Origin of the sequence: Muricoccus pecuniae (genome assembly GCF_014199205.1) — a bacterium.
Lineage (GTDB): Bacteria > Pseudomonadota > Alphaproteobacteria > Acetobacterales > Acetobacteraceae > Roseomonas > Roseomonas pecuniae.
Genome location: NZ_JACIJD010000013.1, coordinates 1 through 170,133, shown reverse-complemented (window position 1 = coordinate 170,133; position 170,133 = coordinate 1). Strand labels below are relative to the sequence as shown.

The following is a 170,133-nucleotide window of genomic DNA, read 5'->3' as shown; positions in this document are numbered from 1 at the left end:
TCTCCAGCAACAAACATCCCCCCGGAAGGGGAGTGGCACGACACCCCCCGACAGAGAGGCCGAACCCGACACGCCGGACGTAACGGACCCACCCGTAAAAAGAAAGCCGCCCCAAGGGGCGGCTTTCCGTTCATCCGGGCAGGGATGGTGTGCCTGACCCCTGGCGGGTCAGCTCAGCACGCCGAAGAGCCAGAGCAGGATGATGATCGGGATGGGAATGCCGATCAGCCACAGGAGAATGCCTCGCACAGGGTTTACCTCCGAATTTCGTCCGTGATTCCCCAACGTGAGGGGCTTGCGGCGGGTTGCGCCTCCGCGCAGCCTCCGCCGCATGGAAGCGACCTTCGACAACGAGACCCCCTGGACTCCCTCCCCCCGCACGCCCGATCCGCGGCTGCGGGACCTCGATCCCTCCTTCGCGCGCTACCGCGTGATGAACGGCCCCGTGCAGAAGCTGGCCGGCGGCACGCGCTGGGGCGAGGGGCCCGTCTGGTTCGGCGACCACCGCTGCCTCATCTGGTCCGACGTGCCGACCGACCGCATGCTGCGCTGGGACGAGGCGACGGGCGCCACCACCGTCTTCCGCGCGCCGTCCAACCACGCCAACGGCAATGCGCGGGACCGCGAGGGCCGGTTGGTCACCTGCGAGCACCTGACGCGCCGCGTGACGCGCACCGAGCATGACGGCCGCATCACCGTGATCGCCGACCGCTTCGAGGGCAAGCGGCTCAACTCGCCCAACGACGTGGTGGTGAAGTCCGACGGCACGATCTGGTTCACCGACCCGCCCTTCGGCATTCTCAGCGACAACGAGGGAGAGCGCGCCGAGAGCGAGCTGCCGCAGAACGTCTACCGCGTCGATCCCGCGCGCGGGACGATCGAGGTGGCGGCGGACGGCATCGAGGGGCCGAACGGCCTCGCCTTCAGCCCGGACGAGTCGATCCTCTACGTCGTCGAGAGCCGCACCAACCCGCGAAAAATCCTCTCCTATTCTGTGGACGGGAACGGTCGCCTCTCAAACCGCCGTGACTTCATCACCGCCGAGCCCGGCGGCACGCCGGACGGCTTCCGCCTGGACGAGGACGGGAACCTCTGGTGCGGCTGGGGCATGGGCACGCCGGAGCAGGACGGGGTCCGGGTCTTCAACAGCGCCGGCGCCCCGATCGGCCATATCGACCTGCCCGAGCGCGCGGCGAATCTCTGCTTCGGCGGGCTGCGGCGGAACCGGCTCTTCATCGCGGCGGCGCGCTCGCTCTACGCCGTGGTGGTGAACACGCGCGGGGCGGTGGGGTAGTTGACACCCGAACCCTCCCCCGGTGCAGGCTGGGCGGGGGAGGGTTCATCCATGCTTCGCGCGCTGCTCAGCCTCGTCCTGCTCGCCCCGGCGGCTGCCTTCGCGCAATCCGCGCCGCCGCCGATGCCCACGCGCGACGTGGCCGTGACCTACCGCACCTCCGAAGGGGGCGAGATGCGCTTCTTCTGGCGTGCCGCCGACTCCACCATGCGCGCCGAGGGGATGGGCGATGCGGGGGGCGCGATGATCTACGACATGCGCGGCCGCAACATAATCATGCTGATGGACGCGCAGCGCGCCTATGTCCGCCTGCCCGGCGACGATGACGACCGCAAGCGCGAAGTCGGCAGCCTCGCCCTCGGCGACGTGAAGCCGGGCGACAAGGTCTCGCGCGAGGGCGCGGCCGAGATCGCGGGCCAGCGCTGCACGGTCTGGCGCGTGGAGAGGGCGAAGGAGAGCCCGGAGGACGAGGCCGAGGTGGAGCGGAGCTGCGTCACCGCCGACGGCGTGCTTCTCCGCCGCGTGGAGGGCGAGGGAGACGAGGCGGAGACGAGCTACCTCGCCACCCGCGTCGCCTACGGCCCGCAGGACCCCGCCCTCTTCCGCGCGCCGGCGGGCTGGCGGCAGATGTCGCTGGACGAACTGGCCAAGCAGATCGGGGAAGGGCTCCGCCAGCGCTGAGCGGGCTCAGCGCCCGAGCACCTGCCCCACGGCCCGCTTCCACGCCGCGTGGCGCCGCGCGGCCCCCTCGGCCGGCATATCAGGCTCGAAGCGCACGCGGCGGCGCCAATGCGTGGCGTTGTCCCCGGGCGGCGGGCAGAGGCCGGCTTCCACCCCCGCCAGATAGGCCGCGCCCAGCGCCGTGGTCTCCGCAACCGCCGGCACGTCCACCGGGCAGCCCAGCGCGTCCGCCAGGAAGCGCATGGTCCAGTCGCTCGCCGTCATGCCGCCATCCACGCGCAGCACGGTGTCGCCCATCGTCTTTCCGTCCTGGGTGGGCCAGTCCGCGCGCATGGCGTCGAGCAGGTCCCGCGTCTGCCAGGCCACGCTCTCCAGCGCCGCGCGCGCGATCTCGGCCGCGCCGGAGCCTCGGGTGAGGCCGAGGATGGCGCCGCGCGCGCCCGCATCCCAGTGCGGCGCGCCGAGGCCGGTGAAGGCGGGCACCATCACCACGCCGGAATCCGGATCGGCCCGCGCCGCCAGCTCCCCCGCCTCCGCCGCGCTGTGGATGATGCCCAGCCCGTCGCGCAGCCACTGCACCGCGGCGCCCGCGACGAAGATCGCGCCCTCCAGCGCGTAGGTCCTGACGCCACCGATCTGCCAGGCGATGGTGGTGAGCAGGCGGTGGGTGGAGCGCACGGGCGTCTCCCCCGTGTTGAGCAGCATGAAGCAGCCCGTGCCGTAGGTGGATTTCGCCATGCCCGGCCGGAAGCAGGCCTGGCCCAGCGTCGCCGCCTGCTGGTCCCCCGCCACGCCGCGGATGGGTATGGCGGCGCCGAGCAGGGCGGGGTCGGTGGTGCCGAAGGCCCCCGCGCAGTCCCGGACCTCGGGCAGCAGGGCGCGCGGGATGTCCAGGGCGCGCAGGATCTCCTCGTCCCACTCCCCCGTGCGGATGTTCAGCAGCATGGTGCGGGCCGCGTTGGTGGCGTCCGTCGCGTGGACGCGGCCGCCGGTGAGGTGCCAGAGCAGGAAGCTGTCCACCGTGCCGAAGGCGAGCTCGCCCCGCTCGGCCCGGGCGCGCAGGCCGGGCAGGTTCTCCAGGAGCCAGACGAGCTTCGTGGCGGAGAAGTACGGGTCCGCCAGCAGACCCGTGCGCTCCGTCAGCAGATCCTCCAGCCCCCCGGCGCGCAGGCGGTCGCAGATGGCGGCGCTGCGCCGGTCCTGCCAGACGATCGCGCGGTGGACGGCACGGCCCGTGGCGCGGTCCCAGAGCAGCGTCGTCTCGCGCTGGTTGGTGATGCCGATGCCCGCGACATCCGCCGCCCCGGCGCCGCCCCGCTCCATCGCGCCGCGCAGGCAGGCGATGGAGTGCGCCACAAGGTCCTCCGGCGCGTGCTCCACCCGCCCCGGCGCGGGGAAGTGCTGTGGCAGTTCCACCTGATGCGTCGCGCGCGGGTTCAGCGCGGCGTCGAACAGGATCGCGCGCGTCGAGGTCGTGCCCTGGTCGAGCGCCAGCAACGCATCCATCCCCACGCGCTTCCCCCCGTTCGATTCCCGGCGCAGCATAGGCGGCATGGATGTGATCCTCCACGATCTCTGCGGCGCCGATCCCGACCGGCGCTTCTCTCCCTATTGCTGGCGCGTGCGCATGGCGCTCGCCCATAAGGGCATCCCGCACGAGGCCCGGCCCTGGCGCTTCACCGACCGGGCCGCCATCGCCGATGCCGGGGCGGACAAGGTGCCCGTGCTGCGCCACGGCAGCCGCTGCGTCTCCGAGAGCTGGCACATCCTCGAATACATCGAGGACCACTGGCCCGGCGCCCCCAGCCTCTTCGGCGGGGAGGGCGGGCGGGCCCTGTCGCGCTTCGTCAACGCCTGGTCGGATTCGGTGATGGTGCCGGCCATCGCGCGCCTCGTCGTTTCCGACATCCCCGCCCATCTCGCTCCGGAGGATGCGGAATACTTCACCCGCACGCGGGAGGCGCGCTTCGGCAAGCCGCTGGCCGAGGTGACGGCCGGCCGGGAGCGCGGGGTGAAGGCCTTCCGCAAGGAACTGCACCCCTTGCGGATGGTGCTGCGCGAGCGCCCCTGGCTCTCCGGCCCCACGGCGGGGGCGGCGGACTACATCGTCTTCGGGCCGCTGCAATGGGCGCGCTGCGTCTCCGCCTTCCCGCTCCTCGCGCCCGACGATCCCCTCCACGCCTGGCGCGGACGGCTGCTGGACGCTTTCGGCGGCCTCGCCCGCGCCGCGCCCGCCGAGGATCCGGGCTGAGCGCCCGCCCGCCCCTCTGACGCGGGCTAGGCGGCCCGGCGCGGGGCGCTTCCGCGCGCGATCCGATTGGCGCGGCGGCCGGGCTGCCCCATGATCCCGCACCGGATTCGAAGGAAAACCTCCCGATGCTGACGCGCCGCGGCCTGGCGCGCGGGGCCCTGGGCCTCGGCGCCGCCTCCCTCGCCCCCCTGGCGGCGGGAGCGCAGGGCGCCTGGCCCGACCGCCCACTGCGGATGATCGTCGGCTACCCGCCCGGCGGCCCTTCCGACCTGTTCGCGCGCCTCATCGCGGCGCAGATGGGCCCGCGCCTCGGCCACAACGTGGTGGTGGAGAACCGCGTCGGCGGCGGCGCCGTCGTGGCGAGCGAGGCCGCGGCCCGCAGCCCGGCGGACGGCTACACCCTGCTGCACGTCGACAACGGCATCCTCGTCTACAACCCCGCCCTCTACGCCCGCCTGCCCTACGACCCCGACCGGGACCTCGCGGGGGTGGGCTTCATCGGGCGCTTCCCCCTCTTCCTCGTGGTCCGCGCGGACAGCCCGGTGCGGGACCTCGCCGGCTATGTCGCGGCCTCGAAGGCGCGGGCGCCGACCTATGGCAGCCCCGCCGTCGCCTCGCCCCACCACCTCGCCATGGAGATGCTCCGACGCCGCGCCGGCTTCGAGGCAACCCATGTCCCCTATCGCGGCGGCCCGGCGGCCATGCAGGACCTCCTGGCCGGGACGGTGGACAGCGTGATGATCGACTGCGCGACGGGCACCGCCTTCATCCGCGACGGCAAGGTGCGGGCGCTCTGCGTGCTGAGCGAGGCGCGCTCCCCCACCAGCCCGGAGGTGCCGACGGCGCGCGAGCTGGGCGTTCCCAACGCGGTCGCCCATGGATGGCAGGGCGTGTCGGTGCCCGCGGGCACCCCGGCGCCCGTGATCTCCCGCCTCTCGGCGGAGCTCACCCGCGCCGTCGCCTCGGAGGAGATGGCGGCCCGCTTCACCACCCTCGGCATCGAGCGCGCCGACCTCTCCCCCGCCGATTTCGCCGCCTTCGTGGGGCGGGAGAACGCCGAGTGGCGGCCGCTGATCCGCGAGCTGGGGATTCGGCTGGACAGCTAGGGCGGCCTCTGCTCCCCGCTTTCCATCCCGGTGATCCCGCCGGAAGGGGGCCGGCAATGGCGGGGGCGTTTCACAGGGTGGTCACATCGGAACCGGATCGGTAGTTAGGAACCCTCACGGCCCGCCACCCCGGCGCGGCCGACCTGTCTTTCTGGACCAGACGCCCTTGCTCCGTCGCATCCGCTCCCTGGCCCGCGGCCTGCGCCGCATCGAGCCGGGCCAGCTCCTCGGCAAGCTCCAGTCGCTGGAGAGGGCCTCCGGCGTCGCGGCCCGCAACGCGGAGCTGGCGGCCTGGAACACGAAGGTGCTCGGCTCGGCCATCGCCAGCGGGTTCTACGAGGCCGGGCTCGCGGGCCGGCTCGCGCCCCTGCCCCCCGACCCCGTGGAGACCGGCTTCGGCGGGCGCCTGTGCCGGCAGGAGGACATCGAGAGCCACTGGCTCCGCCACTGGTGCGGCCAGATCGGCTTCGTGCCGATGTACCACCGCAAGGTCTGGGAGGACTGCTACGCCCTCCAGGCCCTGTACGAGCGCGGCATGATGGCGCCGGGCCGCCGGGGCCTCGGCTTCGCGGTGGGCGCGGAATGGCTGCCGAGCTTCCTCGCCGCGCGCGGCGCGGAGATCCTGGCGACCGACCTCGACGCCACCGACCTGCGCGCCCGCAACTGGATCGAGACGGACCAGCATGGCGGGCGGGTGGAGACGATCTTCAAGCCCGGCCTGATCGACCTGGAAACCTTCAACGACCGCGTCGCCATGCGCGCGCTCGACATGAACGGAATCCCCGCCGACCTGCACGGCGGCTTCGACTTCCTCTGGTCCATCTGCTCGCTGGAGCATTGCGGCTCCATCCGGCAGGGACTCGACTTCGTGGTGGAGGCGATGAAGTGCCTCCGCCCGGGCGGGGTGGCCGTGCACACCACCGAGTTCAACATGGACCCCGACGGCCGGACGGTGGAGGAGGGCACCACCGTCCTCTTCCAGCGCCGCCACATCGAGGAGCTGGAGGCGCGCCTGTCCCTCGCCGGCCACCGCATGCTGCCGGTGGATTTCGGCACGGGCACGGGCATCCTCGACCAGTTCGTGGACCTGCCGCCCTATCCCGGCAGCGAATCCCCCCTGCCCATCCCGGAGCCGCCGCACCTGCGGCTCTCGATCCAGGGACTGGTCTCCACCTCGATCGGCTTCATCGTGGAGAAGGGCGGCCGCTGAGCCGCCCTTCCCGATGACCCCGCCTACTTCGCCAGCGATTCGTGCGCGGCGAGGCAGGCCATGTCGAGGATGTTGTTCACGCCCGAGGCGATCGAGAGGATCTGCGCCGGCTTGGACAGCCCCATGAGCAGCGGCCCGATGGAGGTCGCGCCGGTCAGCTTCGGCACGGCCTTGGACAGGATGTGCGCGGCGTGCAGCCCGGGCATGACCAGCACGTTCGCCGCGCCGCTCAGCCGGCAGAAGGGATAGAGCGCGCGCAGCGAGGGATCGAGCGCGACATCCGCCGCCATCTCCCCATCGTACTCGAAGCCGACATCGCCCCGCTCGTCCAGCAGGCGCACGGCGCTCCGCACGGTCTCCGGGATCACGCTGTAGCGCGGGTCGCCGAAGGTCGAGAAGGAGAGGAAGGCCACGCGCGGCTCCAGCCCGATCCGGCGGGCCTGGGCGGCGGACTGCACCGCGATCTCGGCGAGCGTCGCGGCATCCGGGCGCTCGTGGATGGCGGTGTCGGCCAGCAGCACGGTGCCCGCGCGGCGCGTGAGCAGGAGGGAGAGGCCGAAGAGCACGCCCGGCCCGCCATCGGAGGCCGGCGCCGGATCGATGGCGAGGGCGATCTGCTTCAGGCTGGCCGAGTAGGACCGCGTGGTGCCGGTGACCAGCGCATCCGCATCGCCGAGCGCGACCATGCAGGCGGCGAAGATGTTGCGGTCGAGATTCACCGCGCGCTGGGCGTCGCGGAAGAGGAAGCCCTCGCGCTGCTTGCGGGCGTAGAGGTATTCCGCGTAGCGCCGGTTGCTGTCCGAGCGCGCGGCGTTGTGGATCTCGACCCCCTCCGGCAGCGGCACGCCGAGCGCGGCGACGCAGGCATGGATGCGGTCCTCGCGCCCCACCAGCACGGGGGTGCCGTAGCCCGCGTTGCGGAAGGCGATCGCGGCGCGGATCGTCTTCTCCTCCTCGCCCTCGGCGAAGACGACGCGGCGCGGGTTCTGCCGCACGCGCTCGGTGATCGCCTCCAGCGCGCCGCCCGCCGCGTCCAGCTTCTGCGCGAGCGAACGGGCATAGTGCGGCATGTCGATGATGGGCTTGCGGGCGACGCCGCTCTCCATCGCCGCCTTGGCCACTGCCGGGGAGACGCGCGAGATCAGCCGGGGGTCGAAGGCGTGGGGGATGATGTATTCCGGCCCGAAGCGCAGCCCCGCGCCGCCGCCCGCGCCCGCCACCTCCTCCGGCACGTCCTCGCGCGCGAGCATCGCCAGGGCCTCGGCGGCCGCGATCTTCATGGACTCGTTGATCGTCGTCGCGCGCACGTCCAGCGCGCCCCGGAAGATGAAGGGGAAGCCGAGGACGTTGTTCACCTGGTTCGGATAGTCCGAGCGCCCGGTGGCGACGATGGCGTCGGGGCGCGCGGCCTTGGCCTCGTCCGGGGTGATCTCCGGGTCGGGGTTGGCCATGGCGAAGATGATCGGCTTCTCGGCCATGGCGCGCACCATGTCCGGCGTCACCGCGCCCTTCTTGGAGAGGCCGAAGAAGGCGTCCGCCCCGCGCATCGCCTCGGCCAGCGTCCGCGCCTCCGTGTCGTTGGCATGGGCGGACTTCCACTGGTTCATGCCCTCCACCCGGCCGCGGTAGAGCACGCCCTTGGTGTCGCACATGACGATGTTCTGCGGGCGCATGCCCATGGCGCGCAGGAGTTCCGCGCAGGCGATGGCGGCCGAGCCCGCGCCGTTGATCACCAGCGTCGTCGTCCTGAGGTCGCGGCCCGTCAGGTGGCAGGCATTGATGAGGCCGGCGGCGGCGACGATGGCGGTGCCGTGCTGGTCGTCATGGAAAACGGGAATGTCCATGATCTCGCGCAGGCGCTGCTCGATCACGAAGCACTCGGGGGCCTTGATGTCCTCGAGGTTGATGCCGCCGAAGGAGGGGCCGAGGAAGCGGACGCAGTTGACGAACTCGTCCACGTCATAGGCGTCCACGCAGAGGTCGATGGAGTCCACGTCGGCGAAGCGCTTGAACAGCGCCGCCTTGCCCTCCATCACCGGCTTGCCCGCAACGGCGCCGAGATCGCCCAGGCCCAGCACCGCCGTGCCGTTGGAGATGACGGCGACCATGTTGCCCTTGGCCGTGTAGTCATAGGCGAGGCTGGGATCGCGGTGGATCTCCAGGCAGGGCTCGGCCACGCCTGGGGAATAGGCGAGGGAGAGGTCGCGCGCAGTGGCCAGCGGCTTGGTCAGCCGGATCTCCAGCTTGCCGGGCTTGCCCTCCGCGTGGAGCGCCAGCGCTTCCTCGCGCGTGATGCGGGCGGTGCGGGAATCCCCGTTGCCCCGTCGCACGTCGTCCATCGGCATCCTCCCGCTCTTCACCCCATTATGGGGCGCCAGGACCGCCGCGTGTAGCGCGTGAATGCGCGCGCGGGAACCTCAATGGAGGGACCTATGAACGCTGCACTGCGGCATAAGCGCCGCGGCGCCGGTCATGCCCTCCGGATGTTCCAGGGATAGGGCGTGCTGCCCTCCAGCATCCCCGTCAGGTTCCGCCGGAAGGCCGTGCGGATGGTGAACTGGCCCAGGGGAATGGTGGCCACCTCCTCCAGCGCCAGCCGCCCGATCTCCCCCGCGAGCCGCTGGCGCGTTGCCTCGTCGGGCGCGTCGACCCACTCGGCCGTCAGCGCCTCGGCCCGGTCGCTCTTCCACCAGCCGAACCACCCCGCCTCGCCCTGGCCGCGGATGAGCGGAGACATGGCCGGGCTGGAATAGGTGTTCGCGCTGCCCGTGGTGTGGAAGATGCTCCAACCTCCCCGCTCCACCGGCTCGCGCGAGTTGCGCCGCTGGATCACGGTGCCCCAGTCGCTCTCCGCCAGCTCGATGTTCATCCCCACGCGCCGCAGCGCATCCGCCGTCACCTGGCCCAGCGGCCCGATATCCGGGAAATCCGTGGGGTTGATGATGACGACCTTGCCGTTGGAATAGCCGGCCTCGCGCAGCGCCGCCCGGGTCGCGTCCAGGCTGCCGGGCATCAGGTCCGGATGGTCCCGGTAATAGGGCGTGCGCCGGGGAAAGAGGCTGCGGCAATCGCTCCAGAGCGAGGCATCGTCGCCCTGCGCCGCGCGCATGTAGTTCTCCTGCATCACGGAGAGCCGCACGGCGCGCCGCATGCGCAGGTCGTCGAAGGGCGGCTGCAGGCAGTTCAGCCGCATCAGCGCCATCCGCCCCTCCACGTCCAGCACCTCCTGCCGGATCTCGCGGCTGCGGGAGAGCACCGGCCGCAGGTCGGAGAGCGGGCGCTCCCACCAGTCGATCTCGCCATTGGTCAGCGCGGCCGCGGCGGTGGAAGCATCGGGGATGACGTGCCACTCGATGCGCTGGAGATGCGCCACCTTGCCGCCCGAGGCCCGGTTCGGCGCCTCCTGGCGGGGCAGGTAGCCGTCGAACTTCTCGTACACCACGCGCGAGCCGGAATTGTACTCGCCGGGAAGGAAGCGATAGGGGCCGGAGCCCACCATCTCCGTGATGGCTCGCGTCGCCTCGGTGAGGGCGAGCCGCTCGGGCATGATGAAGCACACGCTCGCATCCGGCTTGGAGAGCGCGTCCAGCATCAGCGGGAAGGGCCGGCTCAGCCGCGCCTCGAAGGTCCGGTCGTCCACCGCCCGCCATTCCGCCACGGCGCGGGCGAGGAGTTGGCCGAAGGGATCGCGCACGCACCAGCGCCTGATGCTCGCGATGCAATCCGCGGCGCGCACGGGCGCGCCGTCATGGAAGCGCAGCCCCTCGCGCAGCCGGAAGCTCCAGCGGCGGCCATCCTCCAGCACCTCGTGCCCCTCGGCCATCTGCGGCCGGGGCTGGTTGCGCCCGTCCACGGCATAGAGCGTGTCGAAGAGGTAGTAGCCGTGATTGGTGGTCACGGTGGCCGTGGTCCAGATCGGGTCCAGGCTCGTCAGATTGGCCTGGGGCACGAAGCGCATGGTCCGCGCGCGGGAATCCTGCCCCAGCGCCGGGGCGGAGAGCCCGCCGATGAGGGCCGCGCCGGCGCCGGCGCGCAACAGGGTCCGCCGTTCCATCCTGGTCATCCTCCGCTTGTCCCGGGCGCTTGTCCCGGGGCGGGAGCCTGCCTCTCCCTCCCGGCGCGAGGCAAGCGCTGGACCGATCCCCCGCCGCACCATAAGCACCTCTCCATGGACGCCGCCCCGCCCAGCCCCAGCACCCTCATCCCCGACGCAGCCGGCGCCACCCCGGCCATGGCGCAGTGGTTCGCGGCGAAAGCGGCGCATCCGGACGCGCTCGTCTTCTTCCGCATGGGCGACTTCTTCGAGATGTTCTTCGCGGATGCGACGACGGCGGGGGAGGTGCTGGGCCTCGCCGTCTCGCATCGCGGCGAGCATGGCGGCCGCCCCGTGCCCATGGCGGGCGTGCCCGTGCACGCGATGGAGGCCTATCTCGCCCGCCTCATCCGCCGCGGCTACCGCGTGGCGATCTGCGAGCAGATGGAGACGCCCGAGGCCGCCAAGGCGCGCAAGGCCCCGGCGGTGCGCCGGGAGGTCGTGCGGATCGTCACCCCCGCGACGGTGACGGAGGAGGCGCTGCTCGAGGGCGCGCGCCCCTCCTGGTTGCTCGCCCTCGCGCCGGAAGGACTAGGGGGAGGCGGCGAGCGCGTCGGCGCCGCCTGGCTCGACGTCTCGACCGGCCATGTCTGCACGGAGAGCCTGCCCGCCGCCGAGCTGGGCGCCCTCCTCGCCCGGCTGGACCCGGCGGAGGTGGTGGCGCCCGAATCCCTCGCCGCCGGCGACGCCCTCACCCCGCTCGGCGGCGCGGTGCGGGAAGCCGTCCCGCCGCGGGACGGCGCGCGGCTGGCCGCCGAGGCCTGGGGGGTGGCCAGCCTCGCCGCCTTCGGCAGCTTCACCGAGGGCGAGACGGCGGCGCTGGCCCTGGCGCTGGACTACGTGCGCGGCGCCTCGGGCGGCACCCTCCCCCGCCTCGCCCCGCCCGAGCCGCGCGGGGGCGAGGGCACGCTGCGGATGGACGCGGCCACGCGGCGCAGCCTGGAGATCCTCAAGGCCGAGCGCGGGGGCAAGGACTGCCTGCTCGGCGCGGTGGACCGGACGCTGACCGCCGCCGGCGCGCGGGAGCTCGCCGCCCGCCTCGCCGCCCCGCTGGCCGAGGCCGCCCCAATCGCCGCCCGCCACGACGCCGTGGCCTTCCTCCTCGCCGCCACCGCCGTGCGAGCCGGGCTGCGGGAGGCGCTGAGGGGCGCGCCGGACACCGCCCGCGCCCTCGGCCGCCTCTCGGTGGAGCGCTTCTTCCCCCGCGACCTCGCCGCGCTGCGCGACGGGCTCCTCCGCGCCGAGGCGATGCGGGAGGCCCTGGACGGCGCGGCGGGCGTGCCGCCGGTCCCGCCCCTGCTGCGGGAGGCCGCCGGGGCGCTGGTGCCCGAGGCCTCCCCCCGCGCCGAGCTCTCCCGCGCCCTCGCCGCCGAATTGCCCGCCCGGCTGGAGGACGGCGGCGTCGTCGGCCCCGGCTATGACGGCGAGCTGGACGCGCTGCGCCGCCTGAGGGACGACGCGCGCGGCGCGATCCTGGCGCTGCAGATGGACCTCGCCCAGGCCTGGGGGGTGGCGAGCCTCAAGATCCGCCACCACCAGCAGCTCGGCTTCCTCGCCGAGGTCCCGGCGGCGGCGGGGGAGGCGCTGCTGCGGCAGAAGCCCGCCCCCGGCCCCATGGCGCCCGTGCACCGGCAGTCCATGGCCAATGCCCATCGCTTCACCTGCGGGGCGCTCACCGATCTCGACCGCAAGCTCTCCCAGGCCCGGGACGAGGCGGCGCGGCGGGAGGCGGCGGTGGTGCGCCACCTGCGGAAGCTGTGCCTCGACGCCGCACCGGGCATCGCGGCGGCGGCGCGGGCGGTGGCCGAGCTCGATGTCCACGCCGCCTCGGCCGAGCTGGCCGCGGGCGGCGGCTGGTGCCGGCCTGACATGCCGGAGCGCCCGGATTTCTGCGTGACGCAGGGCCGCCACCCCGTGGTGGAGGCCGCGCTCCGCCGGAACCGCGGCCCCGCCTTCGTGCCGAACGACGCCGACCTCTCCCCCGGGCGGCGCCTCTGCCTGCTGACCGGGCCGAACATGGCGGGCAAGTCCACCTATCTCCGCCAGAACGCCCTCATGGTCGTCCTCGCCCAGGCCGGGCTCTACGTCCCCGCCGAATCGGCCCGGATCGGACTGGTGGACCGGCTCTTCTCCCGCGTGGGCACGGCGGACGACATCGCCGGGGGCCGCTCCACCTTCATGGTGGAGATGACCGAGACGGCCGCCGTGCTGAACGCGGCCGGCCCCCGCTCCTTCGTGGTGCTGGACGAGGTCGGGCGCGGCACCGCCACCTGGGACGGGCTGGCCATCGCCTGGGCGGTGCTGGAGGCGCTGCACGACCGGCTCCGCTCCCGCACCCTCTTCGCCACGCATTTCCACGAGCTGACGGCGCTGGCCGGGAAGCTGCCGGAACTGGCGCCGGCCGCGATGAAGGTGCGCGAGCACCGGGGGCAGGTGGTGTTCCAGCACCTCGTCGGTCCCGGCGCCTCGGAGCGCTCCTGGGGCCTGCACGTCGCCCGCCTGGCCGGCGTCCCGCGGGAGGTGGTGGCGCGAGCGGAGACGGTGCTTGCCTCGCTGGAGGAGCGGGCGCGGGGGCTGGACCCGCTCTCGGGCGAGCTGCCCCTCTTCGCCGCCCCCGGGCGGGAGGAACGGGCCCGGGCCGCCCCGGCCCGGGGGGAGGGGGCACAACCGGCGGTGGCGCCAGACCCTCTCCGCGCCGCCCTGGAAGCGCTGGACCCTGATGCCATGGCGCCACGCGAGGCGCTGGAAGCCCTCTACCGGCTGAAATCGATCCTGGGGGGCCAGGAGACGGCTGTTGCGGCACCGCAGGAATCCTTATCTTCCCTCGGATGAACACCGCTGGCCTCGGCGCCGCCGAAGCACCTGTCGCGTCGCAGCCGGGGCTGGACGGACTGGAAGCCCTCCCATATCCGTCCCGCGACGTGGCGCTGGCGCTGCTGCGCCGCCATCTCAGCCGCATCCAGACCGGCATGCAGGAACGGTTCGAGCGGGAGAGCCTCGCCGGGCTGGTCGCCGCCCGGGCGCTCGCCGCGGAGATGGACGGGCTGATCGCCGCCATCCTGCGCTACAGCCTCGCCGCGACCGCTGGGGCCGAGGCGCGGCCTCTCTTCGCCCTGGCCGCGACCGGCGGCTACGGGCGCGGCACCCTCGCCCCCTATTCCGACATCGACCTCCTCTTCGTCTCCGACGCGCCGCTGGACGCGGCCGGGCGGCGGGCGGTGGAGTTCATGCTCTATCTTCTCTGGGACCTCGGGGTGAAGGTCGGGCACGCCACCCGCTCCGTCGCCGAGTGCGTGGAGGACGCCAAGACCGACACCACCGTCCAGACCGCGCTGCTCGACGCCCGCTTCCTCGAGGGGGACGAGGCCGTCTACGCCCGCTTCCGCCGGGCCTTCGACGCCGCGCGCAAGGAGTGGGGCTTCGGCCAGTTCCTGCACGCCAAGCAGATCGAGCGGGGACAGCGCCACGCCCGCTACGGCGACAGCCCCTATCTCGTGGAGCCCCACATCAAGGAGGGGCGCGGGGGCTTGCGGGACCTCCAGACGATGTACTGGCTGGCCCGCTACGCCTTCGACGTGGAGAAGATGTGGCAGCTCGTCGGGCCCGAGAGCCCGGGGGGCGGGCTGCTCACCGCGCAGGAGGCGCGCGCCTTCCGCCGCGCCTGGTCCTTCCTCTGGACCGTCCGCTTCCACCTGCACTACGTGACCGGCCGCGCCGAGGAGCGCCTCACCTTCGACCTTCAGCCCGTGGTCGGCGCCCGCATGGGCTACACCCGCCACGGCAAGCAGGACGGGGTGGAGCGCTTCATGAAGCACCTCTTCCTCACCGCGCGGGAGGTGGTGCGCCTCAAGCGCCTGCTGGAGCCCGCGGTCGAGCGCGCGGCGCTCGGCATGCCCGCCCTCCAGCCCTTCCCCGACGAGGCGATGAAGCGGGCGGGGCTGACGCTGGCCGACGGCAAGATCCTCTTCGCGCCGGAGCACGACATCGCGGCCGACCCGGCGGTGATGCTGCGCCTCGTGCGCTTCGCGCGGGACCGGGCGCTGGAGATCCACCCCCTCGCCCTCCGCGCCCTCATCCGCAACGCCCGCTACGCCACGCGCCTGCGCGGGCAGGAGGCGGCGAACGCCCTCTTCCTCGACATCCTCTCGGGCAAGCAGAGCGCCCGCTGGCTGCGCGCCCTGAACGAGGCGGGCGTGCTCTCGCGCCTCGTGCCGGAATGGGCGCGGATCGTCGGGCTGATGCAGTTCGACACCTACCACGTCTTCACCGTGGAGGAGCACACGATCGAGGCGATCGGGGTGATGAACGCGCTGGAGCGGGGGGAGCTGGACACGGTCGCCCCCGTCGCCTCCGAGCTGGTGGGGCAGATCCAGTCCCGCCGCGCCCTCTACGCCGCGATCCTGCTGCACGACATCGCCAAGGGCCGCGGCGGCGACCATTCGGAGCTGGGCGCCGGCATCGCGCAGGAGCTGTGCCCCCGCCTCGGCCTCTCGCCGGAGGAGACGGAGACGGTCTCCTGGCTCGTGCTGAACCACCTCCTCGTCAGCCAGACCGCCTTCAAGCGCGACATCGACGACCCCAAGACGATCCTCGACCTCGCCGAGGTCGTGCAGTCCCCCGAGCGGCTCCGCCTGCTCCTGGTGCTGACGGTATGCGACATGCGCGCCGTCGGGCCGAAGGTGTGGAACGGCTGGAAGGCCACCCTGCTGCGCGAGATCTACTGGCGCGTGGCGGAGGTGCTGGCCGGCGGCCTCTCCGTGCCCGAGCGGGACGTGCGCGTGGCCCGCGCGAAGGAGGCAGCGGCGGGGGCGCTGGGAAGCCGCCCGGCGGCGGAGGTGGAGCACTTCCTGGCGCTGGGCTATCCCGGCTACTGGCTCTCCTTCGACCCCGACACCCATGCCCGCCACGCCGCCATGATCCGCGAGGCCGAGGCGACGGGCGCGCCGCTGACCGTCCGCACCGAGGTGCTGGAGGACCGGGCCGTGACGGAGGTGACGGTCTACGCCGCCGACCATCCCGGGCTGTTCAGCCAGATCGCGGGGGCGCTCGCGGTGGCAGGCGCCAGCATCGTGGACGCCCGCATCCACACCATGACCAACGGCATGGCGCTCGACACCTTCTGGGTGCAGGACGCGGCCGGCGGCGCGCTGGACGCGCCCCACCGCCTCGCCCGGCTCTCGGTCATGATCGAGCAGGCGCTCTCGGGGCGCATGCGGATCACGGACGAGATCAACAAGGTCAAGCGCGAGCCCGCGCGGCTGCGCGCCGTGACGGTGCCGCCGCGCGTGGTGATCGACAACCACGCCAGCAACACCCACACCGTGATCGAGGTGAACGGGCGGGACCGCCCCGGGCTCCTGCACGATGTGACGGCCGCCATCTCCGCCCAGGGCGTGCAGATCGCCTCCGCCCATGTCACCACCTATGGCGTGCGGGCGGTGGACGTCTTCTACGTGAAGGACCTCTTCGGCCTGAAGGTGGAGAACGAGCGCAAGCTGGATGTCCTGCGCCGCGCGGTGCTGGCGGCCATGGGGCCGGAGCCGGCCCAGGCGGCTTGAGATGGGGCGGCCTGAGGCGCGCGGCCTGGCCGGTCGCGCCGCAGGGCCTCAGCCCAGCATCCGCCCGATCACCTGCGCGGTGTAGTCCACCACCGGGATCACCCGGCCGTAGTTGATCCGCGTCGGCCCGATCACGCCGATGGCGCCGACGATCCGCTCCTGCCCGTTGCGGAAGGGCGCCACCACCATCGACAGCCCGGCGGTATCGAAGACCCCGCTCTCGGCGCCGATGAAGATCTGCACGCCCTGGCCGCGCTGGGCGAGTTCCAGCAGGCGCAGCATTGTCTCCTGCGCCTCCAGCCGGTCGAAGAGGGACTGGATCTCGGCCACCCGCGCCGCCTGGTCCAGGTTCTGCAGCAGGCGGGACTGGCCGCGCAGGATGAGCGAGCCCCCTCCCCCGCCCGCCCAGGTGGCGAGGCCGGACTGGACCACTTGGTTCGTCAGCGCGTCCAGCGCCGTGCGGTTGGCGGCGATCTCGGATTCGACGAGGTGGCGCGTGTCCTCCAACGTGCGCCCGTTCAGCCGGGCGTTGAGGTAGTTGCCGGCCTGGGCGAGCGAGCCGGCCGGCAGGCCCGCCGGCACCTCGATGATGCGGTTCTCCACCTGCCCGCGCTCGCCCACCAGCACCACCAGGGCGCGGCCGGGGCCGAGGGCGACGAACTCGATGTGGCGGAGGTTCGATTCGGCATTCGGCGCCACCACCAGCCCCGCGGCGCCGGCGAGGCCGGAGAGCATCTGCCCGGCCTCAGCCAGCGTGTCCTGCATGGAGCGGCCGGAGGCGGCGCAGCGCAGGGCGATGGACTCCCGCTCCTCATCCGTGAGGTCGCCGAATTCCAGCAGCCCGTCGACAAAGAGGCGCAGCCCCCGCTCCGTCGGCAGCCGCCCGGCGGAGGTATGGGGGGCGTAGAGCAGCCCCGCCTCCTCCAGATCGGCCATGGCGTTGCGGATCGTCGCGGGGGAGAGGGAGAGCGGCAGGCGGCGCGAGAGGGTGCGGCTACCCACCGGCTCCCCGGTTTCCACATAGAGTTCAACCACCTGCCGCAGGATCGACGCGCTGCGGTTATCCAGCCCGGGCAGGATGGTGCCCTGCGCCCCGGATCGGGGAGAGGATGCCCGGGGCGGGACGATGCCGGGGGGTTGCTTGGGCTGGGCGCCCATTCCTGAAGGGGTCTCCGTGTTTCCCTGAGAACCCTGAAAGCTAGGAAGGGGGCGGGCCACCGTCAACGAGTCCTCGCCGGGAGAGGCGATTCGCCTCACGGCCGTGGCCGGCGGGACCTTCCGGGAAGTCGGTTGCGCTGGCCCGGCGATACGTCCCGCCCGCCCGGGGTGAAGCATGGAGGACACATCCCAGGGTTGTGTTTACCAAGCCGCAACTTTCCGCTGCCACAATCGGTCACGCCCGAGACATTCTTCTGTCTCACGGCGCACCCCCCAATGAGGGCTGCCAACGGGATCTGGCTGGCGGAGGGCGCCATGGGCGATGCGCGGGACGGATCGGTGAGCGGAAGGGGACTTCCCTCGGTGGGGGCCTGGGCGACCATGCTGACCCTCTGGCTGTCCCCGACGGATCTCGCCGCCGCGGAGACAGCGTTGACAGGCCCCGGGCCGGGCGTGTTCCTCCCGCCTCCCCTCCAGGAGAGGCCCGACCGATGCCCCCCCTCACCGCCGGCGCCGTCCCTGGCGCTCGCCCCTCCGGCCGCACACCCGACCAGCTCCGAAGCCTGAGGCTGGAGCCGGGCGCCGCCCGCCATGCCGAGGGCTCCTGCCTCATCCGCATGGGGGTCACCGAGGTCCTCTGCACCGCCAGCGTCGAGGGCCGGGTGCCGCCCTTCCTGCGCGGCAAGGGCGAGGGCTGGGTCACGGCGGAGTACGGCATGCTCCCCCGCGCCACCCACAAGCGCGGGGACCGGGAGGCGGCGCGCGGCAAGCAGTCCGGCCGCACCCAGGAGATCCAGCGCCTGATCGGCCGCAGCCTGCGCGCCGTGACGGACCTGAAGGCCATGGGCGAGATGACGGTCACGCTCGACTGCGACGTGCTGACCGCGGATGGCGGCACGCGCTGCGCCGCCATCACCGGCGCCTGGGTGGCGCTGCACCTCGCCTTCCAGCACCTCATGCGGAACAACATCATGTCCCGAAACCCGCTGTCGGACCACGTGGCCGCGGTCTCCTGCGGCATCCATGGCGGCGTGCCCGTGCTCGACCTCGACTATGCCGAGGACAGCGCGGCCGAGACGGACGGCAACTTCGTGATGACGGCCTCCGGCGGGATCGTGGAGATCCAGGCCACGGCCGAGGGCGCCCCCTTCTCCGAATCGGAGCTGACGGATCTCGTCGCCCTCGCCCGCAAGGGCACGGCGGAGCTCTTCGCCGCCCAGCGCGCGGCGGTCGGGCTGTGAGCCGCCGGCTGTCGGAGGGGCGGCTCCTCCTCGCCACCCACAATGCCGGCAAGGCGCGGGAGGTGGCGGCGCTGCTGGCCGGGCACGGGATCGAGGTGGTGACGGCCGGCGAGCTGGGCCTGCCCGTGCCGGAGGAGACGGAGACGAGCTTCATCGGCAATGCGACGCTGAAGGCGCGGGCGGCCGCGAAGGCGAGCGGCATGGTCTCGCTGGCCGACGACTCCGGCTTCTCCGTCGCCGCGCTGGACGGTGCGCCGGGGGTCTACACCGCCGACTGGGCCGAGAAGCCCGACGGCACGCGCGACTACGCCGCCGCCATGGCGAAGGTGGAGCGCCTGGCCCGCCACGCGCGGGACCGCCGGGCCTGGTTCTCCTGCGCCCTCGTCCTCGCCTGGCCGGACGGCCATGTGGAGTCCTTCCTCGGCGAGGCGCATGGCGAATGGGTCTGGCCCCCGCGCGGGGCGGCGGGCTTCGGCTACGACCCGATGTTCGTGCCATCGGGCGAGTCGCAGACCTTCGCCGAGATGGACCCCGCCCGGAAGCACGCGATCAGCCACCGCGCCGCCGCCTTCCGCCTGCTCTCCGCCGCCTGCCTGCCCGATTAATCCGGGCGATCAACCCGGCCTTAACGCGGGGGCTGCACCCTGCATCCGATCAGCGGGTGCGGGGCCGTGGCAAAAGGCAAGGGCGAAGGCGTCACCATCGTCATCAAGAAGGAGGAGGGCGGGGAGGGCGGCCACCATGGCGGCGCCTGGAAGGTCGCCTATGCCGACTTCGTCACGGCGATGATGGCGTTCTTCCTCCTGATGTGGCTGCTCAATGCCACGACGGAGGAGCAGCGGCGCGGCCTCGCCGACTACTTCAACCCGACCAACGTCATGGGGCAGCGCCCCAGCGGCTCCGGCCAGCCCTTCGGGGGCCGCACGCCGAACTCCGAGGGCCAGGTCTCCTCGGACGCCTCCTCCGCGCGGCTGGAGACCGGGCCGCGCCCCGTGGTCTTCGACCTCGAGGAGGACGACAGCGACACGCCGGCCTCCGCCACCGAGAAGCGCGAGGGCCCCAAGGGCGACGACGAGACCGCCACCCCCACCCGCCTGATGGCCAGCCGCGCCGAGGGCGCGGGCGGCGCCGCGGAGGGCAGGGCCGAGGGGAAGGCCGAGGGCAAGGACGGCGTGGACCTGGCGAAGGCCACCGCCGAGGCGCTGCGCGAGGAGCACGAGAAGCGCGAGCGCGCGGCGCTGGAGGCGATGGCGGAGAACATCCGCGCCGCCGTGCGCGACGACCCCGCCCTGGCCGAGCTCGCCAAGCAGCTTCAGGTGGAGCAGGTGCCGGAGGGGCTGCGGATCCAGCTCATGGATGCCGAGCGCCAGCCCATGTTCGCCCTCGGCGGCAGCGCGCCCGGGGAGAAGGCCCGCGCGCTGCTGGCGAAGGTCGCCGGGGTGATCAACCGCGTGCCCAACGCGGTTTCCATCAGCGGCCACACCGATGCCACGCCGTTCCGCCCGGGGGCCCGCTCCAACTGGGATCTCTCGACCGAGCGGGCGAACGTCACCCGGCGCCTGCTGGTGGAGGGCGGCGTGGCCGAATTCCGGGTCCGCAGCGTGGCCGGCCTCGCCGAGCGCGAGCCTCTCCTGGCCAATGATCCGCAGAACCCCGCCAACCGGCGGGTCTCCATTCTTCTCCTGCGGGAGAACACGAGGAATGCCGCACCGTGACGACCATCATCGGCTTCGTCTTCCTGCTCGTCACCGTTTTCGGCGGCTACACCATCGCGGGCGGCAAGTTCGGGATCATCCTCAAGTCGCTGCCTTATGAGGCGCTGATGATCGGCGGCGCGGCGATCGGCGCCTTCATCATGTCCAACTCGATGCACGACGTGAAGCACACGCTCGGCGGCTTCGGGAAGATCTTCAAGGGCGCGCGCTTCCACAAGCAGGACTACGTGGAGATGCTGTCGCTTCTCTACTGGTTCGTCCGCCTCGTGCAGACGAAGGGCGCGATGGCGCTGGAGGCGCATATCGAGAAGCCGGACGAGAGCCCGGCCTTCAACAAGTTCCCCAAGATCAAAGGGAACCACGAGGCCGTCGCCATGATCTGCGACTACCTTCGCATGGTCGGCATGAACGCCGACGACCCGCACCAGATCGAGGACGTGATGGCGCGGGAGCTGAAGAAGATGAAGGAGGAGGAGATGCACCCCTCCCACGCCATCCAGAATATCGCGGACGCACTGCCGGCGCTGGGCATCGTCGCCGCGGTGCTCGGCGTCATCAAGACCATGGCTTCGATCGACCAGCCGCCCGCCGTGCTCGGCGGCATGATCGGCGGCGCGCTGGTGGGCACCTTCCTCGGCGTGCTTCTCGCCTACGGGCTGATGGGGCCGATGGCGGCGCGGCTGAAGGGCATCGTCGACGAGGAGTGCAAGTATTTCGAGGTGATCCGCGCCGTGCTCGTCGCCCATCTCCACGGCAACGCGCCGCAGGTTTCGGTGGAGACGGGGCGCAAGATGGCTCCCTCGGCCTACATGCCCACCTTCCAGGAGCTGGAGGCGGTGCTGCAGGATTTGCAGATCGCCTGATCCGCGGCAGGCTGGGGCATGGATGACAGCGCCCCCTTTCACGACCTGATCGGCATCACCGTGGACGAGTGGCGGGACGGCTTCGCCCGCCTCGCCCTCTTGGTGGAGAAGCGGCACCACAACCGCAGCGGCGTGCTGCACGGGGGCGTGCTGCTCTCCCTCATCGACCAGGCCGGGGGCTATGCCGGGCTGTTCTGCACGGTGCCCGGCCATGTCCGCCGCGCCGTCACGCTGGACCTCGACACGCGCTTCACCGGCCAGGTGACGGAGGGGCGGATCGTGGCGGAGGGCCGCGTCGTCACCGCCGGGCGCAACATCTTCTTCACCCGCACCGAGGTCCTCGGGCCTGATGGCACGGTGATCGCCTTCGGCTCCGGTACCCATCGCTGGCGCAGCGGCAGCAACCGGCCGGAGGGCGTGCCGGCCGATTCCCCCCTCGGCTAGGCGCCGCCCCAGTTCATCGTCAGCCCGCCATCCATCACGATCGTCTGGCCCGTGATGTATTCGGCGTCCGAGCCCGCGAGGAAGAGGGCGAGCTTGGCGATCTCCTCCGGCTGGCCGGCGCGGTGCCAGGGAATTTCCTTGAAGGAGGCCTCGCGCTTGGCCGGGTCCTCCAGCCGCTCCTCGGTCATCGGCGTCTGGATCAGCCCGGGGGCGATGCCGACCACGTTGATCTTCCGCGGCGCCAGCTCCACCGAGAGGCTGCGGATGAGCGATCCGACCCCCGCCTTGGACATACCGTAGGGTGCGCTGCCGTCCGTGGGCAGGTGCTGGGCGACGGAGGAGACGGTGATGATCTTGCTCCCCTCCGCCGGATCGCCCCGGAGGAAGGCGCGGCAGCACCAGAGGGGGCCGAGGAGGTTCGTGCGGATCACCACCTCCGCGTCCTCGTCCGACAGCTCGGCCACGGGCTTTTTCCCGCCCATGCCCTTGCCGGCGTTGTTCACCAGGATGTCCAGCCCGCCCAGCGCGCCGCGCGCGGCCTCGAAGGCGGCGTTCACCGCCCCTGAATCCATCACGTCCAACTGCGTCACGAAGGCCCGGCGCCCGGCGGATTCGATGCGCCGCGCCGTCTCGCCCGCCCCGGCCTCGTCCGTGTGGAAGGTGACGGCGACATCGGCCCCCGCCCGCGCGAAGGCGACGGCGATGGCCTGGCCGATGCCCGAATCAGCCCCCGTGACGAAGGCCCGCTTGCCCTGAAGCACCATCCCGCCGCTCCCTTCCCGAAGCCGGATCAAGCGCCGGGAGGGGAAGCGGGTTGCGCCTCAGCCCTTGCGGCGGAGCGCGCGCAGGTTGGCCGAGACGCGGCGCTGGGCCGGGCGGGCGGCGGCGGCCATCACCGCGGCCGGGTCCGCCCCCTGCATCGCGGCGCGGCCGGCGGCGAACCAGCCGTCGGAGAAGGCCTTCTGCTTCTCCAGGGCCAGCCGGGTCAGCTCCGCCCCGGCCCCGTCAGGCTTGGCCATCATGTTGAGGCTGTGGAGGGTGAAGACCCAGCCCGCCTGCCAGGCGAACAGGCCCCATTGCGCCGGGTTCGTCACAGCTTTGCCAGCACCGTTTCGGCGCTGCTCACATCGAAGGCGCCGGGCTGCTCGACCCCGACATAGGTCACCTTGCCGTCCTTGAGGATCATGGCGAAGCGCTGCGCCCGGACGCCCAGGCCGCGGGCGGTCAGGTCCTGCTCCAGGCCGAGGGCCTTGATGAAGTTGGCCGAGCCGTCGGCCAGCATCAGCACCTGGTCCTCCACGCCCTGGTCCTTGCCCCAGGCCTGCATCACAAAGGCGTCGTTCACCGCCACGCAGGCCACCGTGCCCACTCCCTTGGCCTTCAGCGCGGCCGCCTGCTGCACGAAACCGGGCAGGTGCTTGGCCGAGCAGGTGGGGGTGAAGGCGCCGGGCACGCCGAACAGCACCGCGGTGCCGGAGCCGAGAACCTCGGCACTATCCACCTCCTGAGGCCCCTCGGCACCGGCCTGCATGAGCTTGACGGAGGGGATGGTGTCGCCGGTCTGGATCGTCATGGGGGTCCTCGGGGGATGGGGCGGCAGTTTCGGCGCCCGTTTCGCCCGGCTGTCAACGGGCCTCTCCGCCCTCCGTTTCGCCGCGGCAGGCGGCGGGGCGCCGCGACCGGCGCCGCGCGTCGCGACCGGGTTGCAGCGCACAGGCGCGCACTCCATCTTCGCCGGATGACCAGGCGCCCGAAGGACAAGGCCCCTCTCCCGCCCTCTTTTGAGGAAGAGGATGAGTTCGAGCAGGAGGAGATGGAGGAGGGAGCATCCCCCATCCAGCTCTCCCGCATGGCCCGCCCCGGCCCGGCGGAGGAGGGCTGGCTCGGCGGCCAGATCCTCATCGCCATGCCGAGCATGGAGGACCCGCGCTTCGCCCGGAGCGTGATCTGCCTCTGCGCCCATTCCTCCGAGGGCGCGATGGGCATCGTGATCAACCGCGCCATCGAGAACCTCACCTTCGACGAGCTGCTGAAGCAGCTCGAAGTCACCCCTGTCCCGCCCCAGCGGCGCATCCGTCTCCATGCCGGCGGGCCGGTGGAGGGGGGGCGCGGCTTCGTGCTGCACACCGGGGACTGGTCGAGCGAGGGCAGCCTGACGGTGGAGGGCGGCTTCGCCCTCACGGCCAGCGTGGACATCCTCAAGGCCATCGCGGGCGGTGGCGGGCCGCGCCAGGGGCTGCTGGCCCTCGGCTATGCCGGCTGGGGCCCGGGCCAGCTGGAGAGCGAGATCGCCCACAACGCCTGGCTCTCCGTCTCCCCCGACGAGGCCATCCTCTTCACCGAGGAGGACCAGGACGCGAAGTGGCACCGGGCCCTGGCGAAGCTGAAGGTGGACCCGCTGCTGCTGGTGGACACGGCCGGGCGGGCCTGACGGGCGGGCCGGGAGGGTTGACAGCGGGGGGCCGCCTGCCCCTCTTGCCGCCCCGAACGAGTTCCAGCCCAGGTTCCCCGCCCCATGCACGCCTATCGCACCCATAACTGCGGCGCGCTCCGCGCCGCCGATGCCGGCAAGACCGTCCGGCTCTCCGGCTGGGTGCACCGCAAGCGCGACCATGGCGGGCTGCTCTTCATCGACCTGCGCGACCATTACGGCCTGACCCAGTGCGTGGTCCCCGCCGGATCGCCCGTCTTCGAGGCGGCGGACAACCTGCGCCCGGAGAGCGTGATCACCGTCACCGGGCAGGTGGTGGCGCGCGAGGCCGCGACGGTGAACCCGAAGCTGCCGACGGGCGAGGTGGAGCTGCGCGTGGCCGAGCTCCTCGTCCAGTCCGCGGCCGAGGTTCTGCCGATCCAGGTGGCGGGCGACCAGGAGTTCCCGGAGGAGCTGCGGCTGCGCTACCGCTTCCTCGACCTCCGGCGGGAGAAGCAGCACCGCAACCTCATGCTGCGCTCGGGCGTGATCGCCTCCATCCGCCGCCGCATGATCGATCAGGGCTTCACCGAGTTCCAGACGCCGCTGCTGACGGCATCCTCCCCCGAGGGCGCGCGGGACTTCCTCGTCCCCTCCCGCCTGCATCCGGGCAAGTTCTACGCGCTTCCCCAGGCGCCGCAGATGTTCAAGCAGCTCGCCATGGTCGCGGGCTTTGACCGCTACTTCCAGATCGCCCCCTGCTTCCGCGACGAGGCCGCGCGGGCCGACCGCTCGCCCGGCGAGTTCTACCAGCTCGACTTCGAGATGAGCTTCGTGACGCAGGAGGACGTCTTCGCCGCGATCGAGCCGGTGATGCACGGTGTGTTCGAGGAGTTCGGCGGCGGCCGCACCGTGACCCCCGCGCCCTTCCCGCGCATCGCCTATGACACGGCCATGCTCGAATACGGCTCGGACAAGCCGGACCTGCGCAACCCCATCAAGATCACGGATGTCACGCAGCACTTCGCGAACAGCGGCTTCGGCCTCTTCGCGAAGATTGCGGCCTCAGGCGGCATCGTGCGCGCCATCCCGGCCCCGGGCGCGGCCGACAAGCCCCGCGGCTTCTTCGACAAGCTGAACGAGTGGGCGCGCGAGCAGGGCGCGGGCGGCCTCGGCTACATCCAGTTCGCCGCCGACGGCGCCAAGGGCCCGATCGCCAAGAACCTGGAGGCCGACCGCGTAGAGGCCATCCGCGCCGCCTGCGGCTTGCAGACCGGGGACGCGGTGTTCTTTGCCGCCGGCAAGAAGGAGGACGCCCAGAAGTTCGCCGGCGCCGTGCGCACGCGCCTCGGCAACGAGCTGGACCTCATCGAGAAGGGCGCCTTCCGCTTCTGCTGGATCGTCGACTTCCCGATGTACGAGGAGAGCGAGGAGAAGCCGGGCGGCATCGACTTCAGCCACAACCCCTTCTCCATGCCGCAGGGCGGGCTGGAGGCACTGAACTCCATGAACCCGCTCGACATCAAGGCGTACCAGTACGACATCGTCTGCAACGGCATCGAGCTGTCCTCGGGCGCCATCCGCAACCACCGGCCGGACATCATGATCCGCGCCTTCGAGATCGCGGGCTACTCGGCGGATGAGGTGGAGGCGCGCTTCGGCGGCATGCTGAACGCCTTCCGCTACGGCGCCCCGCCCCATGGCGGCTCGGCGCCGGGCATCGACCGCATGGTGATGCTGCTGGCCGACGAGCCGAACATCCGCGAGGTCACGCTCTTCCCGCTGAACCAGGGGGCCGAGGACCTGATGATGGGCGCCCCCGCCCCCATCGAGCCCTCCCGCTGGAAGGAGCTGTTCCTGAAGCCGGACGTTCCGCCCGCGAAGGATGCGGCCGCCAAGGATGCGGCCAAGGGTGCAACGGCGGGCAAGAGCGCCTAAGTCAGGGGCGAACCGGAAAGGCTCCTCGATGCGCCTGCGCTCCTTCCTCGCCGCCACCGTCTCCCTGGGCACGGCCCTGGCCCTCGCCGGCCCGGCGCCCGCCCAGACTGCCGCCCCCACCGCCGCGCCCGCCGCCGCTGCCACCCAGGCCCCGGCCGCCCTGCCGGGCTCGGAGGCCATGGCGGCCCACCGGGCGGCGTATCGCCTGTCCTTCGACAAGGCGCGGGACAATTCGGACGTGGCGCGGGCCGAGGGGGTGATGCTCTTCGAGGTGCTGGACGCCTGCGACGGCTGGGCCAGCCGCCAGCGCCTGACCATGCGCCTGCAGGACCGGGACGGTCAGACGCTCGAGACCGCCTCGGACTACGCGACCTGGGAGAGCAAGGACGGCAAGCGCCTGCGCTTCTCCCTCACGCAGATGACGGCGGGGGCGGTGAGCAACCGCATCACCGGCGAGGCCACCCTCCAGCCCGACGGCACGGGGGTCGCGAATTACGAGCAGCCCCGCGCGGCGCAGGAGGCCCTGCCCGCCGGCACGCTGCTGCCCATGGCCCACACCATCCGCGCCATCGAGGCCGCCCGCGGCTCCCAGCGCCTGCTCAACGTGCCCCTGATGGACGGCACGAGCGAGGACGGCGCGCAGGAGAGCACCACCGTCCTCTCCCCCTGGCGGGCCGAGGCGGAGGCGCAGCCGCGTTTCCCCCTGCTGGCGAACCAGGGCAGCGGCCGGATGCGCATCGCCTTCTTCGGCAAGGACAGCAAGGGCGGCGGCGCCTCCTCCCCGGACTACGAGGTGGGGCTGCGCTACTACGCCAACGGCGTGGCGGACGAGCTGAACATGGATTTCGGCGAGTTCGCCGTGAACGGGAAGCTGGAGACGCTGGAGGCGGTCCCGGGCGGCTGCTAGCCGCCCTCGGGCGGCCGCCAGCCGCCCTGGCCAGCGCCTAGAGGTTGAAGGCGGCGCGGAAGCCGACGGCCTGGAAGTCCCGGTCGGGGCCGGACAGCCCCGTGGTGCCGTTCTCGTACTGCACACCCAGGCGCAGCCGCTCCGTCGGGAACCAGGTCAGGCCGACGCTCCAGATCGATTGCCGGGCGCCCCGCGCACCGTCCCGCAGGTCCACGGTGCTGTAGCGCGTGGCGAGCTCCAGCGCGCCCCGGTCGTCGGCGGCGCTCGGCCGCCTCCAGATCGCCTGGCGGTCGGACCGCTCGCGCGGCTTCCCGAACAGAGGCAGGGCGGCCTGGGCGTACCATCCCTCGAAGCGCCGGTTCCCGCCCTCGGCGGCGTCCACGCTCACCCGCTGCCACACCGCCTCGGCATAGAGCGGCCCGATGCGGCCGGCGATCTCGGGCCCGGCGGCCCAGGCGCCCTCCGCCTCGATCGCCCCGCTGTCGAGGAAGCGGCGGGTGTCCACGCGTAGCTCGGGATAGTCGCGCAGGCGCACGCTCTCCGGGCCGGGGCTCGTCCCCGGGCGGAACTGCGCCGACACATCGGCGCCGATCTGGAGCTGCAGCTCCGGGCGGCCCAGGGCCAGCACCACGGCCCGGGCCGCGAGCCCGCGCTGGCGCCCGTCATCGGGGCTGGAGGTGGTGCCCCCCGTGGCATAGGCGCTCGCATTCCACCGCGCCCCCTCCCCGCCGAGCGCCCCGTTCGCCTCCGCCCCCACAGCCAGCCGCGCGCTGCCCGAGGCGAGGCTGGCCACGACGTTGCTGATTGCCGCGCGCTCCATGAAGAGCACGTCGAAGGAGGAGGCGGCGTATTCCGGCAGGTGCTGCAGCTTGAAGGAGCCGGCGCGGAGGGCGAGGCCGGGGATGCCGACATAGGCGAGCTGCGCCTCGTAGAGGTAGCCGTAGTCCCGGGGATTGGAGCCGCCGAAATCGTAGGTGACGTCGAGGGTAATGTCGCGCAGCACCGTCCCCGTCACGCCGACGCGGCCGCGGCGCAGGTTCACCCCGCTGCGGTAGCCGCCGGGCTCGTCCTGCCCGAAGAAGGAGCCGCCATCGGCGTCCAGGCGCAGGGTGGGGGAGAGGGTGAAGTCGCCGCCGCCCAGCCGGAGCTCGGGGACCGGTCCCTTCCATCCCAGCCCGTCCGGCCGCGCGCCCTCCTCCGCGGCGGCCGGCAGGGCGGCCAGGAGCAGGAGGGCGATGATGGGTCGGCGCGGCATGGGCGTTCTCCTGCTCCGGGCCGGGCAGCACTGCCCCAGCCGCACCGCGCCGTCCATTGACGTAAGCGCCAGGAGAGGCGGGACCGCGCGGCCCCGCCCCCTGCCTTCTCAGCGCGCCGGCAGGGTGCCGACCTTGTCCAGGAGAAGGATCGCCGCCTCCACGCAGGCGCGGCTGGGCTCGCCCTCGGCGCAGCGGATGTCGATCGTCGCGTCGCCGCGCTCGAGATGGAAGCGCGCGGCGCGCGAGGGCGGGGGGCCGTGCCGGCCGCCATGCATCTCGCCGTGCATGTGGCCGTGGCCCTCCATGCCGGGCCCATGCCCCTCCATGCCGCGGCCGCCGCCCATCATGCCCGGCCCGTGCGGGCCGGCGCCCATCATCCCCGGTCCCTGCGGGCCGCCGGGCGGCATGGGCGGGCGGGGGCCGGGGCCGGGGGGCGGCGCCGGTATCCCGGCCTGCGGCCCCGCACCGGGCGGGGGCGGCGCGGGCACCCCGGCCTGGGGTGCGGGAGGCGCGGGCTGGGCCGCGGGGGGCGGCGGCGCGGCGGGGCCGGGCGCGGGCTGGGCCATGGACGGCCCCGTCAGGGCTGCCAGGGCCAGGGCCGCCGTCAGGATCGCGTGTCTGTGCATGTGTTCGCCTCCATCGCGGGCCGCGCCGCGGCGCGCCCGTGCGGAAGCACTCTGCCCCGCGCCCGGTTTCGCGTCCGGCACCGCCCGCAACAAGGCGTAACGCCCGTCAGTCCGGCCCTCAATCTGGCACGACGGCGCAGGTGAGGCGGGAGACGCAGGCGAGCCGACCGTCGGCCCGCCGGATCTCGGTCTGCCATACCTGGGTGGAGCGGCCGGTGTGGAAGGCCCGGCACTCGGCGGTGATGCTCCCGCCCTCGGGCACGGCGGCGAGGTGGTTCGCGTTGATCTCCATGCCGACGCAGTGGAAGCCCTCCGGCGCCGCCAGCGTGGCCGCGACGCTCCCCAGCGTCTCCGACACCACGACGGAGATGCCGCCATGCAGCACGCGCCAGGGCTGCACGTGGCGGTGGTCCACGGGCATGGCCGCGCGCAGGTAGTCCGGCCCGACCTCCGTGATCTCGATGCCCAGATGGGAGACGGCGCTGTTCGCCAGCCGCGCCATCAGCATCGCGGGGGTGGCGTTCTTCTTCCAGATCGGGGCGCTGCTCATCCCGGGATGGGGGCAGCGGCCGGGGCGCCCGTCAACCCGTCCTGCCCGGGAGAGCGCCCGGGTAGCCGCCCGGAGAGGCGCGACCAGCGCCAGGTCATCGCCCCCGCCACCCCGGCCAGCCCGACCACCAGCCCGGCCCAGATCCCGGGGGGGCCGAGCCCGGCGGGAAAGGCCAGGCCGAGGGCGGCGGTGAGGCCGAGCGCCCAGTAGCCGGCCGCGGCGATCAGCATGGGAACGCGCGTGTCCTGCAGCCCGCGCAGCGCCCCGGCGCCGACCACCTGCATCCCGTCGCTGAGCTGGAACAGCCCGGCGAAGAGGAGGAGGGTGGCGGCCAGCGCCGCCGTCTCCGCCGCGCCGGGGGCGGCGGGATCGAGGAAGATCGAGGCCAGCGCCCCCGGCGCCAGCAGCATCAGCGCGGCCATCGGCCCCATGAAGACGGCCGAGAGAGCGATGGCGGTCCAGCCCGCGCGCCGGGCCTCCCGCGCCCGCCCCGCCCCGATTGCCAGTCCCACCCGCGCCGTCGCCGCCTGTGCCAGGCCGAGGGGCACGGCGAAGGTGGTGCTCGCGATCTGGAGGGCGATGGCGTGGGCCGCGACCGCATGCGCGCCGAAAGCCCCCATGAAGAGCCCGACGGCGCTGAACAGCCCGATCTCCAGCAGCATCTGCGCCGCGATCGGCAGGCCGAGCGCCACCACCCGCCCCAGCCGGGAAGGGTCCAGCCGCCAGATCCGGCCGAAGAGCCGGTAGCGCCGCAGCCGGCGGTCCCGCATCACGAAGACGGCGAGGGCGAGGAACATGAAGGCGTCCGCTACCGCCCCCGCGATGCCCGCGCCCCGCACGCCCATGGCCGGCGCCCCGAGATTGCCGAAGACGAGCACCCAGCCGATCAGCGCGTTCAGCGGCACGGCCAGCAGCCCGATCACCAGCGGCGGCCCCGGCCGCTCCATGGCCGCCATGAAGCCGCGGAGGTTGAGGTAGAGGCCGAAGAAGGGGATGCCCCAGAGCACGCAGCGCATGAAGTCCTGCGCCGCATCCGCCAGGGCGGGGTCCTGCCCCAGCGCCCGCAGCACCGTGCCGCCGTTCCACATCACCACCATGCCCGGCACCGCCGCCAGCACCGCGCCCCAGACCCCCGCCCGGTGGGTGCGCCGCATGCCGCGCACATGGCCGATCCGCCCCCCCCGCTCCTGCGCGAGCAGCGCGGCAGTGGCGAGGGAGAGGCCGAAGCCGGGCGCCAGCATCGTCCAGAACACGGTGCTGGAGAGGGTGACGGCGGCCAGCGCCTCGGTGGAGACATGGCCGAGATAGGCGGAATCCGTCGCCAGCAGCGCCATCTGGGAGAGGTTGGTGAGCGCCATGGGCCAGGCGAGCAGGAGCATCGCCCGCGCCTCCGCCCACCACGCGCCGCGCGGCGCCGATGCCTTGATCATCGGCCGCATGTAGTGCCGGGAGAGCGCCGTTGGCAGGCGGCGGCGCGGGTGGCACGCTCGCCCCCAATGCAAGGCTCCCGGCCCACGGGACGCCGCCATGCCCGAGAGGACCGCCCATGCAGCGCCGCACCGTCCTGGCCGCCCCGCTCGCCGGGGGCGCCGCCCTCGCCCTCCCCGCCGCCGCCCAGCCCGCGGGGGTGGCGATGGACGAGGCGCTGATCCCCGGCGCCGAGCCCGGCACCCAGCTCTACCTCCGGAACAAGCGGCCCGAGGCGGGCGGCCCCGCGCGGGCGGACCGCACGGTCCTCTGCGTCCACGGCGCCACCTATCCCGCCAGCACGGGCTTCGACCTGCCGCTCTCGGGCGTGTCCTGGATGGACTACATGGCCGGGCGCGGCTTCGATGTCTGGAGCCTCGACCTCACGGGCTATGGCCGCTCCACCCGCCCGCCCGCTGATGCCGCCACGCCCCCGACGACCGGCGAGAAGGCGGTGGCCGATATCGGCGCGGCCCTGAAGCATATCCGCGAGACGCGCGGCGTGGCGAAGACGGGGCTGATCGGCTGGTCCTGGGGCACCACCCTCGTCTCGCGCTTCGCCACCGAGAATCCGGGGCTGGTGGAGCGGCTGGTGCTCTACGCCCCCCTCTGGCTGCGGGACGCGAGCAGCCGCGGCGCGGTGCCCGTGCCCGAGGGGCCGCTGCCCGCCTATCGCACGGTCACGCGCGCCCTGGCGCGGGAGCGCTGGCTGGCCGGGGCGCCGGAAAACAAGCGGGCGGGCCTCATCCCCCCCGGCTGGTACGAGTACTGGGCGGACGCCACCTTCGCGACGGACCCGGAGGGATCGCGCCAGGTGCCCTCCGTCCTGCGGGCGCCCAACGGCGTGCTGCAGGACCTCCGGGACTACTGGGACGCCGGCAAGCCTTTCTACGATCCCGCGAAGGTGACCGTGCCCGCCCTGCTCGTCCTGGGCGAGTGGGACCGGGACACGCCGCCCTCCATGGCCACCACCCTGTTCCCCCTGCTGGTGAATTCCCCGGGCAAGCGGCTTGTCATGCTCGCCGAGGGGACGCATGCCATCATGCTGGAGCGAAACCGCGGCGCCCTGTTCCAGGCCGTGCAGGTCTTCCTGGAGGAGGGCTCGGCCTGATCCCGGGCCGCGGCGGGCAACAAGGAAACGGAACCCCTCATCGATGAAGCTGCTGCGATATGGCCCGCCCGGCGCGGAGAAGCCCGGCCTGCTCGACGCCTCGGGCACGATCCGCGACCTCTCGGGCATCCTCCCCGACATCGCGGGGGAAGCGCTCTCGCCCGGCGGGCTGGAACGGCTGGCCGCGCTCGACGCGTCGGGCCTGCCCGAGGTGCCGGAGGGCACGCGGCTGGGCACGCCGGTCGGGGGCACGCGCAACTTCGTCGCCATCGGGCTGAACTACGCCGACCACGCGGCCGAGAGCGGCGCCCCCGTGCCGAAGGAGCCGATCGTCTTCCTCAAGTCGCTCAACACCCTGGCCGGGCCGGATGACAACGTCGCCATCCCGCCCGACAGCCACAAGAGCGACTGGGAGGTGGAGCTGGCGATCATCATCGGCACCCTCGCCCGCCGCGTCTCGCCCGAGGAGGCACTCGGCCATGTGGCCGGCTACGCCGTCTGCAACGATGTGTCCGAGCGCGAGTGGCAGCTCGAGCGCGGCGGCACCTGGGACAAGGGCAAGAGCGCGGACGGCTACGGCCCCGTCGGCCCCTGGCTCGTCACCACCGACGAGGTGCCGGACCCGCAGAACCTCTCCATGTGGCTGGAGTTGGACGGGAAGCGGATGCAGGACGGCACCACCCGCACGATGATCTTCGACGTGCGGACGATCGTCTCCTATGTCAGCCGCTTCATCACGCTCCATCCCGGCGACATCATCACCACCGGCACGCCGCCCGGCGTGGGGCTGGGGATGAAGCCGCCCGTCTATCTCCGGCCGGGCCAGGTGATGCGGCTGGGGATCGAGGGGCTGGGGGTGCAGACGCAGCGGACCGTGGCGGCCTGACCCTTTGCGCAGCGGTGCGGGAGGGGGCCTACCCCTCCGGCACCACGCTCACATGGGCGGCGACCACGCGCCATCCCTCGGGGAAGCGCACCCAGCTCTGGCTCTGCCGCCCGACCTTTCCCGGCGCACCCTCCCGATGGAACATCGTGTTCGCCACGGCGAAGTCGCGGCCATAGGTTGTTATGACAGTGCGCGACAGGCTGCGCGCCAGCCCCGCCGGGGGGCGGGCGCGGCGGAAGGCGCGGATCTCCTCCATGCCGTAGAGGTTCTCGGCAGCGCCGTAGCGGATCGTTTCCGGCGCGTCCCGGAACAGCTCCTCCAGCACGGGCACGTCGTTGGTAACGAGGGCCCGCTCGTAGCGGGCGAAGGCGGCCTCGACCTCGGCGCGCACCTCGGGAATGTCGATCCTCAACGCGGGTTCCTCCTGGGATAGCGGCGCGGATGCCTGCAAGGGCCAGGCCGGGTGGACAGCGGCTAGCTCGCCGAGCGCTTTGGCAGCTGCCAAGCGCCTATTTTGGTATGGCCCCGCCGGGGCCGCCCCTTCGAAGCCGATCCACCCCGGACCCGGCAGGCCAGCGGCCATGCCGCCCCAACCGGCCATCATACTCGGGGAGCGCCGAGGCGGGCACCGAGACCAGCCCTGCTCGCAGATGTCGGCCGTCAGGGCTCGGCGCGGTCATCCATAAGCATGCCTAATAGGCCTTTTCCTGCTTTGCGGCCTAATCGCAGCGGTCGGTGCCCCTTACCTCCAGGACAGAAGCGCGGCCTGGCTGAGAAGCCCGGCACGGACCGGATCTGTAGCGAGGTGGGGGCCCATGAGGATCAAGCGCGCGGGCTCGCAGCCCACCGGTGAGACGCCGACCGGGTGCTTTGCCGGCACCGTGCGGGCCGGTCCCGGGGCCGCAGGCACTCCGGTCACCTTCGAGCCGGGCGCCCTACCGCTCGGCCAGACGCTGGCCGCCGGACCCGCGCGCGGCGCTTCCGCCTGATCGGCGGGCTCCATCCCATCAACCGGCCGTCGGCAAAGCCGACAGCCCGACAGGAGACGAAGATGAAGCTTCTCCCCGCAGCCGCCGTGGCCCTGGCCCTTTGCAGCGCCTCATCCGCCCGGGCACAGGATGCGGGCTTCCCCCCGCCTTCCGACGATCTGCGAAGGGTCGCGCCTGCCCTCGGCCGCTACGAGCAGGATACGGTCTTCGGCAAGCTCTGGCAGCGCCCTGACCTCTCCCGGCGGGATCGCAGCATCGTCACGCTCTCGGCGCTGATCACTCGCAATCAGGCGGCCGAACTTCCGCGCTATCTCGGGCTAGCGCTCGATAGCGGCGTGAGGCCGGGCGAGATCTCCGGCCTCATCACCCACCTCGCCTTCTACTCCGGCTGGGCCAGCGCCATGGCGGCGGTCTCGGCGGCGAGGCCGGTCTTCGCGGCGCGCGGCATAGGCGCGGACCAGCTCCCTGCGGCCCAGCCCGGCCTCCTGCCGCTGGACGAGACCGCCGAGGCGCAGCGCGCCGCCCGTGTCGCGCAGGATGTCCGCCCCGTGGCGCCCGGCCTCGATCAGTTCACGACGGACACGCTGTTCCGCGACCTGTGGCTGCGCCCTGATCTGGCACCGCGCGACCGCAGCCTCGTCACCGTCAGCGCCCTCATCACGGCGGGCCAGGTCGCGCAGGTTCCCTACCATCTCGCCCGGGCCATGGATAACGGCCTGACGCGGGCGGAGGCGTCGGAGGTCGTCGCGCACCTCGCCTTCTACGCAGGCTGGCCGAACGCCTTCTCGGCCGTCCCCGCCGTGAAGGGCGTCCTCGACAGCCGCCCCAACTGACCCACCCCACCCGGAGGCCCACCGAGATGAGGCAGCTTGCCATCCTCGCCGTGACGACATCCCTGCTCGCATCGGCGAGCACCGCCGTCCTTGCCCAGGCGGCCACCCCCGTGGCTTCCGGCACATCCCAGGGCCAGGCGGAACTCAGGATCGCGCGTGCCGGTTCGCAGCCCTCGGCGAGAGGACCTGCCGAGCACTTCACCGGCTCCGTGCGCGTCGATCCGCTGTTCCCGGCCACCGCGCCGTCGCGGATGTCCGGCGGCAGCGTCACCTTCGAGCCCGGCGCCCGCTCGGCCTGGCACACCCACCCGGTGGGGCAGGTGCTCGTGGTGACCGCGGGGGTCGGCTGGGTCCAGCGCGAGGGCGGCCCCGTCGAGGAGATGCGCCCCGGCGACGTGGTCTGGATCCCGCCCGGGCTGAGGCACTGGCACGGCGCCGCCGCGACGACCGGCGTGACCCACATTGCCCTCCAGGAGCAGGTGGACGGACAGGCCGTGACCTGGATGGAGAAGGTCTCGGACGCGCAGTACCGGCGGTGACGGCGATGGGGCCCTGAGAGGCGCTGCATCCTATCGCCGCGGCAGGGCCGGTTCGGGTCGCGAGCCGCCCCTTCCGGCCCCTTTCCCCCTCTACCGCCGGCGGAGGATCAGGAACCCGATGATCCCCGCCATGGCCAGCCAGGCCTTGGGCGGCACCTTGATCCCCGCCCCCGTGCTGAACCCGCCATAGACGCCGTGATCCGCCGGCGCCTGGAAGAGGTTGCCGTCAGAGATCCCCGCGGGCGGGGCGCTGCCGATCCCCTTCTTCAGCATCACCCCCGCCGCCCAGCGCATCGGCGCCGGGGCGAGGGTCGCGAGCACCCGCAGGCCCGCCGCCATCAGCCCCACCGGCACCGCGTTGCGCGGGTGGCGGATGACGGAGGCGATCGCCTCGGCCACCTCGAAGGGCGAGGTCATGGGGCCGCCCACATTGATGCGGTGCCCCGTGTGGTTCGCGCCGTGGCGCAGGCCCGGCGTGTCCACCACGCTGGGGAAGATGTCGCAGACCTGGATGTCGGGCCAGTCGTGCAGCTCGCCGCGCAGGGATTCCGTGAAGCCGCGCAGCCCCCGCTTCGAGGCGGCGTAGGAGGAGGCGAAGGGGGTGGGCACCCAGGAGCCGATGGAGAGGGTGTTCACCAGCACCCCCTGCCGCTGCCCCTTGAAGATCGGGAGGACGGCGTGCGCCCCGTTGATCTGGCCGAGCAGGTTGGTGCGGATCGTCCGCTCATGCGCCTCGGCCGGCACCTCCTCGAAGGGCCCGATCACGCCGACGCCGGCATTGTTGATCCAGACATCGATGCGGCCGAAGCGGGCGCGGGCGGCCTCGGCCAGGCGCTTCACCGCCTCGGCGTCCCCCACATCGGTCGGCACGGCGATGGCCTCCGCCCCCAGCCGCTCGCACTCGGCGCGCACCGTCCCCAGCGTGTCCTCCCGGCGGGAGGCGAGGACGAGATGGGCGCCCTCCCGCGCCAGGAGCTGGGCCGTGGCGCGGCCGATGCCGCTGGACGCGCCGGCGATCACCACGACGGAACCCTGGATCCGGGGCATGGGCCCACTCCTTCCTCTTCCCGCCCGGTCGGCCGGGCGGCGTGCCGGCATTAACCGGGGAGGCCACCCCCGGTTCCCCGATGTCGCGCGAAGAGGCGCCGGAGCCCGGTGACCTGACGCCATGTTGCGCGTTCACACATCGCATCGGCGGCGGATCGACCTCGCCGGGCAGGGAGTCGGCGCGTTGCTGAACCAGCCGTTCGGGCAGGCCCTCGCTGATGAGAGCGGGCGGTTCACGCAGGTGGACCGGACCCTGTGCGAGATGCTCGGCTTCGAGATGCGGGCCCTCCTCCAGCGCAGCATCCACGACATCACCCATCCCGACGACTGGCCGAGCAACCAGCCCCTGCTCGAGCGCCTGCTGGCGCATGACGAGCCCTTCACCATCGTGAAGCGCTACCTCCGCGCCGACGGCACGGCCGTCTGGGTGCAGAACTACGTCTCCGTCCTGCGCGACGCGGAGGGGAGGCGGGCGATCTCCGCCCTGATAAGGCCCGTCCTGCCCCCGGCCGGGGCGCGCGTTCCCCATCGCAAGGGTGGCGCGGCCGAGCTGCCGGCACCGGCGGGACAGGCGAGCAAGCCTCGTCACTCCGGCCGCTTCCTGCACTGAGGGCCGCCTCGCCCCCAACGACGACACCGGGGCTGGCGGCCGCATCCACCCCGGGGCGGCCCCGCATCTGAACGGGCGCTGACGCCCGCATCCACCCCGGGCCTACCCCGAGGGCTGGCGCCCTCATCCACCGGGGGCTGGCGCCCTCATCCACCGGGGGCTGGCGCCCGCATATCCCCGGGGGCTGGCGCCCCACGCCCCTCTCCCCCATGGTCCGCCGCGATCGGAACAGGGGACGCAACGGCCTTGGCATCAGCGGCGAGCGACGCGGTGGCGTTGGGCATCATCGGCTTCGGCATCATGGGGGAGCGGCTGCTGCGCGCGGCGCTGGGCCACCCCGCACCGCCCGTGCGGCTCAGCGGGATCTGGGACCCCTCCCCCGCCGCCGCGGAGCGCCTGAAGGAGGTCTCGCCCGACCTGTCGATGGCGGGGAGCGCCGAGGCGGTGATCGCGGGCTGCGACCTTCTCTACATCGCCGCCCCGCCCGCGGCGCATCTCCCTCTGGCCGAGGCCGCGCTGGGTGCCGGGCGGGCCGTGTTCCTGGAGAAGCCGCTCTCCCACGACACCGTCGCCGCGCGCCGCTTCGTGGAGCGGGCGGAGGCCTCGGGCGCGCGGGCCGGGGTGAACTTCCCCATGGCCTCCTCCCCGGCCGTGGCGGGGCTGCGGGACTGGATCGGGGAGGGCGCGGTGGGCATGCCCGCCTCACTGGAGATCGAGGTCGCCTTCGCCACCTGGCCCCGATCCTGGCAGCGCGACGCCGCCGCCTGGCTGTCCGGCCGCGCCGAGGGAGGCTTCACGCGAGAGGTGGTGTCCCATTTCCTCTTCCTCACCCGCCGCCTGCTCGGCCCCCTCTCTCTGGAGAGCGCCCGGGCGCGCTTCCCCGGAGATGAGGGCGCGGAGACGGCGATCGAGGCGCGGCTGAGCGCGGGCGGCACCCCCGTCCTCCTGCGCGGCGGCGTCGGCACGACGGAGCGGGACGACACGAATTCCTGGACCCTGCGCGGCCCGGCCGGCGCGGTGCGCCTGCGGGACTGGTCGGTCGCGGAGCGGGAGGGGCCCGGCGGCTGGGCCGCCGCCCCCGACGCCCTGCCGAACGAGCGCATGCGCCCCCTCGTCCTCCAGGGGCAGCTCGACAAGGCGGCGGCGATGACGCGCGGCGAGCCCCACTCCCTCGCCACGCTGCGCGAGGCGCTGGAGGTTCAGGAGGTGGTGGAGGCGATCCTGGCGGCGGGCTGAGCCGCCCGGTCCCTCCGGCGGACCGGGCCGCCCGCGTCATACGGCGGGCCAGGGCCCCGTCTTCCGGCGGGCCTGGCCGTCCCACCCACCAGCAGGCCTGGCCGTCCCATCTTCCAGTGGGTCTGGCCGCCCCATCCTCAGGCAGGCCGGGCCGCCCGCATCACCCGCCGGGCCGCACCCGGCCCGCGGGCAGCCCGGCCACCTCCGTTCGCACGGCGAAGAGCCCGCCCGCCGGCCCCTCGTCCTCCCGCCCCTCGCCGCCGGCGGTGGTGATGAACAGGGTGCGGAAGTCGGCGCCGCCGAAGGCGAGGCTCGTCACCTTCGGCACGGGCAGGGCGATGCTCCCGCGATGCGCGCCGTCCGGGCCGAAGCGGGAGACCCGGCCGCCATCCCAGTGGGCGACCCAGAGGCAGCCCTCGGCATCCACCGTCATGCCGTCGGGGAAGCCGTCGTCCCCGGCGAAGCGGATGAACTCGCGCCGTTCCCCCAGTCGGCCATCCCTCATCGCGTAGGCGAAGACCGTGTGCGCGGGGCTGTCGCCGAGATAGAGGGTGCGCCCGTCCGGGGAGAAGGCGGGGCCGTTCGCGACGGTGAAGGGCCCCGCCACGCGCGGCGCCCTCCCCGGCCCGAGCAGCAGGTGGAGCGCCCCCTCGGGCGCCTCCTCCCCCTCCTCCATGGTGGAGAACCAGAGGCGGCCGGCGGCGTCCGCCTTGCCGTCGTTCAGCCGGTGCCGGGAGGGGTCGTGCCCTTCCGGCGCGGCCAGCCGCTCCAGCCGGCCCGTCGCGGGCTCGAAGAGGCCCGGGCCGGAGCGAAGGCCGAGGATCAGCCGCGCGGGATCGTCGGTGAGGGCGGCGTGGCCCGGCTCCTCCGCTAGGTCCCAGGAGGCGCGGCTGCCCCCCGCCTCGTCGGCCCGGTGCAGGCGGCGCCCGCGGATGTCCACCCACCAGAGCCGGGCGATGCGGTCGTCCCACAGCGCGCCCTCGCCCAGCTCGGCGCCGGCGGGCCAGATGAGCCGGGGCGGACCGGCGGGCTCCGGGCCGCTCATGCGGGGCCTCGGCATCGTCGTTCGGTGCGCATGGTCGGCCTCCCCTGCTTTCCCCGCAGCAACCCGCCCGGTCGCCCCGGGGTTGCGGGCCGCCGCGCAACCGCCCGCGCCGGAGGGCGCTCCTCTTCTCTCATCGATGCAGGAGCGGAGGCGGCCATGACCGAGCAGAACCCGGACGATCCCGGGCACGACCCCGGCGACTCCGTGCCCCCCGGCGTGGCGCCGCTGGAGCCGGCGCCGCTGACCGCGGAGGACAAGAAGGTGAAGCGGAAGCTGGAGGAGCTCGGGAAGGATTCCGGCGAGCCGCCGACGGAACCCGGCACCCCGCAGGGCCAGGCGGAGACCACGGGGCCCGAGAACGAGGGGCGCTGAGGCCGCGCGGCTTGCCGCCCCGGGCTCCCTTCGCGGGGCCCCAGGCGGGCGGCGCAACCGGAGTGCCACTTTACAGGCGGCGGCGGTCCGTCCCATGAGGGCTGCGACGCGCCCGAACCCGGCCGGAAACGGCCGGGCCCCGCGGGCCGCACCCGTTCTGAGGAGGCCTCCATGACCATTGCCGGCGAGATGCTGATCGGCGCGACCGCGCTACGTGGCACCGACAAGCCCATCCGCGCGATCGAGGCCGCGACCGGCCAGCCCATGGAGCCCGCCTTCGGCGGCGGCACGCCGGCCGATGTGGACCGCGCCTGCGCCCTCGCCTGGGCCGCCTTCGACACCTATCGCGAGACGACCCCCGAGGCCCGCGCCGCCTTCCTGGAGGCTTGCGCCCAGGCCATCCTCGACATCGGCGACGAGCTGATCACCCGCGCCATGGCCGAGAGCGGCCTGCCCCGCCCCCGGCTGGAGGGCGAGCGCGGCCGCACCGTCGGCCAGCTCCGCCTCTTCGCGCAGGAGGTGCGGGACGGCACCTGGATCTCCGCGCGCATCGACCCCGCCCTGCCGCAGCGCGCCCCCCTGCCCCGGCCGGACCTGCGGATGCGGCTGATCCCGCTCGGCCCCGTGGCGGTGTTCGGCGCCTCGAACTTCCCCCTCGCCTTCTCGGTCGGCGGCGGCGACACGGCCTCGGCACTCGCCGCCGGCTGCCCCGTGGTGGTGAAGGCCCACTCCGCCCATCCCGGCACCTCCGAGCTCGTGGGCCGCGCCATCCAGTCCGCGGTGAAGTCCTGCGGCCTGCCCGAGGGCGTGTTCTCCATGCTCTTCGGCTCCGGCCAGGTGGTCGGGCAGGGGCTGGTGGCGGATCCCCGCATCAAGGCCGTGGGCTTCACCGGCTCGCGCGCCGGCGGCACGGCGCTGATGAAGACCGCCGCTGCCCGCCCCGAGCCCATCCCCGTCTATGCCGAGATGAGCAGCATCAACCCCGTCTTCCTGATGCCCAAGGCAATGGCCAGCCGCGCCGCCGCGATCGGCAAGGGCTTCGTGGGCTCGCTGACCCTCGGCGCCGGGCAGTTCTGCACCAATCCCGGCCTCGTCCTGGCGGTGGAGGGCCCCGAGCTCGACACCTTCCTCGCCTCCGCCACCGAGGCGCTGGGCGGGGCCCCGGCCCAGACGATGCTGACGCCGGGCATCCTGAGCGCCTACCAGACCGGCGTCTCGCACCTCGCGGGCAACAACCGCGTCCGCAAGGTCGCCTCCGGCCAGATCGCCACCGCCTCCACCCAGGGCGAGGCGGCGCTGTTCGAGACGACGGCAGCCCATTTCATGGACGACCCGGCGCTCGCCGAGGAGGTCTTCGGCGCCGCCTCCCTCGTCATTCGCTGCCCCGACGTGGAGACGATGCTGCGCGTGGCCGAGGGGCTGGAGGGCCAGCTCACGGCCACCATCCAGATGGAGGAGGGCGACCTGGAGATGGCCCGCCTGCTCCTCCCCGTGCTGGAGCGCCGCGTCGGCCGCATCCTGGTGAACGGCTATCCCACGGGCGTGGAGGTGAGCCACGCCATGGTGCATGGCGGCCCCTTCCCCTCCACCGCCGATGGCCGCTCCACCTCGGTCGGCAGCCTCGCCATCGCGCGCTTCCTGCGCCCCGTCTGCTACCAGGACATGCCGGAGGCGCTGCTCCCGGCGGCGCTGCGCGACGGCAACCCCATGGGCCTGTGGCGCCGCATCGACGGGGTGCTCGGCAAGGAGTGAGCCGCGCCCTATCGGGTTGAGGGGAGGGCCGGGGGCGGGAACGTCCCCGGCCCTTCTCGTTTCCGCCCCCCCCCGGTCAGGGGGCCCGCATCCCGGACGTGACCGCCCCCTGCCGCAACCCCGGCCCCGTGGCGCGGTTCAACCGCGCGGGGAAGGTTCTCGCCCGCGCGAGGACGCACCCCTTTCGTGACAGGTCCGCCACCACCCATGCCCGACAGCACGCCGACGACCGGCCGCGCCAGCCCCGCCACCGCCCAGGCCACCAACGGCAATGGCCGCCAGCAACGCATCAGCGAGGGGCGCCCCTTCCCGCTCGGCGCCACCTGGGACGGGCTGGGGGTGAACTTCGCCCTCTTCTCCGCGCATGCGACGAAGGTGGAGCTGTGCCTGTTCGACGCCACGGGCGAGAACGAGATCGAGCGCATCACCCTGCCGGAATACACGGACGAGGTGTTCCACGTTTACCTGCCGGATGCGCGCCCCGGCACGGTCTATGGCTACCGCGTCCACGGGCCCTACGACCCCGCCAACGGCCACCGCTTCAACGCGAACAAGCTGCTGCTCGACCCCTATGCCAAGGGTACGGTGGGACAGCTCAACTGGCATCCCTCCCATTTCGGCTACGTGATGGAGAGCGGGGACGACACCACCTTCGACGAGCGCGACAGTGCGCCCTACACGCCGAAGTGCCGCGTGGTGGACCCCGCCTTCACCTGGGGCAACGACCGCCCACCGAACGTGCCCTGGGGCGAGACGATCTTCTACGAGACGCATGTGAAGGGCTTCACCAGGCTGCATCCGGGCGTGCCGGAGGAGCTGCGCGGCACCTATGCCGGTCTCGGGCAGAAGGAGGTGGTGGACTACATCAAGGCGCTCGGCGTCACCTCGGTGGAGCTGCTCCCCGTCCACGGCTTCGTGCAGGACCAGCACCTCACGGACAAGGGGCTGGCCAACTACTGGGGCTACAACTCGATCTCCTTCTTCGCGCCCGAACTGCGCTACTCCGCCACGGGCTCGCTCAGCGAGTTCAAGGAGATGGTCGCACGCCTGCACGCGGCGGGGCTCGAGGTGATCCTCGACGTCGTCTACAACCACACCGCCGAGGGCAATGAGCGCGGGCCGACGCTCTCCTTCAAGGGCATCGACAACGCCAGCTACTACCGGCTCATGCCGGACGAGAAGCGCTACTACATCAACGAGACGGGCACCGGGAACACGGTGAACCTCTCCCATCCCCGCGTGCTGCAGATGGTGACGGACAGCCTGCGCTACTGGGTGCAGGAGATGCACGTGGATGGCTTCCGCTTCGACCTCGCCACCATCCTGGGCCGCGAGCCCTACGGCTTCGACGAGGGCGGCGGATTCCTCGATTCCTGCCGCCAGGATCCGATCCTCTCCTCGGTGAAGCTCATCGCCGAGCCCTGGGACATCGGCCCCGGCGGCTATCAGGTCGGCGGCTTCCCGCCCGGCTGGGCGGAGTGGAACGACAAGTTCCGCGACACCGTGCGGGAATACTGGAAGGGCGACGAGGGCAAGCTGCCCGGCCTCGCCACGCGCCTCACCGCATCCGGCGACGCCTTCAACAAGCGCGGCCGGCGGCCCTGGTCATCGGTGAACTTCGTCACCGCCCATGACGGCTTCTGCCTGCACGATCTCGTCTCCTACAACGACAAGCACAACGACGCGAATGGCGAGGACAACCGCGACGGCCATTCCAACAACCACTCCTGGAACTGCGGCGCCGAGGGCCCGACCGAGGACCCCGAGATCAACGCGCTGCGCGAGCGGCAGAAGCGGAATTTCATCGCCACGATGATGTTCTCGCAGGGAACGCCGCTGCTGCTGGCGGGCGACGAGCTGTCGCGCTCGCAGATGGGCAACAACAACACCTACTGCCAGGACAACGAGCTGAACTGGATCGACTGGGCGAACATCCCGGAGGGCGGCCAGCAGCTCATCGAGTTCACGCGCAAGGTGATCGCGCTGCGCAAGGCGCTGCCCATCCTCCGCCGCGGGCGCTTCCTCACGGGGCGGCACAATGCGGAGCTGGACGTCCTCGACGTGGACTGGATCTCGCCCGACGGCCAGCCCATGCGGCCGGAGCAGTGGGACGATCCGAGCGCCAAGTGCGTCGGCATGCTGCTGGATGGCCGGGCGCGCGCTACCGGCATCCACCGCCCCGCCATGGACGCGACGGCGCTGCTCGTGATGAACGCGCATCACGACGTCGTCTCCTTCACCCTGCCCGAGGTGGTGGGCGGCGCCGCCTGGCACTGCCTGATGGACACGAACCTGCCGAACGGGCTCGATGTCGAGATGTTCGGCATGGGCGACACCTATCTCGTCACCGGCCGCTCCGCCCTGCTCTTCACCATGGAGCTGGACAAGGGCCAGTCCATCGCGCTGAAGCAGGCCACCCAGGCCCTGCAGGAACTCTCCGAGACGCCCTTCGCCCCGCCTTCCGAGGGCTGATGCGGCTTGCCGCGCCGCGCCGCCGCCCGGATAAACCGGGCGGACCGGCGGGGCGGGGCGCATGACGAGAACCTATCTGCTGATCGCCCTCGGCGGCGCGCTGGGCAGCGTGGCGCGCGCCTGGGGGTCGGCGCTGGCGCTGCGGCTGGCGGGGGCGGGCTTTCCCCTGGGCACGATCGCGATCAACGTCCTCGGCTCCTTCGTCATCGGGCTCTTCGCCGCGCGCGCGGGGACGAGCGACGATCTCCGCGCCTTCGTCATGGTCGGCATCTGCGGCGGCTTCACCACCTTCTCCTCCTTCAGCCTCCAGACGCTTGAGCTGCTTCAGGCCGGGCGGGTGCTGGCGGCGATGGGGAACGTGGCGCTCTCGGTCGCGCTCTGCCTTCTCGCCGTCGCGGCGGGGCATGCGGCGGGCGGCGGAGGCGGCTGAGGTGGGGCCTCAGCCCGTCAGGACCTCGTCCAGCGCACCGAGGAAGATGTCCGCCTGATCGCGCGTGAGGCAGAGGGGCGGGCGGATCTTAAGGATGTTCGCGCCGGGGCCGGAGGCGCTGATTAGCACGCGCCGCTCGCGCAGCGCGTTGACGATGCGCGCGGTCTCCGCGGTGGCGGGCTCGCGCGTGCCGCGGTCCCCCACCAGCTCGCAGCCGATGGAGAGCCCGGCGCCGCGGACGTCGCCGATGATCGCGTGGCGCGAGGCGAGCGCCCTCAGCCCCTCCATCAGATGCGCGCCCACCGCCGCGGCATTGGCGGGCAGCCCCTCGTCCCGCAGCACCTCCAGCACGGCGAGGCCGGCGGCGGCGGAGACGGGGTTGCCGCCGAAGGTGTTGAAGTACCGCACCGTCCGCCCGAAGCGCTCCAGCAGCTCCGGCCGGATGGCCAGCCCCGCCACGGGATGCCCGTTGCCCATGGGCTTGCCCATGGTGACGATGTCCGGCTCCACCCCGTGCCGTGCGAAGCCCCACATCGTCCCGGTGCGGCCGAAGCCGGGCTGCACCTCATCGGCGATGAACAGCGCGCCCGCCTCCCTCGCGGCCGCCGCCGCAACGGCGAGGAGGCCGGCGGGGTCGGGGAAGACGCCGTCGGAGGTGAACATCGTGTCCACCAGCAGCGCGCAGGGGCGGATGCCGTGGCGGCGCAGCCCGGCGAAGGCGGCGGCGATGTCGGCTGCGAAGCGCGCGGGCATGTCCGGGCCGCCGCGATAGGCATCGGGCGGCGCCACCGTCGCGACGTGGCGCCCGAGCGGCACGCCCTCGCCGAGGGAGGGCGAGAGTTCCGCCAGGGAGGCCGTCACCCCGTGATAGGCGAGGGAGGTGACGACGATTCCCTCGCCCCCCGTATGGGCGCGTGCGATCCGCAGCGCGAGGTCGTTCGCCTCCGACCCCGTGCAGGTGAACATCACATGCCCCAGCGAGGCGGGCATCGTGGCCAGCAGCGCCTCGGCGAGGTCCAGCACGGTGTCGTGCAGGTAGCGCGTGTGCGTGTTCAGCAGCGCCGCCTGCCGCGCGATCGCCTCCACCACGCGGGGATGCGCGTGGCCGAGGGAGGCGACGTTGTTGTAGCAGTCGAGGTAGCGGTTACCCTCCGCGTCGAAGAGCCAGGCGCCCTCCCCGCGCACGAAGTGGACGGGGCGCTCGTAGAACAGCCGGTAGGCCGGGCCGAGCAGGCGCCCGCGCCGCTCCACCATCGCCCGCTCGCGCTCCCCCAGCCCCGCCGCGCGGCTGGGGTCGAAGGCGTTGATCATCGCCATTCCCTTGGGCGCGTCATCCGGCACTGGGCTCATCCTTCGAGGCTGGCGGGAGCGAGGCGCGCGAGAGTTTCCAGCCCCGCCCGCGCGCGGGGCATGTTGCGCAGGATGTAGGGCGCGTTCCCCGGCTGGCGCCGCGCGCGCCAGTGGGTGATCAGCACCGTCATCGCCATGCGCGCGGCGATGAGGGCGGGCAGCAGCGCCGCCTCCTCCGCCGGGAGGGGCAGCACCGAGCGGTAGCCCGCCAGGAACGCCGCCGGGCCGGAGAGCGGCCCCTCCCCGGCGCCGAGGAGATAGGCGCAGGCCGTCGCCACCTCCTGCAGGCGTGAGGCGCGGACCATGTCGCCGAAGTCGATAAGGCCCGAGAGCGCCCCGTCCTCCCCCACCAGCACGTTGTGCGGGTTGAGGTCGTTGTGGATCACCTGCATCGGCAGGGCAGCGAGCGCGCCCGCCGCCTCCGCCTCGAAGCGGTCGAGCGCGGCGGCGGCCAGCGCCCGCAGCCCGGCATCCTCCACCTCGCCGAGGAAGGCCCGCAGCCCCGGCGCCTCGCGGATGTCCCAGAGGAGGCGGCGCGCGTCGGCGGGATGGGCGAAGCCCTCCAGCGCGCGGTCCAGCCGGGCAGTCAGGGCGCCGAGATCGCGGGCGATGGCCGCCGGCTCCGCCGCCGGGCGGCCAGGGAGATAGGTGAGCACGCGCAGCAAGCAGGGCCGCCCGTCCAGGGCGGGGTGGGGCACGGCGGTGCGCCCGTCCCTGGACGGGATGATCCGGGGCAGCGGCAGGCCGGGGCCCGTGGCCCGGAGGTGCAGCAGCGCGGCGGTCTGGAAATCCGTGATCGCCGGGTTCTCGTCGGGATGGGCAAGCTTCACCAGCAGCGGCGCCGCGCCCGCGCCATCCAGCCGGAAGTTGCGGTCCCGCTCCCCGCCCAAGGGGTGCAGCGCGCCCTCCAGCCCCCATTCCGCCGCCAGCGCCCGGGCGAGCGCGGCGGGCTCGATCTCCGGGGGCGGCGCCAGGATCAGCGGGTCGCTCAGGGGGTCGGCGCGCAGGGGCACGGTTCGGGGGGATCTCCCGGGGTAGAGGACGGCCCTGCCGGTCTAGCCCATGCCGGCAGGGGCGGCCACCGGCGCCCGGGTGCCCGGGCAGCGCGGAGCGACTCGCGGAGCTGTCATTCCCGAGGCGCGACCCGGGGGCGCAAACTTCTGGTCGGAATCCGCCTCGCGCATCCCTATAATCACGTTTCAGACATCGCTACGTCTTAGCGAGGGAGGCCGTCATCAGCACCGTCTGTACCGACTGCGTGGTCCGGGACAAGTCGCTCTGCGGCAGCCTGAACGACGAGGAGCTGATCACGCTCAACCGGATCGGCCGCCCGCGGCGGCTGGACCGGGGCGAGACCCTCGTCTGGGCGGGGGACGAGGCGCTGCACTGCGCCAACCTCCTCTCCGGCGTGCTGAAGCTCAGCGCGAGCACGGCGGACGGGCGGGAGCAGATCGTCGGCCTGCTCTACCCCTCCGACTTCGTCGGCCGCCCCTTCGCCGAGGAGGCGGAGCACAGCGTCACCGCCCTCACCGAGGTCGAGCTCTGCGTCTTCCCCCGCAAGCCCTTCGAGGCGGCGCTGGAGAACCACGTGCGGATGGAGCGCCTGCTGCTCCGCCGGACCCTGGCCGCGCTGGACGAGGCGCGGGCGCGGATGCTCATGCTCGGCCGCAAGAGCGCCGAGGAGAAGGTGGCGAGCTTCCTGCTCGACATGGCCGTCCATCTCGGCTGCGGGAAGGCGGCGGAGACGGAGGCGAGCTTCGACCTCCCCCTCACCCGCTCCCAGATCGCGGACGTGCTCGGCCTGACGATCGAGACGGTCAGCCGCCAGATGACGAAGCTCAAGCGGGACGGGCTGATCGGCCTGCCCTCCGGCCGGCAGGTGACGATCCGCAACCGCCGTGCGCTGAGGGAGCGCGCGGAGGCGGCCGCCTGAGGCGGGCCGCCCCTCAGGCAATTTCCTGCCCGGCGCAGAGGCAGGCCGTCAGCAGCGCGTCCGTCCGCGGCGAGAAGCGGCGCCGGGCGAGGTTGAGGATGGTCAGCTCCTCGAAGGCGAGCGCGCGGCGGCATCCGTCGAAGAAGCAGCGCAGCATGTAGCCCAGCGCCTGCCCGTCCCCCTCCCCCGACGCCGTCTCCAGCACGGCGGCGAGGTCCTGGGCATGGACGGCGTCCGCCACGTGCTGGCCGCGGATGCGCTCCAGCAGGGCGCGCTCCATCGGGGCGGCCCCGTCCTCGGGCAGCAGGTCCTCCAGCAGGAGGGCCTCGCGCTTGTGATGGGGGGTCAGGAGGGTGGTGAGCTGGCGGGCCAGGGCGTGCCGCTCCTCCTCCGGGGGCAGGCCGGGCAGCCCGTCGGCCATGGCCTCCAGCCTGTCGCAGAGGGCGCGCAACACCACGTGCTCGGCCACCACCGCCCCGATCCGTGCCTCCGCCCGTTGCCGCCAACTCTCGCAGAAGCGCGCCCCGACCGGCTCCCCCTCTCCGTATCCGTTCACAATCCGGCCTCCTCGACGGGACTGGTTTGGACCGGATCGGGCGGTTGTGCCTTGACCTCGATCAAGGAGCCGTGCCTGCCGGGCGGTTGCAGATTTATTGCAGCGCGCGCGGACGGGATGCCGGGCCGCGCGTTGACGACGGGGCTGGCGGCGACCCTCGCCGCGCCCGGAGAGGGGCCCGAGCCGTCGCGGCGCCCCTCTCCGCCACACCGGAGCCGCGCGATGATCCTGAAGCTCTTCCGCCTTCTCATGCCGCGGGACGACATCTTCGTCGCCGCCTTCGCCGCCCAGGCCGCCAAGACGGTCGAGGCCGCGCAGGCCTTCCGCGCCATGCTGGCCGATCCCGCCAACGCGCCCGCCCACCACGCCGCGCTCAGCCGGATCGAGAAGGAGGCGGACGAGGTAAACCGGGCGACGGTGCGCTCCATCCACCGCGTCTTCATCACGCCCTTCGACCGCTCGGACATCCTCGCCCTCACGGACGGGCTGGACGACGTGATCGACCGCATGAAGGACGGCGGGCGGCGGATGCTCCTCTACAAGGTCGAGGTCACGCCCGAGATGCTCTCCATGGCCGACTGCATCCTGCGCGCCTGCGAGCGGCTGCGGGACGGCATGCCGCTGCTGTCCGACATCTCGCGCAACGCGCGCGCGCTGGCGACGATGTGCGAGGAGGTGGACGCGATCGAGAGCGAGGCGGACCGGGCGCTCCAGGCGGGGATGGACGCGCTGTTCAACGGCGGCGCGGACGGCCTCTCCCCCGGCCACAAGCTGATGGTGCAGATGGTCTATGACGGCATCGAGGCGGTGGCCGACCGCTGCGAGGACGTGACCGACCTCATCCAGGGCGTGATGATCGAGCAGGTCTAGGGACCGGGAGCCGCGCCATGTCCGCCATGACCATCGGGATGCCGCTGCTCGTCGGCCTCATCCTCGTCGCCCTCTTCTTCGATTTCCTCAACGGGCTGCACGATGCGGCGAACTCCATCGCCACCGTCGTCTCCACCCGCGTGCTCGCGCCGCGCGTGGCCGTTGTCTGGGCGGCCTTCTTCAACTTCATCGCCTTCCTCTTCTTCGGGCTGCACGTGGCGAACACGATCGGCAAGGGGATCGTGGCGGCGGATGCGGTGGACCCGCTCGTCGTCGGCGGGGCGCTGCTCGGCGCGATCTTCTGGAACGTCGTCACCTGGATCTGGGGCATCCCCTCCTCTTCCAGCCACGCCCTCGTCGGCGGGCTGATCGGGGCGGCGATGGCCAAGGCGGGGGCCTCGGCGGTGCTCTGGGGCGGGGTGGGCACCATCGCCTCCTTCATCGTGATCTCGCCGCTGGTGGGTTTCCTCCTCGCCCTCCTCCTCGTGCTGGCGACGAGCTGGGCCTCGCGACGCTCCACGCCCTATGCGGTGGACCGGCGATTCCGCGTGCTCCAGCTCCTCTCCTCCTGCCTGTTCAGCCTCGGCCACGGCGGCAACGATGCGCAGAAGACGATGGGGATCATCGCCATCCTCCTCTACTCCCAGGGGATGCTGGGGCCGGAGTTCCACGTGCCCTTCTGGATCGTCATCTCCTGCCACGCGGCCATGGGGCTCGGCACGCTGATGGGCGGCTGGCGGATCGTGCGGACCATGGGCTCGCGCATCACCGACCTCCGCCCGGTGCAGGGCTTCTGCGCCGAGACGGGCGGGGCGCTGTCGCTCTTCGGCGCCACCTGGCTCGGCATCCCCGTCTCCACCACCCACACCGTCACGGGGGCGATCGTGGGCGTCGGCGCCTCGCGCCGGGCCTCGGCGGTGCGCTGGGGGGTGGCGCGGAACATCGTCTGGGCCTGGGTCGTCACCCTGCCGGCGGCGGCGGCGGTGGGGGCGGGCTGCTACTGGCTGGGGGCGGCGCTCCTGGGCTGACCCCCCTTCCCCCGGGCCCCTGGGCGGCCGAAGCTCCGAGGCCATGACCGACCCTTCCATCCTCACTGCCACCGAGGCCGCGCGCCGCCTCCGCGACGGCAACCTCACCGCCACGGCCCTGATGGAGGCGCTGCTCGACCGCGCCCGCGCGCGGGAACCCGTGCTGCGCGCCTTCGTCCATCTCGACCCCGATGCCGCCCTGGCCGGGGCGCGGGCGGCCGATGCGCGCGCCGCCTCGGGCGCGCCCCTCGGCCCGCTGCACGGGCTGCCGCTCGGGGTGAAGGACGTGCTGGACGCTGCCGGGATGCCCGCCGCCTACGGCTCCCCGATCTGGGCGGGGCATGTGCCGCGCGCCGATTCCGCCGCCGTCGCCCTCGCCCGCGCGGCCGGGGCGGTGGTGATGGGCAAGACGGTGACGACGGAATTCGCCACGCGCCAGCCCGGCCCCACCACCCATCCGGCGAACCCCGCCCACACGCCGGGCGGCTCCTCCTCCGGCTCGGCGGCGGGGGTGGCGGCGGGGCTCTTCCCCCTCGCCTTCGGCACGCAGACGGCGGGCAGCATCATCCGCCCCGCCGCCTTCTGCGGCATTGCCGGCTACATGCCGACGCACGGCTCGATCCACCGGGCCGGGATGAAGGTGATGAGCGAGTCCCTCGACACCATCGGGGCGCTCGCCCGCACGGTGGCGGATTGCGCCCTGCTGGTGGGGGCGCTCACCGGGCGGGAACTCGGCGATCCCGGGGCGTGGCCGGACCGCCCGCCCCGCCTCCTCCTCTGCCTCGGCCCTCACGCCTCCCTCGCCGCGCCCGAGACGCTGGCGCTGATGGAGCGCGCCGAGCGGGCCGCGCGCGGGGCCGGGGCGGTGGTCACGCGCGGCGAGATGCCCCCGGCCATCGCCGCCGCGGCGGAGGCGCATCCGGTGGTGATGAACGGGGAGATCGCCCAGGCCCTCGCCTGGGAGCTGGAGAACCACCGGGACCGCCTCTCCCCCGTGCTGCTGGAGAAGACCGACGCCGCCCGCGCCCTGCCCGCCCGCGCGCTGGACGAGGCGCGCGAGGTCCTCGCCGCCGCCCGCGCCGCCTTCCCCGGTGCGATCGCGGATTGCGACGCCGTGCTGACGCCGAGCGCGCCGGGCGAGGCGCCGGAGGGGCTGGGCTGGACGGGCGACCCCGGCTTCAACCTGCTCTGGACCGCGCTCCACGCCCCCGCCGTCACCGTGCCGGCCGGCACCGGGCCGCGCGGCCTTCCGCTGGGCGTGCAGCTCGTCGCCGCCCCCGGTCGGGACCGGGAGGCGCTGCGCTGGGCCGAGTGGGTGCGGCAGGCGATGGGGTGAGCGGCCCGTTCAGCCCGACAGCGCCTCCCGCCCGTGCGGGGCGGAGAGATCCTGGATCGGGCCGAGCGGCACGATGCCCGTCGGGTTGATGGTCGCGTGGCTGCCGTAATAGTGGCGCTTGATGTGGCCGAAGTCGCAGGTCTCGCCGAAGCCGGGCGACTGGAAGAGGTCGCGCAGATAGGGGAAGAGCGCGGGGAAGTCGGCGATCCGGCGCAGGTTGCACTTGAAGTGGCCGTGATACACGGCGTCGAAGCGCACCAGCGTGGTGAAGAGACGGATATCGGCCTCGGTCAGCCTCTCGCCCATGAGATAGCGCCGGGATGAGAGGCGCGCGTCCAGCCCGTCCAGCGTGTCGAAGAGCGGGCGCACCGCCTCCTCATAGGCCTCCTGCGTCGAGGCGAATCCGGCCTTGTACACGCCGTTGTTCACGCGGCCGTAGACTTCCGCGTTCAGCGCGTCGATCTCCGCGCGCAGATCCCCGGGCAGGTGATCCCCGCCCCGCGCCCCGACGCCGTCGAAGGCGTGGTCCAGCATGCGGATGATCTCGGCGGACTCGTTGCTGACGATGGTGCCCCGCGCCTTGTCCCACAGCACGGGCACGGTGGCGCGGCCTGAAACCTGCGGGTCGGCGGCGGTGTAGACCTGGTGGAGGAAGCGGGCGCCGTTGACCGTGTCCGGGATCACGCCCGGCCCGTCCTCGAAGGTCCAGCCGTTCTCGCCCATGTGCGGGTGGGTGACCGAGAGGGAGATCGCCTCCTCAAGCCCCTTGCGCGCGCGCATGATGAGGGCGCGATGCGCCCAGGGGCAGGCGAGGGAGACGTAGAGGTGGTAGCGCCCGGCCTCGGCCGGGAAGCCGCCCTCGCCCGTGGGGCCGGGGGCGCCGTCCGGCGTGACCCAGTTGCGGAAGGCGCTCTCCACCCGCTGGAAGCGGCCGCCGGTGGCTTTCGTGTCGAGGCCCTTGTCGTGCCACTGGCCGTCCACGAGCAGTCCCATCGCAATGCCTCCGTTCCCGCCCCTCAACGCCGGGGGGCGGCGCGCGTTCGGCGGTGCTAGCCTCCCCCGTCCGAGGGAGGTGGGGAATGGTGACGCCGGACTGGGTGACGCTCCGCATCCTGCTCGCCGCGGCGGAGCTCGGCAGCATCACCCGCGCCGCGGCGCGCTGCGGCATCGCCACCTCGGCGGCGGCCAAGCGCATCCAGGCGCTGGAGGCGGAATGCGGCCTGCCCCTGCTGGAGCGGGGCGCGCGCGGCGTGCGGCTGACGGCGGCCGGGGAGGCGCTGGCCCGGCACGGCCGGGCGGCCTTCGGCACCCTCGCGCGGCTGGAGGACGAGCTGCGGGCGCTGGCGGCGGGCGGGCTGGGCAGCGCGCGGCTGCACGCCACCGCCTCCTCCCTCTCCGGCCATCCCCTGCCCGAGGCGCTGGCGGAATTCGCCCGGCTGCGGCCCGGCATCCGGGTGGAGGTGCGGGAGGCCGTGAGCCTCCGCATCCTGCAGGACCTGCTGGAGGGGCGCGCCGATCTCGGCATCGTCACCAGCGCGGGCGAGCTTCCGGCGGGGCTGGAGGGGAAGGACTGGCGACAGGACCGCCTCCTCGTCGTCATGCCCCGGGGGCACAGGCTGGCAGAGGCGGGGCCGCTGCCCTTCGACACCGTGCTGGACGAGGAGCTGATCGGCGCGGTGGAGAGCGCGGCCCTCTCCCTGCTGCTGGAGGAGCAGGCGCAGCGGCGCGGCCGGTCCCTCCGCTTCCGCCTCCATGTCGCGAGCGTGGATGCCAACCGCCGCCTCGTCGCGGCGGGGCTGGGCATCGCGGTGATGCCGGAGGGGGTGGCGCTTCCCTACGAGGCGGCGCTGGGCCTGCGCTGCCTGCCCCTGGCCGAGCCGTGGGCGCTGCGGAACCTCCGTCTCGTCTCCCGCCCCGCCGCGCTGCTGACCCCGCCGGCGCGGCTCCTGGCCGGGCACTTGCTGGCCGGCCATCTGCCGAAGGAGCTTCCGCCGATGGAGAACGCTCCCCGCGTGGAATAGCGATTCCCCCGCGGTCCCCGCGAACGCAGGATGCGGGCGAGGAAACGCGGGAGGGACCCATGCTCACGGTGCGAGAGGTCGGCCCGCGCGACGGGCTGCAGATGGTGAAGGCCGTCATGCCGACGGCGGCGAAGCTCCGCTGGATCGCCGCCATGGTCGCCGCCGGCATCAGGGAGATGGAGGTGGCGAGCTTCGTGCCGCCCGCCGCCATGCCGGGGATGGCCGATGCGGCGGAGGTGGTGCGCGCCGTCCGCGCCGCCCATCCGGCGCTCCGTGTCGTGGCTCTGGCCCCCAACCTGCGCGGGGCGCAGAACGCCGCCGCCGCAGGGGCGCAATCGGTCATCATCCCGGTCTCGGCGAGCGAGGCGCACAGCCGCGCCAATGTCCGGCGCAGCCGCGCCGAGCAGGTGGCGGAGGTGGCGCGGGTGGCCGAATGGGCCCGCGGCCTCGGCGAGGCGGCGCCGCGGATCGAGGCCGGGATCTCCACCGCCTTCGGCTGCTCCCTCCAGGGGTGGGTGGATGAGGGGGAGGTGGTGGCCCTCGCCGCCGACCTTCTCCGCGCGGGGGCGGACAGCGTCGCCCTCGCCGACACGCTCGGCTACGCCACCCCCTCCCATGTCCGCCGCCTCGTCCGCGCGGTGCGCGCGGAGGTGGGAGAGGCGCGCTTCGGCAACCTGCACCTGCACGACACCCTCGGCACCGCCCTCGCGAACGCGCTGGCCGCGCTGGAGGAAGGCGTGCGCGGCTTCGACGCGGCGCTAGGCGGGCTGGGCGGCTGCCCCTACGCCCCGGGCTCGGTGGGCAATGCCTGCACCGAGGACCTCGTCAACATGCTGGAATCCGAGGGCTTCGCCACCGGCATCGACCTTCCCGCCCTCATCGCCGCGCGCGGGCCGCTGCGCGAGGGACTGCCGGACGAGCCCCTGCACGGCCGCCTGGCCGCCGCCGGCGTGCCGCGCACCTACCGCCCCGCCGCCCGTCCCGCGGCGCCGGAACCCCTGCCCGCCCTCCCCCGGCGCCCGTCCCTGGGGCGCCTGCCCCTGGAGGGGGTGCGGGTGATCGAGTTCTCCCACATGGTCATGGGGCCGAGCTGCGGGATGGTGCTGGCCGATCTCGGCGCCGACGTGATCAAGGTCGAGCCCGCGCCGGGGGGCGACAACTCGCGCCGCCTGACGGGCCCGGCCATCGGCTTCTTCCCCACCTTCAACCGCAACAAGCGCTCCCTCTGCGTGGACATGAAGAAGCCCGCCGGCCTCGCCCTGGTGAGGCGGCTGGCGGCCGGGGCGGAGGTGGTGCTGGAGAACTTCCGCCCGGGCGCCATGGACGCGCTCGGCCTGGGCTGGGAGGCGCTCTCCGCGCTCAACCCGCGCCTGATCTACCTCTCCTGCAAGGGCTTCCTGCCCGGCCCCTACGAGAAGCGCGCGGCGCTGGACGAGGTGGTGCAGATGATGGGCGGCCTGGCCTACATGACCGGCCCGCCCGGCCAGCCGCTCCGCGCCGGAACCTCCATCAACGACATCATGGGCGGCGTCTTCGGGGCGGTCGCCATCCTCGCCGCCCTGCGCGAGCGCGAAGCGACGGGGCGCGGCGGCCCGATCCAGTCCGGATTGTTCGAGACGAACATGCTGCTCGTCGCCCAGCACATGGCGGCGGCGGCCATCACCGGCAGCAACCCCACCCCCTTCGGGGACAAGGCCATGCCCAAGCCCTGGCCGGTCTACGACGTGTTCGAGAGCGCCGAGCCCGGGCGCCAGGTCTTCGTCGGCGTCGTCACCACCACGCAATGGGGGGCCTTCTGCCGCGAGTTCGGGCTGGAGGACCTGCTCTCCGACCCCGCGCTCGCCGGGATGCAGCAGCTCGCCGCCGCGCGGCCGCGGATCGGCGCGCGGGTGGCGGAGGTGTTCCGCGGCATCCCGCAGGCCGCGCTGATGGCGCGCTGCGAGGCGCTGGGCCTGCCCTTCGCCCCCATCGCCAAGCCCGCCGACCTGTTCGACGACCCGCATCTCCTGGCCTCCGGCGGCCTCCTGCCGGTGGAGATGGCGAGCGCGGCCAGCGCGCCGGGCGGGGCGCCTGCCGTGCCGGTGGCGGGCATTCCCGGCCTGCCCGTGCTGATGGGCGGCGCCCGCACCGCGCTCCGCCGCCAGCCGCCCCGCCCGGGGGAGCACGGGGTGGAGATCGCTCGCGAGGCCGGGCTGGACGAGGCCGCGATCGCGGCCCTGCTGGCCGAGGGCACGCTGCACGCCGAAGGCCCCGCGGCGCTGGCCGCCGAGTAGCGACCCCTCGGCGCTGGCCGCCCTGTAACGACAAGAGAGAGCACCGGAGGAAACGAGATGACCACCCTGCCCCGCCGCGCGGCCCTGGGCCTGCTGCTGGCCGCGGCCGCGGCCCGCGCCCAGGCCCAATCCTTTCCCACCCGCCCCGTCCGCATCATCGTGCCCTTCCCGCCGGGCCAGGCGAACGACATCTTTTGCCGGCTGATGGCGGACAAGGTTTCCGAGGGCCGCTTCAAGGGGAGCCGCGTGGTCACGGAGAACCGCGCGGGCGCGAGCGGCACGATCGGGATGCAGGCCGTCGCGCGCGCGGCGCCCGATGGCTACACGCTCGGCTTCGGCAGCCTGGCGACGCTGGCGATCAACCCCGCCACCATGCGGAACATCCCCTATGACGCGGAGCGGGACTTCGTGCCGGTCATCCGCATCTTCGAGGGGCCGCTGCTCCTCATCGTGCCGAAGGACGGGCCGCGCGACGCGGCGGAGCTGGTGCGGCGGCTGAAGGCGGGCGGGGCGAATTACGGCTCCAGCGGCCCCGGCTCCACCCAGCACATGACGGGGGAGCTGTTCCTCCAGGGCATCGGCGTCGCGGCGCAGCACATCCCCTATCGCGGCGCGGGGCCGATGCTGACCGACCTGATGGCCGGCTCGCTCGGCTTCGCCTTCGAGAGCGCGGGTTCCGCCCTGCCGCTCGTGCGGGACGGGCAGCTGCGCGCGCTCGGCGTCACCTCCGACACGCGCCAGAAGCACCTGCCCGATCTTCCGACCGTGGCGGAAGCGGCGGGGCTGCCGGGCTTCACCAGCATCGGCTCCGGCGGCGTCGTGGCGCCGGCCGGCACGCCCGCGCCGGTTCTCGACACGCTCTACGAGGCCTTCGCCGAGGCGATGCGCGATCCCGGCGTGAAGGCCCGCTTCGACGAGGCGGGCACGACGGCCCTGGCGGAAGGGCCGCAGGAATTCGCGGCCTTCCTGCGCGCCGAGCAGGTGAAGTGGAAGGCCGTCGCGCAGCGCGCGAACATCGTGATGGAGTAAAGCGGGAAGCGCCCCCGGGAGGTCCCTCCTCCCGGGGGCTGTCCGCCCCTACTCCGCCGCCTGCTTCGCGCCGGAGAGCACGCCGCGGCGGAGCTGGTCCTCCTCGATGCTCTCGAAGAGGGCGCGGAAGTTGCCCTCGCCGAAGCCGTCATCGCCCTTGCGCTCGATGAACTCGAAGAAGACGGGGCCGATGACGTTGGCGGAGAAGATCTGCAGAAGCAGCCGCGCGCGGCGGTCCTCCACCACGCCCTCCCCGTCCACGAGGATGCCGTTGCGCTTCAAGCGCGCGAGGTCCTCGCCATGGCCGGGCAGGCGGGCATCGACCTTCTCGTAATAGGCGTCGGGCGGGGAGGGCATGAAGTTCAGCCCGGCCTCGCGCAGCCCCTCGATCGTGCCGTAGATGTCGTCGCAGCCGCAGGCGATGTGCTGGATGCCCTCGCCCTTGTAGGCGCGCAGGTACTCCTCGATCTGGCTCTCCTCGTCCGCGCTCTCGTTCAGCGGGATGCGGATGCGGCCGTCGGGGGAGGTCAGCGCGCGGGAGAAGAGGCCCGTATACTCGCCCTTGATGTCGAAGTAGCGGATCTGCCGGAAGTTGAAGATGCGGCTGTAGAAATCGTACCAGACGTCCATCCGGCCGCGGAACACGTTGTGGGTGAGATGGTCGATGTAGTAGAGGCCCGCGCCCACCGGCCAGGGATCGCGCGCCCCCAGCCACTCGAACTCCGCGTCATAGGCGGAGCGGCCCTCGCCGTACTGGTCGATGAAGTAGAGCAGCGACCCGCCGATGCCCTTGATGGCGGGCAGGTCCATCGTCTTCCCCTCGGTCGCGGCCTCGGCGCCGTTGGCGAGCGCGCGCTCGAAGGCGTGCTTCGCGTCCACCACGCGGAAGGCCATGGAGGGCACGCAGGGACCGTGCTCGCCCGCGAAGCTCACCGCGTGGGAGTTGGGTTCTTCCGTCAGGAGATAGTTGATGTCGCCCTGGCGGTAGAGGGTGCTCCGCTTCGTCCGGTGCCGCGCGACGGCGGTGAAGCCCATCTGGCGGAAGAGGGCGTGGAGCTTCTCCGGCTCGGGGCTCGCATACTCGACGAAGCCGAAGCCGTCCGTGCCGGCGGGGTTGTGCTCCGTGATGGTCGCGCGGGGGGCGTCGTGCGGGAAGGGGCCCATGGATGTCTCCTCTATTGAGGGACAGGCTAGGCCCGGATCCCCGCGAGAGGCGTGCGAAGACGCGGCGAATCCGGCGCTGGACGCACGGATCTCGCGCGCTAGACTTCATCCATGCAAGGAACGGTCACGCTCGACGCCATCGACCTTCGCCTCCTCGCGGCGCTGCAGGAGGACGGGCGGCTGACGAACGGGGAGGCGGGGGAGAGGGTGGGGCTCTCCCCCTCTCAGTGCTCGCGCAGGAGGCTGGCGCTGGAGGCGGCGGGGGTGATCCGCGGCTATCACGCGGAGCTGGCGGCCGAGCCGCTGGGGCTGCGGCTCCTCGTCTTCGTGCAGGTCACGCTCGCCACCCACAGCCGCGACAACGCCCAGCGCTTCCGCGAGCTCGTCTCGCGGCTGGAGGAGGTGCAGGAGGCCTATGCCATGACGGGCGACGCCGACTACCTGCTCAAGGCCGTGGTGCCGGACCTGAAGGAGCTCTCCGCCCTCGTGAACGACGTGCTGCTGCCGCATGAGAGCGTGGCGCGCGTGCGCTCCTCCATCGTGCTGGACCGGCTGAAGGTGTCCAACCGCCTGCCCCTCGGGGCGCTGCGGCGGGGGTGAGGCCCTACCCCACCCGCATCAGCCCCCGCCCCGCCAGCAGCCCGGAGGCCGCGCCGCCGCCGAGCCCCATGGCCTGCCGGGCGAAGAAGCCCTTGAGGGCGGGGATGCGGTCCACCGCCGCGATGCCCAGGCGCCGGGCGATCCGCACGGGGGCGATGTCGTTGCCGAAGAGGCGCTCCAGCACGTGGGTGGCGCCGAGCATCATCAGGGAATCCGGCCGCCGCGCCGCCTGGTAGGCCGCGAGGAGGGAGGGCGCGCCGACATCCCCGCCCGCCGCCTTCGCCGCCACCACCAGCTCGGCCAGGGCGGCGACGTCGCGGAAGCCCACGTTCAGCCCCTGCCCCGCGATGGGGTGGATGCCGTGCGCCGCATCTCCCACCAGGGCGAGGCGCGTATCGGTGAAGCGCAGCGCCTGGAGCGCGGTGATGGGATAGGACCAGCGCCCGCCCACCAGCCTGAGGGCGCCGAGATGGTCGCCCATGCGCCGCGCCACCTCCCGCGTGAAGGCCTCCGGGGGCATGGCCATGAAATGCGGGGCGAGGGAGGCGCGCTCGGACCAGACGATGGCCGAGGCATGGGGGAAGCCCTCCCGCGCCGCGCGGGACCTCTCCCCCTCGCCTTCCGGGAGGGCGTCGGAGAGCGGGAGCTGGGCGAAGGGGCCGTTGGGGAGAAAGGCCTCCAGCGCCGTGCCCCTGTGCGGCCGCTCATGCGCGATGGCGCAGACGATCCCGGCGGTGCGGTAGTCCAGCCGCGCGGCGCCGATGCCGGCCCCGCCGCGCAGCGCGCTGTTGCGCCCCTCGGCCGAGACGGCCAGCCGCGCCCGCAGCACCCGCCCGTCGGAGAGGCGCGCGACCACGCCCTCGGGCCGCCGCTCCAGTTCGGCCGTCGCCGGCGCGAGGAGAAGGAGGTTGGGCAGCGCCGCCAGCCGGGCGTTCAGCGCCACGCGGAGCGCGCGGGCCTCGACCATCCAGCCGAAGGCCTCCTCTCCCATTTCGGCGGCGTCGAAGTGCAGATGCAGCCGGGAGGGGCGCTCGCCCGGCCGCCCGTCGCTCACGCGGATGCCGGTGATGGGGCAGGGCGTCTCGGGCAGCAGGTCCCACAGCCCCGCGGCGTCCAGCAGGTTCCGGCTCCCGGCGGCGATGGCGTAGGCGCGGCCGTCGAAGGCGGGCAGCTCCATCGGCGGCAGGGCCTGGGCATCCACCACGGCGACCGAGAGGCCGGCGGTGGCGAGGGTGGCCGCCAGCGTGCCCCCGGCCGGGCCGGCGCCGATCACCAGCACGTCCAGCTCGGTCGCACCGCCCCCCGCGGTCTCGGCCTCGGTCGTTGCGGCGACAGGCGCTACGATCCCGGTCGTCACGGCATCGGGGAGCATCATGGATCTGTCCTGCATCACGGAGCGGTTATCTGCCCATCATTTAGGCAAGGCAACGCCGCGCGCCACCCCCGGCCCTTGTAACGGGCGTGGCACGCAACTCGCATCAGCCCCTCCATGCAAGCGGAGGAAGGGGGCCGCGAGACGATGAAGTTGGTGATGGCGATCATCAAGCCGTTCAAGCTGGACGAGGTGCGCGAGGCGCTCACCCCGCTCGGCGTGCAGGGGCTGACGGTGACCGAGGTGAAGGGCTTCGGCCGGCAGAAGGGCCAGACGGAGATCTACCGCGGCGCGGAGTACCAGGTCTCCTTCCTCCCGAAGCTGAAGATCGAGGTGGCGGTGCCGGGCGAGCTGGTGGACGCCGTGGTGGAGGCGATCGCCACCACCGCGCGCACCGGCAAGATCGGCGACGGCAAGGTCTTCGTGCTCGACCTCGAGCGGGCGCTGCGCATCCGCACGGGCGAGACGGACGCCGGGGCCCTGTGACAGAGATGACGAAGGAAGAGACGATGCGACCCCATATGCGCGCCGGCCTGCGCCACTGGGCGATGGCGGCCGTGGCCGCCGCCCTGGCCGCCGGGCCCGCCCTGGCGCAGGACACCCCGGGCGCGGCCGCCGAGGCCGCCGCCGCCGCCGCCGCCGAGGCGGTGGTGAACACGGGCGACACCGCCTGGATGATGACCTCCACGGCGCTGGTCCTGATGATGACCGTGCCGGGCCTCTCCCTCTTCTACGCCGGCATGGTGCGGAAGAAGAACATCCTGGGGACGCTGATGCAGTCCTTCACCATCACCGCGGTCGCGACGGTGGTGTGGATGCTGGTCGGCTACAGCCTCGCCTTCGGCGAGGGCGGCGCCTATGTCGGCGACCTCTCCAAGCTGCTGCTGCGCGGCGTGGCGGAGAACTGGGACAAGCCCTTCACCCTGGGCTCGGGCGAATCGGCGGTGGCCTTCACCATCCCCGAGACGGTCTTCCTGATGTTCCAGATGACCTTCGCCATCATCACCCCGGCCCTCATCACCGGCGCCTTCGCCGAGCGGATGAAGTTCTCGGCCATGGTGCTCTTCACCATCCTCTGGCTGCTGGTGGTCTACTGCCCCGTCGCCCACTGGGTGTGGCACCCGAATGGCTGGATCTTCGCCCTCGGCGCGCTCGACTTCGCGGGCGGCACGGTGGTGCACATCAATGCGGGCGTGGCCGGCCTCGTCGCCGCCGTGGTGCTCGGCCGCCGCGTGGGCCTGGGGCACGACAACATGGCGCCCTTCAACCTCGCGCTCGCCGTGATCGGCGCCTCCCTGCTCTGGGTGGGCTGGTTCGGCTTCAACGCGGGCTCGGCCGGCTCGGCCGGCGGCCGCGCGGGCATGGCCATGCTGGTGACGCAGGTCGCCGCCGGCGTCGCGGCGCTCGCCTGGGTGTTCGCGGAATGGGCCGTGAAGGGCAAGCCCTCCGTCCTCGGTGCCATCTCCGGCGCGGTGGCGGGGCTGGTCGCCATCACCCCCGCCGCGGGCTTCGTGCTGCCGGTGCCCGCGCTGATCATCGGCGTCGTCGCGGGGCTCACGGGCTTCTGGGGCGCCACCGCCCTCAAGCACTGGTGCGGCTATGACGACAGCCTGGACGCCTTCGGCGTGCACGGGCTCTGCGGCATCGTCGGCGCGCTGCTGACCGGCGTCTTCGCCTACGGCCCGCTCTCGGCCACCCCGGCGCTGCCGGAAGGCGTGTCGGGCGGCATGGGCCAGTTCATCATCCAGCTCTATGCCACCGTCGCGGTCTTCGTCTTCACCGCGGTCGCCACCTGGATCCTGCTGAAGATCGTGGACGTGATCGTCGGCCTCCGCGTCACCGAGGAGGAGGAGCGCGAGGGCCTGGACGTCTCGCTGCACGGCGAGCGCCTCGGCTGATCCCGGCGGGGATCAGGAACGGCCCCGGCGGAGCGATCCGCCGGGGCTTTTTCATGCGGGAACGGAGACGCGGGGCCGCCGCCCTCCCGGGGAAGAGAACTCTTCACGATTTTTAGACCGGGCGTTGTTGGGCCTCGCTCCCACCCCGCGACATGCTACCCATGCCAGGAATGGCCCGCTTGCGTGACAACCCACCCCTCCCGGCGCTTCCCGCCCCGGCTGCCGCCGCGCTGCCCGCGCGCGCCCATGTTACGGCCCTGGAAGGGGGAAGCGGTCGCCGCCGCGGGGTGGATGACCTATATCATGCTGCGGTGCACAAGAGCGGGGAGCGGTAGCAGCGCATGTCAGTGACCCACCCCTTGCGGAACCCCTCCGTCTTCGGCCCGCCGTCGCGGACGCAGGCCCTCCCCGGCCCGCGCTACCGGATCGCCGAGACGGACAGCACGAATCTCTCCTTCCGCCTCTCCTGCCTGCTTATCCTGAGCGGCACGGTGCTGCAGAAGATCGCCATCCCCGGCACGGGCGGGACCGAAACCGCCATCCCCATCAGCACGCCCATGCTCCTGCTCACGGTCGTGCTCCTGCTGCTGCGCGGGAAGCTCGTGGTGGATGGCTGGCGGCTGACCTTCTTCCTGATGTTCCTGACCTCGACGATCGTCAGCTTCCTGGCCAGCGACAGCATCAGGCTCTCGACCACCTCCTGGATGTACCTCGTCGTCATCCAGAGCGCCTTCGTCTTCCGCTACACCAAGGGCTCCTTCGACTTCGAGCGGCTGCTGCGCTTCACCGCGAACTTCGCCTTCGTCGCGGCGCTGCTCGGGCTGGCGCAGTTCTTCTCGCAATTCGTGGTCGGGCGAAGCCTCGCCTTCCCGATCGAGAACTTCGCCCCGGCCACGATCCTGCTGCCGGGCTTCAACTACATCATCCCGATCGTCTGGGATTCGCCCATCCTCAAGAGCAACGGCTACTTCTTCGCTGAGCCCTCCTTCTTCTGCCAGTTCCTCGCGATCGGCCTCATCGTCGAGTTGCTGCGGGGGCTGCGGCTCTTGCGCCTGGGCGTGATCGCGGCCGGCATCCTGTGCAGCTATTCCGGCACGGGCATGATGACCCTGGCCCTGTTCCTGCCCTGGTACATCATCTCCCGGAAGCGCTACGAGCTGGTCGTCATCGGGCTGATCGGCCTCGCGGTCGTGCTCGCCTTCGGACCGTCGCTGCACCTCTCCGCCATCACCAACCGCGTCTCCGAGTTCTCCAGCCAGGATTCGAGCGCCTTCGGGCGCTTCCTCTCCATCTTCTTCGTGCTCGGGCAGTTCATCATCACGGACCTCTGGACGGTACTCTTCGGCCGCGGCCCCGGGACTGTCATGGAGTACTTCAACCGGCTCAGCTACGGCGCCTTCGACCCGACCTGGGGCAAGATCGCCTATGAGTACGGGCTCGTGGGCTTCGTCCTCTACTTCACCTACTTCACCCGGAGCTTCGTGCTCGCCCGGCCGGAGCTGCGGGTGCCCCTGGGGTTCACCTATCTCTTCCTGGGCGGCTATCTCGTGAACTCCTCCGTCGTCCTCCAGCTCCTCGTCCTCGTGTCCTGGCCCGAGACCCACAAGCCGGAACCGCAGCCGGCCGTCCCGGCGGGGCACGACACGGGGAATCGCCTGCCCAGGGGCACGGGAATGGGAATGGGCGCCCTGCGCCACCACCGGGCCTAGCGGGGCCGGTCAGGTCCCGCGGACGAGTCTTTCCAGCGTCACCGTTTCCCAACGCACCACGACGCCGCGGCCTTCCGGCCGCCTCAGGGCAAGCGCGAGCCGGTGGTCGCCGACCCGGCGGTCCTCCAGGTGCCACTCGTGCGGATGGCCGCAGGCGGGGGGTAGGGCGGTCACGCGAAGGGGATCCTGGGCGAGGACGATGCCCTCAAAAGGGAGCGCCAGGCCCTGCCCCAGGGCCTTGGACACGGCCTCCTTCGCCGTCCAGAAACGTATGAACAACTCGCGCGCCTCCCCTGGCGCGGCAATGCGAAGGCACTCCTGCTCGCCCGGCGCCAGCGCGTGACGCGCGACGGCGGATAGGTCAGCCACCCCGCCCAGCCACTCCGCATCCACGCCCACCGCGCCCTCCGAGGCCAGGGCGCAGGCCACGAGGCCGTCGGCATGGGTCAGGCTCGCGCGCCGATCGGCTGGCGGCGCGCCGCGCTCCCCGGCGGGGACGCCGAGCCGGGCGAACTGCCATCTCTGCAAGGCGTGGGCGGCTACATAGGCCTGCCTGTGCCGCACCGACCTGAAACGTCGCGCGCGATCCAATTCCGCATCGCACAATTCACTTTCCAGAAGTTCATATTCCGTGCGAAGGAACGCGTCAGAACTCATGACATGAATGGCGACGTCGATGGGCGGGGAAGCGTGCGGCTCTCGCATGTGAAACCCTTGGGCCTGCGGATCGAAACGTATCAAAAATCTGTCCAAAACCGCTTCACGTCATTTTTAGGAGAAAACCTGAGGGGTTTTCGCCACATTGAATGCCTGGGCCCGTCTCTGGTCCTGGCGAGAAACAACTAACCAATCACGACAGATCGGTGGGCCAAGACGGCTTCGTCGCCTTCGTGCGGTGGATCGGTGCTGCTCTTTTTCCATTCGGAAAGGACCCTACAGCTCCATGGACCAGGCAACAGGCACAAGAAGTTCGCTGGCCGACCTGCCCCTCCTGCAACAATCGCCGCTCATGCTCCATGAAGCGCGGGAGGCGGCGCGCTGGTCGCAGCTTCGCCGCTTCATGGAGGAGATGCATCGCCGCACCGGCGAGAACTTCATCGAGCAGGCGGACTTCCATGCCTGGTCCGTGCGGGACTTCCGGAGCTTCTGGCGCGGCTTCCTGGACTGGTCCGGGCTGCGCTGGGACGGAGAGGCCGAGCCGGCCTGCCTCGGGGACGAGATCGAGAGCGCGCGCTTCTTCCCGGAGGTGCGGACGAACTTCGCGGACAACCTGCTCTCCCCGGCCTTCGATCCCGAGGACGTGGCCGTGGTTTCCGTGCGCGCCGGGGTTGAGACCGTCCGCCTCACCCGCGCCGGGTTGCGCGAGAGGGTCGAGCACGTCGCGGGCGCCCTGCGCGCCATGGGGCTCGGCGCAGGGGATCGCGTGGCGGCCGTGGCCCGCAACGGCTCCGACACCCTGGTCGTCGCCCTGGCCGCCACGGCGCTGGGCGCCACCTTCTCGGCCGCCGGCCCGGAGATGGGCGCCGAGGCCGTGGCCGAGCGCTTCGCCCAGATCCGCCCCCGCTTCCTCTTCGCCCATCTCGCCCCGCGGGACTTCGACACGGGCGAGCCCCTGGCCGCGCGCGTTGCCGCCATCGCCGCCGCCCTGCCGGACCTGCGCGCCGTCATCGCCCTGGACGGCGTGGCGGAGCTGCCGGGCCTTCCCATCCCCGTGCACGGGCTCGGCGAGCTCCTGGCCGGGCCGCGCCTGCCCCAGGTGGAATGGCCGCGCCTTCCCTTCAACCACCCGCTCTTCGTCATGTTCACCTCGGGCACGACGGGGCGGCCGAAATGCATCGTCCACGGCACCGGCGGCGTGCTGCTGGAGCAGGTGAAGGAGCACCGGCTGCACTGCGACCTGCTGCCGGGTGACACGCTGTTCTTCCACACCTCCCCCTCCTGGATGATGTGGAACTGGCAGATCGCCGCCCTCGCCTCTGGCACCCGGATCGTCCTCTATGACGGGCCGATCGAGGGCGCGGGCACGCTCTGGGAGATCGTCGCGCGGGAGGCGGTGACGGTCTTCGGCACCAGCCCGCCCTATCTGCGCCTCTGCGCCGGCTCCGACCTCGTGCCGGCCAGCGACTTCGACCTCTCGGCCCTGCGCTCGATCCTCTCCACCGGCTCGATCCTCTACGAGGACGCCTATGCCTGGATCTGGAGCCATGTCCGCAAGGTGCCGGTGCAGTCCATCTCCGGCGGCACGGACATCCTCGGCTGCTTCGTCCTCGGCTCACCCCTGCTGCCCGTGCGCGCGGGGGAGGCCCAGTGCCGGAGCCTCGGCATGGACGTGCGCGCCGAGGGCGCCTCGGCCGGCAGCCCGATCGGGGAGCTGGTCTGCGCCAATCCCTTCCCCTCCCGCCCCCTCGGCTTCCTCGACGATCCCGACGGCGCGCGCTTCCACCAGGCCTATTTCTCGCAACATCCCGGGCGCTGGACCCAGGGGGACCTGATCTCCATCACCCCCGGCGGCGGCGTGCGCCTGCACGGGCGCTCCGACGGCGTGCTCAACATCCGCGGCATCCGCGTGGGGCCGGCGGAGATCTACCGGATCCTCTCCGCCTGGCCGGAGATCCGCGGCGCGATGGCCGTCGAGCAGGGGCCCGGTCCCTGGTCGCCCGAGGCCCGGATGGTGCTGCTCCTCGTCCTGGCGGAAGGGGTGTCGCTCACCTCCGCCCTGATGGGCCGCATCCGGCGGGAGCTCGCGCTTCAGGCCTCCCCGGCGCATGTGCCGGAGGTCATCGTCGCGGTCGGCGCGCTGCCGGTGACGCATAGCGGGAAGCAGTCGGAAGCCTCGGTGACGGACGTCGTGAACGCCCGCCCCGTCCGCAACATCCGCGCCCTGGCGAATCCCGCGAGCCTCGACGAGCTGCGGGAGAACCCGCACCTCTTCGCGCCCCGCCCCACCCCGCGCCGCGAGCCGGCCCCGCCCGCCGCGACGATGGAGGAGCGGATCCGCCGTCTCTGGGAGGAGCTCTTCGGCCTCGAGACGATCGAGCCGGAGGACGATTTCTTCGAGCTGGGCGGCAGCTCGCTCATGGCCGCCCGCCTCTTCGCCGACCTCCGCGAGATGACCGGGCGCGACCTGCCGATCGGCCTCCTGCTGCGCGCGCCCCGCCTCCGCCAGCTCGCGGAGGCGCTGGAGGCGGAGGAGGGCCCGAATCCCGGCCAGATCGCGTTGATGCGCCCGGGGCGGGAGGGCCATCCCCTCTTCCTCGTCCACAGCATGGCCGGCACGGTGCTGGAGCTGTGGCCGCTCCGGCGCGCGCTCCGCACGCCGCGGCCGATCTACGGCATCCAGGCGCGCGGGCTGGAGGCGGGGAAGGACCCGCAGGCCTGCGTGGTGGAGATGGCGCGGGACTATGCCGCGCTCATCCGCGGGGTGCAGCCGCACGGGCCCTACAGCCTCGGCGGCTACTCCTTCGGCGGGCTGGTCGCCTTCGAGATCGCGCGGCAACTCTCGGAGGCCGGGGAGAAGGTAGAGAACCTCATCCTCATCGACAGCGGCATCCACGCCCGCTTCCTGCCCCTGAACCAGTCCCTGCGCTACCGTGCCATGCGCCCGATCCGCGACATGCAGGCCGTGTTCCGGGCGGAGCCGGGGCAGAGGCTGAACCATGTGAAGGGCAAGGCGACAGTGGTGCTGGATCGCCTGCGCGCGCGCTTCGGCCTGCCGCCCAAGCGCCCGGACCTGGTGGGCGGCGTGATGCACGAGGCGCATCTGCCGCCCGAGCTGCGCCGGGTGCGCGGCGCTATCCTGACGGCCATCCGGGGCTACAAGCCCGGCCGCTACGCCGGCAAGCTGGTCTTCATCCGGGCCGCGAGCCGCGAGGCCTTCGATTCCGAGCCGGCCTGGCGCAAGGCGGCCAGGGGCGGGATCGAGGTGCGGGTCGTGCCGGGCGACCATCTGAGCATCATCACCGAACCGCATGTCCACGCCCTCGCGCGCGAGGTGGACGGCGTTCTCGGCTAGCCGCCTTCCGAAATGCACCGAGGCGCCCCGGAGGGCGCCTCGGCAGTCCGGCCCTTCGCGGGCGCCGGGTCAGGCCCAGACGAGGTCGTTGCTGCCCAGCGAGGTCACCCCGTTCAGGGTGAACTGCGTGACCGAGCCGTCCGAGGCGGTGACGCTGAACAGGCTCCCGGCATTGGACAGCCTCGCGCCCGAGCCGAAGCCCGTGAGCTGGATCGTGTCCGCCTCGCCGCCCCAGGCATGGGGGCGGAAGTCGGTGATCGTGTCCATCCCCAGGCCCTTGCCGATGACGAAGGTGTCGTTGCCCCGGCCACCCGTGAGCAGGTCGTTGCCGCCGCGCCCGTCCAGTACGTTCGGGCTCGAATTGCCGACGATGGTGTTGGCCAGGTCGTTGCCGGTGCCCTGCGTCCAGCTCGTGCCGATGATGACAAGGTTCTCGACATTGGCGGCCAGGGCATACTTGCCGATCCAGGTCTCGACCGTGTCGACCCCCTCCCCCGCCTTCTCGATCACCTGCTCCGTGCCGGAGTAGATGACATAGGTGTCGTTGCCCTTGCCGCCGCTCATCCGGTCGCTCCCGCCGACCGAGGCGATGCGGTCGTTCGCATCCGTGCCGTGGAGGGTGTCGGTCCCCGTGCCGCCCCAGATGTTGTTCGTGGTCGCCACGCTGGCCGCGGCGGTCCCGCCCGTCGTCGTCGGTGTCGTCGCCACGGGTGCCGTCACCACGGGCGTGGGGGCGGCGGCCTTGATGTTGACGAGGCTGACATCGTCGCTGGCGAGCGATGAGAGCTGGACGCCGCGGAGCGTCAGGGTCTGGTCGCTGGCGAGCCTGATGACGAGGTCGGCGCCGGACTGGGTGGCGGCGGCCTTGAGGGCGGCGAAGTCGGCGAAGGAGAAGCCGTCGAGCCTCAGCACGTCGCCCGCCCCGACCCCGGCCCTGAAGTCGGTGATCGTGTCGTTGCCCTCGCCGCCGGCGATGACGAAGGTGTCGTTGCCGCCGCCGCCCGTGAGCAGGTCGTTGCCGCCGCGACCGTTGAGGATGTTGGCGGAGTCGTTGCCGGTCAGGCTGTTGGCGAGCGCGTTGCCGCTGGCCGTGTTCCAGCCCGTGCCGGTGAGGACGAGGTTCTCGACATTGTCGGGCAGGACGTAGCCGTCGATCCAGGTCGTGACGGTGTCGATGCCGTTGCCCGAGGTCTCGACCACGATGTCGGCCAGCGAGTTCACCTCATAGGTGTCGTCGCCCGCACCGCCCGAGAGCGTGTCGCCGCCCGAGCCGAGGAGCAGGTCGTTGCCCGAGGTGCCGTTCAGCGCCTCCCTGGCCGAGGTGCCGCGGATCGTGTTCGTCGTCGCCCCGCCCAGGGCCGGACTGCCCGAATCCGTGGGGGTCGTGGGAGGCACCACGGGCGTGGGGGCGGCGGCCTTGATGTTGACGAGGCTGACATCGTCGCTGGCGAGCGAGGAGAGCTGGACGCCGCGGAGCGTCAGGGTCTGGTCGCTGGCGAGCCTGATGACGAGGTCGGCGCCGGACTGGGTGGCGGCGGCCTTGAGGGCGGCGAAGTCGGCAAAGGAGAAGCCGTCGAGCTTCAGCACGTCGCCCGCCCCGACCCCGGCCCTGAAGTCGGTGATCGTGTCGTTGCCCTCGCCGCGGGCGATGACGAAGGTGTCGTTGCCGCCGCCACCCGTCAGCAGGTCATTGCCGCCGCGACCGTTGAGGATGTTGGCGGAGTCGTTGCCGGTCAGGCTGTTGGCGAGCCCGTTGCCGCTGGCCGTGTTCCAGCCCGTGCCGGTGAGGACGAGGTTCTCGACATTGTCGGGCAGGACGTAGCCGTCGATCCATGTCGTGACGGTGTCGGTGCCGTTGCCCGAGGCCTCGACCACGATGTCGGCCAGCGAGTTCACCTCATAGGTGTCGTCGCCCGCACCACCCGAGAGCGTGTCGCCGCCGCTGCCCCGGAGGGTGTCGGCACCCGAGGTACCGTTCAGCGCCTCCTTGCCGGAGGTCCCGGCGATCACGCCCGGGGGTGTCGTGCCGGTCGTCGGCTCGGTCGGGGGGATGACAGGCGGGGTCGTCGTGCTGCCGGCCCCGAAGAGTTGCTTGAAGGCCCCGCCGGAGGCCGGGAGCGTCCCGTCCGAGAGGGCGATCACGTCCCCGCCCATCGTGTAGTCCCAGTAGCTCTGGTAGGCGACGTTGTGGCTGTCGAACCAGGCCTTGGCCTTCGCGAGATAGGGGCCGGCGTTGTTCGACTCGATGCCCCACTCGGAATAGGCGGTGGGCTTGCCATGGGCCTTGGCGAAGTTCTCGAGCCAGTTCAGCCCGTACTTGGCGTTCTGGATCTTGTTCCAGGCGGTCGTGGGGTCGGTGCCCTGGTGTTCCAGGACCCAGTAGAAGTCCATGCCGATGACGTCGACGTACTTGTCGCCGGGATAGATCGTCGCCGGGTCGATCCCGCCCTCGGCGTAGTTGATGTTCCACTCGATCTTGAACCGGTTGGAGACGCCGTGGAACGCGTCGGCGAAGTGCTGGAACGCGCCCTTGAAGGCGGCCTCCTTGCCGATGGCGTTCCAGAAGAACCAGTCGCCGTTCGCTTCCCAGCCCGTGCGGACGTAGATGGGGTCGCTGTCGCCGGCGCGCCCGGCGAGAAGGGTCTGGGCGACCTGCCTGTAGTAGCCGTCATAGGCGCCGGTCGCGGCCTTGGCGAGGGACGAGCTGCCATCGTTCACGATGATCGGGACGGACCAGAGGATCTCCTCGTTGATGCCCTTCCAGAGCGTATTCACCATCCATTTCGCGCTGTTGGTGAAATCGGTCCAGTTCGCGAAACCGACCACGCCGTGAACCGCATCGACCTCAGCGCCGAGCCAATTCTCGAACTGCTGAAGCTCGGTCGTGGAGTTGCCGACGTAGACGCCCTTGATGGTCATCCTGACCTCCTCACGAAAACGTGAGCAAGGCTTAACCCTCAACTTCAGGTTGCGTCAACTTTTTGTGATGCCGGAATGATGTGAGCTTTTGGAGAGCACGAAGCCCTTTTATAGGACTGCATGCCTGTTTTACTCTACAAAACGCACCTCGTTTCACATTCTGACAATCACTGGTTGTGCAGGTGCGAAAAGCCCGGATGTCCTACGCTCCGGTGCCGCTCGCCGCCTTTCTTTCGCCGCAAGCTCAGGGCGGACGCAGAGGTCCTGTTCCAGGCGAACCGTTCTTGGTGACAGGGAACCTCAGACCGGTCGAGCGAGGTTACGGCTTCGCCATGTCCCCGGGGCCATGGGCCGGACACCCCGAACTCCTTTCGGGAGAATCGTTACAGGATCTCAATCTTTCGGATGCGAGCATGCGCGCTGCTCGCCCTCACGCGCGTATCGGAGGAAGCGTGCTGCAGGCAGGAGCGGTCCCTGCCGGCTCTCCGGGCTGCGCCACGGCCCGGCCGACCCTCGGCCGGGGTGGCGGCCCTTTCTCCGCGCCGTGAGGCGCAGGGTGCGCCGGGCACCATCCCGCGCTCCACGCCTCGCACGGGCCAGCGCGGGACGGCGACGGACCTCACGCCGCCGCCGTCCCGCCCCTAGCTGTTCAGGATTCTATCCCGTGATGAGGACCACAAACATCGCTGCCGCCATCGCGAATCCCGCCGAGCGCGCGAAGATTCTCACGCGCGGCGCCCGCCATGCGCCGCACAGGACACCGAGTCCGTGCAGCCCCGCCGTCGCCGTGAGGAAGCCCGCGGCATAGAGCAGGGGGGAAGCCCCTGCGGGCGTCTCCGCCCCGTGCGGGTAGCCGTGCAGGAGACCGAAGAGGGCGGCCAGGGCGAGGGAGAGCGCCAGCGGCGGGCGAGCGGCGAGCGCGGCCAGGGCCCCGAGGGCAATGACGGAGGCAGCGATTCCCGCCTCCACCGCGGGCATCGCCCCTCCCGCCGCGCCGAACCCCGCGCCGAGCGCGAGCGCCGCGAGGAAGGCCGCGGGAAGCGCCCATGCCGCGCGCCCGCCGAGCAGCCCGGCCCAGAGACCGACCGCCACCATGGCCATGAGGTGATCCGCCCCGCCCAGCGGATGGGCAAGGCCGGCGGCGAGGCCTGCCCCGTGCTCAGCCCCGGTATGGGCGAGGGCCGGCAGGGGCAGGAGAAGGGCGGCGAGAACGAGGCGGCGCATCAGGCGGCACTCCCAACGGGGCGGCGCGCATCGATGCCGCCGGATTGCAGGATGAAGTCGGCGATCTCGGCCACGCCCCGGTTCTCCTTCAGGTTGGTGAAGAGGAAGGGGCGCTGCCCGCGCATCTTTCTGGAGTCCCGGTCCATCACGCCGAGATCGGCGCCGACGAGCGGGGCGAGGTCGATCTTGTTGATCACCAGCAGGTCGGAGCGCGTGATGCCCGGCCCGCCCTTGCGCGGGATCTTGTCCCCGGCCGAGACGTCGATGACGTAGATCGTCAGGTCCGCCAGCTCCGGGGAGAAGGTGGCGGCGAGGTTGTCGCCGCCGCTCTCGATGAAGAGGATCTCCAGCCCGGGGAAGCGCTCGTTCATCTCCTGCACGGCGGCGAGATTGATCGAGGCGTCCTCGCGGATGGCGGTGTGCGGGCAGCCGCCCGTCTCCACGCCGGTGATGCGCGCGGGTTCCAGCGCGCCGGAGCGGGTGAGGAACTCCGCGTCCTCGCGCGTGTAGATGTCGTTGGTGATGACGGCGATGTCGTGCGTGTCGCGGAGGTGCTTGCACAGCCGGTCCGTCAGCGCCGTCTTGCCGGAACCGACGGGGCCGCCGATGCCGACGCGGAAGGGGCCGTTCGCGGGTTTGCTCATGAGCGGAAGAGCCTCGTGTACTGCGTTTCGTGGCGCATGGAGAAAAGGTCGAGCAGCGGCGCGGCGGTGCCGATCCCGTCCAGCGCGGCGGCGAGGGCGAAATCCGCCGCCCCCTGCACGGCGGGCATCAGGGAGGCGGTGGCGATCTGGCCATCCGTCTGGCCCAGCGGCACGAGGCGCACGCCCGCGGAGACGAGATTCGCCGCGAAGGCCCCGAGCCAGCTGAGGAGCGCGGCGCGCAGCGGGATGCCGTTCCAGGCCGCCGCGGCGCCGAAGGCCACGGGATGCACCAGCCGCCGCGGATGGCGCGCCATGAGCGCGGCGAAGCGCGGCTCCGGCCAGGCGGCGGCCGTGACGGCGGCGAAGGCCGTGCCCTGCGCGCCGCTCTCCAACGCCGTCTCGGCCGTGCCGCGCCAGGCGGCGGCGAGATCGGCCACCTCGTCCAGCGCCGTCTCGTCATCCTCCGAGGCCGCGCGCCAGGCGGCGGCGAGCAGGGGCCCATCCACCGCCCCGGCGCCACGGCCCAGCGCCGCCTCCACATAGGCGACGAGGTCGGCGCGGTTCCCCACCGCCCCCTCCTCCACCGCCGTTTCCAGCCCGTGGCTGTAGGTGTAGGCGCCCACGGGATAGGCGGGGGATGTCCAGGCCAGCAGGCGGTAGAGGGCGGCGTCGCCCTCAGCCATGGTGGTGATGGTGGTGGCCGTGGGCGTGCCCATGGGCATGGTCGTGCCCTTGGTCATGGTCATGCCCGTGGTCATGGTTATGACCGTGGTCATGCGCGTGGTCGTGGCCGTGATGATGCGCGTGCTGCGGCCCGTGATGGTGGCCGGTCTGGCGGTTGTGCTCGCCATAGGCGCCGCCTTCCGGGTTGAAGGGCGCCTGCACCTGCCGCAGCGTGGCACCGAGGCCGCGCAGCATGGCGGTGATGACGTGGTCGTCGCGGATGAGGATGCGCCCCGCCCCGATCTCCGCCGGCAGGTGGCGGTTGCCGAGATGCCAGGCGAGGCGCGCGAAATGCGCGGGATCCCCTGACGTCACCTCCACCAGCGGCTCCGGCGCGGCGCGCACGGCGACGACGCCGCCATCCTCCAGCGCCAGCCCGTCGCCGTCGTAGAGCACCGCCGCTTCGGGAAGATCGAGCAGGAAGGCGAGCCCGCCCTCCCCGGTGTAGCGGCGGCGGCGTCGGTGGCGGTCGTCGAAGTCGAGCGTCACGGCATCGCGCGCCTCGACGGCGTTCCACTCGCCGGCGGGGAGGACCTTCGTGGCGCGGGGCAAGGTGTCGTCGGTCATCGCGTTTCTCAGAACAGGAAATAGCGCTGCGCCATGGGCAGCACGCGCGCGGGCTCGCAGACCAGCAGCTCGCCGTCCGCGCGCACCTCATAGGTCTCGGCATCCACCTCGATGCGGGGGCAGAGGTCGTTCAGCACCATGTCGTGCTTGGAGATGCCGCCGCGCGTGTTGCGCACGGCCAGCAGCGGGCGCTCCAGCCGCAGCCGCTCGCCGATGCCGTCCTCCAGCGCCGCCCCGGAGGTGAAGGTCACGCCCACCGCCGGCAGCGCGCGGCCGAAGGCGCCGAACATCGGGCGGTAGTGCACGGGCTGCGGCGTGGGGATGGAGGCGTTGGGGTCGCCCATCGGCGCCATGGCGATGGTGCCGCATTTCAGCACCATCTCCGGCTTCACGCCGAAGAAGGCGGGGCTCCACATCACGAGGTCGGCGAGCTTGCCCACCTCCACGCTGCCGACATGCTCGGCGATGCCCTGGGAGATGGCGGGGTTGATCGTGTACTTCGCGACGTAGCGGCGCGCGCGGAGATTGTCGTTGTCGCCGCTCTCGCCGGGCAGGCGGCCGCGCTGCAGCTTCATCTTGTGCGCGGTCTGCCAGGTCCGGATGATCACCTCGCCCACGCGGCCCATCGCCTGGCTGTCCGACGACATCATGGAGATGGCGCCGAGGTCGTGCAGGATGTCCTCCGCCGCGATGGTCTCGCGCCGGATGCGGCTCTCGGCGAAGGCCACGTCCTCGGGGATGCGGGGATCGAGGTGATGGCACACCATGAGCATGTCGAGATGCTCGTCCAGCGTGTTCACCGTGTAGGGCATGGTGGGGTTGGTGCTGCTCGGCAGCACGTTCGCCTCGCCCACCAGGCGCAGGATGTCGGGCGCATGGCCGCCGCCCGCGCCCTCCGTGTGGAAGGCCTGGATGGTGCGGCCGCCGATGGCGCGGATCGTGCTCTCGACGAAGCCGCTCTCGTTCAGCGTGTCCGTGTGGATGGCCACCTGCACGTCCATCGCGTCGGCGACCGAGAGGCAGGTGTCGATCGCCTTGGGCGTCGTGCCCCAGTCCTCGTGCAGCTTCATCCCGGCGGCGCCGGCGAGGATCTGCTCCTCCAGCCCGCGCGGCAGGGCGGCGTTGCCCTTGCCGAGGAAGCCGAGATTCATCGGGAAGCCCTCGGCCGCCTGCAGCATGCGGGCGAGGTGGAAGGCGCCGGGGGTCGCGGTGGTGGCCAGCGTCCCGTGCGCGGGGCCCGTGCCGCCGCCGAACATCGTCGTCACGCCGGAGGCCAGCGCCTCCTCGATCTGCTGCGGGCAGATGAAGTGGATGTGCACGTCGATGCCGCCGGCCGTGAGGATGCGGCCTTCGCAGGCGATGATCTCCGTGCCCGGGCCGATGACGATGTCCACGCCGGGCTGGGTGTCGGGATTGCCCGCCTTGCCGATGGCGGCGATGCGGCCGTCGCGCAGGCCGACATCCGCCTTGAGGATGCCGGTATGGTCGAGGATCAGCGCGTTGGTGATGACGGTGTCCATCGCGCCGCCATCGCGCCCGACCTGCGACTGGCCCATGCCGTCGCGGATCACCTTGCCGCCGCCGAACTTCACCTCCTCGCCATAGGTGGTGAGGTCGCGCTCTACCTCGATGATGATGTCGGTGTCGGCGAGCCGAACGCGGTCGCCCGTGGTGGGGCCGTACATGCCGGCATAGGCGGAGCGGGAGATGCGGGCGGGCATGGCTAGAGCGCTCCCTCCACGTCGCCGCGGAAGCCGTGGACGATGCGGGCGCCGGAGAAGGGGACGAGGCGCACGCCCCGCGTCTGCCCCGGCTCGAAGCGAACGGCGGTGCCGGCGGCGATGTCCAGCCGCATGCCGCGCGCCCTCTCGCGGTCGAAGGCGAGTTCGGGATTCGCCTCGGCGAAGTGGTAGTGGCTGCCCACCTGCACCGGGCGGTCGCCCGTGTTCGCCACTTCCAGCTCCGTCACCGGGCGGCCCGCATTCAGCTCGATCTCGCCCGCGGCGGTGAACAGCTCTCCCGGGATCATCGGCGGCCCCTCCTCAACGGATCGGCTCGTGGACGGTGACGAGTTTCGTGCCGTCGGGGAAGGTCGCCTCCACCTGGATCTCGTGGATCATCTCGGCCACGCCCTCCATCACCTGGGCGCGGGTGAGGACCGAGGCGCCGTCGCGCATCAGCTCCGCCACGCTGCGCCCGTCCCGCGCGCCCTCCACGACGAAATCCGTCACCAGCGCGACCGCCTCCGGGTGGTTCAGCCTCACTCCGCGCTCCAGCCGCCGGCGCGCGACCTGCGCGGCCATGGCGATCAGCAGCTTGTCCTTCTCGCGCGGCGTCAGGTGCATGGGGGGCCCAGAACTTTGCTCTTCGGAACTTTGTTTTTCGGATGCATGTTCCGTTCCATCAGGGGCGGGGGAGTATGGCGAGGGCGCCGTCAGGTGGTCCAGAGCCGCGGCAGCAGCGGCGGCAGCCCCAGCACCGCCGCCCGCAGGGCGGGGATCGCGGCGGCCAGCGCGGCGCGCACGGGGGCGGCGGGGCCGAGCCAGCGGGCGAGCGCCACCCCCTCCCGCGGCACGGTCGCGGCGCCGAGCGGCCCCGCGATCTCCCGCAGGAGCGGGAGGTGCGCCGCGGCATCGGGCGCGGCGAGGAGCAGGGTGGCGAAGGAGGCGGCACCGCCGAAGCCGAAGCGGTCCGCCAGCGCCTCCCCCGGATCGTCCAGCCGCAGCGCGTCGGCCCAGCGGAGGCGCCCCCCCACCCGCAGGCGCCAGGAATCGTGCAGCATCCCTTGGCGAAACGCCTCCCCCCGCGCCGCGCGGCCGAAGGCGAGCATCTCGGCGGCGAGGAAGCGCGCATCGGGGGCGAGATCCACCTCCAGCCGCCGCCGCAGCCGCGCGCCGTCGAAGAGGATCGTCTCCTGCGGCAGCCATTCCAGCACGGCCCCCGCCTCCGCCCGCAGGGCCGTGGAGACCCGCGTCTCCGGGCCGAGGGAGCGGTAGAGCTTCTCCGCCGCCGGGGTGCAGAGGGTGACGGTGGTGCCCGCCCCCGCCAGCGCCTCCACGCGCAGGCTGTCCCCGCCCGCCAGCCCGCCCGCCGTGTTCACCAGGGCAGCGAGGGGCGGTTCCCCCGGCTCCGGCCTGGGGAACAGCACCCGCAGCGGCGCGCACTGGTGCAGGTGGCGCAGCGCGCTGCGCGGCCCGTCCGCCTCGTAGCGCAGCTCGGCCAGGCCGTGCGCCCGCTCGTGGCGGACGGCCAGGGGGGCCGGTTGGGGGGAATCGGTCATGCGCCGCGCAATCTATGCCCCGCCCGCCCCGCCCGCCATCGGGCGCCGGGAGGGGGCGCCTCGCGCGGCCATGGGACGCGGCCGGTCAGCGGGTCCTCCCTCGCCGGCCCCGCGCTTTTAGGCTCTACTGCCCCGGGGCGAGGCGGCGCGCCGAGCCGGGCGCCGCGCCCGCCCAGAGAGTTCGGGGGCCCATTGCCGTGACCATGCCGGAGACCATGCCCCCCATGCCCGCGGAGGGCCGCGCGGCGCTCCGCACCTCCTCGCGCTGAGGCCGGGGATGGCGGAGAGCACCGGGGGCCCCGAGGCGGCGGCCGAGGGCGAGGGCCCGCTTGCCCCGCACGCGCTGACCCGGGAGCGGCTGCTGAGCGGCGCGGTGAACGAGATGGTGCGCGCTGCCTTCGGCTCCCGCGTCCTGAGCGACGAGGAGCGCGAGGCCTCGCTGCATCGGACACTGGCGGAGCGGCCGGACCGCGGGAACGGCGCCTGGCTCTTCGCCTACGGCTCCCTCATCTGGAATCCGACCATCCACTACGCCGAGAGCCGGGTCGCCACGGTGGAGGGATGGCAGCGCGCCTTCTGCCTCTCCACCCCCGTCGGGCGCGGCACGCCGGAGCATCCCGGCCTCGTCCTCGCCCTGGACAGGGGCGGGCGCTGCACCGGCGTCGCCTTCCGCATCGAGGAGGCGGTGCTGGTGGAGGAACTGTCCATCGTCTGGCGGCGCGAGATGCTGACGGGGGCCTATATCCCGCACTGGGTGCCGCTGCACGACGCCTCGGGCGCGGTGTTCGGCCAGGGCATTGCCTTCGCCATCAACCACGCGGGGCCGCAATATGCCGACCTTCCGGAGGACGAGGTGCTGCGCCGCCTCGCCACCGCGCGGGGCCAGCTCGGCAGCGCCGCGGAATACCTGTTCCAGACCCGCGACGGGCTCCAGGGCCTCGGCATTCGCGACCCGCTGATCGACCACCTCGCCCAGGCTGTCACGGCCCTGCAAAGGGAGGAGGGCTAGGCCGCGCTGCGCTCGGGCGCCGGCCGGCCGCCGGCGAGGAGGCGCGCGGCCGGCACCACGATCTCGCAGGTGAGCCCCGGCGCGCTCCAGCAGCGCTGGACATTCCCGCCGAGCTGGCCCCGCACGGTGGAGTCGATCACCCGGGACCCGAAGCCGCGCTGCCCCGGCGCCTCCTCCGTGGGAGGCCCGTCGCTCTCCGACCAGCTCAGGCGCACCAGTTCGTCCTCGCCCGCCCGCCGCCCGACCCGCCAGCTCAGCTCCACCCGGCCCGCCGTGCCGGACAGGGCGCCGTGCCGGGCGGCGTTCGTCACGAGCTCGTGCAGCACCATGGTCAGCGGCTGCACGGCGGAGGCGGCAAGGCTGAGCAGCGGCCCGTCCAGCACCACGCGCACGGCCCCGTCCGGCGGGAGGTAGGGCGCCAGCTCCCGCTCGGCGAGGCTGCGGAGATCGGCCCCGAACCAGCCCTGCTCGGCCAGCAGGGAATGCGCCCGCACGAGCGCGCCGACCCGCCCCTCGATCGCGGCGGCGAAGGCCCGGGGCTCCCCCACGGGGGTCAGGCGAAGGATGGACTGCACCACGGCCAGGGCGTTCTTCGCGCGGTGGTCCACCTCCCGCGCCAGGGCGTCGCGGCTCCGCCCGCCCTCGACCCGCTCGGTCACGTCCATCGAGATGCCGGCCACCTCGCGCAGGCTGCCGTCCGGCCGGAGGATGGCGCGGCCGATGGAGTGCAGCCAGCGCACCGACCCGTCCGGCCTGAGAAGGCGGAACTCCTCCTGCAGCTCGTCCGTCTCCCCGTCCTGGATGCGCCGCAGCGCCTCCCGCATGAGGGGCCGGTCCTCGGGATGCACGAGGTCGAGGAAAGCGGCGAGACTGCGCGCGGGCGCCCCGGGGCCGCCCTCGGCATCCTCCTCCAGCAGGGGGGAGCCGCGCAGCAGGTCCGCCCCGGGATCCCAGTCCCAGGCGCTGAGCCGGGCGGCCTTGGCGGCGCGGAGGAAGCGCGCCTCGCCCGTCCGCAGCGCGATCTCCGCCTCGGCGATGCCGCCCCGCAGCGCCTCGAACTCGGTGACGCCGGAGGGCGGCACGCCCATCAGCGTGTCCCCGTTCCGGGCGACGTTCCTCGCCTTCCGGGTCAGGGCATCCACGGGCAGGATGATCCGCCGCCCGAAGGCCGCCGCCCCCAGCGCCGCGGCGAGCATGGCCAGCGCCCCGCCCAGCCCGAGGGCGAGGAGGGGCCGCTGCCAGCTCGCGCGGTGGGCGGCGGCGGGCTGCGCCGCGGCGACCCGCCAGCCCGGCAGGCCCCGGATCTGCTGCAGCGCGTAGAACATGTCCTCCCCGTCGAGGGAGCGGGCGAGGCCGATCCCGGCCGCCGCCTCGGGCGCGATGGCGCTGCCCACGAAGCGCTGCTGGTCGCGCGAGCGCGCCACGATCCGCCGCCGCGCATCGGTCAGCGCGGCGAGGCTGCCAGGGGTCGTGGCGCCCGCGGCGAGCGGGGCGGCCAGGACGCCCGGGTCGATCCGCGCGACCACCGCCATGCGCGACCCCGCCTCGCGCGGCACCGGCACGGCCACCGCCACATGATGCCGCTCCGGCGCACCCTCCCCCAGCAGGTTGCTCACCGCCGGCCGCCCGGTGTCGAGCGCGCTGCGCGCGGCATCGAGGGCGCCGGGATGCAGCGCCTGCCCCTCCGTGCCCGGCACGGGGGTGAGGTCGTCGCGGAGGAGGATGACGGGCGAGCCCATCGCCTCGGCGGTCCGGCGCGCGTGGAGCTGGAAGGCGGGAAGGTCGGGAGCGCTGCCGTCGAGCAGGGGCGAGGCCGCCAGGGCGGCGAGGGTGGTCAGGCGGATGCCGATCTCGGCCTCGATCGCGAGGGAGAGCCCGCGGGCGGAGTCCCGCAACCGGTCCTCGAAGGCCTCCCGGTAGTTGCCCGCGACATGCCAGGCGGCCGCCGTTCCCATCGCCAGGACGGGGAGCGTGGCCAGGAGGGTCAGCAGGACGAGATGGGCGCGGAGGCTGAGTGTCCGACGCGCGCCGGCCGGGGCCGCCTCCGGCCCGGCAGGGGGGTTGGCCGGCAGGGGCTTCGTCGCCCCCCTCGCCTTCCATCCCGCAGCCAATTCTGACGACACCCGCTCGCTTTCCTCTGCCCCGGCCTCATGATTTCAGGCGGGGGTCCGGTAGAGTTGGAACCCGTGCCTGCCACCTTGCCGGCAGGCACGATACAACCATTGCGGGTATATTCCGTCCAGCAGATTTCGGCAAAGGAAAGACCGTTCCGTTCTCCCCCTCCGCCGGGGTGGGGTCAGACCGGGCCGGCGACGGGAAGGCTGGCGCGGCGGTCGAGCACGGCGCGGATGGCCTTGGCCAGGGTGGGCAGGCCGTAGGGCTTCACCACGGGGTCGCCCCCCTCGTCCGGCCATCCGTCCGGCGGCACCGGTGCCTCCGGCCCGCCCGTGGTGTAGAGGACCGGGAGCCCGGGCCAGCGCCGCTTCGCCTCGCGGGCGAGCTGGGCGCCGTCGATGCCGGGCAGGCCGAAATCCGTGAAGAGCACGGCGATGTCGGGCGTCTCCTCCAGCAGGGTGAGGGCGGCCGAGGCGTTCTGTGCGCCGATGACGCGGTAGCCCAGCGCCTCAAGCCCCTCGGTCGTGTAGGCGAGGATCGCCGGCTCGTTCTCCACCACGAGGATCTTCTCCCCCCGCCCGGCGAAGGGCACGGATTCCGCCGGCCCGGCCGGGGCGGCCTCGTCCGGGTGCCCGGAGGTGAGGAGGGGGAGGTAGAGGGTCACCGCCGTCCCGATCCCCGGCTCGCTGTCGATCCGCACCTGGCCCCCGGCCCCCGCGGCGAACTCCACCACTTGGTGCAACCCGAGCCCGGTGCCCTTCCCCGCCTCCTTCGTGGTGAAGAAGGGCTCGCTCGCCCGCGCCGCCACCTCCTGGGACATGCCGGTCCCCGTGTCGCGCACGGCGATCCGCACGAACTCGTCCCCGGGCACCGTGACGGGCAGCGGCGCCAGGGAGCCGCTGCGCGAGACCTGCTCCGTCGCGATCGTCACCACCCCGCCCTTGGGCATGGCGTCCCGCGCGTTGATGACGAGGTTGAGCAGGGCGGTCTCGAGCTGGTTCGGGTCCACCAGCGCCGTCCAGGGATCGTCGGTCAGGTCGAACTCGACGGCCACATGGTCCGAGGCGGATTGCTGGATGAGGTCGGCGAGGTTCCGGATCAGCGCGTTCACGTCCACGGGCCGGGGATCGCGCGGCTGGCGCCGGGAGAAGGCGAGCAGGCGCTGGGTGAGGGCGGCCGCGCGCCGCGCGCCGCTCCGCGCCACCTCGATGCCCCGGCGGGCCTTGCCAGGATCGCCCGCCCTCAGCGCGCGGTCGGCGATCTCGAGATTGCCGAGGATGATCATCAGCAGGTTGTTGAAGTCGTGCGCCACGCTGCCGGTGAGCTGCCCGACCGTCTCCATCTTCTGCGCCTGGCGCAGCTTGTCCTCGGCCTGCCGGCGCGCGGTGATGTCGGTATAAAGGGTGACGAAGCCGCCATCGGGAAGGCGGGCGCGGCGAAGCTCCAGCACCTGCCCGTTGGGGCGCGTCCGCTCGATCGTGCCGGAACTCCCGCCCGCGCGCAGCAGGGCGATCCGGCGAGCGACCTCCGCCTCCACCTCCACCTCGCCGAACTCGCCGGCGGCGGCCTGGGCGCGCAGGATCTCCTCCATCGACATCCCGGCCCGCAGGGTCTCGGCCGGCACGCCCGTGGAGGCGGGGAAGAGCGCGTTCCACTCGACGAGGCGAAGATCGGCGTCGAGCATCATCACGCCGTCCGTCATGCCGGAGAGGAGCACGTCGAGCCGCTCGGCGCGCGCCTGGCCCGAGGCGGCGCCTCCCCCGGCGCCGGGCGCCCGGGCGGACGCGGAATCCCGCCGCGCGGACCGCAGGCAGCGGTCCATCGCCGACAGGAACCCCTCGCTCGCGCACCTCCAGAGGGCCACTGCGCCAACCCCTTCCGCCAATCGATACCCGGCCGCCCGGCCTGGTTCCAGCCGGGCGGGGACGGGGAGGACACGCTACCGGAACAGGCCTCCCGCGCCGCAAGATAGATTAAGCACGGCAGGGCCCCGCCACGGCCTGACCGCCCCGGGCGGGGACGCGCTGCGCGGAACGGCCGTGCCGAACCCCGCCCGCCGCGGCGCGTCGCGCCTCTCTTCCCGACCCTGAGTCTCATATCGGGGCAAGAACGCCTTTCCCCCCGTTCGGCTACCTGGAACGAAGGAAAATTCCGTCCGGCGGCCCCAGAAACATCACAATCCCGCCCCCTCCCAGCCACCGCCGCGGGCGAAGAGGCGCGCGCCGCGGAGAAATCCCGGCCGAGGGGGGAGAAGCCCAGCATGACGCATGAGGGAAAAAGCCCGGTCGAGCTCCAGCTCGCCCTACTGGAGGTAGCCCTGGAGTTCTCCGGCCGCCCCATGACCACCCGCCTGCGGGAGCGCTTCGTGGAGAAGCTGCTCCGCTGCTACCTCAGCCAGGCCCCCGGGGCCGAGCGGGGAAATCCTCCCGCCTCCTCGCGCGCCCTTCTGCCCGGCCGGGGCGCCGCGGCCGCAGCGCGCGCCCCCCTGCCGCAACGGGGTTCCAGAGGGTCCGCAGGGGCCGCCAAGGGAGCCCCGCGCCGCCGGGCGGGCGGGCGCCGGGGCCGCCTTCCGGGGGTCTGCCCCGCACCGGGCCGCGCGCGTTAGAGCATTTTCAAGCCGGGTGGAATCACCCGGCGGCTCGGAAAATGCGACAAAGCAAAGGGCTAGAGCGGTTGCCGTGAGCCAGGGCGAACGGAAAACGCTCTAGAGGACGCCCGGCCCTTCTCGCCGGAGAATGGGCCGGGGCGGCCTGCGCGGGGTCGGGCCCGGGCGGGGGTGTTCAGGCCGGCCGGGCCAGGCCGCACAGGGCGCGCACCACCGCGTTCGGGCTGAACGGCTTCTCGCAATAGGGAAGGTGCCGGAAGCGGGCGGGCAGGAACTCGCGCCCGTAGCCCGTGGCGATCACGAAGGGAACGCTGCGCGCCAGCAGCGCGTCCCCCACCCCGAAGGCGGTGTCGCCCAGGAGGTTGAGGTCGATGACCGCGAGGTCGATCCGCTGGTCGAGGGAGATGAGGGTCAGCGCCTCGCCCGCTGCCGGCACCGGGCCGACCACCTCGGCGCCCAGCCCGTGCAGCGCCCCGACGAGATCCTCGGCGAGGAAGAATTCATCCTCCACGACCAGCACCCGGCGTCCCAAGAGGTCCGCCCCTTGCATTCCATCCATCGTCGGATCCTTTTCCGGGGCCGGTTTCCTGCTTGTGCCGATTGCTCCGCGCGCGGAATCACATAGGTTAGCCCGGCAGCCAGCCGATCGTTCTATCTGAACTATACGTCGTGGCGATGCGGCGGACTTCCCGTGAAAGCTGCATGTCCTTGCCCCTGATTCAGAAACTGGAGCAATTCACCCGGCTCTCGTCCGAGGACAAGGAAGTCCTCCGGCAGATGTCGATGGAGGGCGTGCGCCATCTCGACGCGCGCGAGGACATCATCCGCGAGGGCGACAGGCCCCAGAGCCTCAACCTCATCCTGTCCGGCTGGGCCTGCCGCTACAAGCACCTGGAGGACGGGCGGCGGCAGATCATCTCCTTCTTCCTGCCCGGGGACATGTGCGACAACCATGTCTTCATCCTGCGGCAGATGGACCACTCGGTCGGCACGCTGACCCCGGTGACCATCGCGCAGATCCCCCGGCGCCGGATCGAGGAGATCGCGGGGCAGCATCCCCGGATCAGCCAGGCCCTCTGGTGGGAGACGCTGGTGAACGCCGCCATCCAGCGCGAATGGACCGTCAATCTCGGCCAGCGGGACGCGCTGGAGCGGATCGCGCATCTTCTCTGCGAGCTCTTCGTCCGCCTGCGCGGCGTCGGGCTGACGGAGGGCAATTCCTGCGAGATGCCGCTCACCCAGGCCGGGCTGGCCGACGCCACGGGGCTGTCCGTGGTGCATGTGAACCGCACGCTGCAGGAGCTGCGCGCGGCCAAGCTGATCGTCCTGCGGGGCAAGAGCCTGACCATCCCGGACCTGACCGCCCTCCAGAACGCGGCCCTGTTCAACCCGAACTACCTGCATCTGGACCGGGAGGGCCGGCACCTCGATGCGAATGAGTAGCCCGTCATGAGCGCCTCCCGCGGCGGACCGGCCCTGAGCGGCGCCCGCCCCGCCTCCCCCTGGCCCCTCGGCGGCGGCAGCGCGGGGGCGAGGCTCCGCGCGGGGAACCCGCCGCCCTCCGGGCTGGGCGCGGTGGAGGACTGGCCGGCAGGGCTCCGCAGCGCGGTCGAGATCTGCCTCTCCTCCGGCTTTCCCAGCTTCGTCTTCTGGGGCCCCGGCCTCGTCCAGCTCTACAACGACCCCGCCGCCGCCCTGCTGCGCTCCTGCCACCCCTCCGCCTTCGGGCAGCCGCTGCGCGGCGCCTGGCCCGAGGGGGAGGCCCGTCTCGGCCCCCTGCTGATGCGGGCGCTGGAGAGCGGCGAGGCGGTGTTCCAGGAGGATCTCGCCCTGCACACGGCGGGGGAGGAGTCGCGGGCGAAGAGGTTCGCCCTCTCCTGCTCACCGCTTCGCGACCCCGCCGACGGGGTCGCCGGGCTGTTCTGCACCCTCGCCGAGGCGGCCCAGGGCGAGCAGCGGCTGCGCTCCGTGCTGGAGAGGATGCCGCTCCTCGTCTGGCGCGCCTCCGCGCCGGGTGAGTGGAGCTGGGCGGGCCCGCAATGGAGCGCCTTCACCGGGCTGTCGGGGGAGGAGAGCCTCGGCCAGGGCTGGCTCGCCGCCCTGCATCCGGAGGACCGGGAGGGCGCCATGGAGGCCTGGTCCCGGGCACCGGAGGCGGGAAGGTTCGAGGCCGAGTTCCGCCTGCGCCACGCCGCCGACGGCGCCCATCGCTGGTTCCAGACCCGCGCCGTCCCCCTGCAGGGCGGCGGGGAGGGCGTGGCGGAGTGGATCGGCACCTCCACCGAGGTGGACGAGCTGCGCCGCATGGGGCAGCACCAGCGCCTCCTGATGGGCGAGCTGCAGCACCGCGTCCGCAACACGCTGGGCGTCATCCGCTCGATCATCCACCGCACGGTGCAGGCGAGCGACGACCTGGACGACCTCGCCATGCACCTGGAGGGACGCATCGACGCCTTCTCGCGCGTGCAGGCGGCGGTGACGCGCAATCCCACCAGCGGCCTCGACCTCGCCCAGCTCATCGCCGACGAGCTGCTCTCCTTCACCGCGCGCGAGGGCAAGCAGGCCTGGATCGACGGGCCGCCGGTGGCGCTGAAGCCCAAGGTGGCCGAGACCTTCGCCCTCGCCTTCCACGAGCTGGCCACCAACGCCATGAAGTACGGCGCCCTCTCCTCCCCCCAGGGACGGGTGGAGGTGAGCTGGCGCGTCGAGCACTCGGGGGAGATCCCCAGGCTGCACCTCACCTGGCGGGAGACGGGCATGCGAGGGGGGGCAACCCCGGCGCCGCGGCGCGGCTTCGGCACCGACCTCCTGGAGCGCACCCTACCCTACGAGCTGCAGGCGCAGGTGGAACGGCGCTTCGAGGCGGATGGCCTGTGCTGCACCATCTCGCTTCCCCTCACGCCCCGGGTCCTGGCCGACACCCCGCCCAACCCGGACCCGCAGGCCTGACCGCCCGGCGCGGGGCGGGCCCGCCGCGCCCGGCCCCTTCCCGGCTCAGGCCGCCCTCGTAACGGCGGCCCCCTCCGCCAGCCTGACCAGCCGTTCCTCCAGGGCGGAGCGGGCTCCGTCCTCCAGCTCGAAGCGCAGCCTCGCCTCGCCCTCCCTCGCGTGCTGGATGACAGTGCCGGGGAGCGGTTCCGGAATGCCGGGCACGCGCAGCACCGCGCGCGTCCCCGCCGCCAGCGGCGGGAGGCCGAGAAGGCGCGCGCCGCCCGAGGAGATGTTCACGAGCTCGGCCCCCTGCGCCGGCCGGCCGGGAATCTCGACCGAGACGCGGAGGGCGAGGTCGAAGCGCCGCTCGTTGCGGCGGTCCACCTCCGGCGTGGCCGTGCGCACCACCCGCACGAGGACGCCGCGCATGTCCTCGATCTCGGCCCGCGCCCGTGCGGCGCCCTCGCGCACCTGGCCGGCCCGGCTGCCGGCCTCGGCCGTGGCGCCGGATACCTGCCCGATCTGCGAGGCGACCTCGCGCGCCGCGCCCGCCGTCTGCCCGACGCTGCGCGCGATCTCCTGCGTGGCGGCCGCCTGCTGCTCCACCGCGGCGGCGATGGCGGTGGAGGTCACGCCCATCTCCTCCACCGCGCTCGCGATGCCGCGCACCGCCTCGACCGCCTCGGCCGTGGCGCCGCCGATCTCGGCGACCTGGCGGCCGATCTCCTCCGTCGCCCTGGCCGTCTGCGCGGCGAGGCTCTTCACCTCCGAGGCGACGACGGCGAAGCCCTTGCCCGCCTCGCCGGCGCGCGCGGCCTCGATCGTCGCGTTCAGGGCCAGCAGATGGGTCTTGCCGGCGATGTCGGCGATCAGCTTCACCACCTCGCTCACCCGCCCAGCCGTCTCGGAGAGGCCGTGGATGACCTGGTGGCTCGCCTGCCCCCGCTCGCTCGCGCGCTGCGCGATGGCCGAGGATTCGGCGATGCGGGACGAGATCTCGCGCACGCTGGCCGAGAGCTGCTCGGTGGCGGCCGCCACCACCTCGGCGTTGCGCAGCGCATCCTCCGCCGCGACGGCGACCGAGGCGCTGCGCCCGGCGACGGTCTCGGCGATGCGCGCCATGTCGTCGGCATCCGCGGCCATGGCGCCGGCCCGCTCGCCGATCCGCTCCACCGCGGCGCCGGCCTCGGCATCCACGCGCTCGGCCATCTCGCGCAGGGCGGCGCGCTTGGCGGCCTCCGCCTGCTCCCGCTCCGCCTCCTGCCGCTCGCGCAGCGCGGCGGCCTCCGCCATGTGGTCGCGGAACACGACGACGGCCGAGGCCATGCCGCCGATCTCGTCCCGGCGGCCCTCGCCGGGCACCTTCCCGACGGCATCGCCGGAGGCGAGGCCGCGCATGGTCGCGGCGATGCGCAGCACGGGGCGCGCGAAGCCGGTGCCGATCCAGAAGCCGAGCGGGACCGTGACCGCGAGGGCCGAGAGGAGCAGCAGCAGCCCGTGCCGCTCGATGCGCTCCAGCGCGCCCAGGGCCTCCCCCGTCGGCACCCGCACCAGCACGGACCAGCCGAGCCCGGCGAAGCCCATGGCGCCGCGGCTGCGGGCATAGCCCACGGCCTGCTCGGTCCCCTTCCCCGCATGGCGCTTGATCGCCACGCCGGATTCGCCGCGCAGGACGGCTTCCCACATCCCCTTCTCGGCCGGGTCCGGCTGCCCGATCCGCGCGAAGTCCCGCTTGTAGGCACCGGGGCGGGAAGCGGGATCGTAGTCCACCAGCACCGCCCCGGCGGCGTCGAGCACTGTCACCTCCGCCCCGGGCATGCCGTTGCCGACGAGCCGGGCATGGATGTCGGAGACGACGCTCTCCACCAGCCCGAAATCCGCGAAATTCGCCCAGACGCCGACGAGTCGGCCGTCCTGCCCGTGGACGGGGGCGGCGAAGATGATGGAGAAGCCGTCCTCCCCGGCGAAGGCCTCGGCCACTTCCGGCGCGCGCGCGGGCTGCTCGACCACCGTGCCGGTCAGGCCCTCGGGCCCGACGAGGAATTCGCCGCGCAAGGCCCGCCCGAGCCAGGGCGCCCCGGCATAGGACTTCCGGTACAGCCCTTCCGAGGCGACCGGCGCGCCGGCCGCGTCATGCGCGTTCACCGCCAGCACCTCGCCCTCCGGGCTGACCAGGATGGAGAGCTTGTAGACGCCGTAGGCCGCGACGTACTGGTCCATCACCCGGACGAGCGGGTTCTCCGCCGAGGGGCGCCGCCAGTTGGCGGGGTCGTGCGCCGCGGTGTTCAGGCCGAAGGCCTGCACGTCGCCGTAGCGCTCGAACAGGTTGCGGTCGATCACGTCGTTCAGGTTCGACGACGCGTCCGACAGGCGCGTGAGGACGGATTCCCGCAGCGCTCCCCGCTCCCCGAGGAAGGCGCAGCCGAGCAGGATGGCGGGCGTCAGCCCGAAGAGCAGCAGCAGGAGGACGACGCGTCCACGCATCGTGAGGACGGGCAAGCGCATGCGCGGTCTGTTCCAGCCGGGGTGGTTGCTGCGCCGACCATCCGGCATTCTGCTGAAATGAGGGTTAAATCCCGCCGGTCCCACGCACGGCGCGTTTTATCCCGATGCGCCCGCGCTGCCCGGGGGAGAGGAATGCGCCGCCATGGACGATGACGACGAGGGCGGCCCGCCACGGCTGCCCCGGGGCAAGATCTACATGACCCCCGGTGGAAAGGCCGCGCTCCAGGCCGAGTACGAATCGATGAAGGCGGAGCGGCACCGCGTGGTCGAGATCGTCTCCTGGGCCGCGGGCAACGGCGACCGCAGCGAGAATGCCGACTACAAGGAGGGCAAGCGCCGCCTGCGCGAGATCGACCGGCGGCTGCGTTATCTCGGGAACCGGCTGGACGCGGCGGAGGTGGTGGATCCCGCCGCCCAGGCGCAGCGTGACCGCGTCTTCTTCGGCGCCACCGTCACCTACCTGAACGAGCGCGACGAGGAGGTAACGGTCACCATCGTCGGCGTGGACGAGGCGGATATGGCGGCGGGGAAGATCAGCATCGGCTCGCCCATGGCGCTCGCCATGCTGCGCGCGCGGGTGGGGGACGAGGTGACGGTCCGCACCCCGGCCGGCCCGAGCTCCGTCGAGATCACGCGCATCCTCTATCCCGAACCACCGCCCGCCTGACGGCGGGACCGCGGGGCCCCTCCGCGGCCAGGGCTCACCCGCCCTCGCCGAGCGCCCGGATGAGCGCGACGAGGGCGCGGTCCCGGCGGGCGGACAGCTCCTCCACGGACAGCCCCTCCGCCTCCTCCCGTACCCCGTCCACGATCCGCCGCTGCAGCGCGGGCGTCACGCGGGGCTCGCCGAGATCGGCCCAGAAGCCCTCGAAGGGGCCGAGGAGATGGGCGAGGAAGTGCTCCATCCCGCCGCCCCCGCCGCCGAGATGGAAGGTCATGTGCGGCCCGAAGATCGCCCAGCGCAGGCCCGGGCCCTGCGCCACGGCGGCGTCGATATCGGCCACGCTCGCCACGCCCTCCGCCGCGAGGTGGATCGCCTCCCGCCACAGTGCCGCCTGGAGGCGGTTGGCGACGTGCCCCGGCACCTCCTTGTGCAGCCGTATCGGGTGCTTGCCGACCGCGCGGTAGAAGCCCATCGCCCGCTCCACCGAGGCGGCGTCGGTGCGCTCGCCCCCCACCACCTCCACCAGCGGGATGAGATGCGGCGGGTTGAAGGGGTGGCCGATCACGCAGCGCCCGGGATGGCGGCAGGCGGATTGCACGCGGCTCATCAGCAGGCCGGATGAGCTGGACGCGATCACCACCTCGGGCGGCAGCAGCGCGTCCATCCGCGCGAAGAGGTCGGTCTTGAGGGCCTCCCGCTCCGGGCCGTTCTCCTGCACGAACTCCGCGCCCGCCAGCGCCGCGCCGAGATCGGGCTCGAAGCGGAGGTGGCCCGGGTCGGCGCCCGGCAACACCGCGCCCAGCGCTTCCAGCGCGGGCCAGGCGCCGGCGGTGAAGCGGCGGGTGAAGGCCTCGGCCCCCTCCGCCGGGTCCGTCACCACGACGTCCAGGCCGCGCGCGAGGAAGAGGGCGGCCCAGCTCGCGCCGATCGTCCCGGCACCGACGACGGCGACGCGGCGGATGGCCGTCTCCTCGCTCGCCTCGCCTGGAAGCCCTGCCGCATCAACCGCCATTTCCGCTAACCCCCCGCTGCCCGTTCCCGCCGCGGCGGGACAGCATTGTTTCGGCGGGTCGCCCCGCGCGGCAAGGGCGTGACCTGCCCGGTCGGGCACGTTCCGAAAATTGGATTAAACACCCATCATGATTGGCACGTCACGGCGACGTGAACACCTCTCCCGCGATTCGCGTGAAACCGTAACGGTCCTGACCACAGGGCGCCCGCCGGTTTCGTGTCCATCCTCGCCGATCCCCTCGGCGGGGCGGTGCTTCGTGCGCCGTTCGCTCAGCGGAGAGCATCATGCAGGTCGTCACCCCCCTCGGCACCTCCCTCGACATTCCGGGCTCCCTCGCGGAGGACCGGCCCTACTTCCGGCCGGACGAGCTCGGCGATGCCGTGCGCTACTACCGAAAGGAAGGCTATGTCGTGATCCGCGGCCTGTTGCCGCCCGCGCTCTGCGACGACATCCGCGGCGCCTACCGCCGCGAGCTGCGCGGATCGGACACGCCGATCCTGCGCCAGAAGAACATGCGCTACGAGCGCAACAACTTCGACGAGGACGGCTTCCTCACCAACCCGATCTTCAACGTGCAGGACCTGGAGACCCGCCGCTTCGGCGGCTTCAAGGGAAACGTCCTCTCCGGGCTGACGAGCCCGGCGGTGGCGAGGATGACCTCCGCGCTGATGGGCACCGGCCCGAGCAAGCTGATCCAGACGATGTTCTTTGAGGCGCCGGCCGGCACCTGGGCGCATCAGGACAGCTACTACCAGGACAGCGCCAGGGATCTCGGCCGCTGCGTGGCCGGCTGGTACGCGCTGGAGGACGTGGATGCGGGCGCGGGCCGCTTCTATCTCTGCCCGGGGAGCCACCGGACGGTTCCGGTGCTGCGCAACGCGGGCAAGCTCGACTTCGCCACGGGGCACGAGCGCTACAAGCGCGCGGTGCTGGACACGATCCGCGCGCACGGGCTGGAGCTGCGCTCGCCTTACATGGCCAAGGGGGACGTGCTGTTCTGGTCCTCCCTCACCGTCCACGGCAGCTTCGCCGCGACGGCGCGCGGCGTCTCCCGCACCTCGCTGACGGCGCATTACCTCCCGGACGAGGACGAGATGCTGCAGTTCCACACCCGGGTGCGGGGCCAGAAGATGATCCGCGTCAACGGGATGCAGGTGGCGCAGCTGCACGATCAGGACGTGCTGCGGAACCGTCTCGTCCGCGGCATCGCGGCCAATGCGCCCGGCCCCTATGCGGCGATGAGGAAGCTCGCGATGCAGGGCCTGTTCCTGGCGGGCAAGCTGCGGCAGGGCCAGTCCGCCAAGCCCGCCGTCTCCGCCCCCGTCCTGGCGGAGTGATGCCGCGTCCGGGGAGGGCGCGCCCTCCCCGGTTGGGCGTGCCGGCTATTGGCCGACGCGCACGTAGCGCAGCGGGAAGTAGTTGTCCGCCATCTGCTGCAGCGCGATGTTGTTGCGCGCCGCCCAGACCACCGTCTGCTGGTGCAGCGGGATGTGGCCGACCTCGTCGGCGTGGATGCGCATCGCCTCGTTGATGAGGCCCTGGCGCTTCGCCGCGTCCGTCTCCACCGCGATCTGCCCCGTCAGCTCGTCGAAGCGCGCGTTGCTCCAGCCGCCGGAGTTGAACACGCCGCGCGAGCCGCCCCGGCTGCCCATGATGTTGAACAGCGTGTTGTGGGCGTCGTAGGTCGTCGGCGTCCAGCCCAGGAGGTAGAAGCTGGTCTGGTAGCGCGGCGCCAGGATCTCGGCGAAGTAGCGCGCGCGGGTCTGGGCGTTGAGCGTGACCTTCACCCCGATGCGCGCGAGCATGGAGACGATGGCGGTGCAGATCGCCTCGTCGTTGACGTAGCGGTCGTTCGGGCAGTCCATCGTCACGCCGAAGCCGTTGGGATAGCCGGCCTCCGTCAGCAGGCGCTTCGCGGCGTCCACGTTCGGGCGGACGATGCGGTCCTCGGCCTCACTCCAGCCGTTCACGCCCGGGCCGATCATCAGACCGGTCGGGCGGGACTGGCCGCGCATGATGCGGGTCTTGATCGCCTCGAGGTCGATCGCCTGCTGGAAGGCGCGGCGCACGCGCACGTCGCGGAAGGGGTTCTTGCCCTTCACGTCGGACTTCAGCAGCTCGTCCCGCGCCTGGTCCATGCCGAGGAAGACCGTGCGCAGCTCGGCTTGCTGGTGGATGCGCACGTTCGGCGCGCGGCCCAGCCGGTCCGTATCCTGCGGGGGCACGGTGTAGATCATGTCCACCTCGCCCGAGAGGAGCGCGGCGACGCGGGTGGCGTCATTGCCGATGACGTTGAACACCACCTCGTCCAGGTTGTGCTCCGCCTTGTCCCACCAGTTCGGGTTCGGGCGCAGCACCGTGCGGCGGTCGGGCTCGCGGCTCGCCAGCGTGAAGGGGCCGGTGCCGTTGGCGTTGCGGGTGGCGAAGTTCTCCTGCCCCGTGGTGAGGTCCACCGCCTGGGTCGCGTTGTTCGCCTCCGCCCAGCGCTTGGACATCATCGCCCAGGTGGTGATCTCCTCCAGGAAGATCGGGTCGGGCGCGTGCGTCTCGAAGTCGACGGTGAAGTCGTCGACCTTGCGGACCTCCTTCACCGAGGAGAGCACGGAGGTGAGGTTCGAGCCCTGCGCCCGCACGCGCTGCGCGCTGAACAGCACGTCGTCGGCGGTGAAGGGGGAGCCGTCGTGGAACTTCACGCCCTGGCGCAGGTTCAGCCGCCACACGGTGGGCGAGGGCTGGGACCAGGAGGTGGCCAGCGCGGGCTCGACCTTCAGCTCGCGGTTCCGGCGGACCAGCGGCTCGTAGATGTTGTGGGTGAAGGTGAGGAGGAAGGTCTCGTTCCGCGCGTAGGGGTCCATGGAGTTGACGTCGCCGTCATTGGCCCAGCGGAAGGTGGCGGCCTCGGCGCCGCCCGCGCCCAGCACCAGCGCCGCCACGCCGGCGAGAAGAAGTCGTCGCATCCCTGTCGTCCTCCGCTAGGATTCGAAGGCGAGGCTAGGCGGGGCGCGCGAAAATGAAAACGGGGGCCCGAAGGCCCCCGCTCAAGCACCCGGAATGCCGGGGAGGATCAGGCCGCGCGGAGCGCGGGCCTCATCAAGCCGCGCGGAGCGCGCGAGGCAGGTCGGCCACGGCCTTGTCGATCATGGCGGCGTCCTGCTCCGCCGTCAGCCGCTCCGCGATCACCGTCCGCGCGGCGGCGGCGGCGATCTCGGCGGCGGCCTGGCGGACCTCGGCCAGGGCGCTCGCCTCGGCGGCGGCGATGCGGTCCATGGCCATGCGCTCGCGGCGGGCGGCGTTCGCCTCCGCCTCGGCGGTGGCGGCAGTGGCCACGCGGTCGGCCTCGGCGCGGGCGCGGGTGATCATCGCCTCGGCCTCCTGCACGGCCTGGGCGCGCTCGGCCTCGGCCTGCTTGCGCATGGCCTCGGCCTCCTCACGGAGGCGGGTCGCCTCGGCGAGCTGGGAGCGCACCTGGGCGCCGCGGGCGTCCAGCAGGGCGCCGAGCCGGCCCCAGATCATCCGCCCGAGCAGGACGACGAAGAGGACAAAGGAGACGGCGACCCAGAACTTCGGGTCGAGCCAGAAGTGCTCGTAATGATGCATGGCGCGCCCCTCTAGCCGGCGGTCTTGAGGTTGCGGGCCGCCAGCTCGCGGTCCACCGCGGCGGAGACCGCGGCCCCGTCGCTCAGGCCGGAGAGGCGCTGGACGAGGGCGTTGGTCGCATCGGTAGCCACCTCGCGGAGCGCGCCCATGGCGGCGTCGCGAGCGGAGCCGATGCGGGTCTCGGCCTCGGCGATCTGCTTGTCCAGGCGCGCGGCCAGCGCCTCGGCGCGGGCGGCGGATTCGGCCTGGGCGGCCTGCGCCGCGGCAGCGACGGAGGCCTGGGCCTCGGCGCGGGCGCGGGCGGTGCTGTCGCGGCGGCCGGCCTCGGCGGCCTCGGCCTCGGCGCGGGCGTCCCGGGCGGCGTCGAGGTCGGCGGCGATGCGCGCGCGCCGGTTCTCGATCACCCCGGCCACCGGCGGCAGCAGGAACTGGTAGGTGAGGAAGACGAGCAGCCCGAAGATGACGAACAGCCACACCACCTGGGAGATCATCAGGGGGTTGCCGAAGTCGAGCTGCGGCATGCCGCCGGCATCAGCGGCGGCGGCCGCCGCGTGCTCGTGCTCGGCGGCCGAGCGGTTGGCCGCCTCGACCGCGCGGGCGCGGTCGCTGTCCGCCTGCACGGCGATGCTCTCGCCCTGCTGCCCCGGCAGGGGCGCGTTGGTCCGCACCGGGCCGGTCGCGTGCGGTGCCGTGACTTGCTGGGCGAGCGCGGCCGGCGCCTGCGAGAGCAGGAGCGCCAAAGCCGCGGCGTGCAGGAGGCGGATCATGCGTTCTCCGTCCCGCGGCGGACGGCCAGGGGCGTGCCCCGGCCGCGCCGCGGACCCGATCAGGCGAAGAGGATCAGGAAGGCGATCAGCAGCGCGAAGAGCGCGACGGCTTCCGTGAGGGCGAAGCCGAGAATGCCGATCGGGAACACGGTGTCGCGGGCCGACGGGTTGCGGGCAACCGACGAGATCAGCGTCGAGAAGATGTTGCCGAGCGCGAGACCCACGCCGAACAGCGCGAAGACGGCGATGCCGGCGCCGAGCGCCTTGAAGGCGCCGAGATAGGCGGCAGGATCGTTCATCGGAGGACTCTTCCTTGTTGAGCGGTTGGAGTGGTTGCCGGCGCGGTTTAGTGCAGGTGCACCGCGTCGTGCAGGTAGATGCAGGTCAGGATCGCGAACACATAGGCCTGAAGGAAGGCCACCAGGATCTCGAACCCGACGAGCAGCACGTTCACCGAGAGCGGCAGGAGCGAGGCCACCGGCCCGATCGCGCCCAGGCCCCCGAGGAGGACGACGAAGGTCGCGAAGACCTTCAGCAGCACGTGCCCCGCCACCATGTTGGCGAAGAGACGCACGGAAAGGCTGACCGGGCGGGAGAGGTAGGACACCACCTCGACCGGCACGATGATGGGCGCGAGCCAGAGCGGCGCGCCCTCGGGGAAGAAGTAGCCGAAGAACTTCTTCCCGTGCAGCACCAGGGCCACGATCGTCGTCACGAGGAAGACGGTGGCGGCCAGGCCGAGCGTGACCGCGATGTGGCTGGTGTAGGTGAAGGCGTAGGGGAACAGGCCGATCAGGTTGCCGAACAGCACGAACATGAACAGCGCGAAGACGAAGGGGAAGTACTTGCGCCCCTCATGCCCGACCTGACCCGTGACCAAGTTCTCGATGAACTCGTAGAACATCTCGGCCGCGGCCTGGAACCGGCCCGGCACCAGCGCGCGCTTGCGGATGCCGAAGAGCATCAGCGCGGAGATCAGGCCCACCGCCAGCAGCATGTGCGCGTTGGACTGGGAGAAGCCCACCGCCCGGCCGACCGGGCCGAGGACCGGGATCAGCTCGAACTGGCTCAGCGCGTCGATCGTCTTGCCTTCGGCGGCCACGTCTCGGTCCTTGCGTTCACGGTCCGGCGCCGGGGCGGGTGTTGAACAGCCTGTAGACGTTCAGCACCCCGGCGGCGCCGCCCACCACGAAGAAGACGAGGAAGAGCCAGGGGAAGGTGCCGAGCCAGCGGTCCAGGCCAAAGCCCAGCGCCGCGCCCACGACCAGTGCCGATACGACCTCGACCCCCGCGCGGAAGCCTATTCCCCACGGTCCCGTCGGCAGTCCGCCCCCACCCTTCTCGGGCTTGGGGTCCAGTCCCTGTCGGGTCCTGGCCTGCCGCAGCCGGTCGTCGAAGCCGTCCCGGTTTTCCACCATGCTCCTCCGCGGTTTCCCCAGGGAAGGCAGGGGGTCCCTAAATTGGCGTCCATGTGGTGTCAAGCTGGCGCCGCACCGCAACACCTCCTTAACACCCCTTTGCCAGGGGTTGTTGCGACTCCCCGGGCGCGGGGCGGAACGGCGCCCGCTCAGGCCCCGATGAAGCCGCCGGACTGCCGGGCCCAGAGCCGGGCATAGGCCCCGTTGCGGGCGAGCAATTCCGCGTGGGTGCCGCTCTCGGCCACCTGCCCCTCCTCCAGCACCACCAGCCGGTCGAGCGTCGCGATGGTCGAGAGGCGGTGGGCGATGGCGATCACGGTCTTGCCCGCCATCAGGGCCGAGAGCTGGTCCCCGATCGCGGCCTCCACCTCCGAATCGAGGGCGCTGGTGGCCTCGTCCAGCACGAGGATGGGGGCGTTCTTCAGCAGCACGCGGGCGATGGCGATGCGCTGCCGCTGCCCGCCCGAGAGCTTCACACCGCGCTCCCCGGCATGGGCTTCGTATCCCCGCCGCCCCCGCCAGTCCGACAGTTCGGCGATGAAGCCGGCCGCCTCCGCCCGCCGTGCGGCCTCCTCCACCTCCGCCTGGGTGGCCTCGGGCCGGCCGAAGCGGATGTTGTCGCCGATGGAGCGGTGCAGCAGCGCGGTGTCTTGCGTCACCATGCCGATGGCGGCGCGCAGGCTCTCCCCCGTCACCCCCGCGATGTCCTGGCCGTCGATCGTGATGCGGCCGGATTCCGGGTAGAAGAAGCGCAGCAGCAGGTTCACCGCCGTCGTCTTGCCCGCGCCGGAATGGCCGATCAGCCCCACGCGCTCGCCGGGGGCGATGAGGAGGTCGAAGCCGTCCAGCACCGCCCCTTCCTCCCGCCCGTAGCCGAAGCGCACGCGCTCGAAGCGGATGGCGCCGCGCGTCACCGCCAGGGGCCTGGCGCCCGGCGGGTCCGGCTCGGTCGGCGGCACGGCGATGCTCCGCATGGCCTCCTGCACCACGCCGATGTTCTCGAAGATGCTCGCGACGGTGAAGGCGACCCAGCCGGAGATGTTGGCGATCTGCCAGGCCATGGGCAGGGCGGTGGCCACCGCCGCCGCCTCCACCCTCCCCCCCATCCACAGCAGGATCGACAGGGCCACCATGGAGATGAGCAGCAGCGCGTTCAGCAGGGCGAGCAGCGCCGCGTTCAGCGTCACCATCCGCATCTGGTTCTGGAAGGCGCCGGTGAGCCCGAGGACTCCCTCCTGCACGAAGGCGTCCTCCCTGGAGGCGCGGGCGAAGAGCTTGATGGAGAGGATGTTCGTGTAGGCGTCCACGATCCGCCCGGTCAGCAGGCTCCGCTGCTCCGAGGCGGCGCGGGAGCGGTCCCGCATCCGGGGGACGACGAAGCGCAGCAGGGCGGCGTAGGCGGCGAACCAGAGGAGGATCGGCAGGGTCAGCCGCCAATCCGTGCTGCCCAGCCACAGCACGGCGCTGCTCCCGTAGACCAGGATGTACCAGACCGCGGTCAGCGCCTGGACGACCGATTCCCGCAGCGCCGGCCCGGCCTGCATCACCCGGTTCGCCACCCGCCCCGCGAAATCCTCCTGGAAGAAGGTCCAGCCCTGGCGCGAGACCAGCCGGTGCGACTGCCACCGGATGAGGCTGGTGAAGGCGGGGTTGATGCCCTGGTTCATCACGAGGTTCTGCGCGAGGATCGCGCCGGGGCGGGCGAGCAGCATCACCGCCGCCATCAGCAGCAGGCTTCCTCCCGCCTCCCGCCAGAGGTCCTCCGGCGCGTGCCGCCCGAGCAGGGACACTATTTTCCCGATGAAGACGGGAATGAGGCTGTCCAGCACCGCCGTCAGGAAGCCCGTGACGAAGAGGGCGATCACCAGCGCCCGCGCCTGCCGCGCGAAGTGCCAGTAGAAGCCGATCAGCCCCTCGGGCGGCGGGGCCTCCGGCACGGGGGTGCCGAGGAAGCGCGCGGCCCGCGCGCCCGGCGGGGCCACCGGGTCGATGAAGGTCTCGAGGGCGCGAAAGGGCATGGCGCCGCATGTAGGGCCGCCGCGCGGCGGCCGATAGCGCCGGGCCGCATCACCAGGGGGCGAGGCCCCCGGCGCCCCTCAGATGAAGCGGAGCGCCAGGAACCCGCCGATGATCGCCACCGCCGTGACGCCGGCGATGAGGTTCAGGCGGCGCTCGATGAACTCCCGGGCCGGCGGCCCGAAGCGGCGGATGAGGAAGGCGAGCAGGAAGAAGCGCGCCCCGCGGGTGATGACGCTGCAGACGAAGAAGACGAGCAGCGAGAAATGCGCCGCCCCGGCCGCGATGGTGACGACCTTGTAGGGGATGGGCGTCAGCCCCTTGATGAGGATCACCGCCGCCCCCCAGCGCTCGAACCAGGCGGTGAAGGTCGCCAGCGCGTCCGCATGGCCGTAGGCGGAGAGGACGGGCAGCGCCACCGCCTCGAAGAGAAAGGCGCCGATGGCGTAGCCCAGCAGCCCGCCGACCACCGAGGTGACGGTGCAGATGAAGGCGTAGCGATAGGCCTGGTCCGGCCGCGACAGGCACATCGGGATGAGCATGGCGTCGGGCGGGATGGGAAAGAAGCTGCTCTCCGCGAAGGAGACGACGCCGAGCAGCGCCGGGGCGCGGCGATGGGCGGCGAGTTGGATGATCCAGTCATAGAGGGCACGGAGCATGGCGGGGGCATCCCATGCTGCGGCGCGGCATACAAGGCGGAATGAGCCCGGCTTGACGCATCTCCGCGTGATCGGTCACCACCCCCGCCCATGCCCCCCAGCCTCGACGAGCCGCTCGCCGCCCGCCTCGCCGCCATTGCCCTCGGCCATGTGGAGCGGGAATACCCGAACAAGCCCGGCCATGTGCTCAACGGGCCGGAGGACGCGCGCACGCCCGCCGCGCTGCATCCCGTCTTCTTCGGCAGCTATGACTGGCACTCCTGCGTCCACGCCTACTGGACCCTCGCCCGCCTGCTGCGCCGCTTCCCCGCCATGGAGCCGGCCCCGGCGATCCGCGCCCTGTTCCACCGCCGGCTGACGGCCGATGCCGTGGCGGGGGAGGTGGCCTATCTCGCCGCCCCCGGCGCGCGGGGCTTCGAGCGGCCCTATGGCTGGGGCTGGCTCCTCGCCCTCTCCGCCGAGCTGGCCCGGCAGGGGGAGGAGCCCTGGGCGGCTACCCTCGCCCCCCTGGCCGAGGCCTTCGCGGGGCGCTTCCGCGACTTCCTGCCGCTCGCCACCTATCCCGTGCGCGTCGGCGCCCATCCGAACACCGCCTTCGGCCTGCTCATGGCGGCGGAGGCGATGAGGGCCGACCTCCCCCTCCTCCGCGCCACGGCGCTCCGCTGGTACGGGGCGGACCGGGACTGCCCGGCCTGGGGCGAGCCCTCGGGCGACGACTTCCTCTCCCCCACCCTCGTCGAGGCCGCCCTCATGGCCCGCCTCCTCCCGCCCGCCGACTTCGCCCCCTGGTTCGACGCCTTTCTCCCGCGCCTCGCGGCGGGGGAGCCGGCCACCCTCTTCCACCCCGTCACCGTCTCCGACCGCACGGACGGCAAGATCGCGCATCTCGACGGGCTGAACCTCTCCCGCGCCTGGTGCTGGCGCCGCCTCGCCGCCGCCCTGCCTCCGGGCGATCCGCGCCGACCCCCGATGGAGGCCGCCGCCCTTCGCCACATCGAGGCCGGGCTGCCCCATGTCGCCGGGCACTACATGGGCGAGCACTGGCTCGCGACCTTCGCCCTGCTCGCTCTGGAGGGGTAGGGGCGCGGGTGGGATCCGGCTATCCTCTCGCCAGGAGCAGCAGCACCGGGCCGGCGGCGGCCCGAAGGCCGAGGGGGAGACGACGTGCCAGCGCCGCAACCCGCCGCCCCTTCGGAGGCCCTTCCTCCCCTGCGCCCGCCCGACCGCCCGCGGCTGCTGCGGGACACGCTGGCCTTCTACGGCGTGGTCGCGGTGCTCGGGGCCTGCTTCCTCGGCTGGGGGCTGGTGGCGCTGGCCCTCTCGGCGCTGCTGCCGCCCCGCATCGGGGGACCCTTCGGCCGCCGTGCGATCGGGAGCGGCTTCCGCTTCCTGCTCGGCCTGATGGAGCGGGCGGGGCTGGTGGAGTTGGACCTCTCGGCGCTCGCGCCCCTGCGCCACGCGCGCGGGCTGGTGGTGGCGCCCAACCACCTCTCCCTGATCGATGTCATGCTTGTCGTCTCGCAACTGCCGGATGCCGTCTGCATCATGAAGGCGGGGCTGGAGCGGAACCCGGTCATGGGCGGGGGCCGGCTGGCGGGCTACATCCCCAACGATGCCGGGCTGCACGTCATCCGCCGCGCGGTGGAGGCCCTGCGGGAGGGGGCGAACCTCGTCGTCTTCCCCGAGGGGACCCGCTCGCCCGATGGCCGCACCGGCCCCTTCCAGCCCGGCTTCGCCCTCATCGCCCGCCGCGCCCGCGCGCCGGTGCAGCCCGTCCTCATCGAGAGCAACACGCGCTACCTCGGCAAGGGCTGGCCGATCTGGCGCCGCCCGGACTTCCCGCTGCGCTACCGCGCCCGGCTGGGCGAGGCGGTGAGGGTGGAGGGGCCGGCCGAGGCCTTCGCCGAGGCCCTGCGCCGCCGCACCGCCGCCGCCCTGGGCGAGTATCCCCGTTGAGCCGCACCCATCTCGTCGTCATCCCGAGCTACAACACCGGCCCGCGCCTGGCGGAGACGGTCGCCGCCGCGCGCGCCGCCTGGCCCGCCGTCTGGGTGGTGGTGGACGGCAGCACGGACGGCTCCGCCGCTCCCCTGCGCGAGGTCGCCGATCCCGGCTTCCGGCTGATCGAGCGCCCGGTGAACGGCGGCAAGGGCGCCGCCCTGCGCGACGCGCTGGAGGCCGCCGCCGCGGCGGGCTTCACCCACGCCCTCGCCATGGACGCCGACGGCCAGCACCCCGCCGACCGCATCCCCGACTTCATGGCCGCCTCCGCCGCGCGTCCGGAGGCGATGGTGCTCGGCACCCCCGTCTTCGGGCCGGAGGCGCCGCTCCTGCGCGTGCGCGGGCGCCGCGTCTCCAACTGGTGGACGGGGCTGGAGACGCTGTGGTGCACGCGCGGCGGGGAGCCGATCCGGGACAGCCTCTACGGCTTCCGCGTCTACCCCATCGCCCCGCTGCTGGCGGTGATGCGCCGCAACCCCTGGATGCGCCGCTACGACTTCGACGCCGAGGCCGCCGTGCGCCTCGCCTGGCGCGGGGTGCCGGCCCTCAACATCCCGGCCGCCGTGCGCTACCTCACCCCCGCCGAGGGCGGGATCTCCCATTTCCGCTACGGCCGGGACAACCTGCTGCTCACGGGCATGCACACCCGGCTGATGCTCGGCTTCCTCCTGCGCCTTCCGGCGCTTCTCCTGCGACGGGTGCGCGCATGATTCCCATGGTCGAGGTCCGGCGCGGCGGCGTCACCGAGAGCGTCCATCACGGCGTGGCCGTGGTGGCCGGTGCCGATGGCCGCCTCCTCCATGCCTGGGGCGACCCGGACCTCCTCACCTTCCCCCGCTCCTCCCTCAAGCCCTTCCAGGCCCTCTCCCTCGTCGAGAGCGGGGCGGCGGATGGGCTGGACGCCGCTCATCTGGCGCTCGCCTGCGCCTCCCACCGCGCCGAGCCCTTCCAAGTGCGGATGGTCGAGGAGTGGCTGGGCCGTCTCGGGCGCCCGGAATCGGCCCTCGTCTGCGGCCCCGCCCTGCCGATGGGGGAGGGCGACCTGGCCGATGCCCTCCGCGCCGGGGGCAAGCGCCGGGTCTTCCACAACTGCTCCGGCAAGCATTGCGGCTTCCTCGCCGCCGCCGCCGCCTTCGGCGCGCCGGAGGGCTATGAGCGGCCGGACCACCCGGCGCAGGCGCACTGGCTCGGGGCGCTCTCCGAGCTGATCGGCCAGGACGCCGCCGCCCTGCCCCGGGGAACGGACGGGTGCGGCCTGCCGGCGCTGGCGATGACGGTGGCCGACGCCGCCCGCGCCGCCGCCCGCTACGCCGCCCTCGCCGTGCAGGACTCCCGGCGCGAGGCCGCCATTCGCCGTCTCCTCGCCGCGCTGCGCGAGCACCCCGACCACGTCTCCGGCCGCGGCCGGCCGACCTCCCGCATCGTCGCCGCCACAGGGGGGCGCGTGGTGCTGAAGGAGGGGGCGGAGGGCTTCGTCCTCGGCTTCGTGCCCGAGATGGGGCTGGGCATCGCGGTGAAGATCCTGGACGGCGCCTCGCGCGGGAAGATGGCGGTTTTCGCCACGATCCTCGGCCGCCTCGGCCTCCTCCCCGCCGAGCGCGCGGCGGAGCTGGCGCGGGCGGTGGAGGCGCCGGTGCTGGACAGCAACAACCGCGCGGTGGGCGAGGTCGCGGCGCTGGCGCTCGGCTAGGCCCGCCTTCCCGGCACGCCGACCGGAGCTTCGGCATGCCCGTGGAGACGCCACCGGACTGGGAGGCCGCGCTGCACCGGATCGCCGGCGGGCCGTCCCGGCGCGTGCTGGTGCTCGGCGCGCCGGACGCGGGCAAGAGCACCTTCTGCGGCCTCCTGCTCGCCCGTGCCGCGGGGCTCTCCCGCCCAGCGGCGCTCCTCGACACCGATCCCGGCCAGAAGCAGCTCGGCCCGCCGGCCTGCGTCACCCTCGGGCGGATCGCCGGGAGCGGCCCGCCCGTCCTCTCCGCGCTGGCCTATCTCGGCGCGGTCGAGCCCCTGGGGGCCTGGGCACGGCTGATGGAGGGCTCCGCCGCCCTGGCCGCGGAGGCGGGGGCCGGTCTCCTGGTCATCAACACATGCGGCCTGCTGCGCGGTCCCGGCCGGCGCCTGAAGCGGGCGCTGATCGCCGCGCTCCGGCCCGACCTCCTCGTCGCCATCGGCGAGGACCGGGACCTCGGGGCGGTGCTGGCCGACCACGCCGCCCTTCCCTCCCTCGCCCTGGCCCGCCCGCCCCTGGCGCGCCGCAAGGGAGAGGGCGAGAGGCGGGCTCTGCGGCGGGCCGGCTTCCGGGACTATCTCGAGGGAGCCCCGGCCTGGTCGCTGGCGGTCGCGGGCCTTTCCCTCTTATCGGACACCGGCGAGACCGGTCCCCCGCCGGGGCGCCTGGTCGCCCTGACGGACGAGGCCGGCGCCGACATGGCGCTGGGATGGGTGATCCGCCACGACTCCGAGGGCTTCCTGCACCTGCGCGCCCCGCGGCCGGACCGTCCCGTCGCCGGCCTGCGCTGGACGCGCCTCGGCCTGGACGGGGGCTGGGCCGAGTACCGGGACCCGCCGGCCGGTCGCCCGGCCTGACCGAGCCTTATCCGGCCAGCAATGACGTCACCCCGTGCTGCCGTCGCGCAGCGCGTCATAGGCGGCGCGCACGCGGTCCGCGCCGTAAATCCGCTCCAGCTTGCGGACGGTGAAGTGGGACTTCGCCACCTCGCGGAAGTGCTCGAGGAAGGCGAGGTTGATCGCCGCCCCCGCCGCCGCGCCGATGACCGGCACCGCCTGGGCGGATAGTTTCAGCCCCACCGTCCCCGTGAAGCGCGCCGCGATGGCCCCGAGGAAGCCGGGCACGAGGCCCGAGACGAGGCTCGAGGCCGCATTGGGCAGCATCTGGGCGAGGGCGATGCGGGCGGCGAAGTAGCCGGTCTCGGCCACGTCGTCCTCGGTGTTGTTCGGGCTGCCGATGGCGAAGACGGCCATGCACTCGGCGGCGGTGGCGGCCACCTTCGGGTCCTCCCCGGCCGCGGCGGCCTCGGCGGCGATCTGGCGCAGGAGGATGGTGGTGGAGACCGGCAGCTCGGCCAGCGTACCGATCAGCCCGAAGGCGCCGCCCGCCGCGCCGCTGGCCATGGCGACGCCCCGGTGGAACCAGGCGACATCCATGCCGAAGGGCGTGCGGCGGGGCTCCGTGCCCACCGCCGTAGACCAGGCCTTCTCCAGCGCGCGGCGGACGGCGTGGTCGAGCTGGTCGCGCACGCCCTCGGGCAGGCGGGCCTTCAGCGCCTCGATCGGCGTGCCGGCGATGGAGGCGAGGCGGGCGGCGAAGGAGGGTCCCTCCAGCGTGGCCACGGCCTTGGCCAGGTCCGTCTGGGCGTCCTCGGGAAGGGTCAGCAGGGCGGGCATGGTCGTGCTCATGGCGGAAGAAATGGCGCGCCGGGGGCGGGGTTGCATCCCGCTCCCCGGGCTTCGTTGATCGCCCGGCGTGATGGCCCTAATCCCCGCGCGGGGCCGGAAGGGGATGGCTGGGTTGGTGACGCTGGCGGTTCTGGGCGCGCTCGCCCTGTTGGGCGCAATCCTCTGGCGCCTCTGGTCCGTGCGGGAAGGGCGCCGCAGGGCCGTGGCCGCGCTGGCGGCTGAGTGCCCTGGGCTGGACGACCGGCTGGAGGGGCGCGACACCACCCTTCTCTTCAGCGCGAGCGAGGAGATGGTCGGCCTCGCCTCCCACCGGCTGATGAAGCTGCTGCCCTTCTCCGTCATCCGGAAATGGCGGGCCGAGCCGGTCTACAACTCGGCCGACCGGCGCGTGGGCTGGAAATTCATCATCGAGACGGCCGACACGGCGGAGCCGATCTGGACGATTCGCATCCGGTCGGGCGGGGGCAACGAGGTGCCGAACTTCTGGATGGCGAAGTTCAACGCCTATCTGAACGGCTGAGCGGGAAGGCCCAGCGCCTTCCTTGCAATTGCATACGATTCGCATTAGCCCGTCCTGACCGGAAGGACATCCTCCCTCCGGGCCGACACGGGACGATCAGCCTTGGCCCTCCGCCTCCCCTCCCTCAAGACCGCCTTGTTCCAGACCCACTGGTTCCTCGGCATCACCGCCGGGATGGTGCTGATGGTGGTCGGCGTCACGGGCGGGCTCCTCTCCTTCCAGGACGAGATCATGCGGGCGCTGAATCCCGGCGTCCTCACCGTGGCACCCCGCCCCGAGCCGCGCCCGGCGCCGGCCGAGCTGATCCGCCGGATCGAGGACGGGAGCGGCGCCCGCGTCCTCGCCCTCAACCTCGCCGCCTCGCCCGGGCGCGCCGTGCGCGCCACCGTCTCCCCGCCGGGCGCGCCCCCGCAGGAGGGCGGCGGCGGGCGCCCGCCCCGCGGCGAGCCGCGCTACGCCGATCCCTGGACCGGCGCGCTCCTCGGCGCCCCCACCGGTGACGGCTTCTTCCGCACCACGCGCGAGCTGCACCGCTGGCTGCTGGCGGGGCAGGAGGGCAAGGTCGTGGTCGGCGTCTCCACCATCGCCCTCGTCTTCCTCTCCCTCAGCGGCCTCTATCTCCGCTGGCCCCGGCGCGCGCTGAACCTGCGGACCTGGTTCCACATCAGCCCGCGGCTGCGCGGACGCGCCCTCAACTGGCGGCTGCACTCCGTCATCGGCACCTGGGTGCTGCCGCTCTACGTGCTGATGGGGCTGACCGGCCTGTTCTGGTCCTTCGACTGGTACCGGAACGCCCTCTTCGACCTCACCGGCGCCCCCCGCCCCGCCCAGGCCGGCCCGCCCCGGGTGGAGGCTCCACCCCGGGTGGAAACTCCGCCCCGGGTGGAAGGTGCGCCGCGGGAAGGCGCTGGCGGGGCGTCGCGGGGCGAGCGCGGCCCCCGCCCCGCGCCGGTCGATATCGACCGCGCCTGGGCCGCCTTCCTGCGGGAGCGGCCGGACTACGGCACGGCGTCCCTCCGCATCCCCTCGCCCGGCCAGCCGCTGCGGATCACCTATGTGGACGCGGATCCCGCCCACGAGGACGCCCGCAACACCATCGCAATCGACGCCGCCGACCGCGTGGTGGAGCACCGCCGCTACGACGACCAGCCCCTCGCCCATCAGCTGATGGGCAGCATGCTGGCCCTGCACAGCGGCCGCTACTTCGGCACGGTGGTGACAGTGCTGATGATGATCGCGAGCCTCATAATGCCGCTCTTCGGCATCACCGGGATCATCCTCTACCTCGACCGGCGCCGGGCGAAGCGGGCGGCGGCGGGCCGGCCTCGTCGCCGGGTGGCGGCGCAGGCGGCGGAGTAGAACGGCCCGGGGATGGAAGCTCCGGGGGAAGGCGGCGCCCTCCCCCGGCCGCGCTCAGAGAATGAAGCGCGACAGGTCCGTGCTGGAGGCCAGCGGCGCGACCTTCTCCCGCACATAGGCCGCGTCCACGCGCACCGTCTCGCCGCGACGGTCGGAGGCGGTGAAGGAGACCTCCTCCAGCAGCCGCTCCAGCACCGTCGCCAGCCGCCGCGCGCCGATATTCTCCACGCGGTCGTTGATGTCGGCGGCGAGCTCGGCCACCGCGTCGATCGAGTCCGGCGCGAAGTCGAGCGTCACGCCCTCCGTGCCGAGCAGCGCGGTGTACTGTGCCGTCAGCGCGTGCTCCGGCTCCGTCAGGATGCGGCGGAAGTCGTCCCGCGTCAGGCCGCGCAGCTCCACACGAATCGGCAGGCGGCCCTGCAGCTCCGGCAGGAGGTCGGAGGGCTTGGCGAGGTGGAAGGCACCGCTCGCGATGAAGAGGATGTGGTCCGTCTTCACCGGGCCGTGCTTCGTGTTCACCGTCGTGCCCTCGATGAGCGGCAGCAGGTCGCGCTGCACGCCCTCGCGCGAGACGTCGCCGCCGCGGAACCCGCCCTCGCCCGTGCGCGCGCAGACCTTGTCGATCTCGTCGATGAAGACGATGCCGTTCTGCTCCGCGTGGTGCACCGCGTCTCGCGTCAGCTTCTCCTGGTCGAGAAGCTTGTCGGCCTCCTCGCGCTGGAGCGCGGTGCGGGCCTCGGCCACCGTCATCTTGCGCGCGCGGCTGCGGCCGCCGAACATCTTGCCCATCATCTCCTGGATGTTCTGGGCGCCGGGCGGCATGCCCGGGATGTCCATCGCGCCGATCGGCATCGCCTGCTCGGCCACCTGCACCTCGACCTCCTTGGAGTCGAGGCTGCCGTCGCGCAGCATGCGGCGGAACTTCATCCGCGTCTCGCCATTCGCGCCCTCGCCGACGAGGGCGGTGATCAGCCGCTCCTCGGCGTTCAGCTCGGCCTTGGCCTGCACCTCGGCGCGGGCGGCCTCGCGAAGCTGCACGATGCTCGCCTCCACGAGGTCACGCACGATCCCCTCCACGTCGCGGCCGACATAGCCGACCTCGGTGAACTTCGTGGCCTCGACCTTCAGGAAGGGCGCGTTGGCCAGCCGGGCGAGGCGGCGGGCGATCTCGGTCTTGCCGCAGCCCGTCGGGCCGATCATCAGGATGTTCTTGGGCACCACCTCCTCGCGCATGCCGTCCGGCAGCTGCTGCCGGCGCCAGCGGTTGCGCAGCGCGATCGCCACCGCGCGCTTCGCGTCGTGCTGGCCGACGATGTAGCGGTCGAGCTCCGAGACGATCTCGCGAGGGGAGAGGTTCACGGCTTCCTGGGTATTCATTCGTGCGTCATCCGGGCGCGTCGCCGCGCCCCGTTCGGGGTGTTCGGGGTGTCAGGCCGTCTCGGCGAGCCGCGCGGGGGCCGGGGCCTGCCGGGCACCGCGCAGGACGGCGTCCAGAAGGCCCGGGAATCGCGCGTCCAGCTCCGTACGGCGCAGCGAGACGATCCGGGCCGGCCCCTCGACGCGAACCCGCACCACCCCGGCCTCCCGCAGGCGGGCGAGGTGGTAGCTGAGATTCGTCTTGGTCGTGCAGTGCAGGAAGGAGGAGCAGCGCTTCTCGCCCCCCTCCGCCACGGTCAGCACGATCGCCCGCCGGATCGGATCCCGCAGCGCGTCCAGCACCGCGGAGAGGTCGATCGCCTCCGGGTCGGGGTGGGGGAGCGCCTTGGACATGCCCAAGAGATAGGCAAAGGGACCGCCCCCTCCAAGAGGCCGGTCCAAGGGTGCTTGAACAGCCCCGCGGCACCGGCAGGGGCCAGGCCCCCGGCGCCGCGGGAGGGTGCCGGCGCTAGGCGCGCGCCCGGAACACGCCCCAGAGGCGCGGCCCCACCAGCGCCAGCACCGCCACCAGCAGGATGCACAGCGAGATCGGGCGCGTGAGGAAGGTGGTCCAGTCGCCCTGGCTGATCGTCAGCGCCTGGCGCAGCGCCTGCTCCGCCATGGGGCCGAGGATCATGCCGATGACCACGGGCGCGGTCGGGAAGTCGAAGCGCCGCATGAACATGGCGACGATCCCGATGCCGTAGAGCAGCACGAGGTCCGTCACCGAGTTGCTGATCCCGTAGGTGCCGATCGTCGCGAAGACGAGGATGCCGGCATAGAGCTGCGGCGTCGGGATCTTCAGGATGCGCGCCCAGAGCCCGACCAGCGGCAGGTTCAGCACCACCAGCATGACATTGGCGATGTAGAGGCTGGCGATCAGCGTCCAGACGAGCGCCGCCTGCTGCGTGAACAGCAGGGGCCCGGGCTGGATGCCGTAGGACTGGAAGGCCGAGAGCATGATCGCGGCCGTCGCCGATGTCGGCAGGCCGAGGGTGAGCATCGGCACGAGGATGCCGGCGGCCGCCGCGTTGTTCGCCGCCTCCGGCCCCGCCACGCCCTCGATCGCGCCCGTCGTGCCGAATTCATGCCGGTGCTCCGGCTTCACCAGCTTCCGCTCGGCGTAATAGCTGAGCATCGTCGGCATCTCCGTGCCGCCCGCGGGGAGCACGCCGAAGGGAAAGCCGAGGAAGGAGCCGCGCAGCCAGGGGCCGATGGAGCGGCGCCACTCCTGGCCGCTCATCCACAGCCGCCCGACGGGCCGCACCTCCTGCACGCCCTGCACGTGGCGCCAGGCGAGGTACATCGTCTCCCCAACCGCGAAGAGCGCGACGGCGACGAGCACGACGTTCACGCCGTCCAGCAGTTCGGGGATGCCGAAGGTCAGCCGCGCCTGCCCCGTCTGGAGATCGACGCCGACGAGGCCGAGCATCAGCCCGAAGCCGAGCGAGGCGAGGCCGCGCAGCGCCGAGCCGCCGAGCACCGCCGAGACGGTGACGAAGCAGAGCATCATCAGCGAGAAGTACTCGGCAGGCCCGAGGCGCAGCGCGACGTCCACCACCAGCGGCCCGACGAAGGAGATGCCGAGCGTGCCTACCGTGCCCGCCACGAAGGAGCCGACGGCGGCGGTGACGAGGGCCGGCCCCGCGCGCCCGTTCTTCGCCATCTTCGCGCCCTCCAGCGCGGTGATGATCGAGCCCGACTCACCCGGCGTGTTCAGCAGGATCGAGGTGGTGGAGCCGCCATACATCGCGCCGTAGAACACGCCGCAGAAAAGGATGAAGGCGCCCGTCGCCTCCACCTTGAAGGTCACGGGCAGGAGCAGCGCGATGGTCAGCGCCGGCCCGATGCCGGGCAGCACGCCGATCGCGGTGCCGAGGAAGCAGCCGAGCAGCGCCCAGCCGAGATTGATCGGGGTGAGGGCGTTGCCGAAGCCGAGGGCGAGGCCGGAGAGAACGTCCATCAGAGAATTCCCTCCAGCACGCCCGCGCCGATATTGACGCCGAGCAGGCGCGAGAAGCCGAGATAGGCGCCGAGCGTCACCACGATGCCGATGAGCAGGTCGCGCAGCGGGCGGCGCGAGCCGAAGGCGGCGCAGACGAGCACGTACTGGATCGTCGCCGCGATGACGAAGCCGAGCCAGTCGATGAGGGCGAGCTGCACCAGCAGCCCCGCGCCGAGCAGGGCAAGCGCGCGCCAGTTCGTCGGCGGCGCCTCCATCGCCTCCTCCAGGTCGCCGCTCCAGCCGCCGCGCAGCGCGACCGCCGAGAGGGCGATGCCGAGCGCCACGAGGATTCCCCCCACGAGATAGGGCACGGCCTTCGCGCCGACCTGGGCGTAGAGCGGCGAATCCGCGATGGCCCAGGCGGAATAGAGGGTGAGGAGGCCGAGCAGGACGACGAAGAGGCCGACGCCGAGATCGGCGCCGGGCGTCCCGGCCCTTGGCGGGGATGGGTGCTGCATGGAGGTTTCTTCCCGTCTCTCCGCCTCGGCGGGCGTCGATTGGTGAATGGCATGGCCCCGCAGGGAGCGAAAGTGCCGGGGCTTTACGCTTCGTTCACCCGGGCCGGGCAGCGTTGGGTCGCGCGCCAAAAACAGCGCGCGACGCCTCTGGAGAATCCAGCCTTGGCCATCTTCATTGCCCCGACCGCTCCCAAAACCGGGACGCGCGGCACCGATCTCTTCATCCTCGGCGGCGCCGAGGGCCTGCACGCGGCAGGCCTGCTGGACGGCGCCGGCGGGCTCGACGTCGCGATCTTCACCGACGACCTCTCCGCCACGGACGGCGACTTCGTCCATCTCCGCAACATGGAAGGCCTGTGGCTGCACGGCAGCGGCGCGCAGAGCCTCACCCTCGGCGCGAACGCCGCGGCGGCCTTCACCGGCGGCCGCGTCACCGTGCTGGCCGAGGGCGCGGCCTCCGTCATGGCGGACGGGTCGGCGCTCCCCGCGACGGCCTCCCTCCTGCTCCATGCCGGCGCGGGCGCCGACACGCTGACCGGCGGCGCCGGGGCCGACGCGCTCCTCGGCGGGGCCGGGGACGATCTCCTGGTGGGCGGCGCGGGGAGCGACCTGCTGGCCGGCGGGGCGGGCCAGGACACGTTGCGGGGCGGCATGGGGGACGACATCCTCCAGGGCGGCAGCGGGGACGACACCCTCTCCGGCGGGGCCGGGCGCGACCTGCTCCAGGGCGGGGACGGTGCCGACCGGCTCGATGGCGGGGCGGGCGCCGACCTCCTGCTCGGCGGCCCCGGGAATGATCGCTACATCGTGGACGACGCCGGGGACCGGGTCAGCGAGGCCGGCGGCGGCGGAGTGGACACGGTGGTTTCGTCCCTTTCCTTTACCCTCGCGGCCGGCATCGAGAACCTCACCCTCTCCGGCACGGCCCCCCTCACCGGCACGGGCAACGGCGCGGACAACCGCATGCTCGCGAACGATGCCGGGAGCCTGCTGGCCGGCCTGGCGGGCCGGGACACGCTGGTCGGCGGCGCGGGGGAGGACGTGCTCGCGGGCGGCCCCGGCGCGGACCGGCTCACGGGCGGCGCCGGCGCGGACCACTTCCGCTACGGCTTTGCCTGGGAGGGCGGGGACAGCGTCACCGATTTCCTGCGGGGGAGCGACGTGGTCGAGGTCTCGGCCGCGGGCTTCGGCGGCGGGCTCGCCGCGGGCATGGACCTGCTGGCAACGGGGCGGTTCACGAGCAACACCACGGGCCTGTCGGACGCCCCCGCCGGCACCGGCCAGTTCATCCTGGAAACCGATGCCGACCAGCTCTGGTGGGATGCGGACGGCGAGGGCACGGCCACGGCGGTGCGGATCGCGCTCTTCGCCGCGGGCACGTCGCCGGCGGCGGGCGACCTCCACGTCATCGCCTGAGGCGCTCCCGCCGGATCCGGCCTCGGCAGGATCCGGCGGGGCCGGGCTCAGGCGAGCCCGATCTCCCGCAGCACGGCGGCGGTGGCCTCGAGGTCACGCTTCAGGAACTCCTCGAAGGCGCCGCCTTCCATGAAGGCGTCCTCCCAGCCGCGGGTCTCCAGCAGCGACTTCCAGGCCGGCAGGGCGTGCAGCTCGGTCGCGAAGCGGATGTGGTTGGCGCGGATGTCGGCGCTGATGCCGGGCGGGGCGAAGAGGCCGCGCCAGTTGCCCATCACGATGTCGATCCCGCTCTCGCGGAGCGTGGGCACGGCAGGGTCCGTCCGCGTCGCGCCGCTCGTGGCCAGGGCGCGCATCCGCCCCGCCTTGATCTGCTCGGCGAATTCCGAGAAGCCGGAAATGCCCGCTTTCACCTGGCCGCCGAGGATGGCCGCCTGGGCCGGGCCGCCGCCGGCGAAGGCGACGTAGGATCCCTCGCGCGCGTTGCGGCCGACGGACTTGATGAGCTGGCCCAGCAGGATGTGGTCCATGCCGCCGGCCGAGCCGCCGCCCACCGCCACCCCGCCGGGATTGGCGCGGAGCGCGTCCATCAGCCCCTTGAGGTCGCGGATCTCGGAACTGGCCGGCACCACCACGGCGAGGGTCTCGTCCGTCAGCCGCGCGATCGGGGTCACGTCCCTCACGCCCACGGGGCTCTTGTTGGTGATGGTCGAGCCCACCATCACGGCGCCGGCCACCATCAGCGCGTCCGGCCGGCCGCGGCGCTGGGCCACGAAGCGCGGCAGGCCCACCGCGCCGCCCGCGCCGCCTACATTCTCGAACTGCATGGCGCCGACGAGCCCGCCCTGCCGGGCCACCTGCTCGATCGCGCGGCCGAGGCTGTCCCAGCCGCCGCCGGGGGCGGCGGGGATGAATATGTTCAGGCTGGCATAGCGCTGGGTGCCCTGGGCGCGCGCCCCGGCCGGGAAGCCGGCGGAAAGAAAGGGCAGGGCCGCGGCGCCGGCCAGGAAACGGCGGCGCGAGGCGGGGCGGGGGGTCATGGCGATCGGTCCTCCCATGGACGGTTGCGCGCAGCTTAGACCAGAAGGGCGGCGGCGCAGAATCCGGCCCGGCGCGATTTCCTGCCCCCCGGTGGCGGCGCCGCGCGCCCATCACGCCGCCTTGACGCCTTCTCCCCGCTCCCTCCGCGCGCGAGGGGCCGGGTGTGTCTTCCCTGCAATTGCGCCGTGGCTTTCATGCGACGATCCTGCGCCGCACCTCCCGGGCGGGTCGGCGAGGCAGGGGATCGGGGTTCTGGAATGCGTGGGACGCTCATGGGGATCGGGCTGGCGGCCCTGCTCCTCCTTCCCTCGCCGGGCCGCGCGCAAAACCCCGGCTCCCGCCCGGCCGAGCGGGAGGCCGTGATCGCGAACGAGACGGGCCTCGCCGTGCGGGAGATCTACCTCGTCCCCTCCACCGAGACCGATCCCGGCCCGGACCGGCTCGGGGCGGATACCCTGCCACCGGGTGGCAGCGTCCGCCTCCGCCTCGGCCGCAACCAGCCCTGCGCCTGGTCCCTCCGCGCGATCCTCGCGGACGAGACGGTGGAGGAGCGGCGGGGGATCGATCTCTGCCGGAGCAGCCGCGTCACCCTCGGCGACGCCTCCGCCCCGGTACGGGAGGCGCTGGTCAACAACGACACCGACCTCGATATCCGGGAACTCTACGCCGCCCCGCCCGGCGCCCCGCGCGGGCCGGACCGGCTGGGGGCGGAGACCGTGCCCGCCGGCCGCCCCCACCGCCTGCGCCTCGGGCGGCGCCGCGACTGCGTCTTCGACATCACCGCCGTGATGGCGGACGGTTCCGAGGTGTCGCGCCCGCGCACGGATGTCTGCCGCAACCCGCGCGTCACCCTGGCCGACCCCGCCCTCCCCTGGCGGGACCTCACGGTGAACAACCGCGCCGGGCGCCCACTGGGCGGGCTGCACGTCGTTCCCGCCGGGCGCGGCGGCGCGCTCGACGCCGATGAGGGCTGGGGCGTGGACCGCATGGGCAACCAGGTCGCGCCCGATGGCAGCAGCTTCCGCCTCCGGCTGCGCCTGCCCGGCTGCGAGGCCGACCTGCGCGCCACCTATGCGGACGGCGCGGCCGAGGCGCGGCGCGGGGTGAACATCTGCACCGCCCCCGTCACCTTCGACGGCAGCGGCATCCCCCGCCCGCCCGAGCGCCCGCTGACGCTCGTGAACCGCCACGGTGCGCGGATCGAGGAGATCTACGTCTCCTCCTCCAACGAGGGGGACTGGGGGCCGGAGCGGCTGCCCGGTGGCCTCGGCCGGGGCGAGCGGCAGACCCTCTCCCTGCCCGTGGACTGCGTGGCAGACCTGCGCGTCGTCTTCCCCAGCAGCGGCGCGGAGGAGCGGCGGGAGGTGAACATCTGCCAGAACCCGCTCGTCAGCATCCGTCCGGGCTGGACGATCGCCGCCCGGCTGGACGAGGGCGAGGAGGATGACGGCCCCCGCCCGGGCAGCGTGCGCCTGCGCAACGCCGCCCGCCTGCCGGTCGTGGAGCTCTACATCGACCCCCCCGGCGCGCCGCGCGGGGAGGACCGGCTGGGCGCGACCGTGCTCGGCGCGAACGAGACGCTGGACATCGCCCCGCCCGAGGGCGGCGCCTGCCCCGCCCGCCTCACCGCCGTCTTCCGCGACGGGCGGGAGGTGACGCGCGATCCCCTGGACCTCTGTGCCGGCATCGAGGTGCCCCTGCCATGACCCCTCCCGCCCGCTCCTTCCTGGCCGGCCTCGCCCTTCTCGCCGCCCTCGCCGCGGCACCGGGAGCCCGCGCCCAGGACCCGGCCGCCCAGGGACAGCTTCCAGGCCCGGGGGCCGTGGTCGGCCAGGCCCAGCGCGGCGCCTGGTTCACGGGGGAGTGCACCGCTCCCACGGCCATGCTCGCCCTCTCCGCCCGCGGCGCGGCCCGCGTGCCGGCGGACGGCGCCGGGCGCCTGCTGCGCTTCACCGAGGCCCGCGGCCTGGAGGGCGGCTGGACGGTGGCGACGGCCCGCGGCGCCGAGGCCCCGCGCCTGATGCTCCGCCCCGCCGGCGACGCGCTGGAGACGGCGGAGCCGGGCAACAAGACGCGCGACGACCGCCTGCCGGGCGATGCCCCCGTCACCCGCTGGCAGCGCTGCCCCGCCACCCCCCTCTCCTTCGCCGCCCAGGGCGAGGGCGTCGCCTTCCTCGGCGCGGTGGAGGTGCTGGAGGCCGCCTGCGGCCCGGGCACGGGGGCCGTGGCGGATTGTGCGGCCGCCCTCGTCCGCGTGGGCGATGTCTCGGGCGACAACCTCCTCGGCACGGCGGAGCTGGCGCGGCTGTTCCGGGGCGCCGCCTGGCTCCTCTCCCTCCAGGCCGAGGCGGCGCCGGAGCTCTCCGGCCTCGCCAATTCGGCGGGGGTGGTGGGCGGCGTCGCCGGGGCGCGGCTGATGATGGAGAGCCTCGACTACGACGGCGATGGCCGCCTCTCCGCGCGCGAGCTGGGACAGGACCGCGCGGCCCTCGCCACGGGCGGCGAGGCGCGCGGGCGGCCCCTCGCGCTGGAGCGGCTCTCCGAGGGAGCGGCGCTGCTGCGCGGAATCGTCGAGGGCCTGCTCGGGAGCGAGTGAGGGGCCGCGCGGCCCCTCCCCCGAACGGTCAGTACCGCTTGTAGGGCAGGAACTTGCCGGACATGGTGATCCGCACGCGGTCGCCCTTCTGGTCGGGCTGGCGCTCGAGCTGCATGTCGTAGTCGATGGCGGACATGATGCCGTCGCCGAACTCCTCGTGGATCATCTCCTTCCAGGTCGTGCCGTAGACGAGGATCAGCTCGTAGAAGCGGTAGATCAGCGGGTCCGTCGGCGGCAGGGGCTGGGCGCCGCGATAGGGGATCTCGAGGAGCGTCGCCTCCTCCTCCTCGTCGAGGCCGAAGAGCTCGGCGATGCCGCGGGCGTGGTGCGGCTCGGCGCTCATCTGGCCCATGCAGAGCGCGCAGGTCCAGACGGGGCTCTGGCCTATCCGCGCGGCCACCTCGGCCCATTTCAGCCCCTTGCTCTTCTTGATCTTGAGGATCTTCCGGCCGAGCTCGGTCTTGGCGTCGTTCATCGTCTTCTCTCTGGTCAGGCCGCCGGCGGGCGGACGCGCTCCGGCAGGGCAAGCCGCGTTCCACCGGCGGGCGGCCCGGGCCACAGGGCCGGCAAGGCCGTTCCATCAGGTGGTCGGGAGGCCCGCGGCCCTCGCCTGGGCCTGGCGGATGGGGCATGATGGCGACCGGATCCGCCGCCCGCCCGTGAGGCGGGGTTCACGGCCGGGGCTGCATTCCTCATGGGCAGTCCCTGCAACAGACAGGAGCAGTCCCATCCCGAAGGCCGCGGCCCCCGTGCCGATCCCTTCCCCGCCCGAGGCCCTCGCGCCGCACGAGCGCATCGTCGCCGCGGCCCGGGAGATGTTCTGCCGGGACGGCATCCACGCGACGGGGGTGGACCGCATCCTCGCCGCCGCCGGCGCCTCGAAGATGACGCTCTACAGCCGCTTCGGCTCGAAGGAGGCGCTGGTGCGCGCGGCGCTGCGCGAGGAGGGGCAGGCCTGGCGCGAGGCCTTCGCCGCCGAGGTCGCCGCCGCCTCCGACGACCCGCGCGCGCGGCTGCGCGCCATCGTCCCCGCCCTGGCCGGCTGGTTCCGCGGCGGCCGCTTCTACGGCTGCGCCTTCATCAACGCGGTGGCCGAGCACACGAAGGGCGAGCCCTGGCTGCGCGAGCTGGCCACCGAGCACCGCGCCGCCTGCCGCGCCTTCCTGGCGGGCCTGGCCGGGGATGCCGGCCTCGCCCACCCCGGGGAGTTCGCCGAGACGCTGCTGCTGCTCATCGACGGGGCGATCGCCGGGCTGATGGTCACGGGGGACGAGGGCGTGCTGGCCACCGCCGCCCGCACCCTGGACGCGCTGCTCGCCGTGGAGGAGTCTGCGGGCGCCTGAGGGGGTCCCTCCCCGCGGCCGAGAACGCGACGACGAGGAATGCGCCGATGATCGTGGACCTGCGGATCTACACCTGCCAGCCGAACCGCATGGCCGAGTTCGTGAAGCTCTACGAGACGATGGCGTGGGAGCTTCAAAAGAAGCATCTCGGCCGCTGCCTCGGCTGGTACACGACGGTGGAGGGCCCGCTGAACCGCGTCGTCCATCTCTGGGCCTATGACAGCCAGGCGGACCGCGAGAAGCGCCGCGCCGCCATGGCCGCCGACCCCGCCTTCCAGGCCTATCTTGCCAAGGTGGCGGAGCTGGGCGTGCTGCAGGAGATGGAGAACCGCATCGTCGCCCCGACGCCCTTCTATCGCGCACACCTGGAAGCGCAGGGCGGGTAGCAGGGCCGGGGGCGGGACACCCGCCCCCTGGCTTCACTCAGGCGGGGCGCGCCGGCCGGGCCGGCGCGCCCCGTTTCGTCAGAGGCGGGACTTCAGGAAGGCGTTGACCCGGTCGAGCAGCCCCTCGCCCTCATGGGCGGCGTGCCGGGCGCGCTTGTCCACCTCGTGCCGCGCGCGGCCGAAGAGGCTCCAGCCGGTGTCGCGCGCGTCGTCATACGCATCGCGGCCCTCGGCCCGGGCACGCTTGAAGAGGTGCCAGCCCTCGTCCCGTGCGTCGTCATAGGCTTCGGCGCCGCGCTTGCGGGCGCGGCCGTAGAGATCCTCGCCCCGGTCGCGGGCACGGCCGAAGAGGCTCCAGCCGCGGTCGCGCGCGTCCTCATAGGTGTCGCGGCCCTCGGCGCGGGCGCGCTTGAAGAGATGCCAGCCCTCGTCCCGCGCGTCCTCATAGGCGTCCTCGCCCCGGCCGCGCAGGTCGCGGTAGAGGGAGCGGCCGCGGTCCCGCGCGCCCTCGTAGAGGTCCGACCCGCGCTCCCGCGCGTCGTCATAGGCGGAGGCCGCGTAGCGGCTCGCGCGGTCGGCGAAGCGCTCGGCCCTCTTGCGGGCGGTCTTCGCATAGGGCCGCGCCTCGCGCTCGGCCCGCTCGGCGTAGCCGAGCGCGCGATGGGCGATGCGGCTCGCCTCGTGGCCGAGCGTGCCGATGCCGTGGCCGGCATCCCGCGTCACGCCCCGCCCGATCCGCCAGGCGCGTTCGGCCAGCCGCTCGGGCACCGGCTTCGGCCGGCGCAGGGTGTACATGCCGAAGGCGGCGCCCCCGAGCAGGGCCGCGGCGCCGATGAGCAGCCCGGCCGGACCGAGCGGGTTCATCTGCGCCTCCAGAAGGAAGGAGGTGCGGCGCGGCGGCGGGCCGGAGAGGGAGGAGGTCTCGGCCAGGTCCTCGCGCGCGTCGTAGAGGTTGTCGCGCCGCTCGGCCCGGCCGGGCTGGTCGCTGGATTGAACGGGCTTGGCGATCTTGCTCATGATGAGGTCCGTCAGCTTGGGGGCGAGGCGGCCCATGACCGAGACCATCAGCCCGCCGCCGCCCACGACGAGGTCGCGCACGCGGGTTTCGCAGGCGTAGAGGATGGCGCGGGCCACCACGCGAGGGTGGTAGGAGGGGGGCGGGTTCCGCGTGCCCACCGTGCCCATGAGGTTGCGGGCGTGCTCCATGTAGGGGGTGTCGATCGGGCCGGGCTTCACCAGCGTGACGCTGATCGGGTAGTCCTCGGCCTCGAACTCTGTGCGGAAGGCCTCGGTCACGCCCTTCAGGGCGAACTTGGCGGCGGAGTAGGGACCCTGCAGCGCCATCGCGCGGTCGGACAGCACGCTGCCCGTGTTGACGATGGCCCCGCCCTTGCCCTTGAGGTGCCGCGCCGCGACGAGCGTGCCGTGCACCACGCCCCAGTAGTTCACGTCGAAGAGGCGCCGCTGGTCCTCCAGCGGCACGTCCTCCATCTCTCCGAAAATCGCGACGCCGGCGTTGTTGCACCAGGAATCGAAGCCGCCGAAGACGCGGATCGCGGCCTCGCTGATCGCCTCCACCTGGGCCATGTCGGCGACATCGGCCACCACGGGCTCGGCCCGCCCGCCCTTGCCGCGGATTTCCTCGGCGAGCGCGTTCAGCGCCTCCTCGTTGCGGGCGGCGATCACCACGGCGGCCCCGCGCTCCGCCGCCTCCCGCGCGGTGGCGAGGCCGATGCCGGAGGTGGCGCCGGTGATGACGATCACCTGCTCGGAGACGGGCTTGAGGCGTGGTGCGGGCATGGCGGGGTCCCTGGCGATGCGGGGTCTCAACGACGGAAACCGCCGAGGGTTACGAGAGACGGATTTCGCGCTGCGGCACGCGCGGGACGGGCCTATCCCACCTCCAGCCGCGTCACCCTTCCCTCCCCCTCCGGCGCGATCGCCACCTCCGCGATCACGGGCAGGTGGTCCGAGGCCTCGCGCGCCGCGCGGTCGGTCCAGCTCCGCAGCAGGGCCGCGCGCGGGCGGGCATAGATGCGGTCCAGCGCGAAGAGCGGGCGGCGGACGGGGAAGGTGCGCGCCCGCGTGCGCGAGGGCAGCGCGCCGAGGAAGGCGCGGTCCACCGGCCCGTGCGGCTCCCAGTCGTTGAAGTCACCCAGCGCCAGGAGGGCGTCACTGGTCCCGCGGGCGAGGGCGGCGAGCCGGGCCGCCTGCACCCGCCGCTCCCCCCATCCCAGGCCGAGATGCGCGGCGAGCAGGCGCAAGGGTCCGCCGGGCGTCCTCACCCGCGCGGCGATGGCGGTGCGGGGCTCCCGGCCGGGGACGGAGAGGTCGTGCAGCGCCGCCTCCTCCAGGGGCCAGCGGCTGACGAGCATGTGGCCGTAGCAGCCATCCGCGCCGCGCAGGGTGGGCGCCTCCACGGCGTGCCCGCCCAGGGCCTCGCGCAGCGCGGTGAAGGGAGCCGTGCCCGGGCGGTGGCGGCCCTCCACCTCCTGGATCGCCACGATGTCGGGGGCGTGGCAGCGGATGAGGTCGATGGCGCGCTGCAGGTCGTGCCGCCCGGAGGGGCAGACGGCGCCGTGGATGTTCCAGGTCATCACCCGGAACGGCGTGCTTCCCGTCATGCCGGGCCGCCTATTCCCGGCGCAGGCGCCGGAACAGGGTTTGCAGCCCCCATGTCACCCCGGCCCAGGCGACGAGCACGAGGAGAAGGATGCCTATGTTGCGCGGCGTCGGGTTCTCCAGGATGCGCGACAGGCTCTCTCCCACGAGGGAGAGCAGCGCGATCCCGGGCAGCAGGCCGAGCGCCGTGCCCACCATGTAGTCGAGGAAGCGGATCCGCATCGCCCCCGCGACGAGGTTCACCAGGGTGAAGGGCGCGACGGGGAGCAGGCGGACGGTGGTCACGGCGAGGATGCCGTTCCGGTTCACCGTCTGGCTCACCTTGTTGATGCGCGGCCCCAGCGCGCGGCGCAGCAGGTTCGGCCCGAGCCGCCGCCCGAGCCAGTAGGTCGCCGCCGCCGAGACCATGGCGCCCACCGCGGCATAGGCCAGCCCCGGCCAGGTGCCGAAGGCGGCCGCCGTGCCGAGGATGAGCACGTTCACGGGAAAGGCGACGAAGCCGAGCAGCAGGAAGAGCCCGACCGAGACCGCCGGCCCCCAGGAGCCGCCCGCGGTCAGCGCGTTCCGCATGGCCTCCGGCGTCATCAGCCCCGCCAGCGGCGTGAGCTTCCAGAGCAGGATCAGCAGTGCGACGGGCAGCAGCATGAGCGCCGCCCGCGCCAGCAGCGGCCAGGGCTTGCCCGAGGGCGGGGCGACGTCGGGATGGCCGAGATAGTCGGCCAGGAACTCGCCCGATTCCATGGGGCGCCGGGGATCGGCGGCGCGCTCGATCCCGGGGATGAGGCTGCGCGCGGGCACCTCCCCGTCCTCCACGTCGCGCAGGCTCTTGCCCCCGGCGGAGAGCCCCTTCAGCGCGAGCAGGATCGACTCCGATGCGCGCAGCCGCGCGGCCACCGTCTCCGGCGCGGCGCCGGTGTGCTCGGCGATCAGCCGGTCCCGCAGCCCGGCGACCGCGGCGCGCTGCCCGGCATCCCGCGCCTCCACCATCAGGTCGCACTCGGTGTCCGTGCCCATGGAGCGGTTGCAGATGTTGGAGGAGGCGACGCGGAGGAAGCGGTCGTCCACCACCATCACCTTGGAGTGGACCATCACCTCCGATTCCGCCTCCCCGTTCCGCACATGGGGGAAGACCAGCCGCACGCGCTCGCCCAGCCCCGCGCGGCGGATGGCGCGCATGAAGCGGATGCGCCCGGCGAGCATCGTGCGGTGCTCCAGCCAGGTGTGGTGCGTCTTGGGCGCGACGATCAGCGCCTCCAGCGCCGGGCGCTCCTTCATCCGGCGGATCAGCGCGCGGGCGATGCGGCCGCAGGTGAGGAACTGGTTCTCGATGTAGATCGCCCGCTCCGCCGCGCCGATCATGTCGAGGTAGAGGGCCTCCACCTCGCGCACCTCCACCCCGCCCTCGCTCTTGGGCATGGTGCGGGCGATGCCGATGGTGGCGTCCCGCAGGTCGGGCGCGACCTGCGCGGGCCAGGGGTCGTGGCCGCCGGGGGCGCGGGCGGGCGCTTCCAGGCATTCCTCGCAGGCCCGGTTCCAGCGGTCCCGCACGAGTTCTTCCAGCGCCTCCGCCGCTTCCCCGTCCACCATCATCTGCACGTCGTGGAAGGGGGAGTAGGGCTTGCCCGCGGGGTCGATGCGCGCGGGGTCGGAGGGGTCGTGCGCGTTGCGGTCCCAGCGGCGGATCGTCAGGTCCAGCCCGCCGGAGAAGGCGACCTTCCCGTCCACCACCACGACCTTCTGGTGGTGGGAGGCGCCGAAGGGTGTGCAGTCGTCCAGGCACAGCTCCACCGCCTCGGGCACGTTCCAGCGGAGGTTCAGCGCGGGCAGCGGCTCCCGCTCCAGCGCGTAGAGCACGGAGTAGTCCCAGAGCAGCAGCTTCACCGAGAGGCCGGGCCGCCGCTCCACCAGGGCCGCGAGGAAGGCGCCCAGCTCCTCTGGCAGCCCGTCCTCCGGCGGCGCCTCGCCCACCAGCCGGGTGCGGCTGTCGATGTCCCAGCCGACGACGTGGATACTGTGCCGCGCCTCCAGCATCGCCGCCCGCACCGCGCCGAAATAGGTGGCGCCGTCCGAGAGCAGCGCGGCGCGCGGGGCCCGCACCACGCGCCAGGCGTTGCGGCCCGGCTTCAGCAGGGAGGGGGTGGAGGCGGCCGGACGCGCGGGGGCCCGGGGCCGCGCGGCGGCAGGTGCTTCGGTCAGCATTGCCCCGCTAACGCAACAGGCGGCGGATCGTTCGCGGGCGCGATATGAACGGCCTGGGAGTTGCTGACCCTTGGCGGCCGAGGCCGCGGGCGTGCGGGCCGCGCCGGAGACCACCGCCCATGGCGCCTGGCGGGGCTGGCCTCGCAGAACAGGGCCCCCGGGCTGAGGTGCCCCCCCTCCCCCACCCTCCGCGGCAGCCCCGAAGAAAAAGATGAGGGGTCCGGGGAGAATTCCTTCTCCCCGGCCTTTTCCCTTAAGCCGTCACGACAACCCCGGGCCCCTCGCCGCGGAACGCCCCGCGCGTGTCCACCACCAGCCGCGCCGCGCGGCGCACGAGGGCGAGGTCCATCCCCGGCTGCGGCGTGACGAGCAGCACCGCGTCCTGCGCCGCCAGCACCGCCTCGTCGAGTGCCACGCTCGCCAGCGCGGGCGAGGCGCCGTGGAGGCGGCGGGTGGCGGGGAAGCGCGGCACCAGAGGGTCGTGATAGGAGAGGACCGCGCCGCGCTCCTCCAGCAGGCCGAAGATCTCCATCGCCGGGCTCTCGCGCGTGTCCGGCACGCCGGGCTTGTAGGCGAGGCCGAGGAGGAGGATGCGCGCGCCGCGGAGCGTGGTTCCGAACCCGTCCAGCGCGTCCCGCAGGCGGGAGATCACATAGGCGGGCATGGCGTCGTTCACCCGCCCGGCCAGCTCCACGAAGTCGCTCGCCACGCCCAGCTCCCGCGCCTTCCAGGCGAGGTAGTAGGGATCGACGGGAATGCAGTGCCCGCCCAGCCCGGGGCCGGGGCGGAAGGGCATGAAGCCGAAGGGCTTGGTGGCCGCGGCGTCGATCACCTCGTGCACGTCGAGGTCCATGGCGTGGGCGATGCGCTTCAGCTCGTTCACCAGCCCGATGTTCACGGCGCGGAAGACGTTCTCGTAGCACTTGGCCAACTCGGCGACGGCGAGCGAGGAGACGGGGACGATCCCCCCCGCCACCGGCCCGTAGAGCGCCTTGCCCACCGCGAGGCAGGCCGGCGTCGCGCCGCCCACAAGCTTCGGCACGCGGCCCACCGTGCCCTCGGGATTGCCGGGATCCTCGCGCTCGGGGGAGTAGATGACGAAGGCGTCCCTTCCCACGCGCAGCCCCGCGCGCTCCAGCACGGGGATGACCAGCTCCTCGGTCGTGCCGGGATAGGTCGTGCTCTCCAGCGCGATCGCCTGGCCCGCGCGCAGATGGGGGGCGAGGGCGGCCAGCGTGTCCCGGACGGCGCCGAGATCCGGCTCCTTGTGCGGCCCGATGGGGGTGGGGACGCAGATCACCAGCACGTCGCAGCCGGCCGCCGCGGCGGCATCCCCGTGCGCGCGCATCCCGCTCCCGGCCACGCGGTGGTCGGGGATGCCGTGGACAGGGCTGCGGCCCGCCGCGATCGCCGACACCTTGGCGAGGTCGATGTCGAAGCCCTCCACCGCGAAGCCGGTCTCGGCGAAGCGCAGGGCGAGGGGCAGCCCGGCATAGCCGAGCCCGACCACGCCGATCCGGGCCTGCCGCGCCTCCAGCCGCGCGATCAGCGCCTCGCCTCGGGCGAGGAAGGCCTCGCCCGAGGCGAGGGAAGCGAAGGATCCGTCCATGGCGCTACACCGCGCCGCGACGGGGGAGGACCGGGCCCATGAAGGCTGCTCTCCATTTTGTGAGCAGTCCTAGGGAACCGTCCCGCCGTCCCCTCCGCAAGTAAGGTAGGGTAAGTTTATGCGCGCCCCGCGGCCGGGGTATTGGGCGCGTGCTCGAATTCCGGCACCAGCCGCGCGAGCCCGGCCAGCGCCAGCCGCGCCTGCCCCCCGCGTGCGGCGGAGGAGACCTCGTCGATCGCGCGCCCGACGAGGGCGGCGTCCGCCGTGCGCGGCGTGGCCACCAGCAGGCCGGGGAAGCCCGTCGGCCGCGGCGGCTCCTGCCCGTGGAACAGCTCCTCGAAGAGCTTCTCGCCGGGGCGGAGGCCGGTGAAGCGGATCTCCACGTCCTCGTCGGGCTGGAGGCCCGCGAGGCGGATCATGCGGCGGGCGAGGTCCACGATCTTCACGGGCTTGCCCATGTCGAGCACGAAGATGCCGCCCTCGCGCAGCTCCGGCGGCTGGTCCGCCCCGTCCTTGGAGTAGAAGTCCTCCGCCCCGATCACGCTCGCCTGCAGCACGAGCCCCACCGCCTCGCGCACCGTCATGAAGTAGCGGCGCATGTCGGGATGGGTGACCGTCAACGGCCCCCCGCGCTCGAGCTGGCGGCGGAAGAGCGGCACGACGGAGCCGGTGGAGCCGAGCACGTTGCCGAAGCGCACGGTGACGCAGCGCATGCCGCCGCTGCCGCTCGCCATCCCCTGCCGGGCCTGCATGTCCAGCGCCTGGCAGTACATCTCGGCCAGCCGCTTGGAGGCGCCCATGACGGAGGTCGGGTTCACCGCCTTGTCCGTGGAGATGAAGACCATCGCCCGGCAGCCATTGGCGCGCGCCGCATCCGCGATCAGGCGGGTGCCGAGCGCGTTCGTCAGCAGCCCCTCCAGCGGGTCGTTCTCCACCATCGGCACGTGCTTCAGCGCGGCGGCGTGGAAGACCAGCTCGGGCCGGATCTCCTCCATCAGCCGCCGCAGCCGCGCCTCGTCCCGCACATCGGCCAGCACGGGGCGGCGGGGGACGCCGGGATGGCTCTCCGAGAGCTCGAGGTCGATCTCGTAGAGGGCGAACTCGCCATGGTCGAGCAGGGTGAGATTCGCCGGGCCGAGCGCCGCGATCTGCCGCGCCAGCTCGCTGCCGATCGTGCCGCCCGCGCCGGTGACGAGCACGCGCCGGCCCTGGACCAGCCGCGCCATGCCCTCGCGGTCGAGCGGCACCTGGGGGCGGTCGAGCAACTCCTCGATCGAGACGGGGCGTAGGTCCAGCTTGCGCCCGGCCTTGCGCGCGAACTGGGCGCGCGCCGTGGCGGGGTCGAGCGCCGTGGGGCGCGGGGCGCGGCGCACGGGCACGCCGTGCCGGTCCGCCGCGTCCAGCAAGGCCTCCAGCGCACCGCCGGCGAGGCCGGGATCGGCGAGCACGAGGAGCGCGGGCAGCCGCCCCTCGGCGCGCAGCTCGTCGAGTACCGTGCCGGCCTGATCGACCGTGCCGAGGATGGGCACGCCCAGAATCCGCCGCCCGCGCTGCCGGGCGCGCGGGGCCAGGATGCCCTCCACCCGGTAGCCCGGGGCGCGCTGGGCGATGAGGGCGCGGATGAAGAGGTCGGCGGAATCGCCGCCGCCGGCCAGCAGCACGGGCTGGGGCGGCACGTCGGAGACGGGGCCGGCGCGATGCGCGGATTGCAGCCGCCCGATCAGCCGCGCCCCGCCCGCCAGCGCCGCCAGCACGCCGGCATGGAGCACGGGAAAGGCGATGTTCGGCGGCCGCCAGGCGCCCAGCAGCAGCAGCCCCGCCCAGAAGATCAGCGCGGCGGCGAGGCTCGCGCCCAGCACGGGCAGCAGGTCGGGCAGGCCGACATAGCGCCAGTACTGCCGGGGCAGGCGTAGCGGCAGGGCCGCGGCGGCGAAGGCGAGGAGCGAGCCGGCCAGCCCCCCCGGCCACCAGCCCGCCGGCGGCCAGGCGCCGGGCGCGGCGAGCCAGAGCGCGGCCGGCAGGGCCAGCGCGGCGAGGGCCAGGTCCAGCCCGAGGTTCAGAAGGATGCGCTGCGGCGCCATGGCGCCTGCTTTAGCCGCGCGGCGCGAACGGCGCCACTGCCGCGGACGCCCCGGGCGGGAGGGACGCCGGTTGCAGCAGGCGCCACTCGGGGGAGGCGGGCTCGGCGGGGCCGGTTCCCTCGGCGGCGCGCAGCCCGGCCTCGATCAGCGGCACGTCGGAGGTGACGGGTGCCGGCGCGGCGGCCGGCGGCGGCATCTCCGGCGCGCGGCCGAGCATGGCGGCCATGGAGGCGGGGAGCGCGGGCGCGTCCGAGAGCCCGGCCTCGGCGAGGAGCCGCAGCCCGGCCCCCTCCGGCGGCGCCTCGACGGGCCGACCGGTCAGGGAGGGCAGGGCGGGGCCGGGCGCGGGCAGGCCTGCCAGGAGGGCGAAGTCCGGCGCCGCCCCCTTCGCGGGTTCCGGCAGGGCCATGGGCGGCGGGGCGTTCCGGAGGGAGTGCACCATGGCGCCGAGCGCCGCCGAGGCGGTCGGCCCGGCGGCGCGAGGCTCCAACTCCGGCAGGGCGGGCGGCGGCGCGGGGCCGAGCACCCGGGAGGGCGGCACCTCGGCAGGGGCGGGCGCGGGGGAGACGGGCGGCGGGCCGGGCGCGGGCTCCGGGGAAGCGCGCGAGAGCAGCGCGACGAGGCTGGGCGGAACCGCCTCCACTCCGCCCGGCCCGGCATCGAGCAGCAGCCTCGGCAGGGCCTCGGCAGGGGCCGGCGCGGCGGAAGGAGCGGCCGGGGGAAGCCCGCCCATCCCCTGCCCGGGCAGGGCGGCGGAGGGACCGGGCAGCGGGTGCCCGCCCGGCCCCCAGGCGAGCAGGGCGGCGAGGGGCGCTTCCGGAACCGGCGGCACGGGGACGGACGGCGCCGGGGCGGGAGGCGGCGCGGGCAAGGAGGGCTCGACGGCGGGCAGAGCCAGCGCGGGAGCGGGCGCCACCTCCGGCCGCGCTCCGGCGGGGAGCGGGGCCAGCTCCGCATAGAGCCGGACGAGGCGCTCCGCCTCGCCTGCCCAGCCGAAGCGGCCGAGCGCCGCGGCACGTCCCGCCGCGCCCAGCCGCGCGCGCAGCGCGGGGTCAGCGAGCTCGCGCACGGCCTCGGCCACGCGCCCGGGGTCGGCGGTGTCCACCAGCAGGCCGCATCCGGCCTCCCGCACCACCGCCGCCACCTCCTCGGCGAAATCGGGGACGATCACGGGCAGGCCGGCCAGCATGCAGTCGAACAGCTTGTGCGGCAGGGCCAGCCGGTGGTTCTCGTGGCCGGGCTGGAAGAGCACGAGGCCGATATCCGCCTCCGCCGCCCGCGCCACCGCGGCCTCGTGCGGCAGCCAGCCATGCCGCTCCACCGCGCCGGACAGGCCCAGGCGCTTGGCCTCGGAGAGAAAGTCGGTCTCGCAGCCATCGGTGAAGCGGCCGATGAGGGAGAGGCGCGTGCCCTCCGGGCTGCGGGAAAGGGCCTGGAGCATCTCGAAGGCGCCGCGCTCCCGCGTGAGGGCGCCGAGATGCACGAGGGTCAGCGGCCCCGGCCCGTGCTCGCGCGGCCGCACGGGCACGGCGGCGGCGTAGTTGCGGACGGGCACGATCTCCGTGCCGGGAAAGGCGTCCTCCAGCCCGTCCTTCGCGACCACCACCGCATCGGCCCGCGCCGCCATCCAGCGGCAGGCGGCGCGCACGGCCCGGCGGCCGAGCCCGCGCAGCGGCCGGGGCAGGCGGGCGTCCAGGCGGGAGGGATAGTGCTCGTGCACGTCGAGCACCACGGCCGCGCCGTTCCGGCGCGCGGCGAGGATCGCGGCGTACCAGCTGTCGGGCTCGTGGGCGTGGATCACCTCCGGCTTCAGCCGCGCGGCCCGGCGCGCCAGGGCGCGGGCGGCCCGCAGCCGGCCGAGCCAGCCGGTCGGCCGGGGATAGGTGAGGATCCGCACCCCCGCGCTCTCCGCCGGCACCTCCTTCGCCCCCCGCAGCGGCGCGGGGGCGAGATGCGTCACGCGCCAGCCCGCCGCGGCCAGGGCCGCGCCCTCCTTGCCGACGATGCGAAGGTCCGTCGGCGGATGGGCGGCCGAGAGCATGAGGACCAGCGGCGCCTCGGGCTCACCCGCGGCGGAGGGGGCGATGCGGGGGCGCGCGGAGGGGCGTGGGGGGCGGCTCACGCCGCGATCTCCTGCCCGCCGGCACCGAGATGCGCGGCCAGGTGCGCCGCCATCCGCGCCCCCGCCCTCCCGTCCCAGAGCGGGATGGGACGGGCGCGCGGCCGGTCCCCGGCCAGCAGGGCGGCGACGGCCCCCGGCAGCTGCGCGGGCGGCACGAGGCGGTTGGTCCCGGCCTCCAGCGTCACGGGCCGCTCGGTGGAGGGGCGGAGGGTGAGGCAGGGAAGGTCGAGTGCCCAGGCCTCCTCCTGCACCCCGCCGCTGTCGGTGGCGACGAGCCGCGCGCGGGCGAGCAGGCCCAGGAAGTCCAGGTATCCGAGCGGCGGCAGGGGCATGACGCCTTCTGGCACGGCGAGGCCGAATTCCGATAGCCGCGCCGCCGTGCGCGGATGCACGGGCCAGGCGAGCGGCAGGTGCCGCGCCGCGCCCGCCACCGCCTCCAGCAGGGCGGCCAGGGCGGCGGGGAGGTCCACATTGGCCGGCCGGTGCAGCGTCAGCACGCCGTAGCCGCCGGGCTCCAGCCCCGGGGGCAGCGCCCGGCCGCGCGCGGCGGGCAGGGCGCGGAGCAGGCTGTCGATCATCGCGTTGCCGACGGCGCGCACCGCGCCCGGCGCGTGCCCCTCGGCGGTCAGCCGCGCGGCCGTGGCCTCGTCGGGTGCCCAGAGAAGGGTGCTGATCGCGTCCACGGCGCGGCGGTTGATCTCCTCGGGCATGTCGAGGTCGCCGCAGCGCAGCCCGGCCTCGAGATGCGCCACGGGGATGCCGAGCTTGCGCGCGGCCAGCGCCGCCGCGAGCGTGCCGTCCACGTCGCCGGCCACCACCACCATCGCCGGGCGGCGCGCGGACCAGAGGTCGGCGCAGGCGATCATCGTGCGCCCGGTGAGCGAGGCATGGCCGCCCCCGGAGACGCCGAGGGAGATGTCGGGCGGCGCCAGGCCGAGATCGGCGAGGTGCCCGCCGAACATCGCGGCGTCGTGGTGCTGGCCGGTATGGACGAGGACCGGCGCGCAGAAGGGCGGCGCCCCGGCCAGCGCGTGCAGCAGCGCGGCGAGCTTGGGCAGGTTCGGCCGCGCCGCGGCGACGAGGTGGATCTCGGGAAGCATTGGGTTCCGGCTCGGTCTTTCCGGCTCAGGCGGCGCGCGCCAGGGGCGAGACCCCCGCCGCTTCCTCCAGCACGTCGCAGAGGCGGGCCGCGTGCAGCCGCCGGTCCCAGAGGCGGACGGCCCGCCCCCGGGCGGCGGCGCCCATCGCGGTCCGGCGTGCCGGGTCCGCGGCGAGCGCCGCCAACGCGTCGGCCAGCGCCGTCGCGTCGCCGGGGGGCGCGGCGAGGCCGCAGGCGGCGCCGTCATCCCCCGCCTCCACCAGCCGTGCAGCACGGCCGGGGGCGTTGGTGACGACGGGCAGGCCCGCGGCGAGGTAGTCCATCAGCTTGTTCGGCGCGGTCCACTCGGCGAAGGCGGGAACCGGGGCCAGCAGGTGCAGCCCGATCGCCGCGCCCGAGAGGAGGGCCGCCACCCAGGGCTTGGGCAGGGGATCGAGGAAGGTGACGTTGCGGAGGTCCCGCCGCGCGGCCTCCTCGATCAGCCGGGCGCGCTCGCTCCCCTCCCCCACCAGCACGATGCGGACCCGGCGCTCGCCGATGTTGCGGAGGATCGTCGCCGCGTCGATCGCGGTGTCCAGCCCGTTCGCGCGGCCATGCGCGCCGGCATAGACGGCCAGCACCTCCCAGGGCGCCACCTCGGGCGGGCGCCAGCGGGAGACATGCGGACCGAAGAGGTCGAGGTCGCAGCCATTGGGCACGACATGCACCCGCGCGGGATTGGCGCCGCGGGCGATGGCGGTCTCGGCCATGCCCTCGGTCAGCCCGATCACGGCGCTCGCGCCCCGGCAGGCGGCGGTGGCCAGCCGGTCCATCGCGGCGAGGACGGGGCCGGGCACCCCGCCGCCCAGCCGCGCCTCGGAGAGGGCGCGCGGCAGCTCGGGCCAGGGATCGCGGATCTCGAAGACGAAGGGCAGGCCGCGCAGCCGCTTCGCCGCCAGGGCGGGCAGCGCCACCGTCAGCGGGGTGGAGGAGGCGAGGGCGAGGTCGAAGCCGCCGCCCATGGCCAGCCGCGCTGCGCGGCGGGCATAGTGCAGGAAGGCGCCGGTGCGCGCCGCCAGCCCCTGCGCGTTGGAGCAGGGGATGTCGAACTCCACCACGCGGAAGCCCGCCACCCGCCCTTCCCGCAGGCCGCGGCGGAAGGGGCCGTCGAGCCCGGTGCGCGCGCCCTCGTAGCGGCCGCAGGCCACCGTGACCTCGTGCCCGCGCGCGGCGAGGGCGCGCGCCATGGCATGGGCGCGCGTGGCCGTCGCGCCCTCCGGGCCGGAATAGTGTTGGTGGAGATAGAGGAGGCGCAGGGGAGTCCGGCCTTTTCCTAGCCCCGGGCCAGCCGGCGGATCACCTCGATCACGCGCGACTGCTCGGCCGGGGACATGCTGCCGGAAGGAAGGCAAAGGCCGCGCTCGAACAGCCCGGCCGCCACCCCGCCGCCGATGCGCCCGGCGGAGCGGAAGGCGGGCTGGAGATGCAGCGGCTTCCAGACCGGGCGGCTCTCGATCCCCGCCTCGTCCAGCGCGCGCCGCACCATCTCGCGGTCCGCGCCGAAGCGGCGGCTGTCAATCAGCATCACGCTCAGCCAGCGCGAGGACTGGCCCCAGCTCGGCTCGGGCATGAAGGAGATGCCGGGCAGGTCCGCGAGGCCGGCGACGTAGCGGTCGAACACCGCGCGGCGGGAGGCGACGCGGCTCTCCAGCGCGCGGAGCTGCATCAGCCCCACGGCCGCGAGCACGGAGGAGAAGCCGTAGGAGTAGCCCGTCGTCTCGTGCTGGTAGTGCGGCGCCGCCTCTTTCGCCTGCATGCCGAGATGGCGGGCCGAGGCGATCAGCTCGGGGTCGTCCGACACCAGCGTGCCGCCGCCGCCCGCGGTGATGATCTTGTTGCCGTTGAGGGAGAAGCAGGCGAGCCGCGCCCCCTGCCCCGCCCGGCGCCCGCGCGAGGTGGCGCCCAGGGCCTCGGCCGAGTCGCTCATCACCGGCACGCCCCAGCGGTCGCAGACGGAGACGATGGCGTCGAGATCGGCGCACTGCCCGTAGAGATCCACCGGCACCACCACCCGCGGCAGCCGCCCCTCGCGCGCGGCCTGGGCGAGGGCGTCGCGCAGCATGTCGGGGTCGAGGGTCCAGCTCTCGGAGGCGACGTCGAGGAAGGTGATTCGTGCGCCCATCTGCACGGCCGGGGCCACGGTGGCGACGAAGGTGAGGGTGGGCGCCCAGACCTCGTCGCCCGGCGCGACGTCGAGCACGCGGTAGCCGAGATGCAGCGCCGCCGTGCCGGAGGAGGTGGCGAGCACGTGCTCGAAGCCCGAGACATGCCCGAAGGCGGATTCGAAAGCCTTCGGCACCGGCCCGGCGGGAGCCAGCCAGCCGCTGCGGAGCGTTTCCTCCAGCGCTTCCATCTCGCCCCCGGCCAGTTCGGGGGGGGAGAGGTGGATGCGGCCTCCCCGCCGTCCATCCGCGTCGGGACGGCGGAACGGCAGGACGTTCTGCAACGCCAGGACCGATGCCGATTCAGCGCTGGCATCGACACAAGGGCTGAGACGCAGGGCCATTTTTTTGTCCCTCACGAGTACGTTAGATCGACAGGCTGCATTGCTAAGAGGCGAGTCCGCCAGAGCTTACGCAACCTTTGGTATACGCTTAGCAATCAACAATTAGTGAACTCAGGAGTCTTTGATTTGAATCAAGGGGAAAAATCGGTCTCCGAGACAGCCGAGACACAGTAGGTTTTTTCTTCCGGACGGTCGGTGACGCCGAGCACGCCTCATCGACCCGGAAACGGGGAGCGACTCGGGCCCGGCACCCCATAGCAGGACGCGCGCTAGGACAGCGGCGGCAGCTCCGGCATCGTCGCGTGGCCCGGCGCGTTCACCCCGCGGCCGGAGAGCAGCACCCGCAGCGTGCCCAGCGCCGCCGCCAGGTCGCCCCGCGCCGTCACCCCTTCCGCGTAGCGCGCATCCCATTCCAGCCGCACCGGCCAGGGCACCGCGTTGCGGCCCCTCGCCTGGGCCAGCCCGGCCAGCCCCGGCCGCACCCGCAGCCGCTCCGCCTGTCGCGGCGTGTAGCGGGCGAGGTAGCTCATCGGCAGCGGGCGGGGGCCGACGAGGCTCATCTCCCCCCGCAGCACGTTCAGGAGCTGCGGCGCCTCGTCCAGCGCCGAGGCGCGGAGCAGGCGGCCGAACCGGGTCAGCCGCTCCGAATCGGGCTCGCCGGGGAAGCGAGGCGCGCGCATGGAGCGGAACTTCAGCAGGGTGAAGGGCACGCCGCCCCGCCCCGCGCGCTCCTGCCGGAACACCACGCCGGGCCCGAGCGCCAGCCGCACCCCGAGCGCCACCAGCCCGAGCAGCGGCGACAGCCCGGCCAGCAGCGCGCCCGCCGCCGCCGCGTCCAGCCAGCGCTTGCCGCGGCGCGCGTAGAACCCCTCAGCCATCCCCTTTCTCCCCCATCGGCGCCTCGCGCGCCTCCGCCTCCAGCCCCGCGGAGAGGGCAAGGCCGAGCGCGAACCAGACCATCCTGTTGCCGAGATCCGTCGAGACCATCGCCCCCATGGCCACGGGCAGGACGAGCGCCACCAGCCGCCCCGCCGCCCCCGGCGGCAGCGAGCGCAGCCGCCCCAGCAGCACCGCCGCCCCCCCGCCGAAGGCGCCGAGCCAGAGCAGCAGCCCGGGCAGCCCGCCCTCCACCAGCGCCTCCAGCGCGTGGTTGTGGGGGTAGAGGCCGCGCCGCTCCCCGTTGCCCGCCGCCAGGGTGAAGCCGCCCGTGCCGAGGCCCCAGGGCAGGGTCTCCCCCGCCCAGTGCAGCGCCTCGGCCCAGAGCACGGGACGGGCGGAGGCGGCGATGCCCTCCCCCGTGAAGCGCTCCAGCGTGCGCAGGCCCTCGGCGCGCGTCGGGTCGGCCAGCAACAGGCCGAGGCCGAGCAGCCCCGCCGAGGCCGCCATCCCCACCCAGCCCATCGCCGCCCGCGCGCGCCCGGCGGACCAGAAATGCGCCGCCGGCGCCAGCACCACCGCGAGGCCGAGCGCGATCAGCCCCGCCCGCCCGCCCGGCAGCAGCCCGGCCGCGCCGAGGAGTGCGGTGAGGCCGAGCCAGGGCAGGCGCCGGATGCCGTGCGCCTCCGCCGCCCGCAGCGCGGCCAGCCCCGCGGCGGAGGCGATGGCGAGGCCGGCGAGCTGGTACTGCACGCGCACGAGGTCCGGATTCGCCCCGACCGCCCCGCCCAGCACCACCTGCCCGCTCGCCAGCCCCCAGGCCACGGAGACCGCGACGAAGAGGCCGAGCAGGAGCGTCGCCCCCCCCAGCACCCGCCGCGCGCCGGGCTCCGCGCCCACCACCAGCCCGGCCAGCAGCATGGCCGGGGCCACCAGCACCGCCTCGGGCAGCTTGGCCGCCAGCACCTCCCGCGAGGGGCTCCAGAGCGCCGCGACGGTGAGCCAGAGCCAGAGCAGCCCGCAGGCGGCCAGTGGCAGGGCGAGCACAGGGCGCACCCGCCAGCGCGTGCCCGCGGCCAGGAGCAGCATCCCCGGCGCCAGGGCCGCCGTGCAGGCGAGGGTGAGGTCGAAGGGAAGGCCCGCGAGGAGCGGCGCCGATTTCAGCGCGCCCGCGAACTGCATCCCGGCGGCGGGAAGGCCGGCGAGCGCCGCGAGGGTCGCCGCGCTGGGGCGGGGAAGGATCATGCCGTGCCGGCGGCGGGGGCGCCGCCTACTCCTCCCGCTTGCGGGCGAGGGCGGGCCGCGCAGCCCGCGCCCCGGCCCGCCGCCGCTCCGGCTCGGCCGGCACGCCGAAGAGCAGCACCCGGCAGGCCGCGAGCAGGAGGCAGGCGAGCGGCACCGTCACCCCGAGGAGGAGGAGCAGCAGCGGCCGGTTCGGCAGGGAGGGCCAGAGGCCCACGCTCGGCGCCGAGACGAGGCGCGCGGCCACCGCCTCGTCCGCCGCGGCGATCACCCCGGCCCGCTGGTGCTGGGCGAGCAGCTCGTACATCGGGTTGCGCATGAACACGTCGCGCTCGGCCGCGATGCGGGCCTCCAGCGCGGCCACGCGCCGCCGGGCCAGATCGTCCAGGCTCTCGCGCACCCGCGCCTCCCCGAAGGCGTGCAGGCGCCGGAGGATGTCGAGCGCCGTCGCGCGGTCGGGATGAGCGATGGCGAGGCTGGTGGTGACCGTGGCGAGGGACTGGGTGACGCCGAGATTGCGGTCGAGCCAGCGGTCGAGATCGTCGAGATCGGCCGGGCCGGGCGGGATGCCGGCCAGCACGCGCAGGCGGCCGGTCACGCCGTTCCGCTTGAGAAGGGTGAGGTCGTCCAGGATCCGGGTGTCCCGCGCGAGCATCGCCACGGCCTCGGGGCTGCGGAGATTGGCGAGGTAGATCGCGAAGTTGCCGCCCGCCCGGGTGTCCAGCAGCCCGCCCGGCATCACCAGCCCGCCCTGGATGAGGGTGGAGGCGGCCAGGCCCGTGGTCTCGGCCGGCGCCACCACCGCCTCGGCCACGTACTGCCGGGGCCAGAGCATCACGAGGCTCCCGCCCAGCAGCAGGAGGGCCGCCGCCAGCGAGATGACCCGCCAGCGCAGCCTCCAGACGCCGATGAGGAGAAGTTCGAGCGGCATCACCACTCACGGTTTCGTGCGGCTGGGATTAGGCATAGGCCCCACCCCCGGTGCAATCACTTCGGAGCCGGATTCGTGTCGTGACCGCGCTGACCGGCGCCTCCGCCCGCGCGACGAGCACGGGAACCGGCTCCGCCTCCCCATAGGCGCGGCTCTCCCATCCCGACTCGATGGCGATGCGGAGCGGCGCGTCGGCGGCGAGGGCGATGCGGGCCTCCGCGCCCTCGGCCCCGTCCCCGGTGAGGCGCCACGCCCCGGGCGAGAGATGCCAGCGCAGCGCGATCCGGCGGAAGGGGCCGGAGAGGCGGTCCTCCACCACCCAGTCCCGCCCGCCCGGGACCACCCGGCGGGCGTGGCGGTTGCCCCTGAAGTCGCGGGTGGCGGCGCCGTCCGGCAGGGACTCCGTCCGCACCCAGCGCGCGAGGAGGAAGCGGCCGGCGCGCGGCATCGGTTCCGCCTCGTCGAAGAGGATGAGGTTGTGCGCGGCGGCGGAGGCGAAATGCGCCGCCCACCAGCCCTTGTCCCCCGGCGGGTTGTAGGCGCCGGTGCCCGTGTCCCGCAGGGGGTTCCGCGGGCCGTCCCAGAGATCGAGATGCAGCAGGTCCGCCTGCCCCGGGCGGAAGCGCAGCGGCCCCGTGCGGAGCAGGGCGCGCGCCGGGCCGTGCTGCCAGCCCCGCGTGCCCTCGGCCACCCACTCCGCCTCCGCCGCCAGGGGCGGGGGGAGGTCCAGGCCGAGCCAGGCGCAGCCGGGGTCGTCCGGGAAGCCGGCCGAGGCCCCGGCCAGCAGCCGCGCCGCCCGCTCCGCGCCGCCCCGCGCATCCCCCGCGCCGCCGAGCGACAGGTCGGCCAGGGCGGAGCCGTCCTGGTGGCCGAGCCGGGGGGTCGCGCCGGTCTCCTCCTCCACCAGCCGCGCCAGCCAGCGCGCGGCGGCGGCGGCGCGCGCGGGGGCAGGTTCGGGCAGGGGCGGGGCGCCGAGCCCCCGCCGCAGCCATTCCAGGACAGAGAGGGTGTCGAGCAGCAGGCGGTGATAGCCGGTCGAGACCTGGGCGAAGCCGCCATCGGGCGCCACCAGCCGGGCGAGGGCCGCGGAGAGGTCGCGCGCCGCGCGCCGGGCCGCCTCCCCATCCCCCAGCATCCAGGCGCAGGCGAGCAGCCCGGCGGGCTCGCTGACGGCGTGGTTGTTGTCCTGCGCGCGGGCATAGGCGCGCGTGGCCGCGATCCGCCGGGCGTGCAGGCGCAGCAGCGCGGCCATCCCCGGCTCCACCGCCCCGCCGCCCAGCAGCGCATGGGCGAGACAAAGGGTGAGGACGCGCAGCGCCGCCTCCTGCCCGCAGGCCCAGTTGGGGCCGAGGTAGGGCGGGTTGGCCGCGCACCACGCTGCCAGACGCGACTCGGCGCGGAGGAGGTGGCCGCCCCCCGGCTCCAGCCGGTGCGCCTGGACGAGCAGGGGCAGCCAGCCCAGCCGGTTCCGCTCCCAGACCGGGCGGACATCGCCGGGCGCGAAGAGATCGAGCGAGAGGGCGGGCGCTGCCGGATCGAAGGGCCCGTGCTCCACCGCCGGGGAGAGGTCCCGCGCGGCCGCCAGCACCGCCTCCGCCGCGCCGGGGGGCAGGGCGGGGGGCGCGGGCGCCGTGGCGGGCAGGAAGGGGCCGGCGGGGGGCGCGGCGGGCCGCAGCGCGCGGCCGGGCAGCCCGGCTGCTACCCGCGCCCTGTGCCATGCGAGCCACATCAGCGGCCGGGCACCCAGCCGGGCGGCGGCGTCGAGGCGCAGGAGCGCGCGCGGTGCTTGGAGTGGCATGACGCGCTGTGGTAGCACGATCACGGGTTCGTCATCGCCGGTTTTCGCGGCGAGGTTGCGACACGGCACCCGGCACAGCCGGGACGAGAGGCAAGAATTGTCTATCCCCGGTGCTCGCGTGTGGAAGAAGGGCGGCTTCGCCCTGGCGGTCCTCGCCGCGCTGACACCCATCCTGCCCTCTGCGGCCCTCGCCCAGGGGCAACCGCTGCTGCCGCCCTCCCTTCCCTCCACCCTGCCGGGCGGGATGCCGCTGCCGAGCCTGGCGCCGGGTGCGCAGGGCGACATCCTCCAGCGCATCATCGATGCCGCCGGTGGGCGCATGGCGGGCGGGACGCCCTCCTCCCTGCCCGCGACGCCGCACCCGCCCGCCTATGCCGCCCCGCCGGCCGCCCCCGCTTCCGCCTCCGCCCTGGCGCTTCATGTCGAGCCCGGCGAGCCCCTGTCGAACACCGAGGCCTTCTTCGCCGCGCGCCTGCCGGATCAGCAGCCGCCGCTGCGCCAGTTCGGCTACGACACCTTCCGCAACCTCGGCCCCCCGCAGGGCCCGGCGAGCGCCGTGGTGGGCGCCCTGCCCGACGACTACCGGATCGGGCGGGACGACGAGGTGATCGTCTCCATCCGCGGCCGCTCCCGCCAGTCGCTCTCGCTCCGCATCGGGCGGGACGGGATGCTCACCCTGCCCGACCTCGCCCCCTTCCCCGCCGCCGGGCGCACGCTGCGCGAGCTGCGCGCCGACATCGAGATGCGGGTGGCGCGGGAGCTCGGGGGGTCGGAAGCCTTCGTCTCCATCGGGCAGACGCGGCAGATCGCCGTCTTCGTGGCGGGCGAGGTGGTGCGTCCCGGCCTCGTTCCCCTGCCCGCCCTCGCCTCCCTGCTCGACGCCCTCGGTGCCGCGGGCGGCATCCGGCGCACGGGCAGCCTGCGCGCGGTGCGGGTGGAGGGGCCGGGGGGCGCGCGGGTGGTGGATCTCTACGCCGCCATCGCCGGGGTGTCCGGCACGCCCGACCTGTCGCTGCGCGAGGGGGAGCGGGTGGTGGTGCCGCCGCTCGGCGGCGTGGTGGCGCTCGGCGGGGATGTGACGCGCCCCGGCATCTACGAGCTTCCCGCCGGGGTCGCCTCGGCGCCGCTCGCCTCGGTGCTGGCCCTGGCCGGCGGCGCGCTGCGGCCGGCGGGCAACCGCTTCCTCTCCACCGGCACGGATGCGGGCGGGCGGCGGGCGATGTCCGAGCTCTCGCCCGGCTCCCTCCTCCGGCGCGGCGATGCCGTCACGGTCTCCCCCGGGGTGGACGTGGCCTCGGGCGGGCTGCGCCTGGCCGGGCATGTCGCCGCCCCCGTCATCCGCGGCGTCGGGCCGCGCGGCGCGGGGCTGCGCGCCCTCCTCGCCGATCCCCGCGTGATCCGCCCCGACCCCTATGTCCGCATGGGCGTCGCCTGGCGCATGGACGAGCGGACGCGGGTGCGCCGCTTCATCGCCTTCGACCTCGGCCGCGTCATGACGGGCGGGGCGGAGCTGCCGCTGCGCGAGGGGGACGAGGTGATCCTCCTCTCCCAGTCCGACGTGCTCTGGCTCGCCTCGCCCGCCGTGCAGCGCGCCCTGCGCGGCGAGGCTGCCGCCCCGCTGCCCGTCGCACCCGCCGCCGTGGCAGCGGGTGCGGCCGGCCAGCCCGCCGGGCCGCTTCCGGGCTCCGTCCCCCCTCCGGTGGACTGCCCGGCGCTCATGGCGCTGGCGGTCGCCGCGCGCTCCTCCCCGCTGCGCTTCGCCCATGCGCGCAGCGCCGGCTTCCCCGATATCGGCGCGCCCGGCTGCCCGCAGGTCTTCGTGGACTACCCCGCGCTGCTGCCCTTCCTGCTCGACCAGTCCGTGCTGCTCGCGGGCGAGGTGCGGCTGCCCGGCCTCTACCCCGTCATCGAGGATACCGGGCTCGACATGGTGATCGCCGCGGCCGGCGGGCCGGCGGACACGGCCGACCTCTCGGCGGTGGAGTTCGCGCGCGAGCCGCTGGAGGGGGCGGGCGCCATCCCGCTCTCGCGCACGCGGCTGGATTTGCGCTCCCGTAACTTCGCGGCCGTGCGCCTCTCCCCGCGCGACGCGGTGCGCATCCCCCGCGGCTTTGGGGACCGCGACACCGGCCCCGTGACGCTGGTGGGCGAGTTCCTGCGGCCCGGCACCTACGACATCCGCCGGGGCGAGCGGCTCTCCGAGCTACTCGCCCGCGCGGGCGGGCTGACGGGGCAGGCCTATCCCTACGGCGCCGTCTTCACGCGCGAGAGCGTCCGCCAGCGCCAGCAGGAGGGCTTCCAGCGCACGGCGCGGGAGCTGGAATCGAGCCTCATCCAGGTGGCCGCCGGACAGGCGGTGGCGGGCAGCCGGCAGGGCGGCCTCGACCTCGGCGGGGCCATCAACGCCGGCCAGGCGCTCGCCGGCACGCTGCGCGAGGCGCGGGCGGCCGGGCGCATGGTGGTGGAGGCGAATCCCGTGGTGCTCGCCGCGCGGCCGGAGCTTGACGTGCTGCTGGAGCCCGGCGACCTCCTGGTCATCCCCAAGCGCCCGAACGAGGTGACGGTGGTGGGCGCCGTGCTGAACCCCGGCAGCCTCCAGTTCTCCACGGGATGGAAGGCCTCGCAATACGTGCGCGCCGCCGGCGGCGAGCAGCGCTTCGCCGATGCCTCCCGCGCCTTCGTCGTGCTGCCGAACGGGCAGAGCGTGCCGGCGGGGCTGGGGAGCTGGCAGTCGGGCGGGCCGCCCATCCCGCCGGGCAGCCTCGTGGTGGTGCCGCAGGACCCCTCGCCCTACGAGACCTGGGGCTTCATCCGCGACCTCACCTCCGTGCTCGGGCAGATCTCGATCAGCTCGGCGGCGCTGGCGGTGATCTCGAAGCAGGCGCGGTAGAGCATTTTCAAGCCGGGTGGAATCACCCGGCGGCTCGGAAATGCGACAAAGCAGAAGGCGGGAGCGGGTACCGTGAGCCACGGCGAACGGAAACCGCTCCTGCGCGGATCACAAGATCCGGCACCGCGCGCCGGCGCAACGATCCGGTGCTAGGCTGCTCCCCGCGCGGGCGCCGAACGCTCCCGCGCCAACACGGAATGGGAGGCAGGGATGATCGCCGGATCGCAAGCGCTTCGCGGCCCAGGTCTCACCGTCACGCTCGTCACCCTCGTGCTGGTCGCGCTCCTCGTGCTGGCCGAGTACGCCCTCGACTGGCCCATCCCGCTGCACCATTAGGCGCGGCGGGGGCCGCACGCTTCTTCACCCCGCCGCGAATTGCAGCCGCGCCAGCCGCGCGTAGAGGCCGCCCCCGGCCACCAGCGCGTCATGCGTGCCCTCGGCCACCACGCGCCCGGCCTCCATCACCAGGATGCGGTCCGCGCGGCGCACGGTGGCCAGACGGTGGGCGATGACGAGCACGGCCCGCCCGCGCGCGAGCCGGGCCAGCGCCGCCTGCACCGCCGCCTCGCTCTCCGCGTCCAGCGCGCTCGTCGCCTCGTCCAGCAGCAGGAGCGGGGGGTCGCGCAGCACGGCGCGGGCGATGGCGATCCGCTGGCGCTGCCCGCCGGAGAGGCGCACGCCCTTCTCGCCGAGGAAGGTGGCGTAGCCCCCCGGCAGCGCCTCGATGAAGCCCTCCGCATCGGCGGCGCGGGCGGCGGCGCGGATCTCGGCATCGCTCGCCTCCGGGCGGCCGTAGCGGATGTTGGCGGCCACATCAGCGCCGAAGATCACGGGGTCCTGCGGCACGAGGCCGATGCGCGCGCGGATCGCGGCGGGATCGGCCTCGCGGAGGTCCACCCCGTCCAGCAGCACGCGACCGGAATCGGGGTCGCGGAAGCGGAGCGCGAGCCCGAACAGCGTCGTCTTGCCCGCGCCCGAGGGGCCGACGAGCGCGACCGTCTCCCCCGGCTCCACCGCGAGCGAGACGCCGTCCAGCGCCGGTCGGTCCGGGCGGCTGGGATAGAGCAGCCGCACCCCCTCGAAGGCGAGGCGCCCGACGGGCCGGCCCGGCGCCGAGGCGGGAAGCGGGACGGGATTCGCGGGCGGGCGGATCTCCGGCACCACCGCCAGGAACTCCCCCACCCGCTCCGCCGCCCCCGCCGCGCGCTGCACCTCGCTCCACAGCTCGGAGAGGGAGGTGACGGAACTCGCCATCAGCACGGCGTAGAAGACGAAGGCCGACAGCTCGCCCCCCGTCAGCCGCCCCGAGAGCACGGCGTGCCCGCCCACCCAGAGGGCGAGGGTGATGGCGCCGAAGCCGAGCAGGATGATCGAGAGCAGCAGCGCCGCCCGCACCCGCACGCGGGCGAGGGAGGCGGCGACGCCCCCTTCCGCCGCCCCGATGAAGCGCGCGAGGTCGGCGGCCTCGTGCCCGTGGGCCTGGACGGTGCCGATGGCGTTCAGCGTCTCCTCCGCCTGGGCGCCGAGATCGGCCACGCGCTCCTGCGCCGCGCGGCTCAGCCGCCGCTCGCGCCGCCCGAAGACGACGAGCGGCAGCACGATCAGCGGCGTGACGGCGACGACGAGCAGGGTGAGCCGCGCGCTGGTGACGAAGAGCATCCCGAGCGCGCCGGCGGCGGTGACGAGCGAGCGCAGCCACTGCGACACGGCCGCGCCGACGAGGTTGCGCAGGATCTCCGTGTCGGCCGTCAGCAGGGTCAGCACGTCGCCCGTGCGGCGCCGCTCGTAATGGCTGGGCGGCAGGCGCAGCGCGTGGTCGAAGACGCGGCGGCGCAGCGCCGTCCCCACCCGCTCCCCCAGCCAGGAGACGAGGTAGAAGCGCAGCGCCGTGCTCAGCCCGAGCAGGACGACGAGGCCGAGGAGCAGCAGCGCGTGCCCGTCGAGGCTCGCCTCGCCGCCCGCGCCCGTGCCGGAGAAGCCCTCATCCACGATCCGGCGCAGGCCCTGGCCGAGCAGCAGCAGCACGCCCGCGGCGGTGCCCATCGCGGCCACCGCCGCGGCGACGCGCGGCAGGTGGGGCCGCAGCAGCGGCAGGACCAGCCGCAGCGCGGGGAGCCGCCCTGGACTCCCTCCCGGGCGCGGGACCTCAGCCATCGGCACCGCCCTTCGCCGGCCGCAGATCCGAGAGCCGGACGGGGCGGTAGCCGCGGGGGTCCACCCCCACATCGAACTGCCGGGGCAGCGGCTTCAGCCGCCCGTGGGAGTGTCCGTGCAGGTTCCAGGCCCCCTTGCCCTGCCCGTTCCAGCTCCTGAAGGGATAGTGGCAGAGCACGAGGGCGCGCCCCTCCCGCTCCAGCTCGGCATAGGGCTGCGAGCTGGCCCATCCCGGCAGGGCCCGGATCGCCGAGGGGTCGTTGTTGCCCCAGATCAGGTGCTTCACCCCGTGCAGCGCGGCCAGCAGCCCGGCAGGGTCGCGGTGGCCGACGGCGAAGTCGCCGAGATGCCAGACCTCGTCATCCGGCCCGACCGCCTCGTTCCAGGCCGCGACGAGGCCGGCATCCATCGCGGCGGTGGAGTCGTAGGGGCGGCGCAGCAGGGCGCGCAGGGCGCCGTGGCCGAAATGCGTGTCGGCGGTGAACCAGCTCGGCAATCGCGTGCTCCCCGCGCCCATTCCCGGCGCGCCCAGGCGCCCGGGGGCGTGTAGGACAGGGCAGCGCCCCGCGTCGATGCCCCGGGCGGTGCATCGGTCGATGCTCCGGTCGATGGTCCGGGCGGTACGAGGTGGTTGAGGGCGCGCCACCGGGCTGACGGGCCAGCCCTCCTCCCTTAACCTGCGCGCCGGGACGAGGGGGATTCTGGCGATGTACGACCTGGCCATCCGAGGCGGCACGGCCGTCCTGGGCGATGCGGTGGTGCGCTGCGACATCGGCGTCACGGGCGGGCGGATCGCCGCCATCGCCGAGCGCATCGAGGAGGCGCGGCGGGTGATCCGGGCGGACGGGCTGCTCGTCCTGCCCGGCGGCGTGGACACGCACTGCCATATCGAGGAGCCCTTCCCCGAGGGCGGCCACCAGGAGGAGAGCTGGGAGAGCGCCTCCCGCTCCGCCTTCGCCGGCGGCACCACCTCCGTCGTCGCCCACACGCCGCAGTTCAAGGGCGGCATGCTGCTCGACCAGCACCGCGCCGCCCGGGCCCGCGCCGCGCGCGCGATGATCGACCACGGCTTCCACCAGATCATCGCCGACCCGTCGGAGGCCGCGATGGCGCAGATTCCCGCCCTCGTCGCGGACGGCGTGGGCAGCCTCAAGGCCTTCATGACCTATGACGCCCTGCATCTCGACGATGCCGGCTTCCTCGCCGTGCTGCAGGCCGCGCGGCGGCACGGGCTGATGGTGCATGTTCACTGCGAGAACTACGACGCCATCAACCTCGCCACCCGCACGCTCATCGCGGCGGGCTGCACCGCGCCGAAATACCACGCCACCTCCCGCCCCCCCGTGGTGGAGCGCGAGGCGACGGGCCGCGCCATCGCGCTGGCCGAGCTGGTGGGCCAGCCCATCCAGGTCTTCCACGTCTCCTGCGCGGAGGTGGCGGAGGAGATCGCCCGCGCCCAGGCGCGCGGCGTGGCGGTGAAGGCCGAGACCTGCCCGCAATACGTGACGCTGACCGCCGAGGACATGGACCGCCCCGGCCCTGATGGATCGGGCTTCGAGGGCGCGAAGTTCATGTGCAGCCCCGCCCCCCGCACGGCGGCGGACCATGAGGGCGTCTGGGCCATGATCCGGCGCGGCGTGCTGGACGTCGTCACCTCGGACCATTGCGGCTTCTCCTACGAGGGCCCGCGGGGCAAGGCGAAGAACGGCCGCAACGCCGCCTTCGACGCCATCCCCAACGGCATTCCCGGCCTCGCCGCCCGCCTGCCCGTCATCTTCTCCGAGGGCGTGTCCAAGGGCCGCATCGACCTGCCGCGCTTCGTCCGGCTGGTGGCGGAGAACCCCGCGCGCATCGCCGGCCTCTATCCCCGCAAGGGCGTGATCGCGATCGGCAGCGACGCGGACCTCGTGCTCTGGGATGCCGGGCGGAGGGTCACGATCACCAACGCGCTGATGCAGCACGCCATCGACTACACGCCCTATGAGGGCATGGAGGTCACGGGCTGGCCCGCCGCCACGATCCGGCGCGGCGAGGTGGTGATGCAGGACGGCGTGGTGCTCGCCCAGCCCGGCACGGGCCAGTGGCTCCCGCGCGGTCCCGCAGTGGCGTGAGGGCGGCGGCCTGAGAGCGCCCTCACCCGCATCGCGGCCTTTGGCCCGGCCTGATGCGGCATGACGGTCGTTCACTTCATCACCCATCCGGAGGTCGTGATCGATCCCTCCGTCCCGGTGCCGGACTGGCCGCTCTCCGCCGAGGGAATCGGGCGCATGGCACGGGCGCTGGACAGGCCCTGGATGAGGGATCTGGGCGCCGTGTTCAGCAGCGCCGAGCGGAAGGCGATGGACGCCGCCCGGATGATCGCCGACCGGTTCGCCCTCCTCCCGACCGTCATGGAGGAGCTGGGAGAGAATGACCGCTCCGCGACCGGCTATCTTCCGAAGACGGAATTCGAGGCGGTCGCCGACGCCTTCTTCGCGCATCCGGAGAGGAGCGTGCGCGGGTGGGAGCGTGCGGCCGATGCCCAGCACAGGATCGTCTCCGCCGCGGAGCGGATCTTCGCCGCGGCGCCCGAAAAGGGCGACATCGCCGTCGTCTTCCACGGCGGGGTCGGGGCACTTCTCCTGTGCCATCTCAAGGGGGTGCCGATCAGCCGCGCCGAGGACCAGCCCGGTGCCGGCGGCGGCAACGTCTTCTCCGTCGATGCGGCCAGCCGCACCCTGCTCTCGGACTGGCGCCGCATCGAGGACCAGGGTTAGCCGCTTCCTGCCCCTCCCCTCAGCAAAGGGGGCACGGCCGCAGCCCGGGCCGCGCACCCCCGGGATGGCCGGGCGGCGTTCTCAGGCGAAGTCGCGCGGACGGAGCCCCGCGTGGAAATAGGTGATCATGGAGTAGATGTCGAAGACCGGCCGCCCCGTCGCGCGCTGCACGGCGGCGGCGTAGGGCGGCATGTTCGTGCACTCCAGCACGATGGCGCCCACCTCCGGGTGCCGCGCCACCAGCCGCTCCGCGGCCTCGACCACGTCGCGCTCGGCGAGGTCGATGTCCATCTCCTCCTTCTCCGCGCGGATGAGCACGCGGAAGAACTCGCGCCCGCTCTCCGTCCCCTCGACCGGGATGTCGGGCGGCACGCCCACCGCCTCCAGGTGGCGCGGCGTGAGGGAGGAGCCGGAGACGGTGACGAGGCCGACGCGCCTGCCCGGCGGCAGCATCGCCTGCACCCAGGGCACCTGCATGAGGCTGCTCGTCGCGACGGGCACGCCGACATGCGCGGCGATCTCCCGCTGGAAGAGGGAGAGGAAGCCGCAATTGGTGGTGATCGCCTCGGCGCCCTGCGTGACGAGGTCGGAGGCACCCTCCAGGAAGGCGTCCAGCAGCCCGCGCGCGCCCTCCAGCACCACCCTCTCCGGGCTCGCCCCGCGGACGAGGCGGTAGAGCACGGGGAAGGGCCAGGTGGTGCCGTTGCCCATGTCGCCATGGATGCGGGGGAAGCGCGCCTCCAGCATGAGGATGCCCAGGGGGGCGCCGTAGAGCGCCTTGCCCCCGCGGGCAATGCCGCGGCGCGGGCCGTTGGCAGGAATGGCGGTCATGCGCGCCTCACAAGAGGGGTTTGCGGAAGCGGGTGGGGGAGAAGGGGGCGATGTCGATCTCCGGCGCCCGGCCGGAGAGGAGCTGCGCCACCACCCGCCCCGTGCGCGGCCCCGCCACCAGCCCGACATGGCCGTGGCCGAAGGCGTGGATCACCTCGGGGCAGCGGCTGGAAGGGCCGAGGCAGGGCATGCCGTCCGGCGTGCTGGGCCGGTGGCCGAGCCAGGTGGTGATCCGGTCCTCGGGGAAGGGGTTGGGCAGGCCGGGGAAGGCGCGCAGCAGGTGGTCGCGCAGCACCTCGGCGCGGCGCCAGTTCGGGGCGCCCTCCAGCCCCGCGATCTCCACCTGCCCCGCGGCGCGCAGCCCGTCCGCCATGGGGTTCACGATCATCTTCGCCGCGCCGAGGCTGATGGAGTGGCGCGGCCCGCGCTCCGCCCCGCGGAGCATGACGTGGTAGCCGCGCTCCGTCTCCAGCGGCACGCGGTCCCCGAGCCCCGCCGCCAGCGGGGCGGAGCGGGCGCCGCAGCAGATCACGGCGGCGTCGCAGTCCAGCACCGTGCCGTCCGACAGCGCGACGCCGGTGAGCGACCGCCCCTCCAGCCGGAAGCCCGTGGCCGCCACCTTGCGCAGCGCCGCGCCCTCCCGCACGGCATGGGCGGCGAGCGCGGCGATGTAGCGGCCGGGGGAGAGGCAGCGGCCCGCCTCCTCCGTCAGCACGGCGAAGCGGTAGGCGGGGTCGAGATCGGGCTCGGCGGCGCGCAGGGCCCTCTCCTCGATCTCGGTCCAGGAGATCCCGACCTCCCGCCGGAGGCGCCAGCCCATCCCTTCCGCCTCGAAGCCGGCGCGGGAGTGCCAGGCGTTCATGAGCCCCTTGTGCTCGATCAGCTCCGGCACCCCGGCCTCCCGCGCCAGCGACGCGTGCAGCACGGGCGAGTCCTTCAGCAGCGGGCGCAGGGAATGGGCGATGCGGCGCAGCCTCTCCTCGCTCGATCCCGCGGCGATGTAGCGCAGCAGCCAGGGTGCCGCCTTCGGCAGGTAGCGCCAGCGCAGCGCGAGCGGCCCCAGGGGGTCGCGCAGGAAGCCCGGCACCTGCCGCCACAGCCCCGGCGCGCTCGGCGGCAGCACGGAGTGGGAGGAGAGCCAGCCCGCATTGCCGAAGCTCGCGGCCTGCGGCCCGCCGGGCTCGCCCGGTTCCAGGACCGTGACGCGATGGCCGGCGCGCAGCAGCTCCACCGCGCTCGCCGCGCCCTCGATTCCCGCGCCGATGACGGCGACGTGCCGGAGCATGGGTTCGGGCATGGGGGGCTCAGCCCCCGCGCGCGATGCGGCGGCAGTGCTCCAGCGCGGCCTCGATGAGGTTGTCGCTCGCCTCGGGCGTGCGGAAGGCGGAGTGGGCGGCGAGCGTCGCGCGCTCGACCTTCGAGAGAGGGTGCCCCGGCGGCAGCGGCTCCTCCGAATAGACGTCAAGCGCAATATGGCCGATCGCCCCGCTCTCGGCCGCGCGCGCGAGCGCCGCCTCGTCCGTGATGGCGCCGCGCGCGGTGTTCACGAAGATCGCGCCGGGCCGCATCCTCGCGATGCGCTCGGCGGAGAGGAAGCCGCGCGTCTCGTCACTCAGCAGGAGATGGAGCGAGACGACGTGGCTCTCGGCGAGGAGCGTGTCGAGATCGACGAACTCCACGCCCGGCGCCTCGCGCGGCGTGCGGTTCCAGGCGATCACGCGCATGCCCGCGCCGTTGCACAGCCGCGCCATCTCCGCGCCGATGCCGCCGAAGCCGATCAGCCCGACCGTCTTGCGCGTCAGCTCCACGCCATCGGTCCGGCGCCACTCGCCGGCGCGGATGCCGCGGTCCATGAAGGCGAGGCCCTTGGCCGCGGCCCACATGAGGGCGAAGGCCATCTCCGCCACCGCCGTGTCGCCATAGCCCTTGATGATGTGGACCCGGATGCCGCACTCGGCCTCCAGCTCCTCGGGGTTCATGTAGCTGCGCGCCCCCGTGCCGAGGAAGACGACGTGGCGCAGCGCCTCGCAGCGCTTCGCGATCGCGGTCGGCAGGTGGGTGTGGTCGATGATGGCGATCTCGTGCCCGGCGAGCAGGGCAGGCAGCTCGTCGGAGGTGATGTCGGGCTGGCGGTTCACCGTCACAGCCATGTCGGCGGGGCGGCGCAGCCGCTCCATCACATCCGCCAGGGCGCCCCCGGCATCCACGAAACAGGCGCGCACGGAACCTCCTCAGGTCAGGCCGGGCGGCCGCCACGCCCTTACGCGGGCGCGGCGGGGTCAGGAGGCTGGCCCTCCCCCGGCGCGCGGGAGTCTAGGCCCCCTCCCCCGGGGGTCAACCGCCCCTCAGTGGCTGCGGCTCTCCCGCAGGCGCACGCCCGGCACGCCACCCTGGTCGGCGAGGAACTCGATCCCGGCCTCCTCCAGCGCGCCCCGCACCGCGTCGAGGATGGTGGGGTGGGAGCGGAAAATCCCGGCCTCCAGGTTCCAGACATTCACCCGGGAGCAGAGGGCGCGGTCCGCGAGCTGCTGGTCGGTCCAGCCCAGGATGATCCGCGCCCGGCGGCACTGCTCCGCCGTCAGGCGCCCCTGGGCACGGGGGAGCGCGCCGGGCGGCCGGGCGGTCTTGCCGAGGGCGATGGACATGGAGGGCTCGTGCTGCCGGTTTGGGAGAGACAACAACTTAAAGTTGTATTTACGGCCGCGCAAGATGTTTCGCCCGACGAACCGTCAGCGCGCGGGCGCGGCCTTGCGCGCCGGGCGGGCGGCCCGCTTCCCCCTGCCCTGCCGCGGCGCCTTCTCCTCCTTCTCGCCGCCCGAGCCGATCCCGCGGCTGAGCGCGATGCGGTCCAGCAGCTCGGCCGCGTGATGCCCGGCCAGGGCGAGGGACGGCGCGCCGCCCGCCGCCCCGACCATGTCCGAGGCAGCATCCGATCCCTTGGCGATGAAGACGAGCAGCGCGGCGACCTCCCGCAGATCCTCCGGCGGCAGCCGTGCGGCCATCACCGCGACCATCGCCTCCAGGATCCGGATCCGCATGGCGGTGCCCTCATCCGGCCGGGCGGGGCCTCCCCGGCCCGAGCAGCTGGACATCGCTTCTTCCCTTCCTGCGGATTTCTCTATCTGCGGTTGCGGCCGCCGGGCCGGCAAGCGGTTTGCGCCGGCACCGACACTTCCTGGCACTGCCTGACATGCCGCCCGTCACGGCATGCGCTCCGCCCGCCCGGGGGCCGCGCCGAGCAGCGCCTCCACCTGGTCGGCGAGTTGGGTGCCCGTCACGGGCTTGCGCATGAGGGCGAAGGGGCCGCTCACCGCCGCGCCGACCGCGAGCGCGGCCGCATCCCCGGCATAGCCGGTGACGAGGATGGCGGGCAGGCCGGGCCGGGCCTTCTGCGCCTCGCGGATGAGGGCCACGCCGTCCATGCCCGGCATGGCCAGGTCCGTCACGAGGATATCGACCCGCCCCGCCTCGCCCAGCCGGCCGAGCGCCGCCTCCCCGTCCGGGAACTCCTCCACCGCGAAACCCGCATCGGCGAGCTGGGTGACGAGCACGTCGCGCACGATGGGGTCATCGTCCACCAGCATCACGCGGTGGCGCGGGCCGGAGCCGTCCCACAGGGCAGGCCCCTGATGCACCGGCGCGGCCCCGTCCGCCTCCGCCTCGCCCCCCGTCACGGGCAGCCAGAGCGACACCCGCGTGCCCTCCCCCGGCGCGCTGGCGATGGCGAGCGCCCCGCCCGAGCCCTGGGCGAAGCTCCGCGCCATGGCGAGGCCGAGACCGGTGCCCTGGCCGAGCGGCTTGGTGGTGAAGAAGGGCTCGGCGGCGCGGGCCAGGGTCGCCGCATCCATGCCCTCCCCCGTGTCCATCACGGTGATGCGGACATAGTGGCCGGGCGCGAGGCCCTTCACCTCGCAAGCCCCCTCCACCTTCTGCGCGTCGGCCAGGAGGGTGAGGGCGCCGCCCGCGGGCATGGCGTCCCGCGCGTTGGTGGCGAGGTTCACCAGCACCGTCTCGAGCTGGCCGCGGTCCACGAGGACGGGCGGCAGGCCGGGCGCCGACTCCACCCGCACCCGGATGCGCGAGCCGAGCGTGGCGGAGAGAACCTCCTGAAGCCCTTCCAGCAGGACGGCGATCTCCAGCACCCCCGCCCGCAGCTCCTCCCGCCGGGAGAAGGCGAGGAGGCGGCGGGTGACGGACTCGCCGCGCCGGGCCGCGTCCTCCACCATGCCGGTCAGGCGCCCGATCGCCTCCGGGTCGCCCGAGCGGCGGCGGATGAGGCTGACGCCGCCCAGCACCGCCTGCAGCACGTTGTTGAAGTCGTGCGCGATGCCCCCGGCGAGCTGGCCCACGGCCTGCACCTTCTGCGCCTGGAGCAGCGCGGCCTCGGTGTTCTGGCGCTCGGCGATCTCGGCCTGCAGCCGGGAATTGGAGTGGACCAACTCCGCCGTGCGCGCGGCGACGCGCACCTCCAGCGCATCGGTGTAGCCGCGAAGCTCCTCCTCGCGCTGGCGCAGCACGCAGGCCATGGCGTTCCAGGCCGCGGCGAGCTGGCCGAACTCGGAACGCCGGTCCCATCCCGGCGCGCGGGCGGAGAGGTCGCCGCTGCGCCAGCGCCGGGCGACGGCGAGAAGGGCGTTGGTCGGGCGGGTGATGAAGCGCCGCGCGGCGAGAAGCGTGAGGGCGAAGACGATGACGGTGACGCCCGTGAGCAGCAGCACCCCGCGCAGCAGCGCGCGCTCGATGTCGCCCATCAGCTCCGCCTCGTCGAAGCCGACCATGGTGGAGAGGTGGATGTTCGCCGGGGTGGGCGGCGTGTAGCCGACGAGGCGCCGCGCGCCGTCGATGCTCCGCAGCCGCAGCGTGCCGGGCTGGGTGGCGCGCATCGCCTCCATCGCGGCCGGCGGGAAGGACTTGCCCACGAACTCCGCGTGCCGCACGTCGCGCCCGAGGATGACGCCCCGGTCGTCGGAGACGGTGAGCACGCCGCCGGCCATGAAGGGCGAGCCCGCGCGCTTGAGGTGGCGCAGCTGCCATTCCAGCCAGTCCAGGTCGAGCGCGGCGACGAGCACCCGCCCCTCCTGCCCCGGCTGGTCGGCCAGGCGCATGTAGAAGGGCAGCACGCCGCCGGGATAGCCTTCGGGACGCGTGAAGTGCCCGGCGGTGAAGGAGAGGGCCCGCTGCGCGCTCCTTACCCACTCCCCGTCCCTCTGCCACTCCAGCGCGGGGTCGGAGGCGCAGGTCACCCCGTCCGGGCTGGTGAGCGCGATGAAGGCAAAGCCCGCCGCGTGCTCGCGCAGGCTCGCCAGCCGGCGGCCGCAGCCCTCGGCGGGAAGTGGCCCCGGATTCAACTCCGCTGCGGCGCCGAGCAGGATGCGCGCGCTGTTGGCGATGTTGTCCACCGTGCCGGCCAGCAGCTCCGCCTGATGCACGGCGAGGTCGTCGAGCTGCGCCTTGCGCTCGGCCCACTGGCTCCAGCTCACGGCGACCTGGAGCACGAGGGTCGGCACGAGGCAGGCGGCGATGATCAGCAGCAGGCGCGTGGAGACCCGCATGCCTGCCCCGGTGCGCCACCAGCGGCTGAACGGCCGCGGATGCGGACCGGGCGAGGCCTGGCGCTTGGCATCCGGAACCGGAACACTCTGATGCATCGCTGCCCAGCCGCTCCTGACCAATTCCGTTGACGGCTCGTGAGGCGGGCACCCGGCTCACATCTCCGCGAGCCCAGGTCTAGAGAAGCGGGTCCCGGCTGTCACGAAGACTATGGGGCCGGTCCCGGCCGGCGGTATGACAATACGGGTGTCCTAATCCAGCCCTGGGGTTTCAGGGGCGACGACCGGGGAAGGCCTGTTTTCCTTGCCTTTCCTTACACATTCTCGCGAGTGGGGAGTGGGGCGAGGCCTTGGTGAGGGCTTCGCCAGCCCAGGGAACGGCGGCGCAGATCGCGACTTTGTGATACTAGGCTTCTGTTTTGTTGTAAGAAATCGCGCGCGACCTGTTCTTCACTCCTCGCCCCCCTCCGCATACCCGCAGCTCCGCAGCACCATTGCCGCATGGATCGCGGCGACCTGCGCGCGGGAGAGGCGCCCGTCCGGGCGGTACCAGGTACAGGTTCCCGTGAGCATCGCCAGGATCGCATAGGCCGCGACGCGGCTGTCGGGGATGCGGAACGCGCCCTCCTCCACCCCCTGCTCCAGCAAGGCCACGAGCATCGCCTCATAGGCACGGCGCTGCGCGACGATGCGCTCATAGCCGGGCGGCTCCAGCGCGCGCAGCTCGAAGTTCGCGACGAAGACCTCCGCCTTGCGCCCGAGATGATAGGCGACGTGGTGCAGCACGAAGGCGCGCAGCCGCGCGGGCGCCCTGGGCGGGGCCTCTTCCAGCGCGGCCGTGGCGGAGGCGAGCAGCGCCGCCATGTGCTCGTGGATGAGGTCGAAGAGCAGTTCCTGCTTCGAGCCGATATGGTTGTAGAGGGAGGCCGGCCGGATCCCCACCTCCGCGGCGAGCTCGCGCAGCCCCATCGCCTCGTAGCCCCGGCGGTGGATCAGCCGCAGGCCCGCGCGCCGGATCGCGGCGGCGGTGCGCGCACCGTCCGAGCCGGCGATCCGTCCCATGCCCCGCGCCCTCCATTCCGTGCTTGACAGGGGAGATCGCGCCCCTGTCTCCTGTCAAGAATAAACGAACGAACGGCAGTTTACGGGCACACCGCCCGCGCTGCTTGACGGGCCACCGCCCGTGGGAGGGAGAGGATGAGCGTTCTCGGCACGGCCCATGACCCCCGCTCGCCCGAGGCCGCGGAGAACGCGGCGGCGATGCGCGGCCTCGTGGCCGATCTCCGCGCCCTGGCGGACCGCGTGCGGGGGGGCGGCGGGGAAGCAGCGCGAAAGAAGCACCTCTCCCGGGGCAAGCTCCTCCCGCGGGACCGCATCCGCGCGCTGATCGACCCTGCCTCGCCCTTCCTCGAGATCGGGCAGCTCGCCGCGACGGGGCTCTACAAGGACGAGGTGCCCTCGGCCGGCATCATCACCGGCATCGGCCGCGTCAGCGGGCGCGAATGCATGATCGTGGCCAACGACGCCACGGTGAAGGGCGGCACCTATTTCCCGCTCACGGTGAAGAAGCACCTGCGCGCGCAGGAGATCGCCGCGCAGAACCGGCTGCCCTGCCTCTACCTCGTGGATTCCGGCGGCGCGAACCTTCCGGAGCAGGACGAGGTCTTCCCCGACCGCGACCATTTCGGCCGCATCTTCTTCAACCAGGCGAACATGTCGGCCCAGGGCATCCCGCAGGTCGCGGTGGTGATGGGCTCCTGCACCGCCGGCGGCGCCTATGTGCCCGCCATGTGCGACGAGAGCATCATCGTGCGCGAGCAGGGCACGATCTTCCTCGCCGGCCCGCCGCTGGTGAAGGCGGCAACCGGCGAGGTCGTCACGGCCGAGGAGCTCGGCGGCGGGGACCTGCACAGCCGCACCTCCGGCGTGACCGACCACCTGGCCGAGAGCGACGCGCACGCGCTCGGCATCGCGCGGCGCATCGTCGCCGGGCTGAACACGGTCAAGCGCCCGCCCCTCGCGCTGCGCGAGCCGCGCCCGCCCCTCTACGCGCCGGAGGAGATATACAGCGTCGTCCCCACCAGCCTCCGCACGCCCTACGACGTGCGGGAGGTGATCGCGCGTATCGTGGACGGCAGCGAGCTGGACGAGTTCAAGCGCCTCTACGGCCCCACCCTCGTCTGCGGCTTCGCGCATATCTGGGGAATGCCCGTCGGCATCGTCGCCAACAACGGCATCCTGTTCAGCGAGAGCGCGCAGAAGGGCGCGCATTTCATCGAGCTCTGCGCCCAGCGCGGCATCCCGCTCGTCTTCCTACAGAACATCGCGGGCTTCATGGTGGGCAGGAAGTACGAGGCGGGCGGGATCGCCAAGGACGGGGCGAAGATGGTCACGGCGGTCGCCACCGCGCAGGTGCCCAAGCTCACCGTCGTCATCGGCGGCAGCTTCGGCGCCGGCAACTACGGCATGTGCGGCCGCGCTTACTCCCCGCGCTTCCTCTGGATGTGGCCGAACGCGCGGATCAGCGTGATGGGCGGCGAGCAGGCGGCCTCGGTGCTGGCCACCGTCAGGCGCGACGGGATTGAGGGGCGCGGCGGGTCCTGGTCCGCCGGGGAGGAGGAGTCCTTCAAGGCGCCGATCCGCGAGCAGTACGAGCGCCAGGGCCACCCGACCTACGCCTCGGCACGCCTCTGGGACGACGGGGTGATCGACCCCGCCGAGACACGCCGCGTCCTCGCCCTCTCCCTCTCGGCCAGCCTCAACGCGCCGATCGCCGAGACGCGCTTCGGCCTGTTCCGGATGTAACGCCGATGTTCACGAAGATCCTCATCGCCAATCGCGGCGAGATCGCCTGCCGCGTCATCGCCACCGCGCGCCGCATGGGCATCGCGACGGTGGCCGTCTTCTCCGAGGCGGATGCGCGCGCGCGGCATGTCCAACTGGCCGACGAGGCCTGGCCCGTCGGCCCCGCCCCCGCGCGGGAGAGCTATCTCCGGATCGAGCGCATCATCGAGGCCGCGCGCCGCTCGGGCGCGCAGGCGATCCATCCCGGCTACGGCTTCCTCTCCGAGAACGCCGAGTTCGCCGCGGCCTGCGCGGAGGCCGGCATCGCCTTCATCGGCCCGCCGGTGGAGGCGATCCGCGCCATGGGATCGAAGGCGGCCTCCAAGGCGCTGATGGAGGCGGCCGGCGTGCCGCTCGTGCCCGGCTATCACGGGGAGGACCAGGACCCCGGGCTGCTGGCGGCCGAGGCGGCGCGCATCGGCTTCCCCGTGCTGGTCAAGGCCTCGGCGGGCGGCGGCGGCAAGGGCATGCGCGTGGTGGAGCGCGCGGAGGATTTCGCGGAGGCCCTGGCCGGCGCCGCGCGCGAGGCCGCCTCCTCCTTCGGCGATGCGCGCGTGCTGATCGAGAAGTATCTCCAGCGCCCGCGCCACATCGAGATCCAGGTCTTCGCCGACAGCCACGGCAACACCGTCTCGCTCTTCGAGCGCGACTGCTCCGTCCAGCGCCGGCACCAGAAGGTGCTGGAGGAGGCGCCCGCCCCCGGCATGGACCCCGCCCGCCGCGCCGCCATGGGCCGCGCCGCCTGCGACGCCGCCCGCGCCGTCGGCTATGTCGGCGCCGGCACGGTGGAGTTCATCTCCGAAGACGGCGACTTCTACTTCATGGAGATGAACACGCGCCTCCAGGTGGAGCATCCCGTGACGGAAATGGTCACGGGCCTCGACCTCGTTGAATGGCAGCTCCGCGTCGCCGCCGGCGAGCCCCTGCCGCTGCGGGAGGAGGAGCTGCGCCTGAGTGGCCACGCGATCGAGGCGCGGATCTATGCCGAGGACCCCGCGCGCGACTTCCTCCCCTCCACCGGCACGCTGCACCACCTCCGCCAGCCGCGCGAGACGCCGGATGTGCGGGTGGATACGGGCGTGCGGGCGGGGGACGCCATCACCCCCTATTACGACCCGATGATCGCCAAGCTCATCTGCCGGGGCGCGGACCGCCCGGCGGCGCTGCACCGGCTCCGCGCCGCGCTGGCGGAGTACGAGGTGATGGGGGTGCGGACGAATCTTGGCCTGCTGCGGGCCGTGGCCGCGCATCCCGACTTCGCCGCCGGCCGCTTCGACACGGGCTTCATCGCCCGCCACCCCGAGGTGATGACCGAGGCGGCGCCCTCGGCTGAGGAGCGGGGCACCGTCCTCGCCGCCGCGGCCATGGCGCTGCTGCGGGCGGAGGGGGTTCCGGCCGATCCCTGGTCCTTGCGGGATGCCTGGCGCCTGAACGGCGATCCCTGGCAGGAGCTGCACCTCTCGCTGGACGGGGAGGAAGTGGTGCTGCGCGCCCACGCCTTGCCGGAGGGCACGTGGCGGCTGGACCTGCCGGGCGGCTGGAGCCCCGTGGCGGGCGCCGAGCCGGACGGCGAGGCCCTGCGCCTGCGGCTCGACGGGGTGGAGCGCCGCGTGACGGTGCTGCGGCTGGAGGGCGCGATCGGCGTCGCCCATGCCGGGCGCACCCACACCGTCCTCGTGACCGACCCCCTGGCGCCCCCGGGCGGCACCGAGGCCGGGAGCGAGCGCGTGGTCGCCCCCATCCCCGCGCGGGTGGTGCGCGTGCTCGTCTCCGAGGGGGATGCCGTGGCGAAGGGTGCGCCCCTGCTGGTGCTGGAGGCGATGAAGACGGAGCTCACCCTCCGCGCGCCCGCGGACGGAAGGGTGGAGAGCCTGCGCGCGGCGGTGGGGGAGATGGTGGAGGAGGGCGCGCAGCTCGTCACCTTCGCGGCGGAGTAGCGCCCCCTCCCCGGCGCGCCGAATCCGCTCTAAGGGATTGATGCGCCGCAGCAGGGGATTCCGCATGTCCGCCACCGCCCGATCCCCCTCCCGAGGCGCCTGGGACTTCTGGGTGGACCGCGGCGGCACCTTCACCGACGTGATCGGCCGCGACCCCGAGGGGCGGCTGCACGCGCGCAAAGTGCTGTCGGAGAATCCCGGCGCCTATCGCGACGCCGCCGTGCAGGGCATCCGCCTGCATCTCGGCCTCGCGCGCGGCGCCCCCATCCCCACCGGCACAGTGGGCGAGGTGCGGATGGGCACGACGGTCGCCACCAACGCCCTGCTGGAGCGCAAGGGCGAGCGCACGGCGCTGGTCACCACATCAGGCTTCCGCGACGCGCTGGCCATCGGCCACCAGGCCCGGCGCGACATCTTCGCCCGCCGCGTGGTGAAGCCCGAGCTTCTCTACGCCCGCGTAGAGGAGATCGGCGAGCGCGTGCGCGCCGACGGCACGGTGGAATCCGCGCTCGACGAGGCGGAGTTGCGCGCGGTGCTGGAGGCGCTGCGCGAGGACGGGTTCCGCTCCGTCGCGATTGTCTTCCTCCATTCCTGGAAGCACCCGGCGCATGAGGCGCGCGCCGCCGCCATGGCGCGCGGGATGGGCTTCGCCCAGGTCTCGGCCAGCCACGAGGTCGGGCCGCTGATCAAGCTCGTCGGGCGCGGCGACACCACGGTGGTGGACGCCTATCTCTCCCCCGTGCTGCGCCGCTACGTCGCGCAGGTGGAGGAGGAGCTGGACGTGGCCCGCACCGGCGCGCGGGTGATGTTCATGACCTCCGCCGGCGGGCTGACCGCCGCCTCCCTCTTCCAGGGGCGCGACGCCATCCTCTCCGGCCCCGCGGGCGGCGTCGTGGCGCTGGCGCGCACGGGCGCGGAGGCGGGCTTCGAAAAGGTCATCGGCTTCGACATGGGCGGCACCTCCACCGATGTCGCGCATTACGCCGGGCAGTTTGAGCGTGCGCTGGAAACCGAGGTCGCGGGCGTGCGGATGCGCGCGCCGATGATGCTGATCCACACCGTTGCCGCCGGCGGCGGCAGCATCGTGCAGTACCGCGACGGGCGCCTGCGCGTGGGGCCGGAGAGCGCGGGCGCGGATCCCGGCCCGGCCTGCTACCGCCGCGGCGGCCCGCTCACCGTCACCGACTGCAACGTGATGACGGGCAAGCTGCTGCCCGATTTCTTCCCCGCCATCTTCGGCCCCGGTGGAGACCAGCCGCTGGACGCGGAGGCCGTGCGCGGGAAGTTCGCGGCGCTGGCCGCCGAGCTCGGCGGGGATCGCACGCCGGAATCGGTCGCGGACGGCGCGCTGCGCATCGCCGTCGCCGGCATGGCGGAGGCGATCAAGACGATCTCCGTCCAGCGCGGCTACGACGTCACCAAATACGTGCTGAACGCCTTCGGCGGCGCCTCCGGCCAGCATGCCTGCCTCGTCGCGGACGCGCTGGCGATGACGCGCGTGCTGATCCACCCCTTCTCCGGCCTGCTCTCGGCCTATGGCATGGGGCTGGCTGATATCCGCGCCGTGCGCCAGCGCACGCTCGACCGGCCGCTGGAGGACGGGGCGCTCCCGGGCATCCTCCCCGCCCTGCAGGGCCTGGCGGGGGAGGCGCGGGCCGAGGTGCTGTCCCAGGGCGTGGGGGCGGAGGCGCTGACCACGCGCATCGCCCTGCTGCTGCGCTATGCCGGCACGGACACGCCGCTGGAGGTCCCCGCCCTCGACCTCGCCGGGGAGGCGGAGGTCTCCGCCGCGACCCTGGCCGCCGGCGCCCTGCGCGAGGCCTTCGAGGCCGCGCATCTCGCCCGCTTCGGCTTCACCGATCCCTCCCGCGCCGTGGTGATCGAGGCCGCGCTGGCCGAGGCCGCGGGGGGCGGCGCCGCATCCGCCCCGCCCAGCCGCGCGGAGGGCACCGCCGCCGCCGAGCCGCTCCGCACCACACGACTCTTCTCGGGCGGCGAATGGCACGAGGCGGTGGTGTACCGCCGCGAGGCGCTGCGCGCGGGGCAGCCCGTCGCCGGCCCCGCGCTCGTCATCGAGCCGAACCAGACGGTGGTGGTGGAGCCCGGCTGGTCCGTGGTGCTGACGGAGGCGGACCACCTCGTGCTCGACCGCACCCGGCCCCTCGCCCGCACCGCCGCGCTCGGCACCGAGGCCGATCCGGTGATGCTGGAGATCTTCAACAACCTCTTCCGCTCCATCGCCGAGCAGATGGGCGTCGCGCTGCAGAACACGGCGAGCAGCGTGAACATCAAGGAGCGGCTGGACTTCTCCTGCGCGGTGTTCGACGCGAAGGGCGGCCTCGTCTCCAACGCGCCGCACATCCCCGTGCATCTGGGCTCGATGGACGGCAGCGTGGAGAGCGTGGCGCGCGCCAACCCGAACCCGCGCCCGGGCGATGTCTGGGCGATCAACGCGCCCTATAACGGCGGCACGCATCTGCCTGACATCACCGTCTGCACGCCCGTCTTCGGGGAGGACGGCGCGCTCATCTTCTGGGTCGCCTCGCGCGGCCACCACGCCGATATCGGCGGCACCGCGCCCGGCTCCATGTCGCCGGACGCGACGACGATCGAGCAGGAGGGCGTCTATATCGACAACCTCCACCTCGTGAAGGAGGGGCGATTCCAGGAGGAGGAGGCGCTCGCGCTGCTGACGGGCGCGAAGTATCCCGCGCGCAACCCGGCCCAGAACATCGCGGACCTCAAGGCGCAGGTCGCGGCCAATGCGCGCGGCGCGGCGGAGCTGCTGCGCGCGGTGCGCGGCTTCGGCGCGGATGTCGTGCACGCCTACATGGCGCATGTGCAGGACAACGCCGCCGAGAGCGTGCGCCGCGCGCTCGACCGGCTGCCGCCCGAGGCCTCCTTCACCTACCCCATGGATTCCGGCCGCCGCGTGCAGGTGCGGATCACGGTGGACCACGCCGCGCGCGAGGCGGTGGTGGACTTCACCGGCACCTCGCCCCAGCAGCCCGACAACTTCAACGCGCCGCGCCCCGTGACGCGCGCGGCCGTGCTCTACGCCTTCCGCCTGCTGGTGGATTCCGACATCCCGATGAATGCGGGCTGCCTGCGCCCGATCCGCATCGTGGTGCCGGAAGCCTCCATGCTCTCGCCGCAATGGCCGGCCGCCGTGGTGGCGGGAAATGTGGAGGTGTCGCAGGCCGTCACCTCCGCGCTGCTGGCCGCCGTCGGCACGCTCGCGCCGGCGCAGAGCACGATGAACAATCTCACCTTCGGCAACGCGACCTACCAGTACTACGAGACGATCTGCTCCGGCGCCCCCGCCGGCGAGGGCTTCGACGGCGCGCCCGGCGTGCAGACCCACATGACCAATTCGCGCCTGACCGACCCGGAGATCCTGGAGACGCGCTTCCCCGTGGTGCTGGAGGAGTTCGCCATCCGCGAGGGCTCCGGCGGGCGCGGCAAGTGGCGCGCGGGGGACGGCACGCGCCGCACGATCCGCTTCCTGGAGGAAATGGAGGTCGCCATCCTCGCCGGCCATCGCGAGGTGCCGCCCCCCGGCCTCCTGGGCGGGGAGCCGGGCGAGCGCGGGCGGAACCTCGTCCGCCGGCTGGACGGCACGGTGGAGACCCTGCCAGGCTGCGCCCGCTCCGCCCTGCGCGCGGGAGAGGCGGTGACGATCGTCACCCCGACCGGCGGCGGCTACGGGCCGGCCGCGGAGCGAGGGGAGGGGGGCTGAGGCGGCCGGGAGCGGGGGCCGCTAGCCCTCGCTCGCCGCCACCCGCCCGATCGCCCACTGCACGTTGCCCGTCCCGGCCTCGGCCAGGACGACGACCTGCTTGCTCGGCTTCGCCTCCCCGAAGACCTGCACGCTGTCCTCGACGAGCACGCGGCCGCCGCGGGCGCGGAGCCGCCAGGTGGCGCCGGAGGGCAGGCGCAGCAGCACGGAGGCCCCGTCCTCCTGCGGCGTGGGGGTCACGGCGGGGTGGAGGTGGAAGCGCAGGGCGAAGGCGGGGATCTCCTCCGCCTCCACGAGGTCCTCGCCGCGCAGGTCGTCCCCGGATTCCGCGAGGTAGAGGCGGCGGCGGTGGATCGCGCCGAAGGCCCTCTTCCAGCCGTCATGCGTGGCCTCCAGCCACTGTGCGCCGCTCGCCTCGTGGCGCTCGGCCTCCACGTGCTCGGGGCGGCGGCCGAGGCCCTCCTCGGTCAGCTCGCTGCTGTTGGTGTCTGCGAGCACGAGGGTGGAATGAGCGGCGGTGGCGCGCAGCGCGTCCCGCCAGGCGCCCTCGGCCGCGGGGGCCGCGCCGCAGTTGACGATCAGCCGGTCGCGCCCGATCGACATCTCGAAGGAGAGGGTGCCGGCATGGTGGACGCGGTCGGCGCCGCGGGAGAGGCCGCCGGGCAGGATGCCGTTGCTGCGAGCGGGCGGGGCGCCGCAATCGGCGATCACGAGCGTCCGCCCGGCCTGGAGGCGCTGGAAGCCGGCATCGCCGAGGATCAGCGGCGCGCGGCCGCGGGCCTGGGCCTGGGTGAGCACGAGGTCGAGCAGGCTCGCCGCCTCCTCCCGCGTGGCGTTGAAGGCGGCCAGCCCGCCATCGCCGTGGCGGAAGAGGCGGAGCGCGGGGGCGGCGCGGTCGAGCGCGTGAGCGAGGTGCGGCGGCGCTTCGATCCCCGCGCCGTGCAGGAGGTTGCGGATCTCGATGAGGTCCTGCAGCGCCAGCAGCAGGATGCCCGGGCTGCGCTCCACATGCGCGCCGTCGGGCAGGATCTGGCGGTCGATCTCGGCGGGCAGGAGCTTGAGGCAGCGGGTGAGCCAGGGCTCCTCCTCCAGCGCCACGGCGGCGGCCAGCGCGCCCTTCAGCGCCACCAGCGCCCCGCGGTGCCGCGCCTCGGCCGGCAGGGAGGCGACGAGGACGCGGGCGTCGAGGGTCAGGCGGGCCATCATGGCGCGGCGGAAGCCATCCTCGGCGGTGGCGGCGATGAAGTCCCAGTGGCCGAGCCAGGCGGAGAGGCGGGCGCCCGCCACCTCCGGCGTGCCCGCCAGCGGGTCGGCCGAGGGCGCCTCCATCCAGGCGCGGGTGATGTCGCGCGCGTGCATCCGCGCCGCATCCGTGCCGAGGGCGCGGAGGTCGCGCAGCCAGGCGAAGCCGTGCAGCGCCGCGCGCCAGGGGGCGCTGCCGGCGAGGGGGCCGAAGGTGGAGGGGTCGTCGCGCAGCGGGCGGACGGTGCCGGCCACCTCCAGCTCGCCCTCCAGCAGGCGCTGGCCGCGCAGGGCGTCGCCGGGCCAGAGGTCGCGGAAGGCGCGGGCCGGGGCCTCGGGCACGCGCATGGGCTTGAGGGTGGAGAGGGTGCGGCGCGCGCCGCGCAGCCAGCCGCTCATGCCGCGCGCCCCTCCGCGCTCGTGGGAGCGGCCCCGGAACCTCCCCCGGGTCCTCCCCCGGGACCTCGGAGAGCGGCGATGGCGGCCGCACGGTCCGGCGCGCCGAACACCGCCGTGCCGGCCACCAGCACGTCCGCCCCCGCCTCCAGGCAGAGCGGGGCGGTCTTCGCGGTCACGCCGCCGTCGATCTCCAGGCGGATGTCGCGGCCGGACTCATCGATCATCCGGCGCAGGGCGGCGATCTTGGGCAGCTGGCCCTCTAGGAAGGACTGGCCGCCGAAGCCGGGATTCACCGTCATGACCAGGATGAGGTCCGTGAGGTCGAGCACATGCGCCACGCTGTCCAGGGGGGTGGCGGGGTTGAGCACCACGCCGGCCTTCTTCCCGAGCGAGCGGATCGTCTGGAGGGAGCGGTGCAGGTGCGGCCCCGCCTCGGGGTGGAGGGAGATCACGTCCGCCCCAGCCTCGGCGAAGGCGGCGAGATAGGGGTCCACCGGGGCGATCATGAGGTGCACGTCGAAGGGCATCCGGCTGAGCGGGCGCAACGCCTTCACCAGGGCCGGGCCGAAGGAGATGTTCGGGACGAAGTGCCCGTCCATGATGTCGAGATGCAGCCAGTCGGCGCCGGCGGTCTCGATGGCGGCGACTTCCTCGGCCAGCCGCGTGAAATCGGCGGCCAGGAGGGAGGGCGCGATCAGGGTGGGGTGAGGGGCTGCGCGGGTCACGCGGGGGGTTATGCGGCAGCGCGATGGGGGCATCAACACGCCGTGTCGCATTCTGTCACAGGGCCGCCCGGGGCGCGCCCGGACCCGCCTACAGACCCACCCTCAGACCGGCAGGGCCGTGCCCGCCTTCACCCGCTCCATGGCGAAGCGGCTGGTCACGTTCCGCAGCCCCGGCACGGTCGCGGTGAGGCGGCGGTAGAAGGCGTCATAGGCCGGCATGTCCGCCACCGCGACGCGGAGGAGGTAGTCGATGTCGCCCCCCATCCGCCAGCACTCCAGCACCTCCGGCATCCCCTCCACCGCCCGGCCGAAGGCCTCGATCCAGGCGGCCGAGTGGTCCCCGATCTCCAGCGCCACGAAGACGGTGAGCGGCAGGCCGACGCGGGCGGGGTCGAGCAGGGTGGCGCGGCCCGTGATGATCCCGGCCGTCTCCATCCGGCGAATACGCTTCCAGCAGGGGGTGGGGGTGAGGCCCACGGCCTCGGCGATGGCGGCGAGGGAGAGGGCGGCGTCGGGCTGGATCAGGCGCAGGATCGCGCGGTCGGTGGAGTCCAACTCCGGCTGCCCCGTCATATGCCAAATCCTTCCCCCGCCTCGCACTTACGGAGCAAAATAATCTTCTTCTTGCCGGGCTGGAAGGGATGATGGAGAAAAACCATCTCTTTCCCCATCATGTCCATCCCGGAACGCCCGATGCGCGACCTCTCCCGCCGCCGCCTGCTCGCCCTGGCCGCGGCGCTGCCCGCCCCGCTGGCCCTCGGCGCCGCCCCGGCCGCGGCCCGCCCGGCCTTCGCCCAGGGTGAGGCCCCCGCCCCCGGCGTCTGGCCGGACCGCTCGCTGCGCGTGATCGTGCCCGTGGCCCCCGGCGGCAGCCTGGACATCCTCGGCCGCACCGCGGCCAAGGCCCTCACCGGCCCGCTCGGCCAGCCCGTGGTGGTGGAGAACCACACGGGGGCCGGCAGCAACATCGCCTTCGACCTCGTCGCCCGCGCCAAGCCGGACGGGCTGACCCTGCTGGTCGGCTCCGACCCCCTGACGATCAACCCCGCCCTCTACGCGAAGATCGGCTTCGACCCCGTGCGCGACTTCGCGCCCATCGCGGAGCTGGTGCGCGCGCCGCAGGTGCTTGTGGTGAAGAACGCGCTGGAGGCGAAGGACCTCCGCGAGTACCGCCGCCTCGCGCTGGAGGCCGGCGGCACCACCACCCTCGCCAGCCAGGGCAACGGCAGCATCGGCCATCTCGGCGGCATCCTGCTCGGCCAGGCGCTGGGCATCCAGACGACGCATGTTCCCTATCGAGGCGGCGGCCCCGCCGTGGTGGACCTCGTGGCCGGGCATATCGACAGCCTGCTCGTCACCCTGCCCGCCGCCATCGAGTTCATCCGGGAGGGCCGCATCCGCGCCCTGGCCGTGACGGGCGCCGAGCGCAGCCCCGCCCTGCCGAACGTGCCCACCGTGGCCGAGCTCGGCCATCCCGGCTTCGAGGTGGTGACCTGGCAGGGGCTGCTGGCCCCGGCCGGCACGCCCGAGCCGATCCTCACCCGGCTCCACGCCGAGACGCGGACGGCGATGGCGAAGCCGGAAGTGGCCGACAACCTCCGCGCCCAGGGCTTCGAGATGGCGACCGGCAGCCGCGAGGAATTCGCCGCCCTCATCCGCGCCGAGGCAGCGCGCTGGCCGGCGATCGTGAAGGCCTCCGGCGCGCGGGTGGATTAGGGGTGGTTCGGGCGGTTCCTGGGAAGGCGCTGCCTTCCCAGACCCATCCGCCAGGAACCTGAGGTTCCTGGACCTCCCGTCTGAGAAGGAGTGCCGTGCCCGGCGGAGGCCCTTGAAGGGCCTCCGCCGGGCACGGCGTTTTAACAGATAGAGGGTCCAGGGAACTCAGTTCCCTGGCGGATAGGGGTCCGGGGAAAGGAGGCGCCTTTCCCCGGGGCAGCAGGAGCCACCCTCACACCACCGGCAGCCGCACCACGAAGCGCGCCCCGGCCACTGATCCCTCGGGGTTGCGGCGGTTCTCCGCCATGATCCGCCCGCCCAGCCCCTCGACAATCTGGCGCGAGATGGAGAGGCCGAGGCCGGAATGCTGGCCGAAGCGCTCGCCGCTCGGGCGCTCGGTGTAGAAGCGGTCGAAGATCCCCTCGAGCTTCGCCTCGGGGATGCCGGGCCCCTCATCCTCGATCGAGATCTCCGCCACCGCCCCCGTGCGCCGGGCGCGCACCTGCACGACCCCGCGGGCGGGGGAGAAGGAGACGGCGTTGCCCAGCAGGTTGCGGAACACCTGCACCAGCCGCCCCTCCACCCCGCGCACGACGAGATGGGCGGGCGCATCGATCCGCATCTGCGGGTCCTCCTCGCCGCGCGTGGTGGTGTGCAGCTCCACCAGCGTCGCGAGGATGGGGCCGATATCCACCGGCTCCGCGACCGAACGGGAGAGCTCGGCATCCACGCGCGAGCTGTCGGAGATGTCGCCGATGAGGCGGTCCATCCGCACCGCGTCCTCGGCGATGATGGCGAGCAGGCGCTTCTGCTGCTCCGGGTTCTCCACGCGCCGCAGCGTCTCGATGGCCGAGCGCACGGAGGTCAGTGGGTTGCGCAACTCGTGCGCCACGTCGGCCGCGAAGCGCTCATTCGCGTCCACCCGGGCCCAGAGGGCGTTGGTGCCGCTCTGCAGCGCGCGGGCGAGGATGCCGATCTCGTCCTGCCGCGCCATCAGCGGCGCGGAAACCGAGCCGCCGCGCCCCTTGCCCGCCCGCATGGAGGCGGCCGAGGCCGCCAGTTCCAGCATCGGCGAGGCGAGGGTGCGGGCGAGATAGACCGAGAGCGCCACGGTCAGCGCCAGGGCCATGACGAAGAGGACGAGGACGGAGCCGCGGATCTCCATCACCCGCTGGTCCACCTCCCGCGCCTCCCGCGTCAGCAGCACGATGCCGACGGGCTGGTTCGCGCGCCGCGCGGGCTCGGCCACCGAGACGAGCAGGCGCCCGTCCGCGGTGCGGCGGACATAGGGGTTCACGCCCCCCTCCAGCGCCAGGCGCAGCTCCTCCCGCCGGTCCGGGCCGAGATCGGGCTGCCACTCGAAGGAGGCGGCGCCCGGCGTCTCGTCCACCACCACGGCGGGGCCGCGCACGCGCGGGCGGGGGAACCAGTCCAGCACCTTCTCGTAGAGGCGGCCGAGCGTGCCCGCGATGGGGCCGGGCGCGCCGGGGGGCGGCAGCGGCTCGGTGACGATGGCGCCGCCCGGCCCCTCGCGCAGGCGGCTGTCGGCCACCAGAAGCCCGTTGTTGTCGAAGAGCTTCGCCTGGGTCGCCGGGCTCGGCTCGGTCAGGCGGCGCAGCAGGGGGCGGGCGGTGTCCGGGAGCAGGGTGGCGCGGTCGTCCTGGATGCGGACGCCGGCCTCGGCGATGCCGTTGGCGTAGATGCGCGCCTGGGTCCGCAGCCCCTGCACCTCGGCGGCCAGCAGCCCGTCCTGGTACTGGTCGAGGTAGAGAAGCGTCGCCGCCAGCAGGAAGGGCGGCAGCATGTTCACCAGCAGGATGCGGCGCAGCAGCGGCGAGATGCGCCGGCTCGTCCCGCGCCGCTCCAGGGGAACGGTGGGAGGTATCTCGGTCGTGAGGGGACCGCTGGCGTCCGGCATGGGGGGAGCTTAGGCCATTTCCGGTGCCGGGCGTGAGGCCGGGTGACGGCGATGATGGGGCAAAGGGACGCCCTGGCACGCGAAAGGCCCGCCGGCGAACCGGCAGGCCTTCCGTGAGGGGGGCGAGGGAGACGCCCGGGCCGAGCGGGGGGACCCAGCCTCGGGCGCGGCCCGACCGGATCGGGGCAAGCCCCGACCGGGGATCAGGCGTGCTGACCGGCGTTGCCCGTGGCGCCCGAGCGCTCCAAGAAGTTCTGGGCGGGGGTGGTGCTGGCCGCGCCGTTGCCGGCGAGCGGGGTGCGGGCCGCGCTCGCGGTCCAGGCCGGGGAGGCCACGGGGCCCGGGACATAGGTGCCCTCGGCGAAGGCGGGGGCCGCGGCGGCGCCGATCAGGGCAGCGGCCAGGCCGAGGCTGCGGAGGGTCCGGGAGAGGTTGGAGCTGGACATCGTTTCTATCCTTGGGATGGATGGGTCGGCGGATCGCCGCCGTCGGTGAAGGCCATATGCGCCCTCCCCCGGCTGGACTCCACCGCATCCCCTGGATAGTCCCCATCCACGCCGTGGATGGTTCTCCCGGTCACGCCTCCTTGTAGCGGTAGCCGATGCCGTAGAGCGTCTCGATCTGGCCGAAGCTGTCGTCCACGGCCCGGAACTTCTTGCGGACGCGCTTGACGTGGCTGTCGATCGTGCGGTCGTCCACGTAGATGTTCTCGCCATAGGCGGCGTCGATGAGTTGGTCGCGGTTCTTCACCATGCCCGGCCGCACGGCCAGCGCCTTGACCAGCAGGAACTCCGTGACGGTGAGCTGAACGGGTTTCCCCTTCCAGCTGCAGGTGTGCTTCGTCTCGTCCAGCACGAGGTCGCCGCGCGCGATCACCCCGCCCTGGGGCGTGCCCGACCCCTCCGCCCGGCTCGCCTCGTTGCGGCGGAGCAGGGTGCGGATGCGCTCAAGCAGCAGGCGCTGGGAGAAGGGCTTGGTGATGTAGTCGTCCGCCCCCAGCCGCAGCCCCATCAGCTCGTCCAGCTCGTCGTCCTTGGAGGTGAGGAAGATCACCGGCATGCCGCTGCGCTGGCGCAGGCGCTGGAGCAGCTCCATCCCGTCCATCCGCGGCATCTTGATGTCGAGCACGGCGAGGTCCACCGGCCGGGCGAGCAGGCCCTGGAGCGCGCTCTCGCCGTCCGTATAGGTGCGGACGGTGAAGCCCTCGGCCTCCAGCGTCATGGACACGGAGGTGAGGATGTTGCGGTCGTCATCCACCAGGGCGATGGTATGGGGCATCGGGCGTTCCTGAAGCCAGCTCTCGGGGCGTCGCACCCGATTGTGGCGGGAGGATGCCATGGCGGAAGCCGGGCGTGGAGAGAGGGCCGGGAAGGCCTCGGAAGACATGGGGGCCGGCGCGGCCTCGGGAAACACGGAGGCCGGTGCGGCCTCGGAGAACATGGAGGCCGGTCCGGCCTCGGAAAACATGGAGGCCGGACCGGCCTCGGGGGAGATGGAGGCGCGCCGGGCCGAATGGGGGCTGCAGGCGCGGCGCCTGATGCGCGGCGCCGCCTCGGCAGTGCTGGCGACCCTGGGCAAGGACGGGCAGCCCCACGCCGCCCTCGTCACCCCGGCCCTCGCGCCCGACGGGGCCGTGCTGCTCCTGCTCTCCACCCTCTCCGAGCACACGCGCCAGCTCATGCGGGACCCCCGCTGCTGCATCCTCTTCCAGGGCGCGGCGGAGGACGAGAACCCGCAGACCACGCCGCGGGTGAGCGTGGACGGCGTGGCGGAGAAGGTGGAGGACGAGGCGCTGAAGGCCGTCTGGCTGGCCCGCCACCCCTATGCCGAGCCCTATTCCGGCTTCACCGACTTCGCGCTCTGGCGGATGGAGCCGAAGGGCGGGCTGATGGTGCTCGGCTTCGGCCGGGCGCACCGGCTGCGCGCGGCCGAGTTCCGCCCGGCCGAGGGGGAGGAGGCGTGAGCGGGCGCGAGGGGATCGGGCCGCTGCCGGTTGCGAGCATCGGGCCGCTGCCCGTGGGAAGTGCCGGGCCGATGGCCGTGGAGGTGGCCCCGGCCTCGCCCCTCGGGCCCGCCCCGGACTTCATCGGGCAGGTGGACGTCGCCGTGGCCCCTCCCCAGCTCGTCGGCGCCGGGCCGCTGGGCGAGCGGCGGGTCATCCCCATCCTCGGCGGGCGGGTGAGCGGCCCTCGGCTGGAGGGGGAGGTGCTGCCCGGCGGCGCCGACTTCCAGCTCATCCGCCCGGACGGGGTGGCGGAGATCGAGGCGCGCTACACCCTTCGCCTGGCGGACGGTGCGCTCGTCTACGTCGTGAACCGCGGCCTCCGCCACGCGGCGCCGGAGGACATGGCCCGGCTCCTGCGCGGCGAGCCCGTGCCGCCGGAGCGCGTGTACTTCCGCACGGCCCCCGCCTTCGAGACCGCCTCCCCCGCCCATGCCTGGCTGCACCGGAGCCTGTTCATCGGCATGGGGGAGCGGCGGCCCGACAGCGTGCGGGTGCGGATCTACGCGCTCTGAGACGCGGCTACTCGATCGCGCGGAAGCCCGTCGCGCGCACCACCTCGGCCCAGCGCGCCGTCTCCTCCCGGATGAGGGCGCCGAAGGCCTCCTGCCCCCGCCCGGCCACGCGGAACCCCGCCTCCTCCATGCGGGCGCGCAGGGCGGGGGCGGCCAGGGCACGGAGCGCCAGCGCCTCCAGCTCCGCCCGCAGCGGCGCCGGGGTGGCGGCGGGGGCGACAAGCCCGAACCAGGCGCTGAAGGCGAGGTCGGGCCGCCCCAGCTCCGCCACCGTCGGCACGCCCGGCAGCAGCGGCGCGCGGGCGGGGCCGGTGACCGCCAGTGCTTTCAGCTTCCCCTCCCGCACCTGCGGCGCGACGAGGGCGACGGTGCCGAACATGCCCCCCACCGCCCCGTTCAGCACGGCCGTCATCGCGTCCCCGGTGGAGCGGAAATGCACGGCCTCCGCCGTCAGCCCGGCACCCGCGGCGAGGATGGAGGCGCCGAAATGCCCAGGAGTTCCCGCCCCGAAGGTGCCGAGGAAGAGGCTGGGCCGCGCCTTCGCCCAGGCGACGTACTCCGCAAGGTTCCCGGCCGGCACGGCCGCGGGGACGACGAAGGCGAAGTCCGCCGCCGCCACCTCGGCGATGGGCGCGAAGTCGCGGGCGGGGTCGTAGCTCAGCCGGGCATAGGTGCTCGGCGCCATGGCGAGCTGGCCGACCTCGCCCAGCAGCAGCGTCGTGCCATCGGGCGCGGCGTTGCGCCCCACCTCCCCGGCGGCGATCGCCCCGGCGGCGCCGGGCCGGTTGTCCACCACCACCCCCGCCGGCACGCCCTCCCGCATGCCGTCCGCGAGGAGGCGGGCGACGAGGTCGGGCCCGCTGCCGGGCGGGAAGCCGAGGACGAATCGGAGCGGCCGGTCGGGCAGGGCCGCGCGGGCCGTGAGGGGAAGGAGGCCGGCCAGGGCAAGAAGGGCGCGGCGGGTGGCGAGGGGCATGCACGTTCTCCCGGTTTTTTGAGCAGGCTAGGCCGGGAAAGCGGTCTTGACGACGCTTCATTTTTTATCCGGATCCCGTGGAATGGTATCGAAAGTTAAGTAACTATGCGGTTATTTCGCGCGCCTCACCACATTGCGCCTTAATTTTGCTCCCGGGCTGGGCGATGTTCCCCCTGCTTTTACCCGGTTCCCTGACCCCCCAGTGAGCCGAGCCAGCCGGAGGCATCCGCTTAACAATGACTGACACTTCCCATGCCCGCGCCCTGTCCGGCACCGGCGTGTCCGCGCCGCAGACCGTGCATGCGAACCTCACCGCCCCCGGCCTGACGACCCACGCGCTCCGCCGCGGCGAGGGCCGCCTCTCGGCGGACGGCGCCTTCATCGCCGTGACCGGCCAGCACACCGGCCGCTCCGTGCAGGACAAGTTCGTGGCGGACGACCCCGAGGTCACGCAGGAGATCTGGTGGGGCAAGGTCAACCAGAAGCTCGACCCCGCGAAGTTCGAGAGCTTCACCACCCGCGTGCGCGACTATCTCGGCGGCCGCGAGGAGCTGTTCACCCAGGACCTCTATGCCGGCGCCGACCCGGAGCACCGCATCAAGGTGCGCCTCGTCACGCCGAACGCCTGGCACGCGATGTTCGCGCGCAACATGTTCATCCGCCCGCCCGTGGAGGAGCTGGCCGGCTTCGAGCCGGACTACGTGATCCTGCACGCCCCGGAGATGGAGGCGAACCCGGCCACCGATGGCGGGCGCGAGGGCAGCTCGACGCTCATCGCCCTCTCCTTCGCCAAGAAGGTGATCGCGATCGCCGGCACGAGCTACGCGGGCGAAATCAAGAAGAGCATCTTCACCGTGATGAACTGGCTGCTGCCGGCCAAGGGCGTGCTGCCGATGCACTGCTCGGCCAATGTCGGCAAGGGCGGCGACACGGCGCTCTTCTTCGGCCTCTCCGGCACGGGCAAGACGACGCTCTCCTCCGATCCCGAGCGCGCGCTGATCGGCGATGACGAGCACGGCTGGTCGCCCAAGGGCGTCTTCAATTTCGAGGGCGGCTGCTACGCCAAGGTCATCAAGCTCTCCAAGGAGGCCGAGCCGCAGATCTGGAACGCCTCCCACCGCTTCGGCGCGGTACTGGAGAACGTGGTGGCGGACGAGCGCGGCGTGCTCGACCTCGACAACGGCTCGCTGACCGAGAACACCCGCTCCTGCTACCCGATCGAGTTCATCCCGAACACGGTCCCGGGCGGCATGGCCGGCCTGCCGAAGAACGTGGTGATGCTGACGGCCGACGCCTTCGGCGTGCTGCCGCCGATCTCCAAGCTCACCCCGGCGCAGGCGATGTACCACTTCATGTCCGGCTACACCGCGAAGGTGGCGGGCACGGAGAAGGGCCTGGGCAAGGAGCCGCAGGCGACCTTCTCCACCTGCTTCGGCGCCCCCTTCCTGCCCCGCCACCCCGAGACCTATGGCCGCATGCTCGCCGAGTTGATCGAGAAGCACGGCGCGCAGGTCTGGCTGGTGAACACGGGCTGGACCGGCGGTGCCTATGGCACGGGCCAGCGGATGAGCATCAAGCACACACGCGCCCTGCTCCGCGCCGCGCTCGACGGCTCGCTCGCCAAGGTCGAGTTCGTGCAGGAGCCCTTCTTCGGCCTCGCCATCCCGAAGACCCTGGAGGGCGTGCCGTCCGAGGTGCTGAACCCCCGCGACAGCTGGGCGGATAAGGCGGCCTATGACCGGACGGCCAAGGACCTGCAGTCCCGCTTCGAGAAGAACTTCGAGACCTTCGCGGGCGCGGTCAGCGAGGACGTGAAGAAGGCCGCCATCAAGGCGGCGGCCTGACGATCACCGGGGGGCTTCGGCCCCCCGGTTCCGCTTAGGGGAGGACGTGCATGCCCTGGCCGCGCCGAGCCCTCCTCGCCACCGCCCTCCTGCCCGGCGCCGCCCGCGCGCAGGCCGCGCCCGAGATCCTCGCCGCCGGCGCCACCCAGCACGTCTTCGAGCCCCTGCTCGCCGCCTGGCCCGGCCCGGGAACACCCCCCTCCATCACCTTCGACACCGTGGGTGCCCAGCGGGACCGCGTGCGGGCCGGCGCGCGCCCGGCTGTGGCGGCGCTGAGCGAGGCGGCCATCGCCGCCCTCCGCCGGGACGGGCTGGTCGCGGGCGAGGCCCTGCGCCTCGGCCGCACCGGTGTCGGCCTCGGCGCCCGCGCCGGCTCCTCCCTGCCGGAGGTGACGGATGCCGACAGCCTGCGCCGGACCCTCGCCCTGGCGGAGAGCGTGGCCTGGGCCGATCCCGCCCGCGGCGCGACGGCCGGGCGCCTGTTCCAGCGGGCGCTGGAAGCCCTCGGCATCGATCCCGGCCCCCGCGGCAGGCTTTTCCCTTTCGGCGGGGAGGCGGTGGCCGCCGCCGCGCGGGGCGAGGTGGAGCTGGCCGTCAGCCAGGGCACGGAACTGCACGGGCGCCCGGGCATCCGCTTCCTCGGCTACCTGCCCGCCCCCTTCCAGGAATGGACGCCCTATCTCGCCGCCCCCGTCACGCCCGGCCCGCGGGCGGACGAGATCATCGCGGCCCTCGCCGGGCCGGCCGGGCGGTCGGCGCGGCAGGCGTCGGGCTTCGTGGATTAGGGTGCGCAGGCGGCGCAGGGGCTTCCTGCGCCCCTTCCGCGACCAAGCCTGGCCTCCCCCCCCGCGGGTTCGGCTCGCGAACGGCCGGCAGCAGTCAAGACCGGTCCCGAAGCGCCCCGGCCCGGGCCGCCGCTTCACCCGGACAGGACTGGAGCAAGCCCCGAGCGGGCCGCGTCACCGGAAGGGAGAATTCGCTCGCCCGACAAAGGTCCGGAGCGTTTTCCTCTAGTGCCCTGATCGCGAAATTCCTACGATTATTTAGGTGATCGGTAGGGGTACGGCGATGGGCAAGCCTGCGGTGTCGATCGTGCTGAGCGCGGCCGAGCGGCGGGAGCT

General features: G+C 73.3%; 147 protein-coding genes. 68 read left to right on the top strand and 79 right to left on the bottom strand.

Annotation, left to right across the window (positions count from 1 at the left end; translation table 11 throughout):
- Positions 1-331 precede the first annotated feature (331 nt).
- Positions 332-1,294 carry an SMP-30/gluconolactonase/LRE family protein gene (locus tag FHS87_RS15220; protein ID WP_184520102.1) on the top strand — a complete coding sequence of 321 codons (963 nt, stop codon included), beginning with the start codon at positions 332-334 and terminating at the stop codon, positions 1,292-1,294.
- Positions 1,295-1,345: 51 nt separating this feature from the next.
- Positions 1,346-1,975, top strand: coding sequence for a hypothetical protein (locus FHS87_RS15215; protein ID WP_184520099.1), 630 nt, complete (start codon positions 1,346-1,348; stop codon positions 1,973-1,975).
- A 6-nt stretch (positions 1,976-1,981) separates the two neighbouring features.
- Here FHS87_RS15215 and glpK read toward each other — a convergent pair whose 3' ends face one another.
- The gene (gene glpK / locus FHS87_RS15210; RefSeq protein WP_246418426.1) at positions 1,982-3,529 is read right to left on the bottom strand and encodes a glycerol kinase GlpK; all 1,548 of its coding nucleotides are present in this window, start codon (positions 3,527-3,529) and stop codon (positions 1,982-1,984) included.
- Here glpK and FHS87_RS15205 point away from each other — a divergent pair.
- From FHS87_RS15205 to FHS87_RS15195, 3 genes are all read left to right on the top strand, one after another.
- A complete protein-coding gene (locus FHS87_RS15205; RefSeq protein WP_184520096.1) occupies positions 3,528-4,226 on the top strand; it encodes a glutathione S-transferase family protein in 699 nt (232 codons plus the stop codon). The two genes, glpK and FHS87_RS15205, sit on opposite strands and share 2 nt — an antisense overlap.
- Positions 4,227-4,351: 125 nt before the next feature.
- Positions 4,352-5,332 (top strand): Bug family tripartite tricarboxylate transporter substrate binding protein, encoded by a 981-nt coding sequence (locus FHS87_RS15200; protein ID WP_184520093.1) that lies wholly within the window; start codon positions 4,352-4,354, stop codon positions 5,330-5,332.
- A gap of 166 nt (positions 5,333-5,498) precedes the next feature.
- The gene (locus FHS87_RS15195) at positions 5,499-6,542 is read left to right on the top strand and encodes a class I SAM-dependent methyltransferase (protein WP_246418425.1); all 1,044 of its coding nucleotides are present in this window, start codon (positions 5,499-5,501) and stop codon (positions 6,540-6,542) included.
- 23 nt (positions 6,543-6,565) lie between these two features.
- Here the strand turns inward: FHS87_RS15195 and FHS87_RS15190 are convergent, their stop codons facing one another.
- Both FHS87_RS15190 and FHS87_RS15185 read right to left on the bottom strand, forming a co-directional pair.
- Positions 6,566-8,881, bottom strand: a complete 2,316-nt coding sequence (locus FHS87_RS15190) for an NADP-dependent malic enzyme (protein ID WP_184520089.1) — start codon at positions 8,879-8,881, stop codon at positions 6,566-6,568.
- A gap of 131 nt (positions 8,882-9,012) precedes the next feature.
- The gene (locus FHS87_RS15185) at positions 9,013-10,596 is read right to left on the bottom strand and encodes an ABC transporter substrate-binding protein (RefSeq protein WP_184520086.1); all 1,584 of its coding nucleotides are present in this window, start codon (positions 10,594-10,596) and stop codon (positions 9,013-9,015) included.
- A 114-nt stretch (positions 10,597-10,710) separates the two neighbouring features.
- Here FHS87_RS15185 and mutS point away from each other — a divergent pair, with 114 nt between their 5' ends.
- Together mutS and FHS87_RS15175 are read left to right on the top strand one after the other, a co-directional pair.
- The gene (mutS, locus tag FHS87_RS15180) at positions 10,711-13,467 is read left to right on the top strand and encodes a DNA mismatch repair protein MutS (protein ID WP_184520083.1); all 2,757 of its coding nucleotides are present in this window, start codon (positions 10,711-10,713) and stop codon (positions 13,465-13,467) included.
- Complete coding sequence (locus FHS87_RS15175) at positions 13,464-16,193, top strand: [protein-PII] uridylyltransferase (RefSeq protein WP_184520080.1); 2,730 nt, start codon at positions 13,464-13,466, stop codon at positions 16,191-16,193. Before mutS ends, FHS87_RS15175 begins: the two co-directional genes overlap by 4 nt.
- A 48-nt stretch (positions 16,194-16,241) precedes the next feature.
- Here FHS87_RS15175 and hrcA read toward each other — a convergent pair whose 3' ends face one another.
- Complete coding sequence (hrcA, locus tag FHS87_RS15170; protein ID WP_184520077.1) at positions 16,242-17,351, bottom strand: heat-inducible transcriptional repressor HrcA; 1,110 nt, start codon at positions 17,349-17,351, stop codon at positions 16,242-16,244.
- 491 nt (positions 17,352-17,842) lie between these two features.
- Here hrcA and rph point away from each other — a divergent pair, with 491 nt between their 5' ends.
- From rph to FHS87_RS15145, 5 genes are all read left to right on the top strand, one after another.
- Complete coding sequence (gene rph / locus FHS87_RS15165) at positions 17,843-18,592, top strand: ribonuclease PH (RefSeq protein ID WP_184520074.1); 750 nt, start codon at positions 17,843-17,845, stop codon at positions 18,590-18,592.
- Positions 18,589-19,197: an RdgB/HAM1 family non-canonical purine NTP pyrophosphatase gene (gene rdgB / locus FHS87_RS15160; protein WP_184520071.1), complete on the top strand. Its 609-nt coding sequence runs from the start codon at positions 18,589-18,591 to the stop codon at positions 19,195-19,197. The genes rph and rdgB overlap by 4 nt, the downstream gene beginning before the upstream one ends.
- 66 nt (positions 19,198-19,263) lie before the next feature.
- On the top strand, positions 19,264-20,307 hold the full coding sequence (locus FHS87_RS15155) for a flagellar motor protein MotB (RefSeq protein WP_184520069.1): 1,044 nt from the start codon (positions 19,264-19,266) through the stop codon (positions 20,305-20,307).
- Entirely contained in the window at positions 20,304-21,170 is an 867-nt protein-coding gene (motA, locus tag FHS87_RS15150; RefSeq protein WP_184520066.1) for a flagellar motor stator protein MotA, read from the top strand. The genes FHS87_RS15155 and motA overlap by 4 nt, the downstream gene beginning before the upstream one ends.
- Before the next feature lie 18 nt (positions 21,171-21,188).
- Positions 21,189-21,614: a PaaI family thioesterase gene (locus FHS87_RS15145; protein WP_184520064.1), complete on the top strand. Its 426-nt coding sequence runs from the start codon at positions 21,189-21,191 to the stop codon at positions 21,612-21,614.
- Here the strand turns inward: FHS87_RS15145 and FHS87_RS15140 are convergent.
- Genes FHS87_RS15140 through FHS87_RS15130 form a run of 3 tightly spaced genes read right to left on the bottom strand, consistent with a single transcriptional unit; the run spans position 21,611 to position 23,187 of the window.
- Positions 21,611-22,378, bottom strand: coding sequence for an SDR family NAD(P)-dependent oxidoreductase (locus tag FHS87_RS15140; RefSeq protein WP_184520061.1), 768 nt, complete (start codon positions 22,376-22,378; stop codon positions 21,611-21,613). The two genes, FHS87_RS15145 and FHS87_RS15140, sit on opposite strands and share 4 nt — an antisense overlap.
- Before the next feature lie 57 nt (positions 22,379-22,435).
- On the bottom strand, positions 22,436-22,708 hold the full coding sequence (locus tag FHS87_RS15135; RefSeq protein ID WP_184520058.1) for a hypothetical protein: 273 nt from the start codon (positions 22,706-22,708) through the stop codon (positions 22,436-22,438).
- Entirely contained in the window at positions 22,705-23,187 is a 483-nt protein-coding gene (locus tag FHS87_RS15130; protein WP_184520055.1) for a peroxiredoxin, read from the bottom strand. The genes FHS87_RS15135 and FHS87_RS15130 overlap by 4 nt, the downstream gene beginning before the upstream one ends.
- Before the next feature lie 165 nt (positions 23,188-23,352).
- Between FHS87_RS15130 and FHS87_RS15125 the strand changes: the two genes are divergently transcribed.
- From FHS87_RS15125 to FHS87_RS15115, 3 genes are all read left to right on the top strand, one after another.
- Positions 23,353-24,045: a YqgE/AlgH family protein gene (locus FHS87_RS15125; protein WP_184520052.1), complete on the top strand. Its 693-nt coding sequence runs from the start codon at positions 23,353-23,355 to the stop codon at positions 24,043-24,045.
- Positions 24,046-24,129: 84 nt separating this feature from the next.
- Entirely contained in the window at positions 24,130-25,962 is a 1,833-nt protein-coding gene (gene aspS / locus FHS87_RS15120; RefSeq protein ID WP_184520049.1) for an aspartate--tRNA ligase, read from the top strand.
- 28 nt (positions 25,963-25,990) lie between these two features.
- Positions 25,991-26,869 (top strand): EipB family protein, encoded by an 879-nt coding sequence (locus tag FHS87_RS15115; protein WP_184520046.1) that lies wholly within the window; start codon positions 25,991-25,993, stop codon positions 26,867-26,869.
- Between the two features lie 37 nt (positions 26,870-26,906).
- On the opposite strand, the gene FHS87_RS15110 is transcribed toward FHS87_RS15115, so the two are convergent.
- The 4 genes from FHS87_RS15110 to FHS87_RS15095 form a co-directional block, all read right to left on the bottom strand.
- Complete coding sequence (locus FHS87_RS15110; RefSeq protein WP_184520043.1) at positions 26,907-28,124, bottom strand: OprO/OprP family phosphate-selective porin; 1,218 nt, start codon at positions 28,122-28,124, stop codon at positions 26,907-26,909.
- A gap of 108 nt (positions 28,125-28,232) precedes the next feature.
- Positions 28,233-28,751 carry a hypothetical protein gene (locus FHS87_RS15105; protein WP_184520040.1) on the bottom strand — a complete coding sequence of 173 codons (519 nt, stop codon included), beginning with the start codon at positions 28,749-28,751 and terminating at the stop codon, positions 28,233-28,235.
- A 118-nt stretch (positions 28,752-28,869) separates the two neighbouring features.
- Positions 28,870-29,301, bottom strand: coding sequence for a PaaI family thioesterase (locus tag FHS87_RS15100; protein ID WP_184520037.1), 432 nt, complete (start codon positions 29,299-29,301; stop codon positions 28,870-28,872).
- Positions 29,298-30,731: an MATE family efflux transporter gene (locus FHS87_RS15095; protein WP_246418424.1), complete on the bottom strand. Its 1,434-nt coding sequence runs from the start codon at positions 30,729-30,731 to the stop codon at positions 29,298-29,300. The genes FHS87_RS15100 and FHS87_RS15095 overlap by 4 nt, the downstream gene beginning before the upstream one ends.
- 116 nt (positions 30,732-30,847) lie before the next feature.
- Between FHS87_RS15095 and FHS87_RS15090 the strand changes: the two genes are divergently transcribed.
- Positions 30,848-31,879 carry an alpha/beta hydrolase gene (locus FHS87_RS15090; RefSeq protein ID WP_184520034.1) on the top strand — a complete coding sequence of 344 codons (1,032 nt, stop codon included), beginning with the start codon at positions 30,848-30,850 and terminating at the stop codon, positions 31,877-31,879.
- 43 nt (positions 31,880-31,922) lie between these two features.
- Positions 31,923-32,765 carry a fumarylacetoacetate hydrolase family protein gene (locus FHS87_RS15085; RefSeq protein ID WP_184520031.1) on the top strand — a complete coding sequence of 281 codons (843 nt, stop codon included), beginning with the start codon at positions 31,923-31,925 and terminating at the stop codon, positions 32,763-32,765.
- A 28-nt stretch (positions 32,766-32,793) separates the two neighbouring features.
- On the opposite strand, the gene hpxZ is transcribed toward FHS87_RS15085, so the two are convergent.
- Positions 32,794-33,177 carry an oxalurate catabolism protein HpxZ gene (hpxZ, locus tag FHS87_RS15080; RefSeq protein WP_184520028.1) on the bottom strand — a complete coding sequence of 128 codons (384 nt, stop codon included), beginning with the start codon at positions 33,175-33,177 and terminating at the stop codon, positions 32,794-32,796.
- A 403-nt stretch (positions 33,178-33,580) separates the two neighbouring features.
- Here hpxZ and FHS87_RS15075 point away from each other — a divergent pair, with 403 nt between their 5' ends.
- From FHS87_RS15075 to FHS87_RS15065, 3 genes are all read left to right on the top strand, one after another.
- Entirely contained in the window at positions 33,581-33,754 is a 174-nt protein-coding gene (locus FHS87_RS15075; RefSeq protein WP_184520026.1) for a hypothetical protein, read from the top strand.
- A gap of 62 nt (positions 33,755-33,816) precedes the next feature.
- Entirely contained in the window at positions 33,817-34,587 is a 771-nt protein-coding gene (locus FHS87_RS15070) for a carboxymuconolactone decarboxylase family protein (RefSeq protein ID WP_184520023.1), read from the top strand.
- A 26-nt stretch (positions 34,588-34,613) separates the two neighbouring features.
- A complete protein-coding gene (locus FHS87_RS15065) occupies positions 34,614-35,126 on the top strand; it encodes a (R)-mandelonitrile lyase (RefSeq protein ID WP_184520020.1) in 513 nt (170 codons plus the stop codon).
- Positions 35,127-35,216: 90 nt separating this feature from the next.
- Here the strand turns inward: FHS87_RS15065 and FHS87_RS15060 are convergent, their stop codons facing one another.
- Positions 35,217-36,173, bottom strand: coding sequence for an SDR family oxidoreductase (locus FHS87_RS15060; protein ID WP_184520016.1), 957 nt, complete (start codon positions 36,171-36,173; stop codon positions 35,217-35,219).
- A 184-nt stretch (positions 36,174-36,357) separates the two neighbouring features.
- Between FHS87_RS15060 and FHS87_RS15055 the strand changes: the two genes are divergently transcribed.
- The gene (locus tag FHS87_RS15055; RefSeq protein ID WP_184520014.1) at positions 36,358-36,783 is read left to right on the top strand and encodes a PAS domain S-box protein; all 426 of its coding nucleotides are present in this window, start codon (positions 36,358-36,360) and stop codon (positions 36,781-36,783) included.
- A 246-nt stretch (positions 36,784-37,029) separates the two neighbouring features.
- Positions 37,030-38,019 (top strand): Gfo/Idh/MocA family protein, encoded by a 990-nt coding sequence (locus FHS87_RS15050; RefSeq protein WP_246418423.1) that lies wholly within the window; start codon positions 37,030-37,032, stop codon positions 38,017-38,019.
- Positions 38,020-38,179: 160 nt separating this feature from the next.
- Here the strand turns inward: FHS87_RS15050 and FHS87_RS15045 are convergent, their stop codons facing one another.
- Entirely contained in the window at positions 38,180-39,064 is an 885-nt protein-coding gene (locus FHS87_RS15045; RefSeq protein WP_184520011.1) for an SMP-30/gluconolactonase/LRE family protein, read from the bottom strand.
- A 156-nt stretch (positions 39,065-39,220) separates the two neighbouring features.
- On the opposite strand from FHS87_RS15045, the gene FHS87_RS15040 reads away from it, so the two are divergent.
- The 4 genes from FHS87_RS15040 to crcB all read left to right on the top strand — a co-directional run bounded on the left by FHS87_RS15040 (position 39,221) and on the right by crcB (position 44,090).
- Positions 39,221-39,436 (top strand): hypothetical protein, encoded by a 216-nt coding sequence (locus tag FHS87_RS15040; RefSeq protein ID WP_184520008.1) that lies wholly within the window; start codon positions 39,221-39,223, stop codon positions 39,434-39,436.
- Positions 39,437-39,607: 171 nt separating this feature from the next.
- Positions 39,608-41,188: an aldehyde dehydrogenase (NADP(+)) gene (locus FHS87_RS15035; RefSeq protein ID WP_184520005.1), complete on the top strand. Its 1,581-nt coding sequence runs from the start codon at positions 39,608-39,610 to the stop codon at positions 41,186-41,188.
- Between the two features lie 207 nt (positions 41,189-41,395).
- Positions 41,396-43,660: a glycogen debranching protein GlgX gene (gene glgX, locus FHS87_RS15030; RefSeq protein WP_184520002.1), complete on the top strand. Its 2,265-nt coding sequence runs from the start codon at positions 41,396-41,398 to the stop codon at positions 43,658-43,660.
- 61 nt (positions 43,661-43,721) lie between these two features.
- A complete protein-coding gene (gene crcB, locus FHS87_RS15025; protein ID WP_184519999.1) occupies positions 43,722-44,090 on the top strand; it encodes a fluoride efflux transporter CrcB in 369 nt (122 codons plus the stop codon).
- A gap of 9 nt (positions 44,091-44,099) precedes the next feature.
- Here the strand turns inward: crcB and FHS87_RS15020 are convergent, their stop codons facing one another.
- Together FHS87_RS15020 and FHS87_RS15015 are read right to left on the bottom strand one after the other, a co-directional pair.
- Positions 44,100-45,401: an aspartate aminotransferase family protein gene (locus tag FHS87_RS15020; RefSeq protein ID WP_456306617.1), complete on the bottom strand. Its 1,302-nt coding sequence runs from the start codon at positions 45,399-45,401 to the stop codon at positions 44,100-44,102.
- Positions 45,402-45,436: 35 nt separating this feature from the next.
- A complete protein-coding gene (locus tag FHS87_RS15015; protein ID WP_184519996.1) occupies positions 45,437-46,453 on the bottom strand; it encodes a phosphotransferase in 1,017 nt (338 codons plus the stop codon).
- A 245-nt stretch (positions 46,454-46,698) separates the two neighbouring features.
- Here FHS87_RS15015 and FHS87_RS15010 point away from each other — a divergent pair, with 245 nt between their 5' ends.
- A complete protein-coding gene (locus FHS87_RS15010; protein ID WP_312862010.1) occupies positions 46,699-47,373 on the top strand; it encodes a Crp/Fnr family transcriptional regulator in 675 nt (224 codons plus the stop codon).
- 13 nt (positions 47,374-47,386) lie between these two features.
- Here the strand turns inward: FHS87_RS15010 and FHS87_RS15005 are convergent, their stop codons facing one another.
- The gene (locus tag FHS87_RS15005; protein ID WP_184519993.1) at positions 47,387-47,929 is read right to left on the bottom strand and encodes a hemerythrin domain-containing protein; all 543 of its coding nucleotides are present in this window, start codon (positions 47,927-47,929) and stop codon (positions 47,387-47,389) included.
- A gap of 222 nt (positions 47,930-48,151) precedes the next feature.
- On the opposite strand from FHS87_RS15005, the gene FHS87_RS15000 reads away from it, so the two are divergent.
- The 3 genes from FHS87_RS15000 to FHS87_RS14990 are packed head-to-tail and all read left to right on the top strand — an operon-like array spanning position 48,152 to position 51,163.
- Entirely contained in the window at positions 48,152-48,799 is a 648-nt protein-coding gene (locus FHS87_RS15000) for a DUF47 domain-containing protein (protein WP_184519990.1), read from the top strand.
- A 17-nt stretch (positions 48,800-48,816) separates the two neighbouring features.
- A complete protein-coding gene (locus tag FHS87_RS14995; protein WP_184519987.1) occupies positions 48,817-49,827 on the top strand; it encodes an inorganic phosphate transporter in 1,011 nt (336 codons plus the stop codon).
- Positions 49,828-49,870: 43 nt separating this feature from the next.
- On the top strand, positions 49,871-51,163 hold the full coding sequence (locus FHS87_RS14990; protein ID WP_184519984.1) for an amidase: 1,293 nt from the start codon (positions 49,871-49,873) through the stop codon (positions 51,161-51,163).
- Between the two features lie 9 nt (positions 51,164-51,172).
- Here FHS87_RS14990 and FHS87_RS14985 read toward each other — a convergent pair whose 3' ends face one another.
- Positions 51,173-52,156: a glutathione S-transferase family protein gene (locus FHS87_RS14985; protein WP_184519982.1), complete on the bottom strand. Its 984-nt coding sequence runs from the start codon at positions 52,154-52,156 to the stop codon at positions 51,173-51,175.
- A gap of 86 nt (positions 52,157-52,242) precedes the next feature.
- Here FHS87_RS14985 and FHS87_RS14980 point away from each other — a divergent pair, with 86 nt between their 5' ends.
- The 3 genes from FHS87_RS14980 to FHS87_RS14970 are packed head-to-tail and all read left to right on the top strand — an operon-like array spanning position 52,243 to position 56,486.
- A complete protein-coding gene (locus FHS87_RS14980) occupies positions 52,243-53,184 on the top strand; it encodes a LysR family transcriptional regulator (RefSeq protein ID WP_184519980.1) in 942 nt (313 codons plus the stop codon).
- A gap of 59 nt (positions 53,185-53,243) precedes the next feature.
- Positions 53,244-55,457, top strand: a complete 2,214-nt coding sequence (locus tag FHS87_RS14975) for a hydroxymethylglutaryl-CoA lyase (RefSeq protein ID WP_184519978.1) — start codon at positions 53,244-53,246, stop codon at positions 55,455-55,457.
- Positions 55,458-55,514: 57 nt separating this feature from the next.
- The gene (locus tag FHS87_RS14970) at positions 55,515-56,486 is read left to right on the top strand and encodes a Bug family tripartite tricarboxylate transporter substrate binding protein (protein ID WP_184519976.1); all 972 of its coding nucleotides are present in this window, start codon (positions 55,515-55,517) and stop codon (positions 56,484-56,486) included.
- Positions 56,487-56,534: 48 nt separating this feature from the next.
- Here FHS87_RS14970 and hppD read toward each other — a convergent pair whose 3' ends face one another.
- On the bottom strand, positions 56,535-57,650 hold the full coding sequence (gene hppD / locus FHS87_RS14965) for a 4-hydroxyphenylpyruvate dioxygenase (protein WP_184519974.1): 1,116 nt from the start codon (positions 57,648-57,650) through the stop codon (positions 56,535-56,537).
- A gap of 111 nt (positions 57,651-57,761) precedes the next feature.
- Here hppD and FHS87_RS14960 point away from each other — a divergent pair, with 111 nt between their 5' ends.
- Positions 57,762-58,250 carry an Lrp/AsnC family transcriptional regulator gene (locus FHS87_RS14960; RefSeq protein ID WP_184519972.1) on the top strand — a complete coding sequence of 163 codons (489 nt, stop codon included), beginning with the start codon at positions 57,762-57,764 and terminating at the stop codon, positions 58,248-58,250.
- 4 nt (positions 58,251-58,254) lie between these two features.
- On the opposite strand, the gene FHS87_RS14955 is transcribed toward FHS87_RS14960, so the two are convergent.
- Positions 58,255-59,625, bottom strand: coding sequence for an FAD-dependent monooxygenase (locus FHS87_RS14955; protein WP_246418422.1), 1,371 nt, complete (start codon positions 59,623-59,625; stop codon positions 58,255-58,257).
- 144 nt (positions 59,626-59,769) lie between these two features.
- Here FHS87_RS14955 and FHS87_RS14950 point away from each other — a divergent pair, with 144 nt between their 5' ends.
- From FHS87_RS14950 to FHS87_RS14940, 3 genes are all read left to right on the top strand, one after another.
- A complete protein-coding gene (locus FHS87_RS14950; RefSeq protein ID WP_184520131.1) occupies positions 59,770-60,108 on the top strand; it encodes a P-II family nitrogen regulator in 339 nt (112 codons plus the stop codon).
- Positions 60,109-60,131: 23 nt separating this feature from the next.
- Complete coding sequence (locus tag FHS87_RS14945; protein WP_281394457.1) at positions 60,132-61,520, top strand: ammonium transporter; 1,389 nt, start codon at positions 60,132-60,134, stop codon at positions 61,518-61,520.
- 341 nt (positions 61,521-61,861) lie between these two features.
- Complete coding sequence (locus FHS87_RS14940; protein WP_184519970.1) at positions 61,862-63,229, top strand: hypothetical protein; 1,368 nt, start codon at positions 61,862-61,864, stop codon at positions 63,227-63,229.
- Positions 63,230-63,238: 9 nt separating this feature from the next.
- On the opposite strand, the gene FHS87_RS14935 is transcribed toward FHS87_RS14940, so the two are convergent.
- A complete protein-coding gene (locus FHS87_RS14935; protein ID WP_184519967.1) occupies positions 63,239-63,934 on the bottom strand; it encodes a 4'-phosphopantetheinyl transferase family protein in 696 nt (231 codons plus the stop codon).
- Between the two features lie 304 nt (positions 63,935-64,238).
- On the opposite strand from FHS87_RS14935, the gene FHS87_RS14930 reads away from it, so the two are divergent.
- Complete coding sequence (locus FHS87_RS14930) at positions 64,239-67,241, top strand: acetoacetate--CoA ligase (protein WP_184519964.1); 3,003 nt, start codon at positions 64,239-64,241, stop codon at positions 67,239-67,241.
- Positions 67,242-67,310: 69 nt separating this feature from the next.
- Here FHS87_RS14930 and FHS87_RS14925 read toward each other — a convergent pair whose 3' ends face one another.
- From FHS87_RS14925 to FHS87_RS14885, 9 genes are all read right to left on the bottom strand, one after another.
- On the bottom strand, positions 67,311-70,160 hold the full coding sequence (locus FHS87_RS14925; RefSeq protein WP_184519961.1) for a glycosyl hydrolase: 2,850 nt from the start codon (positions 70,158-70,160) through the stop codon (positions 67,311-67,313).
- Positions 70,161-70,817: 657 nt separating this feature from the next.
- On the bottom strand, positions 70,818-71,384 hold the full coding sequence (locus tag FHS87_RS14920; RefSeq protein WP_184519958.1) for a HupE/UreJ family protein: 567 nt from the start codon (positions 71,382-71,384) through the stop codon (positions 70,818-70,820).
- Positions 71,384-72,028 (bottom strand): urease accessory protein UreG, encoded by a 645-nt coding sequence (ureG, locus tag FHS87_RS14915; protein ID WP_184519955.1) that lies wholly within the window; start codon positions 72,026-72,028, stop codon positions 71,384-71,386. The genes FHS87_RS14920 and ureG overlap by 1 nt, the downstream gene beginning before the upstream one ends.
- Entirely contained in the window at positions 72,025-72,774 is a 750-nt protein-coding gene (locus FHS87_RS14910) for an urease accessory protein UreF (RefSeq protein WP_376766440.1), read from the bottom strand. The genes ureG and FHS87_RS14910 overlap by 4 nt, the downstream gene beginning before the upstream one ends.
- The gene (locus tag FHS87_RS14905; protein ID WP_184519953.1) at positions 72,704-73,318 is read right to left on the bottom strand and encodes an urease accessory protein UreE; all 615 of its coding nucleotides are present in this window, start codon (positions 73,316-73,318) and stop codon (positions 72,704-72,706) included. The genes FHS87_RS14910 and FHS87_RS14905 overlap by 71 nt, the downstream gene beginning before the upstream one ends.
- Before the next feature lie 8 nt (positions 73,319-73,326).
- Complete coding sequence (gene ureC, locus FHS87_RS14900; protein WP_184519950.1) at positions 73,327-75,039, bottom strand: urease subunit alpha; 1,713 nt, start codon at positions 75,037-75,039, stop codon at positions 73,327-73,329.
- A gap of 2 nt (positions 75,040-75,041) precedes the next feature.
- The gene (locus FHS87_RS14895; protein ID WP_184519947.1) at positions 75,042-75,347 is read right to left on the bottom strand and encodes an urease subunit beta; all 306 of its coding nucleotides are present in this window, start codon (positions 75,345-75,347) and stop codon (positions 75,042-75,044) included.
- 13 nt (positions 75,348-75,360) lie between these two features.
- Entirely contained in the window at positions 75,361-75,663 is a 303-nt protein-coding gene (locus FHS87_RS14890) for an urease subunit gamma (RefSeq protein ID WP_184519943.1), read from the bottom strand.
- An 89-nt stretch (positions 75,664-75,752) separates the two neighbouring features.
- Positions 75,753-76,598 carry an urease accessory protein UreD gene (locus FHS87_RS14885; protein ID WP_184519940.1) on the bottom strand — a complete coding sequence of 282 codons (846 nt, stop codon included), beginning with the start codon at positions 76,596-76,598 and terminating at the stop codon, positions 75,753-75,755.
- Positions 76,599-76,875: 277 nt separating this feature from the next.
- Here FHS87_RS14885 and FHS87_RS14880 point away from each other — a divergent pair, with 277 nt between their 5' ends.
- On the top strand, positions 76,876-77,607 hold the full coding sequence (locus FHS87_RS14880) for a gamma-glutamylcyclotransferase (protein ID WP_184519937.1): 732 nt from the start codon (positions 76,876-76,878) through the stop codon (positions 77,605-77,607).
- Here the strand turns inward: FHS87_RS14880 and FHS87_RS24490 are convergent.
- Together FHS87_RS24490 and FHS87_RS14870 are read right to left on the bottom strand one after the other, a co-directional pair.
- Positions 77,604-79,730, bottom strand: a complete 2,127-nt coding sequence (locus FHS87_RS24490; protein ID WP_184519934.1) for an HWE histidine kinase domain-containing protein — start codon at positions 79,728-79,730, stop codon at positions 77,604-77,606. The genes FHS87_RS14880 and FHS87_RS24490 overlap by 4 nt on opposite strands.
- Positions 79,731-79,903: 173 nt before the next feature.
- Positions 79,904-81,544 (bottom strand): PAS-domain containing protein, encoded by a 1,641-nt coding sequence (locus tag FHS87_RS14870; RefSeq protein ID WP_184519930.1) that lies wholly within the window; start codon positions 81,542-81,544, stop codon positions 79,904-79,906.
- A gap of 438 nt (positions 81,545-81,982) precedes the next feature.
- Here FHS87_RS14870 and FHS87_RS14865 point away from each other — a divergent pair, with 438 nt between their 5' ends.
- Positions 81,983-82,327, top strand: a complete 345-nt coding sequence (locus FHS87_RS14865; protein ID WP_184519927.1) for a hypothetical protein — start codon at positions 81,983-81,985, stop codon at positions 82,325-82,327.
- Between the two features lie 175 nt (positions 82,328-82,502).
- On the opposite strand, the gene FHS87_RS14860 is transcribed toward FHS87_RS14865, so the two are convergent.
- On the bottom strand, positions 82,503-82,886 hold the full coding sequence (locus FHS87_RS14860) for a response regulator (protein ID WP_221299946.1): 384 nt from the start codon (positions 82,884-82,886) through the stop codon (positions 82,503-82,505).
- A gap of 143 nt (positions 82,887-83,029) precedes the next feature.
- On the opposite strand from FHS87_RS14860, the gene FHS87_RS14855 reads away from it, so the two are divergent.
- Together FHS87_RS14855 and FHS87_RS14850 are read left to right on the top strand one after the other, a co-directional pair.
- Positions 83,030-83,770 (top strand): Crp/Fnr family transcriptional regulator, encoded by a 741-nt coding sequence (locus FHS87_RS14855; protein ID WP_184519924.1) that lies wholly within the window; start codon positions 83,030-83,032, stop codon positions 83,768-83,770.
- Positions 83,771-83,776: 6 nt separating this feature from the next.
- Positions 83,777-85,276 (top strand): sensor histidine kinase, encoded by a 1,500-nt coding sequence (locus tag FHS87_RS14850; protein ID WP_184519921.1) that lies wholly within the window; start codon positions 83,777-83,779, stop codon positions 85,274-85,276.
- A 45-nt stretch (positions 85,277-85,321) separates the two neighbouring features.
- Here FHS87_RS14850 and FHS87_RS14845 read toward each other — a convergent pair whose 3' ends face one another.
- Positions 85,322-87,763, bottom strand: a complete 2,442-nt coding sequence (locus FHS87_RS14845) for a methyl-accepting chemotaxis protein (RefSeq protein WP_184519918.1) — start codon at positions 87,761-87,763, stop codon at positions 85,322-85,324.
- A gap of 142 nt (positions 87,764-87,905) precedes the next feature.
- On the opposite strand from FHS87_RS14845, the gene greB reads away from it, so the two are divergent.
- Positions 87,906-88,430 carry a transcription elongation factor GreB gene (gene greB, locus FHS87_RS14840; protein ID WP_184519915.1) on the top strand — a complete coding sequence of 175 codons (525 nt, stop codon included), beginning with the start codon at positions 87,906-87,908 and terminating at the stop codon, positions 88,428-88,430.
- A 34-nt stretch (positions 88,431-88,464) separates the two neighbouring features.
- On the opposite strand, the gene FHS87_RS14835 is transcribed toward greB, so the two are convergent.
- Positions 88,465-89,439 (bottom strand): 3-hydroxyacyl-CoA dehydrogenase NAD-binding domain-containing protein, encoded by a 975-nt coding sequence (locus tag FHS87_RS14835; protein WP_184519912.1) that lies wholly within the window; start codon positions 89,437-89,439, stop codon positions 88,465-88,467.
- 284 nt (positions 89,440-89,723) lie between these two features.
- Here FHS87_RS14835 and FHS87_RS14830 point away from each other — a divergent pair, with 284 nt between their 5' ends.
- Positions 89,724-90,776, top strand: coding sequence for a phytanoyl-CoA dioxygenase family protein (locus tag FHS87_RS14830; protein ID WP_184519909.1), 1,053 nt, complete (start codon positions 89,724-89,726; stop codon positions 90,774-90,776).
- Between the two features lie 45 nt (positions 90,777-90,821).
- Here FHS87_RS14830 and FHS87_RS14825 read toward each other — a convergent pair whose 3' ends face one another.
- From FHS87_RS14825 to FHS87_RS14790, 8 genes are all read right to left on the bottom strand, one after another.
- Positions 90,822-92,396 (bottom strand): ABC transporter substrate-binding protein, encoded by a 1,575-nt coding sequence (locus FHS87_RS14825; protein ID WP_184519907.1) that lies wholly within the window; start codon positions 92,394-92,396, stop codon positions 90,822-90,824.
- Between the two features lie 133 nt (positions 92,397-92,529).
- Positions 92,530-93,036, bottom strand: a complete 507-nt coding sequence (locus FHS87_RS14820; protein ID WP_184519903.1) for a F0F1 ATP synthase subunit B family protein — start codon at positions 93,034-93,036, stop codon at positions 92,530-92,532.
- A gap of 11 nt (positions 93,037-93,047) precedes the next feature.
- Positions 93,048-93,803 carry a F0F1 ATP synthase subunit B family protein gene (locus FHS87_RS14815; protein ID WP_246418421.1) on the bottom strand — a complete coding sequence of 252 codons (756 nt, stop codon included), beginning with the start codon at positions 93,801-93,803 and terminating at the stop codon, positions 93,048-93,050.
- A 59-nt stretch (positions 93,804-93,862) separates the two neighbouring features.
- Positions 93,863-94,102, bottom strand: a complete 240-nt coding sequence (locus FHS87_RS14810) for an ATP synthase subunit C family protein (protein WP_073134617.1) — start codon at positions 94,100-94,102, stop codon at positions 93,863-93,865.
- Positions 94,103-94,149: 47 nt separating this feature from the next.
- Positions 94,150-94,905, bottom strand: coding sequence for a F0F1 ATP synthase subunit A (locus FHS87_RS14805; protein ID WP_184519900.1), 756 nt, complete (start codon positions 94,903-94,905; stop codon positions 94,150-94,152).
- Between the two features lie 16 nt (positions 94,906-94,921).
- Positions 94,922-95,221: an AtpZ/AtpI family protein gene (locus tag FHS87_RS14800; protein ID WP_184519896.1), complete on the bottom strand. Its 300-nt coding sequence runs from the start codon at positions 95,219-95,221 to the stop codon at positions 94,922-94,924.
- Positions 95,222-95,370: 149 nt separating this feature from the next.
- Complete coding sequence (locus FHS87_RS14795) at positions 95,371-97,239, bottom strand: ABC transporter ATP-binding protein (RefSeq protein WP_184519893.1); 1,869 nt, start codon at positions 97,237-97,239, stop codon at positions 95,371-95,373.
- Between the two features lie 78 nt (positions 97,240-97,317).
- Positions 97,318-97,896, bottom strand: coding sequence for a YqaA family protein (locus tag FHS87_RS14790; RefSeq protein ID WP_184519890.1), 579 nt, complete (start codon positions 97,894-97,896; stop codon positions 97,318-97,320).
- A 90-nt stretch (positions 97,897-97,986) separates the two neighbouring features.
- Between FHS87_RS14790 and FHS87_RS14785 the strand changes: the two genes are divergently transcribed.
- The 5 genes from FHS87_RS14785 to FHS87_RS14765 all read left to right on the top strand — a co-directional run bounded on the left by FHS87_RS14785 (position 97,987) and on the right by FHS87_RS14765 (position 102,483).
- Complete coding sequence (locus FHS87_RS14785; RefSeq protein WP_184519887.1) at positions 97,987-98,976, top strand: DUF2891 domain-containing protein; 990 nt, start codon at positions 97,987-97,989, stop codon at positions 98,974-98,976.
- Positions 98,977-99,060: 84 nt separating this feature from the next.
- Positions 99,061-99,852 (top strand): lysophospholipid acyltransferase family protein, encoded by a 792-nt coding sequence (locus FHS87_RS23805; RefSeq protein WP_184519884.1) that lies wholly within the window; start codon positions 99,061-99,063, stop codon positions 99,850-99,852.
- Positions 99,849-100,607, top strand: a complete 759-nt coding sequence (locus FHS87_RS14775; RefSeq protein ID WP_184519881.1) for a glycosyltransferase family 2 protein — start codon at positions 99,849-99,851, stop codon at positions 100,605-100,607. The genes FHS87_RS23805 and FHS87_RS14775 overlap by 4 nt, the downstream gene beginning before the upstream one ends.
- Positions 100,604-101,587 (top strand): asparaginase, encoded by a 984-nt coding sequence (locus tag FHS87_RS14770; RefSeq protein ID WP_184519878.1) that lies wholly within the window; start codon positions 100,604-100,606, stop codon positions 101,585-101,587. The genes FHS87_RS14775 and FHS87_RS14770 overlap by 4 nt, the downstream gene beginning before the upstream one ends.
- Before the next feature lie 35 nt (positions 101,588-101,622).
- Positions 101,623-102,483 (top strand): Clp1/GlmU family protein, encoded by an 861-nt coding sequence (locus FHS87_RS14765; RefSeq protein ID WP_184519875.1) that lies wholly within the window; start codon positions 101,623-101,625, stop codon positions 102,481-102,483.
- A gap of 27 nt (positions 102,484-102,510) precedes the next feature.
- Here FHS87_RS14765 and FHS87_RS14760 read toward each other — a convergent pair whose 3' ends face one another.
- Positions 102,511-103,302: an EcsC family protein gene (locus FHS87_RS14760; RefSeq protein WP_246418420.1), complete on the bottom strand. Its 792-nt coding sequence runs from the start codon at positions 103,300-103,302 to the stop codon at positions 102,511-102,513.
- 127 nt (positions 103,303-103,429) lie between these two features.
- Between FHS87_RS14760 and FHS87_RS14755 the strand changes: the two genes are divergently transcribed.
- A complete protein-coding gene (locus FHS87_RS14755; RefSeq protein WP_184519869.1) occupies positions 103,430-103,834 on the top strand; it encodes a hypothetical protein in 405 nt (134 codons plus the stop codon).
- A 102-nt stretch (positions 103,835-103,936) separates the two neighbouring features.
- The gene (locus FHS87_RS14750) at positions 103,937-105,193 is read left to right on the top strand and encodes a PepSY-associated TM helix domain-containing protein (protein WP_184519865.1); all 1,257 of its coding nucleotides are present in this window, start codon (positions 103,937-103,939) and stop codon (positions 105,191-105,193) included.
- A gap of 54 nt (positions 105,194-105,247) precedes the next feature.
- Here the strand turns inward: FHS87_RS14750 and hslU are convergent, their stop codons facing one another.
- The 4 genes from hslU to FHS87_RS14730 all read right to left on the bottom strand — a co-directional run bounded on the left by hslU (position 105,248) and on the right by FHS87_RS14730 (position 109,072).
- Positions 105,248-106,570 carry an ATP-dependent protease ATPase subunit HslU gene (gene hslU / locus FHS87_RS14745; protein ID WP_184519863.1) on the bottom strand — a complete coding sequence of 441 codons (1,323 nt, stop codon included), beginning with the start codon at positions 106,568-106,570 and terminating at the stop codon, positions 105,248-105,250.
- Between the two features lie 51 nt (positions 106,571-106,621).
- Positions 106,622-106,963, bottom strand: coding sequence for an ArsR/SmtB family transcription factor (locus FHS87_RS14740; protein WP_184519860.1), 342 nt, complete (start codon positions 106,961-106,963; stop codon positions 106,622-106,624).
- A gap of 115 nt (positions 106,964-107,078) precedes the next feature.
- The gene (locus FHS87_RS14735) at positions 107,079-108,572 is read right to left on the bottom strand and encodes a tripartite tricarboxylate transporter permease (RefSeq protein ID WP_184519857.1); all 1,494 of its coding nucleotides are present in this window, start codon (positions 108,570-108,572) and stop codon (positions 107,079-107,081) included.
- Complete coding sequence (locus FHS87_RS14730; RefSeq protein ID WP_184519854.1) at positions 108,572-109,072, bottom strand: tripartite tricarboxylate transporter TctB family protein; 501 nt, start codon at positions 109,070-109,072, stop codon at positions 108,572-108,574. Before FHS87_RS14730 ends, FHS87_RS14735 begins: the two co-directional genes overlap by 1 nt.
- A gap of 162 nt (positions 109,073-109,234) precedes the next feature.
- Between FHS87_RS14730 and FHS87_RS24265 the strand changes: the two genes are divergently transcribed.
- Positions 109,235-110,488 carry a calcium-binding protein gene (locus FHS87_RS24265; protein ID WP_281394448.1) on the top strand — a complete coding sequence of 418 codons (1,254 nt, stop codon included), beginning with the start codon at positions 109,235-109,237 and terminating at the stop codon, positions 110,486-110,488.
- A 47-nt stretch (positions 110,489-110,535) separates the two neighbouring features.
- On the opposite strand, the gene FHS87_RS14720 is transcribed toward FHS87_RS24265, so the two are convergent.
- Positions 110,536-111,525 carry a Bug family tripartite tricarboxylate transporter substrate binding protein gene (locus tag FHS87_RS14720; RefSeq protein ID WP_184519848.1) on the bottom strand — a complete coding sequence of 330 codons (990 nt, stop codon included), beginning with the start codon at positions 111,523-111,525 and terminating at the stop codon, positions 110,536-110,538.
- 258 nt (positions 111,526-111,783) lie between these two features.
- On the opposite strand from FHS87_RS14720, the gene FHS87_RS14715 reads away from it, so the two are divergent.
- Both FHS87_RS14715 and FHS87_RS14710 read left to right on the top strand, forming a co-directional pair.
- Positions 111,784-113,232 (top strand): hypothetical protein, encoded by a 1,449-nt coding sequence (locus tag FHS87_RS14715; protein WP_184519846.1) that lies wholly within the window; start codon positions 111,784-111,786, stop codon positions 113,230-113,232.
- On the top strand, positions 113,229-114,122 hold the full coding sequence (locus FHS87_RS14710; RefSeq protein ID WP_184519843.1) for a hypothetical protein: 894 nt from the start codon (positions 113,229-113,231) through the stop codon (positions 114,120-114,122). Before FHS87_RS14715 ends, FHS87_RS14710 begins: the two co-directional genes overlap by 4 nt.
- A gap of 28 nt (positions 114,123-114,150) precedes the next feature.
- Here the strand turns inward: FHS87_RS14710 and cynS are convergent, their stop codons facing one another.
- Positions 114,151-114,597: a cyanase gene (cynS, locus tag FHS87_RS14705; RefSeq protein ID WP_184519841.1), complete on the bottom strand. Its 447-nt coding sequence runs from the start codon at positions 114,595-114,597 to the stop codon at positions 114,151-114,153.
- 274 nt (positions 114,598-114,871) lie between these two features.
- On the opposite strand from cynS, the gene FHS87_RS14700 reads away from it, so the two are divergent.
- Both FHS87_RS14700 and FHS87_RS14695 read left to right on the top strand, forming a co-directional pair.
- Positions 114,872-115,465: a TetR/AcrR family transcriptional regulator gene (locus FHS87_RS14700; protein ID WP_184519838.1), complete on the top strand. Its 594-nt coding sequence runs from the start codon at positions 114,872-114,874 to the stop codon at positions 115,463-115,465.
- Between the two features lie 47 nt (positions 115,466-115,512).
- Positions 115,513-115,851: an NIPSNAP family protein gene (locus FHS87_RS14695; RefSeq protein WP_184519835.1), complete on the top strand. Its 339-nt coding sequence runs from the start codon at positions 115,513-115,515 to the stop codon at positions 115,849-115,851.
- A 78-nt stretch (positions 115,852-115,929) separates the two neighbouring features.
- Here the strand turns inward: FHS87_RS14695 and FHS87_RS14690 are convergent, their stop codons facing one another.
- From FHS87_RS14690 to FHS87_RS14630, 13 genes are all read right to left on the bottom strand, one after another.
- A complete protein-coding gene (locus FHS87_RS14690; RefSeq protein WP_184519832.1) occupies positions 115,930-117,651 on the bottom strand; it encodes an SDR family oxidoreductase in 1,722 nt (573 codons plus the stop codon).
- Between the two features lie 92 nt (positions 117,652-117,743).
- Positions 117,744-118,475: an endonuclease/exonuclease/phosphatase family protein gene (locus FHS87_RS14685; RefSeq protein ID WP_221299944.1), complete on the bottom strand. Its 732-nt coding sequence runs from the start codon at positions 118,473-118,475 to the stop codon at positions 117,744-117,746.
- 10 nt (positions 118,476-118,485) lie between these two features.
- Positions 118,486-120,672, bottom strand: a complete 2,187-nt coding sequence (locus FHS87_RS14680; protein ID WP_184519829.1) for a VTT domain-containing protein — start codon at positions 120,670-120,672, stop codon at positions 118,486-118,488.
- A 253-nt stretch (positions 120,673-120,925) separates the two neighbouring features.
- A complete protein-coding gene (locus FHS87_RS14675; protein WP_184519826.1) occupies positions 120,926-122,281 on the bottom strand; it encodes a nucleotide sugar dehydrogenase in 1,356 nt (451 codons plus the stop codon).
- A gap of 116 nt (positions 122,282-122,397) precedes the next feature.
- Positions 122,398-124,362 (bottom strand): polysaccharide biosynthesis protein, encoded by a 1,965-nt coding sequence (locus tag FHS87_RS14670; RefSeq protein ID WP_184519823.1) that lies wholly within the window; start codon positions 124,360-124,362, stop codon positions 122,398-122,400.
- Between the two features lie 10 nt (positions 124,363-124,372).
- Positions 124,373-126,484 (bottom strand): glycosyltransferase, encoded by a 2,112-nt coding sequence (locus FHS87_RS14665; protein WP_184519820.1) that lies wholly within the window; start codon positions 126,482-126,484, stop codon positions 124,373-124,375.
- Positions 126,481-127,584 carry a non-hydrolyzing UDP-N-acetylglucosamine 2-epimerase gene (gene wecB / locus FHS87_RS14660; RefSeq protein ID WP_184519817.1) on the bottom strand — a complete coding sequence of 368 codons (1,104 nt, stop codon included), beginning with the start codon at positions 127,582-127,584 and terminating at the stop codon, positions 126,481-126,483. Before wecB ends, FHS87_RS14665 begins: the two co-directional genes overlap by 4 nt.
- Before the next feature lie 25 nt (positions 127,585-127,609).
- Positions 127,610-128,878 carry a glycosyltransferase family 4 protein gene (locus FHS87_RS14655; RefSeq protein WP_184520114.1) on the bottom strand — a complete coding sequence of 423 codons (1,269 nt, stop codon included), beginning with the start codon at positions 128,876-128,878 and terminating at the stop codon, positions 127,610-127,612.
- A 17-nt stretch (positions 128,879-128,895) separates the two neighbouring features.
- Entirely contained in the window at positions 128,896-130,128 is a 1,233-nt protein-coding gene (locus tag FHS87_RS14650) for a DegT/DnrJ/EryC1/StrS family aminotransferase (protein WP_184519814.1), read from the bottom strand.
- Between the two features lie 269 nt (positions 130,129-130,397).
- Positions 130,398-131,006 carry a sugar transferase gene (locus tag FHS87_RS14645; protein WP_184519811.1) on the bottom strand — a complete coding sequence of 203 codons (609 nt, stop codon included), beginning with the start codon at positions 131,004-131,006 and terminating at the stop codon, positions 130,398-130,400.
- Positions 130,999-132,249, bottom strand: a complete 1,251-nt coding sequence (locus FHS87_RS14640; protein WP_184519808.1) for an O-antigen ligase family protein — start codon at positions 132,247-132,249, stop codon at positions 130,999-131,001. Before FHS87_RS14640 ends, FHS87_RS14645 begins: the two co-directional genes overlap by 8 nt.
- A 25-nt stretch (positions 132,250-132,274) precedes the next feature.
- Positions 132,275-133,177, bottom strand: a complete 903-nt coding sequence (locus FHS87_RS14635; protein ID WP_184519805.1) for a hypothetical protein — start codon at positions 133,175-133,177, stop codon at positions 132,275-132,277.
- Positions 133,178-133,205: 28 nt separating this feature from the next.
- Complete coding sequence (locus FHS87_RS14630) at positions 133,206-134,999, bottom strand: heparinase II/III domain-containing protein (RefSeq protein ID WP_312862008.1); 1,794 nt, start codon at positions 134,997-134,999, stop codon at positions 133,206-133,208.
- A 94-nt stretch (positions 135,000-135,093) separates the two neighbouring features.
- Here FHS87_RS14630 and FHS87_RS14625 point away from each other — a divergent pair, with 94 nt between their 5' ends.
- Positions 135,094-137,865 carry a polysaccharide biosynthesis/export family protein gene (locus tag FHS87_RS14625; RefSeq protein WP_312862007.1) on the top strand — a complete coding sequence of 924 codons (2,772 nt, stop codon included), beginning with the start codon at positions 135,094-135,096 and terminating at the stop codon, positions 137,863-137,865.
- Positions 137,866-138,075: 210 nt separating this feature from the next.
- Positions 138,076-138,201, top strand: a complete 126-nt coding sequence (locus tag FHS87_RS24260) for a hypothetical protein (protein ID WP_281394445.1) — start codon at positions 138,076-138,078, stop codon at positions 138,199-138,201.
- Between the two features lie 24 nt (positions 138,202-138,225).
- Here the strand turns inward: FHS87_RS24260 and FHS87_RS14620 are convergent, their stop codons facing one another.
- Together FHS87_RS14620 and FHS87_RS14615 are read right to left on the bottom strand one after the other, a co-directional pair.
- On the bottom strand, positions 138,226-140,019 hold the full coding sequence (locus FHS87_RS14620) for an ABC transporter transmembrane domain-containing protein (RefSeq protein WP_184519798.1): 1,794 nt from the start codon (positions 140,017-140,019) through the stop codon (positions 138,226-138,228).
- Entirely contained in the window at positions 140,012-140,515 is a 504-nt protein-coding gene (locus tag FHS87_RS14615) for a metallophosphoesterase (protein ID WP_184519795.1), read from the bottom strand. The genes FHS87_RS14620 and FHS87_RS14615 overlap by 8 nt, the downstream gene beginning before the upstream one ends.
- 211 nt (positions 140,516-140,726) lie before the next feature.
- Between FHS87_RS14615 and hydA the strand changes: the two genes are divergently transcribed.
- Both hydA and FHS87_RS14605 read left to right on the top strand, forming a co-directional pair.
- A complete protein-coding gene (gene hydA, locus FHS87_RS14610) occupies positions 140,727-142,130 on the top strand; it encodes a dihydropyrimidinase (RefSeq protein ID WP_184519792.1) in 1,404 nt (467 codons plus the stop codon).
- A 60-nt stretch (positions 142,131-142,190) separates the two neighbouring features.
- Positions 142,191-142,775, top strand: coding sequence for a histidine phosphatase family protein (locus FHS87_RS14605; protein WP_184519789.1), 585 nt, complete (start codon positions 142,191-142,193; stop codon positions 142,773-142,775).
- Between the two features lie 81 nt (positions 142,776-142,856).
- Here FHS87_RS14605 and FHS87_RS14600 read toward each other — a convergent pair whose 3' ends face one another.
- From FHS87_RS14600 to FHS87_RS14570, 7 genes are all read right to left on the bottom strand, one after another.
- Positions 142,857-143,606 (bottom strand): aspartate/glutamate racemase family protein, encoded by a 750-nt coding sequence (locus tag FHS87_RS14600; RefSeq protein ID WP_184519786.1) that lies wholly within the window; start codon positions 143,604-143,606, stop codon positions 142,857-142,859.
- Between the two features lie 7 nt (positions 143,607-143,613).
- Complete coding sequence (locus FHS87_RS14595) at positions 143,614-144,903, bottom strand: NAD(P)/FAD-dependent oxidoreductase (RefSeq protein ID WP_184519783.1); 1,290 nt, start codon at positions 144,901-144,903, stop codon at positions 143,614-143,616.
- A gap of 7 nt (positions 144,904-144,910) precedes the next feature.
- Positions 144,911-145,828 (bottom strand): NAD(P)-dependent oxidoreductase, encoded by a 918-nt coding sequence (locus FHS87_RS14590; protein WP_184519780.1) that lies wholly within the window; start codon positions 145,826-145,828, stop codon positions 144,911-144,913.
- 123 nt (positions 145,829-145,951) lie between these two features.
- Entirely contained in the window at positions 145,952-146,251 is a 300-nt protein-coding gene (locus FHS87_RS14585) for a transcriptional regulator (RefSeq protein ID WP_184519778.1), read from the bottom strand.
- Between the two features lie 84 nt (positions 146,252-146,335).
- Complete coding sequence (locus FHS87_RS14580; protein WP_184519776.1) at positions 146,336-146,644, bottom strand: hypothetical protein; 309 nt, start codon at positions 146,642-146,644, stop codon at positions 146,336-146,338.
- A 162-nt stretch (positions 146,645-146,806) separates the two neighbouring features.
- On the bottom strand, positions 146,807-149,158 hold the full coding sequence (locus FHS87_RS14575) for a response regulator (RefSeq protein ID WP_184519775.1): 2,352 nt from the start codon (positions 149,156-149,158) through the stop codon (positions 146,807-146,809).
- 447 nt (positions 149,159-149,605) lie between these two features.
- Complete coding sequence (locus tag FHS87_RS14570) at positions 149,606-150,217, bottom strand: TetR/AcrR family transcriptional regulator (RefSeq protein WP_184519773.1); 612 nt, start codon at positions 150,215-150,217, stop codon at positions 149,606-149,608.
- Between the two features lie 135 nt (positions 150,218-150,352).
- Between FHS87_RS14570 and FHS87_RS14565 the strand changes: the two genes are divergently transcribed.
- The 3 genes from FHS87_RS14565 to FHS87_RS14555 all read left to right on the top strand — a co-directional run bounded on the left by FHS87_RS14565 (position 150,353) and on the right by FHS87_RS14555 (position 157,675).
- Entirely contained in the window at positions 150,353-151,960 is a 1,608-nt protein-coding gene (locus FHS87_RS14565; RefSeq protein WP_184519771.1) for a carboxyl transferase domain-containing protein, read from the top strand.
- Positions 151,961-151,965: 5 nt separating this feature from the next.
- On the top strand, positions 151,966-153,936 hold the full coding sequence (locus FHS87_RS14560; RefSeq protein WP_184519769.1) for an acetyl/propionyl/methylcrotonyl-CoA carboxylase subunit alpha: 1,971 nt from the start codon (positions 151,966-151,968) through the stop codon (positions 153,934-153,936).
- Positions 153,937-154,000: 64 nt separating this feature from the next.
- Positions 154,001-157,675 carry a hydantoinase B/oxoprolinase family protein gene (locus FHS87_RS14555; RefSeq protein WP_184519767.1) on the top strand — a complete coding sequence of 1,225 codons (3,675 nt, stop codon included), beginning with the start codon at positions 154,001-154,003 and terminating at the stop codon, positions 157,673-157,675.
- Between the two features lie 21 nt (positions 157,676-157,696).
- Here FHS87_RS14555 and FHS87_RS14550 read toward each other — a convergent pair whose 3' ends face one another.
- The 3 genes from FHS87_RS14550 to FHS87_RS14540 form a co-directional block, all read right to left on the bottom strand.
- A complete protein-coding gene (locus FHS87_RS14550) occupies positions 157,697-159,316 on the bottom strand; it encodes a heparinase II/III family protein (RefSeq protein ID WP_184519765.1) in 1,620 nt (539 codons plus the stop codon).
- The gene (gene rpe / locus FHS87_RS14545) at positions 159,313-160,041 is read right to left on the bottom strand and encodes a ribulose-phosphate 3-epimerase (protein ID WP_312862006.1); all 729 of its coding nucleotides are present in this window, start codon (positions 160,039-160,041) and stop codon (positions 159,313-159,315) included. Before rpe ends, FHS87_RS14550 begins: the two co-directional genes overlap by 4 nt.
- 102 nt (positions 160,042-160,143) lie before the next feature.
- Positions 160,144-160,614: an Lrp/AsnC family transcriptional regulator gene (locus tag FHS87_RS14540; protein ID WP_184519762.1), complete on the bottom strand. Its 471-nt coding sequence runs from the start codon at positions 160,612-160,614 to the stop codon at positions 160,144-160,146.
- Between the two features lie 120 nt (positions 160,615-160,734).
- Between FHS87_RS14540 and FHS87_RS14535 the strand changes: the two genes are divergently transcribed.
- Positions 160,735-161,757, top strand: coding sequence for a tripartite tricarboxylate transporter substrate binding protein (locus tag FHS87_RS14535; RefSeq protein ID WP_184519760.1), 1,023 nt, complete (start codon positions 160,735-160,737; stop codon positions 161,755-161,757).
- Positions 161,758-161,989: 232 nt separating this feature from the next.
- Here the strand turns inward: FHS87_RS14535 and FHS87_RS14530 are convergent, their stop codons facing one another.
- The 3 genes from FHS87_RS14530 to FHS87_RS14520 form a co-directional block, all read right to left on the bottom strand.
- Positions 161,990-163,675 carry a stimulus-sensing domain-containing protein gene (locus FHS87_RS14530; RefSeq protein WP_184519758.1) on the bottom strand — a complete coding sequence of 562 codons (1,686 nt, stop codon included), beginning with the start codon at positions 163,673-163,675 and terminating at the stop codon, positions 161,990-161,992.
- Between the two features lie 203 nt (positions 163,676-163,878).
- Positions 163,879-164,121, bottom strand: a complete 243-nt coding sequence (locus FHS87_RS14525) for a hypothetical protein (protein WP_184519756.1) — start codon at positions 164,119-164,121, stop codon at positions 163,879-163,881.
- Between the two features lie 130 nt (positions 164,122-164,251).
- Positions 164,252-164,953, bottom strand: coding sequence for a response regulator transcription factor (locus tag FHS87_RS14520; protein WP_184519755.1), 702 nt, complete (start codon positions 164,951-164,953; stop codon positions 164,252-164,254).
- Between the two features lie 58 nt (positions 164,954-165,011).
- Between FHS87_RS14520 and FHS87_RS14515 the strand changes: the two genes are divergently transcribed.
- Together FHS87_RS14515 and FHS87_RS14510 are read left to right on the top strand one after the other, a co-directional pair.
- Positions 165,012-165,638, top strand: a complete 627-nt coding sequence (locus FHS87_RS14515; RefSeq protein ID WP_246418418.1) for a HugZ family pyridoxamine 5'-phosphate oxidase — start codon at positions 165,012-165,014, stop codon at positions 165,636-165,638.
- Positions 165,635-166,192: a DUF3237 domain-containing protein gene (locus FHS87_RS14510; RefSeq protein ID WP_312862005.1), complete on the top strand. Its 558-nt coding sequence runs from the start codon at positions 165,635-165,637 to the stop codon at positions 166,190-166,192. The genes FHS87_RS14515 and FHS87_RS14510 overlap by 4 nt, the downstream gene beginning before the upstream one ends.
- Positions 166,193-166,199: 7 nt before the next feature.
- Here the strand turns inward: FHS87_RS14510 and FHS87_RS14505 are convergent, their stop codons facing one another.
- Positions 166,200-167,168, bottom strand: coding sequence for a Bug family tripartite tricarboxylate transporter substrate binding protein (locus FHS87_RS14505; protein ID WP_184519753.1), 969 nt, complete (start codon positions 167,166-167,168; stop codon positions 166,200-166,202).
- A 236-nt stretch (positions 167,169-167,404) separates the two neighbouring features.
- Here FHS87_RS14505 and FHS87_RS14500 point away from each other — a divergent pair, with 236 nt between their 5' ends.
- Both FHS87_RS14500 and FHS87_RS14495 read left to right on the top strand, forming a co-directional pair.
- On the top strand, positions 167,405-169,012 hold the full coding sequence (locus FHS87_RS14500) for a phosphoenolpyruvate carboxykinase (protein ID WP_184519751.1): 1,608 nt from the start codon (positions 167,405-167,407) through the stop codon (positions 169,010-169,012).
- A 50-nt stretch (positions 169,013-169,062) separates the two neighbouring features.
- Positions 169,063-169,797 carry a molybdate ABC transporter substrate-binding protein gene (locus FHS87_RS14495; RefSeq protein ID WP_184519749.1) on the top strand — a complete coding sequence of 245 codons (735 nt, stop codon included), beginning with the start codon at positions 169,063-169,065 and terminating at the stop codon, positions 169,795-169,797.
- Positions 169,798-170,133: the final 336 nt, after the last annotated feature.

Bases quoted from the DNA above. Each gene is read 5' to 3' on its own strand.
- hrcA (WP_184520077.1), bottom strand. From the start codon at position 17,351: ATGGGCGCCCAGCCCAAGCAACCCCCCGGCATCGTCCCGCCCCGGGCA.
- FHS87_RS14620 (WP_184519798.1), bottom strand. From the start codon at position 140,019: ATGGCTGAGGTCCCGCGCCCGGGAGGGAGTCCAGGGCGGCTCCCCGCG.
- FHS87_RS14865 (WP_184519927.1), top strand. From the start codon at position 81,983: ATGACGCATGAGGGAAAAAGCCCGGTCGAGCTCCAGCTCGCCCTACTG.
- FHS87_RS14735 (WP_184519857.1), bottom strand. From the start codon at position 108,572: ATGGACGTTCTCTCCGGCCTCGCCCTCGGCTTCGGCAACGCCCTCACC.
- FHS87_RS14680 (WP_184519829.1), bottom strand. From the start codon at position 120,672: ATGCTGACCGAAGCACCTGCCGCCGCGCGGCCCCGGGCCCCCGCGCGT.
- FHS87_RS15020 (WP_456306617.1), bottom strand. From the start codon at position 45,401: ATGATCAACGCCTTCGACCCCAGCCGCGCGGCGGGGCTGGGGGAGCGC.
- FHS87_RS15085 (WP_184520031.1), top strand. From the start codon at position 31,923: ATGAAGCTGCTGCGATATGGCCCGCCCGGCGCGGAGAAGCCCGGCCTG.
- FHS87_RS14675 (WP_184519826.1), bottom strand. From the start codon at position 122,281: ATGGACGGATCCTTCGCTTCCCTCGCCTCGGGCGAGGCCTTCCTCGCC.
- FHS87_RS15090 (WP_184520034.1), top strand. From the start codon at position 30,848: ATGCAGCGCCGCACCGTCCTGGCCGCCCCGCTCGCCGGGGGCGCCGCC.
- FHS87_RS14885 (WP_184519940.1), bottom strand. From the start codon at position 76,598: ATGACCGATTCCCCCCAACCGGCCCCCCTGGCCGTCCGCCACGAGCGG.
- FHS87_RS14495 (WP_184519749.1), top strand. From the start codon at position 169,063: ATGCCCTGGCCGCGCCGAGCCCTCCTCGCCACCGCCCTCCTGCCCGGC.
- FHS87_RS14605 (WP_184519789.1), top strand. From the start codon at position 142,191: ATGACGGTCGTTCACTTCATCACCCATCCGGAGGTCGTGATCGATCCC.
- wecB (WP_184519817.1), bottom strand. From the start codon at position 127,584: ATGCTTCCCGAGATCCACCTCGTCGCCGCGGCGCGGCCGAACCTGCCC.
- FHS87_RS15045 (WP_184520011.1), bottom strand. From the start codon at position 39,064: ATGAGCGGCCCGGAGCCCGCCGGTCCGCCCCGGCTCATCTGGCCCGCC.
- glgX (WP_184520002.1), top strand. From the start codon at position 41,396: ATGCCCGACAGCACGCCGACGACCGGCCGCGCCAGCCCCGCCACCGCC.
- FHS87_RS14500 (WP_184519751.1), top strand. From the start codon at position 167,405: ATGACTGACACTTCCCATGCCCGCGCCCTGTCCGGCACCGGCGTGTCC.
- hydA (WP_184519792.1), top strand. From the start codon at position 140,727: ATGTACGACCTGGCCATCCGAGGCGGCACGGCCGTCCTGGGCGATGCG.
- FHS87_RS14860 (WP_221299946.1), bottom strand. From the start codon at position 82,886: ATGGATGGAATGCAAGGGGCGGACCTCTTGGGACGCCGGGTGCTGGTC.
- FHS87_RS14730 (WP_184519854.1), bottom strand. From the start codon at position 109,072: ATGCAGCACCCATCCCCGCCAAGGGCCGGGACGCCCGGCGCCGATCTC.
- FHS87_RS15060 (WP_184520016.1), bottom strand. From the start codon at position 36,173: ATGCCCCGGATCCAGGGTTCCGTCGTGGTGATCGCCGGCGCGTCCAGC.
- FHS87_RS14985 (WP_184519982.1), bottom strand. From the start codon at position 52,156: ATGGGACTGCTCGTGGACGGCCAGTGGCACGACAAGGGCCTCGACACG.
- FHS87_RS14830 (WP_184519909.1), top strand. From the start codon at position 89,724: ATGCAGGTCGTCACCCCCCTCGGCACCTCCCTCGACATTCCGGGCTCC.
- FHS87_RS14975 (WP_184519978.1), top strand. From the start codon at position 53,244: ATGCTCACGGTGCGAGAGGTCGGCCCGCGCGACGGGCTGCAGATGGTG.
- FHS87_RS14890 (WP_184519943.1), bottom strand. From the start codon at position 75,663: ATGCACCTGACGCCGCGCGAGAAGGACAAGCTGCTGATCGCCATGGCC.
- FHS87_RS14905 (WP_184519953.1), bottom strand. From the start codon at position 73,318: ATGACCGACGACACCTTGCCCCGCGCCACGAAGGTCCTCCCCGCCGGC.
- FHS87_RS14970 (WP_184519976.1), top strand. From the start codon at position 55,515: ATGACCACCCTGCCCCGCCGCGCGGCCCTGGGCCTGCTGCTGGCCGCG.
- FHS87_RS14540 (WP_184519762.1), bottom strand. From the start codon at position 160,614: ATGACGGGGCAGCCGGAGTTGGACTCCACCGACCGCGCGATCCTGCGC.
- FHS87_RS14825 (WP_184519907.1), bottom strand. From the start codon at position 92,396: ATGCGACGACTTCTTCTCGCCGGCGTGGCGGCGCTGGTGCTGGGCGCG.
- FHS87_RS15070 (WP_184520023.1), top strand. From the start codon at position 33,817: ATGAAGCTTCTCCCCGCAGCCGCCGTGGCCCTGGCCCTTTGCAGCGCC.
- FHS87_RS14925 (WP_184519961.1), bottom strand. From the start codon at position 70,160: ATGACCATCAAGGGCGTCTACGTCGGCAACTCCACGACCGAGCTTCAG.
- FHS87_RS14640 (WP_184519808.1), bottom strand. From the start codon at position 132,249: ATGATCCTTCCCCGCCCCAGCGCGGCGACCCTCGCGGCGCTCGCCGGC.
- FHS87_RS14940 (WP_184519970.1), top strand. From the start codon at position 61,862: ATGTCAGTGACCCACCCCTTGCGGAACCCCTCCGTCTTCGGCCCGCCG.
- FHS87_RS14945 (WP_281394457.1), top strand. From the start codon at position 60,132: ATGCGACCCCATATGCGCGCCGGCCTGCGCCACTGGGCGATGGCGGCC.
- mutS (WP_184520083.1), top strand. From the start codon at position 10,711: ATGGACGCCGCCCCGCCCAGCCCCAGCACCCTCATCCCCGACGCAGCC.
- FHS87_RS14835 (WP_184519912.1), bottom strand. From the start codon at position 89,439: ATGGCGGTTGATGCGGCAGGGCTTCCAGGCGAGGCGAGCGAGGAGACG.
- FHS87_RS14530 (WP_184519758.1), bottom strand. From the start codon at position 163,675: ATGCCGGACGCCAGCGGTCCCCTCACGACCGAGATACCTCCCACCGTT.
- FHS87_RS14560 (WP_184519769.1), top strand. From the start codon at position 151,966: ATGTTCACGAAGATCCTCATCGCCAATCGCGGCGAGATCGCCTGCCGC.
- FHS87_RS14770 (WP_184519878.1), top strand. From the start codon at position 100,604: ATGATTCCCATGGTCGAGGTCCGGCGCGGCGGCGTCACCGAGAGCGTC.
- FHS87_RS14795 (WP_184519893.1), bottom strand. From the start codon at position 97,239: ATGCCCTTTCGCGCCCTCGAGACCTTCATCGACCCGGTGGCCCCGCCG.
- FHS87_RS15200 (WP_184520093.1), top strand. From the start codon at position 4,352: ATGCTGACGCGCCGCGGCCTGGCGCGCGGGGCCCTGGGCCTCGGCGCC.
- FHS87_RS14505 (WP_184519753.1), bottom strand. From the start codon at position 167,168: ATGCCCCTCGCCACCCGCCGCGCCCTTCTTGCCCTGGCCGGCCTCCTT.
- FHS87_RS14855 (WP_184519924.1), top strand. From the start codon at position 83,030: ATGTCCTTGCCCCTGATTCAGAAACTGGAGCAATTCACCCGGCTCTCG.
- FHS87_RS15190 (WP_184520089.1), bottom strand. From the start codon at position 8,881: ATGGACGACGTGCGACGGGGCAACGGGGATTCCCGCACCGCCCGCATC.
- FHS87_RS14690 (WP_184519832.1), bottom strand. From the start codon at position 117,651: ATGCCCGCACCACGCCTCAAGCCCGTCTCCGAGCAGGTGATCGTCATC.
- rph (WP_184520074.1), top strand. From the start codon at position 17,843: ATGCCCCCCCTCACCGCCGGCGCCGTCCCTGGCGCTCGCCCCTCCGGC.
- FHS87_RS14760 (WP_246418420.1), bottom strand. From the start codon at position 103,302: ATGCCCGCCCTGCTGACCCTTCCCGAGGACGCCCAGACGGACCTGGCC.
- FHS87_RS15095 (WP_246418424.1), bottom strand. From the start codon at position 30,731: ATGATCAAGGCATCGGCGCCGCGCGGCGCGTGGTGGGCGGAGGCGCGG.
- FHS87_RS14535 (WP_184519760.1), top strand. From the start codon at position 160,735: ATGCGCGACCTCTCCCGCCGCCGCCTGCTCGCCCTGGCCGCGGCGCTG.
- FHS87_RS14550 (WP_184519765.1), bottom strand. From the start codon at position 159,316: ATGAGCGGCTGGCTGCGCGGCGCGCGCCGCACCCTCTCCACCCTCAAG.
- FHS87_RS15145 (WP_184520064.1), top strand. From the start codon at position 21,189: ATGGATGACAGCGCCCCCTTTCACGACCTGATCGGCATCACCGTGGAC.
- ureC (WP_184519950.1), bottom strand. From the start codon at position 75,039: ATGCCCGCCCGCATCTCCCGCTCCGCCTATGCCGGCATGTACGGCCCC.
- FHS87_RS15205 (WP_184520096.1), top strand. From the start codon at position 3,528: ATGGATGTGATCCTCCACGATCTCTGCGGCGCCGATCCCGACCGGCGC.
- FHS87_RS14645 (WP_184519811.1), bottom strand. From the start codon at position 131,006: ATGGCTGAGGGGTTCTACGCGCGCCGCGGCAAGCGCTGGCTGGACGCG.
- cynS (WP_184519841.1), bottom strand. From the start codon at position 114,597: ATGAACGACGCCAAGACCGAGCTCGGCCGGAAGATCCTCAAGATCAAG.
- FHS87_RS14810 (WP_073134617.1), bottom strand. From the start codon at position 94,102: ATGAACGATCCTGCCGCCTATCTCGGCGCCTTCAAGGCGCTCGGCGCC.
- FHS87_RS15220 (WP_184520102.1), top strand. From the start codon at position 332: ATGGAAGCGACCTTCGACAACGAGACCCCCTGGACTCCCTCCCCCCGC.
- FHS87_RS14820 (WP_184519903.1), bottom strand. From the start codon at position 93,036: ATGCATCATTACGAGCACTTCTGGCTCGACCCGAAGTTCTGGGTCGCC.
- FHS87_RS15110 (WP_184520043.1), bottom strand. From the start codon at position 28,124: ATGCCGCGCCGACCCATCATCGCCCTCCTGCTCCTGGCCGCCCTGCCG.
- FHS87_RS14555 (WP_184519767.1), top strand. From the start codon at position 154,001: ATGTCCGCCACCGCCCGATCCCCCTCCCGAGGCGCCTGGGACTTCTGG.
- hppD (WP_184519974.1), bottom strand. From the start codon at position 57,650: ATGGGCCCCTTCCCGCACGACGCCCCCCGCGCGACCATCACGGAGCAC.
- FHS87_RS15040 (WP_184520008.1), top strand. From the start codon at position 39,221: ATGACCGAGCAGAACCCGGACGATCCCGGGCACGACCCCGGCGACTCC.
- FHS87_RS14695 (WP_184519835.1), top strand. From the start codon at position 115,513: ATGATCGTGGACCTGCGGATCTACACCTGCCAGCCGAACCGCATGGCC.
- FHS87_RS14955 (WP_246418422.1), bottom strand. From the start codon at position 59,625: ATGATGCTCCCCGATGCCGTGACGACCGGGATCGTAGCGCCTGTCGCC.
- FHS87_RS14920 (WP_184519958.1), bottom strand. From the start codon at position 71,384: ATGCGCCGCCTCGTTCTCGCCGCCCTTCTCCTGCCCCTGCCGGCCCTC.
- FHS87_RS24260 (WP_281394445.1), top strand. From the start codon at position 138,076: ATGATCGCCGGATCGCAAGCGCTTCGCGGCCCAGGTCTCACCGTCACG.
- FHS87_RS14990 (WP_184519984.1), top strand. From the start codon at position 49,871: ATGACCGACCCTTCCATCCTCACTGCCACCGAGGCCGCGCGCCGCCTC.
- FHS87_RS14950 (WP_184520131.1), top strand. From the start codon at position 59,770: ATGAAGTTGGTGATGGCGATCATCAAGCCGTTCAAGCTGGACGAGGTG.
- FHS87_RS14880 (WP_184519937.1), top strand. From the start codon at position 76,876: ATGGCGGAGAGCACCGGGGGCCCCGAGGCGGCGGCCGAGGGCGAGGGC.
- FHS87_RS14600 (WP_184519786.1), bottom strand. From the start codon at position 143,606: ATGACCGCCATTCCTGCCAACGGCCCGCGCCGCGGCATTGCCCGCGGG.
- FHS87_RS15000 (WP_184519990.1), top strand. From the start codon at position 48,152: ATGATCCTGAAGCTCTTCCGCCTTCTCATGCCGCGGGACGACATCTTC.
- FHS87_RS14710 (WP_184519843.1), top strand. From the start codon at position 113,229: ATGACCCCTCCCGCCCGCTCCTTCCTGGCCGGCCTCGCCCTTCTCGCC.
- aspS (WP_184520049.1), top strand. From the start codon at position 24,130: ATGCACGCCTATCGCACCCATAACTGCGGCGCGCTCCGCGCCGCCGAT.
- FHS87_RS15105 (WP_184520040.1), bottom strand. From the start codon at position 28,751: ATGCACAGACACGCGATCCTGACGGCGGCCCTGGCCCTGGCAGCCCTG.
- FHS87_RS14715 (WP_184519846.1), top strand. From the start codon at position 111,784: ATGCGTGGGACGCTCATGGGGATCGGGCTGGCGGCCCTGCTCCTCCTT.
- greB (WP_184519915.1), top strand. From the start codon at position 87,906: ATGGACGATGACGACGAGGGCGGCCCGCCACGGCTGCCCCGGGGCAAG.
- FHS87_RS14635 (WP_184519805.1), bottom strand. From the start codon at position 133,177: ATGCCGCTCGAACTTCTCCTCATCGGCGTCTGGAGGCTGCGCTGGCGG.
- FHS87_RS14800 (WP_184519896.1), bottom strand. From the start codon at position 95,221: ATGGTGGAAAACCGGGACGGCTTCGACGACCGGCTGCGGCAGGCCAGG.
- FHS87_RS14575 (WP_184519775.1), bottom strand. From the start codon at position 149,158: ATGCGGGTCTCCACGCGCCTGCTGCTGATCATCGCCGCCTGCCTCGTG.
- FHS87_RS14910 (WP_376766440.1), bottom strand. From the start codon at position 72,774: ATGACCATGACCAAGGGCACGACCATGCCCATGGGCACGCCCACGGCC.
- FHS87_RS15130 (WP_184520055.1), bottom strand. From the start codon at position 23,187: ATGACGATCCAGACCGGCGACACCATCCCCTCCGTCAAGCTCATGCAG.
- FHS87_RS14650 (WP_184519814.1), bottom strand. From the start codon at position 130,128: ATGGCCCTGCGTCTCAGCCCTTGTGTCGATGCCAGCGCTGAATCGGCA.
- FHS87_RS14870 (WP_184519930.1), bottom strand. From the start codon at position 81,544: ATGGACCGCTGCCTGCGGTCCGCGCGGCGGGATTCCGCGTCCGCCCGG.
- FHS87_RS14720 (WP_184519848.1), bottom strand. From the start codon at position 111,525: ATGACCCCCCGCCCCGCCTCGCGCCGCCGTTTCCTGGCCGGCGCCGCG.
- FHS87_RS14845 (WP_184519918.1), bottom strand. From the start codon at position 87,763: ATGCGCTTGCCCGTCCTCACGATGCGTGGACGCGTCGTCCTCCTGCTG.
- FHS87_RS14995 (WP_184519987.1), top strand. From the start codon at position 48,817: ATGTCCGCCATGACCATCGGGATGCCGCTGCTCGTCGGCCTCATCCTC.
- FHS87_RS14580 (WP_184519776.1), bottom strand. From the start codon at position 146,644: ATGCGGATCCGGATCCTGGAGGCGATGGTCGCGGTGATGGCCGCACGG.
- FHS87_RS14595 (WP_184519783.1), bottom strand. From the start codon at position 144,903: ATGCCCGAACCCATGCTCCGGCACGTCGCCGTCATCGGCGCGGGAATC.
- FHS87_RS15065 (WP_184520020.1), top strand. From the start codon at position 34,614: ATGAGGCAGCTTGCCATCCTCGCCGTGACGACATCCCTGCTCGCATCG.
- FHS87_RS14960 (WP_184519972.1), top strand. From the start codon at position 57,762: ATGCAAGGAACGGTCACGCTCGACGCCATCGACCTTCGCCTCCTCGCG.
- FHS87_RS15215 (WP_184520099.1), top strand. From the start codon at position 1,346: ATGCTTCGCGCGCTGCTCAGCCTCGTCCTGCTCGCCCCGGCGGCTGCC.
- FHS87_RS14585 (WP_184519778.1), bottom strand. From the start codon at position 146,251: ATGTCCATCGCCCTCGGCAAGACCGCCCGGCCGCCCGGCGCGCTCCCC.
- FHS87_RS14850 (WP_184519921.1), top strand. From the start codon at position 83,777: ATGAGCGCCTCCCGCGGCGGACCGGCCCTGAGCGGCGCCCGCCCCGCC.
- FHS87_RS14740 (WP_184519860.1), bottom strand. From the start codon at position 106,963: ATGTCCAAGGCGCTCCCCCACCCCGACCCGGAGGCGATCGACCTCTCC.
- FHS87_RS15075 (WP_184520026.1), top strand. From the start codon at position 33,581: ATGAGGATCAAGCGCGCGGGCTCGCAGCCCACCGGTGAGACGCCGACC.
- FHS87_RS14935 (WP_184519967.1), bottom strand. From the start codon at position 63,934: ATGCGAGAGCCGCACGCTTCCCCGCCCATCGACGTCGCCATTCATGTC.
- crcB (WP_184519999.1), top strand. From the start codon at position 43,722: ATGACGAGAACCTATCTGCTGATCGCCCTCGGCGGCGCGCTGGGCAGC.
- FHS87_RS14515 (WP_246418418.1), top strand. From the start codon at position 165,012: ATGGCGGAAGCCGGGCGTGGAGAGAGGGCCGGGAAGGCCTCGGAAGAC.
- FHS87_RS14790 (WP_184519890.1), bottom strand. From the start codon at position 97,896: ATGCTCCGTGCCCTCTATGACTGGATCATCCAACTCGCCGCCCATCGC.
- hslU (WP_184519863.1), bottom strand. From the start codon at position 106,570: ATGAATACCCAGGAAGCCGTGAACCTCTCCCCTCGCGAGATCGTCTCG.
- FHS87_RS14685 (WP_221299944.1), bottom strand. From the start codon at position 118,475: ATGACGGGAAGCACGCCGTTCCGGGTGATGACCTGGAACATCCACGGC.
- FHS87_RS14570 (WP_184519773.1), bottom strand. From the start codon at position 150,217: ATGGGACGGATCGCCGGCTCGGACGGTGCGCGCACCGCCGCCGCGATC.
- glpK (WP_246418426.1), bottom strand. From the start codon at position 3,529: ATGCCGCCTATGCTGCGCCGGGAATCGAACGGGGGGAAGCGCGTGGGG.
- FHS87_RS14565 (WP_184519771.1), top strand. From the start codon at position 150,353: ATGAGCGTTCTCGGCACGGCCCATGACCCCCGCTCGCCCGAGGCCGCG.
- FHS87_RS15175 (WP_184520080.1), top strand. From the start codon at position 13,464: ATGAACACCGCTGGCCTCGGCGCCGCCGAAGCACCTGTCGCGTCGCAG.
- FHS87_RS14670 (WP_184519823.1), bottom strand. From the start codon at position 124,362: ATGGCGCCGCAGCGCATCCTTCTGAACCTCGGGCTGGACCTGGCCCTC.
- FHS87_RS14930 (WP_184519964.1), top strand. From the start codon at position 64,239: ATGCTCCATGAAGCGCGGGAGGCGGCGCGCTGGTCGCAGCTTCGCCGC.
- FHS87_RS14980 (WP_184519980.1), top strand. From the start codon at position 52,243: ATGGTGACGCCGGACTGGGTGACGCTCCGCATCCTGCTCGCCGCGGCG.
- FHS87_RS14815 (WP_246418421.1), bottom strand. From the start codon at position 93,803: ATGATCCGCCTCCTGCACGCCGCGGCTTTGGCGCTCCTGCTCTCGCAG.
- FHS87_RS15185 (WP_184520086.1), bottom strand. From the start codon at position 10,596: ATGGAACGGCGGACCCTGTTGCGCGCCGGCGCCGGCGCGGCCCTCATC.
- FHS87_RS14895 (WP_184519947.1), bottom strand. From the start codon at position 75,347: ATGATCCCGGGAGAGCTGTTCACCGCCGCGGGCGAGATCGAGCTGAAT.
- FHS87_RS14785 (WP_184519887.1), top strand. From the start codon at position 97,987: ATGCCCCCCAGCCTCGACGAGCCGCTCGCCGCCCGCCTCGCCGCCATT.
- ureG (WP_184519955.1), bottom strand. From the start codon at position 72,028: ATGAGCAAACCCGCGAACGGCCCCTTCCGCGTCGGCATCGGCGGCCCC.
- FHS87_RS15035 (WP_184520005.1), top strand. From the start codon at position 39,608: ATGACCATTGCCGGCGAGATGCTGATCGGCGCGACCGCGCTACGTGGC.
- FHS87_RS15125 (WP_184520052.1), top strand. From the start codon at position 23,353: ATGACCAGGCGCCCGAAGGACAAGGCCCCTCTCCCGCCCTCTTTTGAG.
- FHS87_RS15100 (WP_184520037.1), bottom strand. From the start codon at position 29,301: ATGAGCAGCGCCCCGATCTGGAAGAAGAACGCCACCCCCGCGATGCTG.
- FHS87_RS14520 (WP_184519755.1), bottom strand. From the start codon at position 164,953: ATGCCCCATACCATCGCCCTGGTGGATGACGACCGCAACATCCTCACC.
- FHS87_RS14525 (WP_184519756.1), bottom strand. From the start codon at position 164,121: ATGTCCAGCTCCAACCTCTCCCGGACCCTCCGCAGCCTCGGCCTGGCC.
- FHS87_RS15115 (WP_184520046.1), top strand. From the start codon at position 25,991: ATGCGCCTGCGCTCCTTCCTCGCCGCCACCGTCTCCCTGGGCACGGCC.
- FHS87_RS15140 (WP_184520061.1), bottom strand. From the start codon at position 22,378: ATGGTGCTTCAGGGCAAGCGGGCCTTCGTCACGGGGGCTGATTCGGGC.
- FHS87_RS14765 (WP_184519875.1), top strand. From the start codon at position 101,623: ATGCCCGTGGAGACGCCACCGGACTGGGAGGCCGCGCTGCACCGGATC.